Here is a 224,851-nt window from a genome sequence, read left to right as displayed (position 1 = left end):
CGGCGGCGACGGCGGCAGCTGCGCCCAGTCGCAGGGCCAGCCGGCGGCTGGCGGAAAACACGGACATCGACAACCTCCAGGGGGTCAGCGCAACAGGGCGACCCAGTGGTCCACCAGCAGGGCGCCAAACAGCAGCGCCAGGTAGAGAATGGAAAAACGGAACATGCTGCGGGCCAGCTCGTCGCTGTATGCGCGGTACAGGCGCCACGCATACGACACGAACATGCCGCCCAGCACCAGCGCCGACAGCAGATAGAGTTCCCCGCTCATGCGGATGGCGTAGGGCAACAGCGTGGTCGCCATCAACGCCAGGCTGTACAGCAGGATGTGCAGACGCGTGAACTGGTTGCCGTGGGTGACCGGCAGCATGGGCAGGCCGGCCTTGGCGTAATCGTGGTTGCGGTAAAGCGCCAGCGCCCAGAAGTGCGGCGGCGTCCAGATGAAGATGATGAGGACCAGCACCCAGGCCTCGGCCGGCACAGAATCGGCGACGGCCGCCCAGCCCAGCGCCGGCGGCATCGCGCCCGAGAGGCCGCCGATCACGATGTTCTGCGGCGTGCGCGGCTTGAGGATGATGGTGTAGATGATGGCGTAGCCCACAAACGTGGCGAACGTCAGCCACATGGTGAGCGGGTTGACCATGTGATAGAGCACGAACATGCCCGCGCCGCCCAGCAGACCCGACAGGCTCAGCACCTGGAATGCCGAAATGGTGCCGCGCGCCGTGGCCCGGCGCGCGGTGCGCAGCATGCGGGCGTCGACTTCCTGTTCGATCAGGCAGTTGATGGCGAAGGCGGCGGCGGCCAGCAGCCAGATACCGATCGTGCCGAACAGCACCCGGCGCATGTCCGGGATGCCGGGCGCCGCGAGGAACATGCCGATCACGGCGCAAAACACAGCCAGCTGCGTGACGCGCGGCTTGGTGAGAACGAGGTACTGGCGGAGCAATCCGGATTGAGGAGCGGCAAGACTGGTCATAGTGGACCTCATTTTAAACGCGCACCAAATTGGGGTCGTACCGCCCCGCCGGCTCGCGGCCGGCAGACGCCAGCCGCACCAACAACACCACGGCCGACAATGTCAGGCCCGCCGCGCCCCCATTGTGCAGGACGGCGATCAGAAGCGGCCACTGAAAGAAGATGGTGGTCAGCCCCGTGAACAGCTGCGCGGCCAGGAGGGCCAGCATCAGCGTGGCCGGGCCGCGCAGGCCGGGTTCGGCGGCGCGCAGCCGCCAGGCCAGGATGCCCAGGTAGACGAACACCACAAAGGCGAAATTGCGATGCACCCAATGGATCGCGGTCAGCGCGGGCTGCGAGATCATTTCGCCGGACGGCAGTTCGCCCAGCCCCCGGATGACCGAATAGCCGCCGTGGAAGTCCATTTCCGGCACCCATTGCCCGTGGCACGTGGGAAAGTCCATGCAGGCCAGCGCCGCATAGTTGGTGCTGACCCAGCCGCCCAACGTGACCTGCACCAGCAGCAGCCCGAATCCGACCGCCACCCACGGCTTCCACCGCACGGCCTCGGCGCTGACGGGCAGGTGCGGGCGCTCGCGCGAGGACAGCCAGGTCATCAACGCCAGCACCGACAGGCCAAACACCAGGTGGGCCGTCACGACGGCGGGCATGAGCTTGTGGGTCACGGTCCACGCGCCGAACGCGCCCTGCACGCACACGGCAACCAGCGTGGTGATGGCCAGCGCGGGCGAACGGCCCAGTTCGCGGCGATAGCGCCAGGCCATGTAGACGATGCCGATGATGAGCATGCCCAGGATGGCGCCGACGTAGCGGTGGATCATTTCGATCCAGGCCTTGGACAGCGTCACCGGGCCGAAAGGCATGGCCTGCGAGGCTTCGTGGATGTCGCCCATCGCGCCGATCGGCGTGACGCTGCCGTAGCAGCCGGGCCAGTCCGGACAGCCCAGCCCGGAATCGGTCAGGCGCACGAAGGCGCCGAACATGATGAGGTCCAGCGTCAGGAACCAGGTGAAGAAAACGAGCTTGCGATAACGCGCTTTGATGCGTTCCATATCAAAACCAAAAAACCGTTCAACCAATGCGCGAGTTATAGACCAGCTTGCTGATGTCCTTGCGCACCCGCACGCCATCCGCCTCGGCGGGATACTGCATCATCAGATTGCCCAGCGGATCGATCACCCAGATCGGATCCTGCAGTCCGGGCTGCCCCGCGGCCGTGTCGCGCGCCAGCAGGAATCGGGCCAGCTGGTCCGGATCCACCCGCACCATGACCGTGCCCTTGTACGCCTCCAGCACCTTGTCCGGCACCACCGCATCATCGGTGATGAACCACACGCGCGCCAGCCGATCCACGTTCTTGCCCTGGCTGGCGTGGCTGTTGCGGGTGATGAAGAGCTTGCGCGCGCAGCTTTCGGGGCAGGCCGCGCCATCTGCGGCCACCAGCAGCCACTTGCCCTTCAGGCTCTGCAGATCGAACGGCTTGCCGTCCAGCGTGGTCAGGCGCAGTTCGGACGCTTCGGGCATCGGGCGTTGCGGCGACAGGAGCGTGCCGTAATTGCTGGAATCGCTGGGCCACCATTGCGGGTTCATGTAGACCACGAACGCGGCGACGATGGGCGCCAGCGAGCACAGGAACACCAGCACCATCGGCATCAGCGAACGCTTGCGTGCGGGCTTGTTGGATGAAATGTCGCGAGCCACTTTGTATCCTGGAATAGCGTTGGTCATCTGCGTGCCCGCATGCGAGCCTGCGCCTGCTGGTCCACGCGCTGGCGCCTGCGGCGGATGGCGCCCCCCAGCACCACCAGCCAGGCAATCGCCGCAATCGCGCCGAAAGCGAACCACTGTACCGCGTACGACGTGTTCTGCTGGAAATCCACCGACGGCTGGGGCCAGTCGCGCACCAGGCCGTCGTCCACCTGGCCGCCCTGGCTCAGCACCGTGGGCAGCAGATTCAATCCGGTCGCGCGCGCATAGTCGTCCAGCGGCAGGTTCTGCACTTGCGGCACCGCGCCGCCCGCAACCGGCAGCGCCGCGGGCAGCGCGGAGGCGTCGGCGCCGCCCAGCGACCACAGTTCAAACAGGCGCGGCACGCGTACGGACAGCTCGCCTTGCACGGTCTGCATGCCCTCGGGCGTGGCCGGCAGCTGCGGCTCGCCCTGGCCCTGGATCACGCGCGGCAGCCAGCCCCGCAGCACCAGCACCGCGCGATTCGTCGCCGCATCCAGCAACAGCGGCGTGGCCAGCCAGTAGCCCGGCCTGCCGTCGTGGTTGCGATTGTCCAGCAGTACACTGAATTGCGGCAGCCATGTCCCGCTGGCCTGCGCCACGCGCCACGGCGTCATGTCCGCGGGCGGCGTCGCCGGCGTCAGAAGCAGGGGCGCTTGCTTGCGGCCGGCTTCGATCGCGGCCAGAATGGCGCGTCGCTCATCGCTGCGGCGCATCTGCCATTGTCCCAGCGACACCAGGACCACCACGGCGAGGCCAAGCAACAATAAGGCGGCTACCGTGTAGCGGGTGGAATGCGGTCGGGACATCTGTCGTTGCTAAATCTGAATTGTCGGGAGACCACAATGCGCGTTTTCGTCGTTCTGGCCTTCATCGGGATACTGGCCAGTCTGGCATCCGCCCTGGTCTACCTGATGCGGGACAAAGGTACCACCAACCGCACGGTCAACGCGCTGACGGTCCGGATCGGCCTGTCGGTCGCCCTGTTCCTGTTCGTGCTGTTCGCCCATTACATGGGCTGGATCGAGAGCACCGGATTTAGATAGGCTGCCCGCCGCCCGGTTCCCCGGGCCTCGCGTGACGCCTGCCGCCGCGCCCCGCCAGATGGGCTGAAAGCGCGACGGAGGCCGGCTTGCCGCCCGGCTCCCTTCGCGCTTTCCCTGCCGCAACGGCCGCCGGCGCTGCCGGCCGCCGTCAGGGCCAATGCGGTCAGAACCAATACACGAACAGGTACAGGCCCAGCCACACCACGTCGACAAAGTGCCAGTACCAGGCCGCGCCTTCGAACCCGAAGTGATGATCCGGCGTGAAATGGCCGCGGATCAGGCGGATCAGGATGACCGTGAGCATCGTGGCGCCCAGGATCACGTGGAACCCGTGAAAGCCGGTCAGCATGTAGAACAGCGACCCGTACGCGCCCGAATTGAACTTCAGGTTCAGGTCGCGGTAGGCGTGGATGTATTCGAACGCCTGGCAGCCCACGAAGACAAAGCCCAGGATGACGGTGGCCGCCAGCCAGAACTTGGCCTTGCCGCGGTGGTTTTCACGCAGCGCATGGTGGGCAATGGTGAGCGTGACGCCGGAGCTCAGCAGCAGCGCCGTGTTGATCGTGGGCAGCCAGAACGGACCCACGGTCTGGAAGGGTTCGACCACGCCCGCCGGACCGAAGTTGGGCCAGGCCGCCTGGAAGTCCGGCCACAGCATCAGGCGGTGGTCGATGTCGCCCAGCCACGGCGTCGTGATGGTGCGCGTGTACCAGAGCGCGCCAAAGAACGCGGCGAAGAACATGACCTCGGAGAAGATGAACCAGCTCATGCTCCAACGGTACGAGCCGTCGATGCGCTTGCTGTTCAGGCCGATCTCGGATTCGTGGATGGCGTCGCCGAACCAGTAATACATCACGATGATCACGCCAATGAATCCGACCAGCACGGACCACTTGCCCCAATCGGCGCCGTTGACCCAGGCCGCGGCCCCCAGGCCCATGAAGAGCAGTGCCACGGCCATGCGCACGGGATGGCCCGAGTCGGCGGGGACAAAGTAGTACGGTGCCTCTTTACCTTGAACCGAGTGACTTGCACTCATGGCTTTCTCCCTGGTACAGATTTAGATTTAGGTAATTCAAGTCAGGCTGGAAACAGCCCAACGAACAATTAAAACCAGCACAGTCACAAAGATTGCCGCTGCCAGCAGCCCGGCCACGATGACGTGGACGGGATTGAGCTTGGCGCTGTCCTCACGGTAGCCCGCGCCCTTGCGCACGCCGAAGAACCCCCACGCCACCGCCTTCATCGTCTGAAGGAAGCTCAGCTTGCGCTGAGACGTTTCGCGAAGGTCGTCGCTCATGGCCGGAGGCTCTAGCCCACCGCCTTGCCGGTCAGCAAGGCCGAACCGCGGATCACCGTCCAGGCAAACACGGCAATGACGAAAACCAGAAGAACCAGTCCTGCGATCTTGTTACGACGGCGCTGCTCGGGTGTCATTGCTGTGCGGCCTGAAACATGGATAAGGGATTACTTCACTTCGGGCGGCGTTTCAAAGGTGTGGAACGGGGCGGGCGACGGCACCGTCCATTCCAGTCCTTCGGCGCCTTCCCACGGCTTGGCCGGGGCCGGTTCGCCCTTGCCCATGTAGCAGCGCAGGATCGCAACCAGGAAAATCAGCTGCGACAGGCCGAACCAGAACGCGCCGATGGTGGCGAGCTGATGGAACGTCGTGAACTGCGCGGCGTAGTCGGCGTAACGGCGCGGCATGCCCGCCAGACCCAGGAAGTGCATCGGGAAGAAGGTCACGTTGAACGAGATCAGCGTGGACCAGAAGTGCAGCTTGCCCAGCTTTTCGCTGTACATGCGGCCCGTCCACTTGGGCACCCAGTAGTAAGCGCCGGCAAACAGCGCGAACAGGGAACCGGCCACCAGCACGTAGTGGAAGTGAGCCACCACGTAGTAGGTGTCGTGGACCTGGATGTCGATCGGCGCCACCGACAGGATCAGGCCCGTGAAGCCGCCCATCGTGAACACGAAGATGAAGCCGATGGAAAACAGCATCGGCGTCTCGAACGTCATGGAACCGCGCCACATCGTCGCGACCCAGTTGAACACCTTCACCCCAGTCGGGATGGAGATGAGCATGGTGGCGTACATGAAGTAGAGCTGGCCGGTCACCGGCATGCCCGTCGTGAACATGTGGTGCGCCCACACGATGAACGACAGCACGGCGATGGAGGCGGTGGCGTACACCATCGAGGCGTAGCCGAAGAGCTTCTTGCGGGCGAACGCGGGCACGATGGCCGACACGATGCCGAACGCCGGCAAGATCATGATGTAGACCTCGGGGTGCCCGAAGAACCAGAACACGTGCTGGTACAGGACCGGGTCACCGCCGGCGGCGGCGTTGAAGAAGCCCGTGCCGAAGTGGCGGTCGGTCAGCACCATGGTGATGGCGGCGGCCAGCACCGGCATCACGGCCAAGAGCAGGAACGCGGTGATCAGCCAGGTCCAGCAGAACAGCGGCATCTTCATCAGCGTCAGGCCGGGCGCGCGCATGTTCAGCACGGTCACGATGATGTTGATGGCGCCCATGATGGACGAGGCGCCCATGATGTGGATGGCGAAGATGGCCAGGTCCATGCCCGGGCCCATCTGCAGCGACAGGGGCGCGTACAGCGTCCAGCCCGCGGCGGTGGCGCCGCCCGGCACGAAGAACGAGGCGGTCAGCATGATCGCGGCAACCGGCAGCAGCCAGAAGCTGAAGTTGTTCATGCGCGCGAACGCCATGTCGGATGCACCGATCTGCATCGGGATCATCCAGTTCGCAAAGCCCACGAAGGCCGGCATGATGGCGCCGAACACCATGATCAGGCCGTGCATCGTGGTGAACTGGTTGAACAGTTCGGGGCGGAAGAACTGCAGGCCGGGCTCGAAGAGTTCGGTGCGCAGCAGAAGGGCCAGCGTGCCGCCCTCCAGAAGCATGACGAACGAGAAGATGAGATACATCGTCCCGATGTCTTTGTGGTTCGTTGCAAAAAGCCACCGGCGCCAGCCCGTGGGCACGCCGTGATGGTGGTCATCGTGACCGTGGCCGTGGCCCGGCGACACGTGGTCTACAGTGACGCTGCTCATGATGGACTCCTTCCTGCTGAGTGCCAGCCCCGTCCAACGGGGCGGCAGGGTATCTCTGACTAAACGGAACCGGTTCTACGGTGAAGGAACGGCGCGCGCGCAATCAGCGCGCGGGCGTGATGTCCTTCGGTAGAACCGTCGGGTCCTGCCCCTTGCCGGCATTGCTCCAGGCATGGCGCGTATAGCTGATGACCGCTGCGATCTCGACATCGTTGAGCTGCCCGCCGAACGCCGCCATGGCGGTGCCGGGCTTGCCCTTCAGCACGGTGTTGATCTGCTCCCCCTTGGGGCCCAGAACAACCTTGTCTCCGTCGAGCGGCGGGAAGGAACCGGGAATGCCCTTGCCGTTGGCCTGGTGGCAGGCCACGCAATTTGCCGCGAAAACCTTTTCGCCGCGGGCAACCAGTTCGGCTTCCGTCCACTCTTTATTGGGATCGTCGGCGTTTGCCGCCATCTTCTTCTTTTGGTCTTCAACCCACTTATCGTAGTCGGCTTGCGCCAGGACTTCCACGACGATGGGCATGAAGGCGTGGTCCTTGCCGCACAATTCCGCGCACTGGCCACGATAGATGCCAGGCTTTTCGGCGTTGAACCAGGTGTCGCGGAGGAACCCGGGGATCGCGTCCTGCTTCACGCCGAAGTCCGGAATCATCCACGAGTGGATGACGTCGGCCGCCGTGAGGACGATGCGGATCTTCTTGTTGGCGGGAACGACCAGATGGTTGTCCACTTCCATCAGATAGAACTCGCCCTTGGGCTCGCGGTTCTCGATCTGGGCGCGCGGCGTGGAAAGCGTGGAGAGGAACTTGATGCCGGCGGCAGAGCCGTCGAGGTATTCGTAGCCCCACTTCCATTGATAGCCGGTGACCTTGACGGTCAGGTCGGCGCTGGAAGTGTCTTTCATGGCGACGACCGTCTTGGTGGCCGGCAGCGCCATGGCGATGACGATGATGAAGGGAATGACAGTCCAGGCGACTTCGACACCCAGATGTTCGTGGAAGGTCGCCGCCTTGTGGCCGCGGGACTTCCGGTGCGCCCAGATGGAGTAGAACATCACTCCAAAGACGCCGATGAAAATCACAATACAGATCGTGAGCAGCAACCAATGCAGCCACATGATGTCGCGCGAAATCGCGGTGACGCCTTCATGCAGGTTCAGCTGATTGACCTTCGGACCGCCGGGCATGTTTTGCACCTGGGCACCGGCCACGCCGCCAATCAGCATCGCACAAGCCCCCAGTATCCCTCTCCACTTCTTCATGCTTACCTCGAAATACGGCGCGAAGGCCCATTTGCTGGTGGCGGAAGTCACCGGAATACGGGCAACACGCAATTATTAGATGGCAGGGCGATGCAGGGAGATAGAGCGGCCCTGTCGTTCCCTCTCGAAATCACAAAGAAACTGGCGGATTATAGCGGACGCGCAAACAGATGTAATTTAGTGCTCTTGAATTCATGCGGCCCGCCCCCACTTGGGCGCGCCCCCTTGACCGCGAGCCGTAAACAGGGTGGCTTAAAATCGCCCGCAACCTCATCACCATGGCGCCACGATGCAAAAGCCGCTGTCCGATCTGTATGCCGCCCTGTGCGCCCGCGCGCAAGAGCCCGCCCCCGAAGGCGCGCGCGCTCTATATATAGCGGGGCGACGCTGCGGCTGGGCCACGCACGCGGCCTGCGACGCGCTGCGCGACGCGCCCGAAACACAGTCCGACGGCACGGCATTGCGCATCGGCGAGGGCCTGGCGCCGGGCAATGCGCTGGACGCGGCGCTGGAACAGGCCGCGGAACTGTTGCGCCAAGCCAACTGCCTGCGCGGCTGGCGCGACGAACTGCTGGACGTATTGGATGGCGACGAGACGCTCGGCGTGATCGAACGCGCCGCCGTGCGGCCGCTGGGCCTGTTGACCAAAGCCGTGCACCTAAACGCCTGGACGCCTGACGGCAAGCTATGGGTCGCGCGGCGTTCTCTCAGCAAATCCACCGATCCCGGTATGTGGGACACGCTAGTTGGCGGGCTGGCCGGCAGGGGCGAAGACCTGGAACTGGCGCTGGTGCGCGAATGCGGCGAAGAGGCCGGCCTGGACGAACCCGATCTCGCGCGCCGCACGCCGCTGCGCACGATCCTGCGCATCCACCGCCGGCTGCCCGAGGGCTATCAGGTCGAAGACGTGCTGACCAGCACGTGCATCCTGGCGCCGGACGTCCGTCCCGCCAACCGCGACGGCGAGGTCATGGAGATTGCCACCATCGACGTCGCCACGGCCCTGCACCATGTCGCCGAGGGCGAGTTCACGCTGGAAGCGGCATTGGTGCTGGTCGAGGACATCATGCGGCGCCAGGCCGCGGGCGAGATCACGATCTGATCAGGCGCCCGCCCGGGGCTGAGCTGGGCCGAGCCGAGCCGAGCCGAGCTAGGCTGGGCGGGCCTGATACGGCGCAGAAGCTAGGACACGGGATTGGGCGGGGCGCCTAGCGGGGCGCGCCTAGCGCGGCGCGGGTTCCGGCGTTCCCAGCACGCCCCCCGCCGCGGCGCCATCGGCACCCGATGATTCACCGCGCAGTTCGCGGGCCGCTTGCAGATCTTCGGCTTGGGCCGGACTGCCCGCGCCAGCCGCTTCCGCGGCCTCGGCCGCCTGCGCCGAGCTGGGCGGCGGCACGGGCGCCGGCGCGGCGGCCGCGGCCGCAGACTGCTGCGAAAACTGTTTCCACACCTCAATCGCGCGCAAGCGCTGCTTGGCCACGACCTGAATGCGTTCGCGCAGGTTTTCGTCGCGGTCGAGCAGGGCGTGGAAGTCGCGCGACGACAGCATCAGCAGCTTGCTGTAGCCCAGCGAGGTCACGTCCGGCGTAAGCTGCACTTCGCCCAAGAGACCCAGCTCGCCGAAGAATTCGCCGCTGCCCAGTTCGATCATGGTGTTGTCGGGCAGATGAACCGCCACGGCGCCCGACGCCACGAAGCACATTTCCTCGCCATGCCGCCCCTTCGTCAGGACCCGCTGATCGGGCAGCGCCAGGCGGGGCTTGAGCAACTTGCTGATGGCGCGCAGCGAATCGGGCGACAGCCCTTCGAACAGCGGCACGCGCTTGATCAGTTCTGCCGCGCTCATTTCAATGTCCAGCGGCGGGTGCTTGTCGATGTGCGCCCAGCGGCTTTTCAATTGCTCGGTCAGGTCCGCATAGACTTCGCCGCTGATCAGGAATTGCTCAAGCATGTCGCGATAGCGGATGCGTTCGAGCTCGCGGGCCACGCGGCCCAGATAACTTTCCTGCAGCCATTGGGCGTACGACGGATATTGCAGGTTCAGCGCCTGCAGGGCGTTTTCGATCAGATCCAGACGGCGCTGGTGCAGCGACACGATGCGCTGCGTGGCCTCTTCGCCAAGCAGCGGCGTGATCTGCTCGCGCGCAAAGGCGATCAGGCGCTGCGCGACCGAGCGCTTGCTCATCAGGTTGGCAAAGCGCTGGCCAAGCTCGCGCGCCAGCCAGCCCTGAAAGCCGAACAGGTAATGCAGCCGCAATGCCAGCCGGAAACCCGTCGAATAGCGGACATCGGCGGCAATGGCGCGCTCGAAGCCTTCGACGCCGCCCAGCCGGATCGCGTCTTCCAGCCGTTCAGCCCGCGCCAGCAGGGTTTCGGCCATGCGCCAGTCCACGATCTGCGCCTTCAGGATATCGAAGAACATTTCCTCTTCGCGCTGGGCAACCATGGCCAGTCCCACTGACACGCGCTGCTCGTCCGTCATCTGGCTGACCCGGCCGTCGTGCACGCTGGCCAGGCTGGCGTCGAACACGGCGCGGATACGGTCGCGGACTTCGTTGCCGATGTGCTCGGCCTTGGCCACTTCCTCGGTCTTGCCCTGCAGATCTTCCAGCGCCACGGCCAGCACCTGATTGCGGATGGTGCGCTCGACCGGCGACAGCTGGTTCAGCCCCAGCATGCGAATCAGCGGCCGCAGGCTGATGCCGTTGACGAACAGGGTCATCAGCACAAAGCCCGTGGTGGCCACGGCGATGAACTGGCGCGCCTCTTCGGGCACGCCCATCTGCTCGGTCACCGCCAGCGCCAGCGCCAGCGACACGGCGCCGCGCAATCCGCCCCACAGCATCACCACCTTGTACGGATTGCTGACCTTGGTGCCCAGCCGGGTCAGGCCAAGCAGCGGCAGCAGCCCGAACACCACGATTGCCCGCGCGACCAGCGTCACCACGAACACCACACCCACCAGCACCAGTTCCTGCCAATCGGCCGCCGCCATCAGCTTCGGGATCAGCATGGCCGCGAACAGGAAGATGAGGGAGTTGGCCCAGAAACCAAACTGCTCCCAGGCGCTGGCCAGGTGTTCGAAGGTGGTCGGCGACATGCGGGTGCGGCCGGTGGACCCGACCACCAGGCCCGCGATCACGGTGGCGACCACGCCCGACACGTTCAGGTAATGCTCGGAGATGAAGAAGGACAGATAGGCCAGCGTCAGCGTCAGGGTGATCTCGGCCGTGGGAAAGCCGCGCAGCCAGGCGAACAGAAAGCAGGCCAGGCGCCCCATCGCAAACCCGGCCACGCCGCCGCCGATGAAGTGCACGATGAAGTCATTGAAGATGCCGCTGACGGACAGTTCGCCTTTGCCGCTAAGCACGGCCAGCAGCACGGAATACAGGGCAATGGACGCCGCGTCGTTGAACAGGCTTTCGCCCTCGACCAGCGTCGTCAGCCGCTTGGGCGCGCCCACTTCGCGAAAGATCCCGACCACTGCCACCGGATCCGTCGTCGCCACGATGGCGCCCAGCAGCAGGCAAACGACTAGCCCATAGGGCGAGATGGCATCCAGCGTCACCCCCACCACGACCGTGCAGACAACCACGGCCACGATGGCCATCATCAGGATCGGCCCGATGTCGTCCATCAGCCGGCGCACGTTCATCGACAGCGCCGTCTCAAACAGCAGCACCGGCAGGAACACCATCAGGAAGGTCTCTGACGAGATCTCGAAGCGCTCCAGCGAATCGAGAAAGTCACCGATCCAGGCGGGCGCCCAGCCGTGCACGTGAATGACGATCCCGAGCAGACAGCCGACGATGGCGAGCAGCACCGAATAGGGCAGCTTGACGCGGCCGGCCAGGGGCGGCATGAAGCAGACCAGCGTGAGCAGGCCCGCAAGACCAAATACGAGAAAACCAACATCCATGGGTAGCGCCGCGTCCCGATCGTAGTGCTTGTGGAAAGTTTCACAAGAATAGCGGCTTTTTTCCGGCGCTCGCGGCCGGGGCGTGGCGGGAATCGGGGAGAATGCACGTTTCGTTACCCCAATGGACGCTTGCGAAACGTGCCGCGCCATGTTTTTTGGGTAATGTGGCATCACGCGAACTTTTGCAGGAGCGGCACGTGGCACGCATCCACACCTTGACCCGGCGCCACGACGCGCCCGCGATGCTCGTCCAGTTGACCGATAGCCATCTTTTCGGCGAACCCGAAACGTCGATGCTGGGCGTCAATACCGACGCAAGCCTGCGCGCCGTGCTGCGCCAGATCGAAGCCGACGGCAAGCATCCCGACCTGCTGCTCGCCACGGGCGACCTGTCGCAGGACGGCGAAGCCGCAGGCTACCGGCGTTTCGCGCGCATCCTGTCCGAATCGGCCGCGCTGGAACGCGCGACCATCCGCTGCCTGCCCGGCAATCACGATCAACCGTCCGTTCTGCGCCAGGAACTCTCCGACTGGTCCATGCCCGTGACAGACGTGGGCGCATGGCGCATCGTTGCGCTGGACACCACGGTGCCCGGCTCGAACGCGGGCCATCTATGCAACAGCGAACTGGACATGCTGGAAGCGGCGCTGGCGCAGGCGCCCGATCGCCACACGCTGGTGGCGATGCACCATAACCCGATGCAGATCGACAGCCACTGGCATGACTCGATGATGATCGACAACCCCCAGGCGCTCTTCAAGCTGCTGGCGCGATTTGCCCAGGTGCGCGTGCTGCTCTGGGGCCATGTGCACCACGAGTTCGACCGCCGCCGCCACAACCTGCGCATGCTGGCCACGCCTTCGACGTGCTTTCAATTCAGCATCCGAGACGGCAAGCACATCGTCGACAACATGGCGCCGGGCTACCGGTGGATCAAGCTCTATCAGGACGGGTCGATGGCGACCGGCGTGCGCCGCGTGCAGGACGCGCTATGGCACACGGCGCTGGCGGCGCCGGACAGCGCACGGGCCGCATGATTTCTTGCAGCGCTTGCGTTCCGAGCGTGCATAAAAAACGGGGCACCGATATGCTAGGTGCCCCGCAAGCATCCGTCTCATAGGGGAGGGGAAAGAGGAGAAGCCGAGACGGATGACAAGACTGCTAACCGAAGTTCGCGGTCTACATGAAGTTAGGCGGCGCCTTCCCCATTAAGTTTCTGCGAACCCGGAAAATTTAACCCCGAATTTGTATCAATTTATTGGCCGCCCACCGCGCGCGGCCAAAGAAAAAAGGCCGCAACTTGCGGCCTTTGACTTGGATGCAGCGACGGGCGCGGCTACGGGGTCTGGCAACCTCACGAGGCGAGGTTGCCGCGCATCTTTTTCAGCGCCGCCGCTTCGATCTGGCGGATGCGTTCGGCCGACACGCCGAACTCTTGCGCAAGCTCGTGCAGCGTGGCGCCGCCGTCGTCCTGCAGCCAGCGGGCTTCAACGATGCGGCGCGAGCGCGGATCCAGCGCATCGAGCGCACCGGTCAGGCCGGCGCTTTGCAGCTGATCGCGCGCGGCGCGTTCCAGCACGCGCGTGGGCTCCTGGCGGCCTTCGTCGGACAGGTAGGCGATCGGCGCGTAGCTGTCGTCGTCGTCGTCCTGGTTTTCCAGAGACATGTCGCGGCCGGACATCCGGACTTCCATTTCGCTCACGTCTTCGTGGCGAACGTTCAGCTCGCGAGCAATGTGGTCGACCTGTTCCGGATCCAGGGTCTGGCCGTCCGGACGCATGCTGCGCAGGTTGAAGAACAGTTTGCGCTGCGCCTTGGTCGTGGCCACCTTGACCAACCGCCAGTTGCGGATGATGTATTCGTGGATTTCGGCCTTGATCCAGTGAACGGCGAAGGACACCAGGCGCACGCCGCGCTCGGGGTCAAAACGCTTGACGGCCTTCATCAGGCCGACGTTGCCTTCCTGGATGAGGTCGGCGTGGGGCAGGCCATAACCCAGGTATTGCCGGGCCACGGACACCACAAGGCGCAGGTGCGACAGAATCAGCTCGCGAGCGGCGCCCAGATCTTCCTGGTCACGCAGGCGGCGGCCGAGTTCCGTTTCGCGATCCGCGGAGAGCACCGGCAGGCGGTTGACCGCGGAGATATAGGCGTCGATCGTGCCGAGAGCGCCCGGATTGGCAATGGCCAACGCCAGAGCGTTGCCGGAAGCGGTCAACGAGGTACTGGGTTGTTTCATAGCGGGGGTCTCCGGATGGCGAAGAGATAACGACATGAATTCGATGTTAGCACTCAAGTAATAGGAGTGCTAATTCGACTGTTGCGACGCGTCAAAGTTTCATTCTGATGACGCGTCCCCATTTATTCGGGCCGCCCAGTGTAATGGCGTTACCAGCCCAGGCGCTTCAGCCCTTCGGCGGTGGCCTGACCGTCCGGACGGATGAAGAGCGCGCCGCGCGGATCCATGAAGACCTGATAGCGGGCCCCGTCAAACAGCGGCATGTACGCGCCGCTGCCAAATTGGACATCGACAAAGGGGAACCAGTTCGGAAAACTTTTTTTCAGGGATCCGAGGTCCGGCGCGGGCCAATCGTCCAGCGAATGCACCGAGCGCGTGGCGGTGGCCTCGCGGGCGGCATCGCTGTAGCGTCCGGACAGGCGCTCTAGCCGGTACAGCGGCGGCACGCCGGCCATCAGCGCGGGCAGTCTCCAGCGGACGACCCGGGCGTCGATCTGCCACTGGTCGCCATATAGAACATATTGCTTTGAGCCGATGGCGGGCGCGCTGGCATTGACCTGGAACTGGCCCTCGGCCTGTTGGCGGACGTCGATGCTGGCCACCGGCTCGTCGGTGGTCAGGCGCACGAACTGCACCAGCGACAGGGCAAGCAAACCGGTCACGCATCCCAGGCACACCAGCAGCAGGCCGCACGTGCGGCGCACCGGCCGGAACTGGAACATGCGACGACCGCGTTCGTCTCGCGGCCCGCCGCGGCCCAGCAACATGACCAAGCCCGGCAAGAGGACGATGACGGCGCCCAGCAGGATCCAGGCGAAGGGAGCGATTCCGTTGATCAAATCAGACGTTCCTATTCAAGCCGCCGCAGGCTGCAGCGCGGCGGGCGCAGGAAGCCGCCACCCGCCGCGGCAGGTCCGCCAGTATAGAAGCGGGCGTCAGGCGCCCGGTTTTCCAAGCCGCTCGACGTGAAACCGGATGTGATCCTCGATGAACGTCGAGATGAAGTAGTAGCCGTGGTCGTAGCCGGGCTGGCGGCGCAGGGTCAGCGGCTGCCCTGCGGCCGCGCATGCCGCCTCGAACACCTCGGGATACAACTGCTCGGCCAGGAATTGGTCCGCGTCGCCTTGGTCGATGAGGATGCCCCCGGGGAAAGGCTGCTGCAGGCCGCGCATCAGCGCGGAGGCGTCATAGGCCGCCCAGTCCGCCTCGTCGGCGCCCAGATAGGCGCCGAACGCCTTCTTGCCCCACGGGCACTGACTGGGCGCGGCGATCGGCGCGAATGCCGAGACCGAACGGAACTTGCGGGGGTTGCGCAGCGCCAGCACCAGCGCGCCGTGACCGCCCATGGAGTGGCCGAAGATGCCGGTGCGCGACGCGTCGCCCGGCAGAGCGCCGCCGGTGACGATGCCGTGCAGCTCCTGGGTGACATAGCTGTACATGCGGTAATGGTCGCGCCACGCGGGCGTGGTGGCATCCACATAAAAGCCGGCGCCGGTGCCCAGGTCCCAGCTTTCGTCTTCGCCGGGCACGCCTGCGCCGCGCGGGCTCGTGTCGGGCGCAACCAGCATGACGCCCAGTTCGGCGGCCAGCCGCTGCGCGCCCGCCTTGATCATGAAGGTCTCTTCGGTGCAGGTCAGGCCCGCCAGGTAGAACAGCACCGGCACCGGACCCTGCTCGGCCTGCGGCGGCACATAGACGGAGAACCGCATGGGCAGCCCGATTTCCGTGGAGGCGTGGCGGTAATAGCGCTGCGTGCCGCCGAAGCACCGATGCTGCGAGATGAGTTCGAGGGACGCGGCCATGGCTTGCTCCGGGAAAAGAGGTTGGAGATCGGAAAAATCGTCGGCGTTAGGGGAATCCACGGTGCGACGTTCCGTCGCCGAATGTTAACCTGCCCCTCAATGAGCGCCCGCCACAAAAAAATACGATTCCGCGCTCAGATTGTGGTCACGGGACTTGACCAGCGCCCACCGTGGCACTATTTATATACCGTGAGTGAAGACAACCCGTTCTTCCTGATACGCAAGCCCTGACACTATGGCCCGACTGCCCCGTCTGTACGCCCCTGGGCTGCCCCAACTGGTGCAGGCCAACTTTATTCAGCCGTTGGCGGCGCCATCGCAACCTGCGCCCGCCGACATCCTGAATCAGCTCGCCACCTGGCTGGGCGAATCGGCCCAGCGACACCGGGTGTCGGTGCACGGCTGGCTGCTGGCCAACGACCGCATCCTGCTCCTGGCCACGCCCGCCGACGAAGAAGGCCTGCCCCGCTTGATGCAGACGCTCGGCCGCAATCTGGCGGCGCGGCTGCGTGGCGGCCGGGTGTTCGCGGGCCGTTACCGATCTGCCTTGCTGGAACCCGGCGCGTGGGTGCTGCCTTCGCTGGTCTGGCTGGAGACGTATCCGGTTCGCAGCGGGGCCTCGCAGGATCCCGATTCGTGGCCGTGGTCGTCCGCGTCCAGCCATACCGGCAACACCAGCGCCGCCCCCGCGCAATGGCAATCCGATCACGCCGATTACTGGGCCTGCGGCAACACGCCGTTTGACCGTCAGGCCAACTACCGCAAGCGGCTTCAGGATGGCCTGTCGCGCGAGGAAACCCAGCGCATCGACCAAGCCGTTTCCGGTCAATGGGCGTTGGGCGGCGCGAGCTTCATCGCCAGCCTGGCCCACACCGCGAGCCGGCGCGTGGCGCCCGGCCAGCGGGGTCGGCCCCGCAAGAAACCTGCGGCCGCAGCCGCGGATAACGAATCCAGCCCGCCAGCGCCGTCGACATCCACACCGCCGGCCACCAATTCCTGATCCTTCGACCCGCCTGCACGGCGGGTTTTGTTTGCCCGGGCGTCCTGCGCTGGAACCCTGCGGCTTCCCCTGCGGCGTGAGCGCGTTCCGCAGCATCGCGTCCGCATGACTGCGCGTGGCGGGCGGGATCGGTGCAGTTTCGCCACACCTCGCGTCGATCGGGGACCAGGAAAATCTTCCTTTTAAACGGGGACACATAACTGCAAAATGGCCCGTTTCCCTGGTCTCTGTCATTCCTCATGAAGAGACCCCGCTGGCAAGCCCAATAATGGCGCGCTCGTTGTTGTGTCCCTATATTAATGCACTATGATGGAGCGCCTATTTAAATAGGGTCACACCCCGTTTGTTCTTATTGCACCCTACTCATGTCGGGGGTATTGTCCGTCTCCTGCACTGCAACATTACGACGCAGGCCCACTGCGGAGCGCGCCATGCCCCAAATTACCCCGACCGAATCCTGTCCCACCTCCAAGGCGATCCCCATCGATGCCAGCCGCATCGGTCTGCCTTCGGCCCAGGGCCTGTACAACCCGAAGAACGAACATGACGCCTGCGGCGTCGGCTTCGTGGCCCATATCAAGGGCAAGAAAAGCCACGCGATCATCCAGCAGGGTCTGAAGATCCTGGAAAACCTGGATCACCGCGGCGCGGTCGGGGCCGACAAGCTCATGGGCGACGGCGCGGGCATCCTTATTCAGATCCCCGACACGCTGTATCGCGACGAGCTCAGCCAGCAAGGCATCATTCTGCCCCCGCCCGGCGAGTACGGCGTGGCGATGGTGTTCCTGCCCAAGGAAACGGCTTCGCGCCTGGCCTGCGAACAGGAGCTGGAGCGCTCGGTCCGCGCCGAGGGCCAGGTCGTGCTGGGTTGGCGCGACGTGCCGGTGGACGTTGACATGCCCATGTCGCCCACCGTGCGCGACTGCGAACCCGTGATCCGCCAGCTCTTCATCGGCCGCGGCGCCGATGTGATGGTGCCCGACGCGCTGGAACGCAAGCTGTACGTGATCCGCAAGACCGCCAGCCACGCCATCCAGAACATGCACCTGGCGCACGGCAAGGAATACTTCGTGCCCTCGGCCTCGGTGCGCACCGTGGTCTACAAGGGCCTGCTGCTGGCCGATCAGGTTGGCCGCTACTACCGCGACCTGGCCGACACCCGCACGGTGTCCGCGCTGGCGCTGGTTCACCAGCGTTTCTCGACCAACACGTTCCCTGCCTGGCCCCTGGCCCACCCGTACCGCATGATTGCCCACAACGGCGAAATCAACACGGTCAAGGGCAACTTCAACTGGCTGCGCGCCCGCGAAGGCATGATGCAGTCGGCCGTGCTGGGCGACGACCTGAAGAAGCTCTACCCCATCGTCTACGAAGGCCAGTCGGACACCGCGACGTTCGACAACTGCCTGGAACTGCTGGTCAATTCGGGTTATTCGCTGGCCCACGCCATGATGATGATGATCCCGGAAGCCTGGGAACAGCACACGCAGATGGACGAAAGCCGCCGTGCTTTCTACGAATATCACGCCGCCATGATGGAGCCGTGGGACGGCCCGGCCGCGGTCGCGTTCACCGATGGCCGCCAGATCGGCGCCACGCTGGACCGCAACGGCCTGCGTCCCGCCCGCTATCTGGTCACCGATGACGACATGGTCATCCTGGCCTCGGAAGCCGGCACGCTGTCGATCCCCGAAAACCGCATCGTCAAGAAGTGGCGCCTGCAGCCGGGCAAGATGTTCCTGATCGACCTGGAACAGGGCCGCATCATCGACGACGCGGAAATCAAGCTGCAGCTGGCCAACAGCCGTCCGTACCGCCAGTGGATCGAACGCCTGCAGATCAAGCTGGAATCGCTGCCCGCGCCGCGCCAGGTGGCCGTGGCCACGCAATCGGCCGTGTCGCTGCTGGACCGCCAGCAGGCGTTTGGCTGGACCCAGGAAGACTACAAGTTCATCCTGGAACCGATGGCCTCGACCGGCGAGGAAGTGATCGGCTCGATGGGCAACGATGCTCCGCTGGCCGTGCTGTCGGACCGCGCCAAGCCGTTCTACAACTACTTCCGCCAGTTGTTTGCGCAAGTCACGAACCCGCCGATCGACCCCATCCGCGAACAGCTGGTGATGTCGCTGGTGTCCTTCATCGGTCCGAAGCCGAACCTGCTGGACATCAACAACGTCAATCCGCCGCTGCGCCTGGAAGTGTCGCAACCGGTGCTGGACTTTGCCGCGATGGCGCAGATTCGCGACATCGACCAGGTCACGGGCAAGAAATTCCGCAGCTTCGAACTGGACATCACCTATCCCGCCGCCTGGGGCCCCGAAGGCATCGAAGCCCGCGTGGCAGCCCTGTGCGCGCGCGCCGTCGATGCGGTGCGCAGCGGCTACAACATCCTGATCGTGTCGGACCGCCTGGTCGACAGCGAGCGCGTGGCCATCCCCGCGCTGCTGGCTACGTCGGCCGTGCACCAGCACCTGATCCGCGCCGGCCTGCGCACCAACACGGGCCTGGTCGTCGAGACCGGCTCGGCCCGCGAAGTGCACCACTTCGCGCTGCTGGGCGGCTACGGCGCCGAAGCCATTCACCCCTACCTGGCGCTCGAATCGCTGGGCAAGATGAATGACCCCGAAAAGGCCGTGAAGAACTACATCAAGGCGCTGGGCAAGGGCCTGAACAAGGTCATGTCCAAGATGGGCATTTCCACGTACATGTCCTACACCGGCGCGCAGATCTTCGAAGCCGTGGGCCTGCAAAGCGCCCTCGTGAACAAGTACTTCACCGGCACCGCCTCCAACATCGAAGGCATCGGCATCTTCCAGGTTGCCGAGGAAGCGCTGCGCCAGCACCGCGCCGCCTTCAGCGCCGACCCCGTGCTTGCCAATGACCTGGACGCCGGCGGCGAATACGCCTATCGCGTCCGCGGCGAAGAGCACATGTGGACGCCGGATTCGATCGCCAAGTTGCAGCACGCCTCGCGCGCCAACAACTACCGCACGTACAAGGAGTACGCGCAGATCATCAACGACCAGAGCCGCCGTCACATGACGCTGCGCGGCCTGTTCGAATTCCGCTTTGATCCGTCGCGCGCCATCCCGCTGGACGACGTCGAGCCGGCCAAGGAAATCGTCAAGCGCTTTGCCACCGGCGCCATGTCGCTGGGGTCGATCTCGACCGAAGCGCACTCGGTGCTGGCCGTGGCCATGAACCGCATCGGCGGCAAGTCCAACACCGGCGAAGGCGGCGAGGACGAACTGCGCTACCGCGCCGAAATGCGCGAAGGCAAGAGCACCATCAAGGACGGCGACACGCTGGCCTCGGTGCTGGGCACGGACCGCATCGAAGCCGACGTCGAACTGAAGAAGGGCGACTCGCTGCGTTCGAAGATCAAGCAGGTGGCCTCGGGCCGTTTCGGCGTGACCGCCGAGTACCTGTCGTCCGCCGACCAGATCCAGATCAAGATGGCGCAGGGCGCCAAGCCCGGCGAAGGCGGCCAGCTGCCTGGCCACAAGGTGTCGGAATACATCGCCAAGCTGCGTTATTCCGTGCCGGGCGTGGGCCTGATCTCGCCCCCGCCGCACCATGACATCTACTCGATCGAAGATCTGGCGCAGCTGATCCACGACCTGAAGAACGTCAATTCCAAGTCCTCGATCTCGGTCAAGCTGGTGTCCGAAGTCGGCGTGGGCACGGTGGCCGCGGGCGTGGCCAAGGCCAAGGCCGACCACGTCGTGATCGCCGGCCATGACGGCGGCACGGGCGCCTCGCCGGTGTCGTCCATCAAGCACGTGGGCACGCCCTGGGAACTGGGCCTGGCCGAAACGCAGCAGACGCTGGTGCTGAACCGCCTGCGCAGCCGTATCCGCGTGCAGGCCGACGGCCAGATGAAGACCGGCCGCGACGTCGTCATCGGCGCGCTGCTGGGCGCCGACGAATTCGGCTTCGCGACCGCGCCGCTGGTCGTCGAAGGCTGCATCATGATGCGCAAGTGCCACCTGAACACCTGCCCGGTGGGCGTGGCCACTCAGGATCCGGCGCTGCGCAAGAAGTTCCAGGGCAAGCCCGAGCACGTCGTGAACTTCTTCTTCTTCATCGCCGAGGAAGTGCGCGAAATCATGGCCCAGCTGGGCATCCGCAAGTTCGACGACCTGATCGGCCGCGCCGATCTGCTGGACATGCGTTCGGGCGTGGAGCACTGGAAGGCGCAAGGGCTGGACTTCACCCGCGTGTTCCACCAGACCCAGTCCGACGCCGAAGTGCACCAGACCGAAGAGCAGGATCACGGCCTGGCGGGCGCGCTGGATCACCTGCTGATCGAGCGCAGCAAGCCGGCGCTGGAGCGGGGCGAGAAGGTCTCGTTCATCGTGCCGGTGCGCAACCGCAACCGCACGATCGGCGCCATGCTGTCGGGCGCCGTGGCCTCGCGCTACGGCCATGAGGGCCTGCCCGACGACACCATCCACATCCAGTGCAACGGCACCGCCGGCCAAAGCTTTGGCGCGTTCCTGGCGCACGGCATCACGATGGACCTGGTGGGCGAAGGCAACGACTACGTGGGCAAGGGTTTGTCCGGCGGCCGCATCATCGTGCGCTCGCCCAACGACTTCCGCGGCTTCGGTCCCGACCACATCATCGCTGGCAATACCGTGCTGTACGGCGCGCTGGCCGGTGAAGCGTTCTTCAACGGCGTGGCGGGCGAACGCTTTGCCGTGCGCAACTCCGGCGCTGCCACCGTGGTGGAAGGCACCGGCGACCACGGCTGCGAATACATGACTGGCGGCACCGTCGTGGTGCTGGGTTCCACCGGCCGCAACTTCGCGGCGGGCATGTCCGGCGGCGTGGCGTACGTCTGGGATCCGGACCGCACGCTCAAGCACCGCGTGAACCTGTCGATGGTGGAGCTGGAATCGGTCGTGCCGCACGCCGAGCAGCAGTCGCTGAACAACATCGACATCTGGCACAGCGCGCAGCGCGGCGGCGAACGCGAGACGGACGAGACCATCCTGCGCCGCCTGGTGGAAGACCACTTCCGCTACACCGGCAGCTACCGTGCTCGCGAGATCCTGGGCGACTGGGAAGCCTCGCGCGGCAAATTCGTGAAGATCATGCCGACGGACTACCGCCGCGCATTGGGTGAAATGTGGCGTGCAGCCAACCCGCAACAAATGGCTGCGTGAGGGATACCATGGGAAAGATCACTGGCTTTATGGAATACCAGCGCCTGCAGGAGGCCTCCGAGGCCCCGCAGAAGCGGCTGAAGAACTGGCGCGAATTCGTGCTGCACCTGACCGACGACCAGGCCAAGCAGCAGGCGGCGCGCTGCATGGACTGCGGCATCCCGTTCTGCAACAACGGCTGCCCGGTCAACAACATCATCCCGGACTGGAATGACCTGGTGTACAAGCAGGACTGGCGCCGCGCGCTGGACGTCCTGCACTCCACCAACAACTTCCCGGAGTTCACGGGCCGCATCTGCCCGGCGCCCTGCGAAGCCGCCTGTACCTTGAACATCAACAGCGACGCGGTGGGCATCAAGTCCATCGAGCACGCGATCATCGACAAGGGCTGGGCCGAAGGCTGGGTGGCGCCGCAAGTGCCGGCGCGCAAGACGGGCAAGAAGGTCGCCGTCGTGGGCTCGGGCCCGGCCGGCATGGCGTGCGCGCAGCAACTGGCGCGCGCGGGCCACTCGGTGACGCTGTTCGAAAAGAGCGACCGCATTGGCGGCCTGCTGCGCTACGGCATCCCCGACTTCAAGCTGGAAAAGCACCAGATCGACCGCCGCATCTCGCAGATGGAAGCCGAGGGCGTGGAATTTGCGCCGTCGACCTACGTCGGCAACCCGAAGGATCCCGTGGCCGATGGCCTGACCGTGCGCACGCCGCAATCGCTGATGGCCGAATTTGACGCCGTGGTGATGAGCGGCGGCTCCGAGACGCCGCGCGACCTGCCGGTGCCTGGCCGTGAGCTGGAAGGCGTGTACTTCGCCATGGATTTCCTGCGCCAGCAGAACAAGGCCGTGGCGGGCGACCGCCTCACCAACCAGACGCTGGCCAAGGGCAAGCATGTGGTGGTGATCGGCGGCGGCGACACGGGTTCCGACTGCGTCGGCACCAGCAACCGCCACGGCGCGGCGTCGGTCACGCAGTTCGAACTGATGCCCCAGCCGCCAGAGTCCGAGAACAAGGCCATGACGTGGCCGTACTGGCCGCTGAAGATGCGCACGTCGTCCTCGCACGAGGAAGGCTGCGAGCGCGACTGGTCGGTGACCACCAAGCTGCTCAAGGGCGCCAACGGCAAGGTCGAAAAACTGGTCGGCGCGCGCGTCGAATGGTTCAAGGACGACGCCACCGGCCAGATGAAGATGCGCGAGGTCGAGGGCTCGGAATTCGAGATCAAGGCCGACCTGGTGCTGCTGGCCATGGGCTTCGTGTCGCCGGTGCAGAACGTGCTGGACGCGTTTGGCGTGGATCGCGACGGCCGCGGCAATGTGCGCGCCAACACCGACGACTACCGCACCAGCGTCGAAAAGGTCTTCACCGCCGGCGACATGCGCCGCGGCCAGTCGCTCGTCGTCTGGGCCATCCGCGAAGGCCGCCAATGCGCGCGTTCGGTCGACGCCTACCTCATGGGAAGCAGCGATCTGCCGCGTTGATCGCAACACGACCTATCAACGCCGCCGGTCGCCTTGCGCGGCGGCGGCGTTTGTTTTGGGCGGCGAAATCACACATTCCTGTTGCGGCATAACCACTTTCTGAAAGCGGTCTTTTCACGATTTGACACACGTCAAGTTGGGGGACAGGGCGGTCTGAGAACCTGTCGGCTCACCCCACACGGAAAGATCGGAGAAGAAAATGTTTTCGCTGAACGGGCGTATCCGCGCCACCGCCATTGCCGGTTTGATCGCTGCCGGCGCATTTGCCGCCCCCGCCCATGCCCACGAAGCGGGCGATGTGCTGTTCCGCGTGGGCGTGACGCAAGTCCGCCCCTCGCAAAACAATGGCTCGGTGCTCGACGGCAGCGTCAAGCTGGATGTGAGCAACAACGTGCGCCCCAGCTTCACCCTGGCCTACATGGCCACCCGCAACATCGGCATCGAACTGCTGGGCGCCTGGCCCTTCCAGCATGACGTCAACGGCAGCAACCTGGGCAAGATCGGCTCCACCAAGCAACTGCCCCCCACCCTCAGCCTGCAATGGCACATCCTGCCCGACAGCATGATCCAGCCGTACATCGGCGTGGGCATCAACTACACGCACTTCTTCGACACCAAGGGCGAAGGCGCGCTGAAGGGCTCGAACCTGAAGCTGGGCGATTCCTGGGGCGTGGCCGCGCAATTGGGCGCGGACGTCAAGATCAACGACCGCTGGTTCATGAACGCCGACATCCGCTACATCGACATCAAGTCCAAGGTGACGCTGGACGGCGAACGTGTCGGCACCGCCCGGATCGATCCGTGGGTGGCCACGCTGGGCGTCGGCTACCGCTTCTGATCGCGGCCCCTGACGATGCGCGCGGCCTCGCGCGCATCGGTCAATCCTGCGGCGCCTGCAGCCGGCTCCGCAGGGCCTGCAACGCCGGCGTGTCGTCATCGGCACGCCAGACAAGCTGGGTCAGCGCCTGCCCGTGGGGACCCGACAGCCCCCCCACGCGCACCGAATGCTCCGCCCCCAGCACCGCCAGCACCGACCGCGGCACGATCGCCACGCCGGTCCCCGCGGCCACACACGCCACGATGGCGTGATACGACGCAAACTCCATCACCTTGTCCGGCGCAATGCCTTCCTGGTTCAACCACGACTCCAGGATCCGCCGGTACGAGCAGCCCGCCGCAAACGCGATGACGCTGCGGTTGACCAGATCTTTCGCGCTGCCGATAGGCGCCCAGGCCAGCGGCGAGATCAGCGCCAATTCCTCCTTGAACGCATCCATCGCCGCCAGGCCGTCCGCGGGAAAGGGCTGCGCCACGAACGCAGCCTCGATCTCGTAATTGCGCACCTTTGCGGCCAGCGCGCCCGACGTGCCGGTGACCAGTTCGATGCGCACCTTGGGCCAAGCCTCGTGATAGGCCGCCAGGATGGGCGGCAGGCGGGCGGCCGCCGTGCTTTCCATGGTGCCGATGCGCAGCACGCCTTGCAGGGCGCCTTCCCGGACGGCCGATTGCGCCTCGTCGGACAGGCGCAGCAGCCGGTCCGCATAAGAAAGCAGCACCCGGCCCTGATCCGACAGCACCAGGCGGCGGTTCTGCCGCCGAAAGAGCGGCGTTCCCAGCGACGTCTCCAACTGCTTCAGGCGCGTCGAGACGTTGGACTGGACACGGTTCAGGTGCGCGGCGGCGCGCGCCACCCCGCCCTGGTCGGCAACCGTCTTGAAGATCTGCAACGCGTCGAGATCCAAGTTTCTCATTTTGGGAACTCACGTTCTTAATAATTCACTATTCAAGATATTAGTACAGCCGTAGAGTTGGGCCATGTCAACGCCTGCTTACCCTTCCCTCGACCCCTCGGCCAGCGCCACCCGTCTGGCGTGGCCCGCGGCCCTTGCGCTGGCGGCCGCCATGGGCATCGGACGCTTTGCCTTCACGCCGGTGTGGCCGTTGATGGCGCAGGAGTCTGGTCTGTCGCTCGCGCAGGGCGGCTGGATGGCGTCGGCCAATTACGCGGGCTACCTGCTGGGCGCGCTGGCGGCCATCGTCTGGCCCGTGCGCCGGTTGCGCGCCACGCTGGCGGCCAGCCTGGCCGCGGTGGCCGCCCTGACGCTTGCCATGCCGCTTGTGAACAACGTGGCCGGCTGGTCGGCGCTGCGGCTGGCCGCGGGCTATGCCAGTGCCAGCGCCTTCATCTGCGTGGTGGCGTGGCGGCCGGTTCCCGCCGGCGACGCGCGCGAGGCCTCGGTATCCGCGGTGACGTATGCCGGCGTGGGCGCGGGCATCGCGCTCACGGGGCTGGCCTGCCTGGCCCTGATGGGCTGGGGCGCGGGCGCCGACCTGACCTGGTCCGCGCTGGGCGTCCTGGCGCTGGCGCTGTCCGCGGCGGCGGGGACTGGCCTCACCCGGCAATCGCCCCCGGTCCGCCAGACGGGCGCCGGCGCGCCACCGGCGCGGCTGCCGCAGGGCATTGCCGTGCTGTCGCTGCACTACGGCGTTTTCGGGGTGGGTTACATCATCCCCGCGACCTTCCTGCCCGCCATGGCCAAGGAGCTCTTTCCCAATCCGGCGATCTTCGGGTGGGCGTGGCCGATTTTCGGGATGGCTGCGGCGCTGTCCTGCCTGCTGGTACCCCGGCTGGCGCGGGGCCGTGACGACCGGCAAGTGTGGCGCGGCGCGCAGGCGCTGATGGCGGCCGGCATGCTGGCCGTGGCGCTGTGGCACCACATTGCCGCCGTGATTCTGGCGGCGCTGCTGGTGGGCGGCACCTTCATGGTGATCACGCAGGCGGGCATGTTGACCGCGCGCCGCCGGTCGGGCGCGGCGGGGCCACGGGCGGCGGCCATCATGACGGCGGCGTTCGCTGCCGGGCAGATCCTGGGCCCGCTGCTGGCCTCGTGGGCGGCGCGCTGGGGCGCCGGATTGCCGCAGGTGTTGGCTGCCAGCGCGGCGCTGCTGGCGCTGTCGGCCTGGGGGCTGGGAAAAGTCACGACAGAGGGCAATGGCGCTGGGCATAATGCCATCGGCCCCTCGGGCCAATCACACAGCAATTAAAAAGCAGGAAAAGAGGAGTCCCCAGCATGAAAGCACTACGCCCCCTGATTGCCGCCCTGGCCGCCACCGCCGCCTTTGGCGGCGCCGCCCAGGCCCAGACCGCCGAATGGCCCGCCAAGCCGGTGACCATGATCGTCCCCTATGCCCCCGGCGGGTTTGCCGACACGCGCGTGCGCCTCCTGGCGCGCAAGCTTGGCGAGTCGCTGGGCCAGCCCGTCGTGGTCGAGAACAAGGCGGGCGCCGGTGGCGTGGTTGGCACCAACCTCATCGCCAAGGCGGCGCCGGACGGCTACACGATCGGCACGGGCAACCTGGCCCCGATGGCGGTCAACCCGTCCCTGATGAAGGAAATGCCCTACAACCCGCAAAAGGACTTGGCGCCGATCATCCTGATCGAGAACAGCCCCCTGGTCCTGAGCGTGAACAACGAACTGCCGGTCAAGACGCTGGCCGACCTGATCGCGCTGGCCAAGAAGCAGCCGGGCAAGCTGACTTTCGGTTCGTCCGGCGTGGGTGGCGCGCACCACCTGTCGGGCGAGATGTTCCGCGAGCAGGCCAAGATCGACATCATCCACGTGCCCTACAAGGGCGGCAGCCTGGCCGCGACCGACCTGATGGGCGGCCACATCTCGATGATGTTCGAAATGGGCTACTCCGCGCTGCCCGCCATCCAGGGCAACAAGATCCACCCGATCGCCGTCACGTCCGCCAAGCGCCTGGCCGTGCTGCCCGACGTGCCCACCATGGCCGAATCGGGCCTGCCGGGCTTCGAGTCCTACAACTGGCAGGGCATCGTCGCGCCGGCCGGCACGCCCGCGCCGATCATCGCCAAGCTGAACGCCGAGTTCAACCGCATCCTGAAGGAACCGGATGTGCAAAAGGCCATCGCCGACACCGGCAGCCAGGCCGGCGGCGGCACGCCCGAGGAATTCGCCGCGTTCATCAAGAGCGAAAGCGAAAAATGGGCGCACGTCATCAAGGCTGGAAACATCCAGCTTCAATAACCTCCCAGGAGTTTTCCCATGGCTTCCCCTCTGATTGAACTGCTCAAGCTGGACCATCCCATCATCCAGGCGCCCATGGCGGGCGGTGCCACCACGGTGGAACTGGTGGCCGAGGCATCGAAGGCGGGCGCCCTGGGATCGCTTGGGGCGGCTTACATGACGCCCGAACAGATCGACGCGGCGGCCGCGGCGATCCGTGCGCGCACGGACCGCCCGTTCGCCATCAATCTGTTCGCATCCGTGCCGCAGCAACCCATGACGGGCAATGCGGACGCGATGCTGGCCCTGATGGCCCGCTACCACGAGCAACTGGGCCTGCCCGCCCCCGAGGCGCCCGGTCCGCAGACCGACCCGCTGGCGGGCCAGCTCGAGGCCATCCTGCAGATCCGTCCCGCCGTCCTGAGCTTCACCTTCGGCCGCCTGCCGGCCGAGGCGGTGGCGCGCTGCCGCGAGCTGGGCATCCTGACCGTGGGGACGGCCACCACGGTGCGCGAGGCCCAGACGCTGGAGCAGGACGGCGTGGACGCCATCGTGGCGCAAGGCGCCGAGGCCGGCGGCCACCGCGGCACCTTCATGGATGCCTTCGAGGCGTCCCTGATCGGCACGATGGCCCTGGTGCCTCAGGTGGCCGACGCCGTCTCGGTGCCGGTCATTGCGTCGGGCGGCATCATGGACGGGCGCGGCATCGCGGCCGCCATTGCGCTGGGCGCCGGCCTGGTTCAAATGGGGACGGCCTTTCTCACGACGGACGAGTCCGGCATCAGCGAGGCCTACAAGGCCGTCCTGCCCGCCTCCCGCGCTGAACAGTCCCGGGTCACCCGCGCCTTTTCCGGCCGCCCCGCGCGGGGCATCGCCAACGCCTTCATGCGGGACGCGGACGCCATCGGCGGCGACATCCTGCCGTATCCGCTGCAGAACGCGCTGACGCGCCCGATGCGCACGGCAGGCGGCAAGAGCGGCAACATCAACGTCCTGTCCCTGTGGGCCGGCCAGGGTGCGCCGCTGGCGCGGCGGGAATCGACGGCGGATTTGATCCAGCGTCTGGCCCGGGAAACCGCGGCGGCGCGTGCACGTCGCTGAAGGAACAAGGCGGGGCCGTTAAAAAAGGGTGTCTGACACCCGGGTCAGAGGCGTTTGCGCTGGGCTGGCGTTTCAGGGGTGTCAGACACCCGTGGCGCCCAGGAAGATGGCAGCCAGCCGCCCGCCGGATTGTCCGTGGAATTGAAAACACTGTTCCACGTGCGGCCGGTCCGATTGTGATTGCACAGCGTCGGGCTACAATGGCGCCTCGCCGCCGGGAGCCGACGCTTGAGCTCGTCCCCGGCATCTGAGTAACAGGGCGCTTCCCGACGCAGCCTGTCTTGCCCGCGCCGGCCAGGTTCTCCGGCCCGCTTGCCGGCAGGACAGCACGGCAAGCTCCGCCGCCGAAACTCCCTTTCGTTGCCCATGTCCGCTCAAACCAGCAGCACCCCGGAATTCGCCCTGCGCCTGGAAGGTGTGGCGCTTGGCTACGGTGATTTCACCGTCTTGCGCGATATTTCCATGGACGTCCGGGCGGGCCAGGTGGTGGCAGTCATGGGTGGGTCGGGCTCCGGCAAGACCACGCTGCTGCGCGCGGCCACCGGCCAGATCACCGCCCAGCAGGGCCGCGTCCTGGCGTTCGGCCAGGATATCGGCGCCGCCTCCCGCTCGGAAGTGCAAGCCCTGCGCAAGCGCATGGGCGTGCTGTTCCAGCAGGGCGCGCTGTTCACCGACCTGAACGTGTTCGAGAACGTGGCCTTTCCCCTGCGCGAGCACACGCGCCTGCCCGAGGCCGAACTCACCGACCGTGTGCTCGACAAGCTGGATGCCGTGGGCCTGCGCGCCGCCGCGCACCTGAAGGTCTCGGAAATCTCGGGCGGCATGGCCCGGCGCGTGGCGCTGGCCCGCGCCGTGGTCCTGGAACCCGAGCTCATCCTGTACGACGAACCCTTCGCGGGGCTGGACCCGATCTCGCTGGGCATCACCGCCCGCCTGATCCGCAGCCTTGCCGACCGCCTGGGTTGCGCCTCGGTGCTGATCACCCACGACGTGCAGGAATCCTTTGCCATTGCAGACCAGGTCTACCTGGTGGGCCGCGGCCAGCTCGCCGCCTCCGGCACGCCGCAGATGCTCGCGGCCTCGCCGGACCCCTACGTCCAGCAATTCCTGAAAGGCCAGCCGGACGGCCCGGTTGCATTCCAATATCCCGAAACTCCCGCCTTCCAGAAGTGGCTGTCGCAACAGAAAGGGCGCAAAGCATGAGCGGATCCAACAACGCCATCGCCGTGCTGGGCCAATGGGTGCGTTCCCACGTCGTCGGCATCGGCTATTTCACCCGGTTCTTCGGCGCCATGCTGGCGCGCAGCGGCATCGCGCTGTCCCGCCCGCGCCTGGTGTCGCAGCAGGTCCACTTCATCGGCAATTATTCGCTCCTGATCATTGCCGTCTCCGGCATGTTCGTGGGCTTCGTGCTGGGCCTGCAGGGCTACTACACGCTGAACCGCTACGGCTCCGAAGAGGCCCTGGGCCTGCTGGTGGCCCTGTCGCTGGTGCGCGAGCTGGGGCCGGTGGTCACCGCGCTGCTCTTTGCGGGCCGCGCCGGCACCTCGCTCACGGCCGAGATCGGCCTGATGAAAGCGGGTGAACAACTGTCGGCCATGGAAGTCATGGCCGTGGACCCGATACGCCGGGTGCTCGTGCCGCGCCTGTGGGGCGGCATCATCGCCATGCCCATCCTGGCCGCGGTGTTCTCCATGGTGGGCATCCTGGGCGGCTGGGTCGTGGGCGTGCTGCTCATCGGCGTGGACGCCGGCGCCTTCTGGTCGCAGATGCAGAACGGCGTCGATGTATGGAAAGACGTCGCCAACGGCGTCATCAAGAGCGTCGTCTTCGGCGTCACGGTGACGCTGGTGGCGCTCTACGAAGGCTGGCAGGCCAAGCCCACCCCCGAAGGCGTTGCCCGCGCCACCACGCGCACCGTGGTCGTGGGCTCGCTGGCGGTGCTGGGGCTGGACTTCCTGCTCACCGCCTTGATGTTTGGAAATTGATACGGATCGATCATGTCACGCGAAAAAACCGACTTCTGGGTAGGCCTGTTTGTATTGCTCGGCGCGATCGCGCTTGGATTCCTGGCGTTGCGCGCCGGCAACTTGAGCACCTTTTCCTTTGCCCCGACCTATACCGTGACCGCCAACTTCGATAACGTAGGCGGCCTCAAGGTGCGCGCGCCGGTCAAGAGCGCCGGCGTGGTGGTGGGCCGGGTCACGAACATTTCCTTCGACGACAAGACCTTCCAGGCCATCGTTTCGGTCGATCTGGAAACGGCATACCAGTTCCCCAAGGACTCGTCGGCCGCCATCCTGACCTCGGGCCTCCTGGGCGAGCAATACCTGGGCCTGACCGCCGGAAGCGAGGAAGATAACTTTACCGACGGCGGAAAAATCCGCTATACACAAAGCGCCGTGGTCCTGGAGCAGCTGATCAGCCAATTCCTGTACGGGTCGGCGGAAAAGCAGGGCACGACCGCCGCGCCGGAAGGCGCTCCCAAGGCGCAGGATTAAAGGCCCGGCACAAACAAGCCGTTACTACGCTGCGTCTCGCGGTCGCGATAACAAAAGAATGTTGATAGGGATACCCGGATCATGAATAAGAAAGCTATTTCCCGAATTGCCACCGTCGCAGCGGCGGGCGCGCTGATGGCCGGCTGCGCCGCACCCAAGAATCCGGATCCGCGCGACCCCTGGGAAGGCTTCAACCGCGGTGTCTACCAATTCAACGACACGGTCGACCGCGCGGTGTTCAAGCCGGTCGCGCAGGCCTACACGTTCGTGACGCCGCAGCCCGTGCGCAGCTGCATCCACAACATCTTCAGCAACGTCGGCGACCTGTGGTCCGGCACCAACAGCTTCCTGCAGGGCCGCGGCCACGACTTCGTGAACACGCTGGGCCGCTTCCTGTTCAACACGACCATGGGCGTGGGCGGCTGCTTTGACGTCGCCTCGGCCAATGGCGCGCGCAAGATCCCCAACGATTTCGGCACGACGCTCGGCGTCTGGGGCTTCAGCCAGGGTCCGTACCTGGTGCTGCCGTTCTTCGGCGCCTCCAGCGTCCGTGACGGCGTCGGCCTGGTCGGCGACCTGTACGGCACCACCTACGGCTACATGGGCGTGGACTCGATCGACAACGTCCGCCTGCGCAATTCGCTGTGGGGCCTGCGCATCGTCGATACGCGCGCCAACCTGCTCGACACCACCGACACCATCGACCGCGTGGCGCTGGACCCGTACAGCTTCGTGCGCGACGCCTTCCTGCAACGCCGCGCCGCCATGGTCCTGGGCCATCGCGTGGATGACGAAGGCTCGCTGCCCAACTACGAAGACGACGGCGACGACGCCCCCGCCGCACCCGCGCCGGCCCCCGTGCCTGCACCGCAACCCGCGAACAAGTAAGCTGTCGGATTGCGCTTTCGGTACTGAAGGAGATTTGATGCGATTTTCCGTTCCCTCCCTGTTGCAGCGGCTGATGTTCGCGGGCCTGCTGGGCTTGTCCGCCGCCACGGCCGCGTCGGCCGCACAAGCCAAGCCGGATCCCAACGGCCCGCCCGAACAATTCGTGCTGGCTGCCGCCAACGAGGCCCTGGATGTCCTGAAGGCTGACGGCGCGGTCCGGGCCGGCAACACCGCCCGCATCAACCAGGTCGTCGACCAGCACATCCTGCCGTACGTCAACTTCCAGAAGACGACGCGCCTGGCCGCCGGCCGCTACTGGCGCCAGGCCTCCGACCAGCAGAAAACGGCGCTGGCCGAGGCTTTTCGCGGCACGCTGATCCGCACGTACAGCGGCGCGCTGACCCGCGTCACGTCCAGCACCACCATCACCGGCCTGCCGTTCCGCGGCGATCCCAAGGCCGACGACGTGGTCGTGCGCACGCTGATCAGCCAGTCCAACAGCCAGCCGGTGGGCGTGGACTACCGCCTGGAAAAGACCCCGCAGGGCTGGAAGATCTACGACATGAACGTCGAAGGCATCTGGCTGATCGAGAACTACCGCAACCAGTTCGCCCAGCAGATCAACCAGAACGGCATCGACGGCCTGATCCAGGCGCTGAACCAGCGCAACAAGTAAAGACCCGTTCAGGCTCAGCCCGGCCCGGCGCGTCCCCTCGGGGGTCCGCCGGGCCGATTGTTTTTGGGGACGCAACAAGCGGGGCGTCCCCTTTGCCACCGGGGCCATCAGGGCTCCTGCCGCACCGCGCTTATATAATGGTCAATTCGCTCTTTCCGGGCCATCTCCCCCCGTCATGTCTGCCGTCAGCCTAGAAAACGTCTCCAAGATCTACTCGCCGCGCCAGCGCGGCTGGCAGAAACTGCTCGGGCGCGCGCCCCGGCCCGGCTTTCAGGCGCTGGACAACGTCAGCCTGAACATCGAGCATGGCGAGTTCTTCGGCCTGCTCGGTCCCAACGGCGCCGGCAAAACCACGCTCATCTCCATCCTGGCGGGCCTCGCGCACGCCACCTCGGGCCGCGCCACCGTCTGTGGTTACGACGTCGTGGCCGACTACAAGTCTGCGCGGAGGGCGCTGGGCGTCGTGCCGCAGGAATTGGTCTATGACCCGTTCTTTACCGTGCGCGAGACGCTGCGGATCCAGTCCGGGTATTTTGGCCTGCGCAAGAACGACGACTGGATCGACGAGATCCTGTTCAACCTGGGCCTGGCCGACAAGGCCAATTCCAACATGCGGGCGCTGTCCGGCGGCATGAAGCGCCGGGTGCTGGTGGCGCAGGCGCTGGTGCACCGCCCGCCCGTCATCGTGCTGGACGAGCCGACCGCGGGCGTGGACGTGGACCTGCGCCGCACGCTGTGGGAGTTCATTTCGCGGCTGAACAAGGCCGGCCACACCATCATGCTCACCACGCACTACCTGGAAGAGGCCGAGGCGCTCTGTAACCGCATCGCCATGCTCAAGGGCGGGCGTGTCGTGGCGCTGGACACCACCCAGGCGCTGCTTGCCCGCGTGGGCGGCGTGGACCTGGAAGACGCCTTCGTGCGCATCATGCACCAGGACGACGAGCCCGGCGCGCGCGCCCTGCAACCCGAAGAGATCTCATCATGACCCAGCCCGCCACGCCTGCCGGCCAGCCGCTGGTGCAGCCCCGCCTGGACGCCGGCTCCGGCTTTCCGACCCTGCTGCGCAAGGAATTGCTGCGCTTCTGGAAGGTCAGCTTCCAGACCATTGCCGCGCCCGTCATCACTGCGCTGCTGTACCTGCTGGTCTTCGCGCATGTGCTGGAAGGGCGCGTCACGGTGTACGGCACCGTGCCCTACACGTCGTTCCTGATCCCCGGGCTCATGATGATGAGCATGCTGCAGAACGCGTTCGCCAATCCGTCCTCGTCGCTCATCCAGAGCCGCATCACCGGCAACCTGGTGTTCATGCTGCTGCCGCCGCTGTCGCACCGGGACATCTTCGGCGCCTACGTGCTGGCCGCGATCGCGCGGGGTCTGGCGGTCGGCCTGTGCGTGTGGGCCGTGGCGCTGTTCTTCGTGCCGCTGGCGCCCGCGCATCCGCTGTGGGTGCTGGTCTTTGCAGTGATGGCGTGCGGCATCATGGGCACGCTGGGGCTGGTCGCGGGCCTGTGGTCCGAAAAATTCGACCAGCTCGCGGCCTTCCAGAACTTCCTGATCATGCCGGCCACCTTCCTGTCCGGCGTGTTCTATTCCATCCATACGCTGCCGCCGTTCTGGCAAAGCGTCTCGCACTGGAACCCCATCTTCTACACCATCGACGGATTCCGCTACGGATTCTTCTCGGTGTCGGACGTCTCGCCCTGGCACAGCCTGGCGGTGGTGACGGCGGTGTTCCTTGCGCTCTCCGCTTACGCGCTGCGGCTTCTGGCCAGCGGCTACAAACTCAGGAACTGACGTCCATGCTTCCCACTCCCGCGCAAGTCCGCCAATACATCGCTGACGGCCTGCCCTGTGAACATCTCGACGTGCAGGGCGACGGGTCGCATTTCGACGCCGTCATCGTCAGCACGGCCTTCGAAGGCAAGCGCCTGATCCAGCGCCACCAGCTCGTCTACGCCGCGCTGGGCGACCGCATGAAAGCCGAGATCCACGCCCTGTCGATGCGCACCCTGACCCCCGCCGAATACCAGAAAGCGGGCGAATGATGGACAAGCTTCGCATTACCGGCGGCGCGCGGCTGCATGGCGAGATCTCGATTTCCGGCGCCAAGAACTCGGCCCTGCCGATCCTGTGCGCGGGTCTGCTGACCGCCGACACGCTGGTGCTGTCCAATGTGCCGCGCCTGAACGACACCGGCACCATGCTGCGCCTGCTGGCCCGCATGGGCGTGCGTGCCGAACGCGCCGACGACGGCATCGTCACGCTGCAGGCCGGCAACGTCGACAGCCTGGAAGCGCCGTACGACCTGGTCAAGACGATGCGCGCCTCGATCCTGGTGCTGGGCCCGCTGGTCGCGCGGTTCGGCGAGGCCCGCGTCAGCCTGCCCGGCGGCTGCACCATCGGCCAGCGGCCGGTCGACCAGCACATCAAGGGCCTGGCCGCGCTGGGTGCTGAAATCAGCATCGAGCACGGCTTCGTGGTGGCGCGCGCCAAGCGCCTGAAGGGCGCCTCCATCCGTACCGACATGGTCACGGTCACCGGCACGGAAAACCTGCTGATGGCCGCCGTGCTGGCCGAGGGCCGCACCGTGCTGGAAAACGCCGCGCGCGAGCCCGAAGTGGTGGACCTGGCGGAACTGCTCATCAAGATGGGCGCCCGCATCCAGGGCCACGGCACCGACCGCATCGTGATCGACGGCGTCGAGCGCCTGCACGGCGCCGAACACCGCGTCATCTCCGACCGCATCGAAGCCGGCACCTTCCTGTGCGCGGTGGGCGCGGCCGGCGGCGACATCCTGCTCAAGAACGCGGATGCCGACATCCTGGGCGCCACGCTGGACAAGCTGACCGGAGCGGGCCTGACCATCGAGACCGGTCCCGGCTGGATCCGCGGCGCGATGGACAAGCGCCCCAAGGCCGTGGGTTTCCGCACGCACGAGTACCCGGGCTTTGCCACCGACATGCAGGCCCAGCTGATGGCGCTGAACACCGTGGCCGACGGCACGTCGGTCATCGTCGAGACCATCTTCGAGAACCGCTACATGCACGTGCAGGAACTGCGCCGCATGGGCGCCCAGATCGACATCGACGGCCACACCGCTGTCGTGCGCGGCGTGCCGCGCCTGTCGGGCGCAACGGTCATGGCGACCGACCTGCGCGCCTCGGCCAGCCTGGTCATCGCCGGCCTGGCCGCCGATGGCGATACGCTGGTCGACCGCATCTACCACCTGGATCGCGGCTACGATCAGATGGAAGTGAAACTGCGCGCCCTGGGCGCGGATATCCAACGAGTTACCGGCAAGGAACAGGCTCAATGAGCAATGCCTCCGTCACCCCCCTGACCCTGGCGCTGTCCAAGGGCCGCATCTTCGAAGAGACCATGCCGTTGCTGGCGGAAGCCGGCATCGAAGTCCCCGAGAACCCCGAAAGCTCGCGCAAGCTCATCCTGCCCACCAGCGATCCCGGCCTGCGCCTGATCATCGTGCGCGCCTCGGATGTGCCCACCTACGTGCAGTACGGCGCGGCCGACCTGGGCATCGCGGGCAAGGACGTGCTGATCGAGCACGCCAAGGAACAGCCCGGCGGCCTGTACCAGCCCATCGACCTGAACATCGCCAAGTGCCGCCTGGCCGTGGCCGTGCGCAACGGCTTTGACTACGACGCCGCGGTCCACCAGGGCGCGCGCCTGCGCGTGGCCACCAAGTACGTGCAGTCAGCCCGTGAACACTTCGCGGCCAAGGGTGTGTACGTGGACATCATCAAGCTGTATGGTTCGATGGAACTGGCGCCGCTCGTCGGCCTGGCCGATTGCATCGTCGACCTGGTGTCCACCGGCGGCACGCTGCGCGCCAACGACCTGGTCGCCGTGGAAGACGTCATGCCGATCTCGTCGCGCCTGATCGTCAACCAGGCCGCCCTGAAAACCCGCGGCGACCGCCTGCAGCCGCTGCTGGACGCCTTCGCAAGAGCGGCCTCCCGCAACGTCTGACTCCCGCCCGCCGCGCCCGGCGCGGCGGCCGATACCGTTACCTGCTTTGCTCCATGACGCCATGGCCCTGATCAATCGTCTCGACTCCCGCGATCCCGGATTCAAATCCGCCCTGTCCAAGCTGCTGGCCTTCGAGGCCACCGAGGACGAATCCATCGACCGCGCCGCCGCCAGCATCCTGGCCGACGTGCGCACCCGCGGCGACGCCGCGCTGGTGGAATACACGCAGCGGTTCGACCGCATGCCGGACGCGGCAGCGCATACGCTGGAGATCCCCAAGGCCGATTGGCATGCGGCCCTGGCCGGATTGCCGGCCGCGCAGCGCAATGCGCTGGAAGCCGCCGCCGACCGCGTGCGCGCCTACCACGAGCGCCAGCGCGCCGAGACCTGGACCTACACCGAAGCCGACGGCACGCTGCTTGGCCAGCAGGTCACGCCGCTGGACCGCGTGGGCCTGTACGTGCCCGGCGGCAAGGCCGCGTATCCGTCGTCCGTGCTGATGAACGCCATTCCGGCCAAGGTCGCGGGCGTGCAGGAATTGGTCATGGTCACGCCCACGCCGGACGGCGTGCGCAACCCCATCGTGCTGGCCGCGGCCGCCATCGGCGGCGTGGACCGCGTGTTCGCCATCGGCGGCGCGCAGGCCGTGGGTGCGCTGGCCTATGGCACCGGCACCGTGCCGGCCGTGGACAAGATCGTCGGCCCGGGCAATGCCTACGTCGCGGCCGCCAAGCGCCGCGTGTTCGGCGTGGTCGGGATCGACATGATCGCCGGCCCCAGCGAAATCCTGGTCATCTGCGACGGCAAGACGCCGGCCGACTGGATCGCGATGGACCTGTTCTCGCAGGCCGAGCACGACGAGCTCGCCCAGTCCATCCTGCTCTGTCCCGACGCCGCCTTCATCGAAGAGGTCGAAGCGGCCATCGCCCGCCTCTTGCCCACCATGCCGCGCGCCGACATCCTGCGCGTCAGCCTGGCCAACCGCGGCGCGCTGATCCTGGTGCGCGACCTGGAAGAAGCCTGCCAGATCGCCAACGACATCGCCCCCGAGCATTTGGAAATCTCCACCGAGCAGCCCGAAGTCTGGACCGCCCGCATCCGCCACGCCGGCGCCATCTTCATGGGCCGCTTCAGCTCGGAAGCCCTGGGCGACTACTGCGCCGGCCCGAACCACGTGCTGCCCACCTCGCGCACGGCGCGCTTCTCGTCGCCGCTGGGCGTGTATGACTTCCAGAAGCGTTCCAGCCTGATCCAGGTCTCGCACGCCGGCGCCCAGACGCTGGGACGCATCGCCGCCGAACTGGCGCTGGGCGAGGGCTTGCAGGCGCATGCCGCAAGCGCCCAGTACCGGGTCGACAAGGCATGAGCGCGGGCCCGGCGGACGTCGCCGGCCGCGTCAAAGGCACCGTCCGCGCCGACATCCGCGAGCTGGCGGCGTACCCCGTTGCCCATGCCGAAGGCTGCATCAAGCTGGACGCCATGGAATGCCCGTACGAGTTGCCCGAAGCCGTGCGCGATGACATCGCGCGCGCCGTCCGCGACACGCCGCTGAACCGCTATCCGTCCGCGGATCTCTCCGCGCTGCAAGCCGCCGTCAAGACGGCCTTCGGCGTGCCCGATGGCGCGGACGTGCTGTTTGGCAACGGCTCGGACGAGCTCATCCACCTGATGGTCCAGGCGTGCTGCAATCCGGGCGACGTGGTGCTGTCGCCCTGGCCGTCGTTCGTGTACTTCGACATGGCCGCGCGTTTTGACCACGCGCGTTTCGTGGGCGTGCCGCTGACCGATGACCTGACCCTGGACCTGCCGGCCATGCTGGCGGCCATCGGCCAGCATCAGCCTAAGCTGGTGTTCCTGGCCACGCCCAACAATCCCACGGGCGGTCTCTGGTCGCGCGAGGACGTGGACGCCATCATCCAGGCCGCGCCGGGGCTCGTGGTGATCGACGAGGCCTACCAGCCGTTCGCGGACTACACCTGGATGCCGCGCGTGCTGGAGGCGCCCAACGTGGTCGTCATGCGCACCGTGTCCAAGATCGGCCTGGCGGGGCTGCGCTTTGGCTACCTGGCCGGCGATCCGGCCTGGATCGCCGAGCTGAACAAGGTGCGCCCGCCCTACAACCTGAACGTGCTGACGCAGGCCACGCTGCAGGCCGTGCTGCGGCACAAGGCCGTGCTGGACGAACAGGCGGCCCGGCTGCGTGCCGACCGCGAGCCATTGGCCGCGGCGCTGGCGCAATTGCCCGGCGTCAGGGTATTCCCTTCCGCGGCCAATTTCATTCTGGCCCGCTTTTCCGGCAAGCTCGACGGCAACGCCGTGCATCTTGCCCTGAAAACGCGCAAAATATTGATTCGCAACTTCTCCAATGCCCACCCGCTGCTGGCCAACTGCCTGCGCATCTCGGTGGGCGCCCCGGCCGAGAACGCCGCCTTGCTATCCGCCCTGCAAGAGATCTTGAGTGCTTAACATGCGTACCGCAGAAATCACCCGCAACACCAACGAAACCCGCATCCGCGTGGCCATCAACCTGGATGGCACCGGCAAGCAGACGATCGACACGGGCGTGCCCTTCCTGGATCACATGCTGGACCAGATCGCGCGTCACGGCCTGATCGACCTGGACATCAAGGCCGAAGGCGACCTGCACATCGACGCGCATCACACGGTGGAAGACGTGGGCATCACGCTGGGCATGGCCATCGCCAAGGCCGCGGGCACCAAGGCCGGCCTGCGCCGCTACGGTCACGCTTACGTGCCGCTGGACGAAGCGCTGTCGCGCGTGGTGGTGGACTTCTCCGGCCGTCCCGGCCTGGAATATCACATCCCGTTCACGCGCTCGCACATCGGCAGCTTCGATGTGGACCTCACGCGCGAATTCTTCCAGGGCCTGGTCAATCACGCGCTGATCACGATGCACATCGACAACCTGCGCGGCTTCAACTCGCACCATCAGGCGGAAACCGTGTTCAAGGCCTGTGGCCGCGCGCTGCGCATGGCGCTGGAAGTCGACCCGCGCATGGGCGACGTCGTGCCGTCCACCAAGGGCGTGCTGTAAGGTACGCAACCCAGGCAAGCCATCCCCTTCGCACCGCACCAGGCAGACAGAAGTGACCACTATCGCCATCGTCGACTACGGAATGGGCAATTTCCATTCCGTCGCACGCGCCCTGAAATACGCCGCGCCTGACGCCGACATCCGCATCTGCAACCAACCCCAGGAAATCGCCGCCGCCGACCGCGTGGTGTTTCCGGGCCAGGGCGCGATGGCGGACTGCATGCGCACCCTGAACGAATCCGGACTGCGCGACGCCGTCGTGCGCGCCGCCCGCGAAAAGCCCCTGCTGGGCGTCTGCGTGGGCGAACAGATGCTGTTCGACGCCAGCGAAGAAGGCGCCACCACCTGCCTGGGCCTGTTCCCGGGCGTCGTGCGCCGCTTTTCCGGCCCCGGCTTTGCCGACCTGATCCCCGCCGACGACGAAGCCTGCCTGGCCGACACGGGCGCGGCAGGTCTGGCGGACACCCGCCCCGAGCGCCTGAAGGTGCCGCACATGGGCTGGAACAAGGTCCGCCACACCCGGTCTCACCCGATCTGGGAAGGCATTCCGGACGACTCGCACTTCTACTTCGTCCATAGTTATTACGCCGATCCGGCCGATCCGGGCCTGACGGTTGGTGAAACCGATTATGGCGTCACCTTTACCTGCGCGGTGGCGGCAGCTAACATTTTCGCGGTGCAGTTCCACCCCGAAAAGAGCGCCGAGCACGGTTTGCGCCTGTATCGCAATTTTGTAGACTGGCAGCCGTAGGCCCCGAGCCCCGTGCGCCAACCCGTTCAACCCCATTTTTTTTCTCGCTGCCAACCATGCTGCTGATCCCCGCCATCGATCTCAAAGACGGGCGTTGCGTGCGCCTGCGCCAGGGTGACCTGGACGATGCAACGGTGTTCTCCGAAGACCCCGCCGCCATGGCCACCCGCTGGCTTGACCAGGGCGCCCGCCGCCTGCATCTGGTCGACCTGAACGGCGCCGTTGCCGGCAAGCCCAAGAACGAAGCGCCCATCAAGGCGATCCTGGACGCCGTCGGCGACGACATTCCCGTCCAGATCGGCGGGGGCATCCGTGACCTGGACACCATCGAGCGCTACCTCGACGCCGGCATCTCCTACGTCATCATCGGTACGGCCGCCGTCAAGAATCCGGGCTTCCTGCAGGACGCCTGCGGCGCTTTCCCCGGCCAGATCATCGTCGGCCTGGACGCCCGCGACGGCAAGATCGCCACCGATGGCTGGAGCAAGCTGACCCGCCACGACGTGCTGGATCTGGCCAAGAAATTCGAAGACTACGGCTGCGAAGCCATCATCTACACCGACATCGGCCGTGACGGCATGCTGTCGGGCGTCAACGTCGAAGCCACCGTACGCCTGGCCCAGCACGTGCGCATTCCCGTGTACGCCTCGGGCGGCATCGCCGGCATCCAGGACATCGAGGCGCTGTGCGCCGTCGAGGAAGAGGGTGTCGAAGGCGCCATCCTGGGCCGCAGCATCTACGAAGGCACGCTCGACTTCCAGGCCGCGCAGGCGCGCGCCGACGAATTGGCAAAATGACCACATCCAGCAGCACCCCCGGGGCCGGCGCGACCATGCACAACGCGCTGACCCGCCGCATCATTCCCTGCCTTGACGTCACGGCCGGCCGCGTCGTCAAGGGCGTGAACTTCGTCAACCTGCTCGACGCGGGCGACCCCGTCGAGATCGCCCGCCGCTACAACGAGCAGGGCGCCGACGAACTCACGTTCCTGGACATCACCGCCACCAGCGACGGCCGCGACCTGATCCTGCCCATCATCGAACAGGTGGCCTCGCAGGTCTTCATTCCGCTGACGGTGGGCGGCGGCGTGCGCCAGGTGTCCGACATCCAGCGCCTGCTGAACGCCGGCGCCGACAAGATCAGCATCAACAGCGCCGCGGTGGCCAATCCCGATCTGGTTCGCGCGGCCTCGGACTACCACGGCTCGCAATGCGTGGTCGTGGCCATCGACGCCCGCCGCGTCTCCGCCGCCGGCGAACCGCCGCGCTGGGAAGTCTTCACGCACGGCGGCCGCAAGGCCACCGGCCTGGACGCCGTGGCATGGGCGCGCCGCATGGCCGCTTATGGCGCGGGCGAAATCCTGCTCACCAGCATGGACCGCGATGGCACCAAGTCCGGCTTTGACCTGGAACTGACCCGCACCGTCTCGGACGCGGTACCGGTGCCCGTCATCGCCTCCGGCGGCGTCGGCAACCTGCAGCATCTGGCCGACGGCGTCACCACCGGCCGCGCCAGCGCGGTGCTGGCCGCCAGCATCTTCCATTTTGGCCAGCATACCGTCGGCGAGTGCAAGCGCTTCATGGCCGAACAGGGCATCGCCGTACGATTGGACTGAACATGAGCAACGAACCTGCCTGGATGGCCGACGTCGTCTTCGACGAAAACGGCCTGATCCCCGCCATCGCCCAAGACGCCGAAAACGGCCAGATCATGATGGTCGCCTGGATGAACCGCGAATCGCTGGCCGAAACGGCCGCCACCGGCCGCGCGGTCTATTGGTCGCGCTCGCGCAAGCGTCTGTGGCGCAAGGGCGAAGAATCCGGCCATGTCCAGGAAGTGCATGAACTGCGCCTGGATTGCGACGGCGACGTGGTCCTCCTGAAGGTCCACCAGCAAGGCGGCATCGCCTGCCACACCGGCCGCGCCAGCTGCTTTTTCCGCCGCCTTGAAGGCCAGACCGACCATGCGTCGTGGGTCACGGTGGATCCGGTGCTCAAAGACCCGGAACTCATCTACAAATGACCGATCAGACCCTGACCGCCGCCGACATCCTGGCGCGCATTGCAGACACGCTGGAAACGCGCCGCCCGCAAAATGGCGGCGATCCCCAGGCTTCCTATACGGCCAAGCTGCTGGCCAAGGGCCCCGACGCCTTTTTGAAGAAGATCGGGGAAGAAGCCACGGAACTGGTCATGGCCGCCAAGGATGGCGTGCCCGACCGCATCGTCAGCGAAACCGCCGATTTGTGGTTCCACTGCCTGGTGGCGCTGACGCATTTCAACCTGCGGCCTGAAGACGTGCTGGCCGAGCTGGCACGCCGCGAGGGCCTGTCGGGCCTGGTGGAAAAGGCAAGCCGCCCGAAAGACTGACCACGGAAACCAAACCCATGAGCGACAACTGCCTTTTCTGCAAGATCGCCGCCGGCGACATCCCGTCCAAGAAGGTCTACGAGGACGAGGACTTTGTTGCATTTCACGATATCAATCCGGCCGCGCCGGTCCATTTACTGCTGATTCCTCGACGTCATGTCACATCCATGCAGGATATTACGGGCGAGGACGCAGATTGGTTGGGTAGAATGATGTCGTTGGCGCCGCGGCTTGCCGCCGAAAACGGTTGCCGTCCGGGCCCCGATGGCGGATTTCGCATCATGATCAACTCTGGCGTCGAAGGCGGCCAGGAAGTCCCGCATCTGCATTTCCACATCATCGGCGGCTCGCGTCCCTGGAAAGGGCGCGTGGCCCCCACTGCGTAATTCGGAGAATCATCATGGGTAGTTTCAGCATTTGGCATTGGTTGGTCGTCCTGGTCATCGTCGCGCTGATTTTCGGCACCAAGAAGCTGCGCAACATCGGCGGCGATCTGGGCGGCGCGGTCAAGGGTTTCAAGGACGGCATGAAAGAAGCCAACAGCGACAAGCCCGCCGAACCGGTCACGCAGCAGCGCGTTGCCGGCGACACCATCGACGTGCAGGCCAAGGAAAAGTCCAACTCCTGAGCGTCAGCCAGTCTCCCTCCGGGCCAGCCCTGAACGGGCCGGCCCTTATTGCTTCAATTCCCGAGCGGCCGTCGAATGTTTGATGTCAGCCTCACTGAACTGATGGTGATCGGCGTCGTCGCCCTGATCGTCATCGGCCCCGAACGCCTGCCCAAGGTTGCCCGCACCGTCGGTCACCTGCTGGGGCGCGCGCAGCGTTACGTCAATGACGTCAAGTCCGATATCCAGCGCGAAATCGAACTCGACGAACTCCGCAAGTTCAAGACTGAAATGGAAGACGCGGCCCAGGGCGTGCAGCAATCGCTGAACGAGACCGGCGCCTCGCTGCAGGAACCCGTGCAGCAGTTCCGCGCCGAATTGGACGAAGTCGCCCGCGAAGCCAGCGGCAAGGCCGCTCCCGCCTCACCGGCCACGGCGACTGCCACGCAGGCGCCCGCCGCGGACACGCCCGCCGAGCCCGCGCGCACGATCGCCCCGCCCAGCCAGAACCACAATCTGGATCTGGACCTGCCTGCCGCCGAGCCCGCCCCCGTGCCCAACGCCGACCCGCGCCCGGCCGCCCCCCAACAACAACCCGCCCCGGCGCCCAGCGCGACCGCGGCTGACGTCGCCGCGCCTGCCGCCAAGCCCGTCTCGCCTTCCGGAACTTCGTCGTGACCCAGGACGCAACCCAAGAAGAAGGCCAGCAAGAGACCTTCATCTCCCATCTGGTCGAGCTGCGCACCCGTCTGCTGCGCGCTGTCGGCGCCGTGGTGGCGGTGTTCATCGTGCTCTTCATCTATCCCGGCGCGTCGGCCATCTACGACGTGCTGGCCGCGCCCATGCTGGCCTCGCTGCCCGAAGGCACCCGCATGATCGCGACCGGCGTCATCACGCCGTTCATGGTGCCCGTCAAGGTCACGATGATGGCCGCGTTCATCCTGGCGCTGCCGGTGGTGCTTTACCAGGCCTGGGCCTTCGTGGCGCCCGGGCTGTATCGGCACGAAAAACGCCTGGCCTTGCCCCTCATCGTTTCCAGCACGCTTCTCTTCATCGCGGGCATGGCGTTTTGCTATTTCGTGGTGTTTCGCACGGTGTTCCACTTCATCGCCACGTTCGCGCCGCAATCCATCACGCCCGCGCCTGACATCGAGGCCTATCTCAGCTTCGTCATGACGATGTTCCTGGCTTTCGGCATCACGTTCGAAGTGCCCGTGGCCGTCGTGCTGCTGGTCAAGATGGGGGTAGTCGAGCTCTCCAAGCTGAAGTCCGCGCGCGGCTACGTGGTCGTGGGCGCCTTCATCATCGCGGCCGTGGTCACCCCGCCCGACGTGGTCAGCCAGTTCATGCTGGCGGTGCCGCTTTGCCTGCTCTACGAGGTCGGACTGATCTGCGCCCGCATGGTCACACCCAAGGAAAGCGCGTCGGAGGACGACGCAGCGTCGGACTCCCTGACCGAACGCCACTGAACCCGGGCGCACAGCCATCCAAACGGTCCGCATAAAAGCGGACCGTTTTACCTTGTCGGCCTCTGACCGCAGTCCTACATTGCAGTGATGTCGCTTTCTCAAAGACTGCGCACCCTCATGCGGTGGCGCGGCATCCATAGCCAGAACCAGCTTGCGCGCCTGTCGGGCGTGCCGCAGTCCTGCATTCATCGCATCCTTACACGCGAAGACCGCTATTCGCCCGCCCGCAATACGCTCGTGCGCCTGGCGCACGCCCTGGGCACCAGCGTGCCGTGGCTGACAGATGGCGTGGTGCCCGCCGCCGCGTCCGGGGCCCACCCCGCGCCCCGGCTGCCAGACGCCGCAGCCAATGGCGTCGATGGCTACTGCGCCGAAATCTGCGCGCGGCTTGCGCCGCAACCCGACAGCACCAAGCGGCTGATCCTGGCCCTGGTGCGCGAACTGTCCGACAAGCCCGGCACCGGCATCAGCCCCGGCGCCGCCCGTGCGGCGGCGCGTAAATGCGCCTAGCGCGGCTTGCCCGGCCGCGTACCAACCACCACCGCCAGCTCCGCGGGCTTGCCGCCGCGCAATATGCCCAGCGCGGCCCGCTGGCCGGGCGGCAACTGCGCAATCTCCGATAGCAGGCTGGTCGTCTCCGCCACCCGCTTGCCATTGACCGACTGCACGATGTCGCCCACGCGCAAGCCGCCGCGCGCGCCCGGACCATCGCGCATGACGCCAGCGATGATCACCCCCGTCGTGTCGCGCGGCAACGCAAAGGCCCGCGCCAGTTCCGGCGTCACGTCCTGCGGCTCCACGCCCAGCCAGCCGCGCTTGACCGAACCGGTCTTGACGATATCGTCCATCACCTTGCGCGCAATCTCGATCGGCGTCGCAAACCCGATGCCCATCGACCCGCCAGATTCCGAATAGATGGCGGTATTGATGCCCACCAGATTGCCGTAGGCGTCCACCAGCGCGCCGCCCGAGTTGCCGGGGTTGATCGCCGCGTCGGTCTGGATGAAGTTCTCGTAGGTATTCAGGCCCAGGCCATTGCGGCCCAGCGCCGACACGATGCCCTGCGTCGTCGTCTGACCCACGCCAAACGGGTTGCCGATCGCCAGCACCACGTCGCCCACCCGCAGGCCTTTGTCGGACGCCAGCGTCGCGGCGGGCAGCTCGCGCAGGCTGGACAACTTGAGCACCGCCAGGTCCGTGTCCGGATCCGCGCCCACGACCTTGGCCGTGTCGCGCCGCCCGTCGCGCAGCGCCACCTCGATGGCGTCCGCGGCCTGCACCACGTGATAGTTGGTCAGCACGTAGCCGTCCGCGTTCACGATCACGCCCGAGCCCAGGCTGGTCGAGGCCTCCCGGCGGCTCGCGCCCGGCATCTGTCCAAAGAGCTGGCGCAGCACCGGGTCATCGGGCAGCGGGATCAACGGCACGTTCACGTGTTTGGTGGTGAATACGTTCACCACCGAAGGCGCCGCCTTCGCCACGCCGTCCGCGTACGACACCGCGCCTACGTCGCCGGCGGGCGCGCGCACGGGCGCCGCTGTGGCCGGCAGGACCGCGCCGGGCCCGTTCACCCGCAGCAGGTCGGGCCGCAACGTCGTCACCACGAATAGAATACCCAGGCAGACCGTGACGGCCTGAGCAAAGATCAGCCAATATCGGCGCATGTTTCTGATAGGACTAGCAATGAATAAAGTGGACTCCCGCGTCCTGGCCAGCTGGCTGGACGACACCCTGCAGGCGGCCCGTTTCAAGGACTACTGTCCCAACGGGATGCAGGTGGAAGGCCGATCCGAGGTCGGACACATTATCACCGGTGTGACGGCCAGCGAAGCATTGCTGCGCGCCGCCGTCGAACGCGGCGCGGATGCGGTGCTGGTGCACCACGGCTGGATGTGGCGCAACGAAGACCGCCGCGTCATCGGCACCCGTCGCACCCGCATGGCCCTGACGCTGAAGAACGACCTGAATCTGTACGCCTACCATCTGCCGCTGGATGCGCACCCCACGCTGGGCAACAACGCGCAGCTGGCGCGTGTGCTGGGCCTGTCCCCTGCGCGGCGCGACGATGGTGCGCCCCTGACCTGCGGCCAGGACGGGCTGATCTGGCTGGGCGAGGCCAGCGGCCTGACGACCCTGGGCCAGTTGGGCGAGCGCGTGGCGCAACGCCTGGGCCGCCCGCCGCTCGTCGTGGGCGATCCGGACCAGCCGCTGGCGACCATCGCCTGGTGCACAGGCGGCGCCCAGGGCATGATGGGCGACGCCGTGGATGCGGGCGCAAGCGTCTACATCACCGGCGAAGTCTCGGAATCCACGGTGCACCTGGCGCGTGAAACCGGGGTCGGCTTCATCGCGGCCGGCCACCACGCCACCGAGCGTTACGGCGTGCAGGCGCTGGGGCAGGCCGTGGCCGAGCGCTTCGGCGTCAAGGTCGAATTCGTGGATATCGACAATCCTGCCTGACCCCACCGCCCCTTCAAATCAAAAAAGCGTCCGTTCAAGGACGCTTTTTCATTTACGGGCGCTTGAGCAGGTCGCGAATCTCGCGCAGCAGGGCCACGTCTTCCGGCGTCTTGGCCGGCGCCGGCGCTTCCTCCTGCTTGTTGCGGGCCTTGTAGATGGCCTTGACCATCCAGAAGATCACGAACGCCAGCAGAACGAAATTGATGACGATGGTGAGGAAGTTGCCCCACGCGAAGACGATGGCGCCCGCCTTGGTCAGGTCCGCGTAGTTCATCGGCCCGGCATACCCATCGGGCATGGACAGTACCAGGAACTTATTCGAGAAATCGACCGATCCGCCCAGGATGAAATTGACGAGCGGCATGATGATGTCCCGCACCAGCGAGTCGACGATCCTGCCGAAGGCCGCGCCGATAATGACACCGACGGCCAGATCGACCGCGTTGCCCTTGACCGCGAAATCTCGAAACTCTTTGACGAAACCAGTCGATTTGCTCATAAATCCGCTCCATTCGTGATACGCCTGGGGTAGGCTGGCCTATAATACGCGGTTGCTATGTTGTTACATATTCCCGCGAACCCGATGCCGCAGAAGTGATGCTACTCGTTGAGCGGGCGCATCAACAAGGATAGGAAGATGAGTCAGGATACGCTGGTGCATGACGATGACGGTGCGGTTGATCCCAACCTGCCACCTGATCCTTCGCGACGTTTCTGGGTTACCACCGCCTGTGCTGTGGGTGGCGTAGCAGGTGTCGCAACGGCAGTGCCGCTTGTGAGCACGTTTTCTCCCTCTGAAAAAGCCCGTGCGGCCGGGGCGCCCGTTGAGGTGGATGTCGGCGACATTCCCGTCGGCGCCATGAAAACGGTCGAATGGCGCGGCAAACCGGTGTGGATCATCCACCGCTCGCCCGAGCAGCTCGCCGGTCTGAAAGGGCTGGACTCCCAGCTCGCCGATCCGCAATCCAAGCGGCCCGGCTTCACTCCTCCCTATGCCGAAAACGAAGCCCGCTCGCGCAAGCCCGAGCTCTTCGTCTGCGTCGGCATCTGCACGCACCTGGGCTGCTCGCCCACCGCGCACTTCGAAACGGGTGGCGGCGGCGGTCTGGGCGCGGATTGGCAAGGCGGATTCCTCTGTCCCTGCCACGGCTCCACGTTCGACCTGGCTGGCCGGGTCTTCAAGAACAAGCCTGCCCCCGATAATCTCGAAGTTCCGCCGTACCAGTACCTCAGCGACACCCGCATCATCGTGGGCGTCGATGAAGACAACAAGGCCTGACGCTCGCGTCGCGCTTTTTTCCCGATCTACGTAAGTAAAACAATACGCCACGTATTAGAGAAGGAGCCGTTACATGGCTGGCGAGAAAACCGTCGAGACGACAGGCCTGTTGGGCTGGCTGGACCGGCGCTTCCCGGTGACCTCCACCTGGAAAGCCCATCTGTCCGAGTATTACGCACCCAAGAATTTCAACTTCTGGTATTTCTTTGGCTCGCTGGCGCTTCTGGTGCTGGTGCTGCAGATCGTGACCGGCATCTTCCTGGTCATGCACTACAAGCCGGACGCCGAGCGCGCGTTCCAGTCCGTCGAATACATCATGCGCGAGGTCCCCTGGGGCTGGCTGGTGCGCTACATGCACTCGACCGGCGCCTCGATGTTCTTCGTCGTGGTTTACCTGCACATGCTGCGCGGCCTGCTTTACGGTTCCTACCGCAAGCCCCGCGAACTGGTGTGGATCTTCGGCGTCGCGATCTTCCTCTGTCTGATGGCCGAAGCGTTCTTCGGCTACCTGCTGCCCTGGGGCCAGATGTCGTACTGGGGCGCCCAGGTGATCGTGAACCTGTTCGCGGCCATCCCGTTCATCGGCCCTGAACTGTCCATCTGGATCCGCGGCGACTACGTCGTGTCCGACGCCACGCTGAACCGCTTCTTCGCCTTCCACGTCATCGCCATTCCGCTGGTGCTGATCGGCCTGGTTGCCGCGCACCTGGTGGCGCTGCACGAAGTCGGCTCCAACAACCCGGACGGCGTCGAGATCAAGCAGGGCCCGAAGGACAAGTACGGTCGCCCGAAAGACGGCATCCCGTTCCATCCGTTCTACTCGGTGCATGACCTGGTGGGCGTGGCGGGTTTCCTGCTGGTCTTCGCAGCCATCGTGTTCTTCGCCCCGGAAATGGGCGGGTACTTCCTCGAGTTCAACAACTTCATTCCCGCTGACTCGCTGAAGACGCCTCCGCACATTGCGCCGGTCTGGTACTTCACGCCGTTCTACTCGATGCTCCGTGCCACCACCGATGAATTCACGTGGGTGCTGGCGGGCGCGTCGGTGCTGGGCGCCATCGTGCTCTTTGCCAAGAGCAACCTGAAGGGCTTCATGCGCATCGCCGTCCCCGGCATCCTGATCGTCGTCGCCGTGCTGCTGCGCGTCATCGACGCCAAGTTCTGGGGTGTGGTGGCCATGGGCGGCACAGTCGTCATCCTGTTCTTCCTGCCCTGGCTGGATCATTCGCCGGTCAAGTCCATCCGCTACCGCCCCACGTGGCACAAGTGGATCTACGGCATCTTCATGGTCAACTTCCTGGTGCTTGGCTACATCGGTACGCAGCCGCCCAGTCCGCCGTTGAACCTGACGTCGCAGATCGGCACGCTGCTGTACCTGGCCTTCTTCTTCCTGATGCCGGTATGGAGCCGCCTGGGCACCTTCAAGCAAGTGCCCGACCGCGTCACGTTCCACGCCCACTGAGCCAACGAGAATAACGGACTAACCATGATCAAGAAGCTGATTGGTGCCGTGGCCTTGATGCTCACGTGTACCGCTACCTTTGCCGCCGGAGGCGGCTATCCGCTGGACAAGGCGCCTTACCGCGTCAACGACATGGCGTCGCTGCAAAACGGCGCCAAGCTGTTCGTCAACTACTGCCTGAACTGTCATAGCGCATCCTCGATGCGCTACAACAAGCTCCGGGACATCGGCCTGACCGACGAACAGATCAAGACAAGCCTGCTGTTCACCGGCGAAAAGATTGGCGACATGATGCACGTCGCCATGACGCCGAAGGACGCCAAGGCCTGGTTTGGCACGACGCCCCCGGACTTGTCCGTGATCGCCCGCGCCAAATCCGTGAACGCCGGGCCCTCGGGATCCGACTATCTGTACACCTACCTGCGCACGTTCTACCGCGACACGTCGCGCGCCACGGGCTGGAACAACCTGGTCTTCCCGTCGGTCGGCATGCCGCATGCCCTCTGGCAGGAACAGGGTCCGCGCGAGCTGACCACGGTCGCTGTCCACGAGGTCGAAGGCAAGGACGGCGCCCCCAAATCCTGGGAACGCGTCACAACGGTGTACGATGCACAGGGTTTTGCCACGGTGAAGGCCGAGCCGTTAGCCAATCACCATGGCCATGCCACCTTCGATGCCAAATTCAAGGCCGCCAACCCGGCCCAAACCGCAACATACGACAACGACGTCGCTGATCTGACCGCATTCATGTCCTGGATGGCCGAGCCCGTCCAGACACTGCGTGTCCGCATCGGCGTCGGCGTCATGTTGTTCCTGCTCCTGTTCTTCTTTGTTACGTGGCGCCTGAATGCCTCGTACTGGAAACACGTGCGCTAACCGTAACGCCCCGCCAGGTTCCCCAGCCACCCCGTCTATCGGGGACGGAAGAGGCGGATAGGCCCGTACGCCTATCCTGCCTGGCAATTGGGGCCAGCGCCTGCTAGATTTAGGCGCTGGCCTTTCGTTTTTCAATAAAGGACTTACCGCCATGATGGTGCTCTATTCCGGAACCACGTGTCCGTTTTCGCAACGCTGCCGCTTCGTGTTGTTCGAAAAGGGTATGGATTTCGAGATCCGCGACATCGACCTGTACAACAAGCCCGAAGACATCTCGGTGATGAACCCGTACGGTCAAGTGCCCATTCTGGTCGAACGCGACCTGGTTCTGTACGAGTCGAACATCATCAACGAGTACATCGACGAGCGCTTCCCGCACCCGCAGCTCATGCCCGCCGACCCGGTCATGCGCGCCCGCACGCGTCTGTTCCTCTACAACTTCGAGAAGGAACTCTTCGTTCACGTCTCGACGCTGGAAGACCGCAGCGCCAAGCCCGACGAAAAGAAGCTCGCCAACGCTCGCCAGAACATCCGCGATCGCCTGGCCCAGCTGGCCCCGATGCTGCTCAAGAACAAGTACATGCTGGGCGAGGAATTCTCCATGCTCGACGTGGCCGTCGCACCGCTGCTCTGGCGCCTGGACCACTACGGCATCGAACTGCCCAAGAATGCGGCTCCGCTGCAAAAGTACGCCGAACGCATCTTCTCGCGCCCGGCCTACATCGAAGCGCTGACGCCTTCGGAAAAAGTGATGCGTCGCTAAGGCTGGTTGTGTAATGGGTGAAACTTCGACCAAACCGTATCTGATCCGCGCACTGCACGAATGGTGCACTGATAACGGCTACACGCCGTACATCACCGTGCAGGTCGACGAGCACACCATGGTGCCCGTCGCCCACGTGCGCGACGGCCAGATCACGCTGAACGTGGGCACGCTGGCCACCAACCGTCTGGTACTGGGCAACGAATTCATTGAATTCCAGGCCCGCTTCAGCGGCGTGACCGAAAACGTCTACGTTCCCGTGGGCGCCGTCAGCGCCATCTATGCGCGCGAAACCGGCGCCGGCATGGGCTTCGAGGTCCAGCCCTACGAGCCGCCCGAAGCCGGCGCCCAGGGCGCCTCGCCGGCCCCTGCCGCCCCGGAAGGCTCTGACGCCAATCCCGCCCCTGGCGACGACGACGGCGACGACGACGAACCCAAGCGTCCGCGCCTGACCATCGTCAAATAACGACCCCACGAGAGGGGCTGCATTTTTTTCATTACAATGCAGTCCCTGCGCGTGCCCCGGCACGCATCGCCGGTGTAGCTCAGTTGGTAGAGCAGCTCACTTGTAATGAGAAGGTCGAGGGTTCGATTCCTTTCACCGGCACCAGAGAAATACCCCAGCAAAAAGGCCGATTCCTTGTGGATCGGCCTTTTTTTTGCATTGGATCGCCGCCCCATTGGCCGGCGGCCCGCCTTCGATGCGTTTTCCAAATTCTTCTGATTGTCCGCCGTTCGACGCAGTGTTGTTCTAAGGCACTGCGAATCCCGAGGATTAATCATGAATGGCCGCCCGATTGTTCGTGTAGGCGACAAGACCACGCATGGAGGGACGGTGACGGAGGGGTTCTTCTCCTATGACGTTCTTGGCCGTGCCGCTGCGGGAATGGGGCACATGGTGACTTGCCCTCGCTGCGAGGGCGCTTTTCCCATCGCCGAAGGTGTCGCCACTTTCGCTATCGACGATAGCTTCGTTGCAGTCGACGGCATGAAAACGTCCTGCGGCGCTTCGCTGATCGCGAGTCAAACTTTTGCGGTTGTGTACCTAGATCCAGGTGGCATCGTTAGTACATCGGTCGACCGTAGCGCATCCACCGAAAGCTCGCTGACAGATCAGGCTTTGTCGGGGCACAGGCTCTCCAACGAACACCAGCGTACCGGCTGTGATCACCCAGACACGGCAATACAGCTGGCCGAGTACATCGTCCGTGAGATGAAGACCAATCCATTTTCCATTCGCGGTCGACAGATCCATGACGCCAACCACTACGACATCAGGGCGTATTACAAAGAACTGGAAAATGCACCTTGGTATCTCAGGCTGTCAGCGCGTAAAACCTACATCGAGAGGAAGGTAGAACAGCAGCTTTCCGCGTACATGCTTTTTGCCGACATCATCGGCCCAAGTCGCCCCTGGGACCACAAGTCCATTTTGCGGCGAATGCTTGGTTCCCGCCTCAATAAAGGTTGGCAGAAGTACGGCTCTTTTGACTATTACTATGACATCTGGTCCAACATCCATTATGGATATGTGGGCGTTGCGCTCGGCTTTGATAGTGCCGAACTCATCAATTCGGCAGGCATCGCACAGGCGCTTTTGGACACCTACAATGCCCTGAAGGAAACGCGATGGCCAACCATGCAAAACCATCCTGAAAATGGGCCCTGGCCAGCCAGCGCTGACGATGTGCCAGATCATATTTCGATCAAGTTGGGCTGCAATCTTTATGATCGGGCCAAACCCCACGAACTGACGACAGCAACTCTCCTGCAATTCATTGAGGCCGTACCGTTACCTTGGGGGAATGTTGAGCATCACGCCAAAGAGATCCACAACTGCGATCGCAAAGGGACGTAATGCGCTTCTTACTAAAATTCTTCGGAAGTATCGTCGGAATTCTTGCGGTGCTTTGGAGTTGCATCGCGTTGTGGGGTACGTTCTCGCCGATCGTGGTGTTGCACTACTCCCAGCGGGCGACTGACCGAATTGGCGTTTTTTTTAACGACAACGACAACACGGCGAAATTTGGCATGAGCCCGGGCGAGACGTCGGCCCAATACACGGCCATGTTTCCAAAGCCCGACATGTGGCTGCTGCTGACATTTCCCAGCCAAAGCACTGACTCGCTCGAAATCACCAACCCATTCAGGCGAATCGACGTCTGCATCGGGCCTGGCGCAAAAATTGAACGGATAGTGACGCGCCACGGATTCCTTGATCGCTTTACCGAGCCGAGCCCACCCTGCGAGCCCGCGTCCAAGCGCTGAGTCGCGCCCGGGGTTCATCCATGACCCCCGGCGTTCGTCGTGAAAAGGCGGCTCGCGCCTGACGCGCATCCGCCCCCACCCGCATCACCCCAGCGCCGGCAACATATTAAACAGCAGCACCATCACCAACCCCACCACCGACACGATCGACTGCACGACGGAAATCGTCTTCGTGGCTTCGCCCATGGTCATGCCGAACGATTCCTTCACCATCCAGAATCCGGCGTGATTCGCGTAGTTGAAGAACAGCGAACCGCAGCCGATGGACAGGGCCAGCAGCGGCAAATTCAGGGTGGGGTCCGCGCCCGCAAGTGGCGCCAGCAAACCCGCGGCGCCGACGATGCCGACCGTGGCCGAGCCGGTGGAGACCGATAGCAGCATGGCGATCAGCCAGCCCAGGATCAGCGGCGGGAAAGCGAACTGGTGGGTCAGGTGGACGATGGCGTCGCCGACCTTGGCGTTCGTCAGGACCTGCTGGAAGGCGCCGCCGCCGGCGATGATGAGCATGATGCCGGCGATGGGCTTCAAGCTCTGGCCCAGCGCGCCACGCAACTTTTCCGCGTCGCCGCCGCGCAGGAAGACCAGCGTCACGGCTGCAAACAGCACGCCCAGCAGCATCGCGACGACGGGGTTGCCGAGGAACGCGGCAACGTGCGTCACGCTCGAGTCCTTGGGCAGCAGCATTTCGGCCACGGCGTGAACCAGCATCAGCAGGGCGGGCAGCAGCGCCGCCAGCACGCCCAGTCCGACGCTAGGCGCGTTATTGCCGCCAGGGCTGTCGGCAGACGCCGTGAACTGTTCGAGCAGGGCCTCGTCCGGCCGTGTCGTCATGCGCGGGGCGATGAACGCGCCATACAGAGGCCCGCCGAAGATCATGGCCGGCAGCGCCGCGATGAAACCGTAGATCATCGTGGGGCCCACCGTGGTCTTGAGCGTGGCGATGGCGGTCAGCGGGCCAGGATGCGGGGGCACCATGCCGTGCATGGCTGCCAGCGCGGAAATCACCGGCACGCCCACGTAGACATAGGCCGAGCCCTTGAAGCGCGCCTGGCTTTCCAGCTTGCGCGCCACGCTGAAGATCAGCGGCAGCATCACCACCAGGCCCACTTCGAAGAACATGGGGATACCGATGACGAACGCCACCAGCGTCATCGCCCACGGAATCAGCCGGGGAGAGGTGTGGCGCAGGATGGCGTTGGCCAGGCGTTCGGTGGTGCCCGAATCCGCGAGGATCTTACCCAGCATGGCGCCCAGCGCGATCACCACGCCCACGGCGCCCAGCGTCTTGCCGGCGCCGTCCGTCAGGCTCTTGACGATGGCGCCCGGGGCCATGCCCGTCGCAAAGCCGACGCCGATGGATACGATCAGGAGCGCCAGCAGCGGGTGCATGCGCAGACGCGAGACGATCAGCGCGACCAGGACCAGAACGCTCACCAGGGCGGTGAGCAGCAATTGAATGTCGAACGAAGACATGACGTGAACCCAGAAAAGACGAGAGAGGTTGCGAGCCTTCCTTCTTCTGGCGGCCATGATACGGGATCGGGATGACGGCAAGCTTGAAAAACAGGGCCGGCCTCACTGGCCAAAACCGCAATTTTCCGCCTCGCTTTGCATTCTTCCGATTTTTTGTGCATAATTCGCCCCCTCTACCTGTTCCCCGATAGCTCAGTCGGTAGAGCGACGGACTGTTAATCCGCAGGTCGCTGGTTCGAGCCCAGCTCGGGGAGCCAAGAATTTGCAGTACCGCAGTACCCTTAAAAAAGCCCGCAACGTGTTTGCGGGCTTTTTGCATTGGCGCGCCAAGCTGCCGTCCGGGCCCGGGTTGTCGACGCCCAGGTTGCCAAGCCGTGTGCATCGCGTAGCATGGCCCGGGTCCGCACCTTCCCGCCCTGCACACCGATGCGTTCATCGCGATCCCTGCCGCCCCTGGTTTCCCTGCGCGCCTTCGAAGCGGCCGCGCGGCGGCTAAGCTTCTCGCAAGCCGCGGAAGATCTGTTTGTCACGCAAAGCGCCATCAGCCATCACATCCAGCGCCTGGAAAAAGAACTGGGCGTCGCGCTCTTCGAACGGCGCACACGCGCCGTGGCGCTGACCGAAGCGGGCCACTGAGCGCGCCGGTCCAGGCGCTGAACGACTGGCTGGCGCACACACATTAGTTTTACTCATACCTACTTCGCAAGAATTGATTGGTCAGGCCACGCCGCGGCCGATAGCATCGGGGGAGCGTCAAGACGCGCTTTCCCTTTTTTCATAGGTGATTCGATATGACCCGCAGCATTTCCGCCCGCGTTGCCGAGCTTGGCCTGACCCTGGATCCCGCCTCCGCCCCGGCCGCGAACTATGTGCCGTTTGTCCAGGAGGGCAACCTGCTCTACATCTCGGGCCAGATCTCCCGCAAGGATGGCAAGGCCGCGTATCTGGGCCAATTGGGCCACCAAGTGTCTGACGCCGACGGCGTTCAGGCTGCGCGCGCCAGCGCCCTGGGCATCCTGGCGCAGATCGCTGCCGCCACGGGCGACCGTCTGGACCGCGTGGCACGTGTCGTGAAGCTGGGCGTGTTCGTCGCCAGCGCCCCGGACTTCAATCGCCAAAGCGTCATCGCCAACGGCGCGTCGGATCTGATGGTCGACGTGTTCGGCGACGCCGGACGCCATGCGCGCAGCGCCGTCGGCGTGGCCGCCCTGCCGCAAGGCGTGTCGGTGGAAGTCGAGGCCGTCATCGCGCTGACCCCGGCCTGATACGCCCCACCCGACAGGAACCGCCATGACCGCCCCCCTGACCCCAAGCGCCATCCAGGCGCTGCGCGCCCACGCGCCCGGCACGCAAAGCTCGGTGCATTTCAATCACGCCGGCGCATCCTTGCCGTCCACGGCCTCGATCCAGGCCATTCACGCGCATCTGAAGCGTGAAGCGGCGCAGGGTCCGATGGAAGCGGGCGTGGCGGCGCGCGACCTGACCGAAGCGGCCCGCACGCTGGGCGCACAGCTGTTGAACGCGCAGGTCGAGGAGATCGCGTTGACCGGCGGCAACTCGCCGGGCTGGGGCGCCGCCTTTGCGGCGCTGCCGGCCTGGCGGCCCGGCGACCGCATCCTGGTGGGCCGTCACGAATGGGGCGGCAACCTGGCGGCCATGCGGCTGATCGCGCAGCGCGCGGGCGCCACGCTGGAGACCATCCCCTCGGACGACAGCGGCTGCGTGGACCCGCAGGCGCTGGAAGCCATGCTGGACGACAGGGTACGGGTCATTGCGCTGACGTGGCTGCCCGCCAACGGCGGCCTCATCAATCCGGCCGCCGCGATCGGACGCGTGGCGCGCAAGCACGATATTCCCTATTTCGTGGACGGCGCCCAGGCCGTGGGGCAGATTCCCATCGACGTGCGGCAGGTCGGTTGCGACGTGCTGAGCGGCGCGGGCCGCAAGGCCTTGCGCGGACCGCGCGGCACCGGGCTGCTGTACGTGCGGCGCGAATTCCTGGATCGGCTCACGCCCGCCTTCGTGGACACGCATTCCGCGCCGCTGGGCGTGGACGGGGAACCCGTGCTGCGCGCCGATGCCGCACGCCTGGAATCCGCCGAGAATTCATTGGCGCTGCGTTGTGGCCTGGCCAATGCCCTGCGCGAAGCGCTGGATCTGGGCCTGGACACGATCCGCGCCACCATCGACGCCACTGCCCAGGCGCTGCGCGCCGAACTGGCCGCCATTCCCGGCGTGTCGGTGCTGGACCAGGGGCGCGAGCAATCAGGGCTGGTCGCCTTCAACCTGGCCGGACAGGACGCGGCCGACGTTCAGCGCGCGCTGGCCGCGCAGGGCATCACCATCGGCAGCAACGGCGTGCCGTACACGCCGCTGGACATGCAGGCCCGTGGTCTGGACCGTATTGCCCGCGCGTCCGTGAGCTATCTGACGAGCGGCGACGAAATCGATCGCCTGCTGCAGGCCTTGCGCAAGCTGGCGGCCTAGCGCGGCAATGGGCTCAGGCGCGGCCGGCCAGCGCCGGGCGCTTGGAAAACGGCGACCATTTCGTGAAGACGAGCAGGTTGCCCAGCATCACCAGCGCCAGGCCGGCGATGGCATAAGGTGTCCAGCGGTAGCCTTCGACCACCGTCGATATGCTGAGCGCCACGACCGGAAACAGCACCGTGCAATAGGCGGCCCGTGCGGGCCCCATGCGGCCGACCAGCGTCAGATACGCGGTAAAGCCCACCACGGAACCCACCACGGCCAGGTACAGCAACGCGCCCACATAGGCGGGCGACGAATCGAAGCTGAACGGCACGCCCGCGGCCAGGCAGCCGGCCAGCAGAATGCCCGCCCCGTAAAGCATGCTGTAGGCGTTGCCGGTCAGCGGCCGGATGCCCGCGCGCTGCTGCAGGGACGACAGCATGTTGCCCGTGGAAAAGCACAGGGTGCCGAGCAGCGCAAAGCCCAGGCCCAGCAGCGTCTCGTGGCTGGCCTGCTGGCTGGCCAGTTCCGGCCAGAAAAGCAGCACCAGGCCGCAAAACCCCAGCGCGCCCGCCGCCATGATGCGCGGCGCGATGCGCGTGCCGAACCAGAGCCGCGCATTGAGCGCGTTCCACAGCGTGGCGGCCGAGAACACCACCGACACCAGGCCGCTGGGGATCCACTGCGTGGCCGAGTAGAAGCACAGGAAGTTCAGGCAGAACAGGCACAGGCCCTGGCCCACGCACAGCCAATGACCCCGCCGGTCCAGCTTTTGCAGTTTGCGCAGGACAAGCAGCGCCACGAACAGCAGCAGGCCCGCCAGCGCGAAGCGGTAGAAGATCGACACCGGGATGGCCACCACGCCAAGCTGCAGCTTGATGGCGATCCAGGTGGAGCCCCAGATCAGGACGGTGAGCAGATACAGGGAAAGATTCATGATGCGACGGGCGCGGCAGGCCACGCGAAGTGCTGATACGGACATCGGCGGCCATGTTTGATCGCCGGACATCCAGTGTGCGCCCCGATGCCACGCCGCGATTGCCGGTTCTTGCGCTTTTGTCCGAATCGGGCGCGTCAAGCGCCCGTGGACGGGAGTAGCATTCCTTTCCATGGGCACCCCCGCTACGGCTCCGGCCGATTTCTCTGTTTTCCGCACGCTGTCGCGTTCGACCGCGACGCTCGAGCGCGCCGCGTCGCTGGGCGAGGGCATGGCGATCTCGCAGTGGTCGCGCACCGCCCGCGAAACGCTGGGCTACGAAACGCCCGGCCATCACACGCTGTCGCTGTACCTGCGGGGCGGAGACCGGTCGTTTCGCGTGGGCCAGGACTCGCTGCATGGCGGCGCGGGCAAATTCTGCGTGCTGCCCGCCGAGCACCATTCCCGCTGGAGCATGAACGACAACGTGCATTTCCTGCACCTGTACATCGCCCCGCAGCGGCTGGCCCGCGAAGCCGTCATGCGGCTGGACTGCGAACCGCGGACGCTGGAACTGCGCGACCGCACCTACATCCAGGACGACTCGCTGATCGACGTCTGCCGCCGACTCCTGGGCACGGACTGGAACCAGCCCGCCGACCGGCTGGCCGCCAGCAGCGCCGCCGAGACCGTGCTGCACCACCTGCTGACGCAGGGTGTCACGCGCAAGACCCCGCAACCGGTCCGCGGCGGCCTGGCGCCCGGCGTGCGCCGCCGCGTCATGGACTATGTGGACGCGCATCTGGCCGATCCCCTGACGCTGGACGAACTGGCAGGCGTCGCCGCGCTGTCCACGTATCACTTTGCCCGCATGTTCCATGCCTCGTTTGGCGAGCCGCCGCATGCCTGGGTGCGCGGCCGGCGCCTGGCCCGCGCCCGAAGCCTGCTGACGGCCGGCAAAGGCGACCTGGCAGCCATTGCGCAAGCCAGCGGCTTTGGCAGCGCCAGCCACCTTGCCCGTGTCTTTCGCGATGCCATCGGCGTCACGCCGGGCCAGTATCGCAGCGCGCGCGCCAGCCACTGACCGCGCCGATCCGGGATGCCGCCGGCCGCAACACGCGGTCTACAATGGCGCATCGCCCTCGCGGCTTCACTTGGCCTTTGCCGGCCTTCTCCCGCCTGCACCGACGCGATGCCGTCCCCGACCTCTCGCGATACTTCCCCCCTCATCGACAGCGCCGTTCAGCGCCCCTTGCGCGCGCACTGGCTGGCCGAGCTGATCCGATTGCGCGAAGCGCACTGGGGACCGCTCGAGGACGCGCAGGCGGTGCGCCAGGTGCGCCAGCTCGATGCCGGCCTGCCGGCGCGCATCCTTGCCCGCGCCGCGCTGCTGGCGCACCGCGAAAACCTGATTCCCCTTGTCGATGGCTGGCGCCGCAGCGCCGTGGCCATGCTGGCCGTCCTGTTCGTCTTGGCCGTGCTCTCCGGCGCGGCCGCCGCCCTGGGCGCGCTGGGCGACGGCACGCGAGCCGTGAACGTGCTGTGGGCGATGGGCGCGCTTCTGGGGCTGCACGCGCTCACCTTTTTGCTGTGGCTGGCGAGCTTTCTGCTGCGGCCCGCCGCTGTCACCGGCCTGGGCCGCCTCTGGCTGTGGGCCACGCGCAAGCTCGCGCGCGGCCCCGATGGCGCGCTGGTGCCACAGGCCTTCCTGAACCTGCTGACGCGCGCGGGCGCGTTGCGCGGCCTGTTCGGCAGCATCAGCCATCTGTTGTGGCTGACGGCGCTATGCGCCGCGCTGGCGACGCTACTGGTGGTGCTGTCCACCGCCAGCTACCGGTTCGTCTGGGCCACCACGCTGCTCGCGCCCGAGTCGTTTGTGTGGCTGACGCAGGCCATCGGCTGGCTGCCGGCGCATCTGGGCTTTCCGATGCCCGACGCCGCGACCATACGCGCCAGCGACGGCACGCAAGTCCTGCCGGCCAGCGCGCAGGCGCAGTGGTCGCTCTGGCTGATCGGCGTCCTCGTGGTCTACGGCATCGTGCCGCGCTTGATTGCCGGCGCGCTGTGCGTCGCGGCTACGCTGCGCGCCTTGCGCCGCGTGCGCATCGACCCCGCGCTGGCCGGTTTCTCCACGCTGCGCGACCGGCTTGAGCCGCCCGCGCTGTCCACCGGCATCGACCGGCCCGTCGATCCCCTGCACGAACCCCGCGTGCGGGCGCCGGCGCTGGACGGCCTGGGCGGGCAGCCGGTGCTGCTGGCGCTGGAACTGCCCGCGGATCTGCCGTGGCCGCCCGCGAACCTGCCCGACGGCATCCGGCAGGCCGGCAACCTGGACACGCGCGAGGAACGCAACCGCGTGCTGGACGCGTTGGCGCAATCGGCCGCCGCGCGCCTGTTGATCGCGTGCGATGCGCGCCAGACGCCGGATCGCGGCACGCTATCCCTGATCGCCGACCTGTCCGCGCACGCGGCGCAGACGCGGGTCTGGCTGATCCTGCCGCAAGCCGGCGCCCACGTCCCCGCCGGGGCTGGCACCGAAACCCGCGCCGAGCTTTGGCGCGACCGTCTGCTGGCGCTGGGCCTGCCGGCCGACGCCATCCTGCTGGCGCCCGTTGCGCCGCTGACCTGGCTGGAGACCGGCCATGGCTGAACTCATCAAGATCGCGCTCGTTGGCCACACCAATACCGGCAAGACGTCGCTGCTGCGCACGCTGACACGCGACACCACCTTCGGCGAAGTGGCTGACCGGCCGGGCACCACGCGCCACGTCGAAGGCGCCCGCCTGCGCCTGGATGGCCGGCCCGTGCTGGAATGGTTCGACACGCCCGGCATGGAAGACAGCATCGCATTGCTGGAATACCTGGAACGGCTGGATCGCCCCGGCGAACGGCTCGACGGCCCCGCGCGCATCCGCCGTTTCCTGGACACGCCCGAAGCGCACGGCCGCTTCGAACAAGAGGCGCGCGTGCTGACCAAGATGCTGGACTGCGACGCCGCGCTGTACGTGATCGACGCGCGCGATCCGGTGCTGGGCAAGCACCGCGACGAACTCGCCATCCTAGCCGCCTGCGGACGACCGCTATTGCCGGTGCTGAACTTCGTCAATGCGCCGGCGCACCGCGCCGACGCGTGGCGTGACGCGATGGCGCGGCTGGGCCTGCACGCCGTCGTGGAATTCGACACGATCGCGCCGCCGCTCGATGGCGAGCAACAGCTGTACGCCAAGCTTGGCGTGCTGCTGGACCGTCACGCAGGCGCGCTGGCCCGGCTGTCGGACAGCCTGGCCGCGCAGCGCCGCCAGCGCCACGCCGCGGCCTACGAGCTGGTCGCCGACCTGCTGATCGACGTGGCCGCGCTGCATGTGTCCAGCGCCAGCGACGACGCGGCGCTGGCCGCCGCTTCAAGCCAGTTGCGCGACCAGGTGCGCCAGCGCGAACAGACCTGCGTCAACGCGCTGCTCGCGCTCTACAACTTTCGCGCCTCGGATTACGCCGACGACGCGTTGCCCTTGCAGGGCGAGCGTTGGGGCATGGATCTTTTTCATCCGCAGGCGCTCAAGGACATGGGCGTGCAGGTGGGCATGGGCGCCGCCGCGGGCGCGATGGCCGGCGCGGCCGTCGACCTCATGAGCGCGGGTCTCAGCCTGGGCACCGGCATGCTGATCGGCGCGGCGGCCGGCGGCCTGTGGCAGGGTGTCGAAAAGCTGGGCAAACGCGTGGCGGGCAAGCTGCGCGGTTATCGCGAGATCAGTGTCGACGATGCCGTGCTGCGGCTGCTGGCACTGCGCCAACGGCAATTGATCGAAGCGCTGGAGCGCCGCGGCCACGCCGCGCGCGAGCCGTTGCGCCTGGACCTTCCCGACGACGAGGCCTGGCGCAAGGGCCCTTTGCCGGACGCGCTGAAAGAAGCGCGCAGCCGGCCGGAATGGTCGGCCCTGGGTAAACACCATGAAGACAGCGACCGGCGCAAGCGCATGCTGCTCGAATTGGCGAAAACCCTAGCATCCGCGCCGCTCCCGGCCGATTGACCGGCGGCCCGCGCGCCTCGCAGCACGCACCATTCACGGCATCCGGCAAGCGCGTGATTACCCCAATCCAAACCAATTGACGCTTAAACGAATGCGTCGATAAGATTCGATCTGCATCGACGCGGGTCCGTCCCCGTCATGCCAATCACAAGGGGTTGGGTCTATCGACTCCAGCAGCAACGCCATGCCCCGGATGCCCTTTGGGGCCGGGGCCCTGTCACTTCTGTCGCGCAATCCGCGCACCACACGGAGCATGAGGGCTATGCGTACTTTTCCCCACTTCAAGCAGGCGGCGCTTGCCGTTGCCGTGGCCGCCTCGCTGGCCTTCAGCGCCGGCGCGGCCGCCAAAACGCTGCACTGGTCGTATCAAGGCGACGCCACGTCGATGGACCCCATGGCCCTGAACGAAACCTTCACGCTGGGGTTCCAGGGCAACATCTATGAAACGCTGGCAGGCTACGACGGCAACCTGAAGCTCACGCCGCTGCTCGCCGAGAGCTGGGAGAATCCCGAGCCCACCAAGTGGGTCTTCAAGCTGCGCAAGGGCGTCAAGTTCCATGACGGCTCGCCCTTTACCGCCGACGACGTGATCTTCTCGTGGAAGCGCAGCCTGACGCCGGGCTCGGACATGAAGGGCTATGGCGCCAAGGCCAGCGACATCAAGAAAGTGGACGACTACACCATCGAAGTCACCACGCCCACGCCCAACCCCATCCTGCCGCGCGAATGGGTGTTCTTGTACATCATGAGCAAGAACTGGGCGGAAAAGAACAAGACCACCGAGGCCACCAACGTCAAGGGCGACAACCAGGGCAATTACGCCAACCTGCACGCCAACGGCACCGGTCCCTTCATGCTGACCGAACGCCAGCCCGACGTGAAGACGGTGCTCAAGCGCTATGACGGCTACTGGAACAAGGACATCAAGACCAACATCGACGAGGTCGTCTTCCAGCCCATCACGCAGGAAGCCACGCGTGTGGCCGCGTTGATCTCGGGCGAGATGGACGTCGTGCAGCCGGTTCCCGTGCAGGACTGGAAGCGCCTGGAAGACGCCAAGGGCGTCAAGCCGCTGACCGCGCCCGAAGCCCGCGCCATCTTCATCGGCATGGACCAGGACCGCGACGAGCTGCTGTTCTCCGACGTGAAGGGCAAGAACCCGTTCAAGGACGCCCGTGTGCGCGAGGCCGTCGTGCTGGCCGTGGACACCAAGGCCATCAACGAGAAGATCATGCGCAACGCGGCCAAGCCGCTGGGCACCCTGATCGCCACGTCCATCAACGGCTACGACGAATCGTTCGGCGCGCCGTACAAGCCCGATCCCGAGCGCGCCAAGAAGCTGCTTGCCGAAGCCGGCTATCCCAAGGGCTTCACGGTGACGATGGACTGCCCGAACGACCGCTACGTCAACGACGAGAAGGTCTGCCAGGCCGTGGCCGGCATGCTGGCGCGCGTGGGCATCAAGATCAACCTGCTGGCGCAGACCAAGTCCAAGTACTTCGGCAAGATCCTGCTGCAGGCCGGCAACCAGACCAGCATGTACATGCTGGGCTGGACGCCCAGCTCCACCGATGCGCACAACACGCTGCTGAACCTGACCTCGTGCCGCGACGCCAAGACGGCCGCCGGCCAGTTCAACCTGGGCGGCTACTGCAACAAGAAGGTCGATGAGCTGACCAACAAGATCGGCGTCGAAACCGATCAGGCCAAGCGCAACGCGATGATCAAGGAAGCCTTTGGCATCGTGCGCAGCGACTTCGGCTACCTGCCGCTGCACCAGCAGCCCATGTCGTGGGGCGTGAAAGAAAACGTCACCGTCATCCAGCGCGCCGACGACGTGCTCGACCTGCGCAACGTCGTGCTGCCGTAAACGCCGTGTGATGCAACCCCGGGCGGCGCGCGCCGCCCGGACGCGCCCGGCCCAGCCCCCACTCCCGCCTCGCGCGCGGAACGCGGCCCGGCGCCGTCCGAACCAAAGGGCTTTCAGACATGCTTTCCTTTATTGCGCAGCGGCTGGTGCAGTCGGTGCTCGTGATGTTGACGGTGGCGCTGATTGCGTTCTCCATGTTCCGCTACGTGGGCGACCCGGTCGCCAGCATGGTCGGCCAGGACACCACGCCCGAACAACGCGCGCAGCTGCGCGAACAGCTCGGCCTGGACGATCCGTTCATCGTGCAGTACGCCCACTTCGTCGCCAACGCGGTGCAGGGCGATTTCGGCATGTCGTACCGCCACCGCCGCCCGGTCAGCGAGCTGCTTGAAGAGCGCATGCCGGCCACGCTGGAACTGTCGTTCGTGTCCGCCGTCATGGCGCTGGCGCTGGGCATTCCGATGGGCATCTACACCGCACTCAAGCGGCACGGCGTGCTGTCCAAGGCATTCATGGCGATTTCGCTGGCCGGCATTTCGCTGCCCACCTTTCTTATCGGCATCCTGCTCATCCTGTTCTTCGGCGTGCAGCTGAGATGGCTGCCCAGCTTCGGGCGCGGCGACGTCGTCAGCCTGGGATGGTGGACCACGGGCTTTCTGACCAAATCCGGATGGCTCGCGCTCATCATGCCCGCCATCACGCTGGCGCTCTTTCAGATGACCCTCATCATGCGTCTGGTGCGCGCCGAGATGTTGGAAGTGCTGCGCGCCGATTTCATCAAGTTCGCACGGGCGCGCGGACTGCCGGAACGGCTGATCAATTTCCGCCACGCGCTCAAGAACACGATGGTGCCCGTCATCACCATCACGGGGCTTCAGCTCGGCTCCATCATTGCCTTTGCCATCATCACCGAAACGGTGTTCCAGTGGCCCGGCATGGGGCTGTTGTTCATCCAGGCCATCAGCATGGTGGACATCCCCGTCATGGCTGCTTATCTGGTGCTGATCGCGTTCATGTTCGTGGTCATCAACCTGGTCGTCGACCTGCTTTACTTCGCCGTGGACCCGCGTCTGCGCGTGCAGAGCAAATAAATAGCGGTAAAAAAGGAAATCGCATGATTGCTCGCATCGCCCCCTTCTTCACGCGCGCCGCCGACAGCGACCTGTGGCACAGCTTCAAGCGTTCGCCCGGCGCCATCGTCGCCGCGATCGTCACGCTGGTCATCGTGCTGGGCGCGTTGTTCGCGCCGGTCGTGGCGCCGCACAACCCCTTCGATCTCGCGTCGCTCAGCATCATGGACGCCAACACCCCGCCGGCCTGGGAAGAGGGCGGCAGCCCCGACTTCCTGTTGGGCACGGACGATCAGGGCCGCGACATCCTGTCGGCCGTGATGTATGGCTCGCGCGTGTCGCTGCTGGTCGGCTTTGCCTCGGTGCTGTTCTCGATGGTGCTGGGCGTGACGCTCGGCCTCATCAGCGGCTACGCGGGCGGACGTGTGGACAGCTTCATCATGCGCATCGCCGACGTGCAGCTTTCATTCCCGGCCATTCTGGTGGCGCTGCTGATCGACGGCGTGGCGCGCGGGCTGCTGCCGCGCGACATGCACGACCAGCTGGCGCTGTATGTGCTGATCTTCGCCATCGGCATTTCCGGCTGGGTGCAATACGCGCGCACGGTGCGCGGCTCCACGCTCGTCGAGCGCAACAAGGAATACGTGCAGGCGGCCAAGCTGATCGGCATCGGCCCCATCACCATCCTGCGCCGCCACATCCTGCCCAACGTCATGGGGCCGGTGCTGGTCATCGCCACCATCCACCTGGCGGTGGCCATCATCACCGAGGCCACGCTGTCGTTCCTGGGCGTGGGTGTGCCGCCCACCGCGCCGTCGCTCGGCACGCTGATCCGCATCGGCAACAGCTATCTTTTCTCGGGCATGTGGTGGATCTCCATCTTCCCCGGCATCGCGCTGGTGGCGCTGGTGCTGTCGGTCAACCTGCTGGGCGACTGGCTGCGCGACGCGCTCAACCCCAAGCTGCGCTGAGGACGTCATGGCCCTTCTGAACATCGAAGACATCCGCATCGAATTCCCCAGCCGCCGCGGCACGCTGGTGGCGGTGGACGGCGTATCGCTCGCGCTTGAGAAAGGCGAGATCCTGGGCGTGGTCGGTGAATCCGGCGCGGGCAAGTCCACGATCGGCAACGCCGTCATCGGCCTGCTCGAAGCGCCCGGCCGCCTGGCGGGCGGCGCGGTGCTACTGAACGGCGAACGCATCGATACGCTCACACCCGCGCAGAAGCGCAAGGTTCGAGGCCGGCGCATCGGCATGATCTTCCAGGATCCGCTGACCTCGCTCGACCCGCTGCAGACCGTCGAAAGCCAGCTGGTGGAAACGATGCTGGTGCATCTGGATCTGACGCACGACGCGGCAAAAAAGCGCGCCGTGCAGCTTCTGGCGCAGGTCGGCATCGACCAGCCCGAACTGCGCGTGCAGCAGTATCCCCATCAGTTCTCGGGCGGCATGCGCCAGCGCGTGGTGATTGCGCTGGCGTTGTGCTGCGAACCCGAAGTCATCATTGCCGACGAGCCCACCACCGCGCTGGACGTATCCATCCAGGCGCAGATCCTGGATCTGCTCAGAAAGCTGTGCCGCGAAGAGCAGGTCGGCATGATCATCATCACGCACGACATGGGCGTGATCGCCGACGTGACCGACCGCGTGGCCGTGCTGTATCACGGCAAGCTGGTGGAACAAGGCCCCACGGCCAAGATCCTGGGCGACCCCGACCACCCCTACACCCGCAGCCTCATCTCGGCCGTGCCGCGTCCGGACATCAAGCTGCGGCGCTTTCCGCTGGTGACCTACATCGAGGACGTGAAGACGCCCGCGCAGCCGCTGGACCTGGCCACGCACTGGCTGGGCCAGCGCCGCGACTTCGGCAAGCGCACGGAAGGCCCGCTGGTCCAGGCGCGCGACCTGTCGATGCGGTTCGTGCTCAAGAGCGCCTTCTTCAAGCGCAACCAGCGCACGCTGGACGCGGTCAAACGCGTGAACCTGTCCATCGGCGAAGGCGAGGTCTTTGGCCTGGTCGGCGAATCGGGCTCCGGCAAATCGACGGTGGCGCGGTTGATCTCGGGGCTTTACACGCCCAGCGAAGGTTCGGTCACGTTTGGCGGCACCGATCTCACGGCGCTCAAGGGCGAGAAGGAACTGAACCCGTTCCGGCGGCAGATCCAGATGATCTTCCAGGATCCGTTCTCGTCGCTGAACCCGCGCATGCGCGTGCTGGACATCGTGGCCGAGCCAATCCGCTTTCACAAGCTGGCCGCCAGCGAAGCCGAAACGCGCCGCATCGTGGCCGATCTGCTGGACGTGGTGGGGTTGGGCAGCCGCGCCGCCGAACGCTTTCCGCACGAGTTCTCGGGCGGGCAACGCCAACGCATCTGCATCGCGCGCGCGCTGGCCACGCGGCCGCGCTTTTTGATCTGCGATGAACCCACCTCGGCGCTGGACGTGTCCATCCAGGCGCAGATCCTGAACCTGCTCAAGGACCTGCAGGAAGAGCTGGGCCTGACCATGCTGTTCATCAGCCACGACCTGCCGGTGATCCGGCAGATGTGCGACCGCGTCGGCGTGATGCGCCACGGCGAACTGCTGGAAGTGGCCGACACCGAATCCCTGTTCGAACATCCGCAGCATCCCTACAGCCAACACCTGCTCGGCCTGATGCCCCGCCTGCAGTCCATGTCCCGCGAGGGGCTGGACGTGGTGAGCTGACACCGCGCGCCCCCGGAGCCTACTGACATGACCGCGACACGGCAAACCCTTTTCATCGGCGGCAAGGTATTCGACGGAGAAGGGCAGACGCTGCCCGGACACGGCGTGCTGGTCGAAGGCGCGCGCGTGGCCCGCGTGGCGCCGGCAGCGGAATTCTCAGGCTATGCAGGCGCCCGCGTGGACACCACCGGCATGACGCTCATGCCCAGCCTGGCCGATTGCCACGTGCATCTGGTCTACACGGGCGGTGCGGACCCCAACGCGCAATTGAGCAAGCAAGGTCCGGCGCAGATCACGCTGACCGCGCTGGAGAACGCGCAGGCCAGCCTACGCGGCGGCGTCACGGCGCTACGCGACTGCGGCGGCAAGGATTATCTGGAATTCGGCGTGCGCGACGCCATTGCGCGTGGCGTGTTCCCCGGCCCCACCATCAAGGCCTCGGGCCGCATCATCTGCATGACGGGCGGCCACGGCAACCGCATCGGCCGCGTGGCCGACGGCTGCGAGGAAGTCGTCAAGGCGGTGCGCGAACAGGTCCACGCGGGCTGCGACCTCGTGAAGATCATGGCCACGGGCGGCGTCATGACGCCGGGCGTCAGTCCCATGGACGCGCACTACAGCTTCGACGAGATGAAAGCGGGCGTGCACGAGGCCAAGCGCTTTCGCAAAAGCACCGCCAGTCACGCGCAGGGCACGCAAGGCATCCTGAATGCGGTGCGCGCGGGCATCGATTCGATCGAGCACGGCATCTTCATGGACGACGACTGCCTGCGCGAGATGCTGGAGGCCGAGACCTACCTGGTGCCGACCATCGCCGCCGTGCGCAACATCATCGCCAATGCCGACAACGGCATTCCCGCCTACGCGGTGGAAAAGGCCCGCGCGGTGGAACAGCGGCATCGCGAGTCGTTCCAGATGTACTACAAGGCGGGCGGGCGCATCGCGCTGGGCACCGACGCGGGCACGCCGTTCAATCTGCACGGCGAGAACGCGATGGAGCTGGCGTACATGGTGGAATTTGGCATGACGCCGGTGGACGCGTTGATCGCCGGCACGTCACGCGGCCATGACCTGATGGGCATGACCGATCACGGCGTGATTGCCGAGGGCAAGGTGGCCGACCTGCTGCTGGTGCAGGGCGACCCCGCCGAAGACATCATGAAGGCCGCCGACAAGCGCTTTCACGTGGCCGTGCTGCGCAACGGCGAACTTGCGGCGGGCGCCTTGCCGTTCTGAACCTCAGGGCGCCGGTGCGGCGCCCTGCGAGTTGCGCATGAACATCTGGCCCAGGAACATTTCGATGGGTATGCGCTTTCCGTTGATGTCGACTTGACCATCGCGGTAGTCCGCCTCGAACTGGATCACGCCGTCCTCGATACGGGCCCAGGATGTTGCCGCGACCAGGCCGCGCACGCCTGCGGCTTCCCGCTCGGCCGCCGACCGGGCCGCCTCACGCGTCGCGCCCTTCAATTCCGCCCGCGCCGCGATCACATCGGCCATGTTCTCCGGCGACAGCTTCATCCGCATGCTCACGTTGCGCACGACTTCCTTGATGATGGCGATAGGGTCGCGCTTCCAGAACGACGGCGCGTCCAGGCCGATATCCAGGCTGAGCGTCGACGTGCCACGCGCCGTGTCGACCTGCAGCGTCGACAGCGTGAAGCTGGGGCGGGCCAGAAGAAACTTCAACATATGCGACGCGGCAAGCATTCCGTCGCCCGAAAGCGGATCGGCCTTTTGCGCTTGCAACGGCGCGCTTGCGGTGGCGTCCTGAAACGCCTTGAGCGACGCAACATCCAAGTCCTTGCCGCTCGCCGCCATCTGCAGCTTGGCCACATGCAGGTGGCGCACGCTGATGCTGCCGACATCGAGCGTCATCTTGCCGGTCATGCGCTCGGGGGTTCCGTCCGAACCCAGCGTCAGCGCAATGTCCTTCAGGCCCAATGGCAGCTTGTCCAGATCGGAAGCCCATTGCTTCACCGTCAGCGTCGTGCTGCTTGCGGTGGACTCGGGTGCGCCCGTCAGTTCATGCGATAACGCCAGATCATCCAGGGTCAGCGTGTAAGGGTTGCCCTTGATCACTTCGGTCAGCGAGGCCTTGCCGATGGCCAATGACACCGCATCGCGCGTGCCGTCACCGGCATGTTCGACCTGCGCCTGCAAACCCGAGAAGTCGAACGTGATCGGAGCGTCGGCATACTTGACGGGCGCCAGCGCCACATTGCCGGAAAAGTCGCGGCCATACGCGACTAGAAAGTTCGCCGTTGCCGGCGCCGATCCGCCTGCGGCCGCGAACCAGGCGGCCGCATCGGGCGTCTGCGTCATGTGCAGCCGGCCCGCCGCCATCACGGGCGCGACGTCGCCTGACGCAAGCCGAGAGGCGGGAAACGGACCGTGTTCAATGTTGCTCGTGAACGCAAACGCCTTCTCGGCGGGTTTGCGGCCAGACGGCACGGTGACCTTCGCACCGAACCGCGCTTCGGAAGAAAACACGCCGCGTTCGAACGACAGCAGTTCCAGCGTCACGGGCACGCCCACCTTCGCACCCAGGCGCTGCGCCTGCGCATTCAACACCTGCACGTCCTGCGCCAGCCGGGCTTCTATTTGCTTGCCGGTGTACCACGCGGTGCCGACCCACGCCGCGGCCACCACCGCCACCAACGCGCCACCCGCCACGATCCGCTTGTTCATGTTGCCCCTGTCCGTTTTTGAAACCCCGCCATTACCGCGATCGGTCGCGTCAAAGAAAAACGGGCTGTCGCAGGACAGCCCGTGTCAGGCGCGCCCAGACGATTGCGGCGCGCCATTCGTTTTGCGGCAGCTTAGCGCATGCCGCCCATCACGCCGCCCATCGCCATCATCAGGAACTGCTGCAGCGGCATCTTCTTGCCGTTGAAGTCCACCTGGCCGTCGGCGTAGTTCAGGTAGGTGACGATGTTGTTGTTCTCGACCTTGCCCAGACCCATCGCGGTGGCCATGGTGCCGACCATTTCCACCTGGCCCTTGGCGGTCTGCGCGGCCTGCTCGGGGGCCACGCCGCGCATTTGCGGTTCGATGGCCATCAGGTCCGCCAGGTTGCCCTTGGACAGCACCAGCTTGGCATCCAGCTTCTTCAAAGCCTGCAACGCCATGTCGGAGGCCTCGCCTTCCAGCGCGGCCGGCTTGACCAGCGCCAGGTTCAGGTTGAAGGTCGACGTACCGTTGGCGGTGCGCACTTCCAGCGGGGACACGGCCAGCGTCGGGTTGCCGGCCAAGAGCTGCTCGAAGTTGGTCTTGAGCACGGCCTTTTCTTCTTCCGTGAACTGCGGCGTCTGCTCTTCGCCCTGGCTTTGCAGCATGCGGCGCGAGGCGGCTTCATAGACGTCGTTCAGCGACTTCAGCGCCTTGGAGTCCAGGTTCTGCGCGTCGACGACCAGCTTCATGCCGGCCACGTCCTTGGCCTGCACGTTGATCATGCCGAAGTCCACGGCCATCTTGGCGCCCATGGCCGGGCCGTTCTCGGTCATGTCCACGGCGATGGACGTGTCCTTGAACTGGACGGGCGGCTTTTCGCGGGACGTGATCGTCCAGTCCTTGAACGTCAACTTCTGGCTGCCGACGTACATCTCGTTGGCAGCCGGCTTCAGGTCGCTGGTCAGGCTGATGCCCTTGACCGCCATGGCGGTGATGTCGCTGTTGTCGGACGGGCCCGAGAGCTCCAGGCTGTCGGCCGCCACGTCGAAGACGCCGCGCTTGGTGGAGGTGGCGTATTCAAAGTCGCCCTTCATGCCCGAGAAGACGAGCTTGGTGGCGTCCTTGGCGACTTCAACCGGCGCCATGTTGAACTTGCCGGAAATGTCCTTGCCGTAGCTGACGCTGTAGTGGCCCGAGAGCGGCACGGCGCCCTTGGCGGCGGCGAACCAGTCCTTGACCGTGTCCGTCTCTTCCAGCGCGAAATCGCTGGCCACCATGGCCGGCATGAACTTGCCCGACTTCAGGTTGGAGAACGGCAGGGGACCGTGGCTCAGGTGTTCGACGAACACCACGTCGCGCTCTTGCGCGGGCTTGCCGTCAGCGGCGGGCGTGGTGAACTTGATGCGGTAGCGCGACACCGAGGTGAAGACGCCGCGGTCGAACGAGACCAGTTCGGCGACGGCATTGATGCCCCATTTGTCGGCGACCTTCTTGAGCTCGACGTTCGAGTCCTCGATGGCCTGCTTGACGAATTCCTCGGCCTTTTGGCCCGTGTACCAGGCCGTGCCGGTCCAGACCGCGCCCAGCGCGACGACGATGCCAACTATTGCCGATTTCTTCATTGCATCCCTTTTATTTTGAATAGATGAAAGCCGACGGATTATAGGGAGGGCCGACTAGGGAAAACACTTATTTTGTTCGAAGTTAATACGAAATATTGCTGTTTGATTCTATAGGGACCTTTTGACCACTTGCTGCGCCGCCACATCAGCTACAATCCGCTTCGTGCGCCAAGCCAATCTGCGCACGTCCGCTAGGCCCTTCGCTGCCAAGCTTCGCCCCTGATGGGCGCTTCCCTTTTCTCCTTATACCGACCGCCTGGATTGGAGTCTCTCAAATAGAGCGACAGGCTGCCGCTGGAGCTGTTTTGACTACCACTTCCCCTTTCGCCGACCTCGGGCTGGCTGATTCGCTGTTGCGCGCCATTGCCGATACCGGCTACACCGCGCCCACGCCCATTCAGGCCCAGGCCATTCCCCAAGTGCTGAAAGGCGGCGACCTGCTTGCAGCCGCCCAGACCGGCACCGGCAAGACCGCCGGTTTCACGCTGCCGATCCTGCACCTGTTGTCGCAGAAAAAGCCCGAGGCTCGCAAGCCCGGCCGCCCCCGTTGCCTGATCCTGACCCCGACGCGTGAACTGACCGCGCAGGTGGCCGAATCGGTGCAGACCTATGGCAAGTACACCTCGCTGACGTCCATGGTGATGTTCGGCGGCGTCAATATCAACCCCCAGATCTCCGCGCTGCGCAAGCCGCTGGACATCCTGGTCGCCACCCCGGGCCGCCTCTTGGACCACTGCGGCCAGAAGACGGTGGACCTGTCGGGCGTGGAAATCCTGGTGCTGGACGAAGCCGACCGCATGCTGGACATGGGCTTCATCCGCGACATCCGCAAGATTCTCGCCCTGCTGCCCAAGCAGCGCCAGAACCTGCTCTTCTCGGCCACGTTCTCCGACGAGATCCGTACGCTCGCGCGCGGCGTGCTGAACAATCCGGGCGAAGTCTCGGTCACCCCGCGCAACACCGCCACCGAACTCGTCACGCAGACCGTGCACATGGTCGAGCAGCACCACAAGCGCGACCTGATCAGCCACATCATCCGTGAAAGCGGCTGGCATCAGGTGCTGGTCTTCACGCGCACCAAGCACGGCGCCAACCGCCTGGCCGAAAAGCTCGTCAAGGACGGCCTGACCGCCGCGGCCATCCACGGCAACAAGAGCCAGTCGGCCCGCACGCGCGCGCTGGCCGGCTTCAAGGACAGCACCGTGACCGTGCTGGTCGCCACCGACATCGCAGCCCGTGGCCTGGACATCGACCAGCTGCCCCAGGTCGTGAACTTCGAGCTGCCCAACGTGCCGGAAGACTACGTCCACCGCATCGGCCGCACGGGCCGCGCGGGCGCCACCGGCGCCGCGGTCTCGCTGGTCGACAACAGCGAGATCAAGCTGCTCAAGGACATCGAGCGCCTGATCAAGAAGACCATCGAGCGCAAGCCGGTGGAAGGCTGGACGCCTCCGGCCACCAGCGCAGCATCGTTCGAGCGCCAGGAGCGCGACGAAGACACGCGCAACATGCGCGGCGGCCATCGCAATGGCGGCCGTGGCGGCAACGGCGGCTCGGGCCGCTCGCGTCCCGCCCAGGGCCAGCCGCGCGCGGCGGCAGGCGGCCGTGCGCCCGCGCCGGCCCGCACCGGTGAAGGCCGTGGCAATGCCGGTTCGCGCGACGGCAAGCCCGCCGACCGTCCGGCTCACGCCGGCCGCGCCGAGGGCCGTCCCCAGCAGAACCGCCGTCCCGAAGGTTCGTCGCGCCCGGCAGGCAATGCGCCCGCCGGCCGCCCGGCCGAAGGCCGCTCAGGCCAAGGCCGTCCGGGCGGTGCGCCCCGCGCCGCGCTGCTGAGCAAGTAATATCACTGGCAACCCCGACACTGCGACCCACGGACCCGCGCCATCATGCCTTTATCCACCTGGTTGACGTTCTTCCTGGCCTCCTGGGCCATTTCGTTCTCACCGGGCGCCGGCGCGATCTCGGCCATGTCGTCAGGCCTGAAATACGGCTTTGCGCGCGGCTACTGGAACACGGCAGGCCTGATCCTGGGCATCCTGTTCCAGTTCGTCGTGGTGGCCGTGGGCCTGGGCGCCGTGCTCGCCACCTCGGAAATGGCGTTCAACGTCGTCAAGTACCTGGGCGTGGCCTACCTGGTCTACCTCGGCGTGCGCCAGATCCGCACGGACGCCGCACCCGTTGCGGTGGACGCGGGCGATCCCCGCAAGGCGTCCATCCGCGATCTGGTGATGCGCGGTTTCCTGATCAACACCATGAACCCCAAGGGCACCGTGTTCCTGTTGGCCGTGGTGCCGCAATTCGTGGACCCCGCGCTCTCCTTGACGCCGCAGTACGCGGCGCTGGCGGCAACGCTGGCGTTCACCGACCTGGTGGCGATGGGCGTGTATACGCTGCTGGCGGCGCGCGTGTTGCGCCTCTTGCGCGATGCCAAGCACATCCGCTGGATGAACCGGACCTTCGGGTCGCTGTTCATCCTGGCGGGCGTGTTCCTGGCGACCTTCCGCCGCCACAACTGAATCAAAAAGCGTGGGGCACGTGCCGGCAACGGCGCGTGCCCCACATGTTTTCGTGCACGACACCGGACCGCGCCGGCCTGATTGACGGCGCCAAGCAGAAACCTCCGATATGAGCATTTCCAACGAAGTCGCACGGCGCCGTACGTTCGCCATCATTTCCCACCCTGACGCGGGCAAGACCACGCTGACGGAAAAGCTGCTGCTGTTCGCAGGCGCGATCCAGATCGCCGGCAGCGTCAAGGCGCGCAAGGCGTCGCGCCATGCCTCGTCCGACTGGATGGAAATCGAAAAGCAGCGCGGCATCTCCGTGGCGTCCTCGGTGATGCAGATGGAATATCGCGACTGCGTCATCAACCTGCTCGACACCCCGGGCCACCAGGACTTCTCCGAAGACACCTACCGCGTGCTGACGGCGGTGGACGCCGCGCTGATGGTGATCGACGCGGCCAACGGCGTCGAGCCGCAGACCATCCGCCTCCTGCAGGTCTGCCGCGCGCGCAACACGCCGATCATCACGTTCATCAACAAGATGGACCGCGAAGTGCGCGAGCCCCTGGAACTGCTGTCGGAAATCGAAGGGCACCTGGGCATGGACGCCGTGCCGTTCTCGTGGCCGGTGGGCATGGGCAAGTCGTTCGGCGGGGTGTTCGACATCCGCCGCGATCGCATGCGCGTGTTCCGTCCTGGCCAGGAGCGCCGCTCCGACAACGACGACTTCATCGAAGGCCTGACCAACCCCGAGATCGCCAAGCGCTTTGGCGGCGCGTTCGATCAGGCCAGCGGCGAGATCGAGCTCATCAACGAAGCAGCGCCGGCGTTCGACCGCGACCAGTTCCTGGCCGGCAAGCAGACGCCCGTGTTCTTCGGTTCCGCCATCAACAACTTCGGCGTGCAGGAAGTGCTGGACGCCCTGGTCGACCAGGCGCCGCCCCCGGGCCCGCGCACGGCCCTGCAACGCGAAGTACAGCCCGAAGAACCCAAGTTCACCGGCGTCGTCTTCAAGGTGCAGGCCAACATGGACCCGGCGCACCGCGACCGCGTTGCCTTCGTGCGCGTGAGCTCCGGCCGCTTTGAACGCGGCATGCGCCTGAAAGTGGCGCGCACCAACAAGGAAATGCGCCCGAACAACGTGGTGTCGTTCCTGTCGCAGCGCCGCGAACTCCTGGACGAGGCCTATGCCGGCGACGTCATCGGCATCCCCAACCACGGCGTGCTGCAACTGGGCGACGTGCTGACCGAAGGCGAGACCCTGCAGTTCACCGGGCTGCCGTTCTTCGCCCCGGAACTGTTCCAGGCGGTCGAAGTGAAAGACCCGCTGCGCACGAAGCAGCTGCGCACCGGCCTCACCCAATTGGGCGAGGAAGGCGCCATTCAGGTGTTCCGTCCCGATGTCGCCGGCGGCTCGCTGCTCTTGGGCGCGGTCGGCCAACTGCAGTTCGAAGTGGTCGCGCACCGCCTGAAGACCGAGTATGGCGTCGATGCCCGGATGCTGCCGTCGCGCTACACAATGGCACGTTGGATTACGTCTGAAAACCCGAAGGCGCTACGCAAGTTCATGGATGCCAATGCCGCCCATATCGCCTATGATGTGGTCGATGCTGCGGCGTTTTTGATCGGTTCTCCCGCGCAGTTGCGCGTCGCCGAGGAACTGTATCCCGATGTGAAATTCCATGCCATGCGGGAGCACGGCGGCAAGGTTTTCGGAGACAAAGCGTAGACCCGTTCGGGTTCCGCACGGCAGATTGAGGGTAGCAATGTCTTGGCGTTTTTTGATCGCAACGCTCCTGATCGCGCTCGGCGCGTCGGCTTGGGGCGGTATTCAACTGGGTGACTGGCTGGTGGCGCACGCGCCCGCGGCCGCGCCCGCTCCTGGGCAGGACGCCGCCGCGTCCCAGCAGCCCGTGCTGGACGCCAATGGCCGTCCGTACGTGGCGCAGCCTCCGCAACCGCGCATCGATGGCACGCTGGGCGTGCCGGACAAGCCGGCCGACCGCGAATGGCAGGTCAATACCGTGTCGCTGTTCGACACGGTCAGCGACCCCGCTGTCCAGATCTCGCGCGAACGCATCAGCCCCGAACAGGCGCGCGAAATCGCTGCCTCGTCGCACGTGCCGCTGCCCTCGGGCACGTCGGACGTCAGCACCATGGACCTGCTGGTTCCGGGCACGTCGACCGCCATCAATGGCGGCGTGGCCGCCGGCGGCAGCTACGGCACGCCGCAAATGGTGCAGGCGCCCCCGCCGCCGCCCAACACGGCGCCGGCACCCGGCGCCCAGGGCTGGCAGGATGCGCTGCGGCGCGAACTGGCCCAATGCGCCACGCAAGGCTTCTTCGAGCGTCCCTCGTGTTCCTGGAACGCGCGCAACAAGTACTGCGCGCCGAACCGCGCCTGGGGCACGATGGCCGAATGCCCGGCCCGTCCGCAGTAAGGTCTCTGCAGCGGCATATCAGCCTGCCTGTACAGCTTTCCAGCATAAAAAATGGCGCCCCGCGGGGCGCCATTTCTTTTGCAGCCAAGTGCCTTATTCGGGCACGGACATCTGGCTTTGCAGGTAGTTCTGGATGCCGACCTTGTCGATCAGGTCGATCTGGGTTTCCAGGTAGTCGATGTGCTCTTCGGTGTCGTCCAGGATGTCCTGGAAGAGATCGCGCGACACGTAGTCCCGCACCGATTCGCAATACGCAATGGCTTCCTTGACGGTTGCCTGGGCAGCCGTCTCGAGCTTCAGGTCACAGGCCAGCAGTTCCGGCACGTCTTCACCGATCAGCAGCTTGTGCAGGTCTTGCAGATTGGGCAGGCCGTCCAGCATGAAAATGCGGGCGATCAGACGATCGGCATGCTTCATTTCGCCGATCGATTCTTCGTACTCGTGCTTGCCCAGCTTGTCGAAGCCCCAATGGTTCAGCATGCGGGCATGCAGGAAGTATTGGTTGATGGCCGTCAGCTCATTGGTCAGTTGCTTGTTGAGAAACTGGATGACGGTTTTGTCGCCTTTCATGATGGACTCCTTGCAGTCAGGCGCGACGCGAGCGCATCGCGACAAAGGAGCGCACGATGCCGCGCGTACGCAACCCGTGCAGACTACCATTCGGCGGAGGGCCGCGCCTAGCCTTGCGCTGCATTTGGTAAACGGCTTTAGGAGCGCAACAAGAAAGCGACAGGCTAATGAGAATGAGTATGCGTGCGTGAGGCCTTGCACGCTCGGGGACGGATTGGCGCGGCTTTGCGATGCGCGTCACGCCGAATGGGGCGCGCGCATGCCGGGACTTTGTGCGCGGGATGCGCATTGATGGTGTGCGATCCCTCCCTGCCAGCGCAACGCGCGCCCGTTGCATATCAGCAACCGCAGCGGGCCGTATTGACCGCTCTCAACTTACGCGGTGCGCCGCGTCGCGAGCCAGATGCCGAACGCGATGGGAACGATGCCCAGCAGGTCCAGCCACGAAACGGGCTCGCGCAGCACCACCCATCCGAAGAGCAGGCCCAATGGCGGCATCAGGAAATGCAGCGCGCTCGCCGACGTGGCGCTGGCGCGGCCCAGGATCATGAACCACAGGTAATAGCCGCCCATCGACACCGCCACGATCATGTAGGCCATGCTCCAGATCAGGCTCGTGGTCAGGCGCGCATCGCCCAGGCTCTCGGTGGCCAGCGCAAATGGCAGCAGCGCCGCGGCGCCGGCCAGCGACTGGATGCCGGTCGACGTCCACAGACCGGAAGTGGGCTTGAGCCGCTTGTAGAGCAGCGTGCCGGCCACCAGCGCCACCAGGCCACCCGTGACGAGCAGCGTCCCGTGCAGGTCTTCCTGCATGCCGGTCAAACGCGACCGCAACACCAGGGCGACGCCCGCCAGGCCCAGGCACAGCCCGAGCATTTTGCGCCAGCTCAGCCGCTCGCCCAGCATTGGCCCGGCCAGCACGCCGATGAGCAGCGGATTCGTGCTGATGAGCACGGCCGTGAACGCGGACGACACCGTGGTCATCCCCGACCAGCTCAGGCCCAGATACAGCGCGTTGTTGAGCACCCCCAGCAGGACCAGCGCCGCCAGGTCGCGGCCGGAAGGCAGCTTCCAGCGGCCGCTGGCCGCTGCCAGTCCCAGCATCAGCGCGCCCGCAATCAGGAAACGGATCGTCAGCAGTGTGAGCGGCGGGCAATCGCGCACCGCGATCTTCGCGGCGGCAAAGGCCGAACTCCACAGAATGCAGAACGCGGCGATCGGCGCCAGGCTGATGCCAGGGCGGTCGTTCGCGGGCAAGGCGCAAGCAGGGGTGGATAGAGCCTTCATGGCGGATCCGGCAATGTGGGACTGCAACCGCGGTGGCGGCGGGATGCAGGCATTCTCCTCGCGGCCCCATCCATTGACAAACTCTTTATTCGGATCGAAAGTATTTGAAAATTAAATGGCTCGGGGCGCCCCATGCTTGATCTCGATCTTTTGCACAGCTTTGTGTCGGTAGTGGATGCCGGCGGATTCACAGCCGCCAGCGAACGCGTGCACCGCAGCCAGTCCACCGTCAGCCAGCAGATCCGCAAGCTTGAAGACACGCTGGAATGCCCGCTGTTTCTGCGCGAGGGCCGCCAGGTCCAGCTCACCGAGGAAGGCGAACGCCTGTTGGGTTACGCGCGCCGGATGCTGGCGTTATCCACCGAGGTCCGCGAAGCCGTCAGCGGCCGCAAGCGCGTGGACGTGATCCGCCTGGGCATTCCGGACGATTTTGCGGTCGACGCGCTGACGGCTGTCGTCGCCCAATTCGCGCGGGCACGGCCGGGCGTGCAGTTGTCGGTGCGTTGCGATCTGACCGCCGTCCTGACCCGCAGCCTGGAGCGCGGGGATCTGGACGTGGCGTTGCTCAAGCGTGAGCCGGGTGCGGGCGCGGCGTTGGCGGCATGGCCGGAACGGCTGCACTGGATCGGTAGCGATTCGGTGCAGCTTGCCCTGGGCGCGGAGGCGCCGGTGCCCCTGGTCGCCTTTCCGCAGGGCTGCATCTACCGCAACCGTGCGATCCACGCGCTGGAATCGGCAGGACGGCGCTGGCGCATCGCCTATGAAAGCCCGAACCTGTCGGGGGTGCAGGCCGCCCTGGCCGGCGGCCTGGGCATCGCGCTGCTGGAACGCCGCTGCATCGGCGCCGGCCACCGGATCCTGGACGTGGGCCTGCCCGCGGTGCCGCCTTCGGAATTGGCGTTATGCGTGGCCGGCCCCGCACGTGAACCCGCGCGTCAGCTGGCGATGGATATCAGGGATTTTTGCGAGAAGGAAATGACGCGGCTCGCCGCATGAAGGCAGCGAGCCGGTAAAGACACCAATGCTCAGGCGATGGCGACCAGCGGAATCGGGAAGCTGCTGTTGGCAGCCGGCGTGTCCGATTCGACAAGGGCGGGAGCATTGACCGGAACCGCGATGGAGCGCACGTCGCACACGCTGGAGCAGCGGCCGCCCGGCAGGTATTCGGCGGCGGTTGCCGCGCAGCAGCCGCAGCACGTGGCCACGCCCAGCTCGAACTGCAGGTCGGAAAGCGTCGTCGCGCCGGCGTCCACGCTGGCGCGGACTTGGCGTTCGGTGATGGCATTACATACGCAAATGTACATGCGAATGATTATCGAAAAATATTGATGCCCTGACAAGCCCTTTGCGCAAATAAATTTGCAACCGGCCTGTCACGCAAGCCGTTGAAAACAGGGACGAATTTGCCGAAGCGCGTCCCTTATTTCAGCGCGCGGAGGCCTGCGCCTTGCGCAGCGCGGCGGGGGCAATCCGCAGCGCTTCGCGGTACTTTGCCACCGTCCGGCGCGCAATCACTATCCCCTGATCGGCCAGTTTTTGCATGATCTGGCTATCCGACAACGGCTTGGCGCGATTCTCGTCGGCCACCATTTGGCGGATGTAGGTCTGCACGGCAGTGGCCGACGTGGCGTCGCCGCCTTCTGTCGACACGCCCGTTCCAAAGAAGCGCTTGAGCTCCAGCGTGCCGAATGGAGTGAGCATGTACTTCTGTGTTGTGGCCCGGGAAATGGTCGATTCATGCAAACCCAGCTCGCCGGCGATGTCCTTCAGGATGAGCGGACGCATCGCCGCCGGCCCCTGGCTGAAGAAAGCCGTCTGACGCTCGACGATGGCCTGCGACACGCGCAGGATCGTGTCAAAGCGCTGCTCCACGTTGCGGATCATCCATTTGGCCTGCTGCAGCTGGGCCTGCAGGCCGGCGTGGGCGGATTCCTTTTGGTTGCCCAGCATCTGGGCGTACAGCCCATTGATCTGCAGCCGCGGCACCGCGGCGCTATTCAGCGTGGCCTGCCAGCCGCGCCGCGTCTTGCGGACGATGACGTCCGGCACTGCGTACTCGGCCGCCGGCACGGTCCAGGCCCGACCCGGCCGGGGTTCCAGGCGCAAGATCAGCGAATGCGCCGCGCGGAACGTGGTCTCGTCGCAGCCGACGGCCGCACACAGGCGCGCGGCGTTGCCGGTTGCCAACAGCGGCAGGTGCTCGGCGCAGATCCGGCGCGCACAGGCCAGCACGACGGGGTCAGCCGCCTCCGGCAGCAAGGTGAGATCGGGATTGCGCAGTTGCAGTTGCAGGCATTCAGCCATGTCGCGCGCGCCGATGCCCACCGGGTCGAACGATTGCAGAAGCGACAGGGCGGCGCGCAGCTCGTCCATGTCGGGCTCCATTTCGGCAGGGAGCCAACCCAGGATTTCGTCCAGCGGCGAACCCAGGTAGCCGTTTTCGTCCAGTTCGTCGATCAACAGGGACGCCAGCGCGGCATCGCGCGGCGCGGCGCGCGTCAGGGCAAGCTGACCCAGCAGATGTTCGCGCAGCGTGTCCGGCCGCGCCGCCTCGGGCAGGCTGGCGTCGTCGTCGGGATACACCCCGCCCGAGCCAGGCATCTCGTCGATGGCGGTCTCGCGCTCGGCCGCCGGTTCGTCGTCCTGAACCGAAGATTCGCGCTCGGATTCGGCGCGATCCTCCGCCGTCGCCGGCTCGTCCTCGCGATCCAGCAGGGGATTCTCGGCCAGCACTTGCGAGATTTCCGCTTCAAGGTCGAGCGTGGACAACTGCAACAATCGGATCGATTGTTGAAGTTGTGGGGTCAGCGTCAGGTGCTGGCCAGGCCGCAGTTCTAAAATTGGACGGGTCATAGGTACAATATTTTGCATGATGAATCTGACTTCGCCCGCAAGCGTTCGCCAGGACTGCCGATTGATCGGTCAGACCCTGCTCAAACTGGCGCTTCCCCGACTCGTTCTGCGCGCGATCGTCATCGCCGTCGCCCTGGTTGTCTGGTATCTCGTTGCCACGTGGATACTGGATTTCGGCAAGCGCATGAACTATGACTTTCTGCACACGCTGGGCCAGCCGACCATGGACATGGCGCAGCGAATCAACCCCTATCTATGGTGGGTGGTTGCCGGCATCTGGACGCTGATCGTCTTCTTCTCGGTGCGCGCGTGGTTCTACGCCAGCCTGGCTTCCGGCGCCGCAACCCCCGTCGGCACGGATACGCTGGCCGAACTGGCGCCGAACCTGTCCGAGGAATCGCTGGGCGTGCTGCGCTGGACGTGGGGCGACCGCCAGGAACCCTTCACCGTCGGCGACCTGCGCCGCTCGCTGTACGAGCTGCGCCACAACCGCGTCGGCAAGATCGACATGGTGGCCGAGCAGGCCCGGATTCTTGAAGGCGGCGCCAACCGGCCGACCCGGGATCCTCGGGATGACGGCCGCCGCAGTGACGACCGACGCATTGATCCCCGGGTTGACGGTCCGCGCGAACCGCGTGGCGATCGTTTCGTCGAACCCCGCATCGGCCCAGCCCGTTAATTTCACTTATCCAGATCCGACTCAAGGCCGCCGCAAGGCGGCCTTGCTGTTTGCGCCGCCAATCCCCGCCAACGTTCGCGATCGACCGATAAAATAGCCGCAAGCTCCCGGCTCAAGCGCCCTTATCGCGCTGCCATCGATCCCGCGCAAACGCCAGCAACGCGATCCGTCCCTCGCTTTTTCCGTTTGCGCTTCCCGAAAAAGTGTGTTTGACTAGCACCCTATGGCCGCTCACCGCACCCCCTTCGCGATTGCCACCGGACGCTCCGCCGCTCCGGTCGCCGGCCTGCGCGCTCGTACCTCCTTCATCGCGCTATCGCTATTGCTACCGATCGGTTGCCGGGCCTAGTGTCCCCGTGGTAGCTCGGCAGCCACGCTTGCCACACGCGATTTTCCCCTTTTATCTCTGAATCCTGCCGTCCATCACGGCAAACCCTGGCACAAGACCGTCATCCGGTCGCGATGCCGACGAGCGCCAAGCGCGCCGGGATTCACAAGAAACCGATCGAGGTGTAGTGATGATGCTTGCCAACCCCGCCACCAAATACGTCCCCTTCGCGCCCTTTGCCCGCGATTTTTCCGAACGCACCTGGCCCAGCCGCCGCATCACCAAGGCGCCGATCTGGATGAGCACGGACCTGCGCGACGGCAACCAGGCGTTGATCGAGCCGATGAGCGTGGAACGCAAGGTCCGCTTCTTCGAGCAGCTCGTGAAGATCGGCTTCAAGGAAATCGAAGTGGGCTTTCCGTCCGCGTCGCAGACCGACTTCGATTTCGTGCGCAAGCTCATCGACGAAAAACGCATTCCCGACGACGTGACCATCATCGTGCTGACCCAGTCGCGCGAAGACCTGATCAGCCGCACCGTGGAAGCCGCCGCCGGCGCCAAGCAGGCCATCGTCCACATGTACAACGCCTGCGCGCCCGCCTTCCGCAAGGTGGTGTTCAACATGTCCAAGGACGAGATCAAGAACATCGCCACGACCGGCACGCGCCTCATCAAGCAGTACACATCGCAACGCCCCGAAACGAAGTGGGGCTACGAATACTCGCCCGAGGTCTTCAGCACGACCGAACCCGAATTCGCGCTGGAAGTGTCCAACGCCGTGGCCGACGTCTGGCAGCCCACGCCCGACGCCAAGATGGTGCTGAACCTGCCCGCCACGATCGAAGCCACCACGCCCAACCTGTACGCCGACCAGATCGAGTGGATGCACAAGAACCTGGCCCGTCGCGACAGCATCGTGCTCAGCGTCCACCCGCACAATGACCGTGGCACCGCTGTTGCCGCCGCCGAATTCGCGGTGATGGCTGGCGCCGACCGCATCGAGGGTTGTCTCTTTGGCAGCGGCGAGCGCACCGGCAACGTCGACCTCGTCACGCTGGCCCTGAACCTCTACACGCAAGGCGTGCATCCCGGCCTGGACTTCTCGGACATCGACGAAGTGCGCCGCTGCGCCGAATACTGCAACCAGTTGCCCGTCCATCCGCGCCATCCGTACGCGGGCGACCTCGTCTTTACCGCATTCTCGGGCTCGCACCAGGACGCCATCAAGAAGGGCTTTGCATTGCAGAAGCCGGACGCAGTCTGGGAAGTGCCTTACTTGCCGATCGACCCCGCCGACCTCGGCCGCAGCTACGACGCCGTGATCCGCGTGAACAGCCAGTCGGGCAAGGGCGGCGTGTCGTACCTGCTTGAGCAGGAACACGGCCTGGTGTTGCCGCGCCGCCTGCAGATCGAATTCAGCCGCGCCATCCAGCGCGTCACGGACGAGACCGGCCGCGAAGTCACCGCCGACGACGTGCACACGATCTTCAACCGCGAATACCTTGAACAAAAGGCGCCGTGGAAGCTGATCCGCCATCGCATCGACGGCGATCCGTCGGCCGGCGAAGGCCAGCACTTCAGCATCGAAGCCGAACTTGAATTCAACGGCGAGCGCCGTGTGGTGCGCGGCAAGGGCGACGGCGCGATTTCCGCCTTCGTGGCCGCGCTGGACGTGCCGGTTCGCATCATGGACTACCACGAGCACGCCATCGGCACCGGCACCGGCACGCGCGCCGCGTCCTACGTCGAACTGCGCGTCGGCGAATCCGCCACGGGCTTTGGCGTGGGCATCGACCGCGACATCGTGACGGCGTCGTTCCAGGCCGTGCTGAGCGCCGTGAATCGCCACATCAATTCGGGCGCCGTCACCGCCGAACAGGAAACCGCCGAAGCCGTGTGATCCACGACCAGGCCTGAAGCCCCCGACAACGGGGCACAAAATGAAGCCCGCCTTATCCGGCGGGCTTTTTCATTGCGTGTGATTCGTCTCTGAAGGGCAAGGTGAAGCACGGCGTGGCAAGGTGTCTGACACCCTTGGTAGGCCGGCTTGGCATGACGACGATTTCGCCAGGGTGTCAGACACCCCTCCGCAGCATTCAGCCGCGCGGCCACATGTCCGACGCGCCGATGTCCGGCGCCGTGGCGGCCAGCAGGCGCGCGTGGATCCACGCGCCGATGGCAAGCAGGCGATGGTCTTCATGACGCGCGCCGACCAGTTGCAATCCCACCGGCAGACCCTGCGGGCCGGTGGCAAACGGCAGGTTCAGGCAAGGCAGGCCAAACAGCGTCCACGCGCGCGAGAACTGCGGATCACCCGTGCCGAGGTCGGCGAAGGGCGCCTCGCCGCTGGCGCTGGGCGCAAGCAGCACGTCGTACTGTTGGAACCACGTATCGACCCGCGCACGCGATTCGGCTGCGCGCGCCAGGTTCTTGATGTGCTGTTCGGCGCTGATCTGCGCGCCGGACTCCAGGATCGCCTGCAGTTTGGAACTCAGCTGCGCGGCATGCTCCAGCCGTTCATAGGCAAGCGCCTGCGAGGCCTCGAACGCCATGATGTCCGAATGCAGTTGCACCAGCACGCAATGCTCCGGCGGCAGCGGCACTTCCTCGACCTTGGCGCCCGCGCGGGACAGGATCGCCGCGGCCTGCGCGAACGCCTCCTTGGTTTCGGGCTGCGCGTGACGCCACTGCAAGCTGCGGTACATGCCCACGCGCGGCGCGTCGTGATAGGACAGGTCCAGCACGCGGGGATCGCGCATCAGGACCGACGAGAACAGCGCCACGTCTTCCACGGACCGCGCAAAGCCGCCCAGGGTGTCCAGCGATTCGGCCAGGCTCTTCACGCCCGCGCGGGGGATCCGGCCAAAGGTGGGCTTGAAGCCGACGACGCCACAGTAGGAGGCCGGCCGGATGATGGAACCGGCCGTCTGCGACCCCAGCGCGAAGGGCACCATGTCGTCCGCCACGGCAGCCGCCGAGCCGCTGGACGAGCCGCCGGGCGTGTAGGCCTCGTTGCGCGGATTGCGCGTGGGACCGGCCTGGTAGGTCGCGAATTCGGTGGTGACGGTCTTGCCGATGACGAGGGCGCCGGCGCCGCGGCACAGCGCCACCGAGGCGGCGTCCAGGCCGGGACGGTGCCGGTCGTAAATGGGGGAGCCGTAGCGGGTGGGCAGATCGGCGGTGTCGAACAGGTCTTTCACGCCGATGGGCAGGCCGTGCAGCGGGCCGCGCAACGCGCCTTTGTCCAGCGCTTCGGCCTGCTCGAGCGCAGCCTGTTTTTGCAAGGCCGTCCAGGCATGGACGGTGCTTTCGCGCTGTTCGATTCGCGCAAAGCAGGCGCGCACCAATTGCACTGCGGTCAATTCGCGCCGTTGCAGCTTGTGCGCGGCTTGGACCGCGCCCAGTCTGTTCAAGGCAATAGACATGATTCTTTCCTCTTTGCCGGTGCCGCGACAAGCGCGGATGATCCTTCGCACCCGGTCCCCTTGACCGAGGGTATGCCGGACATGCCCACCGCCCACTCAAGCAAGCGCCATGCCCGCACACACCGACCCTGCCATTGTGCGCTTCGCGTCAATTGGGAAAAACACCGAAAACGCCGGGTTTTCCGCGAAAACACGCGCCGCGCCGTGGCTTTGTGTTGTTGCGTTCGCACCAGCATAGCGCAAACCCGTGCAATACAAAGGTCATATTCCTCAAGTAAGATGAAATCGTTTTCAGCAAACTTGCAGCGATTCATTCATGGCCACGCGCCCGTCGCCCCGCTTTTCCATCATCGAAGTGGCTCGCAAGGCAGGCGTCTCGCCGGCGACGGTGTCGCGCGCGTTCAACCAGCCCGAGATCGTGCATCCCGACACGCTGGCGCACATCCGCAACATCGCCAAGCGCGCGGGCTTCCGTCCCAACCGCGTCGGCCGCAGCCTGCGTTCGGGCAGCACCCGCACCATCGGGCTGATCCTGCCCACGCTGTCCAATCCCGTGTTCGCGGAGTGCTTTGAAGGCGCGGAGCGGCGCGCTCGCGAATCGGGCTACAGCGTCATGCTGACCGCCACCGGCTATGACCCCGCCGTGGAATCGGCCGCGGTGCAGGGACTGATCGACCATCAGGTCGATGGCCTCATCCTGACCGTGGCCGACGTGGGCAAAAGCGCCACCCTGGACGATCTGGACCGCAGCGGCATTCCCTATGTGCTGGTCTACAACGAATCGAACGACCACCCCTTTGCCTCCGTCGACAATCGCGCCGCGGCAAGCGACATGGTCGCGCATCTGGCGGCGATGGGGCACAAGCGCATCGCGCTGGTGACCGGCCCGCTGACGGCATCGGACCGCGCCCGCCGCCGCCTGATGGGCGCTCGCGCCAGCGCCAAGAAGCTGGGCCTGGACGCGATCCAGCATATCTCCATGAGTTCGCACACGGGCAGCGACGTGGACGCGCTGAAGGCCGCGTTGCGCGGCAAGCAGGCGCCCACGGCGCTTTTCTGTTCCAACGACCTGCTGGCCACCGCCGTCATCGCCGATCTGGTGGGGCTGGGGCTGTCCGTGCCGGCCGACATCTCGGTGTGCGGCTTTGACGGCATGCGCTTTGGCGCCCTGCTGACGCCGCCGCTGACCACCGTCGCGCAGCCCAGCGACGGCATCGGGCAGACGGCCTGCTCCAACCTGCTGGCGCAGATTCATGGCCAGCCGCCGCAATCGAACCGCCTGCCGCACTGCATCGTCGTGGGCGGCACCGCGGCGTCCGTGCGCCGCTAGGCGCAGCCTGCTCACCAATCCAACCATTTCCAGATTTCCACGCGCCATGCTCATCGCTCAGATCACCGACCTTCACATGCGCACCCCGGGAGACAAGGCCTACGGCGTCATCGATCCCGAGGCGTTCCTGGCGCCGGCGGTTCGCGCCCTCAATGCCCTGACGCCGCGGCCCGACTGCGTGCTGATCACCGGCGACCTGACGGACCTGGGCAAGCCCATCGAATACCAGACGCTGCGCGAACACCTGCAGGCGCTGGAGATTCCGTATTTCCTGATGCCCGGTAATCACGACGATCGCGCGCAGTTGCGCGCCGCGTTTCCCGACCACGCGTACCTGCAGGACGGCGGACCGTTCGTCCAGTACGCCGTCGAGACCTATCCGCTGCGCCTGTTGGCGCTGGACACCGTCGTGCCGATGAAGAGCCATGGCGAACTGTGCCAGACGCGCCTGGACTGGCTGGCCGAACGCCTGGCCGAGCAGCCCGGCCGGCCCACGCTGGTGCTGATGCACCACCCGCCGTTCTTGACCGGCATCGAGCACATGGACGACATCGGCCTTCTGGCCGGCGCGCCCGAGCTGGAGCGCATCGTTGCCCGCTACCCCAACGTGGAGCGCGTGCTTTGCGGCCACCTGCACCGCACGATCTTCCAGCGCTTTGGCGGCACCATCGCCTCGACCTGTCCGGGCACGGCGCATCAGCTTGCGCTGGAGCTGGGTCCGCGCCCCACGCTGCAATACATCATGGAACCGCCGGGCTACCAGCTGCATTGGTGGCAGGGCGGCAATCTGGTCACGCACCACGCCGTTCTGGGGGATTACCCCGGGCCGTATCCCTTCGGCTGACGTCCGGGACCAGGAAACACGCATTGCCACATATCCGTCATGTTTGCGCTGCACAATGAAAAGGTTTTCATAACAGGCAACAATGCGGATCTAACAATTAGATCTACGAGACAGCATGTCATCCATCGTTCTGGATAACCTCACCAAACAGTACGCCGGCGCGGCGGCGATTCAAGGCGTGAGCTTCACGGTTCCGGCCGGCAGCTTCACCGTCCTGCTCGGTCCGTCCGGTTGCGGCAAGTCGACGACGCTGCGCATGATCGCCGGCCTGGATACGCCGACCTCGGGCAGCATCCGCATCGGCGACCGTGACGTCACGCAATTGCCGCCGGCCAAGCGGCGCATCTCCATGGTGTTCCAGTCGTACGCGTTGTTTCCGCACCTGACGGTGCGCGAGAACATCCTGTTCGGCCTGAAGGTGCGCAAGGAGCCGGCCAAGGACTTCGACCGCCGCCTGCAGCGCGTGGCCAGTCTGCTGGGCCTGACCCACCTCCTGGACCGCAAGCCGTCGCAACTGTCGGGCGGGCAGCAGCAGCGCGTGGCGCTGGGCCGCGCCGTGATCTCCGAGGCGCCGGTCTGCCTGATGGACGAACCCCTTTCCAACCTGGACGCGCAGCTGCGCCACGAAATGCGGCGCGAGATCCGCGCGCTGCAGCAGAGCCTGGGCATCACCATGGTCTACGTGACGCACGACCAGACCGAAGCCATGAGCATGGCCGACCAGGTGGTGCTGCTGCGCGGCGGCCAGATCGAACAGCACGACACGCCCGACGGCCTGTATGCGCGGCCCGCCAGCGAGTTCGCGGCGCGCTTCATCGGCACGCCGCCCATGAACCTGATCAACCTGGCGCAGCGAGCAGGCGGCACGGTGATCGCCGGCACGCAAGGCCCGGTCATCGCAAACGCCCCGGCCGGCGCCGTCAAGCTTGGCGTGCGTCCGGAACATATCCGCATCGACGGCGACGGCATCGCCGCCACCGTGGAAAGCGTCGAGTACTTCGGTGCGGACTCCATCGTGGTGTGCCGCATCGGCGACACGAGCGGCGTGGCCGTGCGGGTCGGCGGCCACCTGCGCGCCAGCGCCGGCGAGCCGCTGCGCCTGTCCTGGCCGGACGGGCAACAGCATTTCTTTGCCGCCGATTCGGCGGTCATCAACACCGACGGGCACTAGAACGAATAGCCCACACAGGAAAGGAAACACACCATGCGACGCATCGTACTCAAGACCCTGGCCGCCAGCCTGGCCGCCGCCTGCCTGTCTCTGCCTGTGCAGGCGCAGAACAAGCCCGTCGAGGTCGAGTTCTACTACCCGGTTGCCGTCGGCGGCCCGATCACCAAAATCGTTGATGACATGGTGACGGACTTCCAGAAGGAAAACCCCAACATCAAGATCAAGCCGATCTATGCCGGTTCGTACCAGGACTCCATCGCCAAGGCGCTGACCGCGCTCAAGGGCGGCACCCCGCCGCAACTGGCGGTGCTGCTGTCCACCGACATGTTCACGCTGATCGACGAGGAAGCCATCGTCCCGATCGACGGCCTGGCCAAGACCGACGCCGACAAGAAGTGGCTGGGCGGCTTCTATGACGCCTTCATGCAGAACAGCCGCACCGGCGGCCACACCTGGGGCGTGCCGTTCCAGCGTTCGACGATCGTCATGTACTACAACAAGGATCTCTTCAAGGCCGCCGGCCTGGATCCCGAAAAGCCGCCCAAGACCTGGGCCGAGCTGGTCGAATACGGCAAGAAGCTGACCAAGCAGGACGCCTCGGGCAACACCACGCAGTGGGGCATCGAGATTCCGTCGGGCGGCGCGTTCGCGTACTGGCTGTTCCAGGCGCTGACCACGCCCAACGGCGCGATCCTGATGAACGAAGCCGGCAACGAGGTCTACCTGGACAAGCCGGCCGTGGTCGAAGCGGCCCAGTTCTGGCGCGACCTGTCGGCCAAGCACAAGATCATGCCGACCGGCACGATCGACTGGGGCACCACGCCCAAGGACTTCCTGGAAAAGAAGGCGGCCATGGTGTGGACCACCACCGGCAACCTGACCAACATCCGCAAGAACGCCGACTTCCCGTTTGGCGTGGCGATGATGCCGCAGCAAAAGCGCGGCGGCAGCCCCACGGGCGGCGGCAACTTCTACATCTTCAAGAGCGGCACGCCGGAGCAGCAGGCAGCGGCGCTGAAGTTCGCGCAGTGGGCCACCACGCCCGAGCGCGCTGCCGACTGGAGCATCGCCACGGGCTACGTGGCCGTGACGCCGGCCGCCTGGGAAACCGAGAAGATGAAGAAGTACGCGCAGGAAGTGCCGGCCGCCACGGTCGCGCGCGACCAGCTGGAAGTCAGCGTGGCCGAATTCTCCACGCATGAGAACCAGCGCGTCACCAAGACCTTGAACGACGCCCTGCAGGCGGCGCTGACGGGTTCGAAGACGCCGCAGCAGGCCCTGACCGACGCGCAGCGCGAGTCCGATCGCATACTGCGTTCCTACAAGTAACCGACCCCAAGCACGATGAGCCGCTCTTTGAATGCGCTTTATGGCTGGCTGCTTCTGCTGCCAGCCATCGTGCTGCTCGCCGCCTTCACGCATTACCCGGCGGTGGCGACGCTATGGCACAGCTTTTTCTCCACGCCCAAGGGTGCGCGCCCGGCCCGCTTCGTCGGGCTGGAGAACTACGCCGTCATGCGCGACGATCCGGTGTTCTGGCAGTCGCTGTGGAACAACCTGTGGTTCGCGCTGGGCACCATTCCCACCTCGATCGGCATTGCGCTGATCATGGCACTGTGGGTGAACCGCAACCTTACCGGCCGCGGCTTTCTGCGCATGGCGTATTTCACGCCGACGGTGCTGCCCATGGTGGCGGTGGCCAACATCTGGCTGTTCTTCTACACGCCGCAATACGGGCTGATCGCGCAGGTGATGGGCTGGTTCGGATCGCCCGGTCCCAACTGGCTGGGCAACCGCGAGACTGCGCTGCCCGCCCTGATGCTGGTGACCGTGTGGAAGGAATCCGGCTTTTTCATGATCTTCTATCTGGCGGCGTTGCAGACGGTGTCGCCGTCGCTGCGTGAAGCGGCCATGCTGGAAGGCGCATCGCGCTGGCAGTACTTCCGGCGTGTGCTGTGGCCGCTCTTGATGCCGACGACGCTTTTCGTGCTGATCAACGCACTGATCAACGCGTTCCGGCTGGTCGACCATGTGGTGGTGATGACGCGCGGCGGCCCCGACAACGCCAGCACGCTGCTTCTGTACTACATCTACCAGGTGGGATTCAGCTTCTGGGACACGGCCTACGCCGCGACCCTGACCGTCGTGTTGCTGGTGGTGCTGGCGCTGACCGCGCTGATCAAGTTCCGCTGGCTGGACCGCAGGACGCACTACCAATGAAAGACAAGCTCGATACCCTGGGCGCCTGGGCGCTGGGCCTGTTGTGGATCCTGCCGCTGGCGTACGCCATGTGGGCGGCCTTCCATCCGCCCGCCTACGCGACGCGCTTTGACCTCTTTGCGCCGCTGACGCTGGACAACTTCGTGCGGGCCTGGAATGCGGCGCCGTTTCCGCGCTACTTCCTGAACACGTTCGTGCTGGTCACGATGGTGCTGGCCGCGCAGCTCGTGCTGTCGACGCTGGCCGGCTACGCGTTTGCGCGCTTCGAGTTCCGCGGCCGCGACTTCGTCTTCATGCTGGTGCTGCTGCAGCTGATGATCATGCCGGACGTGCTGCTGGTGGAGAACTACCGGTCGATGAGTCTCCTGGGCGTGCGCGACACGGTGTTTGCCATCGGCCTGCCGTACTTCGCGTCGGCCTTCGGCATCTTCCTGTTGCGCCAGACCTTCAAGACGGTGCCGCGCGAACTCGAGGAAGCGGCGCGCATGGAAGGCGCGAACCCGCTGCAGGTGCTCTGGAAGGTGTACGTGCCGCTCGCCAAGCCGATCTATGTGGCCTACGGGCTGGTGTCGGTCAGCCATCACTGGAACAACTTCCTGTGGCCGCTGATCATCACCAACTCGGTCGAGTCCCGGCCACTGACGGTCGGCCTGCAGGTGTTCTCGTCCACGGACCAGGGCATCGACTGGTCCGTGATCACCGCCGCGACCCTGATGTCGGCCGCGCCGCTGCTCATCGCGTTCCTGCTGTTCCAGCGCCAGTTCGTGCAGTCGTTCATGCGGGCGGGGATCCGCTAAGGACCGTCAGCCGGATGCGCCGCAAAAAAAACCCCGCTCAGGCGGGGTTTCTCGTTGGATGGGGCGGCGTTTCAGTACCCCACAGTCAGGCCCGGCAGGTCCACCGTGATGCGCGGACGTTCCAGCGCCAGCGCCAGGTGCTCGGCAAATTCGCGGGCTTCCTTTTCGTCGGTAGACAGCGTGTCGTAGCCCAGCGCGTCGGCCACACCTAGCACCTTGTCCAGCAACAGGACTTTGCCGCTGGGGCGCAGCGGCTCGCAGCCCAGGGTTTCCCAGGCGCTGTCGAACCAGTCGCGTGCATCGGCCTGGCGTTGCGGGGAGGGCTCGACGTTCGCGGACAGGTCCAGCGAACGGCGGGGGTCGAAAACGATGGTGATGTCGCTGCGCATGGGAAAAACTCCGTCAGAAGGCGTCAGGCCAACAGGGTAGGCAAAAAACGCCGGACAGATTGTCCGTCCGGCGACATATCCTTACCAGCCCCGAGACACTTCCCAGGTGACTTCGGCGCCCGCGGCTTGCGACTGGCGCATCATGTCCAGCAGCGGAAAAGCGCGTTCCTTCAGGCCCACCATGCGCGCCATCGGAGCGACGGCGGGCTTGTCGTCGTCTTCCTCGTCCTGGCCTTCGTGGGCGTGCTGGTACTCGTCGATCGCGCGTTCGATGCCGCTGATGGCCGGTCCCAGTTGCTCGACGGTGAAGACGCCGCGTTCGGGGATCTTGTCGCCGACGGACTTGCCGGCCGCCTGCAGCAGGGGCCCGGCGTGGTCGGTCAGCATCAGGACTTCGGCCACGACCTTGGAGTGAAAAGTGATCAGCATATTCTGGTCTCCCACAATGATTACCTTAGCTACGTACACTACCGCAACGTCCCCATGATGCCAACTGGCGCCCCCAAATCAACTATGATTCAGGGGTTTCCCGTGACAGCAGGCGCCGCGCCGGCCCTGATTCCGGCATGCGCGCGCCGGCTTGCCGGCCACCCGCCGGACGGCACCGTGCCCCGCGCCCGTCGGCGCGACGCGGATCGCCGGCAGGCCGCAAGCGCCGTGCCGCCATCGTCACTCACCCAGAACCACGCCAGACGCCCATGCTCCTCGAGCAACAGAAACAGCTAATCTCCCTGATCCAGGCCGCCGTCGCGCAAAGCCTGCCCGACGCCCAGCCCAACGTGCTGCTGGAGCGCCCCAAGGTTGCCGCCCACGGCGACGTCGCCACCAACGTGGCCATGCAGCTTGCCAAGCCCGCGCGCCGCAATCCCCGCGAACTGGCTCAGGGCATCGTCGACGCCGTGATGGCCAATCCCGACGCCGCCGCGCTGGTCGAGAGCGCCGAAGTGGCCGGTCCCGGCTTCATCAACCTGCGCATCACCCCGGCCGCGCGCCAGGCCGTGATCGCCGCGGTGGCCCAGCAGGGCGAGACCTACGGGCGCGCCCCGCGCCTGGGCGAAAAGATCCTGGTCGAATTCGTGTCGGCCAACCCCACCGGACCGCTGCACGTGGGCCATGCCCGCCAGGCCGCGCTGGGCGACGCGCTGTGCCGCCTGTACGACGCAGTGGGCTGGGACGTCACCCGCGAGTTCTACTACAACGACGCCGGCAACCAGATCCAGAACCTGGCGATCAGCGTGCAGGCCCGCGCCCGCGGCCTGACCACCGATTCCCCCGATTGGCCCGAAGACGGCTACAAGGGCGACTACATCGCCGATATCGCCCGCGACTTCCAGGACGGCAAGACCATCCAGGCGTCCGACGGCGAGCCCGTCACCGCCACGGGCAACATCGACAACCTGGACGACATCCGCGCCTTCGCCGTGGCCTACCTGCGCCGCGAACAGGACCTGGACCTGCAGGCGTTCGGCCTGGCGTTCGACAATTACTACCTCGAAAGCTCGCTCTACACGTCCGGCCGCGTCGAAGCGACGGTCCAGGCGCTGATTGCCGGGGGCCACACCTACGAGGAAGGCGGCGCGCTGTGGCTGCGCACCACCGAACTGGGCACGGGCGACGACAAAGACCGCGTCATGCGTAAAAGCGAGGGCGGCTACACCTATTTCGTCCCGGACGTGGCCTATCACAAGGCCAAATGGGAGCGCGGCTTTCACCGCGCCGTGAACATCCAGGGCAGCGACCACCACGGCACCGTGGCCCGCGTGCGCGCCGGCCTGCAGGCGCTGGAAGAGGGCATCCCGAAGGATTACCCGTCGTACGTCCTGCACAAGATGGTCAAGGTCATGCGCGGCGGCGAAGAGGTCAAGATCTCCAAGCGCGCCGGCAGCTACGTGACCATGCGCGACCTGATCGACTGGGTGGGCCGCGACGCGGTGCGCTACTTCCTGATCCAGCGCCGCGCCGACACGGAATTCGTGTTCGACGTGGACCTGGCCCTGTCCAAGAGCGACGAGAACCCGGTCTATTACATCCAGTACGCCCACGCGCGCATCTGCTCGGTCATCAACAACGCCGGCATGCCGGCCGCCGACGTGGCCCAGGCCGACGCCGCGCTGCTGACCGCGCCGACCGAATTCGCGCTGATGCAGCGCCTGGCCGAATTCCCGCAGGTGGTGGCGCTGGCCGCCCAGGACCTGTCGCCGCACCACATTGCGTTCTGGCTGCGCGACTGCGCGTCCGACTTCCACGCCTGGTACAACGCCGAGCGTGTGCTGGTCGACGACACCGCCGTGAAGCTGGCCCGCCTGCGCCTGGCCGCCACCACCCGCCAGGTGCTGGCAAACGGCCTGGCGCTCTTGGGCGTTTCCGCGCCCGAGCGGATGTAACATCGGTTCATGGCCACCAAGCGCAAATCCACCCGCCGTTCCTCCGGCGAAAGCGGCAGCACCCTGTACGGGGCGCTGGCCGGTCTGCTGATCGGGCTGATCGTCGCCGCCGTCGTCGCGTTCTATGTCACCAAGGCGCCCGTTCCCTTCGTGGACCGGGCCAGCCGCCAGGGCGATACGGGCAAGCTGCCCGATCCGCGCTCGGCGCCGGACCCCAACGCGGGCCTCTACGGCCGAGACGGGGCGGCGGGCGCCCCGCCCACCGGTCCCACCGCCACCGCGCCGGCCCCGCTGCCGGGCGCAGGCGCGCCGGGCAAGGGCGACGAGACGCCCGCCAAGCTGGACGACCTGGGTGCGCTGATTGCCACGCTGCCCACGTCCCGGCCCCCAGCGGCCGCCCCGGCGGCCCCCGCCGCCACCGCGTCCGCGCCCACGCCCATCTCCAAGGCCGCCCCCACGGCCACGGCCTCGGCCAAGCCTGCCGCCCCCGCTGCCACGGGCACGTACTACCTGCAAGCGGGCGCCTTCCGCGGCGAAAACGACGCCGAATCGCTCAAGGCGCGCATCATTCTGCTGGGCCTGCCGGTCGCAGTGCAGAAGGCGGAACTGAACGGCAAGCCCATCAATCGCGTCCGCGTCGGCCCGTTTGCCCGCCTGGACGACATGAACCGGGCACGTGGCCGCCTGGGCGAGAACAAGATCGAAACCGCCGTGGTGCGCCAGTAGCGCCACGCGGCGGATCGTTTTGCATTGAACTAATCCGGCCCCGGGCCTGTCTGTAGCCTTTTATTCAGGAACCTCACCCATGCTGTCCCCCAAGCTCATCCGCATCCTGGCAGCCGCCGCGCTGACCGCCACCGCGTTCTTCAGCCCGGCCAGCCACGCGCAAGGCGCCCAGCAGTACGTGCCCATCAACCCGCCGCTGCCGTCGGACACCCCGGGCAAGGTCGAGGTCCTGGAATTCTTTGCCTATTCGTGCCCGCACTGCGCCGCCATGGAACCCATGGTGGAAGACTGGGTCAAGACCGCGCCGTCCGACGTCGTCCTCAAGCAAGTGCCGATCGCCTTCAACGCCGGCATGAAGCCGCTGCAACAGCTGTACTACACGCTGCAGGCCCTGGACCGTCCCGACCTGCACGCCAAGGTCTTCACGGCCATCCACGGCGAGCACAAGCGCCTGTTCGACAAGAAGGCCATGGGCGAGTGGATTGCCACCCAGGGCGTGGACCGCGCCAAGTTCGACTCGGTGTTCGATTCGTTCAGCGTCCAGACCCAGGTGCAGCGCGCCAACCAGCTCGCCGACGCCTACCGCATCGAAGGCACCCCGTCGTTCGCCGTGGGCGGCAAGTTCATGACCTCGCCGGTCATGGCGGGCAACAGCTACGAAGGCGCCTTGAAGCAGGTGAACGCCCTGATCCCGATGGCGCGCGCCAAGTAATCCGCGCAAGATCCCGCGCAACCGCGGCATCGCAAACGCCCCGAGCCTCTCCGGCCGGGGCGTTTTCATTCAGGCTTCGTTCAGCCCATCTCCAGGGGGACGGGCTACACTTTCGCCATAAAAATCGCCGCACGCACGGCATCAAAAGGGTGGAAGACAAATGAAGAAGCACTTCTCGCGCAGCAGCGCGGCGCTGGGCCTGTGCCTGTCGCTCGCAACGGGCCTGGCCCACGCCAACGCCGCCGACGGCGTCAAGATCGGCGTGTTGACCGACATGGCGGGCGTTACCGCCGACGCCACGGGCAAGGGGTCGGTGGAAGCCGCCCGGCTCGCCATCGAAGAGATGGGCGGCACCTTGCTCGGCAAGCCCATCACGCTCGTGTCCGGCGATCACCAGCACCGCCCCGACATCGGCAGCAGCATGGTCCGCAAGTGGTACGACACCGAAGGCGTGGACGTGGTGGTGGACGTGCCCAACTCGTCCGTCGCGCTGGCCGTGCAAGGCATCGCGCGCGAAAAGAAAAAGCTGGTGCTGTTCTCCAGCCCCGGCACCACCGCGCTGACTCAGGCGCAGTGCTCCCCCTACGGCGTGCAGTGGACCTACACCACCTACGCGCTGTCGCGCGGCACCGCCACCGCCGTCGTGAAAGAGGGCGGCAAGCGCTGGTTCATCCTGGCGTCCGATTACGCATTCGGCAAGCAGCTCGCTGCGGACACGGAAACGGTCGTCAAGGCCAACGGCGGCGAAATCGCCGGCACCGTCTTTCATCCGCTCAATGCGCCGGACTTCGCGTCCTTCCTGCTGCAGGCGCAGGGCTCCAAGGCCCAGATCATCGCGATTGCCAACGCGGGCGGCGACACCATCTCGGCCATCAAGCAGGCCGCGGAATTCGGCATCGGCGGCGCGCAGCAACTGGCCGCGATGCTGCTGCTGTTGACCGACGTGCATAGCCTTGGGCTGGCTGCCGCGCAAAAGACCTACCTGACCGTGCCTTCCTATTGGGACATGAACGACGGCACCCGCGCCTTCACCAAGAAGTTCGAGGCGCGCGTGGGCCGTCCGCCCACCTTCCTGCAGGCCGGTGTCTACAGTTCGGTGCGCCATTACCTCCAGGCGGTGAAGGCGGCTGGCTCGGTCGACGCGGATGCGGTGATGGCCAAGATGAAGTCCATGCCCATCGACGATCCCTTCAGCCTGAACGCCCATATCCGCGCCGATGGCCTGGTGGTGCGCGACATGATGCTGGCGCAGGTCAAGACGCCCGAGCAGTCCAAGGCGCCTTGGGACTACTACAACATCGTGCGCACCATCCCCGGCGAGTCGCTGGCATGGCCGCTGTCCGACAGCCAATGCCCGCTGGTCAAGCCATGACGCAGGCGCTGGCGCTGGCCGACTTTGGCAGCTTCTACGCAGGCGGCCGGCCTGTACGCATCGAAGGGCAGCCAAAGCGCGACATCGCCTTCACGCAGTCGGCGTCGCTGGCCTACGACCCCAACGGCCTCTATCACTTCGAGCAGGCCTACGTGCAGTTCTTCATCCCCGCGCGTCTGGCGCATCCGCTGCCCATCGTGCTGCTGCACGGCGGCGGGATGACCGGCGCGATGTGGGAACAGACGCCCGATGGGCGGCCCGGCTGGATGCAGCACTTTCTGCGGCAGGGCCATGCGGTCTATGTGGTGGACAACGTGGAGCGCGGGCGCGCAGGGTGGGCGCCGTTTGCGCAGGTCTGGCCCGAGCCGCCCATCATCCGCAACGCCGAGGAAAGCTGGTCGCTGTTCCGGTTTGGCCGCGCGGAGGATTTCGCGGCGCGGCAGGCGTTTGCGGGACAGCGCTTTCCAGTTGGCCATTTCGACGACTTCATCCGCCACGCCGTGCCGCGCTGGCTGGGCAACAACGATGCCGCATTGCACGGTTTTTGCGCGGTGCTGGACCGCGTCGGACCGTGCTTGGTGCTGGCGCACAGCCACGGCGGTGAAGTGGCCTACCGGGCGCTGCACGCGCGGCCGGCGCTGGTGCGCGGGGTGATCGGCATCGAGCCGTCCGGGTTTTCCAGCGAGGTTGTCGCCGACTGCGTGGCGGACAAGCCGTTTCTGTTTGTCTATGGCGATTATCTGGATGCCACGCCGCTGTGGGAAAAGCTCGGCGAATCCGGTACCGCCTACGCCGATGCGCTGGCGCGCCACGGCGGGCGGGTGCAGACGTGGCGGCTGGCGGAAATGGGCATTGCAGGCAATTCGCACATGCCCATGATGGACGACAACAGCGACGACATCGCGGCGCGCATCGGCGCGTGGATCCGCGAGACGGCGGGGTGATTGGGCGCGTGGGCCAACGGGGAGGTTACTGGGCTGCCAGGCTGCTGAGTTGCTGGGTTGCTGAGTTGCTGGGTTGCTGGGCCGCGCGCCTGTGCCAGCTAGCGCGCGCCGGGGCAGCCGTCCGGCAGCCGCCCCCCGCCGGTCTCCGCCTATTCCTTGACGTCCGCCGCCTGCTCGAAGGCCTGCGTCAGGTCCGCAATGATGTCCTCGGGCGACTCCAGCCCGATGTGCAGACGCACGACCGGGTTCTCGCCTTCACCCCAATAGCGGTGATGGGAAAGGTCCTTGGACGAAACCAACTGCACCAGGCTTTCATAGCCCCCCCACGAGAAGCCGATACCAAATAGCGTCAGCGCATCGACAAAACGGCGCGCCGCGGCCGGGGACAGGGCCAGTTCAGCCGACAGCATGCCGTTCGACCCCGTGCAATCGCGCTTCCACAAATCGTGGCCGGGATCCTTCGGCCAGGCCGGATGGAAGAGGCGCACGGTCTCGGGACGGGCGTTCAGGAATTCGCACACCTGCATGGCATGGCGCGCATGCTGAGCCATGCGGATGGGCATGGTGCGCACGCCGCGCAATGCCAGCCAGGCGTCGTCCGCGCTGATGGAGTAGCCCATCGCGTACTGCGTGCGGTTCAGCTTGCGGGCGATGCCCTCGTCGTTGGTGACCACAGCGCCCAGCATCAGGTCGGAGTGCCCGCCCACATACTTGGTGCCCGCGATGACCGAGACCTGCGCGCCCAGCGTCAGCGGCCGGTAGATGTAGCCCGACCCCCAGGTGTTGTCGGTGGCCAGCACCAGCCCGTGACGCTGCGCGATGGCGGCCATCGCGCCCATGTCCAGCATCTCGAAGAGCAGGGAACCCGGCGATTCCACGTACAGCAGCGTGGTGTTGGGCCGCACCAGCGCATCGATGTCCTCACCCGCCGCAAAGTACGTGATCTCGATGTTCATGCGCTTGAGCACCGCGTCGTCCAGCTCGCGCATCGGACCGTACACGCTGTCCGAGATCAATGCATGGTCGCCGGCCGAGCACAGCGCCATCATGACCATGGTCATGGCCGACAGACCCGAGGACGCCAGATAGCAGTGCGTGCCGCCTTCCAGTTGCGTGAACACCTCTTCCAGCGCGGCATGCGTGTCCATGCCCATACGGCCGTACGTGGATGCGCGCCCCCCGGCCGCCTTGCTGCGCTGCGCGTTTTCCAGTGCGGCGAGATTGGCAAAGCGCACCGTGCTGGCCCGCATGGGCGGCAACGGCACCGGCGCCGTGCCGGTCTCGGGATTGAACGGGGCGGTGCCCGCGTGCTGGAGAACCGTATCGATGTGTTTGGTAGGCATCTTGTAGAGGTGCGTCAAAGCCGGGAAAACCAAACCATATCAGGACGCGGCGGGAATTTCAGCCGATCCATTGAACCGTCTCGGACAAATCCGCACGGCGGGTGCGGTAGCTGTTGGCCGGATGCGCCGTGTCCTCAAACCCGAACGAGATGCCGCAGACCACGCGCCGGCCGGGTCCGATGCCCAGCACTTCGCGCAGCACCTCGGGATACATCGCCAGAGACGCCTGGGCCACGGTTGCCACGCCGTTGGCTTGCGCGGCCAGCAGGAAATTGGCGACATAGCCGCCGCAGTCCATCGCGCCGTATTCGCCCAGCGCCTCGTCGGTCGTGATGATCGCGACATGCGGCGCGTCGAAGAGGGCGAAGTTGCGCATCTCCTGCCGCCGATAGGCCTCGCGGTCGCCGCGCGGCACGCCCACGGCGCCGTACAGCTGAAAGCCGGACTCGCGGCGGCGGGCCAGGTATTCGTCGCGGTATTCGCGCGGGAACGGGAAATCAGGCTTGAAGCCTTCGACCTGCGCGCGGCGCTCGAGCGCGTCGCGCAGGCGCCGGGTGGCGTCGCCCTCGGTGATCGTCACCTGCCAAGGCTGGCAGTTGCACCAGGACGCCGTGCGCTGCGCCAAGGTCAGGATGCGTTCGATGGTGGCGCGGGGCACGGGCTCTGGCAGAAAGGCGCGGCAACTGTGGCGGGCGAGCAGCCATTCTTCGAGCGCGGCATCAGGCCGGGCGTCGTCGGCGTTATGGGCGCTTTTAGCGTGCTGAGCGGCAACGGTCATGATCAGTCTGTCTCCTGTCGTGGTCGGCTTTGCCCTTATCATGCCACTTGCTGTCCGGCGCTGTCCGGGCGACGCTGTCCTCGCGCCAATGGCGCGGTGGCTTCAACGCTACGCCGCTGACCGAATGGACTTGTCGCTTCCACCGCCCCGTCGCATCCGCTGCTCCGATACCGAAGAGACTCCATGCTGCCCCTCGACACCCTGATCGCATTCTTTGGCATTGCCGTACTGCTGGCGCTGACGCCGGGGCCGGACAATCTCTTTGTGCTGATGCAGTCCGCCATCTGGGGACGCAAGGCGGGCATGTTCGTGGTTCTGGGGCTGTGCACCGGCTTGCTGGGACACACGGCGGCGGTTGCGGTCGGCCTGGCCGCCGTGTTCGCCGCTTCGCCCGTCGCGTTCACGGTGCTCAAGCTGGCGGGCGCGGCCTATCTGGCGTACCTGGCCTGGCAGATCCTGCGCGCCCCCCTCGAATCCGAAGACGGAAAACGTCCCGAACCGATGCGGCCCGGCGCGTTGTACCGCCGCGGCATCGTCATGAACCTTACCAATCCGAAGGTGCTGCTGTTCTTCTTCGCCTTCCTGCCGCAATTCACGTCGCCGCGGCTCGGCCCGGTGGGTTTGCAGACGATGCAACTGGGTGCGGTGTTTATCGTGTCGACGCTGCTGGTGTTCGGGGCGATCGCGTTCTTCTCGGGTGCGTTCGGGGAATTGCTGCAGCGTTCGGTGACGGCCAAGCGCTGGTTGAATCGCATTGCCGCGCTGGTGTTCGTCGGGCTGGCCGTCAGGCTGGCGACGGCTTCCCGCTAGACACCGCTAATCGTCGCGCTGGTGCTGATCCCCAGCGGCGGCACGCGATCAGCGGGACACCGGCAGCCGGACACGAGCAGCGATGCTCGCATCCCCCGGCCGCCCATCATGCCAATCAAGCCGCCTTGAACCGCACGATGCCGTCCGCATCCTGCGCCCGCGTGAGCTTGCCTTCGAAGTACAGCGCATGCAGATGCGCCAATGCCTCGCCCATCGCGAAGGTCAGCTGGTGCAAGTCCAGCTTGCGCTTGAACAGCACCGGCACGATGTCCGACGTCGATTGCGGCTGCACCGCACAGGCTTCCAGCACCTCGGCCAGCCGGTCGCGATGATGCTCGTGCTGTTGCGTGATGCGTTCGTGCAGGCCCTTGAACGGGCGGCCGTGCGACGGCAGCACCAGCGTGTCGCGGGGCAGGCCGTCATAGCCGTGCAGCGACCGCAGATACAAAGGCAGCGGATTGGCGTCGGGTTCGTAATCGAACACGCTGACGTTGGTGGAAATGCGCGGCAGCACCATGTCGCCGGAGATCAGCACGCCAAGATCAGGCGAAAACAGCGACGCGTGTTCCGGCGCATGGCCGTAGCCCACGATGACACGCCAGTCGCGTCCGCCGATGCGAACCTGGTCGCCGTCCATGATGCGGGTGTACCGCGACGGCACGGCGGGCACCAGGTTGGGGTAGTAGCTTGCGCGCTGGCGGATCTGCTCCTGCGAGTCCGGGTCGGTCAGGCCGTGGCGCGCGAAATGCTCGACCGCGGATTGGCCACCAGGGCCCGCCCCCGCATCCGTGCGGCGCGACGACCACAGCGACGCCACCATGTAGTCCGTCATCGTCATCCACAGCCGCGCGTTCCAGCGTTCGCACAGCCAGTGGGCAAGGCCGATGTGGTCCGGGTGCATGTGCGTGACCAGCACGCGCAACACGGGCAGGCCGTCCAGCTCGTTCTTGAACACGTCTTCCCACAGCGTCTTCACCTCGTCGCGCGAAATGCCGCAGTCGACGATGGTCCAGCCGTCCTGGCCGTCGATGTTGTCGCGCAGCAGCCAGAGGTTGATATGATCCAGCGCGAACGGCAGCGGCATCCGGATCCATTTGACGCCCTCCGCCACCGCATGCGCGCGGCCGGCCTCGGGCTGGAAATCGGCCCAGGGATACTGAAGCTTCTGCTCGTTGGGGTTCATTGCCTATCGCTCCACGCTTGACGATCACGTCAAGTCATCATAATTTACGTTTACGTAAACTGCCACACGTCGCATGCCCTCGTCAACCTGGACCATCTCCGAGCTCGCCCGCGAGTTCGACGTCACGCCCCGCACGATCCGCTTCTACGAAGACCAGGGAATCGTCAGCCCGGCGCGCGAGGGCCGCAACCGCATTTTCGGACCGCGCGACCGCACGCGCCTGAAACTTGCCCTGCGCGGCAAGCGGCTGGGCCTGCAACTGTCCGAGATCCTGACGCTGATCGACATGTACGACGGACCCGGCGACACCGAAGTCCAGCTGCGCCAGTACCTGTCCGTGCTGGAGCAGCACCGCGCCACGCTGGAGCAACAGCGCCGCGACATCGACGATACGCTGCAAGAAATCAGCGAACAGGAGCGCCAGTGCCGCGCCCTGCTGGCGCAGAAGCCGTAGTCCGCATGGCAGCACTTCAAACGCTGGGCCTGTTCGTCCTGACCGCCCTGGCCGAAATCATCGGCTGCTACCTGCCTTACCTTTGGCTGCGTAAAGGACACTCCATCTGGCTGCTGGCGCCCGCCGCGCTGAGTTTGGCGCTGTTCGCCTGGCTGCTGACCTTGCACCCGACGGCGTCCGGCCGCGTCTATGCCGCCTACGGCGGCGTTTACATCGGCATGGCGCTGCTGTGGCTGTGGGCGGTGGACGGCGTGCGTCCCAGCGCCAGCGACTGGATCGGCGTGGGCCTGTGCATCGCCGGGATGCTGGTGATCATGTTCGGGCCGCGCGGGAGCTGATCCGGGCCGCCAAACGGGCAAGAAAAAGCGCGCGTATCTGTAAAGGGCCGCGCGCTTTGCATGGGTGCTGGTCTTTTGACGCAGGCGGCGTCTCGGCGCATCTGCGCGCGGCGGATCGACCGCCGCCGCGCCGAAGTGCCACCACAAACCGCCGATCACTCCGCCTTGATATTGCCTTCCTTGATGAGGCGGGCATTGTTCGTGAACTCGGCCTGCACCTGCTTGGCAAAGGCCTCGCCCGACGCCGTGCCCGGCTGCAGGAACGACTTGGCCAGCAGCTCCTGGAACTCGGCGCTGGCCACGGCCTTGGTCAAGGCGGCCTGCAACGGCTGCGACACCGTGGGTGGCAGGTTGGCCGGCGCGAAGATGCCGAAGTTCGAGTAGTACTGCGCCTGCGGCAGTTTCAGCTCGGCCATCGTCGGCACGTCGGGCCACGCGGCCAGACGTTGCGGCGCCATCACCGCCAGCGGCTTGAGGGCGCCGTTGGCCACGTGCGGCAACACCACGTCGCTGTTGACCACCAGCAGTTCCACCACGCCGCCAAGGCCGTCGGTCAGCGCCTGGCTGTTGCCGCGGTAGGGCACGTGCAGCATCTTGGTCCCCGTCTGCGCGGTGACCGCTGCCATGCCGATGTGCGCGACCGTGCCCTGACCGGGCGTGCCATAGCGCACGCCTTCCGGATGCGCCTTGGCATATTCCACCAATCCCGCAAAATCCTTCACGGGCAACGCCTTGGTCGCCACGATGGCCACCGGCGCGACGGCCACGCTGGCCACCGGCGTCAGGTCCTTCATCGGGTCATAGTTGGTCTTGGCCAGATGCGGGAAGATGGTCAACGGGCTGGTCGAGGCCAAGAGCAGCGTGGTGCCGTCCGGCTGCGCGCGCGCCACGTAGTCCGTGCCCACGGACGCGCCCGCGCCGGGCTTGTTCTCGACGATGACCGTGATGTTCGCTTCCTTGCGCAGCGCGTCGCCCAGACGCCGCGCGATCGCATCGGCGCTGCCGCCGGCCGTGTACGGCACGACCACGGTGATCGGCTTGGCCGGCCAGGTCTGCGCCATCGCGCCGCTTGCCATGATTGCCAGGGCCGCCCCCGCGGCCTTGATGAACAACGTCTTCTTTTTCATATCGTCCTGGTGATGTTGCGTAGCACTGCGTGGGTGAAACGGATTGCGGTAAAGCCCATCAGGCAAGGTAGCGTTGCGCCAGGCGAACCCAGTACGACGCCCCCGCCGGAATCAAGGAATCATTGAAGTCATAGCTGGCGTTGTGCAGCATGCAGGGGCCCAGCCCGTGGCCCGCCATGCGGTGCTCGCCATCGCCGTTGCCCAGGAACACGTAGCACCCCGGCTTTTCCTGCAGCAGGAAGGCAAAGTCTTCCGACGCCATCGCCGGTTCGATGGTCAGCGCGCGGTCCTCGCCCACGACCTCGCGCATCACGCCCATGCAGAATTCCGTTTCGGCCACGGTGTTGACCAGCGCCGGGTAACGGCGCTCGAAGTACACCTCGGCCTCGCAGCCATGCGCCGCGGCGATGCTGGGCGCGATCTCCTGCATGCGCCGCTCGATCAGGTCCACCACATCGGTGCTGTACGCCCGCACCGACCCGCCCAGCCACGCGGTATTGGGAATCACGTTGATGACGCTGCCGCCCGCCTGCACCTGCGTGATGGACAGCACTGCGGCATCCAGCGGACGCTTGCTGCGCGTCAGGATCGTCTGCAACGACTGGCCGATGGCAAAGAGCGCCGGCACCGGATCATTGCAGTCCTGCGGCGCGGCAGCATGGCCGCCCTTGCCCTTAACCGTAATCTTGAAGCCATTGGCTGCCGCCATCATGGGACCCGCACAGACGCCGAACGCGCCGGCCGGCAACCCCGGCCAGTTGTGCATGCCGAAGACCGCCTCGCACGGAAACCGCGTGAAGAGGCCATCCTGGATCATCGCCCGGCCGCCCGCGCCGCCTTCCTCGGCCGGCTGAAAGCACAGGTACACCGTGCCGTCGAAGCCGCCCGCCGTCTGCAAATGCTGCGCCGCAGCCAGCAGCATCGCGGTGTGGCCATCATGGCCGCAGCCGTGCATCTTGCCGTCGTGACGCGAGCGGTGCTCGAACTGGTTCTCTTCCTGCATCGGCAGCGCATCCATGTCGGCGCGCAGCATGATGGCCCGATCCGACGTGCCCCGCTTGATCACACCCACCACACCCGTCTTGGCAATGCCCGTGTGCGTTTCGATGCCCCAGCCGCGCAGCGTGTCGGCCACCACCTTGGCCGTGCGGTGCTCTTCATAGCAAAGCTCCGGGTGCATGTGGATGTCACGGCGCAGCGCCACGATGTCGTCCAGGTTGGATAGTTCAAGCACAGCTGACTCCGTCGGATATTTCAGGATTAAAGGGTCGCATCAAGTATTGCCCATCGTCCCTTCTGATAAGGCCGCCACACGCTAGGGATAACCCTCATCCAATTTACGTTTACGTAAACGTAATATTTGCACTGCATCATTGCGCGGCGCCGGACGAACGGCGCATCATGGATCACTCCCGCGACGGCGGCCAAGACACGCACGCGCAGGTCCATGAATGTAAGCACCTACTATCACGGAGACACTGATGAATCTTCCCGGCCTGAACTTCGACCTGGGCGAAGACCTGGACATGCTGCGCGACGCCGTACGCAATTTCGCGCAGGCCGAGATCGCGCCGCGCGCCGCGGAAGTCGATCGCAGCGACCAATTCCCCATGGACCTGTGGCGCAAATTCGGTGACCTCGGCGTGCTGGGCATGACCGCCGACGAGGAATACGGCGGCGCGAACATGGGCTATCTGGCCCACATGGTCGTCATGGAAGAAATCTCCCGCGCCAGCGCCTCGATCGGCCTGTCGTACGGCGCGCACTCCAACCTGTGCGTGAATCAGATCAACCGCAACGGCACCGCCGCCCAGAAGGCCAAATACCTGCCCAAGCTCATCTCCGGCGAGCACGTGGGCGCGCTGGCCATGAGCGAACCGGGCGCGGGCTCCGACGTTGTCAGCATGAAGCTGCGCGCCGACAAGAAGGGCGACCGCTACGTGCTGAACGGCACCAAGATGTGGATCACCAACGGCCCGGACGCCGACACCCTCGTCGTCTACGCCAAGACCGACCCCGAGGCCCATCAGCGCGGCATCACCGCCTTTCTCGTCGAAAAGGGCTTCAAAGGCTTTTCCGTGGCGCAGAAGCTGGACAAGCTGGGCATGCGCGGCAGCCACACCGGCGAGCTGGTGTTTCAGGACTGCGAGATCCCCGAAGAAAACGTGCTGGGCCAGGTCAACGGCGGCGTAAAGGTGCTGATGAGCGGCCTGGACTACGAACGCGCCGTGCTGTCCGGCGGGCCGCTGGGCATCATGCAGGCCGTGATGGACGTGGTGGTGCCCTACATTCACGACCGCAAGCAGTTCGGCCAGGCCATCGGCGAATTCCAGCTCATCCAGGGCAAGGTCGCCGACCTGTACACCACGCTGCAAGCCAGCCGGGCCTTTTGCTATCAGGTCGGCAAGAACCTGGACAAACTGGGGTCCGACCACGTGCGCCAGGTGCGCAAGGACTGCGCCGCGCTCATCCTGTACACCGCCGAAAAGGCCACGTGGATGGCGGGCGAGGGCGTGCAGATCCTGGGCGGCAACGGCTACATCAACGAATACCCGGTCGGCCGCCTGTGGCGCGATGCCAAGCTGTACGAAATTGGCGCCGGCACCAGCGAAATCCGCCGCATGCTGATCGGCCGCGAACTCTTCAACGAAACCGCCTGACGCCTTATCCACAGCCCGCGCCATGATCCGCACGTCCGACATCCAGCACATCGAGCAGGCGCCCGCCCCGGGCCCCTCGCCGTTGGACGTCGCGCGGCTGATCCTGGCGGGCTTTGACCGGCACTATGCGCTGTTTCGCTACAGCGCGCAGCGCGCCAAGGCGCTGTTCGAATCCGGCGACTGGCACGGCATCCAGCACCTGTCGCGCGAACGCATCGAGTACTACGACATGCGCGTGCGCGAATGCGCCACGCAACTGGAAGGCGTGCTGCGCGGGCGGCCGGAAGGCGCGGTGGGTGGAAACGGCGCGGGCAACGGTGGCGGCAATGGCGCCGATGCCCCGTCCCTGACCGACGCGCAGACCGCCTACTGGCAAGACATCAAGCAGGAGTTCGTCGGCCTCTTGGGCGAACACCGCCAGCCCGAGTGCGCCGAGACCTTCTTCAACTCGGTGTCGTGCCGACTGCTGCACCGCGACTACTTCCATAACGATTTCCTGTTCGTCCGGCCGGCCGTCGCCACCGACTATCTGGACAGCAGCATCCCGTCCTACCGCGTGTACTACCCGGTGACCGACGGCCTGGAAAAAAGCCTGATCCGCATGGTGGCCGACTTCGGCCTGGCGCTGCCTTTTGAAGACCTGCCGCGCGACACGCGATTGCTGGCGCGTGCTGCGGTGTCCAAACTGCGCGCGGTGCTGCGGCGCCACGTCGGCCGGCGCATCGCCACCGACTGCCAGATCCACGCGCTGGGCTCGCTTTTCTTTCGCAACAAGGGCGCCTACATCGTCGGCCGCCTGATCAACCAGACCACCGTCTATCCCTTTGCCATCGCGCTGACTCGCAATCCGGCGGGACAGGTGACGCTGGACGCGCTGCTCCTGGGCGCGGACGACCTGAGCACGCTGTTCAGCTTTACCCGCGCGTATTTCCTGGTGGACATGGAAACGCCCGCGGCCGTGGTCAACTTTCTGTCGAGCCTCTTGCCGCGCAAGCCCAAGGCCGAGCTCTACACCATGATCGGCCTGCAAAAGCAGGGCAAGACGCTGTTCTACCGCGACTTCCTGCACCACCTGGCGCATTCGCGCGACGCGTTCGACATCGCCCCCGGCATCAAGGGCATGGTGATGTGCGTGTTCACGCTGCCCTCCTACCCATACGTGTTCAAGCTCATCAAGGACCGCATCGACAAGGACGGCATGGATCACGCCACCGTGCGGCGCAAGTACCAGATGGTCAAGCTGCACGACCGCGTCGGCCGCATGGCAGACACCTGGGAGTATTCACAGGTCGCCCTGCCGCGCGCCCGCTTTGCCCCCGCGCTGCTCGATGAACTGCGCCGGCTGGTCCCCAGCCTCATTGAAGAAACTAGCGACACCGTCGTCATCCGCCACGTCTACATCGAACGCCGGATGACGCCGCTGAACCTATATCTGCAGCAGGCGCCGGATGCGCTGCTGGACCACGCGGTGCGCGAATACGGGGACGCCATCCGCCAACTGGCCGCGGCCAATATCTTCCCCGGCGACATGCTTTACAAGAATTTCGGCGTCACGCGGCTGGGCCGGGTCGTCTTTTATGACTACGACGAAATCCAGCGCATGACCGAAATGAACTTCCGGCGCATCCCGCCGGCCCCGAATGAAGAAGCGGAGATGGCCTCGGAACCCTGGTACGCCATCGGTCCGAACGACGTCTTCCCCGAGGAATTCGGCCGCTTCCTGCTGGGCGATGCGCGCGTGCGCGGCGCCTTCATGCGTCACCATGCCGACCTCTTGGAACCGGACTGGTGGCAGGCCTGCCGCGCCCACGTGGCGCAAGGCCGGATCGAAGAATTTTTCCCTTACGATAAGGACAGACGCCTGCGCGCAGACCGCCCTTCAAACGGCCACGCGGTGTTGTAACCCAATCGCTGTCCCGACCCTCACAGGAGCAAGTCATGTCAGATCCCATCGTCATCGTTTCCGTCGCCCGCACGCCCATGGGCGGCATGCTGGGCAGCCTGTCCGGCCTGGCCGCGCACGAGCTGGGCTCCGTCGCCATCAAGGCCGCGGTCGAACGCGCCGGCATCAAGCCGGAGCAGGTCGACGAAGTCATCATGGGCAACGTGCTGCAAGCTGGCCAAGGCCAGGCGCCCGCCCGCCAGGCCGCGCTGGGCGCCGGGCTGCCGCTGGGCGTCGCATGCACCACTATCCACAAAGTGTGCGGCTCGGGCCTGAAGGCCGCGATGTTCGGCCATGACCTGCTGGCTTCGGGCAGCGCCGAGATCGTCGTGGCCGGCGGCCAGGAAAGCATGAGCAACGCGCCGTACCTGCTGCTCAAGGGCCGCCAGGGCTACCGCTACGGCCACAACACCGTGTACGACCACATGGCGCTGGACGGCCTGGAAGACGCCTACGACAAGGGCAAGGCCATGGGCGTCTTCGCCGAAGACTGCGCCTCCAAGTATTCGTTCACGCGCGAACAGCAGGACGAATTCTCGCTGGAATCGCTGCGCCGCGCGCGCGCCGCCTCGGAGGACGGCAGCTTCAAGTGGGAAATCGCCCCCGTCACCGTCGCCGGCCGCAAGGGCGACACCGTGATCGACACCGACGAAGCGCCCACCAAGGCCATGCCGGAAAAGATCCCGACGCTCAAGCCCGCCTTCAAGAAAGACGGCACCGTCACCGCCGCGAACTCGTCGTCGATCTCCGACGGCGCCGCCGCCATGGTGCTGATGCGCGCGTCCACCGCCGAAAAGCTCGGCGTCAAACCGCTGGCCCGCATCGTCGCGCACTCGCAGCATTCGCAGGAACCCAACTGGTTCACCACCGCCCCCGTCGGCGCGCTGAAGAACCTGTTCAAGAAGACCGGCTGGACGGCCGAGGACGTGGACCTGTACGAGATCAACGAAGCCTTCGCGGTGGTCACCATGGCCGCCATGACCGACTTCAAGCTTCCGCATGACAAGGTCAACATCCACGGCGGCGCCACCGCGCTGGGCCATCCGATCGGCGCTTCGGGCGCGCGCCTGATGGCCACCCTGATCGGCGCGCTGCGCAAGACCGGCGGCAAGCGCGGCGTGGCCACGCTGTGCATCGGCGGCGGCGAAGCAGTCGCGATGGCCATCGAAATGGTCTAAGCGGCTGCCTGCTTGGGGCGCGGGCTTTGTCCGTCCCTCAAGCAGGATTCCGCTGCGCCTTTCTGGCAGGGCAATCACCGCGACGGGTCGGTCGCGGGCCAGGCAGGAAAGGCGCAACGAAATCCTGATTTTCCAAATCGACAAGAATGCCCGGCCCACCGGGCAGCGAGACAACCCGCTCTTTTTCGAGCGCCTTCAAATTCCAATCAAGCAGGACGGGTGGTACCCCATGCCCATCATCGAATCCCGCATCAATCCGCGGTCGCAGGACTACATCGACAACGCCAGCGCCATGCAGGCGCAACTGGACGATCTGAACCAGCAGCTGGCGCAGACGGCCTTGGGCGGCAGCGAATCCGCCCGCGCCAAGCACACCGCGCGCGGCAAGCTCTTGCCGCGTGACCGCGTGGAGAACCTGATCGATCCGGGCACCCCGTTCCTGGAACTGTCGCCGATGGCGGCGCATGGCATGTACGACGGCGACGCGCCCGGCGCGGGCGTCATCACCGGCATCGGCCGCGTGTCCGGCACCGAGTGCGTGATCGTCTGCAACGACGCCACGGTCAAGGGCGGCACCTACTATCCGATGACCGTCAAAAAGCACCTGCGCGCGCAGGAGATCGCCGCGCAGAACCATCTGCCCTGCGTGTACCTGGTGGATTCGGGCGGCGCCAACCTGCCGCAGCAGGACGAGGTCTTTCCCGACCGCGAACATTTCGGCCGCATCTTCTACAACCAGGCGCAGATGTCGGCGCAGGGCATCGCGCAGATCGCGGTGGTGATGGGCTCTTGCACCGCCGGCGGCGCGTACGTGCCCGCCATGAGCGACGAATCCATCATCGTGCGCAACCAGGGCACCATCTTCCTGGGCGGCCCGCCGCTGGTCAAAGCCGCCACCGGCGAAGAAGTCAGCGCCGAAGACCTGGGCGGCGGCGACGTGCACACGCGCCTGTCGGGCGTGGTGGACCACCTGGCCGCCAACGACATGCACGCGCTGCAACTGGCGCGCAATGCGGTTGCGCGCCTGAACCGCAAGAAACCCCAGCCGCTGGCCACCATCCCCGTGCGCGAGCCGCGCTTCGATCCCAGCGAACTGAACGGCATCATTCCCGCCGACACCCGCAAGCCCTACGACGTACGCGAAGTCATCGCGCGCATCGTCGACGGCTCCGAGTTCGACGAGTTCAAGGCCCGCTTCGGCCCCACGCTGGTCACGGGCTTCGCGCACATCCACGGCATGCCCGTCGGCATCGTCGCCAACAACGGCATCCTGTTCTCCGAGTCCGCGCAAAAAGGCGCGCACTTCATCGAACTGTGCGCGCAGCGCAAGATTCCGCTGGTGTTCCTGCAGAACATCACCGGCTTCATGGTCGGCCGCAAATACGAAAACGAAGGCATCGCGCGCCACGGCGCCAAGATGGTGACGGCCGTGGCCACCGCCAACGTGCCCAAGTTCACCGTCCTGATCGGCGGCTCGTTCGGCGCCGGCAACTACGGCATGTGCGGCCGCGCCTATTCGCCGCGCATGCTCTTCATGTGGCCCAACGCCCGCATCTCGGTCATGGGCGGCGAGCAGGCGGCCAGCGTGCTGGCGACTGTGAAGCGCGACGGCATCGAAGCGCGCGGCGGCCAATGGTCGGCGGACGAAGAAAACGCCTTCAAGGCCCCGATCCGCGAGCAGTACGAACGCGAAGGCCATCCGTATTACGCCACCGCGAGGTTGTGGGACGACGGCATCATCGCGCCCGCCGACACGCGCCGCGTGTTGGGACTGGCGTTGTCTGCCGCGCTGAATGCGCCCATCGAAGACACCAAGTTCGGTGTCTTCCGGATGTAGAGCCCACCCCCTACGCGCTTCGCGCCCTTTCCGAACACTTCAGCTTGGATAACGCAATGTTCGATACTGTGCTGATTGCCAACCGCGGCGAAATCGCCTGCCGCGTCGCCGCCACCGCGCGCCGCATGGGACTGCGCACCGTCGCCGTCTATTCCGACGCGGACGCCAACGCCCGCCACGTCGCCGCGTGCGACCAGGCCGTCTATATCGGTGGCTCCGAGCCGCGCGCCAGCTACCTGCGCGCCGACGCCATCCTGCAAGCCGCGCGCGACACCGGCGCCGGCGCCATCCACCCCGGCTACGGCTTCCTGTCGGAAAACGAAGCTTTCGCCCAGGCCGCGCAGGACGCCGGCATCGCCTTCGTCGGCCCGCCGGCATCGGCCATCGCCGCCATGGGCAGCAAGTCCGCCGCCAAGACCCTCATGGAAAAAGCCGGCGTGCCGCTCGTGCCCGGCTACCACGGCGACAACCAGGACCCGCAGTTCCTCAAATCGCAGGCCGACGGCATCGGCTATCCCGTGCTCATCAAGGCCAGCGCGGGCGGCGGCGGCAAGGGCATGCGCATCGTCGAATCGTCCGGCGCATTCCTGGATGCATTGGCCTCGTGCCAGCGCGAAGCCGCCTCCAGCTTCGGCGACGACCGCGTCCTGATCGAACGCTACCTGCAAAAGCCGCGCCACATCGAAATCCAGGTGTTCGCCGACACGCACGGCAACTGCGTCTCCCTCTTCGAACGCGACTGCTCCGTGCAGCGCCGCCACCAGAAAGTCATCGAAGAAGCGCCCGCCCCCGGCATGACCGAAGAACGCCGCCGCGCCATGGGCGAAGCCGCCGTCGCCGCCGCGCGCGCCGTCGGCTACGTGGGCGCGGGCACGGTGGAATTCATCGCCGAGCCCGACGGCCGCTTCTACTTCATGGAAATGAACACGCGCCTGCAGGTCGAGCACCCGGTCACCGAAATGATCACCGGCCACGACCTTGTCGAATGGCAACTGCGCGTCGCCGCCGGCCAGCCGCTGCCCGCGCGCCAGGAAGACCTGCGCATCAACGGCCACGCCATCGAAGCCCGCATCTACGCCGAGAACCCCGAGAAGGGCTTTCTGCCGTCCATCGGCACGCTCGCCTACCTGGGCCTGCCGCCGCACACCGCCTTTGCCAACGGCGACATCCGCGTCGACGGCGGCGTGCGGATGGGCGACACCATCACCCCGTTCTATGACCCGATGATCGCCAAGCTCATCGTGCACGGCGCCGACCGCGATCAGGCCCGCGCCCGCATGCTGCAAGCCTTGGCGCAGACGCAGGCCGTCGGCGTGCAGACCAACGTCGCGTTCCTGTCGCGCCTGATGAAGGACAGCGCCTTCGCGGCCGCTGATCTGGACACCGGCCTCATCGAACGCCAGCGCGCCACGCTGCTGCCCGACCCGCAACCCGCTGATGCCGACGCGCTGGCCCTTGCCACCGCCGCCGTGCTGGTTCGCCAAGGCCTTGCTCAACCGGGCGCGCAAGGCGCAGGCAAAGGCCCCGCCGACCCATGGGACGCGCGCGACGGCTGGCGGCTGGGCGGCCAGTATCGACGTCAACTGCAATGGACCGACAACGGCGAAGCCCGTCACGTCACCGTCGCCCGTCAGGGCGGCGCGTGGACACTGGACACCGGCGACGGCGCGCGCCCCTTCCTGTGGCGCTCGCACGCCAGTGCCAATCCCAACCTGGCCTACGGCCTGCGCATCACGCTGCAAGGCCACGAAAGCGCCGGCACCGTCGTTCTGCACGGCGACCGCGCCTACGTCTTCCGCGAGGACGGCTCGCACGTCCTGGAGCTGTATGACGCGCTGACGCACTCGCAGGACACGCAGGGCGAGCACGGCGCGGGCCTGGCCGCGCCCATGCCAGGCAAGATCATCTCGATCTCGGTCAAGTCCGGCGACAAGGTCGAGAAGGGCCAGCCGCTGCTGGTGATGGAAGCGATGAAGATGGAGCACACCATTTCTGCCATTGCGGACGGTACGGTGGGTGAGGTGTTCTACGGGGTGGGGGATCAGGTGACCGAAGGCGCCGAGCTCGTCTCGATCGAGTAACGGCCGGTTGAGAACGTACCCGACGGCTTCCGGCGGTATCGCCGGGAGCCGTTTTGTTTTGAAAGTTCAGCCCAACGAATCGGGCAATCACAGACAGTCGAAGCTACGGTTTGGCTGCACGCCAGACGTCCTGCGGCTACTTGGCGCACGTTGTGAAGGGCGTCAGTGCAGTTGCATTCAGTTCGCGCCGCGGGGACCGCATTGCGCGGTGCGTCAACGACCTCGGTTTAGCTATCCGTCAGCGCCCCGCGCCTAGAATCGGCTCTTCCCCCGCGCCTCGCCCACCATGTCCGCCGCCGACACGCCCAGTCCGCTTTCCAGTCCGCCGTTCCTGCATTTCCTCTGCGGCCGCGTCGCCGCGTCACTGGCGTTCCAGATCGTCTCCGTCGCCGTGGGCTGGCAGATCTATGCGCTGTCCGGCAGCGCGCTCGACCTGGGCCTCATCGGCCTCGCCCAATTCCTGCCCATGGCCGCGCTCACCCTTGTCGTCGGCCACGTCGCCGACCGCTACGACCGCCGCAAGATCGTCGCCCTCTGCATGGCGCTGGAAGCGCTGGCCACGCTGGTGCTCGCCATCGCCGCGCTGCACGGCGTCGGCGGCAAGACGCTCATCTACGCCACCATCATCATCATGAGCTCGGCCCGCGCCTTCGAAGCGCCGACGCTCTCCACGCTCATCCCCGCAGTCGTCCCGCGCGAATGGCTCCCACGCGCCACCGCGCTGTCCTCATCCGGCGGCCAGATCGCGCAGATCGCCGGCCCCGCGCTCGGCGGCGTCGGCTACAGCCTTGGGGCAGGGTGGATCTACTGCGTCGCCGCCGCGTTGTATCTGACGGCCTTCATCGCCATCGCCACCCTCGTCATCGACCGCGCGCCGCCGCGCAAGGAACCGACCACGTGGCGCACGCTGTTCGGCGGCATCACCTTCATCTTCCAGCGGCGGTTGCTGTTGGGCACGCTGTCGTTGGATCTGTTTGCGGTGCTGCTGGGTGGGGCGAAGGCGCTGCTGCCGATCTTTGCGAAGGACATTCTCAATGCGGGGCCTTGGGCGCTTGGTGCATTGCGCGCGGCTCCGGCTTGCGGTGCGGCATTGATGTCGCTGACGCTAGCGCGTTTGAGCCTGGGTGAGAACGTTGGCCGGCTGCTGTTCGGTTCGCTCATCGTGTTCGGGCTGGCGACCACCGTGTTCGGTCTGTCGACGTCGATCCCGCTATCGATCGCCGCGCTGGTGGTGCTTGGCGCAGCGGACGCGGTCAGCGTTGTCGTGCGGTCATCGCTGGTGCAGTTGAATACGCCCGATCACATGCTGGGCCGGGTCAGCGCGGTGAACACCTTGTTCATCGGCGCGTCGAATCAGCTTGGGGAGTTTGAGTCTGGGCTCACCGCGCAATTGTTTGGCGCGGTGCCCGCCGTGGTGATCGGCGGGGTGGGGACGATTGCGGTCGCAGCGCTGTGGATGCGGTGGTTCCCGGAACTGAGGCGGCTTCGGACGTTGAATGGGAATGAGGTGGCGCAGACCTAGACGCTACTTCCAGCTTTCCTTACTCATCTCAAACCGGTTAGGCGCCCCAGCCGCCGGTTCGAAGTAATACTTAGGTTCCCGATAAACCAGCTCCTTCAACGCGGCATCCAGCTTCGGCAGCTGGAAACTGGCAGCACTACGCGCCTTCCGAAAATCCTCGATGCTGGCGGGCAGACGTTCGAGCGTCATCGACTCCAGCAAACACACCCATTCCCGGGCCAACACTCCGCACGAATCCTTGACCATCACTGGCTGGTCGTCCGGCATCTTGAACCCATCCATCAGGACCACATCACCCGCTTTCAGTGTGATCGTGGCCAACGGCGTAAACAGCAATTCCGTAGCAACGCCGGCAACGGGCACCATCTCGGCCGCGCTTTCCTGGACGGCGCGCTTGGCCTCCTCCACCCAGCGATACTCCCGGGCAGCCTCATCGCAGCCGTCCCCGAATCGCAACGTGACCTCGCAGCCTGAGCCCAGCATATCCTCGCTGGGCGTAAGCGGCGTCCAGGGCCCCGTCTTCTTGAAATCGACATCCGCCGTCTCGGTCAGCGTCGCCATGCCGAGGTCTTTCAGATAATCCATCGACTTCGCGCGCGCATCTGTATCCGGCAACGCCGTGCGCGGCTGGCGATAGGTAATGCGATTGAGCCGGTACTCTCCGGGCCACACTGGAATCACCTGATACGCGACCGCGCCGCGCGTGGTCTGGAACAGCGGCCCGAGATCGGCGGCATCGAACTTGTGCTTGCCTTGGCCCACCGTCATCGCGTATCCCTTCTCGGTCACATGCTGCCAATGCATGAGCGTGCTGCTCTGGCGGGTGAATCGATCCCGTGTGGCCGCGTCGTCAAAATCACGCGGTGGCTGCGCATCGAAATTGACGGTCGGGATCACCACCAATGCCATGTCCTCGCGGGCCTGATCGAACAGTTTGTCGGTGTTTGCGCGATGCCGCTCCCTCATGGCTGTCGCTTCGGCCTGTAGCGCTTTGTCTGTGGGCGACTGTGCCAACGCGGCGAACGGGGAAAACAGCGCAGATACACACACAACGGCAAGCACGCGGCGAGACAGCGTCATCGGTCTTGGTTCCTCTATGGATTCGGTTATCGGGCAAATCAGCGGCGGCCACCCATCCGGCTGAACAGGGCTTGGGCGAGAGCGCCAGGGCATGATATCGCGGTGAGCGTTCATGCAATGCGCCAAGCCGCGCCCGCTGCCAAACCGCATCACACAAGCGCCGCCCGCGCCGCACAGAGTAGACTGACACCCTCTCTCACCATTCCGAGTCCCCATTCTCATGCTCGTCAAAGCCCTGCGTGTCGGCCTGGGTCAAATCATTGTCCTGGGCGACGCACTGACCCGTCCGCGTCCGCAGAAGCGCTCGCCGCAAGGCCAGGCCACCGTCAACGCCGATGCGGCCGCGCTCTCGCTGTATCAATTCCAGGCGTGCCCCTTTTGCGTGAAAACACGCCGCGCCATGCACCGGCTCAATGTGCCGGTCGCGCTGAAGGACGCCAAGCACGACCCCGACGCGCGCGCCGCGTTGCAGGCGGGCGGCGGTAAGGTGAAGGTGCCTTGCTTGCGCATCGAAGACGCCGAGGGCACGCGCTGGATGTACGAGTCCAACGACATCATCGCGTACCTGGAAAAGCGGTTTGCCAACGTTACCTGACCGTACGGAAAACAAACGGCCCGCCGCAGCATCCGGCAGGCCGCTTTCCAACGGCACACCGTCAACACTTTGACTTCGGCGCCGACCAAAGGCGAATCACAGTCCCGTGCGCGACTCGACGTCCATATCAGTCGGCCACTCCACCTTAGGCGCTAAACGCAGGGCCAAATGATAGGGCGGCACATCGTTGTTCCAATCACGAGGCGGGTTTGGATACTGGGGTAATGCCTCCGGTCCCTGATTCATGAACGCGCGCGCCATTGCCCACATGTGTTCGCCGTTGGCGTTGCTGCCGGCTAGTTGAAAGCGGTCAATGACGTGATTGGTGCCCGGCGCCACCACAGCGATATCCACGCCCCACGCGAAGATCGGCACACCACTGGGACTTGGCGCCATGCGGCTCCAGGCTTCGGCTCGTAGGTCTTTCCAGTCGAAAGCCTCCGGGCGAACACCCCAACCTTTTCGACTGATCGGTCCGCCGCTGTGAAAGCGGTACACGTAAACTCTGCCTCGCTTGCGGTTGAAACGAATGGGCTCGTCTCGGGGGGTGGCTATACCTGTGCGTAACATGCCTGTTCCCAGGACGAAACTGACCATTATTGCTCCCAATAAAAAGACATAAGCCAATGGATTTGATTTAAATGCATATGCTCCGTCTGCAAGCTCAAGCAACAACATTACGAGCATTAGAAACGCGATCGTGAGAATAAAGATGCCACAAGCGCAAACCACCGTTCGATTCAATATTTTGGCGGTATGCAACTCAAGGTAGATTTCGTCCACGTAATTTGGTGCGACGCCGATTGGATGAAAAATATGATCCGGTGGTGCCCATGGAAGCGGAAGATCAGCTTTCCATCCAGCAGTCGGAATGTCCAAGAGAGCTTTCGGAGACGTTGTCATTTGGCCTCCGAAACGTCCACGATTGCGATCATCTCTGAGTCGTGAATGTTTGGTAGGTACTCTAGAACGATTCGTGCCTCATCGATATCGTGACTAACTTTGAGTTCGATCGAGCCTTCCACAATAAGGAAGGTTTCCTTTCCTTCCTCTATTGCAGTAACCGTGCGCTCGCGGCTAGTCGGCGCATTACTTTCAGGCACATAATCCAGCCGCTGTAGCGGGATGCTATGTTCACTTGACTTGGGATCACCGAGTGGGTGCATACCGGACGCCATAATCTGCTCGCCGGAATACCGCTTTACGATAAGTCGCCACTTAAAGGCTACGCGGGAGACATCGTAGCGAGGCATGACTATTTGATATTGCAATTGCGGTATAACCGCCGGCCCTCCCTCCGCCCCACCCATGGCGGCAGCCTTCCCTTCGTAGTGGACGGCTCGCACTATAGAACCAAACACCACCTGCGCATCGACTCCAAGAACCGCCGCATTCAATGCGGAAACTGCCGAATTCGCGTCGTCAAACTTATCACTCCCCGATAGTCCAAAGTGACTACGATACGCCCATCGTTCTAAGGGAGACGACTCAGCCTCCCCACCAAGCTGCAGAAAGACAAACGCACTAATTCCAGCAAGAATTGCCCACCCGACAGGCCCAAGCACCCAGGTGGCACTCAATATTGTCGTCGAGGCGGAATAGAGGGCGTACACCGCAAAGCCCGCGCTTGTGACGGATAATCCTGCAGCACCGAAGTACCAAGATCTTGCTGATTTACCGCCAGCATCACCGGCACGACCAGCTGCAGCTAAAGCCGCAACAGCGTCAACAGCCCCAGACACCGCGCCAAGTATTCCCCCAAAGCGCGCCAGTGCTTTACCAGCGTCCGCGAGCTGACTGATGGCACCGACACTCGACGCATGCGCGCGGAGAACTTTCCTCGCTTGCTCAGCGCTGGCCCTCATCGTCATTCCCGCCACCTCAATACTTCCCCCCAACACCCCGATCGAGGCCGAGTACACCGCCAGCACGGCTTCCTCGTGTTTGGCTCCAAAGGTGGCATCCACGGCTTCAACCGATTTACGCAAGCCCTGCGATAACAGGTACGTGGAGCCAACAGCAAGCAGCAGTTCAGCGCTTCCGACCGTGCCGCGGGCAATCGCGGCAGCACTGCGCGCGCCCCTCAATCCGGTCCGCGCGAGGTCGGCAGCCTGCAACGCGTTGAGCTGAAGACCGGCCAAGGCCTTGCGCGCCTCCGGCTCCAGCGTACCCGCCAGCACCTTGAGTTCGCTCAGCGCTTCGCCAGCCCGGCGCGTAGCATCTCCGATGACCTCTCCCGTTTGCTGAGTGGCGTCCTGGACAACGCCGACAAAGCGCTTGCGCAGGTCATTTGCATTGCCTTCGACCCACAGCACCACGTCGACCATTTGCTCCGCCAACTTGGGATCACTCAGGGCCAGACTGAGGACACCCGCAGTCAGCACCGACCGCACTTGCTTGTGCGCCTTACCGGTCGCTTTTTCAATGGCCGCCGCAAGCCTGTTTCGATCTTCCCCGATCTGCCTGCACATCAACGTGTAAAACTCGCCCAGCTTCATCTGAACGGCGACCTGGGTCATGTACGTACGCGAGTACAGCAAGAGCGATGCGCTGTTCACCCGCGTGGCGACGTTGCGCACGCCGGCATCAACCTTCAGTTCCAGTCGGCTCACCGCGCCGTTGTAAGCCGCCAGCACACTGGCGATTGCGTCCTGAACGTTAGACCAGATGAGTTTGTTGCCCAGGTCGCTACTGTTGATGATCTTGGTGACCGGGGCGTAGAGCTTGCCGAAGTCGTTCCAATCCAGTTCGCCCTGATTGCTGAACGTGGGGACCAGGCTTTGCATCAGGTTTTGGTCAAGCGCGAGCAAGGTCTTGAACACAATGCTCTGCCCATCCTTGATCCAGGCTTCCCAAGCGCGCGCCGACGGCCCGGAGACGGGTCGAATATTCCCCTCGGCATCGGGTTTAGGCGTTGCTTCGGTGATGCCCCCGCTCAGGCACAGCTCCATCGTGCGGATGTAACCCAATACTGAGTACGCATTTTGCGCATCGTAGTCATAGTGCTCCGCCAGACGGAACATCGGGTTGTTAAGGATCTGGTCTGTGTACAGTTCGGCAAGCTTATCCACTTGCGTCTGCAACCGCGCTTTGTGCGCTTCGAACGCCCTCTCCCAACTGGCGCGCGCCGCTTCGTCGTATCGCTCATCAAGGCGCGCAAGCAGCTTCCCAGCCTTGTGTTCGACCTGTTCGGCTCGCTCGCGAGCGGGATCGCCGAATACCGGCGGCCCGCCAGACTCGCTAGGCATCATCTGCCAGGCCACATTTGGGCTAGCGGCGATGACGTCGTCCGCAGCCACCTTGCAAAGTTCACGCAGACGTTTGAGGCTTTCGGACGTGAAGAATTTGTAGTTGTTGAGCGGCTCTGCCTCATAAGCCTGCCGCTCCCTTAGCCAACCCAGGCGCTGATGATTGATTTCCTGGACCAACCCGACCGGGTCGGGCAGGACCAACGCCAACACGCCATTCGGCAACTGCTCGCGCTGTGTCTGAGTCCGCACGAAACCCTCTAGCGCGTTCAAGCGATGATTGCGCGAGCAAAAGCCGTGCACGCTGACAAAATCGCCGATCGTGGGCGTGGCGTATTCCAGTACCTGCTGATCGACCTGAAGGCTCTGCTCCATCATTGCGATGCCTACGCTCGCGGGGTCGTTGCGAGCAGTCTGTAAGTCAAGCTCGTAAAACCTGGCGCCCACTGGCGGCTTTTCGCCCACGAAACTGTGGAGATAGCGATTCAATACACGGTCGGACCACGGATCGCTGGAAAACGCTATCCACGCGGTCTTGAACAGTTTGGTATCGATGTTGATGAAAGAAGCGGGGACGTCGTGGTCTCGGTAGATGCATCTTTCGCTCAGCGGCTCTGGGGCGGCCCGCGGCATGGCAAATGGGTTGAACTGGCGAAGCGCCCCGTCGGGCGTCACCTCATAGGCCTGCCACTCTTGTTTGTCGAGCAGCACATAGAGATACCCTTCACGCAGCGTACGCGGCTGGTCGAGCCGCATCGGCACGGCAGCCAGATCGCCGCCGCCGGCAAGCGGCCGCTTTGATGTGACAGTGGGCGCGGGCGCGTAGGCCAATCGCAACGGAAGAATCGGCAGCCCAGTGCGTTCGCAGGCGTTGCATGTGCCCGTAGGGTTGGGTAGCGCTTGGCGGATCGCCAGGCCCAGGGTCTTGCTGACGCTCATAAGTTCCTTTGCTTGGCGCAGTGAGGCCGTATTCGGTGATGACCTCTCGCCTCAATGCAAACGCTGTGCCAGCTAGGTTGCGTGGTTTCCGTTGTCCTTTCTTATCAACTGCTTAGGCAAATTCCGCCGCCAGGCATGGCGATCTCAATCTCGTCGCAACAGCGAAAGTGTTTTTTTCAATGGATGTTCGGGCCATTCGTGGCCCGAACATCCTTAATGATTTGAAAACACACAAAAAAAATCGGGCCAACTTTGGCCCGGGTGAGCCAAAGTTGGCCCGATCATCCACGCTCAGACAAATTGCGCCGACCATTACGCGCTGGATGTACGAGTCCAACGACATCATCGCGTACCTGGAAAAGCGCTTCGCCAACGTCGCCTGACCGTACGGAAAGCAAACGGCCCGCCGAGACACCCGGCAGGCCGCTTTCAATCGCATCAAGAACGCATCAGAACCTTCCCCGCAGCGTCAGCAGCACGCTGCGCGGCGCGCCGTAGTTGTTGCGGTTTTCCAGATAGTCCGGGTACTCGTAATAGACCTTGTCGAACAGGTTGTTCACGTTCACCGCGGCGGTCCAGTGCGAAGTCAGGTCGTACGCGACGCGCGCATTCCAGACGCTATACGAAGGGCGCCGCACCTTTGAAATCGTGTTCGTCAACGCGCTCTGCCAATTGACGCCCGCGCCCACGCTCAACCGATTCAGGTCACCCGGCAGGCGGTACTCGCTCCAGACGCGCAGCATGTGCCGCGGCGTTTCCTCGCTGAAGGTCTGACCCTCCCGCTCGGGGTCGCTCAGATACTTGTTGCTGTTGAACGTATAGCCCGCAGCCACTTGCAAGCCTCGCGCCAGTTCGCCGCTCATCTCGGCCTCGAAGCCCTGGCTGCGCACCTTGCCCGCCGCCCGCGAGCAATAGCCGCCGTTGCAGACCGGCCCGGCCTCGTAATCCTGCACCGCGCGATTCTTCTGGTCGATCCGGTACACGGCGAACGACGTGTTCAGCCTGCCGTCCATCAACTCGCCCTTGATGCCCACTTCATAGTTCGCGCCCACGATGGGCTTGAGGACGCTGCCGTCCAGCGTCGTGGCGGTCTGCGGTTCGAAGATATCTGCGTAGCTGGCATAGGCCGACCACTGCGGCGTCAGCGCGTACACCAGACCCAGGAACGGCGTGAACTCGGCGCTGGCCTTCGCGGTGCTGACGTCGTCCCACGTTGCGGCCTGCGTCGTGTAGCGGCTTTCAAACCAGCTGAATCGCCCGCCCGAGACCAGCGTCAGGTCGTCCGTCAGGCTGCTGCGCAACTGCGCATAGATGCCTTTCTGCACGTGCGGGTCATAGCGCGACAAGCGCTGCGAGTCCGGAAAGCTGTCGGGCTTGGGCACATGTGGATCTGGATTGAAGACATCCAGGGGCAGGTAGTTGGACGCGTACTCGATCCGATCTGTCGACTTCAGGCGCGACATGCTCACGCCCACCGTCAGATCCTGCGCCATGCCCCACGTCGTGAAGCGGCCGTTCACGTTGGCGTCAAAACCGAAGTGCTCCGCGGACTTGTCGTAGTGCCAGGCGTTACGCATCGGCCCCATCAACGTCACAGGATCCACTGCGCCCGTCGCATCCAGCGCCGACGTCAGGCTGGTTTCCTTCACGTAGGTGCCCGCGATGTTCAGGCGCCAGTCGCTGTTGAACCGATGCGTCAGGTCAGCAAAAACCTGGGTCTCGTCACGGTCCCACTGATTCCAGTCCGCGCCCAGAAAGGTCGAACGCTTCAAGCCCAGTGAACGGCCGTCGCTGTAGCGCGGCAGGCCGCCAAAGAAGGGGGTGGACCGCAGGCGCGACACCAGCACGCCAGCGCCCACCGTGGTGCGCGGCGACACGTCGTAATCCAGCGCAACGTACAGGTTGGTATTGCGTTCCTTCACCACGTCGATGAACGAACCCTTGGTGTCGTAGTCCAGCACCGCGCGCGCCCGCAGGCTGCCATCCGCATTGAGCGCGCCGCCCGCATCCAGCATGCCGCCCACGTGATCCCACGAGCCCGCGCGCGCTTCCATCAGCAGCAGCGTCTCGGCGGTGGGCCGCTTGCGCACCAGGTTGACCGATCCGCCCGGCTGGCCCGCGCCTTCCATCAGGCCTTGCGCGCCCCGCAGCACCTCGACGCGATCCAGATACGCCGTGCTGCCCGTGAAACTGTTGCCCACCGCATAGAAACTGCGTGACAGCGGCACGCCGTCGTACTGGATGTTCGTGATCTTGAAACCGCGCGAATAGAAATTGCGGCCGCCGTCGGCCACTTCGCTGATCGTCACGCCCGTCGTGTTCTCCAGCACCTCGCTGATGGTCGACAGATTCTGATCGTCCATCCGCCGGCGCGTGATCACCGTCACGGACTGCGGAATGTCCTTGAGCGCCTCTTCCGTCTTGCCGATGGTCGCCGCCCTGGCCGCATAGGAGTTCGAGCCCTCGGTGGTCGCGTTGAACACGCCCGTCACCAGCACCGGCGCCAGCGTGCTGGCCGCGGACGGCGGCTCGGCCTCGATGCGGATGCCGCCGTCCACGTTGACGGCGCGATAGCCCGTGCCCGACAGCAGCGCGCGCAGACCGTCGGCCACGCCGTACTGGCCATTCAGGCCCGCGCTATGCGCACCGTTCAACTGCGCGGACGAGTACGCCAGCGAAATGCCGGCCTGCCGGGCGAATTCCGCCAGCGTGTCGTTCAACGGTCCCGGTGCAATTGCATAGGCGCGCGACGTGGCAGAGGGCGTGTTTGCGGCAGGCGCCGTCTGGGCACGCACGGTCGTCGGGCTTGCGGACAACGCGGCCAGACCAAGCGCCGCCGCCAGCGGCAACAGCACGGCAAGGGAGGGGGTGGGGCAGGCGCGCAAGCAAGCCCGGGCGCCCGGCGCCGCAGCGGCCGGGTGTCGGTAAGTCTTCACGAAAGGGTTACTCCAATGAGGGTCGGTCCATCTTGGGCAGTGCGCACTGCTTCAAGCGGTATGACGAACGAATTCGCCGATCCCCTCAAATATTTTTTGCCGGGCGTTGCCCATCACGCGCGCGCCCGCACCCGCGTCACGCGTCCGCCCCACCACAAGCGGCCGGATTGCGGCTCGATCGGCAGGATCTGACGCAGCAACGCCAGCACCTTGCGCGTATCGTCCAACTGGAACACGCCAGAGACGCTAAACCGCGCCACCGCAGGGTCGCATTCGATTGCGCCGTGATAGCGCGAAAGTTCCTGCAGGAATGCGGCGAGCGGCATGTCCCGCACCGACAACGCGCCTTCGACCCAGGCGCTGCCATCCATCACACGCACATCGGTCGGCCCCGCGCCGAATACCTTCTGACGCGTCATACGCGCGGATTCGCCTGTCTGCAGTGTCATTCCGGCCGCGTCGCCGCCATCGCGCGGCAGCATGGCAACCTTGCCTTCGTCCACCGACACTTCACTGGCCTCGTCCCGCTGACGCACGCGATAGCGCGTCCCCAACGCCCGCGCCTGGCCATCGCGCGTTTCCACGAACAGCGGACGCGACAGCGGGTCGCTGCCGGAGATCAGATAAACCTCGCCGGCCAGCAACGTGATCCGTCGCGCTTGATCGCCATAACGGATGTTGACCGCCGTATCCGTGTTCAACACCAGCGTGCCACCGTCCGGCAGTACGATGCGGCGCCGCTCGCCGCGCGACGTGGACACATCGGCCAGCGCATGCTGAACCAGCGCAGCATCGCGCGCCTGCCACACCATCCAGCCGCCCGCCGCCAGCACGCCCAGCGACATCAACGCCTTGCGCCGCGAGCGCAGCGTCTGCGCCGTCCCCGTCTGCCGAAGAATTCGCGCCACGGCTTGCGGCGGCATGTCCATCGCCGGGCGCTGCAACCGCGCGCTCAAGGCCTGCAAGCGCTCCCAGACCACCGCATGCGCCGGGTTCGCGCCCAACCACGCATCAAAGGCCCGCCAAGCGGACGCGTCCGCCGTGTTGTATTGCAGCTTGATGCGCCAACGGATGGCGGCGTCCAGCACCGCCGCATCGCCCGCGCCGTTCAAGGTGGCGTCCGCACCCGCGCCGAGCTTTGCCGACGCCACGCGATCAGCACTCATAAACCAGGCGATAGCAGTGTTGCAGGGCCTGCGCCAGATAACGCTCCACCGTCGCCACCGACTTGCCCACCTGCCGCGCGATCTGCGGGCAGGTATGGCCCTCCATCTGCGCCAGCAGGAACACTTCGCGCACCCCGGGCCTCAACCGGCCCAGCATCTGCGCGATCTGCTCCAGCGATTCCAGGATCACCAGGCGCGACTCTTCGGACGGCCAATGTTGTTGGGGATAGGTCTGCAACACCGCCAGGTAATTGCGCTCGATTTCCTGGCGGCGCCAATGGTCCACCAGCAAGCGGTTGGCGATGGTGCGCAGATAGGCGCGCGGTTCGCGCAGGGCGGTTTCGGTCTGGGTGGAGGAATTGGCCGAGAGCAGGCGGACAAACGTGTCCTGCGCCAGATCCGCCGCGCGGTGTGCGTCGCCAAGCTTCAGGCGCAGCCAGCCATGCAGCCAGGAATGGTGGTCACGGTAAATCGTCGAGATACCGGCGTCGGGACTGGCGCTGGGCTTGGCGGACATCGGACGGGCTTTGTTAATGGGAATGGTTCCCATTATAGGGTGAAGACGGATCGCGGGGATGGGATGATGCGGGTGGCCTCGGGATCGGTTCATCTCTTTGCGACCGGTGGGCTTAAGTGGATCGGGTGTTTGCGGCCTAAGATGTCGCCCAAGGAGCTCGTATGGTCACCAAGATAAAGACACTGCCAAAGCATTCCGTCCGCCGCATCGCCATGACGCTATGCGCCACCAGCCTGCTTGCTGCATGCGAGCCGTCACTGCCGCCACCGCCGGCTGGGTCGAAGCTCACCGCTGAAACGATCGCCACGCGTGAAGCGCCGGCTGAACATCAGTTCAAGGGCGTACTTGCGGGAAAACCCATTCATCTGCTTGCGCATAACTGCAAGGTGTATCGGGTTGATCCCGCCGAAGGCGAGAACGTGAGCTGGACGCTGGTGCTGGAAGGCGATTTCTATCCTTTGCCGACGTCGTGCTTGCGCCAATCGCTGACGGAAGAGAAGGGCGGCGTGACGGCGTTCATTGGCCGGCAGGCGCTTGGGGCGGGAGGATGCTGCACGGGCACGCCGGAGTATCGGACGAAGGATGGGGTGACGTGGAAGCCGAATTGAATCCGTGTCACCCCGGCGCTCGGGTCACGTGGGCCATGAAGATCGCATCGCATGGCCCCTTCCCTGATTCAGCGCGATGACACCGAACGCCCCCGCGTCATCGACTCCAGCACGCCATCCCGCCGCACCCAGCCATGAAACAGCGCCGCAGCCAGATGCAGCAGCACCGTCGCAAACAGCAGAAGGGCCAGATAGCGATGCGCACCGCGTAGCCAACTGAACAACCCCGCATCCGCAGGCGCAATCGGCGGCAACTGCCAACCGGCCGCCACGACCGGATAACCACCCGCCGACAGCATCGCCCAGCCGATCAGCGGCATCGCGAACATCAGCGCGTACAGCAGGATGTGCGACGCCAACGCCGCATGACGTTGCCAGGCCGGCAGATCAGCCGGTAACGCAGGCGCGCCCTTGCACAGACGCCTGGCCAGCCGTATGCACACCAGCGCCAGCAGCGCCAAGCCCAATGGCTTATGGATCTGCACCAGCCACTGATGCCGCTCGGACGCAGACGCCACCATGCCCACGCCGATGAACAGCATCGCGAGTATGCCGGCCGCCATCGACCAATGCAGCACGCGTGCGAATAGGCTGAACGTGGCGGGCGGCCGGCGGGTTTGATTGGGCGACGGGATCATTGGGCGCGCTCCGGTTGGGTCGAATGGGATGACGCAGCGGCGGCTTGAGGCGGCCCTTCGCCCGTGCGGCGTTCATAAGAGGCCGCATAGGCCGCGGAACGCGCCGCCAGCAGCGGATCGTCGGACACGGCGATCCCTTGCGGCAACACGGTCGGGTCGTAATTCACGTCGCGGCAAGGGCCGTCGCTTTGCGGTGCGCTGCTGGTTATTACCACGGTGCCGGCGTCGACAGTCGGCCGGTCCGCCGGCCACTGGCGGGTTGCGTCGTTGGTGGAGTCGCCGGGCTGGCCCAGCGTAAGCAGCAGACGCCAGCGCAACGGCCCTTGCGTCAGGCGCTGCTGCAGATCGGTTTGCAGATAGTCCGCATCGTGCCCTGGCTGCGCCACAGGCGCCGCCGCCGCGTCCAACGGCGCCAACTGCCAGCGCACCGGCTGGCGCTTTCCGTTCTCATTGATCAGGTAGAACGCATTCAGGCCGTAATAGTCTTCGGTCGCGTAGCTAGCCGACGGCTTGGCGGTCTTGGCCCACGCGCGGAATGCACCCGTTTCCGGATGCGCCGCGAAAAACGCCTGCATGCGCTGCGGATCGGGCTTGCCCGTCTTAGGGTCGGGCCGGCCGGCCAGCTGCTGATCGTAGAACGCCTGCGGGGTCGACAGCGGAAACACCGGCATGCTGTTCATGCCAGTTCGCCACTGTTCGCCATTGGCAGACGTGAACATCAACGCAAAGCTGCGGATCGGGACGCTGGAGTCCGAGGCATAAGGATTGCCGCCGGGAAGGGCCAATCGTCCGATCACCGGCGTGCTGCCCGAGGCGAACACCGCAGCGGTGGATAACTCGTGCGCCGCGCCGCTGCTTTCAAAGCGGCCGATCACACAGACGCCTTTGGCGTGGTTGCGCCGAAAGCCCTCGTGGACGCCGCTGTTGGCTTCCAGGGCGTTCACGATGCGGTCGGGCGTCAGGCGCTGCGGGTCGAGCCAGCCCCCCACGTAGGCGAACGCGGCGCCGGATGCGAGGACGATGGCGCCGATGGCGGTGAGGCGAAGGAGGGTTTGCGGGGTGGTGAGCGGCCGGGGCTTCAGGGGCCGGTCTTCTGGCGGCTGACCGTCTTGTTGCCGCGCACCCGTCGTTTGACGATTCCGCGGCAGGCGGCCCGGCGGCTCGCTTCCCGGTGGCGTTTGACCCGGCGGCGGGCCGTTGCGGTCAGATCCTTGTTGCATAAGGCTCCTTGCCCATGGGGCGATGCATACCCCTGTAGGACGCCGTGCGAAAAAAGTTATTCCGACATGGAATAAACCCGCCGGTGCGGCGTCTTACTGGATTGGCCTGTAAGCTGGCTACGCAGGCCTTCCCAGGAACCCGCCATGATTCAACCGGTCCGCGTGCCGCCCGACGCGCCGGCATCCACCGACGACGAGATGCCAGCGGAAGAACTCTCCGACGCCGTGCTGCGCCAACTACTGCCGCGCCTGCGGCGTTTTGCGCTGCGCCTCACGCGCGATGCGGTCGCGGCCGACGACCTGGTGCAATCCACCTTGGAAAGAGCGCTCACCCGCTGGCGCGGCCGCCGTCCGCAAGGCGACGTGCGCGCGTGGCTCTTCACCATCCTGTACCGCCAATTCCTGGACTCTCAACGCCGTTCGCGCCGGTATGCGCGGCTGCTGTCGTGGTTTGCCGGGTCCGACGCCGCCGCGCCGTCGGCCGAGCGCGAGGTCATCGCGCGATCTTCCCTGGATGTCTTCGAACGCCTGCCCGAAGCGCAGCGCACGCTGCTGTGGCTCGTCAGCGTGGAAGGCATGAGCTACAAGGCCGTCGCCGATGTTTTGGACGTGCCGCTAGGCACCGTCATGTCGCGCCTGTCCCGCGCGCGGAGTGCCTTGCGTGAATTGCATGAGGGGCAGGCTGGCGAGGCTCGTCTGAGGATATTGAAATGAAAGAACGCTCTATCGATGATCTGACGCGTAATGCGTATGTGGATGGACAGCTGGATCCGTCGCAGTTGCAGGCGCTGCAGGCGTATTTGCGGGCGCATCCTGATGAGGCGCAGGAGCTGGAGGCTTGGCGTCGGGATGCGCAGCGGCTGCGGGAAGGGGCTGGCGGGGATGGCTTGCCGGGTAATCCTGCGTTGGATCCTGCTGCGGTGCGCGCGGGGCTAAGAGTTCGCACGCGGCGGCGGATGGTGATGGCGGCTAGTCTCGTTGTGGCGGTGGCGATTGGCGGCGTTACGGGATGGAGTGCTCGGGATTCGGCCTTGGCGAATCGGGTGCTGCCTATGCAGGATGCGATGCAGGCTTATCGGTTGTTTGCGTCAGCGGATGCGCCGCAGCCGGATGTGCGTGCTGAGGCTGGAGATTTGCAGGGGTGGTTGGATGCGTATTTTGCGCATGCCGAGCGGTTGCCTAATTTGAGCGATAGCGGGTTTAGGCCTGTTGGTGCGCGTTTGTTGGCGACCGATCAGGGGCCGGCGGCGCTTGTTATCTATGAGAACGCGGGGCAGCGCGCTACGTTTTATATTCGGCCGCCTGGACCGGGGGGGCAGTTTTTGGCGCAAGGGAGCCGGAGGGATGGCGAGCTGCTGGCGCGGTATTGGTCGGGGAAGGGGTACAACTATGCGTTGGTGACGGCGGAGGATGGGCGCGGTCAGAACATGCAAGTGGGTGAATCGTGACGCCTCGGAGCGATTAACGCCTCAGATCGAGCAAGTTTTCGTCGAATCTAACGGCTCGGGCCTGTCGCACATCGCGGCAGGCCCGAGCCGTTTTTGCGTCTATTGAATCGACGCGGGCGCGCCATGCGTGGGGTCGGCGCAATCGGCATCTTGTGCGCACGCTCGTGCCGTTTCCAGCATGGACTCTGTCATGACGCCCATGTGGTCACACAATCCTTCCACCCCGCCCAACAATGCGGCTACGGTCCATGCGTCCAGCGGCTGCGCGCCGGTTGCGTCGGGTTCGGAGGCGCTGTTGCCGACGAGGCGAGCGATCGACGCGATGGCATAGCGGGCGCGATCGATGTTGTAGAGGTGGGAGAGGGGAATCAGGCCAAGCTCGGGATTGGTGTCAACGAACCAGGGATCTTGGGTAAGGGAGTGCTGCGTCATGGAAAATCTCCTATAGCGGCAAACAAACCCGCACCCCACTTCCAAATGGGGAGGACGGGCACGAGTCGAGGTTGGAAGACCGGAGCTATAGGACCCGGCGTGCGCAAGCGCACCCCCGCCAAGGCCCGTCCATAGGGACGTACAGAGACGCGCGGACGCAAATAAGCCGCCTTAGCGGCGGCTGCCCGCCTATAGCTGACCGGCTTCCAAACCGGGCTACCGTTGTTGCGGTAGTGGGGGGAGTATACGGCAGGGATCGGAGTGGAAAACAACGAGGATGACGGTTTTAGCTCAGTGCGATGATCAACGCCAATGTCGGCTTTCGACCCATTACAGCCAGTCGCTTTTGTACAGACCAACGTCCGAAATGCAGCGGTTGCAGTCGGTGGTCGCCTCAGACCAAACTGATACTGACCTTTGTCAAGCGGTCGCGGGCCCCGTTTGAGTGGTCGAGGCCGCCCCAATGACCGCTCGTCCCGTCGATGAACAGGTGTCCTCTACCCAGAAGATACATCCACTTTCCGGATCTTGCTACGTCGAAGCCGACCGTCATGAGCGCCCCTGTGCACTAAAGGTGGGAGGACGAAGGTGCCTCGCTTTGGCCGAGCGAAGGCAACAACCCTACGGCCTCATCGATGAGCAACCGACAGGCTTGCAGCCGTTGCATTCGCCCGGGACAGGCTACAAGCTGCCAAGAATTGAGGCGCATCCGGTTCAGCGGGCTCATCGCCGTTGCGTTCAACTGCCTTGTCTGCGCGGGAGGCCAGGTATGCCGGACTACTTCCTACGTTAGTCTTGCCACTCCATACTTGCAGGTCGACGACTTCCAAAGCCTCCGTGCGTTGATCAGGTGACTCCCCAAGCTCATTGACGTCCCCATCTAATGTAAGATACGAAAACTACATTTACTTACACGCACGTCGCTTTATTGCTTGCCAACGCGGAGGTGAATTGGAGATCCGCAAGGCGGCCGCAGTCGCCTACCCGAGAAGCGTAGATTATGTGGATCGACGTCCACAGGGTGCAGGCATCCGAGTCCGTTGAAGCACCCAGAACGTTAGTCATATCGAGGTGAACGTATTGCCGATTGTTCCAGGCACACTAGAAAGCGAAGCGGGGATGAAGCGTCAAATTGCGCTTAGTGACCTTCTTACAGAGTTCGACGAGCGCATTAGCAGCGAGCTGAACTTGGACCCGTTGGGCCTGCAGGTAATCTGGTCGGCCTATGGGCAAAAGATCTTCCGCCACCGCATCAGCTCCATTTCCAACGACGTTCGCAACTACACGCTCAACCTCTTTAACCACTGGGTGACCAAGGCCCTGGTCGAGGACGATGCGGTGCTGCTGGGCAAGGGGCTGTTGCACGACAAGGCCTACGCAGGCCGGGGCAAGGATTCGGCCGCCTTTAAGCAGGCCTGTTTGATTTACCTGGAAAACGTGTTCGCCTTTGCGATGGTGGAAGTGCAGGCCGATACGAGGATCCAGACTGCGGGTGTGCTTGGGATTTCCAAGGCGCGCCGGCGCTGGGAAGAGACCGATGGCAACCCGCGGCTGGTCTTCAGCCCCGGCGCTCGAGCCCACGTGTTGGTGCGGCAGAACTCGCTCGGAGTGAGCGGGCGTTATAAGACGCCGCTGGTGGAGATGGGCTTCTTTGACGGCAGTCACGACTACGCACTGCCTGCGTCGCGGCCGCAGTGGCAGAAGGCGAAGGCGCAGTTGTTTTCCGAGGGTAAGCCCCTGGCGCGCTTGCAGGCGCTCGTACATGCGCACTTGGCCGGACTGCTGGCGGGCGTACGTCGGGAGCCTGAGCTGAACTTTGCCGAACTGCCACTGGCGCTCAAGCAGGCCTTCGTCGCGGCCTTCCGGTCGCCGTCGTGGGTAGGCGCGTATGCGCGCGACTTCTGGCTCGGAGTTACCGAACTGGACCAGGGCGCGCCAGGCGCCTTGTACGAGGCACTGAAACAGGAGTGGCTGGCGGATGGCCAGGTGCGGGCGAAGCCGACCGAGCAAGTGTTCGCGCTCGCGGCCGGGCGCGCGTCGCTCGCGGCAGGCGATCGCGACAAGCTCGAACGCGTGCGGGTGCTCGAACCCTTCCTCGCCGAGCTGGACCTGCTGCTGGGGGTAATGCTCTCGGCCAAGTCGCAGTCGCTGGCCGAAGTGTTGGCAAGTTGGAAGTCGCTCGACCGCGATGGGGACACATTGCCTCGGTTGGCAGAGCCCATTGAAGGCAATGCAGCGATGCGCGAGCAGGTATCGGGAACGGCCGCCGAGCGGCTGACGGAGTTGTTGGCTCTCGCGCGCGGCAACAGCGTGCAGCAGCAGGTGGAGCGTCTCCTCAAGTACCACGAGAAGGTAATGAATGCGCGCGGCCAGTCGCCCTGGCTGCGGCTGCTGAACGGCAGCCAACTGAGGATCGATGTACGCATCCGCCCACTGCCGGGAAAAGAGGAATGGCCGGTGGGCGCCTGGGTCCACCAGTACTACGTGCCGCAGTTCCGCCACCTCCTCTCCGGGATGCGGGGGCTGGCGTGAAGCTGATGGATGTATTTCGGCAGCAAGTGCGGGCGCTAGGTCCACTAAAGCGGGCCTGGTTCACCACGTTCAACCTGGGCATCCCGTTCTTCGAGACCCATGTGTTGCCCGAGCTTCTACAGGGCGACGCCGATCCACCCGCCAACCGTATGGACTACGAGAACATGCAGTTGCAGCTTGCCGAGCGCGGCATCGACCTGCGCGTGTTCTGCGACCTGCGCATGATGGAAGCCGACCAGCTTAAGCGCACGGCGTTGCCGATACACGGCGTGCTGCCGAGGCGGCTGGGGCTCGAAGGATTCGGCCCGGAGTCACTGTTCCACCCGAAGGTGATCTTTTTGGAGGACGAAGGCGGCCGCATGGTGCTGGGCGCGGGCAGCGCCAACCTCAGCGTCAGCGGCTGGGGGCGTAACCAGGAAGTTTTCTGCTTCCACGCGGTGAGCAACAACGAGCAGTACCAGCAGATCAAGCGCTTCTTCGAGCCGCTGTTCGTGGCGGCGGGGCTGAGCAAGGCGCTGGGCGTGCGTAAGCAGTTCAAGGGAGACGACGAGGGCTGGCGCTTTGCGCACAGCTTCGAGGGCCAAAGTTTCCTGGAACTCCTGCTGGCTGGCACGCAGGCTGGGCGGATGACTGTGTGGTCGCCGTACTTCTCGCTCGACCTCGCGGGGCTGATCGAGAAGATCCGGATACTGGCTGACCGAAAGATCGACTTCGCAATCGTGCCGGATCGCGTCGGCAACCGGCATGTGCGCACGAAGTGGTCTGCGGCAATCGAGGAGATGTTGGACGAGGGTGGGCTCGTCTTTCATGACCGGCCATCGCCGCGGGCCGACGAGATCGAGATGACCCACGCCAAGCTCTGGCTGGCGCAAGGACGCAGGGCGCGCCTGGCCGTCGGCTCCTGGAACTGTACCGAGCCGGGCTGCTCGAGTTTTGGGCTGCGCAACGTGGAAGCTGGCTTCTTGCTTGACGTGGCTCCTGCAACGCAAATCTCCGGACAGCCACTGGCCCTAAGTGCCGCGGATTTCAGCACCGATGACATGCTGCGGGATGACGAGTTAGATCCGCCGCCTTATCCCTTGCCTTTCGAACTGCAGGTGAGTTTCGACTGGGCGCAGGGGGGCTACAAGGTGCAGGGTCGGCTGTACGAAAAGAGCGACGGTTTGGGTTACAGGCTGCGCCTGCCGGGGTTAAAGCAGCTCCTGGGATTGGATTGGAAGGAGCGCCGAATCGACGGCGCTTGGCCGCTGGAAGCCATCGCGCTGGAGCTGGCCGACAACGAAGCGCTGCTCGCCGACCACAGCTACGAGGTCTGGCGCGGCAACAGCCTGGAGTACCGCGGCCTGGTGCTGGAAACCGGGCTGTCTCATCGGCGCGCCCAGGGCTACGACTCCTTGAAGGACTTGTTGAATGACTGGGTCGAAGGCGTCGAGCCTGGCGGCAGTGATAAGCCCCGGTTGCGCCCGGTGCTGCGAAACGACGACGTGCCCGACGACGAGCCAGCGCCGCCAGGCATCTCCGTTGACGCGGGTGGGCTGAGCTACTTCCGCGTGTTCCATGCCTTCGAGCAGTTCCGCCAGCGACTGCGCGAGGTGGACTCGCGGGATATTCTGGAGAAGCTGTTGTTCGTGCAGGCCGGCAGTCTGCAGGAGTTGGTGGCCAAAGTGAACGCGCAGGCGGCGGCACCCGGCGGCAGTGCGGTGTTCAACTGGTTTCTGCTGCAGGAGGCGGACTCGCTCTACGCCGGGGCACTAGAAGCGCACGCCCGCACGCGCGCGAAGTACGCACGGTCGTCGCCGCCTGAAGGCGCGAAGTGGCAGAGCCTGAAGCCCGACAAGCGGCTGTCGCGCCTGCCGCCGGAAATCCGCGGCAACGCCGAGTATATGCGGCAGTTGCGGAAGGCTTGCGGCTATGGACGCTGAGCGCTGGGGCGCGTTGACGCCAGAGCAGGTTTCTGGGTGGATCACCTTCGACCGAGAGCGCGCGGACTGGACTTATCGCGAAGGCGACCCCGCCATGGCCGCGCGCCAGGCCGAGGGCGTGGCCGGCTTATGGAACAAACTGGGCCGCCACCGTGCGGCCTTGCTGGCCGACGAGGTGGGCACGGGCAAGACGCTGCAGGCGTTGGGCGTGATGGCGCTGCTCTGGAAGGCGAAGCCCGATGCGCGCGTTCTGGTCATGGCGCCCAACCGCGACATCTGTCGCCACTGGGAGCGCGAGTACGCCAAGTTCGTGCGCACGCATTACAAGCAATCCGACGACGTAGTGCGACGCGTGCGCGACGGCGAGCCGGTGCACGGGGCCAGGCTGGCCTGGTCGCTGGCCGAGCTGGCTCAAGCCGTGGAGGCGCGGACGCACCGGTTCTTGGTGACGACGATCTACTCGCTGAGCGGGCTGATGCGCGCCGAGCACGACGAGGGCCTGGACAAGCTCCAGGGCGCAGCAGCCGCGGCAGCCGAGATCCACCACCGCCTGAAGGCAGCGTTAGGCGGCAGGGGTTTCGACCTGCTTGTGGTGGACGAGGCGCACTATTTCCGCAACAGCCGTGGCAAGTCGCAGCGCGCCAGTGCGGCGCGCAAGTTCTTCGGCCTACCTGAGGACCGCTTGGGCGAGCGCGCGCTGCTGATAACGGCAACGCCCAGCCACGCGTCGATGCATGACGTGACAGCGATCCTGGGCTACGTGACCGAGGTGGGCCAGGACAAGCCTGAGGCGTTGCTAAAGAAGTACACGCTGCGCCGTCTGCGCCGGATGAAGGGCCGCGACGGCAGCTACGAAAAGTACTGTTACCGCCACGAACGGGCGGTGGCGTCGGACCTAGTGCACGACCCGGCGGCTGAGTTGTTTTTCGCGCTTTACCAAAAGCTGCTGGTGAGCAAGGAGGTACAGGATGGCCGGCGCTTTCTCTACGGCTACCTAGAGGGCTTCGAGTCGTTCAAGGTGCAGGCGTCCGAAGCGGAGCAGGAGACCGAGGAAGACGTGGCCAAGCGCGACTTCCAGGGCGCGCCCGACACAGAGATTCTCATCCGACTGGCGCGCATGCACGAGAGCCTGGGCGGCTTGCCTGCGCACCCCAAGTACGACGCGCTGGTGAACTCCTGCGTACCAGCCGACGTGTTCGATGCGGGCGTGGATGTCCACGAGCACAAGCACCTGGTGTTCGTGCGCAGGATCCCTTCGGTGCGCGAGATCGTTGCGCGCGTTAACGTGACCTACGACCGGCAGATGGGGCAGCGGATTGTGCAAGCGCTGGCGCCGGACGACACGGGAAGGCTGTTGAGGCGGTGGGAGGCCAGCCGTTGGTCGCGCGAATTCTTCAACCGGCACTTTGGCGGCCATGGCGAGGCCGACGACTCGATGCTGCTGGAAGGCAATGACCCAGCGGCAGAAGAGCACGCGGATGCGGATGCCAACGTGCATTCGAAGGTGGCCGATCTGTTCGTCGTAAAGAAGACGGGCGCGCAGCGCAGCACCGACGCCTCGAACTTCAGCCTTCGTCTCCGCAAGCCGGAGAGCCTGTTCACGCTATTGCTGGAACCGGCCAGCGATTACAGGGCGGGGACCTACGGCTATCACTACCGAAGGCAGTCCGGCGACCGGCTGCGCGACGAGTACGCCTCGGCAGCACTGGAGGCGCGCGGCGCCGGCGAGAAGCGTGGCGTCGGCGTGATGGCGGACGAAAAGCTGGACTTCACGAAGCCGATGCCGACGCTCTGGGGGCTGATGTATCGCCAGCTCCACGCCGCCGACCGCGAGCGCATCGACCGCTTGGCTCGAGAGTCAGCAAAGGCCGAGAGCTTCGGCCGTTACCTCAAGAACGGCTTTCTGTTCGCCAGCCCGGTGATCGTTGAGCTGTACTGCTGGTATGCCGAATTCCGTCGGGGCGGAGAAGCGGGCGATGCTCAGCAGCGCTATTTGGCATTTGTGGATTTTCTGGACGCAGGTTTGAAGGACTCGCTGGCTTTCGCCTACTTCCGTGCCGCACTGCAGACCTTCGATGCCTTGTGGGAGAACGTGCCCGACGAAGACCGCCAGGGCTGGCACAAGCTCACTGGGCTTAGCAGCCCCGCCTTCTATGCAAGTGGCGCGGTCAAGGACCGGCAGCGGCTGATCCTGGGCTTCAACAGCCCCTTCTACCCAAACGTGCTGGCCGCGACCTCGGTACTGCAGGAGGGCGTAAATCTGCACTTGCAGTGTCGCAAGGTTCACCACTACGGCATCGCCTGGACGCCGGGCGACAACGAGCAGCGCGTGGGGCGGGTGGACAGGCTCTTCGGCAAGGTGAATGCGCTGCTGGAGCGTGACGGCCGGGCCGAACTAGCGATCCAGTACCCATACTTAGCACGCTCATTCGACGAGGAACAACTGGCATCGTTCGTGCGCGAGAAACACCTTGTCGAAGAGCGCATGGATGCGTGCCGGCAGTCGCTGATTGGCGCTGAGATCGACCTGCGGCGCGCGAGCGATGCATGGCGAAACTACCTGCGCACGCCACGCGAGAACATGGTTGAGTCGAACCTGGTCGATCCGTACCCATACGATCCAAAGGAAGAAAGGCCGGTCGGTGCCTACATGCCACACTTGGCCGAAGGGCGCGCCGACTATCCGTAGATCGAGCGCTATCCTTGCGAAGGACTGGATGAACCGTCGGCGACAGCGCGATATTGCGGGCGCATCGGTGGGGCTCGGGTAGTTCTTACTCTGTTGTCCTGGAGCTGCCGGGCGAACCAAATCATTGCAGTCGACGAGGAGCCTGCATTTGGCACGGTGCAGGCCTAATTCATCGACCCAATGCCCCAGAGTTCGGCGTACTAGCGAGTGTCCGGCCGGTGATCGGCAAGGACAGCCGTCATTTGCAAATGTGGCTGCGACGCGCGGAAGGGCGACGACTGCTGACCGAGTCTGACCCGCCCTCGGTGTCGGGACCACCTGGGATGACTACTGTACGTGGGAGCGGCCATCCGGGCACGGCGATCGACTGACCGCCATCAGCCTGAAGCGGCCATTCAGCCAAACTTTTCAGGTGACCGCTTATAGCCGGATACCGACCCCGCGAGAGGCGCTGAAGGCCAAATGTCCAAATCTGCGGCCTGATCGCTACGGCCTCTTCGTTGGTCAGCACGGTGATTGGAGGCTGTCAGGCGATCAACGTTCCGAGTCAATGTTGAACCACGGGCGGAAATGCCCAACGAGCCTGTCCTCAGCAAAAAAACGCTCAGCGACAGCATTGTCCGGGAACTTATCGCACCAAGAAAAGCCTACGCTATTGGCAATAAGCGCCAACGGATTAGATTCGGCTGGGAAGATATGTTCAATTCCAAAGCGCAATTGACAAGATGAAGTCCGGGGCTTTGTCTTGAGGTTCCCCGATAGTGCTAGATGTGCACGGCCTGCCGTACCGGGCAAAAGATGCTCGCGAAAACGGCGCCTCAAATTGGTCGCTTTGCCGACGTACAAACAGGGGAACGGGGCCTCCGCTGGCCACCAGTCGTGATAATGCACGTCCACACTCTTGCCTCCTGGCCCTTTCAATACGATATGCCGATTGGCTTGAAGTAGCTGCTCCCGACTTCCGGTCCACCAGAAAGCGTAGACCCCTGCGCTCACTGGCACAGCAGGCGGAATTCGCGCGTCTCGTAGATCTTTCACCCGGCGGACCGAAGCCGCTGTAAGCATTGTGCCCGTCAACAACTGCCAAGCAACTTGCACTTCCCCGACTCTATCCCTGTTATTCATGCGTTGTTGCTCTGGTCAGATGTTGAGATATGAATGCTTCGGTCACGACGACTACTACCGGCTGGAAGCTGTAGGCGACAGGCTTGGGACGGCTACTGAGAGCGAAGTTAATTTGCCAGTAGAAGGCGGGTCAGCTTGAGTGCAGTTTCAGTCGCGAGACAAAACCAGCTTTCCGCCGGCATTGGAAACAACTTTGTACCTGCGCAAGGAGTTGAGAGCGCCTACACCACCAGCAGCGACTGCGATACTTACCGCCGACAAAGCGGCAGGGAGCCCAAGTACTGTGACGGCACCTACGCCGACGGCACCGCTGTCTGGCGCACCCGCCCCGCCAGTACCCAAAGTGATAGCCACGGCAACGCCAATTGCACCGATGGCGATCACCCAGGCAACCGTGCCTGTTGCTTTAATTCTCAATACCTTATTTTGCAGGTCACCTTCAATTTCAATGGTGTCTTGATCATTCTTCAGTGCCTCTCCCAGCTCTTCCTCAGTTCGAATTGCCATGATTCTTCCAATTGCCAATACTTCGATTTCGATGCCGAACGTGAAATGTTGTTACACAGTTTAACATCATAAGTGTAAGCAGCGTCGGTCGCAAATTTGCTGTCGTCGCGTCTGGGCAAGTCGGAAATTTTCAGAGCTCAGTCAGTGGCCAACGAAAAATCCGATGGTCGAAAGGCCGCATCTGCCGCATTGTGTCGGTGGTGCGACCGGCCGGTTTTGGCCGAAAGTTGACTTTGGCTAATAATCGCGTTCTAGACTTCCGCCAACCGCTCCACCGTATCCGGAAACTTCTCCACCAGCCGAATCAACAACGCCGCCTGCGCATTCGGCTTTGCACGACCCTGCTCCCAATTCTCCACAGTCCGAGGATTGGTACGCAGATAGTGCGCAAACACCTGCCGCGACAACTTCAGCCGTTCACGCAACGCCAACAAATCTTCTGCCGTCACTTCGGGAGCAGGCTTGAGTTCAACCTTATGCGTGCGCAGCGTCCGCTTGCCTTCCCGCGCCTCCGCTAGCGCCTCAAACCCTTCGGCAATCTCCGAGTACAAGTCACGCTTCTTCATAACCTAATCTTCCTTTCGTGTTCGAGCATGCCCTTGAGCGCCTGTTTTGCTCTGGCGGACAGATCCTTCATTTCGTCCTTGTCGAACAGGGTGAACAGCCAAAACTGCGACCCGCCGTCCCACCAGTAGTAGATGACTCTCAGACCGCCGCGCTTACCTTTGCCGCGGCGGGGATCGCCGTGGCGCAGCTTGCGCAGTCCCCCAGTGCCTTCAATGACGTCACCCGCTGCGGGGTGCTTCATCATTGCGTGTTGCAGGTCGAGAAAGGCGTCGTCATCCAGGTACTCGGCCCGATAGCGCGAGAACGCGGGCAATTCTATGAACAGGGCTTTCATCAATGTACGTAAGTTACGTATAAATAGCAACTGCGTTGAATTTGGCCGCCACGCCTGGTCCTGCTGAATGCTCGCAACGCACAACCTGCGAAACACGCCCTGGCTCAGAGCAGCGGCGATGAGCCGCTCATTGTGGCGAGCCACGCTTCACTGATGAATTCTTTAGACCCAATATCAGACGACGTAACAGCGCTGCCCGCTCAATTCGTCCGTTTCTGATGCACGCCCCTGCTTGATCCCGATCCAGACCTCGCAACGTTGCTAGCAAGTCACGCCTTAGCCCCAGCTTGTCTTGCCAACCACACCGTCGCCCGCCCACACCCGGCATCCTCCACCACATGCCGCACCACCTCAAACCCATTCACCCCCAACAACTCCCGATACTCCTCCCCGTCCAAACTCCCGTGATACAGCGGCCTCCCTTCAAACTCCCCAATCGCCTCACCCAACCCCGGCCCGCTGGTAAACATCAACACCGCCCCCGGCGCAGCCAACCGCCCGAACTCCCCAAACATCGCCCGCTGATCCTCTGGCGATAAATGAAAAAAGCTATGCCAAGCGATCAACCCATCGAACAGCCCCGCGACCGCCATCTGCCGCATATCCGCAGCAATCCACTCATGCTCAGGAAACGCCGCCTTCGCCCGAGTCAATAACGGCACCGACGTATCCACACCCGTGATCCGGCAGCCACGCTCAATCAGATACTGAGCAATCGGCACCCCAAACCCGCACCCAATATCCAACACCCGCGGACTCGCCCCCGGCAGCAGCGCCAGAAACGCATCCAGCCACGCGCGCTCGATCAGCTCCGTCCCACGCAACCGCACAAACGCATCGGCATGCTCCCGATAGATCGACACCACGTCATCAGCAGGCGACTTGGACATCTTCAAACTCCCGTAACGGCGACCCAAGAACGCAGACCCTCAACGAGCGAATCACCCGCAAACGCCCGCATCCCCATGGAAGCACTCCCAAGCCTCCGCTTCAATATCCTCAATCACCACCCCATCCTCACCGGCGATGGTGAACTGCTCCTGGCTATCGCCAATACTCGCCGCCCCATCCAACCCCAACAGCAGCGAATACATCGTGTCCCGCAGAGCCAGATCCAAAACGCCACGCAAGCCCTCAATCTGCGCCGCCGACAACCCCAGCCCCCGCACCTTGGCCGCGACCGCGCTCCCACCATCCGCCGCCATGAACGTCTCCAACAGCTCACCCCGCAGCGCATTCCAGTTGCCGACAAATTCTTTCGCGTCCATTCGATTCCCTTAACGTGTCCAAACCTGCGGCCGCATACCCAACCCCAACCGCGATCCCATCAATCCAAAAAACAATCTATGGTCAGCCCGATTTTTGCAAGCGGGTTTGTGTTGGCGTAAATTGGGCTTTGCTCAAATCTATTCGGAGTCGTTTGGGGACAGGTCCCCCGCTCCATGATGAGAGTCGCGCCCGGCAAACCTCAAAAGGGCCTCAGCATCCAGGTGCTAAATTTTTTACCAGGTTTCTTGCCAGGCCGTTGAGCCGTTTATGTCTTCACGTACTCGCGTCGCAAAACCAGGAAGTGACTGCGTAAAACGGTGATGAATGTCAGGTTGCGCTAACAGCCTGCTCACTTCGGTAGTTCGTTCCATTGGCGAGGATGGCCCAGGCTATCCTCGCCAATTTATTGGCCAGCGCGCAGGCCACCACGTTCGAGTGGCGTCGTGCCAGCAGCTCGCGTACCCAGACGCCCAGCCGATCCGTGCGCCGCTCTACGCGTTGCATGATCGCTCGTGCGCCCTGCACCAACAGCCGCCTGAGATTCTTGTCGCCACGCTTGCTGATTCCCAGCAGCTTAGGCGTACCGCCAGTGCTGTATTGGCGTGGCACCAGACCCACAGAGGCGGCGAACTGGCGGGCCGAACCGAATTGCTGCGCATCGCCCAATTCTGTCATCAGCACGCTCGCGGTGATCGGCCCGATGCCGGGGATCTCCAGAAGCCGCTGGCTGCGTTCATCCTCGCGCAGTTGCTGGCACAAATCGCGTTCGATTTCGCCGATCTGCTCGTCCAAATACTTGAAGTGCGCCTGCAGCCGTTCAAGCAATGCCGCCAGTCGGGGCGGCAGCTCATGCTCGGCCAACACCGCTGGCAGGCGCCGCAGGATCGCCTGGCCGCGCGGCAGGCTGATGCCGAACTCCAGCAAGAAGGCGTGGACTTGGTTGATCACGCCGGTGCGCTCGCGCACCAGCGACTCTCGGACGCGGTGCAGCGCCGAGACGGTCTGCTGAGCCTCGTTGCGCACGCACACGAACCGCATGCTCGGGCGCGAGGCGGCTTCGCAGATCGCCTGCGCATCGGCAAAGTCGTTCTTGTTGCCCTGCACGAAAGGGCGCACGAACTGTGGGGAGATCAGCTTGGGTTGGTGGCCTAGCGCCTGGATGCGGCGCGCCATCCAATGGGCTCCTGCGCAGGCCTCCATCACCACCGTGCTGCACGGGCTATTACCCAGCAACGTGAACACTTGCTGGCGAGAGCACTTCTTGCGAAACACCATCCTGCCGGCAGAATCCTGCCCGTGCAGATGGAAGCTATGCTTACCCAGATCGATGCCAATCAGCGTGACGGTGCTCATGAGAGGTCTCCCAGAAAGAACAATCCCCACTCAGCGTACCGCTTCGTGGGGATCGGGCTGACCATCTCATTAGGGCCGCATAATCGCGGCCCCTGCATTCACTACTTTCTAAACCTCATCAAGCCTTACGCACCTGCGCAATCAGCGCATCCAGTTGCTTCAGCATCGAATCCACTTCCTCAGCCGTCACATTCAGCGCCGGCATGAAGCGCAGCAAATTCGGGCGCGGCGCGTTCAGCAGCAGACCTTCCGGCGCCTGATTACGCGCAGCTTCGACAATCGCGGGACCATCATCACGATCCATCACCAGCGCGCGCAGCAGGCCCATGCCGCGTTCGCCCTTCATGCCGTACTTGGCCGAGATGGCCAGCAGGCCTTCGGACAGCTGCTTGGCGCGGGCATTGACCGCGTCCATGAAGCCCGGCGCGACCAGCGCGTCGAAGACGGCGACGCCGACGGCGGTGGTCAGGGGGTTGCCGTTGTAGGTGCCGCCTTGGTCGCCGTGCTGGAACACGCTGACTTCCTGACGGGCCAGCAGGGCGGCCAGCGGCACGCCGCCGCCGATGCCCTTGGCCAGCGTCATGATGTCGGGGACGACGTCAAAGTGCTGGTAGGCGAACATCTTGCCAGTGCGGCCCATGCCGGTCTGGACTTCGTCGACGATGAGCAGCAGTTGGTTTTCATCGGCCAGCTTGCGCAGGCCTTGCATGAATTCCTTGGTGGCGGGCAGCACGCCGCCTTCGCCTTGGACGGGCTCCAGCATGATGGCGACGGTCTTGTCGTCGATCAGCTTGCGCACGGATTCCAGGTCGTTCAGTTCGGCCTTGGGGAAGCCTTCGACCTGCGGCGCGAACATCTTGTCCCAGCCCGGCTTGCCCGACGCGGACATCGTTGCCAGCGTGCGGCCATGGAAGCCGTGGTTCATGGTGATGATCTTGTAGGCGCCGTTCTTCTTGACCTGGCCCCACTTGCGCGCGAGCTTGATGGCGCCCTCGTTGGCTTCGCCGCCGCTGTTGGCGAAGAAGACGCGGTCAAAGTCGGAGGCGCCGGTCAGGCGCTGGGCCAGCTCGATCGAGGGGATGTTGTAGAACGCCGGCGACGGGTTCATCAGCTTTTGCGACTGTTCGACCAGCGCGCGCTGCATTTCGGGCGCGGAGTGGCCCAGGGTGTTCACCGCCCAGCCCTGCACGAAGTCCAGGTATCGCTTGCCCGCGTGATCCTCCAGCCAGGATCCCTTGCCGCTGACGAACACGAGGTCCGGGCGGGAGGTGATCTCCATGAGGGTGTCGACGTTGAACTGGCTGAATTCCATGGCGGTTCCTGCGGGATGTAAGGACAGGGGATGAGGGAAATTTCGGGGAACTTCCCCGGGGGAAGCGCGAAAAGGCAAATGTAGCACCGACGGGGGGATGCTATCGTGACGCTACCCCTCCGATCTGCCCCGGGCCGGCCTCATAAGGGCTGCCAGCGCGGGCGCTCTATTTTATGCAGGCGATGCGCCCCTCGCGCGCAGTCCGCCGTCGCTTTTTACTGACCAATCATGAAACGTATTCTTTCCAGTCTTGCCGCCGGCCTGGCACTGGCCGCCGCCATGACGCCCGCCCACGCGGAATTTCCCGACCGTCCCATCCGTCTGATCGTGCCGTTCCCGCCGGGGCAGGCGACTGACATCTTTGCGCGCGCGCTGGCTGAGAAGCTGGGCGCGGCGGTCAAGCAGCCGATCGTGGTGGAGAACCGCGCGGGCGCGGGCAGCAATATCGGCATGGAGCAGGCCACGCGCGCGGCGCCGGACGGCTACACGCTGGTGATCGCGGGCAGCGCCGCGGCGGTGAACCAGACGCTCTATAAGAACATCAACTACAGCCTGACCAAGGATTTCGCGCCGGTGTCGGGCGTGTTCTCGGTGCCGCTGATGTTCCTGGCGACGCCGGCGTCGGGCATTACGTCGCTACAGCAGCTGGTGACGCAGGCGCGCGCCAACCCGGGCGAACTGGCGTATGCCAGCGCGGGGATTGGCGGCACGCAGCATTTGTCGGCCGAGATGTTCAAGGCGGCGGCGGATATCGATATTCGCCACATTCCGTACAAGGGCAGTGGCCCGGCGCAGGCGGATTTTCTGGGGCATCAGGTGCCGCTGATGGTGGACTCGGTGACGGCGGGTCTGCCGCACGTGCAGAGCAAGAAGGCCGTGGCGCTGGCGGTGACGACGGCCAAGCGGTTGCCGCAGCTGCCGAATGTGCCGACGGTGGCGGAATCGGGTTATCCGGGGTTTGAGGCGATTGGCTGGGCGGCGGTGCTGGCGCCGAAGGACACGCCTGCGGAGATTACGAATGCGCTCAGCAAGCAGATCGGGCAGGTGTTGAATACGCCGGAGATGCAGAAGTTCTTCCGGGATCGTGGAGCGGAGCCGATGCCGCTGACGCCTGAGGCGACTGGGACGTTTATTGCCGCGGAAGTGGATAAGTGGGGCAAGGCGGTGAAGCAGTCGGGCGCGCAGGTGGATTGAGCGCGATTGGCGACAGCCGTCGATACAAGCCGTCCTTCAACAGGGGCGGCTTTTTTGTTGCCGGTTGCTGGACACCGCACACACCGCGCGCCGCGATTGGGTGGTTTTTCTGGATGATCCATCCAGCTTCAGGTGGTTTATCGGGCGCGGGCGCTTGCCTAAGCTCGAAGCTTCATCGACATCCGAAACACCTGAAGGAGATTTTCCATGGCGGACCATTCGATCAAGGGCAAGGTCGCGATCATTGCGGGCGGGGCGAAGAATCTGGGCGGGCTGATTGCGCGCGACCTGGCCGAGCAGGGCGCCCGCGCAGTAGCGATCCACTACAACAGCGCGGCATCCCAGGCAGAGGCCGAGGCGACCGTGGCGGCGGTGCAGGCGGCGGGCGCAAAGGCCGTGGCGTTGCAGGGCGACCTGACGACGGCGGCGGCAATGGAGAAGCTGTTTGCCGATGCGGTGGCGGCGGTGGGCCGGCCGGATATTGCGATCAATACGGTGGGCAAGGTGCTCAAGAAGCCCTTTACCGAGATCAGCGAAGCTGAATACGACGAGATGACGGCGGTAAATTCCAAGACGGCGTTTTTCTTTCTGCGCGAGGCGGGCCGGCACGTGAATGACAACGGCAAGGTGTGCACGCTGGTGACGTCGCTGCTGGGCGCCTTCACGCCGTTCTATGCGGCCTATGCGGGCACGAAGGCGCCGGTGGAGCATTTCACGCGTGCGGCGGCCAAGGAGTTTGGCGCGCGGGGGATTTCGGTGACGGCGGTGGGACCGGGGCCTATGGATACGCCGTTCTTCTACCCGGCCGAGGGCGACGACGCCGTGGCATATCACAAGACCGCGGCGGCGCTGTCGCCGTTCAGCAAGACGGGGCTGACGGATATCGAGGACGTGGTGCCCTTCATCCGCCATCTGGTCAGCGACGGCTGGTGGATCACGGGGCAGACCATCCTTATCAACGGCGGCTACACGACCAAGTAGGTGTCAGGACAGGGAGCGCGGCATGCATATGGCAATGGTGATCGGAGGCGGCGCGGTACTGCTGGGGGTGTTTCTGCTCTTTGGCAAGCTGTGGGGCGGCGATGCGGCAGCGCTGGCGGTGGCGGCCAAGGCTTTCATTCCCGTCTGGCTGGTGGTGTCGCTGGTGAACATGTGGGTGGGCGTCACCCATGCCGGGTACAGCGTGCGCGAGGAACTGCCGATTCTGGCGATCGTATTCCTGGTGCCGGCGGCGCTGGCTGCCCTGGCGATCTGGCGCAGCGCCTGACGCGGCTGGGCGCCCCCCGATTGCGGCTATGCTTTTGGTGCCTTGCGCGCGCCCCCGGGCAACGGGAGGGCGCGCGCAATTCCGTTGTCCCGTCCCACCGCATCGCCACAGGCCGCTCATGGACCGATTCGACCAGTATCGCGTGTTCGCGCACGTTGCCGAGATGGGCAGTTTCATCAAGGCGGCTCATGCCCTGGACGCGCCCCGGGCCTCCGTCTCGGCCGCCATCCAGCAATTGGAAGCGCAGCTTGGCGTGCGGCTGCTGCATCGCACGACCCGGCAGGTGCGGCTGACGGCCGACGGCGAGCAACTGCTGGAACGCGTGTTGCCGCTGCTGACGGAAGTCGAAGACATCGACCAACTGTTCCAGGCGAGCGAGCGGCAGGTGTCGGGCCGCCTAAGCATTGATGTGCCCAGCCGCGTGGCGCGCCGGCTGATCGCGCCGCAATTGCCCGGCCTGTTGCGCCGCCATCCGCGATTGCAGGTGGTGTTGAGTTCCACTGACCGCGCCATTGACCTGGTGCAGGAGGGCGTGGACTGTGCGGTGCGCATCGGTACGCTGCACGACAGCAGTCTGGTCGTGCGGCCGCTGGGCAGCATTGCGCTGATCAACTGTGCCAGTCCGGCTTACCTGCGCGAGCACGGCGCGCCAATGCACCCCGAGGAACTGGGCGGCCACTGGGCCGTGGGGTATGCGTCACCGAAGACCGGCCGCGAGCTGCCCTGGGAATCCGTGTCCGCCGATGGCGGCGTGCGCCAGGATACGGTTCGCAGCCGGGTGGTGGTGAACAATGCAGAAAGCTACATCGCCTGCTGCCTGGCGGGGCTGGGCCTGATCCAGATACCCCGTTTTGACGTGCAGCATCTGCTTGAAGCGGGCGAACTGGTGGAAGTGATGCCGGCCGCGCGCGCGGCGCCGATGCCGGTATCGCTGCTGTATCCGCACCGCCGCCAGCGCACGCGGCGGCTTACCGTGTTTCAGGAGTGGTTTGAAGGTTTGATGGCAGGTTACGTGGACGCCTGAGGCCGCGCGATCCAAAGCGGTGCGGATACGCCCGTCTGCGGCGCATCCGCCGCACCATTGCGGGGCGTTTGCACGAACCTTGCGCGCCCTCTTCCCGGGACGCCCACATGGCACAGAACTTGCATCTTCTCGCTTTGTATACCGACTTGGTGTGCAACGCGCTGACCCGACCGGGCAGTGCGGGCCCTGGAGAGTTCCTTATGAAACGCAGAACCCTGTTGCTGTCCCTTTGCGCCGCCGCCAGCATCCTGGTCGCGCCCCTGTCGCACGCCGACGCGCTGGACGATATCGTCAAGGCGGGCGTCATCAAGATTGCGGTGCCGCAGGACTTTCCGCCGTTTGGGTCGGTGGGCGCCGACATGAAGCCGCTGGGCTATGACATCGATACCGCGCAGCTGATCGCCAAGCAGCTGGGTGTGAAGCTGGAACTGGTGCCGGTGACCAGCGCCAACCGCGTGCCGTACTTGCAGACCAAGAAAGTGGACCTGGTGATCTCCAGCCTGGGCAAGAACGCCGAGCGCGAGAAGGCCATCGACTTCTCGGACGCCTACGCGCCGTTCTTCAATGGGGTGTTTGGCCCGGCGGACCTGAAGGTGTCGTCGGCCGCCGACCTGGCGGGCAAGACCATTGGCGTGACGCGCGGCGCGGTCGAGGACATCGAGCTGACCAAGATTGCGCCGGCGTCGGCCACCCTCAAACGGTATGAGGACAACAACGGCACGATCACGGCCTTTCTGTCGGGTCAGGTGCCGATGATCGCAACCGGCAACGTGGTGGCCGCCGCGATTCTGGCGCGCAATCCGCCCAAGAAGCCGGAAACGAAGTTCCTGATCAAGAATTCGCCGTGCTACATCGGCCTGAACAAGGACGAACCGAAGCTGCGCGCCCGCGTGAACGACATCCTGGCCGCGGCCAAGCGTGACGGATCGCTGTCGGCGATTTCTCAGAAGTGGCTGGGCGCCGAATTGCCCAAGGATCTGTAGGCTGCGCGAGGCCGTCATGGCTTACCAGTACGACTTTTCCTCGGTGTTCGAGTACACGCCGGTGCTGATCAAGGGCATCGGCGTCACGATCGAACTGATCGCGTTCGGCGCGGTGGCGGGCGTGGCCCTGGGCATCGCCTGCGCGTGGGTGCGCACGCAGGGCCCGGCGTGGCTGCGTGCGCCGGTCACCGCCTATATCGAGCTGATCCGGAACACGCCGTTCCTGATCCAGCTCTTTTTCGTGTTTTTTGGCCTGCCGTCGCTGGGCATCCAGCTGGGCGAGATGCAGGCGGCGTGCCTGGCGATGGCGCTGAACCTGGGCGCCTACAGCGCCGAGATCATCCGCGCCGGGATCGACGCCACGCCGCGCGGGCAGTACGAGGCCGGCGCCAGCCTGGCGCTGTCGCGCCTGCAGGTGTTCCGGCACGTGGTGCTCAAGCCGGCGCTGATGCGCATCTGGCCGGCGCTGTCTTCGCAGATCGTAATCGTGATGCTGGGGTCAGCGGTGTGTTCGCAGATCGCGGCCGAGGACCTGACCTTTGCCGCGAACTTCATCCAGTCGCGCAACTTTCGGGCGTTCGAGGTGTATTTCGTGACGACCGGGATCTATCTGGTGCTGGCGGTGCTGCTGCGCCAGGTGCTGCGCCTGACCGGACGGCGGCTTCTTCGCAAGGCGGCAAGATGATCGAGTTCTCGACCTGGGACATCGTGCGCAACCTGCTGCTGGCGGCGCGCTGGACCCTCGTGCTGTCGCTGGCGGCCTTTGCGGGCGGGGCGCTGATGGGTTTGCTGGCGCTGATGATGCGCACGTCGCGCGTGGCGGCGATGCGCCGCATCAGCTGGGCGTACATCGAACTCTTTCAGGGCACGCCGCTCCTGATGCAGCTGTTCCTGGCGTTTTTCGGGCTGTCGCTGATCGGCGTGGAGGTGCCGCCGTGGCTGGCCGCCGGCGCGGCGCTGACGCTGTGGTCGGGCGCGTTCCTGGCGGAGATCTGGCGCGGCTGCGTGGAAGCCGTGCCGAAGGGACAGTGGGAGGCGTCGGCCAGCCTGGCGCTGGGCTACGTGCAGCAGATGCGCTACGTGGTGCTGCCGCAGGCGCTGCGCATTGCGGTCGCGCCGACCGTGGGCTTTGCGGTGCAGATCGTCAAGAGCACGGCGCTGACCTCCATCATCGGCTTCACGGAACTGTCGAAGGCGGCCACCGTGATCACCAACGCCACCTTCAGTCCCTTCACTGTCTATGCCTGCGCCGCGCTGATCTACTTTGCGCTGTGCTGGCCCCTGTCGCGCCTAAGCCTCCGGCTGGAAAGGAAGTTGCATGCCCCTCATCGCCCTTGAAGACGTCCGCAAACGGTTCGGCGACAACGAAGTCCTGAAAGGCGTGACCTTGCGCGTCGACCCCGGCGAGGTCATTGCCATCATCGGCAAGAGCGGCTCGGGCAAGAGCACGCTGCTGCGTTGCATCAACGGGCTGGAGCAGATCGACGGCGGCGCGATCATGGTGGCCGATGCGCAGTTGGGCGATGACGAGCTGCGGCTGCGCGCGCTGCGGCTGAAGGTCGGGATGATTTTTCAGCAGTTCAACCTGTTTCCGCACCTGACCGTGGGGCGCAACGTGATGCTGTCGCCCATGGTGGCCAAGCGCGTGCCCGAGCGCGAGGCCGAGGACATGGCCCGGGCCATGCTGACCCGCGTGGGCCTGGCCCACAAGTTCGACGCCTGGCCGGACGAACTGTCCGGCGGCCAGCAGCAGCGCGTGGCGATTGCCCGTGCGCTGGCGATGCAGCCGCTGGCGCTGTTGTGCGACGAGATCACGTCGGCGCTGGACCCGGAGCTGGTCAATGAGGTGCTGGCGGTCGTGCGCGAGCTGGCTGCCGACGGCATGACGCTGCTGATGGTGACGCACGAAATGCGCTTTGCGCGCGAGGTCTGTGATCGCGTGGTGTTCATGCACCAGGGGCGCGTGCACGAGATCGGTCCGCCGGAGCAACTTTTCACGGCGCCGGCCACGCCGGAATTGCGGCAGTTCCTGGGGATGACGAATCTGGCGGCGTGAGCTTGGCCGTATCAATCAGGACGGCGGGCTGACCCGAATGTTCCGCCCCCCGTTTGCATGCGGTGTCGGGCCGTTCACGTACTCCCTTTTGCGCGCACCGGAAAGTAAAAATGCACCACCTGTCCTGGTGCGCATGCCTCTATCGCGGGTGCGGCGCGATTCCTATATTGGACTTGTCCGCCGCCGGACTCCGGGTTTCCCCGGCGCGGTTTCACCCCACCTGAAACCTGAGGATCGATGACATGGACAAGGACCGCATCAAGGGCGCCGCCAAGGAAGTGAAGGGCGCGATCAAGGAAACAGCTGGCAAGGTAACGGGCAACACCCGCACCGAAGCCGAAGGAAAAGTGGAGAAAGCCGAAGGTAAAGTGCAGCGCAATGTGGGAGAAGCGAAGGATCAGGCACGGGACTTGCTGGACAAGTAATTGCGGCTGCCATTCGGCATGACCCGCAACGTCCAATGATCGCCCGAAGGAGAAGAAAATGACCCACCGTATTTGGCTTGCACTGATGCTCGCGATTACCGCCGTGACCGCCGGTTGCAACACGATGGAAGGTGCCGGCAAAGACATTGAAAGGGGCGGGGAAAAGATCCAGCAGCAGGCCAAGTAGGCGCTTGCAGGCTGTATCCAAAGGTCGGCGCGTGACGGCGCGCCGGCCTTTTTTCGTTCTTACGAAACGCGGGATACGAGGGCGTGAGGGGTGAACGGTCGATCGTGACCGTGCACCGCGCCGGCTGGCCGGCCCTCAGAAGGACTTATTAGCGCGAGAAGCCGCGCGCCGAGATTTCCCAGATATCTTCCACCACGCCATCGCGCACCACCACCAGCCCGTCATGCAGGTTGAACGTGGGGTCCACGTGCGATGGCACCAGGCGCAGCACCGCGCCCAGGTCGGGCGCCTGCGCCCCCGGTTCCACGCGCACGACGCCGTGCTCATCATTGATGGCGGTGTATGTCAGCCCGGGTTCGCCGAAGATGGCGGGCGGGCCGCATTCCGCAGTAGTGGACTTGAGCCCCGCGTCCAGGATCACCCGGTCGGGCGCTGGCTTGCTCATGACCGTGGCCAGCACGAACAGGCTGTTTTCAAACGCCAGGGGGCCGTCCCATTCATTTGCGCCATAGTCGCCGTCCATGAAAGCGTACGAGCCGGCCTGCAATTCGGTATAGACGCCGCTGGCCGCATCGAACTCGGCGCTGCCCGTGCCGCCGCCGGTGATGGTGTCGCAGGCGATGCCGCTCTCGCGCAGCAGTTGCGCGTAGGACGCCGCGATGCGCGCCGCTTGGCGGCAGACCTCGGCGCGCTCCTCGCGCGTGCGGTAATGCTGTACCGACCCGTGATAGGCCTGCAGGCCAGAAAAGTTCAGGCCGGGCAGGTCGCGCGCCTGCTGCGCCAGCGCCAGCACGAGGGCGTCGTCGGACACCCCGCAGCGGCCCTGGCCGACGTCCACTTCCACCAGCACGTCGATCTGGGCGCCCGCCTGCACCATGGCCTGCGAGACCTGCAACAGGTTGTGCGCGTTGTCCACGCAGACGCTGATCTTTGCCACGCGCGCCAGCTGACCCAGCAGCGCCAGCTTGGCCGGACCGACGACTTCGTTGCTGATGTGGATGTCCTGGATGCCGGCGGCCACAAAGGGCAGGGCTTCGCTGACCTTCTGGCAGCAGATGCCGCGCGCGCCCAGCGCCAGCTGCCGCAATGCGATTTCCGGACATTTGTGCGCCTTGGCGTGCGGGCGCAGGGCGACGTCGTGGCGGTCGGCCCAGGCCTGCATCGCGCGCAGGTTGGCTTCAAAAGGCGCCAGGTCCAGCACCAGGCTGGGCGTGTCGACGCGGGCCAGCGGATCGCCTGGCTGTGCGGGCGGGGGCAGCGCAATGCCGCGTATGACTTCCTGGGACATCCTGATGACTCCGTAGTCTGACTGCTTGAGGGGTTGCGCACGCATAACCAAAGCGGGACCACCCATAACCAAAGGGGCAATGCACCCCCAGGTAAACGATAGCCCCGTAACCATTGGCTACCAGAGGGCGGCATGACAGAATTTCATCATGAAAACGGCCCCCAAGGGGAGGCCCATTTCCGGCAGGCGACCACGCCGCGCCGGCGATGACAAGACGACCCACGTCACTCGACATATTTGTCATTTCGTATTGGAGAAGCTCGCATGAAACTCAAGCATTGGATCACCGCCCTGACCGTCGCGGTCGCCGCCGTGGGCGCCACCGGCACCGCGCAGGCCCAGCAGTTCTTCCGCATTGGCACGGGCGGCACGGCCGGCACGTACTACCCGATCGGCGGCATCATCGCCAATGCCGTGTCGCAGCCCGGCAAGCTGGTGGCCACCGCCGTCGCTTCCAATGGCTCCGTGGCCAACATCAACGGCATCATGGGCGGCTCGTTCGAGGCCGGTTTCACGCAGTCGGACGTGGCCTACTGGGCCTACACCGGCACCGGCACGTTTGAAGGCAAGCCCAAGGCCCAGGACCTGCGCCTGATCGCCACCCTGTACCCGGAAAGCATCCACCTGGTGACGCGCAAGGGCGCGGGCATCAAGAGCGTGGCGGACCTGAAGGGCAAGCGCGTGTCCATGGACGAGCCGGGCTCCGGCACCCTGGTGGACGTGCGCCTGATCCTGGGCGCGTACGGCATGACCGACAAGGACATCAAGGCCGAATACCTCAAGCCCAACCAGGCCGGCGACAAGCTCAAGGACGGCGGTCTGGACGCGTTCTTCTTCGTGGGCGGCGCGCCTGCCGGCGCCATCGCGGAACTGGCCTCCAGCGGCGCCGGGATCGAGATCGTGCCGCTGGTCGGCCCCGAGATCGACGCGCTGCGCGCCAAGCAAGAGTTCTTCACGCCCGACACCATTGCGGCCAACACCTACCAGAACGTCGGCGAAGTGAAGACCATCTCGGTCAACGCGCAGATGGTCACGTCGGCCAAACTGCCCGAGCAAGTGGTCTACGACGTCACCAAGGCCCTGTATAGCGATGCCACGCGCAAGACGCTGGACAGCGGCCACGCCAAGGGCAAGCTGATCACCCGCGACAACGCCATCAAGGGCGCGGGCATCCCGTTCCACCCGGGCGCCGAGAAGTTCTACAAGGAAATCGGCCTATTGAAGTAGGCCCCCCCCGAAGCGCCGTTGGCGCTTTCCCCCCAGGGGGCGCCGGTGGCGGACCGGCGGAGCCGGATCCGCGCGGCCCCGCTTTTAGGGAGGCCGGGGTTCTTTATTCCGATTGCTTGCCTTTGACTAGGTTGGCGGATCGTTGCAGGTTTTTTTATGTGGCGGCATTGGCTCTTTGCCGCCTTTGAGCAGGGCCGCCTATGCGCGGCCCTGCTTGTTGAATCATCTTGAGAATCACCGCGATGCAAATCGACCACGAGAAAACCCAGCAGCTGGCGGAGAAGTACGACTCGGAAATCCGCTTCCGGCCGCTGGACAAGACCGCCACCTGGATCGTCTCGGGCCTTCTGGTCACGCTGTCGATCTTTCACTACTACACCGCCGGCTTCGGGCTGCTGCGCGAAGCCACGCACCGCGGCGTGCATCTGGCCTTCGTGCTCAGCCTGATCTTCCTGGTGTTCGGCTTTTCCAAGTCGCATTACCAGCGCGAGCCCAAGTCGACGTGGTACGCGCCGGGCGGCATTCCCTTGTACGACTGGATCATCGCCGTCGCGCTGGCGCTGTCGGTACTGTATATCCCGTACATCTTTGAAGACCTGGCGTTCCGCGTCGGCAACCCCCTGCCGATCGACGTCTTCATGGGCTCGATCCTGCTGATCGGCCTGCTGGAGGCCACGCGCCGGGCAATGGGATGGCCGCTGCCGATCATCGCGATCGTGTTCATGGCCTATGCCATGTTTGGTCCGTACTTCCCCGGTCTGCTGCAGCACGCAGGCAATACCTGGTCCCAGATCGTGAACCACATGTACCTGACGAGTCAGGGCGTGTACGGGGTGGCGGTGGGCGTGGTGGCGACCTATGTGTTCCATTTCGTGCTGTTCGGCGTGCTGGCCACCCGCATCGGCCTGGGCCAACTGTTCCTGGATGTGGCGTCCACGGTTGCGGGACGCTATGCGGGCGGCCCCGCGAAGGTGTCGGTGTTTGGCTCGGCCATGTTCGGCATGCTGTCCGGCTCCTCGGTCGCAAACGCGGTCACCGTGGGCTCGCTGACCATTCCCGCGATGATCCGCATCGGCTATCCGCGCCACTTCGCGGCAGGCGTCGAAGCGGCCAGCAGCACGGGCGGCCAGATCACGCCCCCGATCATGGGCGCGGCAGCCTTCCTGATGATCGAGTTCCTGGGCATCCCGTACCAGCAGATCGCGATCGCGGGCATCTTCCCGGCCTTCCTGTATTTCTTCGGCATGTTCATGCAGGTGCACTTCGAGGCCAAGCGTGAAGGGCTGCGCGGCCTGACCCCCGAGGAAATGCCCAAGCTCAAGCAGTCGTTCAAGATGCGCTGGCCGACGCTGATTCCGCTGGTGCTGCTGATCGGCGTGCTGGCCAGCGGACGCACGCCTTACCTGGCCGCTTTCGCGGGCATCACGGGCTGCATCGTGGTGGGTCTGTTGAATCCGTTCCAGCGCCTGCGCTTGCGCGACCTGTACGAAGCCTTCGAGACGGGCGCCAAGTACGCGCTGGCCGTGGGTGCCGCGGCCGGGACGGTCGGCATCGTGATCGGCGTGGTGACCCTGACGGGCGTGGGCTTCAAGATCTCTTACATCGTGATCTCGGCAGCCCAAGCCATTGCAGGCGGTGCGGCCACGGTGATCCCCGAAGCCATCGCCAATATGCAGACGCTGACGCTGGTTGCGGCGCTGATCATGACGGGCATCGTCTGCATCCTGATGGGCTGCGGCATCCCTACCACCGCCAACTACCTCATCATGGTCGCGGTTGCCGCGCCCACGCTGGTGCAGTTGGGCGTGCAACCCATCGCGGCGCACTTCTTCGTGTTCTATTTCGGCATCCTGGCCGACATCACGCCTCCGGTGGCGCTGGCCGCGTATGCGGCGGCGGGCATGGCGGGCAGCGATCCCTTCAAGACCGGCAACACGGCGTTCAGGCTGGGCATCACCAAGCTCATCGTGCCCTTCGTGTTTGTGTTTTCGCCGTCGCTGCTGATCTCGGTGCAGGGGTTCACCTGGTACGACTTCTTCGTGACCCTGTTCGGCTGCATGGTCGGGCTGGTGCTGCTGTCGGCCGCCTTCTCGCGCTACATGCTGGTCGCCATGAAGAGCTGGGAGCGCTGGCTGTGCACGATCGGCGCGTTGCTGACCATTCTGCCGGGCATCGTCACCGGCCTGATCGGACTGGCGATTTGCATTCCGGTATTCATCCGGCAGCTGGCCGAACTGAAACTGGAGAATGCGCCGAAGTCGGCATGACGTACGCGCCGCGCAGGCGGCGCCATGAAAAAAGGGGCGGACCAAATCGGGCCCGCCCCTTTTTGCTGAATCAGCCATTTTGTCAGCATTTGGGCGCAAAATGGGCGGTCTTGGGCGCATGGTGACGTCCTACAACATCCGCCTTTTCCCCGGTTGCCCGGCAAATTAAATCGGCGTAAAGTAAAATTCATGTTTGCTGGTCTGCCGATATGCGGGCCGACTGTGCAAACAGGCACAAACTGCGCCATATGTTCGATATCCTGGTCTATCTGTTCGAGAATTACTACACGCCTCAGGCCTGTCCTGCTGCCGATGTGCTCGCCAAGCGGCTTGCCGCTGCCGGTTTCGAGCACGAGGACATCGACGACGCGCTCGGGTGGCTGTACGGCCTGGCCGAGACCACCGAACGGTGCGTCGATCTGGCACAGGCGCCCTCGTCCGGCACCCGGATCTACACCGAGAACGAATACCAACAGCTCGGCACCGAGTCCATTGGCTTCATCGCCTTCCTGGAATCGGCTGGCGTGTTGCCCGCGCCCCTGCGCGAAATCGTGATCGACCGGGGCCTGGCCTCGCCGGAAACGCCCGTGCCGCTCTCCAAGATCAAGATCATTGCCCTCATGGTTCTCTGGAGCCAGGAAGCCGAGATCGACAATCTGGTCCTCGAAGAGCTGCTCGACGAAGAAGGCGGCCGCTTGCTGCATTGAGCGCGCGTCCCCGTCCCGCACACCCTGATTCAACCCTTCAGCCCGCGCGCCTGGCCGCGCGGGCTTGAGCTTTTTATTCCGTCCCCGTGACCTACGTCGGCCGCTTTGCCCCCAGCCCCAGCGGCCCGCTGCATGCGGGCTCGCTGGCGACCGCGCTGGCCAGCTGGCTGGACGCGCGCGCGCAGGGCGGGCGCTGGCTGCTGCGCATCGAGGACGTGGACACGCCCCGCACGGTGGCGGGCGCGGCGGACGTCATCATGGGCCAGTTGCAGGCGCTGGGACTGGTCTGGGACGGCGACATCGTCTGGCAGTCGCGCCGCAATGCAGCCTACCAGGCGGCGTTTGACGCGCTTGCCGCTCAGGGCCTGATCTATGGGTGCGGCTGCACGCGCCGAGAAATCGCGGATTCGGCGCTGCGGGGCCAGACCGCGCCCGGCGCCGATGGCGAAAGACCCTACCCCGGCACGTGCCGCCACGGCCTGCCGGCGGGGCGCGAAGCCCGCGCCTGGCGGCTGCGCGTGCCGGACGGCGTGGAACGCTTCGAGGACCGTTGGCTTGGCCCGCAGGAGCAGGATGTGGCGCAGGCGGTGGGGGATTTCGCCCTGCGGCGGGCGGACGGGCTATGGGCGTACCAATTGGCGGTGGTGGTGGACGACGCCGCGAAGGGCGTGACGGACGTGGTGCGCGGGGCCGACCTGCTCAGTTCCACGGCGCGCCAGCGCGTGCTGGGCCGCCTGTTGGGCCTGCCGCCGCTGCGCTACCTGCACGTGCCGTTGATCCTGGACCCGGCCAGCGGGCTTAAGCTGTCCAAGCAGAATGGCGCCCCCGCGGTGGATACCCGCGCGCCGCTGCCGGCCTTGCAGGCCGCGTGGGCGGCGTTGGGCTTTGCGCCGGTGGCCGCCACGGGCGTGACGTCATTCCTGCAGGACGCCACGGCGCGCTGGGCAGCACGGTTTCCGGGCTGACGCCGCCCGCACTGCCGCGCGCGTTGCCTGCCGGCTGATCCCTGAAGGCCCTGCAACCGCTCACAGCGGCTGCAAGTCTGCCCCCAGCATCCGCACCAGCAACGCTTCGCCATCGTCGGCCACGCGCAGTTCGCCGAAACGCGCGACCTCGTAACGCGCTGCTTCGCCTTCCGGGAAGAAGAACGCATTGGTCACGATGCGCACACCATTGCCACGGACCCGATAGCGCAGCGGCACTTCGGTTTCGGCATGCGGGTGCACGTCGGACTGGATCCGCACCGCCTGCGCCACACCGCGCGAATCCGGCGTCAGCATCACGTAGCCGTCCGGCTCGTAGCCCATGACGCTTTCGGCGTCGTTCTGGTTGCCGCCCAGCCGCAGGCGCGTCACCTCGCGTCCGGCCGCAAAATTCAAGGCCATGTAGTCGCCCTGCATGAGGGAGCGCGGATCGACCGGCACCAGCTCCAGGATGACGACCTTGCCCGACGACAGGAGTTTTTCGCGCTCCCAGATGCCGACGTTGGCCGCGACCAGCACCAGCGCCAGGCCGCCCAGGATGCCCGCTGTGCGCCAGCGCAGGGCCGGGGATACCGGCGGCAGGGGACGCGCTTGAACCGGGGCCTGCGTGCGCATCAGGCGTGGCACCAGCCAGACCGCGGCGCGCAGCACGAACAGCACCACCGCCGCGCCGCTCAGCCACAGCGCCTTTTGCAGCAGCGGCAGCTCCAATTGGTAGTAATAGACGCCCAGGTACGCCAACAGGCTGGCGGCGCCGAAGATCATGACGCGCGGCTGGTTCAGGCCAAATCCCAGCAGCAGCCACGCCAGCGCGAAGCCGACGCCCGGACTGGGCAGCCAGAACAGCGCCAGCAGCAACAGGCCGATCGGCACGCCCCAGGTGACGCCGCCGGTCAGGAGGCGGCGTCGCGGCCACAGCACGGCCAGCGCGGCGGCCACCGGCAAGAGCGCGCCCGCGACGACCAGGGCAGCGGTGCGCGGCGCAAGCTGCCAGATCGCGGGCAGTTCGGTGACGGCAATGCCGCTTGCAAGCCAGACCATGCCCTGCACGGACAGCAGGAACGCCCACGCCAGCGGCTGCAGCGCATGGCCGCGCCGCGCGCCCACGCGGTGGCTGACGGTGAAGATGACGGCGGTGGCCCATGCGCCGATGACGCCGATGGGTAGCCACAGGAAGGTGGCCCGGGTCGCGTCGAAACGGATCCAGGCGTCCATCAGGTCTTCCCGCATGAGGTCGGGCGACAGGCCGCGCCAGATCAGGCCGGCGCTGGCCAGCGCGATCAACAGGCCGCTCAGAAAGCGCAGGATCACGTCGGGACCCAGCGCATAAACCGCGGCCGCCATCAGCAGCACGAAGAAGCTTGCACTGGCGAACGAGGTCGAACTGGACAGTCCGAAAATGATGAGGATCTGTCCAGTGAAAGCCATGGCCGTGCCGCACTGCCGCCAGAACGGACCGGCATCGCTGCGCAGCACCGCCACGCCCACGGCGCAGAGCACGAGGCCGGCGACCAGCGCGCCGCTTTCGGTGGTGATCAGGTTGGAGAACGCGACGAACAGCAAAAGGAGCAGGGTGGCCAGCCACGCGGACAGGCCCAGCAGGCATTGCACGTACCAGGGCGGTTCGGCGCGCGGCACGGCAGCGGGCGCCAACTGGGCCACGGGCGCGCTGGATTCGGCGGGATCGACGGCATTGCCTGCCGAGGCGCCGGCCGGTTCCGCGTCCGCGGCCGGCACGGGGACGGGCGCTTCGTTGCTCAGGCCGCGCAGCCAGCGGGCGGCCACGACGGCCTCGGCCATCAGCAAGGCGGCCAGCGGCAGCGCTGCCCACGCGCCGGGCTCCAGCCGCCACAGCCACTCGCCCACCACGCGCAGCGACACGCAGATGACGCCGGCGGCCAGCATGGCCAGGATGACGAGGTCGCGCCGGCCGCGCTGATAGTAAAGACCGAGCCCCAGCGTGGCGGCAACCCAGGCGACGCCGTTGTAGGTGCCCAGGCCGTCGACGATGAAATCGCCGAACATAAGGGCCAGGACCAGCACGCTGATCGCGATGGCAGCCAGGATGCGCGGCCCGAAGACGGTGCTGGCGCGCCAGCGTCGCGCGGCCATTTCCCAGCCGAAGAGCAAGACGAGGTTCAATGCGGCCATGACCAGGCTGGGCAGGCCCGGACCGCCGAAGATCATCATCCACGTGAAGACGCGTTCGCCCAGCCACAGCGCGACCGCAAGATTGAGCACCAGCGCCCACAACAACCACACGGCCTGGCTGCCCGCGGCAAGCGCCCAGGGCAAGAGCAACACTGCCCACCACGCGAACAGTTCCCAGGTATCGGCGCCCGTCTGGTAAGTTTGTCCTAATAGGGCGAGCAGGGCGCCCAGCAAAATGCCGGCCAATGCCAGCAGCGCGCCAGGGATGCTGCGCCGCACGCCGGGCCGGGCGCGCAAGCGCAATCCGGACCACGCGGCGGCCAGCGCGCAGACGGCCAACAGGCCCTGCAACCCGGCAAAGCGCTGCATTTTTGTCATGTCCTGCCAGTTGGCGGCAACCCAGCAGACGGCAGCGCTGCCCAGCAGCAAAACGCCTAGCCACAAGGTGCTTCGCGCCAAAAATTGACGCCAAGCGTGCAGTTCGGATCCCGCTTGCCTTTCAGTGCCGACTTGCATCTGGCGAATCTCCGATCTTATTATCCGCGCTGATACGGCGGGACTACCGCCACTGGAAACACATGAATAAAACGCTGATTATTGCCGAGAAGCCCTCGGTGGCCCTTGATATATCACGCGCCTTGGGAGGCTTCGCGCGCGAGGGCGACTATTTTGAAAGCGAACGTTACGTTCTCGCTTCAAGCATCGGCCATTTGCTCAGCTTGGTCGCGCCCAACGATCCGGTCAAGGGGAAGTGGAGCTTCACGCACCTGCCCGTGATTCCGCCGGCATTCGAATTGGGCCCGACCGACAAGAAGTCCGCCGAACGCCTCAAGCTGCTGGTCCGGCTTGCCAAGCGCAAGGACGTGGACGCCATCATCAACGCCTGTGACGCGGGACGTGAAGGCGAACTGATCTTCCGCTACATCATTCAGTACGCCGGCGTGAACAAGCCCATCCAGCGCCTGTGGCTGCAGTCGATGACGCAGGCCGCCATCCGCGAAGCCTTCGCCAGCCTGCGCGACGATACGCAGATGAAGCCGCTGGAAGCCGCGGCGCGTTCGCGCGCCGAGGCCGACTGGCTGGTCGGCATCAACGGCACGCGCGCCATGACCGCCTTCAACAGCAAGGACGGGGGCTTTTTCAAGACGCCGGTCGGCCGGGTGCAGACGCCCACGCTGGCCATCGTGGCCGAACGCGAAGAGCGCATCCGCCGCTTCGTGCCGCGCGACTACTGGGAAGTGCGCGCCACCTTCGTGGCGGCCGCCGGCCTGTACGAAGGCCGCTGGATCGACCCGCAATTCAAGAAAGACGACCGCGACCCGGAAAAGCGCGAATCGCGCCTGTGGTCGGCCGCCGCCGCGCAAAGCGTGGTCGCCGCCTGCCGCGAGCAGCCGGGCAGCGTGACCGAGGAATCCAAGCCGTCCAGCCAGATGTCGCCGGCCCTGTACGACCTGACGTCGCTGCAGCGCGAGGCCAACGGCCGTTTCGGTTTTTCGGCCAAGACCACGCTGGCGCTGGCGCAGACGCTGTACGAACGCCACAAGGCCCTGACGTATCCGCGTACCGACTCGCGCTACCTGCCCGAGGACTACATCAGCACGGTGCAGGAAACCATGCGCGCGCTGGCCAAGGGCGGCTCAAATGCCGTGGGCGGCCTGTCGCGCCACGCCGAGACCGTCGTCAGCCAGCAGTGGGTCAAGCCCAACCGCCGCATCTTCGACAACAAGAAGGTGTCGGATCACTTTGCGATCATCCCCACGCTGCAGATCCCGCACGACCTGAGCGAAGCCGAGGCCAAGCTCTACGACCTGGTGCTCAAGCGCTTTTTGGCCGTGTTCTTCCCGGCGGCAGAGTACCGCGTCACTACGCGCCTGACCGAAGTGCAGGGGCATCGCTTCCGTACGGACGGCAAGGTGCTGGTCAACCCCGGCTGGCTTGCCGTGTACGGCAAGGAAGCGCAGGGCGAAGACGCCAACCTGGTGCCCGTGGGCGACGGCGAGACCGTGCGCACCGAGGAAATCGAGGCCGTCGGCCTGTCGACCAAACCGCCCGCGCGCTTTAACGAAGGCACGCTGCTGTCGGCCATGGAAGGCGCCGGCAAGCTGGTGGACGACGAGGAACTGCGCGAAGCCATGTCCGAGCGCGGCCTGGGCACGCCGGCCACGCGAGCGGCCATCATCGAAGGCCTGCTCAACGAAAGCTACCTGCGCCGCGAAGGCCGCGACCTGGTGCCCACCGCCAAGGCGCGCCAGCTCATGACGCTGCTGTCGGGCCTGGACGTGGCCGAACTGACCTCGCCCGAACTCACCGGCGAATGGGAGCACAAGCTCAAGCAGATCGAGCAGGGCGGACTGGGCCGCGAGGCCTTCATGCGCGAGATCGCGCAGATGACGCAGGTGATCGTCAAGCGCGCCAAGGAGTACGAGCGCGACACGGTGCCGGGCGACTACGCCACGCTGACAACGCCGTGTCCCAAGTGTGGCGCGGTGGTCAAGGAAAACTACCGCCGCTACGCCTGCACGGCGTGCGATTTTTCGATCGGCAAGCACCCGGGCGGCCGCACGTTCGAGCTGCCGGAAGTCGAAGAGCTGCTGGCCAAGCGCGAGATCGGTCCGCTGCAAGGCTTCATCAGCAAGATGGGACGGCCGTTTGCGGCCATCCTGCGGATCAGCGACGAATACAAGCTGGAATTCGACTTCGGCCAGAACGACGAGGACGACAACGAAGCCGTGGACTTCTCCGGCCACACGCCGGTGGGCTCCTGCCCGAAGTGCCAGTCGCGCGTCTTCGAGCACGGCATGAGCTACGTCTGCGAAAAATCGGTGGGCCCCGAGAAGTCGTGCGATTTCCGGTCGGGCAAGGTCATCCTGCAGCAGGAGATCTCGCGCGAGCAGATGGAAAAGCTGTTGACCAACGGCCGCACCGACCTGCTCGACGGCTTTGTCTCCAGCCGCACGAACCGCAAGTTCAAGGCGTTCCTGGTGCGCCAGCCTGACGGCAAGATCGGGTTCGAGTTCGAGCCCCGTCCCGAGAAGCCTGGCCGCGCCCGCGCGCCGGCCAAGACGGCAACGAAGACCGCCACCAAGACGGCGGCCAAGACGGCTGCGAAGAAGGCGCCGGCCAAGAAGGCTGCCGCCAAGACCGCAACCAAAACGGCCACAAAAACCGCCACCAAAACCGCGGCCAAGAAAGCCGTGAAAAAGGCGGCGCCCAAGAAGACCACGGCGTAATCCAGCCTGCGCCGCACGACCAAACGCCCGGGAGACCGGGCGTTTTCCATTGTTGGGCAGCAATCGCTGGGGTATTGTTGACGCCAAACAGCTGCAACCCAGAAACTTCCGAGGACGACATGACCCGTAGCTCCGACTTCACTACCCGCCGCCGCGTGCTGGCGGCGAGCGCTTGCGCTTTGGCCGGCATTGGCCTGCTCAATGGGCGCGTCGTCTTCGCGCAGCCCAAGCTGGGCAAGGTCGTCTACGGCCAGGGCAGTATCGACCCTTTTTTCGCGGCCGGCTACGTGGCGCTGAAAAAGGGCTTCTTCGGCGAAGGCGGCCTGGACGTCGAGTACCTGAATTCGCAAAGCGGCCCGCGCACCAACCAGCTGCTGGCGGCCGGCCAGATCGCCTTTGGCGCCACCGCGGCCACCGCCGCGCCCGCGCTGACCATCGCGGGCAAGCCCGCCGCACTGGTGTTCGGCTTTGACCGCAAGCTGACGTACGCCAACGTCATCGTGCGCCGCGAGGACTTCGACAGCGGCAAGATCAAGTCGCTGAAGGACCTGGCGGGCAAGCGCGTGGGCGCGACCCAGCCGCAGTCCAGCACGTGGCTGATGGCGCTGTACCTGATGCAGAAGGCCGGCGTGGCCGACAAGGTCGACATCCGCCCGCTGGGCGATCTGGCGACGATGCTGGGCGCGCTCAAGACGGGCTCGGTCGCGGCCAGCATGGCCACCATGTCGATGATGGAACAGGCCCGCCAGGAAGGCTGGGGCGTCCCCATCTTTGACGCCACCACCGAAGCGTCGTGGAACGAATTCATGGGCGGCGACGTGCCGGGCATCGCGGCGCTGACGCTTGAAGACACCATCCAGAAGCGTCCGGAGGTCGTGCAGGCGTTTGTGACCGCCATGGTCAAGGCGCAGGACTTCATCACCGCCAACAGCGCGGCCGCCATCACCGACGTCATCTACGACGATTACCTGAGCGCCTTCCCGCGCGCCGCCATCGAGAAGACGCTGGGCGTCTACAAGGAGACGGTGTTCCTGAAGGACAACATCATCACCGAGGACGCGTACAACCGCATGACGGCCATCATGGGCGACGGGCGCCAGTTCTCCAATGAAGAGATCAAGACCGTGCCTTACGCCAAATGCGTGAACATGAGCTTCGTGCGCAAAGCCCGGGGCCTTTGATGATCACGCTGGACAAGGTGGGCAAGGCGTACCAGTCGCGCCAGGGCACGACGCACGCCGTCGTCGAGGTCAGCCTGACGATCAACGAAGGCGAATTCGTGTCGATCGTCGGGCCGTCGGGCTGCGGCAAGAGCACGCTTCTGAACATGATCGCGGGCTTTCTGCGGCCCACCACCGGGACCATCCTGGTGGACGGCCGCGTGGTGGACGGGCAGGTGCCGCCCGCGCTGGGCTACATCTTTCAGAAGGACACGCTGCTGCCGTGGTTCAGCGTCAGGAAGAACGTGGCGCTGGGATTGAAGTTTCAGGGCGTGCCGGCCGACCGGATCGCAACGCGTGTCGCCGAACTGCTGGAACTGGGTCACCTGAGCGCCTTCGCGGACGCCTTTCCGCATCAGCTTTCCGGCGGCATGCGGCGGCGCGTGGCGCTCTTGATGAGCCTGGCGGTCGAGCCGCGCATCCTGCTGCTGGACGAGCCCTTCGGTGCGCTGGACACGCACACCAAGACCCACCTGCACCGCGAGCTGATGGAGATCTGGCGCAAGCTGGGCCAGACCATCGTGATGGTCACGCACGACCTGGACGAAGCCATCCTGCTGTCCGACCGCGTGGTGGTGCTGTCCGGCCCGCCCAGCCGCGTGCTGCTGGACGAGCGCATCCAGATCCCGCATCCGCGCGACGTCTTCACGCTGCGCGAAACGCCGCAGTTCGTCTCCCACGTGCAAAGTCTCTGGAGCGTGCTGGGCCAGCAGTTCCGCGCCGCCGCCTGAACCGACAGTCATGAATTCGATGGATACCGCCGACACCCTGCAGGACCAGTTGCGGCTGGACCGCCGTGCCAACGCCGCGCGCCGCGTGCGCATCACCTTGTGGCAGGTGCTGATCCTTGCCGTCATCCTGGGCTCGTGGGAAATCCTCACGCGCATTCCGTGGTTCACCCAGAACACGCTTTTCGATCCCTTTTTCATCAGCCAGCCCTCGCGCGTCGCCGTGCGATTGTGGGAATGGCTGCAGCCTGGTCCGCGCTCGGTCTGGCCGCACCTGTGGCTGACGCTGCAGGCCACACTTGTCGGCCTGGTGGTGGGCGTGGGCAGCGGCTTCGTGGTGGGCATGACGCTCAGCCGCAGCCGCTTTCTGGCCGACGTGTTCAATCCGTTCATCGTGGCGTTCAATTCCATGCCGCGGATCGCGTTCGTGCCGCTCATCACCATGTTCTTCGGGCTGGGGCTGGCGTCCAAGGTGGTCACGTCGTGGTTCGTCGTGTTCTTCCTGGTGTTCTTCAACACCTACAAGGGCGGGCGCAGCGTGGAGCGCGAGCTTGTCGATTTTTGCCGCACGCTGGGCGGATCGCCGCGCCAGATCCTGTGGCGGGTGCGCATCCCCACAGCCGCGGCCTGGACCTTTGCCGCGCTGCCCAACGCCATCAGCTTTGCGCTGATCGGCGTGGTGCTGGCTGAGTTCGTGGGCTCGACCACGGGCATGGGATATCTGATGATCACCGCGCTGGCGACGCTGAACGCCACCGACATGTTTGCGGCCGTGACGCTGCTGTCCATCGTCGGCATCGCGCTGGTCTATTGTGTGACGTGGATCGAACGGCGGCTCTTGCACTGGGCGCCGGAGTTCCGGGAATGAGCGAGGCCCGAAAGATGAAGACCCTTCCGTATCTGCGCAATTTCGACCTGACGGGACAGGTGGCGCTGGTGACCGGCTCGGCCCGCGGGCTGGGCTTTTGCATCGCCCGGGCGCTGGCCGGTTGCGGCGCGCGCGTGCTGATCAACGGCCGCAATGCCGACGCGGTCAATGCCGCGGTGGCCGAGCTGACGGGCGCGGGCCTGGACGCGCATCCGCTGCCGTTCGACGTGGCCGACGATGCGGCGATGGCCGCGGCCTTCGAACGCATCGACAGCGAACACGAGCGCCTGGACATCCTGGTCAACAACGTCGGCGCGCGCAACCGCAAGACGCTGCAGGACACCAGCCCCGCCGAAATCCGCGAGCTGATCGACACCGATCTGGTGGCCGGCATGCTGCTGGCCAAGTTCGCGGCCGAGCGCATGATGCGCCAGGGCGGCGGCAGGCTGATCGCGATTACGTCGGTAGTGGGGGAGCTGGCGCGGGCGGGCGACGCGGTGTATCCGGCGGCCAAGCAGGGACTGACGGGGATGGTGCGAGCGCTGGCGGCGGAATTTGGTGGGCATTACATCACCAGCAACGCCATCGCGCCGGGAACGTTTGCCACGGAAACCAATGCCGAGATGGTGGCAGACCCGCAATTCGGCCCGCGCGTAGCTGCCCGCAACCCGACGGGCCGGTGGGGGGAACCGGAAGAAATCGCCGGGGCGGCCGTGTTCCTGGCGTCACCCGCGGCGTCGTACGTGAACGGTCACGTGCTGGTGGTGGACGGCGGGCTGTCTATTCAGTTTTGAAGACGGCCCTGCTCAGGTCGTCTCGTCCTGATACCAGACGCCTTCGGCCAGCATCATCTTCTGGTGGCCATGCCCCGCGGGCATCATCGGGAAACAGTTCTCCTGCGCGGTGACCGCCACGTCCAGGAAGTACGGGCCATCGTGCGCCAGGCATTCGGCCAGCGCGGCGTCCAGCTTGGCCGGGTCATCCACGCGCGCCGCGCCCCAGCCGAAGGCGCGCGCCAGCGCCACGAAATCCGGCAGCGACGCGTTGTAGCTGTGGCTGTAGCGCCCGCCGTGGATCAGTTCCTGCCACTGGCGCACCATGCCCATGTAGCCGTTGTTGCACAGCACGACCTTGACGGGCGTCTCGTGCTGCATGGCGGTGGACAGTTCCTGGATGTTCATCAGCACCGACGCGTCGCCGCTGACGCAGACCACGGTCTTGTCCGGGTGCGCGACCTGCGCGCCGATGGCGGCCGGCACGCCGTAGCCCATCGTGCCCGCGCCGCCAGACGTCAACCAGCGGTTCGGGCGGTCAAAGCGCAGATACTGCGCCGCCCACATCTGATGCTGGCCCACATCGGTGGAGACGATGGCATCGCGGTCCGCCAGCGCGGCGTTCAGGCGCGACATCAGGTGCTGCGGCAGGATGGCGTCGGGCGCGGGCGTGAAGCCCAGGCAGTCCTGCGCGCGCCAGGCGTCGATGCGCTTGAACCAGGGCGCCAGGCGCGCGGGCTCAAGCCTGGTGTCGCCCAGTTCGGCGCGCAGCGCCCGCACCAGCGGCAGGCAGTCGCCCACCAGCGCCACGTCCACGCGCACCACCTTGTTGATCGAGGCGGGATCGATGTCGATATGGATCTTGCGGGCGTGCGGGCAAAACTCGGACAGCTTGCCGGTGATGCGGTCGTCAAAGCGCGCGCCAATGCAGACGACGAGGTCCGAGTTGTGCATGGCGAGGTTGGCTTCGACCGTGCCGTGCATGCCCAGCATGCCCACGAATTGCGGGTCGGACGCGGGAAACGCGCCCAGGCCCATCAACGTCAGCGTGCAGGGCGCGCCGGTGTGGCGTACCAAATCGGTAAACGCTTCGCAGGCCTCGGGACCGGCGTTCACCAGTCCGCCGCCGCCGTAGAAGATGGGACGCTTGGCCTGCGCGATCAGCGCGGCGGCGCGGCGCACGGCCGACTGCGGCAGCTTGGCCGCCAGCTTGCCCGACTGGCGGCGCGCGCGCAGCGCGGCCAGCTTGTGCTGCGAGGGCACGTCCAGGCCATCGCCGCTATCGCGCGGCACCGCCAGCTGCACGTCCTTGGGAAAATCCACCAGCACCGGACCGGGACGGCCCTGGCGCGTCAGTTCAAACGCACGGGCCGTCACGCCAGCCACGTCGTCCACCGCGCGGATCTGGGTGTTCCACTTGGTGACGGAACGCGAAATGCCGATGGCGTCGCATTCCTGGAAGGCGTCGGTGCCGATGGCCGCCGTGGCCACCTGGCCGCTGATGCAAAGCACGGGGATCGAATCGCACATGGCGTCCAACAGGCCCGAGGTCGTGTTCGCCATGCCAGGGCCGGAGGTCACGAACACCACGCCCGTGCGGCCGGTGGTGCGGGCGTAGCCCTCGGCCGCGTGCACGGCGGCCTGCTCGTGGCGCACCAGCACGTGCCGCAGGCGCGGCTCGGCGTACAGGGCGTCGTACAAGGGCAGGACGGCCCCGCCCGGATAGCCGAAAACCGTGTCGACGCCGTGCGCAATCAGCGTGTCGAGCAGAATCTTCGCCCCGTTTTCAGGGGCGGTTTCGGTGGCGGTTTCCGTGGCGGCAAGTGCGGCGGCGGCGGTGGGGTGCAGGCGATCGTTCATGCTATCCATCTTATTGGGAGAACCGAAGAATTTTTATCTTCTTTTCCACGGATAACGGGCGGACGGAGTAAATTCATCTTTGATTTGGAGGAATCAAAGAAAATGAACCTCGACAAGTTCGACTTGGCCATTTTGAAGGTGCTGCAGGACAACGCGCGCGCCAGCCTGAACGACATCGGCGCGGCGGTCGGCCTGTCGTCCACCCCGTGCTGGAACCGCATCAAACGCATGGAGAGCGCCGGGGTCATCCGCGGCTACACCGTGGACATCGATCCGGCCAGCCTGGGTTTCATGGACACGGTCATCGTCCACGTGACCCTGGAGAGCCACAGCGAAGAGACGCTGTATGAATTCGGCCGCGCGCTGGCGCAGATCCCCGAGGTGCTGGAGGCCTTCCTGGTGTCGGGCGACTACGACTATTACATCCGCATCGCCGTGCGCGACACCCGCGACTACGAGCGCCTCTTGCGCGAACAGCTCTACCGCATCCCGGGCATCCGGCACAGCAAGTCCTGCTTCGTGCTGCGCCGGCTGAAGGAAACCAAGCTGCCGCTGACCGGGCCGGCGTCGTAAGCCGCCGCCCCGTCCAGCTGTTTCAGCGCAGGACGTAGTCCACCGGCACCGCCGGCTCGGGCAAGGGGCGCACACCCAGGCCTTCGAGCAGGTCGATCTCGATGACGCGGGCCAGCGCCGACAGCGGCAGGTCGTTCTCGTCCGCGCCGAAGGGGTCTTCCAGCTCGTCGCCCAGCGCGTCCAGGCCGAAGAAGGTGTAGGCGACGATGGTCACCGCAAGCGGCGTCAGGAACTCCAGCGTGCCCACCAGCCCGAAGGGCAGCAGCAGGCAGAACAGCCACGCCGTGCGATGCAGGAGCAGCGAATAGGCGAACGGACAGGGCGTGAACTTGATGCGCTCGCAGGCCGCCTGGATGGCGGCGCACTGCGCCACGCGCTGGGTCAGGCCCTGGTACAGGATGTCGGTCAGCTCACCGCGCCGCAGGCAGGCCGCGAGATCCCGGTTGATGGCCAGGAGCAGGGCATCGGGCACGTTGCGGCAGCCGGCCAGCGAATCCAGCTCGTCCTGCTGCACCCACGGCCGCACCGCCTCGACCATGTCCTGCCCGCGAAGCCGCGCCGCCAGTCCGTAGCCGAATCCGATGCAGCGCCGCACCAGACGCTCCTGCAAGGGGTTGGCGGTGCTGGCCGCCAGCAGCACGGCGCTCTCGCGCGCCAGGCTGCGCGCCTGCACGACGAGGTCGCCCCATTGCTTGCGGGCTTCCCACCAGCGGTCATAGCAGACGTTGTTGCGAAAGCCCATGAAGACGGACAGGGCCAGCCCGAAGAGCGAGAACGGCACCGCGGTCAGATGCGCGGGCGAGAAGAACTGGCGGTGGTACATCCACACCACCACGCAGGAGAGCACCGTGATGACGATGATCCTGCTGAGGATGCGCGGGATGATGGAACCGCGCAGTACAAAGAACAGAGCCAGCGCGGAGGGCCGCGGACGGACGATCATGATGAATATCAAACAAGGGACAAGCCGGCGCTCACTATACGCCTGTGATCGCGCAAAGAGGCCGCCGATATAATTCTGTTTCGTCTCACGCCACACGCGACCTTCAATGACCACCGAAGACACCCCGATCAAGCCCTGGTACGCAGTCCGCCGCTCCAAGCTGCACGGCAATGGCGTCTTCGCCGCCCGCAAGATTCCCGCGGGCACGCGCATCATCGAGTACGGCGGCAAGCGCATCAGCGCCAAGGAAGCCGACCGCCGTCACCCGACCAATCCGGACGATCCCTTCCACACCTTCTTCTTCGCGCTCAGCTCCGGCCGCGTGATCGACGGCGGCGACGAAGGCAACGACGCGCGCTGGATCAACCATTCCTGCCAGCCCAACTGCGAAGCGCAGGAAGGCAAGCATGGCAAGCGCGTCTACATCGTTGCGCTGCAAGACATCGCGCGCGGCACGGAATTGTCGTACGACTACGGGCTGGTGCTGGATGGGCGCATCACGAAGGCGCTGAAGGAAGGCTACAAGTGCCTCTGCGGCACGCCGCCGTGCCGCGGCACGATGCTGGCGCTGCCCGCCAAGAAGGCGAATAAAGCCGACAAGGCGGAGAAAGCGGAGAAGGCAGCGCAAGCGGAGAAGCCCGCCAAGGCCGAAAAGACCGCCAGGACCGAAAAGACCGCCAAGACCAATAAGGGCCCCGCGGCCAAAAAGGCCAGCGCCGCCGAAGCCGCTTGACGGCAGCACGGGGACAGTCCCGCGCTTTCCGAAGACCACAACTGCAATAAGCATATTCAATCCCGTCCCGCGGACAGGCGTACAATCATTCGGTCGTTAACACGACATGCAGTACGTCTTCAGGGCGGGGTGCAATTCCCCACCGGCGGTATGCCATGCAATGTGGCGAGCCCGCGAGCGCCCGGCCAGCTATTTGGCCGGGGTCAGCAGACCTGGTGAGAAGCCAGGGCCGACGGTCATAGTCCGGATGAGAGAAGATGTGCCGGCACATACTCGGCTGCGCCGGGCGCGTTTGCGCCCGCCTGGCCGTATTGCGTGCGGCTGTCGATTAGCCCTGAAACGTTTTTCGCCCAATCCTTTTGCGAGAGCGTTTCAATGTCCAACGTTGCCTTTACCCAGCAGTCCCCCCTCCCCAGCCTGGCATCCCAGCCCTTTGCCGCCCGTTTGCAGCGCGCGCTGCATCATCTGCGTCTGGGCCGTCCCGTCATCCTGATGGACGACTTTGACCGCGAGAACGAAGCCGACCTGATCGTGGCCGCCGACCGGCTGTCCGTGCCCGTCATGGCGCAACTCATCCGCGACGGCAGCGGCATCGTCTGCCTGTGCCTGCCCGGCGAAACGCTGGACCGCCTGGAACTGCCGCCCATGGTCCAGCGCAACCAGAGCCGTTTTGCCACGGCCTTCACCGTGTCGATCGAAGCGCGCGAAGGCGTGAGCACCGGCGTGTCCGCCGTCGACCGCGTGACCACGATCCGCGCCGCCATTGCGCCGTCGGCACAGGCCGACGACATCGTCAGCCCCGGCCACGTGTTTCCGCTCCGCGCGCAACCGGGCGGCGTGCTGACGCGCCGCGGCCATACCGAAGGCTCGGTGGACCTGGCCGTGCTGGCCGGGCTGCGTCCGGCAGGCGTGCTGTGCGAACTGATGAACGCCGACGGCACGATGATGCGTGGCGCGGCGCTGGAGCGCTACGCCGCCGAACAGGGCCTGGTGGCGCTGACCATCGCCGAACTGGCCGACCACCTGCAAAAGCTGCAGGACGGCCAGGCCGAAGCGATCGACGACGAGGTCCTGGAGATGGCGGCCACCGTCTGACCGGCCGCAATGGGTGGGGCCGCGCCATCGCAGCCCCGATGCGGATGGCATAATCCGCGCGAATACTCGCCTTTTGCCCCACCCATGACCGTCATCCCCCAGCCCCGGAAATCGCCGCGCCAACTCAGGTCCCAGCACACCGTCGACACCATCCTGCAGGCCACCGCTCACGTTTTGGCCACGCATGGCTATGCCGGCACCAACACGAATCTGATTGCGGAAACGGCCGGCGTGAGCGTGGGCTCGCTGTATCAGTACTTTCCGAACAAGAACGCGCTGATCGCCGCGCTGCATGACCGGCACGACAACCAGATGCTTGATGTGATCGACGACGTGCTGAACGGCAATCCGGCGGCCACGCTGCGCGAACGCGTGGGCGCAATCGTGCAAGCCATGCTGCACGCGCATCTGCTGGAGCCGGCGTTGCATCGCGTGCTGGAACGGGAATTTCCGCTGTTTGACCAGCCGCACGAGCACAGCCGCGCAGACCAGGACATTCACCGCCGCATGCGGCATCTCTTGGAACTGCACCGCGCCGAGATCGCGCAGGCAGACCGGGATCTGGCGACCTACGTGGTCCTGCGCATCATGGAATCGCTGGTGCACGCAGCCGCGCTGGCGCCGCCGGCGGGCTTCACGCCCAAGCAGCTGGAGGCCGCGGTGGTGGATGCAGTGATGGGGTATCTGGGCGCGCCAGCCGGCGCCGCGCCGCGCAGGGCGGCCAAGAAAGCCAAGCCGGCGCGCGCCTAGCGCACCGCCCCTAGCGCACGGCCTTAGGCGCGTTCGCGCGCCATGCTGGCCAGGCAGTCCGCCGGACCGCCATTCACGATGCGCGCGCTGCACGCCAGCATCAGGTTAAGGCTCAGCCCGAAGTCCTCGACGGTATGGCCCTGGGCGTCGACCATGCGCGACACACCGTCGTCGGCTGCCGCCCCCACCGCCACCTGATCGATCAGGCTGCCGGACTGGCCGGTGTAGCCCCACACGGGTTTGCCGCAGGCGATGGCGTAACCCACCTCGAAGGCCGTGCCCGAATCGGGCTCGGCGCCACGAAACGGATTCAGGTTCGCCATCACCATGTCGGCGCGGCGGATCAGCGCGACGTTGGCGCGATAGATCCACTGCGCCAGCGCCTGTCCGGACAGGTCCGGCGGCGCCGCGCTGTCCAGCGGAAACACGCCCTCGAAACCGTAGGTGGCGCACAGCGTCTTGAGCCGTTCGCCGTGGGCCACGGCATCCGGAAGAAAGACGTCGAAACCCGCCAGATACACGCTGCGCATGGCCCTTACTCCGGATCGGCGACGTTGAAGGCTTCGCCGGTGGCGAAGAAGGAGCCGCCGGCCACGTAATGCACCGAACGGCGCTCGTCGGCCGGAAAGTGCCAGCGGTTGCCCGAGAACACGTCCGGCGCCGCCCATGCGGCCACGACCTCGCCGATGAAAAGGTCGTAGGCCTGCTGATTGTGGGGTTCAGGGATGACCTTGCATTCCAGCCACCCGAGGCAGCCCTCGATAAGCGGCGCGCCGATCTTGCTGGCGGCAAACGTGGTCAGGCCGCTGGCCTGGAACTTGTCTTCGTCGCGCCCCGAGTGCGAACCCACCTGCAGCGTGGCGTGCGCCTGCGCGCGCGACGGGATGCACAGCGCGAATTCGCCCGAGGCTTCGATGAGCTCGCGCGTCCAGGTGTTCTTGTCCACCACCACCAGCATCTTGGGCGGACTGAAGTCCAGCGGCATGGCCCAGGCCGCGGCCATCACGTTGCGGGCGCCGCCGTGCGCGCTGGTCACCAGCACGGTCGGGCCGTGGTTCAAAAGCAGATAGGCGCGGGGCAGGTCGACGGGTTCGATCATGGGCAGCCTAGAACATGCCGTTCTTGTTGGCGGGGTTCTCGGGGATTTCCTGGCTCACGTCCCAGTGTTCGACGATCTTGCCGCCTTCAAGGCGGAAGATGTCGACCACGGCCTGGCCGCGGTCTTCGGGCGAGTCGCGCCACAGGTTGTGGATCATGACGAGGTCGCCTTCGGCGATCACGCGCTTGATCTCGACGATGGCCTGCGGATGCTGCTCGAAGTAGCGCGGGAAAAAGTCGACCATCGGCCCGACGCCGTCCTGCATGTACGGATTGTGCTGGGTGTAGTTCGGGCCGACGTACAGGCGCACCGCCTCGTCGATATCGCGGTCCTGGAACATCATGCGGAAGAACGCGACGGCAATTTCCTTGTTCGACTGCGGCGCGGCCGCAAGCGCCGGCGCAGCCGCCACGCAACTGGCGGCGACCAGCAGGCAGGCAGCCAAGGATTTCCACTTCATACGCATACAGGACTACTCAAATGACGCCGGCTGGCGGCCTGCCAGTTTACAAACAAACGCGGCGCAGCATCAGTATCCGACGGTATAGCGGCGGCGCGAATGCCGCGGCGTTTCGACTTCGTCGGCCAGGGCAATCGCGTAGTCTTCCATGGAAATCCAGCTCTTGCCCTCGTCGTCGGCCAGCAGGTTGTCGTCGCCCACGCGGAAGGATCCGGTACGCTCGCCGGGCTCGAACATGGCCGAGGGCGACAGGAAGGTCCAGTTCAGCACCTTTTCCTGGCGCAGCGTGTCCAGGAACACGACGCCTGCGCGCGCCTCGGGCTTGTACGCGTCCGGGAACTCGGCGGTGTCGATCAGCATCTTGCCGGGCGCGACCAGCAGGCTGCCCGCGCCGCCCACCACCAACAGACGCGGCACGCCGGCGTTCTTCACGGCGGCCAGAAGGGGCTTGGCATCGGTGGACACGAAACGCGTGGCGCTGATGACGGCGTCATGGCCGGCCAGGATCGGGGTCAGGCCTTCGGGATCGGTGGCATCGCCCTGGCGGACCGTCAGGCCCGGCTGCTCGTTGACCTCGGCCGGGTTGCGGGCGATGCCCGTCACCTGGTGGCCGCGCTTTAACAATTCGTCCGCCACGCGGGACCCCACGCGGCCGGTAATGCCGATCAATGCGATTTTCATGGTCTTGCTCCTGGGAGGGATGGGCCGGGAGCGGCCGCCGCACGATTGCGGCAGCGCGGGCTTCGGCTCAGGCCAAGCCATACTATTCGGTCAAATCCGAACGAAAAACCCGCTAACCAGGAAGAGTTTTTTGCAAACCGTGCACCAATGGGTGCGAACCGGCGGCAGCGCGAGATGACCGGACGCGCGCCGCACGCCGCGGCACGCGCAATCAGTGTGCGCCCGGCGGCCCCGCTTGAACAGGGGGCCGCCCCCGCGATCAGCGGGCGGCGCGTTGCGCCTGATAGACCTGCAGGTGCGAATAAGCCACGCGCAGGTAGGTCGCGTCCACGCCCAGCGTGCGGGCGCGGCGGACCATGTCGCCGACGATGTGGTCGGCTTCCACGGGCAGGCCCTGGCGCAGGTCGCGGAACATGGAGGCGGTCATGGGCTGGGTGCGGTCGGACAGCAGCTTGCGCACGGTGGCGTCCGCCTCGGGCCGCACGGTATGGCCGGAGGCCGCGGCGACCGCCTGCGATTCCTGCAGCAGGCCGAGCAGGAAGTCCACGCCGTCGTCGGTCGACGCGATCTCGCCGACCGAGCCGCGCATCAGGCAGGTGGCGGCGGCCAGCGTCGTCAGCATGACGTATTTTTCCCAGATGTCCTGGTAGATGTTTTCGCTGAGGCGGCTGACGTATTCGCCGCCCGCCAACGCCTGCTCCAGCGCCACGCAGCGCTCGCTGCGGGCAGGGCCGGCGCGTTCACCGAACACCAGGTTGGCGTGCTTGCCCAGGTGGACCACTTCGCCTTCGGGACCGAGGGTGGCGTTGATCTGGCACAGGCCGCCCAGCACGCGATGCGGCTCGAACTCGCGGTCCAGTACGTCGTACTGGAGCACGCCGTTCATGATGGGCAGCACGGCGGTGTCGGGACCCACGGCCGGACGGATGGCCTCGATGGCGCTGTCCAGGTCGTAGGCCTTGCACGACAAGACGACGATGTCGTAGCTGTCCTTCAGCGTCTGCTGCGTGACCAGCTTGGGGTGCAGCGTGGCATCGCCCAGCGGACTCTGGATGCGCAGTCCGTGTTCGCGGATGCGATCGGCGCGCGGCTCGCGCACCAGGAACGTCACGTCCGCGCCGGCTTGCGCCGCGCGTCCGCCAAAGTATCCGCCGGTGCCGCCGGCGCCCAAGAACAACAACCGCATGCCTGTCTCCTGTTGGCTGCCCGCGTCGAGCGCGGGCCAATGCGCGCATTATGCGCCCGGGTCTGGCGCGCCGCCCAGCGCCCGCCCCCCCGAGGGGCCATGCGCCGGACGCTTCAGGCCTGCTGTTCGCGTTCGGCCCAGGCGTCGTAGCCGCCGCGCAGCGCCCAGATCTTGCGGTAGCCGGCCGCACGCAGCCGCGAGGCCAGCAGGGCGGCCGACACTTCATTGGGGCATGCGCAATAGACCACGATGTCGGAATCGATCGCGCCGGGATCGAGCGCGGGCAGCGGCTGCTTCAGGTCCACGGCCACGGCGCCCGGAATGCGTGCGGCATCGCGCTGGGCCTCTGGCCGCACGTCGAAGACCAGCGCATCGCGTCCGCTCTGGCGCCACTGCATCAGTTCGTCCACCGACAGCCGCGGAATGACGCGCAGGCTGCGCAGCAGGATCTTGCGCCGCAGAAAGCGCGCCACGATGTACAGCGCCAGCACGCCCGCCAGCACGGCCAGTCCCATCGGGCCGTAGGTGCCCAGGATGTCGAGCACGTCGTTGACCACGCTGTGAAAAAGGCCGCCCAGCAGCAGGGCCGAGCCCACCCAGATCAGCGCGCCGGCCAGGTCGTAGAGAAAGAAGCGGCGGTACGGCGTGTTGGTCAGCCCCGCCATGACGGTGGACAGGGCGCCCGCGCCCGGCAGGAACTTGCACACCAAGAGCGCGCGCACGCCGATGCGCAGGTACAGGCGCTGCGTCTGGCGGATGCACGAATCCTGCGACAGCGACACCTTGCAGACCACGCCCAAGAGGCGCGACCCGTAACGCCGCCCGGCCCAGTACCACAGGCTGTCGGCGATGAGGCAGGCGGCGGTCGCGGCCAGAAGGGGCACAAGCCAGCCGGCGGCGCCGGCCAGCGCGCCGGCCGCGATGATCATGGGATAGGCGGGCACCGGCAGACCGGCCTGCTCGATGAGGACGTTGCCGAACACCAGCCACCCGCCGTACTGCTCGAGCAGCAATTGAATATCTTGCATGGGATTTCCAGCATGCCGCGCGCGGCGCGGCTCATCCGCGGATTTTAGGCGCGCGGCTGCGCGCCGGGGCCATAGACCCTGCCAGCCGCGCGGCAACGGTCTGTTCCGTTGGCGCGCCGCCCGTTGCCGTCCCGCCCGGACGCGGCGCACCAATGTGGTGCCACGCTTCCCCGCCAGGGTGCCTATAATTCTGCCCGGCCATCAGGTTTGCCCGCCTTGTCGCGGGACTGCCCCGTGGCATACAAATTGCTTCGCCAGGACAGGCTGAGAACTCGACCATTCGGGCGGGTGCGCCGCCTGGCGCTCCCATCCGATGACCGAGCCCACGCCCCCGTTCACGCACGATCTGCCCGGCATGCCTGCCGGCCGCAGCGGCCTCCGTGCTGCGGGCGTCATCCCCCCTCATCTCCATTCCCTGTCCTTCCCCGCGTAGGAGTCACCTGCATGAAATCCCTTTCCCTTTCGACCGCCGGCGGCATCGCCCGCCGCGGCCTGCTCAAGCTGGCCTTGGCTGCAGCCGGCGCAATGCTGTTCTCGGGCGCGGCCCTGGCCCAGGCGCCCGCCAAGACCAAGGTCGCCGCCGTGTACACGGTGCCGGTCGAACAACAATGGGTATCGCGCATCCACAAGGCGCTGTCGGCCGCCCGCGACCGAGGCGACATCGAGTACACGTTCTCGGAAAACGTCACCAACGCCGACTACGAGCGCGTGCTGCGCCAGTACGCTGAACAAGGCAATAAGCTGATCGTGGGCGAGGCCTTCGCCGTGGAAGCCGCCGCCCGCAAGGTCGCCAAGGACTATCCGCAGACCGCCTTCCTGATGGGTTCGTCGGGCAAGCCCCAGCAGCCCAACTTCTCGGTGTTCGACAACTACATCCAGGAACCGGCGTACCTGACCGGCATGATCGCCGGCGGCATGAGCAAGACCGGCAAGATCGGCCTGGTGGGCGGCTATCCCATCCCCGAAGTGAACCGCCTGATGCAGGCCTTCATCGACGGCGCCAAGGAAATCAATCCGAAGGCCGAGTTCACCGTGACCTTCATCGGCTCGTGGTTCGATCCCCCGAAGGCCAAGGAAGCCGCCTTCGCGATGATCGACAAGGGCGCGGACGTGCTGTACGCCGAACGCTTCGGCGTGTCGGACGCCGCCAAGGAACGCGGCAAGCTGGCCATCGGCAACGTGATCGACACCCAGCCGCAGTACCCCGAGACGGTCGTCGCCTCGGCGCTGTGGAGCATGGAGCCGACCATCGACGAAGCGCTCAAGCAGGTCAAGGCCGGCACGTTCAAGGCCGAAGACTTCGGCCAGTACTCGCTGATGAAGCACAAGGGCTCGTCGCTCGCGCCGCTGGGCACCTTCGAACAGAAGATCCCGGCCGACCTGATCGCCAAGGTCCAGGCCAAGGAAAAGGCGATCCTGGACGGCAGCTTCACCGTCAAGGTCAACGACAAAGAACCCAAGTCCTCGGCACGATGAATCAAGCGCCTCTCGCCCTGCAACTGACAGGGATCACCAAACGCTTCGGCAGCCTGACGGCCAACGACGATGTTTCGCTCACGCTGCGCCAGGGCGAAGTGTTGGCCTTGCTGGGCGAGAACGGCGCCGGCAAATCGACCCTGGTGTCGATCCTGTTCGGCCACTATGTGGCCGACGCCGGCAGAATCGAAGTCTTCGGCAAGCCCCTGCCCGCCGGCCGGCCCGACGCCGCGCTGGCGGCGGGCGTCGGCATGGTGCACCAGCATTTCACGCTGGCCGACAACCTCACCGTGCTGGACAACATCATGGTGGGCACCGAATCGCTCTGGAAGCTGGCCTCGGGCCGCGGCCAGGCCCGCAAGCGCCTCGTGGAACTGGGCCAGCGCTTCGGCCTGGGCGTGGACCCGGACGCGCGCGTGGGCACGCTGTCGGTCGGTGAAAAACAGCGCGTCGAAATCCTGAAGGCGCTATACCGCGGCGCCCGCGTGCTGATCCTGGACGAGCCCACCGCCGTCCTCACGCCGCAGGAAGTGCAGGACCTGTTTGCCACGTTGCGCGGCTTCGTCGACGAAGGACTGGCGGTCATCTTCATTTCGCACAAGCTGGACGAAGTGATGGCCGTATCGCGCCGCGTGGCCGTGCTGCGGCAAGGCAAGCTGGTCGCCGAGCGCGACACCGCGGGCACCAATCCCGCGGAACTGGCCGAGCTGATGGTGGGCCGCAAGGTGGTCATGCCGCGCGCCGAAGCCGCTTCGGCCGCCGAGCAGGCCGCGCCCGTGGTGACGCTGTCCCAGGTCACCGTGCGCGACAGCCGCGATGGCGCGCCGCGCCTGGACAGCCTGGACCTCGTTGTCCACACGCATGAAATCGTGGCCATCGCCGGCGTGGCCGGCAACGGCCAGCAGGCGCTGGTGTCGGTGCTGACCGGCCTGCGCCAGCCCTCGGACGGCACGATCCGGCTGGGTCCGGAACACGCTGCGGCGCCGACGACGCCCGCCGGCTGGACCGCCGCGCGCGTGGGCCGCATTCCGGAAGACCGCCACGGCGAAGGCATGATTGGCGACAGCCCCTTGTGGGAAAACGCCATCGTCGAAGACCTGAAGGACAAGCGCTTCGCGCGTCATGGCCTGATCCGCGCCCGCGCGGGCAAGGCCTACGCGGCGTCGCTGGCCAAGCAGTTCGACGTGCGCGCCGCGTCGCTGGACGTGCGCACGCGCAGCCTGTCGGGCGGCAACATGCAAAAGCTGATCCTGGGCCGCACGCTGGCGCGCGAGCCGCGCTTCATCGTGGCCGATCAGCCCACCTGGGGCCTGGACATCGGCGCGGTCGCCTACGTGCGCGAGCAGCTTCTGGCCGCCCGCGCCCGCGGCGCCGGCGTGCTGCTGGTGTCCGAGGACCTGGAAGAGATCTTTGCCCTGGCCGACCGCATCGCCGTGCTGTGCGGCGGCAAGCTGGTCGCGGTCAAGCCGGTGGCCGAATGGACGCCGGCCACCGTCGGCCTGGCCATGACGGGAACCCGGGCATGACGGTGCGAACCGTACCGCCCGGCTTTCTTCACTTTTGAGCATCCCATGAAACTGATCCTGGAACGCCGCCCCGAGCCCAGCCGCCTTGCGCTGGCATTGGCGCCCATCGCGGCCATCCTCTTCACGCTGGCGGTCTGCACGCTGCTGGTGGCCTGGGCCGGCGCCCCCGTCGGCCGCACCTACGCGCTGCTGTTCGAAGGCGCGTTCGGCACGCGCTTCGCGCTGTCCGAAACCCTGACGCGTGCCACGCCGCTGATGCTGACGGGCCTTGCCTGTGCCGTGGCCTTTCGCGCCCGCTTCTACAACATCGGCGCGGAAGGGCAGCTCTATCTGGGCGCGCTGGCGGCGGTGGCCGTGGGCGGCCTGCACGACGGCACGGGCTTTGACCTGCCGGTGCCGGTGCTGTTTGGCGGCATGATGCTGGCCGCGGCGCTGGCCGGCGCGTTGCTGCTGCTGATTCCTGCCCTCCTGAAAACCCGCCTGGGCGTCGACGAGGTGGTGACCACGCTGCTGGGCAACTTCATCGTGCTGCTGTTCGTGTCGATGATGCTGGACGGCCCGATGAAGGATCCGATGGCGATGGGCTGGCCGCAATCGGTGGCGCTGAACGGCGACCTGGAACTGGGCAAGCTCATCGAACGCACGCGCGCCCACACGGGCCTGTTGTGGGCCGCGGGCCTGGCGCTGGGCCTGTGGCTCTTGAACCGCTACACCGTCTTCGGTTTTCAGATGCGCGCGGTGGGCGCCAATGCCCACGCCTCCCGCTTTCTGGGCCTGCCGGTGAACCGCGTGATGCTGGGCACCGCCATGCTGTCCGGCGCGCTGGCCGGCCTTGCCGGCGCCATCGAGGTCGCGGGGCGCACCAGCTACGTCACGCTGGATATGTCGCCAGGGTACGGCTACACGGGCGTGGTCGTCGCCATGCTGGCCGGCCTGCATCCGCTGGGCGTGATCCTGGCCAGCATCTTCGTGGCCGGCATGCTGGTCGGCGCCGACAGCATGAGCCGCGCCATCGCCGTGCCCAACTACATCGCCGACGTCATCGTCGCCACTTCGCTGCTCGCCATGCTGGTCGCGACGTTATTCGCGCAGTACCGCCTGCGCCGCAACAAGGCTTGAGGAGCACGCCATGGAATGGATGGATCTGATGAGTTCCTCGGCGTTCTGGGTGGCCGTGCTGCGCCTGGCCACGCCGCTGATTCTGGGCACGCTGGGCGTGCTGCTGTGCGAGCGCGCCGGCGTCTTGAACCTGGGCATCGAGGGCATCATGGTGGCCGGCGCCTTCACCGGCTGGCTGGTCGTCTACCTGGGCGCGCCGCTGTACGTGGGCGTGCTGGCCGCCGCGCTGGCCGGCGCCGTGTTCGGCCTGCTGCACGCCGTGCTGACGGTGCCGCTGGGCCTGTCGCAGCACGTCTCGGGCCTGGGCGTGACGCTGCTGGCCACCAGCCTCAGTTACTTTGCCTACCGCGTCACGTTCCCCAGCGTGTCCGCGCCGCCGACGATCACCCCATTTGCCGAGATGAAGTTCCTGGCGGCAATTCCGCTGATCGGCCCCGTCCTGGCCGGGCAGACGCCCATGACGCTGATCGCGCTGGCCTCCGTGCCGATCCTGGCCTGGGTGCTGAACCGCACGCCGGTGGGGCTGGCCGTGCGCATGGTGGGCGAGAACCCCGCCGCCGCCGAAGGCCAGGGCCTGTCCGTGACGCGCCTGCGCATCGGCGCTATCGTGGCGGGATCGGCGCTGATGGGCGTGGCGGGCAGCTTCCTGACGCTGGCCGCATTCAACGCGTTCTTCTTCAACATGGTCAACGGCCGGGGCTGGGTCTGCGTGGCGCTGGTGGTGTTTGCGTCGTGGCGGCCCGGCAAGGCGCTCCTGGGCGCGCTGATCTTCGCGTTCTTCGACGCGCTGCAACTGCGCCTGCAACAAGGCGGCGCGGCGCTGCCGGGCATGCCCGAACTGCCGTATCAGGTGTATCTGATGCTGCCCTACATCCTGTCCATCCTGGCCCTGGTGTTCATGGCGCGCCGCGCCGCCTACCCGCAGGCCTTGATGAAGCCTTACCGCAAAGGCGAACGGTGACGGGACGCCATGACGACACTGACATTCTTCGCAAGGAACACGCATGCTTGACCTGATTCTTAAGCACTGCACGCTGCCCGACGGCCGCACCAACATCGACATCGGCGTGGCCGATGGCCGCATCGCCGCGCTGGAACCGGCCCTGAAGGCCGAGGCCGCGCAGACGGTGGACGCCGCCGGGCAACTGGTCACCTCCCCCTTCGTCGACGCGCATTTCCACATGGACTCGACGCTGTCCTTTGGCCTGCCGCGCGTGAACCAGTCGGGCACGCTGCTCGAAGGCATTGCGCTGTGGGGCGAGCTCAAGCCTCTGCTCACGCAGGAAGCGCTGGTCGAACGCGCGCTGGCCTATTGCGACTGGGCCGTGGCGCGCGGGCTGCTGGCCATTCGCTCGCACGTGGATGTCTGCGACCCGCGCCTCTTGGCAACGGAAGCGCTGCTGCACGTGCGCGAAAAGGTCAAACCTTACCTGGACCTGCAACTGGTCGCCTTCCCGCAGGACGGCGTGCTGCGCGCGCCCGGGGCGCTGGACAACCTGAAGCGCGCGCTGGACATGGGCGTGGACGTGGTGGGCGGCATTCCGCACTTTGAACGCACCATGCAGGACGGCGCCGAATCCGTGCGCATCCTGTGCGAGCTGGCGGCAGAACGCGGCCTGCGCGTGGACATGCACTGCGACGAAAGCGACGATCCGCTGTCGCGCCACATTGAAACGTTGGCGTATCACACGCAGCGGCTCGGCCTCTACGGCCGGGTGACGGGCTCGCACCTGACGTCCATGCATTCCATGGACAACTACTACGTGTCCAAGCTGATTCCGTTGATCCGCGAAGCGGGCGTGTCGGCGATTGCCAATCCGCTCATCAACATCACGCTGCAAGGCCGCCACGACACGTATCCGAAGCGACGCGGCATGACGCGCGTGCCCGAGCTGATGGCGGCAGGCGTGCCGGTCGCCTTCGGCCACGACTGCGTGATGGACCCGTGGTACAGCCTGGGTTCAGGCGACATGCTGGAAGTCGCGCACATGGGCCTGCACGTGGGCCAGATGACGGGACAGGACGCGATGCGCGCCTGTTTTGAAGCGGTGACGACCACGCCCGCCAAGATCCTGGGCCTGGACGAGACGGGCCTGGCGGTCGGCAAGCGCGCCGACCTGGTGCTGCTGCAGGCGCGCGACGCGGTCGAGGCATTGCGCCTGCGCGCCACGCGCCTGATGGTGCTGCGCGCGGGCAAGGTGGTGGCGACCACGCCGCCGGCCACCGCCACGCTGCACCTGCCGGGCCGCCCCGGCGAAGTCAGCTTTCAGACGTCGGCCCGCTGACGTAAGCCGGCTGCGCCGCGGCCGTCACGATGATCTCCACCAGCATGTCGGGCGAGGCCAGCTTGGCCTCGCAGGTGGCGCGGGTGGGCATCGCGCGCGGCAGCGCCCACTCGGCCCACACGGCGTTCATGCCGGCAAAGTCACGCGCGATGTCCTTGAGCCAGATCTGCACGGACAGCAGCCGCGACTTGTCGGTGTTCGCCTGCTTCAGATAGCCGTCGATCTTGGCCAGCACGTCGCGCGTCTGGGCCTGGATGCCGCCTTCCGCGGTCGACGTCACCCCCGCGATATAGACGGTGTCGCCGTGAATCACGATGCGGGACAGGCGCTCGTTGGTTTCCCTGCGCACGATATCGTTCATTCGTCTTGCTCCTTGGTCGATGGGGCGGATGCCATGGCGGCATCCGAAAAACGTTCAATCCGGAATGGCGCGATCGGCAGGTCCGTCGCGCCGGTCGTGATCAGGTCGGCCATGATGCGGCCCACGATGGGCCCGAGCTCGAAGCCGTGCGCCGAAAACCCGAAGGCGTGAAAGGCGGTCTCATGCCGGCTGCTGCGCCCGATCACCGGGATCTCATCGGGCATGGCCGCCTCGATGCCGGCCCAGCCGCGGTTCACGATGGCGTCGCGCATGTGCGGGAAAAGGTCCACCACCGTGCGTGCGCCCTCGGCCAGCGAGCGGAAATCCAGTTCGGTCCATTCGGCATCCCGATCCACCCAGGCACGCCGGCCCCCGCCGATCAGCACGGTGCCATTGGTGCGCTGCTTGAACGACAGCGCACGGCCCGTGCCCAGCACCACGGGATCCAGAAAGTGATCCATGCGCAGCGTGACGAGCATCATCGGACTGATGGGTAGCAGCGGCACCGGCTCGCCCCACTGCGCGGCGATGCGATCCGCCCATGCGCCCGCGCAGTTCAGCACCTGCGGCGCGGTGTACACGCCGTCATCCGTCTGCACGCGCCATTGCCCGTCCTGACGCGTCACGCCTTGCACGCGCACGCCTTCCAGAAAGCGTGCGCCCAGGCTGGCGGCCTTCATGCGAAAGGCGAGGGTGGTGCGGTAGGGATCGGCCGCCGCGTCCTCGCGCGCGATCAGGCCGCCCTGCACCGTGGGCGCAATCGCGGGAATCATCTCCAGCAGGTCTTCACGCGTTATCCACTGCTCGTGGGTGTAGCCGTGATCGGTCATGGTCTTGAGCCGCGCGCGCAGCGTCTCGGCATCCGCCGCGTTCTCGGCGACGCGCACCTGCCCGTGCTGCTCGAAGCCGCAATCGTCATCCACCAGTTCGCCGATGCGGTACCAGATCTCGCGCGAGGCCAGCGCCAGCGGCACTTCGGCCAGATGGCGCGACAGCGTGCGCACGCCGCCCGCATTGACGCCGGAGGCGTGACGCCCCACGTAGTTCTTTTCGACGACCAGCGCGCGCACGCCAGCGCGCGCCAGATGCAATGCGGCCGAGCTGCCATGCAGCCCGGCGCCGATGATGATGACTTCAGCCGCCCGCGGGTGAACGGTCATGGTGTCCACCCGTCATTTCTTCAGGCGGACGACCGCCTGGCGCGAATCGTCGGTCTGGGGCAGCGAGGCCAGTTCGCCCAGCGTGAGCGGCTTGGTCGGGAAGCGCAGCCGGTAATAGCCCACTTCCTCGGTTGGCACGCCGCGTTCCTCGGCAATGATTTCCGACACCGTCAGGCCGCAGAAGCGGCCCTGGCACGGACCCATGCCGCAGCGCAGGAAGGCCTTCATCTGGTTCGGCCCGCTGCAGCCCAGCTTGACGGTCTCGCGCACCTGCGCGGCGGTCACTTCCTCGCAGCGGCAGACGATGGTGTCGCCGGTGGGCCGGCGGAATGCCTCGGGCGCCTTATAGAGCGTGTCGAAGAATTCGCGGCCCCGCACAGCCCGCGCCAGCGCCTCGCGCGGCGCGGCGGCCTCGCTGTCGCGCTTGCGGGCGTCGATGCGGCCCAGCAGATGCGCGGCCTGCAACGCAGCCAACCGGCCGCGGTGTTCGGCCGCCACCGCGCCCGCGATGCCCGCGCCGTCGCCGGCCATGCCGATGCCGTCCACCGCCGTCGTGCCCCACTCGTCGACCTCCGGCTCCCAACAGTCCAGCGCGTCATTCCAGCGGTGCGCCACGCCCACCGCGCGCGACAGGTTCACGTTGGGCACCACGCCCTGGTGCAGCATCAGCTGATCCGCAGGCAACATCTTGGTGACGCCGCCCGCCGTGTAACGCACGCTTTGCAGCTTGCCGTCGCCCAGCGCTTCCAGCGCCGTCACGCCCTTGACGATGGGCACGGCTGCCTTGACCGCGCGCAGCAGTTTCAGTCCCTTGCCCAGATATGGCGACCGCAGAAAGCCCCAGACCTTGGGCAGCGCCTGTCCCATGCGTCCCGGCGGCGTGGTTTCCAGCAGCGCATCGACCTTCACGCCCGCATTCAGGTACTGCCAGGCCACCAGGTACAGCAGCGGCCCGCAACCGGCCAGCACGGTGCGATCGGACGGCACGACGCCGGACGACTTCAACAGGATCTGCGCAGCGCCCGCGGTGATGACGCCCGGCAGCGTCCAGCCTGGAATGGGGAAGGGCCGCTCCTGTGCGCCGGTGGCCAGCAGCAGGCGGCGTGCGTGCACGATGCGGGCCTCGCCCGCCACCGAGTACGCCACCTCGAAACCGTCGGCCGGCTCGGGCGCGGTGCGCTGCGCCACGGCCCAGACCGTCGCTCCCGGCACGTAGCGCGCGCCCGATTTCTGGAACGGCGGCACCAGCGTCGCGCCGTGCCAGTAGTCTTCACCCAGAATGCCGCGGTTAGTGACCGGAGTGGTGGTGATGGCGCGGTAGATCTGGCCGCCGGGCGCGGGCTGCTCATCGAGCAGCATGGTATCCACGCCCAGGTTCGCGGCCAGCGTCGCGGCTGCCAAACCGGCCGGACCGGCGCCCACCACCAGCAAATCGCATTGCATCGTGTCGATCATGCCTGCACCTTGCGCGCGCCCAACTGGCGCTCGATCTTCATTCCTTCCCGCACGGGCGTCATGCAGCCCTGCTGGTTCGCTTGTCCGTCGATGGTGACCAGGCAGTCGTAGCAGACGCCCATCATGCAGTAGGGGCCACGCGGCACCTCGTTGACGGCCGTGTCGCGGCAGGCCTGCACGCCGCCCGCAAAGAGCGCCGCCGCCACGCTGTCGCCCTGGCGGCACAGCATTTCGGCGCCATTGACCGTTACCCGCACCGGCGCGCCCTGCGCCTGCCGCTGCGCCTCGTCAAGCCGCTTGAACATGAAACCTCCGGGTCGAGAAGGGCGCCATGTCGTCGGCCAGCTTGCCGGCGGCGATCATGGGCGCCAAGTTGAGCGCGTGCGCGGCGGCGAGGGTCACGCCGCTGTGACAGGTGGCGACGAAGGCCCCCGGGCACGTTTCGGATTGCTGATAGATCGGAAAGCCGTCCTTGGACATGACGCGCAGCGCTGCCCAGCTGCGGACCACGCGCACGTCCCGCAACGCGGGGAGGGTGCGAACGGCGCGGTCGGCAAGCGTGCCCAGGATCGGCAGGCCAACCAGGTTGTCCACATAGCCGGCCTCTTCCTGCGAATCGCCGATGAGCCACGTGCCTTCGTCGGTCTGGCGCAGCGTGGACAACGGCGTCTCGAGCATGCGGCGCGTGCGCTCCAGCACGACGATCTGGCCGCGCTGCGGCCGCACCGGCACATCCAGCCCGACTTGCTCGCCAAGCTGCTTGTTGGACAGCCCCGAGGCCAGCACCACCTTGTGCGCGCGCACCGTGCCGCCGGGCGTGGCGATTTCAAACACGCCGTCACGCAGGCGGATGCTCTGCGCCGGCCGCTGCGGCAGGTAATCCACAACCCGCTGTGCAAAACTCATGTGCAGCGCGCGCAGCAGCTTGAGCGGATTGGCGATGCCGTCCACCGGCGTCCACGTCGCGCCGCGCACCTCGGGTCCGATGCCCGGCACCAGGTCCGCGACCTCGGCGCGATCGAGCATCTTCCATTCGTACTGCGCCATGCCCGGCTGCGCCAGCAGCGTATTCATGAAGCGTGTGCGCGCCTCGACCTCTTCGTCGCTCAGGAGCGCGTGCAGGCCGCCGCGCTGCTCCAGGTGCACGTCGACCCCGGTCTCTTCCTGCAGCAGGGCGGCAAGCCGGGGCCAGCCGGTGGCCGACGTCATCGTCCACACGCCGTAGCGCGGCAGGCCCATGCCCTTGCTCTGCACCCACACCAGGCCGAAGTTCCCGCGCGAAGCCCGATAGGCCACGTCGCCCTCGTCCAGCACGGCCACGTGGTCCAGTTCGCGGCGCAGCCCGTAGGCCACGGCCGATCCGACCAGACCGCCCCCGATCACCGCCGCATCGTAGATACCGCGGTGCACGGGCGCGCGCGGCGCCAGTTCTTTCTCTTCCGTCATCAGCGTCCCTTTCCTACAAACAGCTTCTCCAGGCCGACCGCGCGGTCCAGGATGAATATGGCAATGATCGTCACGTAGATCAGCACCGCCGACACGGCCGTCACTAGCGGATCGATGGTGTCTTCGATATGCAGGAAGATGCGCACCGGCAGCGTCGTGGTGGACGGCGAGGCGATGAAGATCGACATCGTCAGTTCGTCAAAGCTGGTGATGAACGCGATCACCCAGCCGCTGACCACGCCCGGCAGCAAGAGCGGCAGCACCACGCGCCGGAATGCCGTCCAGTTGGACGCGCCCAGCGACTGCGCCGCCCGCTCCAGCGCCGGATCGATGCCCGTTGCCGAGGCCAGCACCAGCCGCAGCGCATACGGCATGACCAGAATCACGTGCGCCACGACCAGGCCGAAATACGTGCCGGCCAGGTCCACGGTCGTGAAGAACTTCAGGAACGCCAGACCCAGCACCACGTGCGGAATCATCAGCGGCGACAGGAAGAACGCCACCAGCGCTTCGCGGCCCGTGAAGCGGTTGCGGGCGATCGCCAATGCGCTGGGCACGGCCAGTCCGATGGCTAGCGTGGCCGACAACGTGCCCAGGCCCAGACTGAACCAGAACGCATCGACAAAGCGCGGGTTGTCCAGGATGGCGCGGAACCAGCGCAGCGACAGCCCGCCCGAGGGCAGCGAAATGAAGCCTTCAGACGTGAACGCCACCGCGCACACCATGACGATGGGCGCCAGGATGAACAGGATGAACAGCGTGTGGAAGACGAGGCCGATGGGGCCGTTGCGAAATTGCATGTCAGCCTCCGGCCTGGTTGAACACGGCCCCGTAGCGGCGCTCGATGATGCGGTTGGCCGACAGCAGCACCACCACGGTCGCCACCAGCAGCACCACGGCCAGCGCCGCGCCCAGCGGCCAGTTCAGGGTGTTCAGGAACTCGTCGTAGGCGGCGGTGGCCACGTTCTTCAAGCGCCGCCCGCCGATGATGGCCGGCGTGGCGAACGAGCTGGCCGCCATCGCAAACACCATGATTGCGCCCGAGAGGATGCCGGGCATCACCTGCGGCACGATCACGCGCCGGATGACGGTGAACTGGCTGGCGCCCAGCGACAGCGCAGCCGCCTCGGTAGCGGGGTTGATCCGCTGCAGCGACGCCCACACCGAGATCACCATGAAGGGCACCAGCACGTGCGTCAGCGCAATGCCCACCCCCAGGTTGCTGTACATGAGGTCGATGGGGGTGGAGATCAGGCCGATGCCCATCAGCGCCTTGTTGATGAGGCCGGTGGACCCGAACAGCAACGCCCAGCCCAGCGTGCGCACCACCACCGAAATCAGCAGCGGGCCCAGCACCACCATCAAAAATAGGCCCTTCCACGGATTGGCCATGCGCGACAGCACGTAGGCTTCGGCCGTGCCCAGCACCAGGCACGCCACGGTCACGGCCGCGGCCACGCCAAACGTGCGCGCGTAGATCTCGTAGTAGTAGCCGTCCGAGAAGATCTCGATGTAGTTCTTCCAGGTAAAGGTGGCCTCGATGCCGCCGTAGAACTGGAAGTCGAAGAAGCTGATCAGAAACACCAGCGCCATCGGCACCACGAGGAACGTGGCATACACTACCAGCGCCGGGGCGCTCAGCACCCACGGATTGGTGCGCGCGCTCATGACGCGTTGCCTTGCGGCGCGGCCGCCGGATCGACGGCGCACATGTCCTGCGCGCGCCAGCGCAGATGCACGGTCTCGCCTTCGGCGGGCACCGGCACGCCGTCGTTCTGCCGGATCACCATCACTTCGCCGACCGACGTTTCCACCTGGCACAACCAATGGTTGCCCTGGAAGACGCGCGTCTTCATGCGGCCCGGCAATGCACAGGCCGCGGGCTCGGAAAACAGGATCTTTTCGGGCCGCACGATCACCGCGCCCTGCGGCACCGGTGCGCCCGCCAGACCAATGTGGGCCTCGCCGATGCGCGCGCGGGTCTCGCCTTCGTACTGCTCGGCCTGCGGCGTGAACACGTTGGCCTTGCCCAGGAAACCGCCCACGAAATGGCTGGCAGGCCCTTCGTACGCGGCAAAGGGTTCGGCCACCTGTTCGACGCGGCCCTGGTTCATCACCACGATGCGGTCCGACAGCGCCAGAGCCTCGGACTGATCGTGCGTGACGAGAATGGTCGTGGTGCCGACCGTGCGCTGGATGCTGCGCAATTCCAGCTGCATCTCTTCGCGCAGCTTGGCGTCCAGGTTGGAGAGCGGTTCGTCCAGCAGCAGCACGCTCGGCCGGATGACCAGCGCCCGCGCCAGCGCCACGCGCTGCTGCTGGCCGCCGGACATGCGCGCCGGGTGCCGGTCGGCCAGATGCGACAGGCCCACGAGCTTGAGCGCATCGGCCACGCGGGCCTGGCGCTCGTCCTTTTTCACGCGCTGCATCTCCAGGCCGAACGACACGTTCTCGGCCGCGGTCATGTGCGGAAAGAGCGCATAGTTCTGGAACACCATGCCCAGCCCGCGCTTGTTGGCGGGCACCTTGCTGACGTCCTTGCCGTTCAGCACGATGCTGCCGCCGGACGGTTCGACGAAGCCGGCGATCATCTGCAGCGTGGTGGTCTTGCCGCAGCCGGACGGTCCCAGCAGCGAGATGAATTCGCCTTTGTTTACCGACAGGCTCAGGTTTTCAACGGCCGTGGTGTCGCCGTAGCGCTTGCTCAGGCGGTCAAGCACAAGATAGGTCATGAATGCTCCCGGTGGGCGGCAGTGGCGCCGCCCGTATGCCCACGCGTCAGCGCTCGATTTCCCGCGTCCAGCGCTTGTTCCAGTCGTCCCGGTTCTGATTGACCGTATCCCAGTCGATCACGATCAGATCGGCGGCGCGCTTGCCGATGGGCAGCGGCACACGGGGATCGTCCGTGACCTTGGCCTTCTTGTTGACCGGACCATAGCCGTACGCGGAAGCGAGCTTTTCCTGGACCTCGGGCGACACCAGGTATTCGACGAAGGCCTGCGCCTTCGGGTTGGCATTGGGTTTGGCGATCGGACACACGGAAGACAGCAGCGCGTAGGCGCCTTCCTGCGGATAGACGAATCCGACCGGAAAGCCCGTGTCGGCAAACGCCTTGACGCGGCCGCTGCCCCAGACCGCGATGGTGGCCTGCCCGCTGGAGAAGAGCTCGGTCATCTTGCCGGGCGAAGGCTCATAGACCAGCACGTTGGGACCGACCTCGTTCTTGAACGTGGTGAAGCCCGGATCGATCTTCTTTTCGCCGCCGCCGCCTTCGCGGGCGTATTCCACCAGCGTGTGCAGGCCATAGGTGTTGTTCAGCGGCGGAATGACCAGTTGCTTCTTGTACTTGGGATCCTTCAGGTCCTTCCAGGACGTGGGCGGCGCCCATTTCTTCTCGTCGAAGACCTTCTTGTTGTACATGATGCCCGTGGCCACGATGCCGATGGCGACCGCCTTGTCGTCCTTGTAGCGTGCGGTGGTGTAGATGTCGTCGGCGGGCAGGTTCTTGATGGGTTCGCAAAAACCCAGCGCAATGGCCTGGTACATGGGGCCGTCATCGATGATGGCGACGTCGATCTGCTGGTTGCTCTTTTGCGCCTGCAGGCGCGCCACGGTGTTGGTGGAATTGCCGGCCACGTAATCCAGCTCGACGCCATGCTGCTTGGCGAAGGGCGGGAAGATGTCCTTGCGCATGATGTCTTCGAACGAGCCGCCGTAGCCGGCCACCACCAGTTTCTGCTGCGCCTGTGCGTTTGCGCCCAGCCCGGCCGCTACCGCCGCCGCCGCGAGCACTGCAAGTACCTTGCTCATGAGAACCCCCGAATTTTGGAAGAGAACTGCAAGAACCGACTGATTTGTTGCCCGGCGACCTCATGTCCGCCGTACAATTTGTCCGTACATGAATGTCCGGACAAATAATGAATCCCGCATGACTGCCTTGTCAATCGGTTATTGTCCGGACAAACCCTATAAAACCAATCAAGGAGCCAACCTCATGACCCGATCCTCCGAGCGCGCTGCCAGCCCCGGCGGGGAGCGGCAAGCCCGCGGCCGGCCCGGCGCGGCGCTCCCGGCAGACATGTCGGGTGGCCCCCGCTACAAGAGCATCTATCAGTCGCTCTCGCAGGACATCAGCTCCGGGCGCTACCCCGTCATGACGCTGCTTCCCACCGAGCACGAACTGTGCGAACAATTCGGCGCCAGCCGCCACACCATCCGCGAAGCGATCCGCATGCTGACGGTGGCGGGCGTGGTGTCGCGCCGGCCGGGCGTGGGCACGCGTGTCGAAACGGCCCGCGCGACGACCCGTTTCACGCAGCGCATCTCGCAGTTTCCCGATCTGCTGCAGTACGCGCGCAACGCGGCACTGCTGGTGCAGGACGTGCGCACCGTCAAGCTGACCAAGCGCCTTGCCGAAACGCTGGGCTGCGAAGCCGGGCAAGAATGGCTGCACATCAACTCGATCAAGACACTGGACGATCCCGACGTGCCGGCCGCCAGCACGCTCATCTACACGAACCCGGCGCATTCGGACGTGCTGGTGGATGTGAAGTCGCGGATCTCGCTGCTGCGGCTGATCGAGGACCACTTCGGCGACCGCATCACCGAGGTCAACCAGGAGTTCTCCGCCACGCCGATCGGCGCGGCGATCGCCAGGCAACTTCAAGTCGACACCGGCACGCCCGGCTTTGTCATCACCCGCCGGTACTACGGCGACGGCGGCGTGCTGCTGCTTGCCACCATCACCACGTTTCCGCACGACAAGATGAAGTACTCGATGACCCTGAACGTCAGTTGACGCGCGGCTCGGTCTACGCGGACAGCCCATAGTCCGCACGCGCCGCGTGAGGGCTGATCTTGCCGTCAGCCAGGTCCTGTTCCACGCGCGCCCGCGGCCGCTCCGACGGCGCGCCATAACCGCCGGCCCCCGGCGTTTCGATGCGCACGCTATCGCCAGCCGCAAGCGCAATGTTGGCGGTCTTGGAAAAAAGCTCCTCGGCCTGCGGCGTTCCGAAGTTGCGGATCAGGCGCGCGCGGCGGCCATCTCCACCGCCGTCAACGCCTGCGGCCACGCCGACGGTGTGGCTGTCCGAGCGCGCCGAGAACACGATGCCTGGTCCCACCGCGCGTATCTGCTTGGCGATGCCCATGCCGCCGCGCGTGCGGCCCGCGCCGCCCGAGTCCTGAATCATCGCGTACTCGTCCATCAGCAGGGGATACTCGTTCTCCAGCGCTTCGACCGGCAGGTTCGACGTGTTGGTCATGTGCACATGCACCGCATCCATGCCGTCCGCATCGAATCGCGCCCCCGCGCCGCCGCCCAAGGTTTCCAGGTACACGAAGTGTCCCGCGCGCTCGCGCCACCGGCCCGAGAACACGATGGCGGGGCAGCAGTCGTTGCTGGAAGCCATGGTCTTTTCCGGCGGCAGCAGGCCCCGAAATGCACCGAAGATCGCGCCGGCGACCTTCTGCGCGGTGATGGACCGCGCGCCCACCGCGGCCGGATGCTCGGGATTGGTGATGGTGCCCACGGGCGCGGACAGCGTGATCGGGTCGAACAGCCCGGCATTGGGCGCCAGATCCGGATCCAGCAGCGCCTTCACCGCGTAGTAGACGCAGGCGCGCAGGGCATTGAACGGCAGGTTCATGGCGCCGCGCGCCTGCTTGCCCGATCCGTCGAAGTCGAAATGCAGATTGTCCGGGCCCACGGTCAGCGTCACCTGGATGGGCACCGGATCGCCGCCCATGCCGTCGTCGTCAAGATCGCTGCGGAAGGTGTAGCTGCCGGGGCGCAGCTCGGCGATGCGGTTCAAGAGGCGTTTGCGCGTATAGGCGATCACGTCGTCCACCGAGCGCAGCACAGCTTGCAGCCCCATCTGGCGGATCAGTCCCTGCACCGCGGCCGCGCCGCGGCGGTTGGTCGCCATCTGCACGCGCAGGTCGAGCACGCGCTCTTCCGGATCGCGGGTGTTCGCGCAGATGAGGCGCAGCAGGTCCTCGTCGGCCTGGCCCGCGCGGGCCAGGCGGCAGGCGGGGATGCGGATGCCTTCCTCGAAGATCGACTTCAGCCCGCCGGCAATAGAGCCAGGCACGGCGCCGCCCACGTCGGAGTGATGCGCGATGTTGGCGGCAAAAAATCGCAGCGTGCCTTCCCAGAACACCGGCGTGATGATGTTGATGTCGGGCAGGTGGCTGCCGTCGGCCAGGTACGGATCGTTGCAGATGAACACGTCGCCGTCGCGGATCTGGTCTTCGGCAAACGTGCGCAGGATGGCGCGCATGGCGCCGTCCAGCGATCCGAGGTGCAGCGGGATCTGCGTGCCCTGCGCGACCAGCCGCCCTGCCGCGTCAAAGAGCGCCACCGAGCAATCCTTGCGTTCCTTGATGTTGGTCGAGAACGAGGCGCGCACCAGCGTGTTGTTCATGTCTTCGGTGATCGACAGCAGGCGGTTGCAGAACACCTCCATGCCGATCGGATCCGCCAGGACCGAGGCGCTGTCCGCCTCGCGCGGGTCAATGGAATCAGGCTTGTTCATGCGAGCCTCCTTGCAAACGGATGATCAGGTTGCCGAATTCGTCGACGCTGGCCTCGTGGCCCACGCCGACCACCGTGGTCGAGCTCATTTCCTCGAGCAGCGCCGGGCCCTGAAAGCGCGCGCCGGTCGGCACGCGGTCGCGGTCGTACACGGGCGTTTGCAGCCAGCCATGCGCCGGCCCGAAGTACGCCTTGCGCTCGCCCAGCCGCGCGTCCTGCAGCGTGCCGCCCACATGGCGTGGCGCGAGCGGCGCCTTCACCACCTGTCCGACCGCCTGCATGCGGCAATTGATGATCTGCACCTTGCGATCATCTACCGTGTAGCCGTATTCGCGCTCATGGGCCTCTTCAAAGCGCCGCGCGAATTGCGCGTAGCCGCCCGGGCCCGTGTCGTCCAGGCTGACCTGCACCTCGAAGTTCTGCCCCTCGTAGCGCGCGTCGATCGCGCTGTGGCACACGCGCAGCGCGGGATCGACGCGTTCGGACGCGAGCCAGTCGCGCGCCTGCGCGGCAAGCCCTTCGAAGATGGCGGTGATGGCGGGCCACGTGTCCTCGCTGGCGAGCGATATCTCGCTTTGCACGAAGTCGAACGAGATGTCGCTGAGCAAAATGCCGCGCGCGCACATCGTGCCGGGTTCCTGCGGCACGATGACGAGGGGGATGCCGCATTCCTCGGCCACTTCCACGGCGTGCAGCGGACCCGCGCCGCCGTAGGCATACAGCGCGAAGCGCGACAGGTCGTAGCCCCGCTCGGTGGAAACCGCCCGGATCGCGCGGCTCATGTTGGCGGCGGCGATGCGCAGGATGCCCTCGGCAGCCGCCTCCATGGACAGGCCTAGCGGTTCGGCGACGCGGCCGCGGATGACCTCGCGCGCCGCATCGGCATACACCGGCATGCGGCCGTTCAAGAGCGCCACGGGGTTGAGCCGCTGCAACGCGATTTCGGCGTCGGTGATGGTGGGCTCCTGGCCGCCACGGCCGTAGCCCACCGGGCCCGGCACCGCGCCCGCGCTGTGCGGACCCACCTTCAGCGCGCCGGCATCGTCCAGCCACGCAATGCTGCCGCCGCCCGCGCCGATGACATGGATGTCGACCATCGGCGTCTTGACCGGATAGCCGGCGACATGGCGATGCGAGGTGAAGAGCGGCCTGCCTTCGCACACCAGCGACACGTCCGTGCTGGTGCCGCCCACGTCGAACGTCACGAGGTTCAGGCTGCCGATGGCGCGTCCCACGGCCGCGGCGCCGACCACGCCGGCGGCGGGGCCGGACAGGCAGGTGCGCACTGGATACTGGCGCACCGTGGCGATCGACATCAGGCCGCCGTTGGAGTGAATGGTGTGCGGTTCATGCCCGATGTCCAGTTCCCGCACCCGCTTCAGGAAACGCTCCAGGTAGCGCGCCATCTTCGGCCCGACCGCCGCATTGAGCACGGTGGTGGACAGGCGCTCGTATTCGCGGAACTCGGGCAACACCTCGGACGACTGACTGATGTACGCATCCGGCATTTCTTCCTGGACGATGCTGGCCGCGCGCCGCTCGTGCGCCGGGTTGCGGTAAGCATGCAGAAAGCAGATCGTCACGGCCTCGATGCCGGCCTTGGCGAAGCGCCGCGCCGCATCGCGCACCTGCGCTTCGTCCAGCGCCGTCAGGACCTCGCCCGCCGCGTTGACGCGCTCGTCGACTTCGGCGCGGAATTCGCGCGGCACCGCGACGGGCGGCTTGCCCACGCTGTAGTCGTACAGGTGCGGGCGCGTCTGGCGGCCGATCTCCAGCACGTCGCGAAAGCCCCGTGTGGTGATCAGGCCGACGCGCGCGCCTTTGCGTTCGATGATGAGGTTGGTGGCCACCGTGGTGCCATGGCCCACGTGCGACACCTGCGACGGCGCGACGCCATGATCCGCAAGCATCTGACCGATGCCCGTGGCGATGGCCTCGGAGGGATCGTGCGGCGTGGAGGGCACCTTGTGAAAGTGCACCACGCCGGCGTCCTCGTCGATCATCGTGAAATCGGTAAACGTGCCTCCGACGTCTATCCCTATGCGATACATATCGTTCTTTCCAAAAAATGAGGGTCAGTCCAGACGAATGCCGGCTTTCTTCACCACCTGGCACCACTTGCTGATTTCGTCCTTGATCATCGAGCCGAACGCCGGGCCCGCAACGTCCGACACCTGAGCGCCCTGCTGCTCGAGATAGGTCTTCATGGCGGGCGCGTGCAGGGTCTGCACCAGGCCGTCGGTCAGCTTGGTGCGCAAGGGTTCGGGCATGTTGGCGGGCGCCAGCATGCCGAACCACACCATGGCCTCGTAACCGGGGTAGCCGGACTCGGCGACGGTGGGCACGTCGGGCAACATGGCCGAGCGCTGCGGCGAGGTCACCGCCAGCGCCTTGATCTTGCCGTCCTTGATGTAGGGGTACGACGTCATCACGACGTCCATCATCATGTTGATCTGTCCGCCCACCAGGTCGATGAGCGCGGGGCCGGAGCCGCGGTAAGGCACATGCACCATCGACACCCCGGCGGTGGACTTGAAGAGTTCGGCGGCCAGGTGATTGGACGTGCCCTGGCCGTTGGAGGCGAAGGAATACTTCTCGGGCTCTTTCTTCAGCAGGGCCACAAACTCCTGCAGGTTGTTGGCGGGGACGGACTGGTTCACCGACATGACGTTGGGGATCGTGGCCACGACCGTCAGCGGCGTGAAGTCCTTGACCGCGTCGTACGGCAACTTGGAATAGACGCAGGGCGCGCTGCCGTGCGTGCTGACCGATCCCATGAGGATGGTGTAGCCGTCGGCGGGTTGGCGCGCGACGTACTCGGTGCCGACGGTGCCACCCGCGCCGGGCCGGTTTTCGACGATGACGTTGGCGCCCAGGCGCTGGCTCAGTCCTTCGGCGATCTTGCGCGCCACCAGGTCGGTGGAGCCGCCGGCCGCGAACGGCACGACGATACGGATGACCTTGTCAGGCCAGGCGGCGCTGGCGGTTCCGGCGGCCGCAAAGAGCGCGACGCCGGCGGCAATGCGACAGCAACTGCGAAGTAGCCCTGTTTTCATGGCTTGGTTTCCCCTTGTTGATAGAACTTCCTTATGGCCGGATCATGCGTGTCCGACCTTGGTTCGCTGCAACAACGAAGTCATGCTAGGCCTGGCGCCGCGATGACAGCAGTCCTACAGGTTTATATTTGTATAGATGCCATTTATGGACGCGCGGCGATGAAGAGTCCGGACCTGAATCTGCTTCTGCACTTCGATGCGCTGATGGCATGCAGAAATGTGTCGCGCGCGGCCGAGGCGATGAACATCAGCCAGCCGGCCATGAGCGCGGCAATGAACCGGCTGCGCCAGTTGTTCGGCGATCCGCTGCTGGTGCGCGAGGGCGGCGCGTGGCAGCCGACGCTGCGGGCGCTGGAACTGCACCAGCATTTCAAGCCGCTATTGGAGGGCTGGCATCGCGCGACGCGCACCCGCGAGGCGTTCGACCCGGCGCATTCGTCGCGCACGCTGTCGCTGTATGCGACCGATTATGTGCAGTACACGCTGCTGCCCAAGCTGATTCCGCGGCTTGCGGTGGATGCGCCGCACTTCCAGTTGCAGATCGTGCCGGCGCGCCCGCAGCACGGGCTGAGCATGCTGGACACCAATCATGTGGAGTTGATCGCGGGCTATTTTCCGGACCCGGCGCCGGATCTGCGCACGCGCTTTCTGTACCAGGAGCCGGCGGTGTGCATCGTGCGCGAAGGGCATCCGTGTTTGCGCAAGCGCTGGAACCTGGACGCCTACCTGAGCTACGGGCATCTGGATCTGGCCGCGCACACGCGCTACTTCAGCACGGCGATCGATCGCATCCTGATGGGCCAGAACCGCAGCCGCAAGATCGTGGCGACGCTGTCCAGCTATCTGGTGTGTCCGTTCATCGTGGAGGGATCTGACCTGATCGCGACGATGCCGGTGAGCATTGCGAAGGCGATGTCGGGCAGCGCGCGCATCGTGACGCAGAAGGTGCCGCTGACGTTGCCGCCCATTGCGGTGTCGTTGTACTGGCACGAGCGCTATCAGGACGATCCGGCGCACGCCTGGCTGCGGCAATATCTGGCAGGCGTGCTCGGGTAGCGGGAGGCGCTGTCTGCTATTGCAGCGGCAGGCAGATGCGGGTCTGCAATTGCGCGGGCGGGGTGGTGCGCGGGTCGTTCAGGTATTGCTCGAACATGGGGAAGTCCGCGGGGGCCATGCCGCTGGACGGGAGCCATTCGGCAAAGAGCCAGTCGTAGGGCTTGCGCATTTCGTTGTAGGGGCCGGTGTACGTGAGGATGGCGCAGCGGCCGGCGGGGATTTCGAAGCGTTCGAGTTCCTGGCCGATGTCGGCATCGGGCGCGACGGGCATGCCGGCCAGCGATCGCAACTGGCTTTCGGGGACCTGTTCGGGGTCATCGAAGTAGATGCCGTAGCCGATGGTGTCCGGGGTGGCGATGCCGCGGCCGATGGCGAGCATGAAGGCCCTTGAGAAGACGGGGCCGATGTCCTGGTAGCTGCCGCGATGGGGCAGGACGGCCAGGATGGTTCCAGGGAAGTTCTCGATGACGACGGGGTACATGGTCAGCTCCTTGGGGGTGGAAGACTGGGCGCGGGCGGCGCGATACCGGCCCGGCGGGGTGCCGAAGAGGGCGCCGAAGGCGCGGTTGAAGGCGGCGTCGGATTCGTAGCCGGCGCGTTGGGCGATGTCTCTCAATGGGATTTCGGAGCCGGCCAGGGCGGCAGCCGCGCGGTGCATGCGGATGCGCTGGACGGTGGCGTTGACCGTTTCTCCCATCATGGCGCGGTAGACGCGGTGGAAGTGATAGGGGGATAGGCAGGCCAGGTCGGCCAGGTGGTGCAGGTCTGGCGGGGCGTCTGGGTTGGCGGCTAGCCAGCGTAGGACGGGGTCCAGGCGTTGGGCGTGTTGGGATCGCGTTGCGGGTTTCAATGGGTTGCTCCTTGGTAGGGGCAATTTAGCTTTTGGGGGTTTGCAGATTTTGCGGTTTTTTTCTCTGGGTTGCGCCGGTGGGGTTCTTTAGACGCACGGCGCGGCGGCGGCCTTGGGGCGCGGGGCTACGATTGCGGTCCGGAGCCTTCGCTCCGGACTGCCCCTTCGTCATCTTCGTCCGCCTTCGGCTCCCTTCAGATTCCCTCGGGCGCATCTACACGCCCCGCGCCCCAAGGCCGCCGCCACACCGTGCTCTGTTAGTTCGAGTTTCCGCATCGCTGGGGCGGGCGGGGTGCTTGGCGTTTTTATGCTCGGGCGGTGCTTGGGAGGGAAGATCTTGCGGTGCCCGCTCCACGGCGGCCGCGCGGGCGGCCTGGTGGCGCTTACGCGGTGTCTTGCGTCATACGTTGGCGCTGCGCGCTCCGCTGGGTGCCGTGACGTTTTGCCGAGTAGCCGACTTGCGTGACACGGTGACTGGGCGTCAGTAGCCGCGCTGAGGGTCGTAGATGTTGGGAAGCGCCTCGCCGCGCTCGTTGGCTGCGATCAGCAGCGCGGTGTGGCGCGCGCGCTCCTTTCGGTCGGGGATCGCCGCGCAGTGGGGCGTGATGGTGATTCTTGGGTGCGTCCACAGTGGGGAGTCTTCAGGCAAGGGTTCCTGCTCGAAGACGTCCAGGATGGCCTGGTCCAGATGGCCGCTGTTCAGCGCATCCAGGATGTCCTCGGTGACCATGTGGGTGCCGCGGCCGGCGTTGATGAGGCTGGCGCCTTTTGGGAGCTGGGACAGCGTCGTGCGGTTGAGGATGCCGCGCGTCGTTTCGGTGGCGGGCAGGAGGCAGACGAGGAGGTCGGTGTTGGCGAGAAAGTCGGCGAACTGGTCCTGGCTTGCGTAGGACGGCATGTCGGGGAGCCTGCTGGCGCCGCGCGACCAGCCGCTGACGGGAAAGCCTGCGCCGGACAGGAGTTGGGCTGAGGCGATGCCAAGGTGGCCCAGGCCCATGATGCCGACGCGCACGTCGGCGGCGACGCGCAGGGAGTCGAAGAATTCCCAGTGGCGGCGGGCCTGGTTGTCGGTGATGCGTTTGACGTTGCGCGTGATCATGAGGGCGCTGGTGAGCACGTACTCGGCCATTTCGGTCTGGGTGCGCGCGGTGACCATGCGGGCGATGGGCAGGTGGCGCGGCAGGCCGGGGTCGGCGAGGATGTGGTCGACGCCGGCGCCGGCGCTGATGATGAGTTTCAGGTTGGGGAAGGTGGCCAGGCGGCCGGCGCCGGGGGCCCAGACGAGGGCGTAGTCGATGGTGGCGGGGTCGGGGTCTTCGTGCCAGCCGGCAACGTCCAGTTCCGGCGCGAACGCGCGGAAATGCGCGCGCCATTCTTCTGTCGCCTGGGGGCCGCCGGAATTGATGATGAGGCGCATGCGTGTCCTTGCTGCTGGAAGGCCGGCGCGGCGCGCCTGCGGGTTGTCCACAGGACGCCGCGCGTTGGCCTCAACGTTCGACCGTGCGGTTCCAGCGGGCGTTGAAGGCGGGCCGGGCCGCGTTGATCTGGTCCCAGTCCAGGATCTTAGCGTTGGCCATGTAGCCTTGGAAGCGCTTGAGCGTCTCGGCGTTGTCGGCGGACGCCTGGACGTTCTTGTTGGACGGGAAGTGGCCGCCCATTTCCAGCGCCTTGGCCTGGGCCTTGGCGGACAAGAGGTACAGCGCGAGCTTTTGCGCGAGTTCGGGTTCGCTGTTCTTGGCGATGACGCATTCGCCGACCATGAGGATGACGGAGCCTTCCTTGGGCTGGGCGTATTCCACCGGGATGTCGCGCTTTTTCAGGCGGGCGATGGCGGTGGGGGTGAGCGGGAAGATGGCGGCCTCGTCGGACTGGATCATCTCGGCCAGCTTGGCGGAGTTGGGGATGTACTCGAGCACATTGGGGCCGATGGTGGAGGGCCACTTCTTGAAGCCGGGCTCGTAGTTCTGGTCGTTGCCGCCTTCGATACGGTTGAACATCAGGAAGCCGTGCAGGCCGAAGGTGCTGCCGGAAGCAGACTGGAAGACGATCTTGCCCTTGTACTTGGGATCGGCCAGGTCCAGCCACGAGGTCGGCGGCGTCCAGCCATTCTTCTGGAAGAGGCGGGTGTTGTAGCCCAGGCCGGTCATGCCGATGTCGATGCCGGCGGCCATGCGGTCTTTCATCAGGGCGGTGGGATACAGCTCTTTCAGGACGGGGTCGTCGTTGAGCTGTTCGCACAGGCCCATCGAGATCGCGCGGGCCATGATGCCGTCATCCAGGAACATGACGTGCATCTGCGGATTGTCCTTGTAGGCCTGCGCCTTGGCCAGCACGTCTGTCGAGGTGCCGGGCACGACGACGATCTTGACGTTGTTGGCCTTCTCGAAGTCGGGGAACACGTGCTGCGTGAAGGCGCGTTCCATGTCGCCGCCGTTCATGCCGACGTACAACGTCTTTTGCTGCGCCATTGCGCCGGCGGACAGCAATGCCAGCACCGCCGCGCCCAGCAGGCGCTTCCCCTTGGTCAGGCGCTGCGCGCCCTGTTTCTTGTGCATCATGGTGACTCCAGCGTTTGCTCACGAAGACTCTCAGGCCGGGCCGCGGCGCCGTGAGCGGCGGGCGCGTACCGTTCAATGCGGAAGGCATCGATAGGAATGGAGGATCGGCCGTGCACGACCAGTTCGGACAGGACTTCGCCGACGGCCGGGCCGATCTGAAAGCCCGCGCCGGACAGGCCGAAGGCATGAAAGAGACCGGGCACGATGGCGCTGGGTCCGAGCACGGGATTGTGGTCGGGCATGTTGCCTTCCACCCCCGTCCAGAAGCGGATGACCTGCGCGCCGCGCAGCACGGGCAGCAGCGTTGCCGCATTGGCCATCAGCGCGCCGAGGTTGTCGCGCCCCGGGCGGGCGTAGTCGGCGTCCGCCGAGACGCCGCGCCCGCCGCCGATGACGCAGTTGCCGCGCGCGACCTGGCGCGCGTAGATGCCGCCGCCTTGCATGCCCAGGCTAACGTCCATGAACAGCGGCAGGGGTTCGGTCACCATCATGAGGGGATGAATGGACGTTTCGGGCACGGGTTCGCCAAAGCCTTCGGCGAAGCGGCCGGCCCAGGCGCCCGCGCAGTTGAGCAGCACGCGCGCGCGCACTTCCAGCGTGTCGCTGGCGCGCACGGTGAATCGCGTGCCGTCGTGCGTGGCTGATGTGACGCGCACGCCTTCGCGCACGTCGGCGCCCAGCGCGGCCGCGGCACGCCCGAAGGCTGGGGACACGAGCCGAGGGTTGGCGTGGCCGTCCTGCGGGCAGAACGAGCCGCCCACCACGCGCTGGCCCAACCAGCCGAAGCGCCGCGCCAGCGCGCGGCGGTCCAGGATTTGAAGATCCATGCCAAAGCCGCGCGTGCTGTCGCGATAGGCCTGCAGCAACGCCAGGTCGGCGTCGGAGCAGGCCAGCTTCAAATGCCCGGAGCGCACATACTCGCCGTCGATGCCGATCAGCTCGGGCAGCTTGCCCCACAGCTCATGCGCGCGCCGCGCGAGCGGCAGCTGTTCAACGCCGCGGCCCTGTCGCCGCACGCCGCCGTAGTTGACGCCGCTGGCCTTGGCGCCGCACAGCGCCGCTTCCAGCAGCACCACGGGCACGCCCTGGCGGCGCAGGAACAGCGCGGCGCTGCCGCCAACGATGCCGCCGCCGATGATCGCGACTTCGGTGTCGATGCGTTCCATCATACGGCCTCCATCACGGGGCCTTTTTTCGCGGGCCGTTCCAGGCACACCACGTTGACCGGGATGGGTTTGACCGGCGGCTGGTTGCGCAGCCGGCCCACGGCGCGCGGCGCGCAGCCCACGGCGTGGGCCAGGACTTCCGCGCCGGCAACGCCGCACATGCGGCCCTGGCAACGGCCCATGCCCACGCGCGTCAGCGCTTTCAGGCGATTCATCTCCCGCACGCCGTTCTCGTGCACGGCCTGGCGGATGGCGCCGGCGGTGACTTCCTCGCAGCGGCAGACGACGGTGTCGTCGGCGATGCCGGCGGCCCAGTCCTCGGGAAACGGGAAGGCGCGTTCAAGCGCGTCGCGCACGCGGCGGTTGGCCGTCAGTTGCGATTCCAGCACGCGCGCGCGGCGCGCGTCGTGCGGATGCCCGGTGTCTTCAAGCAGCGCCAGCGCCGCGCGTTCGCCCGCCAGTTCGGCGGCGTCGGCGCCGCCGATGCCTGCGCCATCGCCGGCGACGTAGACGCCCGCCACGCTGCTGCGGCCAGCGGCATCGCGCCGCGGGATCCAGTTGCGGTCACGTTCGTTGAATTCAAAGTCGCAGCCGATCAGGCTGGCAAGCTGGGTTTCGGGCCGCAGCGACAGGCCAAAGCCGACCGCATCGCAATCGACCGTATGGGTGCGTGCACCCTGCCGGTAGGACAGGCCCGTGACGCGGTCTGTGCCCGCAACGGCCACGGGCCGCACGCCGCTGCGCAACGGAACGCCGTGCGCGCGCAGCCACGCCATGTAGTAAAGGCCCTTGGCCAGCAGCGCGGGCGCGCGCAGCATGCCGGGCAGCGCGGCAGCGCGGTCGGCAAAGCGGGACGTGTCCAGGACGGCTGCGACTTGCGCGCCCGCCTTGGCGTACTGATAGGCCACCAGATACAGCAGGGGGCCGGTGCCCATGAACGCGACGCGCGAACCGATGCCGCATCCCTGGTGCTTGAGCGCCACCTGCGATCCGCCCAGCGTGTAGACGCCGGGCGTCAGCCAGCCGGGAAACGGCAGCACGCGGTCGGTGGCGCCGGTGGCAAGGATGAGGTGGGTGTAGGGCACGGTGGTGCTGACGCCGTCGCGCAGCACGTCCAGCGTCCTGCCCTCGACGTTCCAGACGAGACAGCCGGGGCGGTATTCCACGCTGCCCTGCAACGCCTGCATGGTCCGGTGCACGGCGTCGGCCTTGCGGTGTTCGAAGCCGTACAGCGCGGATTTGGGCCGCGAGAAGCCGGGCGGCGGCTGCCGGTAGATCTGGCCGCCAGGCCGCAGACCTTCGTCCAGGATCACGGGCCGCAGGCCTTGCGTGGCCAGCGTCTGGGCCGCGCGGATGCCGGCCGGACCCGCACCGACGATCACGGGCATCACGGCGGTCATGGCGTGTCGTCCTCGGGCCAGGCGGCGACCGACAGCGTGCCGGGCGCGGCTGCCGGCGCCAGCGCGGCGCTCTGCAGCCGCATGCCGGGCTCGATATACGTGGAACAGGCGCGCACGCGCTCGCCGTTTTCAAGCTGCACCCAGCAGTCCTGGCAGGCGCCCATCATGCAGAAGCCGGCGCGCGGCCCGCCCCCGAATTCCGAGACGCGCAGGCGCTCGCCCTGCGTCAGGACGGCGGTCAGGACCGTGTCGCCGGCAAGCGCCGTGCAGGGCTGTCCGTCGAACGTGAAGGTCAACGCGGGCCGGCCGGTTTCGGCCAGGCGTTTCAGGATTGCCATGGCGCGCGCGGCTCCTTTGCGGCTGTCGGCAGCGATTTCATTTCTGGCCCACCAGGACGCGGTCCAGTCCGTACACCCGGTCCAGCAGCAGCATGGTCACGGCCGTCAGCGCGATCACCAGCGCGGACACGGCGGCCATCATGGGATCGATGGATTCGGTGGCGTACATGTACATGCGCACGGGCAGCGTGATGGTCGACGGCGCCGTGATGAACACCGACATGGTCAGTTCGTCGAAGCTGTTGATGAATGCCAGCAGCCAGCCGCCGGATACCCCGGGAATGATGAGCGGCAGGGTCACCGTAAAGAACACCGTGGCGCGGCTGGCGCCCAGCGACAGCGCGGCGTGCTCGATGGACCGGTCAAAGCCGACCAGCGCGCCGATCACCAGGCGCATCACGTAAGGCGTGATGACGACCACGTGGCTGGCGACCAGCCACGGAAAGCTGCCGGCCATGCCCATCAGCGCAAAGAAACGCAACAGCGCCACGCCCAGCACCAGGTGCGGGATCATCAGCGGCGACAGGAACAGGCCGTTGAGCACGTCGCGCCCCGGAAAGCGGTAGCGGGTGATGGCGATGGCCGCGGGCACGGCCAGGCACACGGCAATGCTGGCCGACAGGAACGCCAGCCACAGGCTGTTCTTGAACGCCTGCATGAAGTTGGGATGCTCGAATACCGCGTAAAACCAGCGCAGCGAGAAGCTTGTGGTGGGCACGGTAAGCGTCGAGTCCGGCGTGAACGCCACCAGGCACACGATGACCAGCGGCGCCAGCACGAAAGCCACCACCAGGAAGTTGAACGCCAGCGCGAAAGGACCGTTCTTCTGCATGTTCGATTCCTTGCGCGGCTCAGCCGAGGCTGCGGCGGTAAGAGCGTTCGACGACGCGGTTGTACGCCATCATGACGATCACGTTCACGATCAGCAGCACGATCGCGATGGCCGCGCCCAGCGGCCAGTTCAGCTCGGTCAGGAACTCGTCGTACACGACGGTGGCCACCATCTTCAGGCGACGTCCGCCCAGCAGCGCGGGAATCGCAAACGAGCTGGCCGACAGGCCGAAGACGATGAGGCTGCCCGACAGGATGCCCGGCATGGCCTGCGGCAGCACGATGCGCGTGAGCGTCTGAAAGCGCGAGGCGTTCAGCGACAGCGCCGCATGCTCGACAGTGGGGTCCAGCTTCTGCAGCGACGTCCAGACGGGGATCACCATGAAGGGCAGCATGACGTGCACCAGGCCGATGATGACGGCGGTGGGCGTGTACAGCAGCGTTCCCAGCCCTAACGCGGCGGCGGCCTTGCCCAGCGGTCCGCCCGGACCCAGCAGCATGCTCCAGCCAAACGCGCGCACCACCAGCGAGATCAGCAGCGGCGACAGCACCACCAGAAGGAAGATCGAGCGCCAGGGCTTGCCCATGCGCGAGAGGATGTAGGCTTCGGGCGCGCCGATCAGCACGCAGATCAGCGTGGTGACGCCGGCGATCCAGAAGGTGCGCCAGAAGATCTCGATGAAATAGCTGTCCGTGACCACGGCCAGGTAGTGCTCGAACGTGTGGCCCGGCTGGATGCCCGCGGCGTAATCGAACGGCCGGAAGGACAAGGCGAACGTCAGCGCCAGCGGCGTGAGCACCAGCGTGAGGAACACGAGCGCCAGTGGGATCGATCCCAGGATGGCGAGCAGGCCGTCGTTGCGCGGCTTGGGCAGGCTGGCGGCAGCGCCGCGTTGCGTGAGCGTCGCCATGTCAGTCCGCCGCCACCGCCGCGGCGGGCGCGCGCAGCACGCGCAGCACGCCGTCCGCCCAGTCCAGCCCGATGGCTTCGCCGTCGTCGTGCGGACGGCGGCCGTCGTTGGGCGTCAGGATGGTCAACGCCCCCACGGGCGAATCCAGGTCGTACATCCACTGGCTGCCCAGGAAGTAGCGCGTGTTGACCACACAGGCAAGCTTGCCTTGCCCGGACGGCACCGGCACCAGCTTTTCGGGCCGCAGCGACAACTGCACGCTGTCGCCGTGGCGCAGGCCTTCGCCGTCGACCAGGAGACTCAACGCGCCGGTCTGGACTTCTGCCTGCACGCCGCAGCGCGTCACGCGTCCGGCGAGCAGATTGGTCTTGCCCACGAAGCGCGAGATGAACTCGGTTTGCGGGTGCTCGTACATGCGATACGGCGCGTCCACCTGCGTGGCGCGGCCGTCCTGCATGACCACGACGCGATCGCTGATGGACAGGGCTTCGGCCTGATCGTGCGTGACCATGACGGTCGTGGTGCCGATCTTGCGCTGAATGCTGCGCAGTTCGAACTGCATGTCTTCGCGCAGCTTGGCATCCAGGTTGGACAGCGGCTCGTCCAGCAGCAGCACGGGCGGGCGGATCACCAGCGCGCGCGCCAGCGCCACGCGTTGCCGCTGGCCGCCCGACAGTTCGCGCGGGAAACGGTCCGCATGCTTGTCCAGCTTGACCAGCGCCAGCGCCTCGCGCACGCGGTCCTGGCGCTCGGCGCGTTCAACCTTGCGCATCTTCAGGCCGAAGGCGACGTTGTCGGTCACGGTCAGGTGCGGGAACAGCGCATAGCTCTGAAAAACGATGCCCAGCCCGCGCGTGTTGGGCTTGGCGTGCGTGATGTCGCGCCCGTCCAGCGTGATGGTGCCGCAGGTCACGTCGGCAAAGCCGGCAATCATCTGCAGCGTGGTGGTCTTGCCGCAACCGGAGGGGCCAAGCAGGGAGACGAACTCGCCCTTGTCGACCGACAGGTTCAGGTCCGAGACGACACGCAGGTCGCCATAGTTCTTGGAGACGTTGTCCAGCCGCAGAAATGCCATGTTCCACACCCCGTGACCCATCCGGGCCTTGCGCCGCCGGAGGGGTTTGCCCCCACCCCAGCTGCTTGATCGATGGGGGCAGTCTAGGAGGCGAGAAAATGCGGGGCAATTAGGGTTTTCCGAAGAATCGAATTTTTTATCTAATAATTCCGTTAGACTGAATTTCTTGATAAAAATACATTCGACTATTTTAATTATCGGAACTGAAGAATGAAGAAATCAGAAGCTTCGGAGGATTCCGCAGGCCAGGGCGTGCTGCAGCGGGCGTTCGCGGTGCTGCGCGTGCTGGCCGACGCCAAGGGCGAAAAGCTGCGCCTGACGGATATCGCCGCCCGCACGGGACAGGCGCAGGCCACGGTGCACCGGGTGCTGCAAGGACTCATGCAGGAGGGCGTGGTGGAGCAGCCGGCGCAAAGCAAGGGGTATCAGCTCAGCGTCGCCTTCTTTTCGCTGGCCGCGGCCGCCGGCACCCACCAGTCCAGCCTGCGCACCCTGTACCGTCCCGCCATGCTGCGGCTGTCCGGCATGCTCAACGACACCATTTTTCTGCTGGTGCGCAGCGGCTTTGACGCCGTCTGCGTCGACCGCGTGGATGGCGCATTTCCGGTGCGCTCGCACACGGGCGACATCGGCGGGCGCGTGCCGCTGGGCATGGGACAGGGCGGCCTGGTGCTGCTGGCCAGCTTGCCCGAGGCCGAGCGCGAAGAGGTCATGCGCTTCAACATTCCGCGCCTGCATCATCTGGGATTCGTGGACGAGATCTCGATGCGCGTGCGCATCAAGGAATGCCTGGAGCTGCGCTACGCGCGCAGCCAGGGGCAGGGCGTGTTTCCCAACATCGCGGGGCTGGCGGTGCCGGTCTACGATCCCAACGGCGTCACGGTCGCGGCGCTGAGCGTGGCCGCGCCCATCGAACGCATCAGCGATGAACGCCTGCCGCTGATCGTGGAAATGTTGCGGCGCGAGGCCGACGCGGTAGGTGCGCAGATCAATCCCTTCGATCCGGCGCTGCGCCGGCCCAGCCAGTTTCTGGGCACCGGCAACGGGGCCTAGCCAGCGCCGGCATCGGCGCGAAAAAAAACCCGGACATGCTGGCGGTCCGGGTTCTTGTCATGCGCGTCTGCAATCAGGTCGGGTACGTGCCCGGCAGCAGGATGCTGCGGTCGCCCGGCTCGATCGTGCGGCGGCCGCACAGCGCCATCGTCGTGTCCATCTCCTTGTACAGGATCTCCAGCACGCGGGTCACGCCGGCCTGGCCGTACGCGCCCAGCCCGTACAGGAACGCGCGGCCGATCATCGTGCCGCGCGCGCCCAGCGCCACCGCCTTCAGGATGTCCTGGCCGGAGCGGATGCCGCCGTCCATCCACACCTCGATCTTCGAACCCACGGCATCGGCAATGGCAGGCAAGGCCGCGATGGACGACATGGCGCCGTCCAGCTGGCGCCCGCCATGGTTGCTGACGATGAGCGCGTCGGCGCCGCTGTTGGCGGCGAGCTGCGCGTCTTCGACGTCAAGAATGCCCTTGATGATGAGCTTGCCGCCCCAACGCTGCTTGATCCATTCCACGTCGTCCCAGCTCAGGCGCGGATCAAATTGCTCGGCCGTCCAGGACGACAGCGACGACAGGTCGCTCACGCCCTTGGCGTGGCCGACGATGTTGCCGAAGGTGCGGCGCTTGGTGCCCAGCATGCCCATGCACCAGCGCGGCTTGGTCGCCAGGTTGATGAGGTTGCGCAGCGTGGGCTTGGGCGGCGTCGACAGGCCGTTCTTGATGTCCTTGTGGCGTTGGCCCAGGATCTGCAGGTCCAGCGTCAGCACCAGCGCCGAGCAGCCGGCGGCCTTGGCGCGGTCGATCAGGTTGCCCACGAACTCGCGGTCGCGCATCACGTAGAGCTGGAACCAGAACGGCTTGCCGGTGGCCTGCGCCACGTCTTCCAGCGAGCAGATGCTCATCGTGGACAGCGTGAAGGGCACGCCGAAATCGGCGGCGGCCTTGGCAGCCAGGATCTCGCCGTCGGCGTGCTGCATGCCGGTCAGGCCGGTGGGGGAAATCGCCAGCGGCATCACCACATCCTGGCCCACCATCGTGGTGCGCAGCGACCGGCCTTCCATGTTCACCGCCACGCGCTGGCGCAGCTTGATCTTGTGAAAGTCGCTTTCATTCGCGCGGTAGGTGCCTTCTGTCCAGGCGCCGGAATCGGCGTAGTCATAGAACATGCGCGGCACGCGCTTCTGCGCGACGACGCGCAAATCTTCGATGCAGGTGATCGTAGAAAGGTTAGCGGTCATGGAGTGTCTGTGGAGTGATAGGGGGGCGCCAGCGCCGCTCAGTATACGCGCCGGGGCCGGCAAGCGTCGCTTGCCGGCCCCGTTCGCCCCCCTGCGCAAAGACTCTACGGTCCCTGCACGCCCAGCCTTAGCGCGGCCACACCTTGCTGACCGCGCGGATGGTCGCCCATGCGACCCAGCGCGGGCTGGTCAGCCGCGCGCCTGGCAGCCGGCGCATCACGTCCACCGCCAGCCCGCCACGCTTGTGCCATTGCTTCTTGCGCGTCTGGCTGTCGGTCCAGCGGCCCTCCAGCCATGGGAATTCGCGGCGCCCGGGCTTATAGACCGGCGGCGTGTTGTAGATCAGGATGTACGCCAGCCGCGGCGTCGGCGACGTGTTGGGCCCCGTGAAGTGCAGCGTGCGCGCGTCGTGCACCGTGATGCCGCCCGGATCGAGCGGCTCGGCCACGGCCTGTTCGCGCGGAAAATCGCCGCAGCATTCCAGCGGATGCAGGCTCTTGTCGCCTCCCGGCGAACGGTGCTCCAGCACGTCCCATTTGTTCGAACCCGGCAGGAACTGCATGCAGCCGTTCTCGATGGTGGCCGGCTGCAGCGCCAGCCAGATGCTCAATTCGTTGTAGACGAAGTCCGGCGAACGGAACGCTTCGTCCTGATGCCACGGCGTCTCTGGTCCGTGCGGACCGGGCTTGAGCAACGCGTGCTCGCCATAGAGCGCCGCCTGCGGGCCCAGCAGCTGCCGCGCCAGTTCCAGCGTGCGTTCGTGGTAAACCGTCTTCAACAGGCCCGGGGCATAATGGCGCGGATCATGCAGACTGGGAAACTTGGCGGGCTTGGTCGGGTCGTCGCGGCTGACGAAGTCATACTGCGCGCCCTCGTTGTAACCCGTCTTGTTCGCGAACAAGTCCAGCAGCGTCCTGCGGATGTAGCCGACCTCATCCTGAGGGCACATGTCCTTCAAGGCCAGGTAGCCCTGATCCCTGTAGCGCGCTGTCTCGGCATCCGACAACAAACTGGTCTCTTCCATAATGGCTTCTCCAAGCTCTCGGTAATGGGTATTTCTAAGCTGGCACGTTTTGACATGTGCTCTAACGTATCGCTTCGAAGCCCGCCGGGCCTATAGACCATCCGCTGTAGCCGATTCCGCCTACGTATCTCGTGCGTGGCGGCGCATCATCCGAAGGAAAAACCATGCAAGACCCTAAGGCCGATTCCCATATCGAAACCGTCCACGTCACCGTCAGCGGCACGGTCCAAGGCGTGGGATACCGTCACGCGACGGTGCGGCGCGCCCACATGCTGGGCGCGAAGGGTTGGGTGCAGAACATGCTGGACGGCACGGTCGAGGCGCTGGTTCAGGGCACGCCCGACCAGGTGGACCATATGCTGGAATGGCTGCGGCGCGGTCCGCCCGGCGCGTCCGTGCAGGAAATCATCACGCGACGGGAGTACACCGATAAGCGTTACATCCGCTTCGAACAACTTTGAACAGCGCCGCCCTAGCCGGCACGATGTAATCCGGCCGGACGAGGCGGCCACGCCGCAAGGGCTGACGGCGTCAGCGCGAGCGCATCCAGCGTCCGCCGACCTGATTGATGACCAGCCCGGCCAGCACGCAGGCAGCGCCCAGCCATTGCAGCGGTTGCAGGCGCTCGCCGAAGGCCATGGACGCGGCCCACAGCCCCACCACCGGCACCAGCAGCGAGAACGGCGCAACCTTTGCGGCGGGGTGGCGCGACAGCAGCTGCGTCCACAACGTGTAGGCCAGCAGGGTCGCCAGCACCGCCAGGTACAGCACCGATAACGCCTCGCCCCAGCCGATGCCGGTCACCATGCCCATCACCGGCTCCCAGCCGTCGATCAGCACGGCCAGCACCAGGAAGGGCAGCACCGGCGCGGCGCTGCTCCAGGCAATGAATGCGAAGGGGTCGTAGCCGGGCGCCTTGCGGCTGGCCAGCCGCACGATCATGTTCGACACCGCCCACATGAACGCGGCGCCAAGCGTCAGCACAAAGCCCAGCATCGTCATCTGCCCGGGCCCTTCGCCGCGCCCCCCGGCAATGACGGCCAGACCCATCGCCGCCACGCCAAGACCGAACCAGTGATGCCGGCGCGCCCGTTCATGCAGGACCGGCGCGGCCAGCAGCAGCGTGAAGAACGCCTGGGTCTGGATGACGAGCGAGGCCATGCCCGCCGGCATGCCGAAGTTCAACGCGGTAAACAGCAGGCCAAACTGGCCCAGCCCCTGGACCAGCCCGTAGGCCGCGACCCAGTGCCACGGCAGCCGCGGCATGCGCACGAAAAGGATCAGGGGGAAGGCCGCCAGCGCGAATCGCAACGCGCCCAGCATCATGGGAGACAGGCCCCGCATGCCGACCTTCATGACGACGAAATTCAGGCCCCAGATGACCACCACCGCAAGGGCGCAGAAATAGTCTTTTCGGGAAAGATGAGTGGGGGTGGACATGCGGGGCATTATCGCATCGCCCACCCCAAAGCCGGCTGAATCAGCGCGCGTTCAGCACCGCGGCAAACGCCTGGACGGCCACATCGATATCGGCATCGCCGATATGCCGATGCGTGACGCAACGCAGCCGCGTGCGGCCCCAGGGGCGCGTCAGCACACCTTGCGCCTGCAGGGCCGAGACCCACTGCGCGTTGGTCATGCCGGTATCCGCGGTCTCGACCTGCACGATGTTGGTTTGCGGCACCGTGGCCGTCAGCGCCGGGGCCAGTTTGTTGATGCCGTCGCTCAGGCGGCGCGCCCGCACGTGGTCTTCGGCCAGCCGGCCGCTCATGTGCTGCACGCCCTCCAGGCCCGCGGCGGCCATGATGCCGGATTGGCGCTGCGTGCCGCCCAACATGCGGCGCAGCGAGCGCGCCTTGGCCACCACGGCCTGGCTGCCGGCCAGCACCGCGCCCACCGGCGCGCTCAGGCCCTTGGACAAGCACAGCGACACCGTGTCGGTGTGGCGGGTGATCTCGCTGGCCGGCACGCCCAGCGCCACGGCCGCGTTGAACAGCCGCGCCCCGTCCAGGTGCACCGGCACGCCGCCCGCGCGCGCCATGTCGTACACAGCCTGCATGTGGTCCAGCGGCAGCACGGTGCCGCCCGCGTTGTTGTGGGACGTCTCCATCGCCACCAGCGCGGTCTTGAGCCGGTGCCCGCCGGTCAGCAGCGCGTCCTCGAGCCGGTTCAGGTCCATCGCGCCCGCGGTGCCCGGCACGCCTTGATAGAACAGCCCCGTGAACGTGGCCGCGCCGCGTTCGGACGTGTACATGTGGGCGGTCGATTCCAGCGCCACCTGTTCGCTGCGCTGGGTCTGCGCCAGCACGGCCAGCAGGTTGGCCATCGTGCAGCTCGGCACGAACAGGCCCGCTTCCTTGCCCAGGCTGGCCGCCACACAGGCTTCCAGCTCGCGCACGGTGGGATCACCGTCCAGGCCGTCGTCGCCGATGGGGGCGGTGCGCATCCGCTCGTACATGGCCGCGGTCGGGTGGGTGACCGTGTCGCTGCGCAGGTCGACGGGCGGTGGGGGAGGTTCGGCGGGGGTCCGCTGGGTCATGGCGTTCAGTGCTGCAGAATTTTGGAAAGAAACTGGCGCGTGCGCGGGGCACGTTCCTCGACGTTGCCGAAGAACTGCTCCTTCTGGCAGTCCTCGACGATCTTGCCGCCGTCCATGAATATCACACGGTCGGCGACGCGGCGCGCGAATCCCATCTCGTGGGTCACCACCATCATGGTCATGCCTTCGCCCGCCAGGTCGGTCATCACGTCCAGCACCTCGTTGACCATCTCCGGGTCCAGCGCCGACGTGGGTTCGTCAAACAGCATCACGACCGGGTCCATCGACAGCGCGCGCGCAATCGCCACGCGCTGCTGCTGGCCGCCCGACAGTTCACCGGGATGCTTGTCCTTGTGCGCCGACAGGCCCACGCGCTCGAGCAGGGCAAGCGCGCGCTGGCGCGCTTCGTCCTTGCCGCGCTTGAGCACCTTGATTTGCCCCAGGCACAGGTTTTCGGTCACCGACAGGTGCGGGAACAGCTCGAAGTGCTGGAACACCATGCCGGCCACGGCGCGCAGCTTGGGCAGGTTGGTGCGCGGATCGCCCACGGACACGCCGTTCACCACGATTTCGCCCTTCTGGAAGGGCTCGAGCGCGTTCACGGTCTTGATGAGCGTCGACTTGCCCGATCCCGACGGACCGCACACCACCACGACCTCGCCGCGGCGCACCGTGGTCGAGCATTCGTCCAGCACCTGGAAGTCGCCGTACCACTTGCTGACCTGGCGAATCTCGATCATCGGAGGATTGGAAGAGAGTTGCATCGTTGAACCTGTGGATAACGTGGACGGCTCAGCGCAGCACGCGCGTGCGCTTTTCCAGATGCTTGACCAGACGCGATGCCGTGAAGCAAATCACGAAATACACCACCGCCACGAAGAGATAGAGTTCGACCAGCCGTCCGTCGCGCTGGCCGATCTTGGACGCCGCGCCCAGGAAGTCGGTCAGCGACAGCACGTAGACCAGCGAGGTGTCCTGAAACAGGATGATGACGCGCGTGAGCAGCGCCGGCACCATGTTGCGCAGCGCCTGCGGCAGCACGACATACCGCATGCCTTGCCAATGGTTCAGGCCCAGCGCCATGCTGGCCGACACCTGGCCGCGTGCGATGGACTGGATGCCGGCGCGCATGATCTCGCAGAAGTACGCGGCCTCGAACAGCGTGAACGTGATCACCGCCGAATTGAACGCCCCCACACGCAGCGGCGTGGGCGATCCCACGACCCATGCCGCGATGTACGGCATCAGGAAGTAGAACCAGAAGATCACCAAGAGAAGCGGGATGGACCGCATCACGTTCACGTAGATGCCCGCCGGCACCGACAGGATCTTGTAGCGCGACAGCCGCATCATCGCCAGAAGCGTGCCCAGCGCCAGCCCCATCACCGCCGCCAGCACGGTCAGGGTCAGCGTGAACGTCATGCCGGTCTGGAACAGGTACGGCAGCGCGCCCCAGATCACATCGAAATCGAATTTGCCCATGCTAGCGCCCCGATCCCGCAGGCGACTTTGCCGACGCACCGATCAGGCCGGGCACCGCCACGCGGCGCTCGAGCGTGCGCATCCCCAGCACGACGATGCCGTTCAGAATCAGGTAGATCACGGTCGCGGCCGAAAACGCCTCGAAGATGTGAAAGCTGAACTCCGCCATCGAGCGCGCCTGTCCGGTGAGCTCCAACAGGCCGATGGTCAGCGCCACCGACGAATACTTGATCGTGCCCATGAACTCCGAGGTCAGTGGCGGCAGCACGATGCGATAGGCCTCGGGCAGGATGATGTGGCGATAGACCTGCGCCTCGGTCAGCCCCAGGGCGGTCCCCGCCTGAAACTGGCCCCGCGGCAGCGACTGGATGCCGGCGCGCAATTGCTCGGCCACGCGCGCCGACCCGTAAAAACCCAGGCACAGCACCGCAGGCACGAACTGCCCCCACGGCTGCGGCATCTGCTTCATCGCCAGGCCCCAGGCATGCGGCAGCAATTCGGGCAGCACGAAATACCACAGGAACATCTGCACCAGCAGCGGGATATTGCGAAACAGTTCCACGTACGTGGCGCCGATGGCATTCATCAGGCGCGACTGCACCGTGCGCATCACGCCCAGCCAGGATCCCAGCAGCAGCGAAAACACCCACGCCGTCAACGCCAGCGCAAGCGTCCAGCCCACGCCGATCAGGATCGTCTCCAGGAAGGTATGCACGCCGTCCGGCGACATCTCCAGGAAGACGCTCCAACTCCAGTTGTAATTCATGCCCTCGCCCTTGATCGCGGCGCCGGTCGCTGCCGGCGTCCTTGCCCCTTCATGCGCCGCGGGCGCGCGCTGCGCCCCGCGGCATGCTGCTTACTCGTAGGCTTTGGGATCGCCCGAGTCGGTGGGGTTGGCCAACGCGCGCTTGAGCGCGTCGCTCATGGGGTACTTCAGGTTGATCTGCTTGGGCGGGATCGGCGAATTGAAGTACTTGTCGTACAGCGCGGCGACCTTGCCGGTCTTCATGAGATCGATCACGGCGTCGTCAACGACCTTCTTGAACTTCGGATCATCCTTGGGCTCCATGATGCCGTAGGGCGCCATTTCCAGGCCCTTCTTGCCGATCACGAACGCATCCGGGTTCTTGGACGACGCGACCGCGCCGTAGGCGATGCCGTCGTCGTTGGCCGAACCGGCCGCGCGGCCCGATTCCACCATCAGGATGGTTTCGGCGGTGTCCTTGGTGGGCGCCATCGAAATGCCCAGGTTGCCCTGCGCATTCAGTTGCGAGATCAGCTTGAACGTCTGGCCGCCGGCCTGCGCCGCAATGGTCTTGCCGCGGAACGAGGACAGGTCATTGGGGTCCACGCCGCCGTCCTTGCGCGCCACCAGCACCACTTGCGCCACGAAGGTCGTGGGCGCGAACGACACCAGCTTGTGGCGCGCTTCGTTGTTGGTGGTGTTGCCGCATTCCAGATCGATCGTGCCGTTGGCCAGCAGCGGGATGCGCGTGGCCGACGTCGTCGGGTTGTAGCGCACTTCCAGCTTGGGCAGCTTCAGCGCCGCTTGCACGTACTTGGCGACTTCCTGGCAGATCTCGACCGTGTAGCCAATGGGCTTCTGATTGCCGTCCAGGTACGCGAACGGCACCGACGTCTCGGGGTGGCCGAGCGTGATGACGCCGGTTTCCCGGATCTTGTCCAGACGGCTGGGACCTTCGGCATGAGCCGTCGCGGCGCTGCCCAGAAGGGTGGCGACGACGGAGATCGCGGCAAGTGCTTTCATCTGATTCCCTTGGCGCCGTGCGTGCGGCGCGTGTTTATGTTCACGATCGGCGGATCCAGGCTTGCTGGTGACCGCCGCGTCCCGCGATGAGCCCCGCGGCTGGCAAAAAGTATCAACTAGCAGTATGGTTTTATCCAGTTCCAATCAGGTATTCCTCTATACGGATTTGACATGGCCATTACTCGCATGGGCTTGCGACACATTGAGGCGTTTCGCGCCGTCATGATGACCGGATCCATGACCGCTGCGGCGCGCCGGGTGCATACCTCGCAGCCGCACGTTAGCCGCTTAATTGCGCAATTGGAAGCCATCACCCAGTTTCCCCTCTTCGACCGCAACGGCAGCCGGCTCAGTCCAACCCAGGACGGGTCCCGCTTCTTTCAGGAGGTGGAAAAGACCTTCATCGGCCTGGCCGGCCTGGAGTCGGCGGCGGCCAGCATCCGCTCGTTCAGCGCCAGCCGACTGAGCGTGGCCGCCATGCCGCGCCTGGCGGGCGGCCTCTTGGCGCGCATCGTGGCTGCCTTTAAGACCGAGTACCCGGAAGTCATGGTGGCGATCCACTCGGGCAACGCCAGCACGGTCCACAACTGGATCAGTTCGGGCTTCTGCGACACCGGCCTGGCCATGCTGTCGGGCGAAACCCCCGGCATCCAGGTCGAACCCGTCCTCACGATGAGCTGCGTGGCCGTGCTGCCGCGCGGACACCGCCTGACCAAACTGAAAAAGCTCAAGCCCGCCGACTTCGCCGGCGAGCCCTTCATCGCCTTTCCCAGCGGCACGCCGCTGCGCGAAAAGATCGACGCCGTCTTCAAGTCCGCCAAGGTCGAACGCCACACGGTGGCCGAGGCCGGACTGGGTTCGTCGGTCTGCGCGCTGGTGGGCGCGGGCCTGGGCGTGGCGCTGATCAACCCGCTGGCCGCACGCGAGGAATACGAAGCCAACGGCGTGGAAGTCCGGCCCTTCAGCCCGGCAGTGCCGGTCACGGTGGCGCTGCTATATCCGCCGTATCACACGCGCACCCGGCTGGTCAGCGTATTTTCACGCTACGCGCATCAGCTCATGCTGGAGGAAATGGGAGACCTGAAGGCGCGGCCGCCCAGGTAGAAGGGCGCTACGGCGGGACGCCAGGGCCAGGTAAGCCAGGTGACAGGTAGGCCAGGTGTCTGACACCCGCTGAGGCACTGCCGCAAACCAACGACGGTCTCCCCAGGGTGTCAGACACCGTTGCAGCAAGTCTGGAAGACTGTCGAGACCACAAAACCAAAGGCCAGCCCTCTCGGGCTGGCCTTCGGTGACCCAAGCAGGCGTGCGATCAGGCGTCGATGTTGCCCGCCGACAGCGCATGCGTTTCGATGAAGTTGCGGCGCGGTTCGACGTCGTCGCCCATCAGCGTGGTGAAGACCTCGTCGGCCGCGATGGCGTCCTCGATCTGCACGCGCAGCAAGCGGCGCACCTTCGGGTCCATCGTGGTTTCCCACAGCTGCTCGGGGTTCATTTCACCCAGACCCTTGTAGCGCTGCTTGGAGATGCTGCGGTCGGCTTCGCTGCGCAGCCATTGCATGGCCTCGCGGAAGTCGGACACCGGCTGCTCCTTGCGCTTGTCGCCTTCGCCGCGAGCGGCCAGCGAGCGCGGACCGACCTTGCCCAGGAAGCTCTTGGCGGCCTTGGACAGGATGGCGTAATCCGAGCCATTGATGAAGTCGGCATCGATGATGCTGACGCGCACGTTGCCGTGATGCATGCGCTGCACGGACAGGCGATGGCGTTCGGTGGCCTCGTCGAATTGCGGCACGACTTCGACGCCGTTGCCGTTGATGGGATCGCGCATGGCGTCGGCCAACCGCTTGGCGGAGTCGGCGGCGGACTCGGCCGTGTCCAGGTTGATCTCCACGCCTTCGGCCATGGCCGACAGCGCGCCCACGTCGAAGACGCGCGACAGACGGGCGATGACGCCGTCGGCCGCCACGTACTGGCGGGCCAGGTCGTTCAGCTCTTCGCCGCGGATGATGTTGCCGCCCGAGATGATCTCGGCGTCCTTCAGGGCGAGCGTCAGCATGAACTGCGCTTCTTCCTGGTCATCCTTCAGATAGCGCTCTTCGCGGCCAACCTTGACCTTGTAGAGCGGCGGCTGGGCGATGTACACATAGCCGCGCTGCACCAGCTCGGGCATCTGGCGGTACAGCAGCGTGAGCAGCAGGGTGCGGATGTGCGCGCCGTCGACGTCCGCGTCAGTCATGATGATGAGGCGGTGGTAGCGCAGCTTGTCCACGTTGAAGTCCGGACCGATGCTGGTGCCCAGCGCCGTGATCAGCGTGGCGATCTGTTCGCTGGCGATCAGGCGGTCAAAGCGTGCCTTCTCGACGTTCAGCACCTTGCCGCGCAGCGGCAGGATGGCCTGGAACTTGCGGTCGCGGCCTTGCTTGGCCGAGCCGCCTGCGGAGTCGCCCTCGACGATGTACAGCTCGCACAGCGCGGGGTCCTTCTCCTGGCAGTCGGCCAGCTTGCCGGGCAGGCCGGCGCCTTCCAGCACGCTCTTGCGGCGCGTCATCTCGCGCGCCTTGCGCGCGGCTTCGCGGGCGCGGGCGGCCTCGACGATCTTGTTGCACAGGGCCTTGGCGTCGTTCGGGTGTTCGAGCAGCCAGGTTTCCAGCGTGCGGGCCACGGCTTCTTCAACGGCCGGACGCACTTCGCTGGACACCAGCTTGTCCTTGGTCTGGCTGCTGAACTTGGGCTCGGGCACCTTCACCGACAGCACGCAGGCCAGGCCTTCGCGCATGTCATCGCCGGACGTCTCGACCTTGGCCTTCTTGGCCAGTTCGTTGTCGGTGATGTACTTGTTGATGATGCGCGTCATCGCGGCGCGCAGGCCGGTCAGGTGCGAACCGCCGTCGCGCTGCGGGATGTTGTTGGTAAAGCACAGCACGCTTTCGCTGTAGCTGTCGTTCCACTGCATCGCCACTTCCACGCCCACCGGCACGCCGCCGGCCGCCGATTCCGTGGTGACCGAAAACACGTTCGGATGCAGCACGGTCTTGGCGCGGTTGATGTATTCGACGAAACCCTTCACGCCGCCCGAGAAGGCGAAGTTCTCTTCCTTGCCCTGGCGCTGGTCGATCAGGCGGATCTTGACGCCGTTGTTCAGGAACGAGAGCTCGCGCAGGCGCTTGGAGAGGATCTCGTAGTGGTATTCGATGTTGTTGAAGATGATCGGATCGGCCAAAAAGCGCACTTCGGTGCCGCGCTTGTCGGTCGTGCCGGTCACGGCCAGGGGCGCCACGCGCTCGCCCTGGCGGAATTCCATCTGGTGCACCTGGCCGTTGCGGCGGATGGTGAGACGCAGCCATTCGGACAGTGCGTTCACGCAGGACACGCCCACGCCGTGCAGGCCGCCGGACACCTTGTACGAGTTCTGGTCGAACTTGCCGCCGGCGTGCAGTTCGGTCATGACGATTTCGGCCGCGCTGCGGTGGAACTCGTCGTCCTTGTGGATATCGGTCGGGATGCCGCGGCCGTTGTCCGTGACGGAAATGGAATTGTCGGTGTGGATGGTTACGACGATATCGTCGCAATAGCCGGCCAGGGCTTCGTCGATGGCGTTATCGACGACCTCAAACACCATGTGGTGCAGGCCCGTGCCGTCGGACGTGTCGCCGATGTACATGCCGGGGCGCTTGCGCACGGCCTCCAGCCCCTTGAGCATCTTGATCGAGTCAGCGCCGTAGCCGCTGGTCTCGGGAGTGGTGTTCTGCTGATCTGACATGTCTGTATCGATAACGCTTTAAAGAACGGCCTGGCGGCCGGACCGCCCGCGGACCAACCGGTCCGCAAGCGGCACAAACCCACGGGGGAGTGCGGATCAGATCCGCATGGGCATGACGACGTACTTGAACTGGTCGTCTTCGGGCAGGGTGATGAGCGCCGACGCGTTGGCATCGGGCATGACCGACCACTGGATGTTGTCGACCTTCACGTTGGACAGCACGTCGAGCAGGTAGCCGACGTTAAAGCCCACGTCCAGCGCTTCATGGCTGTAGTCGATGTCGATTTCTTCCTGCGCCTCTTCCTGCTCGGCGTTCGAGGACGAGATCTTCATCTGGTTCTGCGCCAGTTGCAGGCGCACGCCCTTGAACTTGTCCGTGGTCAGGATGGCGGCGCGCTGCAGGCTGCCCTGAAGCGCTTCGCGGCCGACGAGGAAATGGCGCGTGTAGTTCGTGGGAATCACGCGCGTGAAATCGGGGAACTTGCCTTCGACCAGCTTGGACACCAGCTCGACGTCGCCGAAACGGAAACGGATCTGGCCCGGCGCCACGTCGATGGAGACGGTCTCGTCGGAGTCTTCCAGCAGGCGCTGCATTTCCAGCACGGTCTTGCGCGGCACGATGACTTCGTGGCGCTCGGCGATGCCCTCGGCTTCGGTCGAGCAGTGCGCCAGGCGGTGACCGTCGGTGGCCACGGCGCGCACGCGGCCCGGTTCAAACACCAGCAGCATGCCGTTCAGGTAGTAGCGGATGTCCTGCTGGGCCATGGCGAAATGCACCATGTTGAACAGGTGGCGCAGGGTGCGCTGCGGCATGGTCAGCGACACATCCCACTGCTCGGGCTGAGCGACGGTGGGGAATTCACTGGCGGCCAGCGTCTGCAGCGCAAAGCGGCTCTTGGCGGACTGCACCGACAACTTGTTGCTGGCCAGGGCCAGGCGCACGTCGCCGGTATCGGGCAGGGCTTTCAGGATGTCCAGCAGCTTGCGCGCGGCCACCGTGGTGGACTCGTTGTCCTGGCCGACACCAAAGTCGGCGTGCGTGGTGATCTGCACTTCCAGGTCGGTCGCAATGAAGGCAACCTTGTTGCCTTCCTTGCGCATCAGGATGTTCGCAAGAATGGGCAGGGTATGGCGTCTTTCGACGATGCCCGCCACAGTCGACAGCGGTTTCAGCAATGCATCGCGTGTGGTTTGTACGAGTTGCATGTTCATCCTTTTAGAGTTTGTTCCAACACGTGCAGGGTATGGTTGAGCTCCGCTTGCTTGGCGCGGGCATCGGAAATCTTGCGAACGGCGTGCAGCACCGTGGTGTGATCACGGCCGCCGAATAAATCGCCGATTTCCGGCAGGCTTTTCTGGGTCAGCTCCTTGGCCAGGTACATCGCGACCTGGCGCGGCAAGGCGATATTGGCCGGCCGGCGTTTCGAGTACATGTCGGCGACCTTGATCTTGTAGAAGTCCGCCACCGTCTTCTGGATGTTTTCGACGGTGATCTGGCCGTTGGACACCGACAGCAGATCCTTCAGCGCTTCCTTGCAGACATCGACCGTCAGCACATCGCGGCCGTGGAATCGCGCATAGGCAAGCACCTTGCGCAGCGCGCCTTCCAGTTCGCGCACGTTGCTGCGCAGATGCTTGGCGATGAAGAAGGCCACTTCCTCGGGCATGGGCACGCCTTCGGACTCGGCCTTGCGCAGCAGAATCGCCACGCGCATTTCCAGTTCCGGCGGCTCGATGGCCACCGTCAGGCCCGAGTCGAAGCGCGAAATCAGGCGGCTGTCGATGCCGGACAGTTCCTTCGGGTACGTATCGCTGGTGATGATGATCTGCTTGCGCTGCGCAACCATCGCCTCGAACGCGTAGAAGAATTCTTCCTGCGTGCGGTTCTTGCCGGAGAAGAACTGGATATCGTCGATCAGCAGCAGATCGAGCGAATGGTAGTAACGCTTGAAATCGTCGAACGCCTTGCGCTGATAGGCCTTCACCACGTCGGACACGTACTGGTCCGCGTGCACGTAGCGCACGCGCACCCCGGTGCCCGCCGCGACCATGGCGTTGCCAATGGCGTGGATCAGGTGGGTCTTGCCCAGGCCGACGCCGCCATACAGGAACAGCGGGTTGTACGAGGTGCCCGGGTTTTCAGCGACCTGCAGCGCGGCGGCGCGCGCGAGCTGGTTGGCCTTACCGGTCACGAAGTTCTCGAACGTGAGGTCGGTGTTCAGGCGCGACCGCTCGTACACGATGTTGGCGGCGTCCGCGTTCACGGCCTGCGCAGCCGCGGTCGTGGCGGGCGCCGGCGACGCGGTCGTCACGGTGACGGTCACAGGCGGCGCGGCGCCGGAGGGAGGAGCAGCGGACAGGTGCGGTTGCTGGGCGGGCTGCTGGGCGCGCACGGGCGCAACCGGCATGCGCGGCGCGGCGCCGTGCGAAGGCAGCTCGAACAGAACCTGCACCGGACGCTTGAACCACTCCGCGGCCAACGCTTCGATCTGGTGGGAAAAGTTCTTGCGCACCCAGTCCAGCTTGAAGCGGTTGGGCGCGGCAACGCGCAGCACCGCCTGCGTTTCGTCGTACGCAAGCGGGACCAGCGGTCGTATCCACGCGCTGATTTGTTGGGGGGGGAGTTCCTGCTCAAGACGACTGACGCAGGTCTGCCAGAATTCTTTCAT

Annotated in this window: 209 protein-coding genes, 2 tRNA genes, 1 pseudogene and 1 riboswitch (1 of these 213 cut by a window edge); of the genes and pseudogenes, 121 read left to right on the top strand and 91 right to left on the bottom strand. The window is 65.6% G+C overall.

From position 1 onward, the window contains the following. The 5 genes from QEP15_RS01060 to QEP15_RS01040 all read right to left on the bottom strand — a co-directional run. A protein-coding gene (locus QEP15_RS01060; RefSeq protein WP_280148319.1) for an SCO family protein crosses the window boundary here: on the bottom strand, positions 1–67 show its start. Its footprint begins 539 nt before the window's first position; 67 of the gene's 606 nt are visible here — the first part of the coding sequence; the start codon lies at positions 65–67; the stop codon falls past the left edge of the window. Positions 68–84: 17 nt separating this feature from the next. After that, positions 85–978 (bottom strand): heme o synthase, encoded by an 894-nt coding sequence (gene cyoE / locus QEP15_RS01055; RefSeq protein WP_056320311.1) that lies wholly within the window; start codon positions 976–978, stop codon positions 85–87. A 13-nt stretch (positions 979–991) separates the two neighbouring features. Beyond that, a complete protein-coding gene (locus QEP15_RS01050) occupies positions 992–2,029 on the bottom strand; it encodes a COX15/CtaA family protein (RefSeq protein WP_175156373.1) in 1,038 nt (345 codons plus the stop codon). Positions 2,030–2,048: 19 nt separating this feature from the next. After that, a complete protein-coding gene (locus QEP15_RS01045) occupies positions 2,049–2,630 on the bottom strand; it encodes an SCO family protein (protein WP_142055878.1) in 582 nt (193 codons plus the stop codon). A gap of 71 nt (positions 2,631–2,701) precedes the next feature. Further along, positions 2,702–3,514 carry an SURF1 family protein gene (locus QEP15_RS01040; protein ID WP_056320317.1) on the bottom strand — a complete coding sequence of 271 codons (813 nt, stop codon included), beginning with the start codon at positions 3,512–3,514 and terminating at the stop codon, positions 2,702–2,704. A 36-nt stretch (positions 3,515–3,550) separates the two neighbouring features. Here QEP15_RS01040 and QEP15_RS01035 point away from each other — a divergent pair, with 36 nt between their 5' ends. Beyond that, on the top strand, positions 3,551–3,751 hold the full coding sequence (locus QEP15_RS01035; protein WP_056320319.1) for a twin transmembrane helix small protein: 201 nt from the start codon (positions 3,551–3,553) through the stop codon (positions 3,749–3,751). 163 nt (positions 3,752–3,914) lie between these two features. Here QEP15_RS01035 and QEP15_RS01030 read toward each other — a convergent pair whose 3' ends face one another. The 5 genes from QEP15_RS01030 to coxB all read right to left on the bottom strand — a co-directional run bounded on the left by QEP15_RS01030 (position 3,915) and on the right by coxB (position 8,087). Beyond that, positions 3,915–4,790 (bottom strand): cytochrome c oxidase subunit 3, encoded by an 876-nt coding sequence (locus QEP15_RS01030; protein ID WP_062840199.1) that lies wholly within the window; start codon positions 4,788–4,790, stop codon positions 3,915–3,917. 36 nt (positions 4,791–4,826) lie between these two features. Beyond that, positions 4,827–5,051, bottom strand: a complete 225-nt coding sequence (locus QEP15_RS01025) for a DUF2970 domain-containing protein (RefSeq protein ID WP_056565538.1) — start codon at positions 5,049–5,051, stop codon at positions 4,827–4,829. Positions 5,052–5,062: 11 nt separating this feature from the next. Beyond that, the gene (locus QEP15_RS01020; RefSeq protein ID WP_216639588.1) at positions 5,063–5,188 is read right to left on the bottom strand and encodes a cytochrome oxidase small assembly protein; all 126 of its coding nucleotides are present in this window, start codon (positions 5,186–5,188) and stop codon (positions 5,063–5,065) included. A 30-nt stretch (positions 5,189–5,218) separates the two neighbouring features. After that, positions 5,219–6,826 (bottom strand): cytochrome c oxidase subunit I, encoded by a 1,608-nt coding sequence (gene ctaD, locus QEP15_RS01015; RefSeq protein WP_062840198.1) that lies wholly within the window; start codon positions 6,824–6,826, stop codon positions 5,219–5,221. A 103-nt stretch (positions 6,827–6,929) separates the two neighbouring features. Then, the gene (gene coxB / locus QEP15_RS01010; RefSeq protein ID WP_056320329.1) at positions 6,930–8,087 is read right to left on the bottom strand and encodes a cytochrome c oxidase subunit II; all 1,158 of its coding nucleotides are present in this window, start codon (positions 8,085–8,087) and stop codon (positions 6,930–6,932) included. A 289-nt stretch (positions 8,088–8,376) separates the two neighbouring features. On the opposite strand from coxB, the gene QEP15_RS01005 reads away from it, so the two are divergent. Beyond that, complete coding sequence (locus tag QEP15_RS01005; RefSeq protein ID WP_217618137.1) at positions 8,377–9,189, top strand: NUDIX hydrolase; 813 nt, start codon at positions 8,377–8,379, stop codon at positions 9,187–9,189. A 120-nt stretch (positions 9,190–9,309) separates the two neighbouring features. Here the strand turns inward: QEP15_RS01005 and QEP15_RS01000 are convergent, their stop codons facing one another. After that, positions 9,310–12,006: a cation:proton antiporter gene (locus QEP15_RS01000; RefSeq protein WP_280148318.1), complete on the bottom strand. Its 2,697-nt coding sequence runs from the start codon at positions 12,004–12,006 to the stop codon at positions 9,310–9,312. A gap of 242 nt (positions 12,007–12,248) precedes the next feature. On the opposite strand from QEP15_RS01000, the gene cpdA reads away from it, so the two are divergent. Then, positions 12,249–13,043 (top strand): 3',5'-cyclic-AMP phosphodiesterase, encoded by a 795-nt coding sequence (cpdA, locus tag QEP15_RS00995; protein ID WP_483069190.1) that lies wholly within the window; start codon positions 12,249–12,251, stop codon positions 13,041–13,043. 317 nt (positions 13,044–13,360) lie between these two features. Here cpdA and rpoH read toward each other — a convergent pair whose 3' ends face one another. The 3 genes from rpoH to fghA form a co-directional block, all read right to left on the bottom strand. Beyond that, complete coding sequence (rpoH, locus tag QEP15_RS00990) at positions 13,361–14,245, bottom strand: RNA polymerase sigma factor RpoH (protein WP_062840194.1); 885 nt, start codon at positions 14,243–14,245, stop codon at positions 13,361–13,363. Positions 14,246–14,394: 149 nt separating this feature from the next. Continuing rightward, entirely contained in the window at positions 14,395–15,084 is a 690-nt protein-coding gene (locus tag QEP15_RS00985; protein ID WP_062840193.1) for a hypothetical protein, read from the bottom strand. A 96-nt stretch (positions 15,085–15,180) separates the two neighbouring features. Continuing rightward, a complete protein-coding gene (fghA, locus tag QEP15_RS00980; protein ID WP_280148317.1) occupies positions 15,181–16,047 on the bottom strand; it encodes an S-formylglutathione hydrolase in 867 nt (288 codons plus the stop codon). Positions 16,048–16,282: 235 nt separating this feature from the next. Between fghA and QEP15_RS00975 the strand changes: the two genes are divergently transcribed. The 4 genes from QEP15_RS00975 to QEP15_RS00960 all read left to right on the top strand — a co-directional run bounded on the left by QEP15_RS00975 (position 16,283) and on the right by QEP15_RS00960 (position 24,531). After that, positions 16,283–17,047 carry a hypothetical protein gene (locus QEP15_RS00975; protein WP_056320346.1) on the top strand — a complete coding sequence of 255 codons (765 nt, stop codon included), beginning with the start codon at positions 16,283–16,285 and terminating at the stop codon, positions 17,045–17,047. Between the two features lie 431 nt (positions 17,048–17,478). After that, positions 17,479–22,218 (top strand): glutamate synthase-related protein, encoded by a 4,740-nt coding sequence (locus tag QEP15_RS00970; RefSeq protein ID WP_063954053.1) that lies wholly within the window; start codon positions 17,479–17,481, stop codon positions 22,216–22,218. Between the two features lie 8 nt (positions 22,219–22,226). Then, positions 22,227–23,693: a glutamate synthase subunit beta gene (locus tag QEP15_RS00965; protein WP_056320351.1), complete on the top strand. Its 1,467-nt coding sequence runs from the start codon at positions 22,227–22,229 to the stop codon at positions 23,691–23,693. Positions 23,694–23,892: 199 nt separating this feature from the next. After that, entirely contained in the window at positions 23,893–24,531 is a 639-nt protein-coding gene (locus QEP15_RS00960; protein ID WP_062840189.1) for an OmpW/AlkL family protein, read from the top strand. Between the two features lie 40 nt (positions 24,532–24,571). Here QEP15_RS00960 and QEP15_RS00955 read toward each other — a convergent pair whose 3' ends face one another. Next, positions 24,572–25,444, bottom strand: a complete 873-nt coding sequence (locus QEP15_RS00955; protein ID WP_175156366.1) for a LysR family transcriptional regulator — start codon at positions 25,442–25,444, stop codon at positions 24,572–24,574. Positions 25,445–25,508: 64 nt separating this feature from the next. On the opposite strand from QEP15_RS00955, the gene QEP15_RS00950 reads away from it, so the two are divergent. The 26 genes from QEP15_RS00950 to QEP15_RS00825 all read left to right on the top strand — a co-directional run bounded on the left by QEP15_RS00950 (position 25,509) and on the right by QEP15_RS00825 (position 45,638). Beyond that, positions 25,509–26,738 carry a YbfB/YjiJ family MFS transporter gene (locus tag QEP15_RS00950; RefSeq protein ID WP_279989871.1) on the top strand — a complete coding sequence of 410 codons (1,230 nt, stop codon included), beginning with the start codon at positions 25,509–25,511 and terminating at the stop codon, positions 26,736–26,738. A gap of 26 nt (positions 26,739–26,764) precedes the next feature. Next, positions 26,765–27,742: a Bug family tripartite tricarboxylate transporter substrate binding protein gene (locus QEP15_RS00945; protein WP_062840186.1), complete on the top strand. Its 978-nt coding sequence runs from the start codon at positions 26,765–26,767 to the stop codon at positions 27,740–27,742. An 18-nt stretch (positions 27,743–27,760) separates the two neighbouring features. Beyond that, positions 27,761–28,822, top strand: coding sequence for an NAD(P)H-dependent flavin oxidoreductase (locus tag QEP15_RS00940; protein WP_152383141.1), 1,062 nt, complete (start codon positions 27,761–27,763; stop codon positions 28,820–28,822). A gap of 366 nt (positions 28,823–29,188) precedes the next feature. Further along, positions 29,189–30,025, top strand: coding sequence for an ABC transporter ATP-binding protein (locus tag QEP15_RS00935; protein ID WP_280148316.1), 837 nt, complete (start codon positions 29,189–29,191; stop codon positions 30,023–30,025). Further along, on the top strand, positions 30,022–30,810 hold the full coding sequence (gene mlaE / locus QEP15_RS00930) for a lipid asymmetry maintenance ABC transporter permease subunit MlaE (RefSeq protein WP_280148315.1): 789 nt from the start codon (positions 30,022–30,024) through the stop codon (positions 30,808–30,810). The genes QEP15_RS00935 and mlaE overlap by 4 nt, the downstream gene beginning before the upstream one ends. A 12-nt stretch (positions 30,811–30,822) precedes the next feature. Continuing rightward, positions 30,823–31,323: an outer membrane lipid asymmetry maintenance protein MlaD gene (mlaD, locus tag QEP15_RS00925; RefSeq protein ID WP_056320371.1), complete on the top strand. Its 501-nt coding sequence runs from the start codon at positions 30,823–30,825 to the stop codon at positions 31,321–31,323. Positions 31,324–31,404: 81 nt separating this feature from the next. Beyond that, on the top strand, positions 31,405–32,211 hold the full coding sequence (locus QEP15_RS00920; RefSeq protein ID WP_056320374.1) for an MlaA family lipoprotein: 807 nt from the start codon (positions 31,405–31,407) through the stop codon (positions 32,209–32,211). A gap of 37 nt (positions 32,212–32,248) precedes the next feature. Next, entirely contained in the window at positions 32,249–32,887 is a 639-nt protein-coding gene (locus QEP15_RS00915) for an MlaC/ttg2D family ABC transporter substrate-binding protein (protein ID WP_056320376.1), read from the top strand. A gap of 175 nt (positions 32,888–33,062) precedes the next feature. Beyond that, the gene (locus QEP15_RS00910; protein ID WP_056320378.1) at positions 33,063–33,875 is read left to right on the top strand and encodes an ABC transporter ATP-binding protein; all 813 of its coding nucleotides are present in this window, start codon (positions 33,063–33,065) and stop codon (positions 33,873–33,875) included. Then, on the top strand, positions 33,872–34,684 hold the full coding sequence (locus tag QEP15_RS00905; RefSeq protein ID WP_056320380.1) for an ABC transporter permease: 813 nt from the start codon (positions 33,872–33,874) through the stop codon (positions 34,682–34,684). The genes QEP15_RS00910 and QEP15_RS00905 overlap by 4 nt, the downstream gene beginning before the upstream one ends. Before the next feature lie 5 nt (positions 34,685–34,689). Further along, positions 34,690–34,935 carry a BolA family protein gene (locus QEP15_RS00900; RefSeq protein WP_056320382.1) on the top strand — a complete coding sequence of 82 codons (246 nt, stop codon included), beginning with the start codon at positions 34,690–34,692 and terminating at the stop codon, positions 34,933–34,935. Further along, positions 34,935–36,206, top strand: a complete 1,272-nt coding sequence (gene murA, locus QEP15_RS00895; RefSeq protein ID WP_280148877.1) for a UDP-N-acetylglucosamine 1-carboxyvinyltransferase — start codon at positions 34,935–34,937, stop codon at positions 36,204–36,206. Before QEP15_RS00900 ends, murA begins: the two co-directional genes overlap by 1 nt. Next, entirely contained in the window at positions 36,203–36,877 is a 675-nt protein-coding gene (gene hisG / locus QEP15_RS00890) for an ATP phosphoribosyltransferase (protein WP_056320385.1), read from the top strand. The genes murA and hisG overlap by 4 nt, the downstream gene beginning before the upstream one ends. A gap of 61 nt (positions 36,878–36,938) precedes the next feature. Beyond that, on the top strand, positions 36,939–38,243 hold the full coding sequence (hisD, locus tag QEP15_RS00885; RefSeq protein WP_175156358.1) for a histidinol dehydrogenase: 1,305 nt from the start codon (positions 36,939–36,941) through the stop codon (positions 38,241–38,243). Continuing rightward, a complete protein-coding gene (gene hisC / locus QEP15_RS00880) occupies positions 38,240–39,343 on the top strand; it encodes a histidinol-phosphate transaminase (RefSeq protein ID WP_179690782.1) in 1,104 nt (367 codons plus the stop codon). Before hisD ends, hisC begins: the two co-directional genes overlap by 4 nt. 1 nt (position 39,344) lies before the next feature. Next, positions 39,345–39,932, top strand: a complete 588-nt coding sequence (gene hisB, locus QEP15_RS00875) for an imidazoleglycerol-phosphate dehydratase HisB (protein ID WP_008160445.1) — start codon at positions 39,345–39,347, stop codon at positions 39,930–39,932. Between the two features lie 52 nt (positions 39,933–39,984). Next, complete coding sequence (gene hisH / locus QEP15_RS00870) at positions 39,985–40,683, top strand: imidazole glycerol phosphate synthase subunit HisH (RefSeq protein WP_062840181.1); 699 nt, start codon at positions 39,985–39,987, stop codon at positions 40,681–40,683. Between the two features lie 56 nt (positions 40,684–40,739). Beyond that, positions 40,740–41,480, top strand: coding sequence for a 1-(5-phosphoribosyl)-5-[(5-phosphoribosylamino)methylideneamino]imidazole-4-carboxamide isomerase (gene hisA / locus QEP15_RS00865; protein ID WP_006224535.1), 741 nt, complete (start codon positions 40,740–40,742; stop codon positions 41,478–41,480). Further along, positions 41,477–42,298, top strand: coding sequence for an imidazole glycerol phosphate synthase subunit HisF (hisF, locus tag QEP15_RS00860; protein WP_180099734.1), 822 nt, complete (start codon positions 41,477–41,479; stop codon positions 42,296–42,298). Before hisA ends, hisF begins: the two co-directional genes overlap by 4 nt. Before the next feature lie 2 nt (positions 42,299–42,300). Further along, positions 42,301–42,705, top strand: a complete 405-nt coding sequence (gene hisI / locus QEP15_RS00855) for a phosphoribosyl-AMP cyclohydrolase (protein WP_056320398.1) — start codon at positions 42,301–42,303, stop codon at positions 42,703–42,705. Next, the gene (locus QEP15_RS00850; protein WP_062840179.1) at positions 42,702–43,052 is read left to right on the top strand and encodes a phosphoribosyl-ATP diphosphatase; all 351 of its coding nucleotides are present in this window, start codon (positions 42,702–42,704) and stop codon (positions 43,050–43,052) included. Before hisI ends, QEP15_RS00850 begins: the two co-directional genes overlap by 4 nt. Positions 43,053–43,069: 17 nt before the next feature. Then, on the top strand, positions 43,070–43,438 hold the full coding sequence (locus QEP15_RS00845; protein ID WP_056320402.1) for a histidine triad nucleotide-binding protein: 369 nt from the start codon (positions 43,070–43,072) through the stop codon (positions 43,436–43,438). A 14-nt stretch (positions 43,439–43,452) separates the two neighbouring features. After that, complete coding sequence (gene tatA / locus QEP15_RS00840) at positions 43,453–43,680, top strand: Sec-independent protein translocase subunit TatA (RefSeq protein ID WP_056320404.1); 228 nt, start codon at positions 43,453–43,455, stop codon at positions 43,678–43,680. A 75-nt stretch (positions 43,681–43,755) separates the two neighbouring features. Beyond that, positions 43,756–44,337, top strand: coding sequence for a Sec-independent protein translocase protein TatB (gene tatB / locus QEP15_RS00835; RefSeq protein ID WP_175156356.1), 582 nt, complete (start codon positions 43,756–43,758; stop codon positions 44,335–44,337). Then, complete coding sequence (gene tatC / locus QEP15_RS00830) at positions 44,334–45,128, top strand: twin-arginine translocase subunit TatC (protein ID WP_253854393.1); 795 nt, start codon at positions 44,334–44,336, stop codon at positions 45,126–45,128. Before tatB ends, tatC begins: the two co-directional genes overlap by 4 nt. Positions 45,129–45,215: 87 nt before the next feature. After that, the gene (locus QEP15_RS00825) at positions 45,216–45,638 is read left to right on the top strand and encodes a helix-turn-helix domain-containing protein (RefSeq protein WP_253854391.1); all 423 of its coding nucleotides are present in this window, start codon (positions 45,216–45,218) and stop codon (positions 45,636–45,638) included. Here the strand turns inward: QEP15_RS00825 and QEP15_RS00820 are convergent. Further along, positions 45,635–46,792: a trypsin-like peptidase domain-containing protein gene (locus tag QEP15_RS00820; protein ID WP_253854389.1), complete on the bottom strand. Its 1,158-nt coding sequence runs from the start codon at positions 46,790–46,792 to the stop codon at positions 45,635–45,637. The two genes, QEP15_RS00825 and QEP15_RS00820, sit on opposite strands and share 4 nt — an antisense overlap. A gap of 19 nt (positions 46,793–46,811) precedes the next feature. On the opposite strand from QEP15_RS00820, the gene QEP15_RS00815 reads away from it, so the two are divergent. After that, a complete protein-coding gene (locus QEP15_RS00815) occupies positions 46,812–47,588 on the top strand; it encodes a Nif3-like dinuclear metal center hexameric protein (RefSeq protein ID WP_152383136.1) in 777 nt (258 codons plus the stop codon). Positions 47,589–47,640: 52 nt separating this feature from the next. Here the strand turns inward: QEP15_RS00815 and mscL are convergent, their stop codons facing one another. Beyond that, positions 47,641–48,087 carry a large conductance mechanosensitive channel protein MscL gene (gene mscL, locus QEP15_RS00810; RefSeq protein ID WP_152383135.1) on the bottom strand — a complete coding sequence of 149 codons (447 nt, stop codon included), beginning with the start codon at positions 48,085–48,087 and terminating at the stop codon, positions 47,641–47,643. Between the two features lie 138 nt (positions 48,088–48,225). Between mscL and petA the strand changes: the two genes are divergently transcribed. From petA to QEP15_RS00770, 8 genes are all read left to right on the top strand, one after another. Further along, complete coding sequence (gene petA / locus QEP15_RS00805; RefSeq protein ID WP_062840173.1) at positions 48,226–48,867, top strand: ubiquinol-cytochrome c reductase iron-sulfur subunit; 642 nt, start codon at positions 48,226–48,228, stop codon at positions 48,865–48,867. A gap of 73 nt (positions 48,868–48,940) precedes the next feature. Then, complete coding sequence (locus tag QEP15_RS00800) at positions 48,941–50,329, top strand: cytochrome b (RefSeq protein WP_056320424.1); 1,389 nt, start codon at positions 48,941–48,943, stop codon at positions 50,327–50,329. A 24-nt stretch (positions 50,330–50,353) separates the two neighbouring features. Continuing rightward, positions 50,354–51,205, top strand: a complete 852-nt coding sequence (locus QEP15_RS00795; protein ID WP_056320427.1) for a cytochrome c1 — start codon at positions 50,354–50,356, stop codon at positions 51,203–51,205. A gap of 151 nt (positions 51,206–51,356) precedes the next feature. Next, positions 51,357–51,968: a glutathione S-transferase N-terminal domain-containing protein gene (locus QEP15_RS00790; protein ID WP_006388039.1), complete on the top strand. Its 612-nt coding sequence runs from the start codon at positions 51,357–51,359 to the stop codon at positions 51,966–51,968. Between the two features lie 13 nt (positions 51,969–51,981). Then, positions 51,982–52,434 carry a ClpXP protease specificity-enhancing factor gene (locus QEP15_RS00785; protein WP_062840171.1) on the top strand — a complete coding sequence of 151 codons (453 nt, stop codon included), beginning with the start codon at positions 51,982–51,984 and terminating at the stop codon, positions 52,432–52,434. A 68-nt stretch (positions 52,435–52,502) separates the two neighbouring features. Further along, positions 52,503–52,578, top strand: a tRNA-Thr gene (locus QEP15_RS00780). A gap of 171 nt (positions 52,579–52,749) precedes the next feature. Then, complete coding sequence (locus QEP15_RS00775; protein ID WP_280148314.1) at positions 52,750–53,826, top strand: polymorphic toxin type 44 domain-containing protein; 1,077 nt, start codon at positions 52,750–52,752, stop codon at positions 53,824–53,826. Beyond that, positions 53,826–54,236 carry a hypothetical protein gene (locus tag QEP15_RS00770; RefSeq protein ID WP_217618956.1) on the top strand — a complete coding sequence of 137 codons (411 nt, stop codon included), beginning with the start codon at positions 53,826–53,828 and terminating at the stop codon, positions 54,234–54,236. The genes QEP15_RS00775 and QEP15_RS00770 overlap by 1 nt, the downstream gene beginning before the upstream one ends. A gap of 84 nt (positions 54,237–54,320) precedes the next feature. On the opposite strand, the gene QEP15_RS00765 is transcribed toward QEP15_RS00770, so the two are convergent. After that, the gene (locus QEP15_RS00765) at positions 54,321–55,709 is read right to left on the bottom strand and encodes a GntP family permease (protein WP_152383132.1); all 1,389 of its coding nucleotides are present in this window, start codon (positions 55,707–55,709) and stop codon (positions 54,321–54,323) included. A gap of 181 nt (positions 55,710–55,890) precedes the next feature. Between QEP15_RS00765 and QEP15_RS00760 the strand changes: the two genes are divergently transcribed. The 4 genes and pseudogenes from QEP15_RS00760 (at position 55,891) to QEP15_RS00745 (ending at position 58,196) form a co-directional block, all read left to right on the top strand. Continuing rightward, positions 55,891–55,966: transfer RNA gene (locus tag QEP15_RS00760), tRNA-Asn, on the top strand. Positions 55,967–56,135: 169 nt separating this feature from the next. Continuing rightward, positions 56,136–56,339: pseudogene (locus QEP15_RS00755) on the top strand (LysR family transcriptional regulator); the annotation flags it as partial. Positions 56,340–56,500: 161 nt separating this feature from the next. Further along, complete coding sequence (locus QEP15_RS00750; protein ID WP_128829732.1) at positions 56,501–56,974, top strand: RidA family protein; 474 nt, start codon at positions 56,501–56,503, stop codon at positions 56,972–56,974. A 25-nt stretch (positions 56,975–56,999) separates the two neighbouring features. After that, on the top strand, positions 57,000–58,196 hold the full coding sequence (locus QEP15_RS00745; RefSeq protein WP_152383131.1) for an aminotransferase class V-fold PLP-dependent enzyme: 1,197 nt from the start codon (positions 57,000–57,002) through the stop codon (positions 58,194–58,196). Between the two features lie 13 nt (positions 58,197–58,209). Here the strand turns inward: QEP15_RS00745 and QEP15_RS00740 are convergent, their stop codons facing one another. Beyond that, on the bottom strand, positions 58,210–59,115 hold the full coding sequence (locus QEP15_RS00740; protein ID WP_152383130.1) for a DMT family transporter: 906 nt from the start codon (positions 59,113–59,115) through the stop codon (positions 58,210–58,212). A 172-nt stretch (positions 59,116–59,287) separates the two neighbouring features. Here QEP15_RS00740 and QEP15_RS00735 point away from each other — a divergent pair, with 172 nt between their 5' ends. The 8 genes from QEP15_RS00735 (at position 59,288) to QEP15_RS00700 (ending at position 70,004) form a co-directional block, all read left to right on the top strand. Then, complete coding sequence (locus QEP15_RS00735) at positions 59,288–60,178, top strand: helix-turn-helix domain-containing protein (RefSeq protein ID WP_175156352.1); 891 nt, start codon at positions 59,288–59,290, stop codon at positions 60,176–60,178. Between the two features lie 108 nt (positions 60,179–60,286). Continuing rightward, complete coding sequence (locus tag QEP15_RS00730; protein WP_152383128.1) at positions 60,287–61,744, top strand: DUF2868 domain-containing protein; 1,458 nt, start codon at positions 60,287–60,289, stop codon at positions 61,742–61,744. Beyond that, positions 61,737–63,122 (top strand): GTPase/DUF3482 domain-containing protein, encoded by a 1,386-nt coding sequence (locus QEP15_RS00725; protein ID WP_056327767.1) that lies wholly within the window; start codon positions 61,737–61,739, stop codon positions 63,120–63,122. The genes QEP15_RS00730 and QEP15_RS00725 overlap by 8 nt, the downstream gene beginning before the upstream one ends. Before the next feature lie 262 nt (positions 63,123–63,384). Further along, positions 63,385–64,992 (top strand): ABC transporter substrate-binding protein, encoded by a 1,608-nt coding sequence (locus tag QEP15_RS00720; RefSeq protein ID WP_056327766.1) that lies wholly within the window; start codon positions 63,385–63,387, stop codon positions 64,990–64,992. A 119-nt stretch (positions 64,993–65,111) separates the two neighbouring features. Further along, on the top strand, positions 65,112–66,083 hold the full coding sequence (locus QEP15_RS00715) for an ABC transporter permease (protein ID WP_056327765.1): 972 nt from the start codon (positions 65,112–65,114) through the stop codon (positions 66,081–66,083). 23 nt (positions 66,084–66,106) lie between these two features. After that, complete coding sequence (locus QEP15_RS00710; RefSeq protein ID WP_056327764.1) at positions 66,107–67,033, top strand: ABC transporter permease; 927 nt, start codon at positions 66,107–66,109, stop codon at positions 67,031–67,033. A 7-nt stretch (positions 67,034–67,040) separates the two neighbouring features. Then, positions 67,041–68,768 (top strand): dipeptide ABC transporter ATP-binding protein, encoded by a 1,728-nt coding sequence (locus QEP15_RS00705; RefSeq protein WP_062840160.1) that lies wholly within the window; start codon positions 67,041–67,043, stop codon positions 68,766–68,768. A gap of 27 nt (positions 68,769–68,795) precedes the next feature. After that, positions 68,796–70,004, top strand: coding sequence for a metal-dependent hydrolase family protein (locus tag QEP15_RS00700; RefSeq protein ID WP_056327762.1), 1,209 nt, complete (start codon positions 68,796–68,798; stop codon positions 70,002–70,004). A 3-nt stretch (positions 70,005–70,007) separates the two neighbouring features. Here QEP15_RS00700 and QEP15_RS00695 read toward each other — a convergent pair whose 3' ends face one another. Beyond that, complete coding sequence (locus tag QEP15_RS00695) at positions 70,008–71,459, bottom strand: YdgA family protein (protein ID WP_280148313.1); 1,452 nt, start codon at positions 71,457–71,459, stop codon at positions 70,008–70,010. 131 nt (positions 71,460–71,590) lie between these two features. Next, a complete protein-coding gene (locus QEP15_RS00690; protein ID WP_152383123.1) occupies positions 71,591–73,063 on the bottom strand; it encodes a YdgA family protein in 1,473 nt (490 codons plus the stop codon). Between the two features lie 305 nt (positions 73,064–73,368). On the opposite strand from QEP15_RS00690, the gene QEP15_RS00685 reads away from it, so the two are divergent. The 4 genes from QEP15_RS00685 to QEP15_RS00670 all read left to right on the top strand — a co-directional run bounded on the left by QEP15_RS00685 (position 73,369) and on the right by QEP15_RS00670 (position 78,008). Continuing rightward, positions 73,369–74,904, top strand: a complete 1,536-nt coding sequence (locus QEP15_RS00685; RefSeq protein WP_280148312.1) for a DEAD/DEAH box helicase — start codon at positions 73,369–73,371, stop codon at positions 74,902–74,904. 45 nt (positions 74,905–74,949) lie between these two features. Continuing rightward, positions 74,950–75,579, top strand: a complete 630-nt coding sequence (locus tag QEP15_RS00680) for a LysE family translocator (protein ID WP_062840156.1) — start codon at positions 74,950–74,952, stop codon at positions 75,577–75,579. 109 nt (positions 75,580–75,688) lie between these two features. Continuing rightward, positions 75,689–77,296 (top strand): peptide chain release factor 3, encoded by a 1,608-nt coding sequence (locus QEP15_RS00675; RefSeq protein WP_056327757.1) that lies wholly within the window; start codon positions 75,689–75,691, stop codon positions 77,294–77,296. A 37-nt stretch (positions 77,297–77,333) separates the two neighbouring features. Then, positions 77,334–78,008, top strand: coding sequence for a hypothetical protein (locus QEP15_RS00670; protein WP_056327756.1), 675 nt, complete (start codon positions 77,334–77,336; stop codon positions 78,006–78,008). 93 nt (positions 78,009–78,101) lie between these two features. Here the strand turns inward: QEP15_RS00670 and bfr are convergent, their stop codons facing one another. Together bfr and QEP15_RS00660 are read right to left on the bottom strand one after the other, a co-directional pair. Continuing rightward, positions 78,102–78,578, bottom strand: coding sequence for a bacterioferritin (gene bfr, locus QEP15_RS00665; RefSeq protein WP_056327755.1), 477 nt, complete (start codon positions 78,576–78,578; stop codon positions 78,102–78,104). Between the two features lie 375 nt (positions 78,579–78,953). Continuing rightward, positions 78,954–79,865, bottom strand: coding sequence for a DMT family transporter (locus QEP15_RS00660; protein ID WP_175156346.1), 912 nt, complete (start codon positions 79,863–79,865; stop codon positions 78,954–78,956). 132 nt (positions 79,866–79,997) lie between these two features. Between QEP15_RS00660 and QEP15_RS00655 the strand changes: the two genes are divergently transcribed. Then, positions 79,998–80,861 carry a LysR substrate-binding domain-containing protein gene (locus tag QEP15_RS00655; protein ID WP_280148311.1) on the top strand — a complete coding sequence of 288 codons (864 nt, stop codon included), beginning with the start codon at positions 79,998–80,000 and terminating at the stop codon, positions 80,859–80,861. Between the two features lie 29 nt (positions 80,862–80,890). Here QEP15_RS00655 and QEP15_RS00650 read toward each other — a convergent pair whose 3' ends face one another. Continuing rightward, positions 80,891–81,169 carry a (2Fe-2S)-binding protein gene (locus QEP15_RS00650; protein ID WP_056327752.1) on the bottom strand — a complete coding sequence of 93 codons (279 nt, stop codon included), beginning with the start codon at positions 81,167–81,169 and terminating at the stop codon, positions 80,891–80,893. Positions 81,170–81,290: 121 nt separating this feature from the next. Beyond that, complete coding sequence (gene rpoN, locus QEP15_RS00645; protein ID WP_446650464.1) at positions 81,291–82,718, bottom strand: RNA polymerase factor sigma-54; 1,428 nt, start codon at positions 82,716–82,718, stop codon at positions 81,291–81,293. 16 nt (positions 82,719–82,734) lie between these two features. On the opposite strand from rpoN, the gene QEP15_RS00640 reads away from it, so the two are divergent. Both QEP15_RS00640 and leuA read left to right on the top strand, forming a co-directional pair. Continuing rightward, a complete protein-coding gene (locus QEP15_RS00640) occupies positions 82,735–83,397 on the top strand; it encodes a hypothetical protein (protein ID WP_217618946.1) in 663 nt (220 codons plus the stop codon). Between the two features lie 518 nt (positions 83,398–83,915). Beyond that, on the top strand, positions 83,916–85,625 hold the full coding sequence (gene leuA / locus QEP15_RS00635; RefSeq protein WP_062840150.1) for a 2-isopropylmalate synthase: 1,710 nt from the start codon (positions 83,916–83,918) through the stop codon (positions 85,623–85,625). A 196-nt stretch (positions 85,626–85,821) separates the two neighbouring features. Here the strand turns inward: leuA and QEP15_RS00630 are convergent, their stop codons facing one another. Then, on the bottom strand, positions 85,822–87,150 hold the full coding sequence (locus QEP15_RS00630) for an amidase (RefSeq protein ID WP_279989920.1): 1,329 nt from the start codon (positions 87,148–87,150) through the stop codon (positions 85,822–85,824). A gap of 316 nt (positions 87,151–87,466) precedes the next feature. Here QEP15_RS00630 and QEP15_RS00625 point away from each other — a divergent pair, with 316 nt between their 5' ends. The 6 genes from QEP15_RS00625 to QEP15_RS00600 all read left to right on the top strand — a co-directional run bounded on the left by QEP15_RS00625 (position 87,467) and on the right by QEP15_RS00600 (position 93,512). Continuing rightward, a complete protein-coding gene (locus QEP15_RS00625) occupies positions 87,467–88,480 on the top strand; it encodes a LacI family DNA-binding transcriptional regulator (protein WP_056327747.1) in 1,014 nt (337 codons plus the stop codon). Between the two features lie 46 nt (positions 88,481–88,526). Beyond that, positions 88,527–89,324 carry a phosphodiesterase gene (locus QEP15_RS00620; protein ID WP_175236669.1) on the top strand — a complete coding sequence of 266 codons (798 nt, stop codon included), beginning with the start codon at positions 88,527–88,529 and terminating at the stop codon, positions 89,322–89,324. A gap of 115 nt (positions 89,325–89,439) precedes the next feature. Then, complete coding sequence (locus QEP15_RS00615; protein ID WP_280148310.1) at positions 89,440–90,495, top strand: ABC transporter ATP-binding protein; 1,056 nt, start codon at positions 89,440–89,442, stop codon at positions 90,493–90,495. Positions 90,496–90,528: 33 nt separating this feature from the next. After that, positions 90,529–91,824 (top strand): ABC transporter substrate-binding protein, encoded by a 1,296-nt coding sequence (locus QEP15_RS00610; RefSeq protein ID WP_280148309.1) that lies wholly within the window; start codon positions 90,529–90,531, stop codon positions 91,822–91,824. Positions 91,825–91,839: 15 nt separating this feature from the next. Continuing rightward, positions 91,840–92,715, top strand: a complete 876-nt coding sequence (locus QEP15_RS00605; RefSeq protein WP_062840145.1) for a carbohydrate ABC transporter permease — start codon at positions 91,840–91,842, stop codon at positions 92,713–92,715. Further along, on the top strand, positions 92,712–93,512 hold the full coding sequence (locus QEP15_RS00600; protein WP_056327742.1) for a carbohydrate ABC transporter permease: 801 nt from the start codon (positions 92,712–92,714) through the stop codon (positions 93,510–93,512). Before QEP15_RS00605 ends, QEP15_RS00600 begins: the two co-directional genes overlap by 4 nt. A gap of 71 nt (positions 93,513–93,583) precedes the next feature. Here the strand turns inward: QEP15_RS00600 and QEP15_RS00595 are convergent, their stop codons facing one another. Both QEP15_RS00595 and QEP15_RS00590 read right to left on the bottom strand, forming a co-directional pair. Further along, positions 93,584–93,901, bottom strand: a complete 318-nt coding sequence (locus QEP15_RS00595; protein WP_056327741.1) for a hypothetical protein — start codon at positions 93,899–93,901, stop codon at positions 93,584–93,586. Positions 93,902–93,982: 81 nt separating this feature from the next. Further along, on the bottom strand, positions 93,983–94,330 hold the full coding sequence (locus tag QEP15_RS00590; protein ID WP_056327740.1) for a DUF1840 domain-containing protein: 348 nt from the start codon (positions 94,328–94,330) through the stop codon (positions 93,983–93,985). Positions 94,331–94,599: 269 nt separating this feature from the next. Between QEP15_RS00590 and argS the strand changes: the two genes are divergently transcribed. The 5 genes from argS to QEP15_RS00565 all read left to right on the top strand — a co-directional run bounded on the left by argS (position 94,600) and on the right by QEP15_RS00565 (position 100,039). Beyond that, positions 94,600–96,285 carry an arginine--tRNA ligase gene (argS, locus tag QEP15_RS00585; RefSeq protein WP_280148308.1) on the top strand — a complete coding sequence of 562 codons (1,686 nt, stop codon included), beginning with the start codon at positions 94,600–94,602 and terminating at the stop codon, positions 96,283–96,285. Positions 96,286–96,294: 9 nt separating this feature from the next. Continuing rightward, a complete protein-coding gene (locus tag QEP15_RS00580; protein WP_152383115.1) occupies positions 96,295–97,011 on the top strand; it encodes an SPOR domain-containing protein in 717 nt (238 codons plus the stop codon). A gap of 79 nt (positions 97,012–97,090) precedes the next feature. Then, a complete protein-coding gene (locus QEP15_RS00575; protein WP_056327737.1) occupies positions 97,091–97,723 on the top strand; it encodes a thiol:disulfide interchange protein DsbA/DsbL in 633 nt (210 codons plus the stop codon). Positions 97,724–97,883: 160 nt separating this feature from the next. After that, positions 97,884–99,095 (top strand): ABC transporter substrate-binding protein, encoded by a 1,212-nt coding sequence (locus QEP15_RS00570; RefSeq protein ID WP_175156337.1) that lies wholly within the window; start codon positions 97,884–97,886, stop codon positions 99,093–99,095. Next, positions 99,074–100,039, top strand: coding sequence for an alpha/beta hydrolase (locus tag QEP15_RS00565; protein ID WP_280148307.1), 966 nt, complete (start codon positions 99,074–99,076; stop codon positions 100,037–100,039). The genes QEP15_RS00570 and QEP15_RS00565 overlap by 22 nt, the downstream gene beginning before the upstream one ends. A gap of 149 nt (positions 100,040–100,188) precedes the next feature. Here QEP15_RS00565 and metC read toward each other — a convergent pair whose 3' ends face one another. Both metC and QEP15_RS00555 read right to left on the bottom strand, forming a co-directional pair. Further along, a complete protein-coding gene (metC, locus tag QEP15_RS00560; RefSeq protein ID WP_217618940.1) occupies positions 100,189–101,382 on the bottom strand; it encodes a cystathionine beta-lyase in 1,194 nt (397 codons plus the stop codon). Positions 101,383–101,440: 58 nt separating this feature from the next. Continuing rightward, a complete protein-coding gene (locus QEP15_RS00555) occupies positions 101,441–102,160 on the bottom strand; it encodes a nitroreductase (protein WP_217618939.1) in 720 nt (239 codons plus the stop codon). Between the two features lie 183 nt (positions 102,161–102,343). On the opposite strand from QEP15_RS00555, the gene QEP15_RS00550 reads away from it, so the two are divergent. After that, the gene (locus tag QEP15_RS00550; RefSeq protein WP_152383112.1) at positions 102,344–102,970 is read left to right on the top strand and encodes a LysE family translocator; all 627 of its coding nucleotides are present in this window, start codon (positions 102,344–102,346) and stop codon (positions 102,968–102,970) included. 115 nt (positions 102,971–103,085) lie between these two features. Here the strand turns inward: QEP15_RS00550 and QEP15_RS00545 are convergent, their stop codons facing one another. Then, positions 103,086–104,153, bottom strand: coding sequence for an MBL fold metallo-hydrolase (locus tag QEP15_RS00545; protein ID WP_063954170.1), 1,068 nt, complete (start codon positions 104,151–104,153; stop codon positions 103,086–103,088). 73 nt (positions 104,154–104,226) lie between these two features. Between QEP15_RS00545 and QEP15_RS00540 the strand changes: the two genes are divergently transcribed. Together QEP15_RS00540 and QEP15_RS00535 are read left to right on the top strand one after the other, a co-directional pair. Then, positions 104,227–104,607 carry a MerR family transcriptional regulator gene (locus tag QEP15_RS00540; protein WP_056327734.1) on the top strand — a complete coding sequence of 127 codons (381 nt, stop codon included), beginning with the start codon at positions 104,227–104,229 and terminating at the stop codon, positions 104,605–104,607. A 5-nt stretch (positions 104,608–104,612) separates the two neighbouring features. Beyond that, positions 104,613–104,945 (top strand): YnfA family protein, encoded by a 333-nt coding sequence (locus QEP15_RS00535; protein ID WP_062839377.1) that lies wholly within the window; start codon positions 104,613–104,615, stop codon positions 104,943–104,945. A gap of 155 nt (positions 104,946–105,100) precedes the next feature. Here the strand turns inward: QEP15_RS00535 and QEP15_RS00530 are convergent, their stop codons facing one another. Both QEP15_RS00530 and QEP15_RS00525 read right to left on the bottom strand, forming a co-directional pair. Continuing rightward, positions 105,101–106,072 carry a Bug family tripartite tricarboxylate transporter substrate binding protein gene (locus QEP15_RS00530; RefSeq protein ID WP_279991929.1) on the bottom strand — a complete coding sequence of 324 codons (972 nt, stop codon included), beginning with the start codon at positions 106,070–106,072 and terminating at the stop codon, positions 105,101–105,103. A gap of 58 nt (positions 106,073–106,130) precedes the next feature. Further along, on the bottom strand, positions 106,131–107,306 hold the full coding sequence (locus QEP15_RS00525) for a M20 aminoacylase family protein (RefSeq protein WP_082578974.1): 1,176 nt from the start codon (positions 107,304–107,306) through the stop codon (positions 106,131–106,133). A gap of 247 nt (positions 107,307–107,553) precedes the next feature. Here QEP15_RS00525 and QEP15_RS00520 point away from each other — a divergent pair, with 247 nt between their 5' ends. The 6 genes from QEP15_RS00520 to QEP15_RS00495 all read left to right on the top strand — a co-directional run bounded on the left by QEP15_RS00520 (position 107,554) and on the right by QEP15_RS00495 (position 117,292). Next, positions 107,554–108,732 (top strand): isovaleryl-CoA dehydrogenase, encoded by a 1,179-nt coding sequence (locus tag QEP15_RS00520; RefSeq protein ID WP_056327730.1) that lies wholly within the window; start codon positions 107,554–107,556, stop codon positions 108,730–108,732. 22 nt (positions 108,733–108,754) lie between these two features. Continuing rightward, entirely contained in the window at positions 108,755–110,635 is a 1,881-nt protein-coding gene (gene aceK, locus QEP15_RS00515; RefSeq protein ID WP_280148306.1) for a bifunctional isocitrate dehydrogenase kinase/phosphatase, read from the top strand. Between the two features lie 35 nt (positions 110,636–110,670). Further along, positions 110,671–111,852 (top strand): acetyl-CoA C-acetyltransferase, encoded by a 1,182-nt coding sequence (locus QEP15_RS00510; protein ID WP_062839373.1) that lies wholly within the window; start codon positions 110,671–110,673, stop codon positions 111,850–111,852. A gap of 229 nt (positions 111,853–112,081) precedes the next feature. Beyond that, complete coding sequence (locus tag QEP15_RS00505) at positions 112,082–113,689, top strand: carboxyl transferase domain-containing protein (protein WP_056327727.1); 1,608 nt, start codon at positions 112,082–112,084, stop codon at positions 113,687–113,689. Positions 113,690–113,745: 56 nt separating this feature from the next. Beyond that, positions 113,746–115,770: an acetyl/propionyl/methylcrotonyl-CoA carboxylase subunit alpha gene (locus QEP15_RS00500; RefSeq protein WP_280148305.1), complete on the top strand. Its 2,025-nt coding sequence runs from the start codon at positions 113,746–113,748 to the stop codon at positions 115,768–115,770. Positions 115,771–116,056: 286 nt separating this feature from the next. Then, a complete protein-coding gene (locus tag QEP15_RS00495) occupies positions 116,057–117,292 on the top strand; it encodes an MFS transporter (RefSeq protein ID WP_280148304.1) in 1,236 nt (411 codons plus the stop codon). A 3-nt stretch (positions 117,293–117,295) separates the two neighbouring features. Here the strand turns inward: QEP15_RS00495 and QEP15_RS00490 are convergent, their stop codons facing one another. Further along, complete coding sequence (locus QEP15_RS00490) at positions 117,296–118,372, bottom strand: hypothetical protein (protein ID WP_280148303.1); 1,077 nt, start codon at positions 118,370–118,372, stop codon at positions 117,296–117,298. A 220-nt stretch (positions 118,373–118,592) separates the two neighbouring features. On the opposite strand from QEP15_RS00490, the gene QEP15_RS00485 reads away from it, so the two are divergent. Next, positions 118,593–118,967, top strand: coding sequence for a glutaredoxin family protein (locus QEP15_RS00485; RefSeq protein WP_280148302.1), 375 nt, complete (start codon positions 118,593–118,595; stop codon positions 118,965–118,967). Positions 118,968–119,063: 96 nt separating this feature from the next. Here the strand turns inward: QEP15_RS00485 and QEP15_RS00480 are convergent, their stop codons facing one another. From QEP15_RS00480 to QEP15_RS00460, 5 genes are all read right to left on the bottom strand, one after another. Beyond that, complete coding sequence (locus tag QEP15_RS00480; protein WP_280148301.1) at positions 119,064–119,846, bottom strand: DUF6708 domain-containing protein; 783 nt, start codon at positions 119,844–119,846, stop codon at positions 119,064–119,066. 20 nt (positions 119,847–119,866) lie between these two features. Next, positions 119,867–123,154 (bottom strand): T6SS effector BTH_I2691 family protein, encoded by a 3,288-nt coding sequence (locus QEP15_RS00475; RefSeq protein ID WP_280148300.1) that lies wholly within the window; start codon positions 123,152–123,154, stop codon positions 119,867–119,869. Between the two features lie 449 nt (positions 123,155–123,603). Further along, positions 123,604–126,090: a TonB-dependent siderophore receptor gene (locus QEP15_RS00470; RefSeq protein WP_280148299.1), complete on the bottom strand. Its 2,487-nt coding sequence runs from the start codon at positions 126,088–126,090 to the stop codon at positions 123,604–123,606. A 113-nt stretch (positions 126,091–126,203) separates the two neighbouring features. Next, complete coding sequence (locus QEP15_RS00465) at positions 126,204–127,256, bottom strand: FecR domain-containing protein (protein ID WP_280148298.1); 1,053 nt, start codon at positions 127,254–127,256, stop codon at positions 126,204–126,206. Continuing rightward, on the bottom strand, positions 127,246–127,773 hold the full coding sequence (locus QEP15_RS00460) for a sigma-70 family RNA polymerase sigma factor (protein WP_063954182.1): 528 nt from the start codon (positions 127,771–127,773) through the stop codon (positions 127,246–127,248). Before QEP15_RS00460 ends, QEP15_RS00465 begins: the two co-directional genes overlap by 11 nt. Before the next feature lie 161 nt (positions 127,774–127,934). Between QEP15_RS00460 and QEP15_RS00455 the strand changes: the two genes are divergently transcribed. Then, the gene (locus tag QEP15_RS00455; protein WP_280148297.1) at positions 127,935–128,381 is read left to right on the top strand and encodes a hypothetical protein; all 447 of its coding nucleotides are present in this window, start codon (positions 127,935–127,937) and stop codon (positions 128,379–128,381) included. A gap of 68 nt (positions 128,382–128,449) precedes the next feature. Here the strand turns inward: QEP15_RS00455 and QEP15_RS00450 are convergent, their stop codons facing one another. Both QEP15_RS00450 and QEP15_RS00445 read right to left on the bottom strand, forming a co-directional pair. Beyond that, positions 128,450–129,019 carry a cytochrome b gene (locus tag QEP15_RS00450; protein WP_280148296.1) on the bottom strand — a complete coding sequence of 190 codons (570 nt, stop codon included), beginning with the start codon at positions 129,017–129,019 and terminating at the stop codon, positions 128,450–128,452. Further along, positions 129,016–130,239, bottom strand: coding sequence for a catalase family peroxidase (locus QEP15_RS00445; RefSeq protein ID WP_280148295.1), 1,224 nt, complete (start codon positions 130,237–130,239; stop codon positions 129,016–129,018). The genes QEP15_RS00450 and QEP15_RS00445 overlap by 4 nt, the downstream gene beginning before the upstream one ends. Before the next feature lie 198 nt (positions 130,240–130,437). Here QEP15_RS00445 and QEP15_RS00440 point away from each other — a divergent pair, with 198 nt between their 5' ends. Further along, the gene (locus QEP15_RS00440) at positions 130,438–130,953 is read left to right on the top strand and encodes a sigma-70 family RNA polymerase sigma factor (protein ID WP_062839395.1); all 516 of its coding nucleotides are present in this window, start codon (positions 130,438–130,440) and stop codon (positions 130,951–130,953) included. Beyond that, a complete protein-coding gene (locus QEP15_RS00435; protein ID WP_280148294.1) occupies positions 130,950–131,687 on the top strand; it encodes an anti-sigma factor family protein in 738 nt (245 codons plus the stop codon). Before QEP15_RS00440 ends, QEP15_RS00435 begins: the two co-directional genes overlap by 4 nt. Before the next feature lie 99 nt (positions 131,688–131,786). On the opposite strand, the gene QEP15_RS00430 is transcribed toward QEP15_RS00435, so the two are convergent. Beyond that, entirely contained in the window at positions 131,787–132,119 is a 333-nt protein-coding gene (locus QEP15_RS00430) for a hypothetical protein (RefSeq protein ID WP_280148293.1), read from the bottom strand. A 1,119-nt stretch (positions 132,120–133,238) separates the two neighbouring features. Between QEP15_RS00430 and QEP15_RS00425 the strand changes: the two genes are divergently transcribed. From QEP15_RS00425 to QEP15_RS00415, 3 genes are read left to right on the top strand one after another with little or no spacing between them, the layout of a single operon-like run. After that, positions 133,239–134,651, top strand: a complete 1,413-nt coding sequence (locus QEP15_RS00425) for a hypothetical protein (protein WP_280148292.1) — start codon at positions 133,239–133,241, stop codon at positions 134,649–134,651. Next, positions 134,648–136,573, top strand: coding sequence for a phospholipase D-like domain-containing protein (locus QEP15_RS00420; RefSeq protein WP_280148291.1), 1,926 nt, complete (start codon positions 134,648–134,650; stop codon positions 136,571–136,573). Before QEP15_RS00425 ends, QEP15_RS00420 begins: the two co-directional genes overlap by 4 nt. Then, the gene (locus QEP15_RS00415; protein ID WP_280148290.1) at positions 136,563–139,262 is read left to right on the top strand and encodes an SNF2-related protein; all 2,700 of its coding nucleotides are present in this window, start codon (positions 136,563–136,565) and stop codon (positions 139,260–139,262) included. Before QEP15_RS00420 ends, QEP15_RS00415 begins: the two co-directional genes overlap by 11 nt. A gap of 1,272 nt (positions 139,263–140,534) precedes the next feature. Here QEP15_RS00415 and QEP15_RS00410 read toward each other — a convergent pair. The 7 genes from QEP15_RS00410 to QEP15_RS00380 form a co-directional block, all read right to left on the bottom strand. Next, positions 140,535–140,894 (bottom strand): hypothetical protein, encoded by a 360-nt coding sequence (locus QEP15_RS00410; RefSeq protein WP_280148289.1) that lies wholly within the window; start codon positions 140,892–140,894, stop codon positions 140,535–140,537. 251 nt (positions 140,895–141,145) lie between these two features. Further along, a complete protein-coding gene (locus QEP15_RS00405) occupies positions 141,146–141,460 on the bottom strand; it encodes a helix-turn-helix domain-containing protein (protein WP_280148288.1) in 315 nt (104 codons plus the stop codon). Beyond that, the gene (locus QEP15_RS00400; RefSeq protein ID WP_280148287.1) at positions 141,457–141,939 is read right to left on the bottom strand and encodes a type II toxin-antitoxin system RelE/ParE family toxin; all 483 of its coding nucleotides are present in this window, start codon (positions 141,937–141,939) and stop codon (positions 141,457–141,459) included. Before QEP15_RS00400 ends, QEP15_RS00405 begins: the two co-directional genes overlap by 4 nt. Positions 141,940–142,064: 125 nt before the next feature. Then, on the bottom strand, positions 142,065–142,685 hold the full coding sequence (locus QEP15_RS00395) for a class I SAM-dependent DNA methyltransferase (protein ID WP_280148286.1): 621 nt from the start codon (positions 142,683–142,685) through the stop codon (positions 142,065–142,067). Positions 142,686–142,736: 51 nt separating this feature from the next. Further along, positions 142,737–143,063, bottom strand: coding sequence for a hypothetical protein (locus QEP15_RS00390; RefSeq protein ID WP_280148285.1), 327 nt, complete (start codon positions 143,061–143,063; stop codon positions 142,737–142,739). A 328-nt stretch (positions 143,064–143,391) separates the two neighbouring features. Next, a complete protein-coding gene (locus QEP15_RS00385; RefSeq protein WP_142049788.1) occupies positions 143,392–144,417 on the bottom strand; it encodes an IS110 family RNA-guided transposase in 1,026 nt (341 codons plus the stop codon). Positions 144,418–144,535: 118 nt separating this feature from the next. Then, positions 144,536–145,729 carry an acetylornithine transaminase gene (locus QEP15_RS00380; protein ID WP_218342422.1) on the bottom strand — a complete coding sequence of 398 codons (1,194 nt, stop codon included), beginning with the start codon at positions 145,727–145,729 and terminating at the stop codon, positions 144,536–144,538. A gap of 228 nt (positions 145,730–145,957) precedes the next feature. Here QEP15_RS00380 and QEP15_RS00375 point away from each other — a divergent pair, with 228 nt between their 5' ends. The 10 genes from QEP15_RS00375 (at position 145,958) to QEP15_RS00330 (ending at position 152,865) form a co-directional block, all read left to right on the top strand. Continuing rightward, positions 145,958–146,923 (top strand): Bug family tripartite tricarboxylate transporter substrate binding protein, encoded by a 966-nt coding sequence (locus QEP15_RS00375; protein ID WP_280148284.1) that lies wholly within the window; start codon positions 145,958–145,960, stop codon positions 146,921–146,923. 207 nt (positions 146,924–147,130) lie between these two features. Then, the gene (locus tag QEP15_RS00370) at positions 147,131–147,904 is read left to right on the top strand and encodes an SDR family oxidoreductase (protein ID WP_279991297.1); all 774 of its coding nucleotides are present in this window, start codon (positions 147,131–147,133) and stop codon (positions 147,902–147,904) included. Between the two features lie 22 nt (positions 147,905–147,926). Then, positions 147,927–148,190, top strand: coding sequence for a hypothetical protein (locus QEP15_RS00365; RefSeq protein WP_056327710.1), 264 nt, complete (start codon positions 147,927–147,929; stop codon positions 148,188–148,190). Positions 148,191–148,308: 118 nt separating this feature from the next. Then, positions 148,309–149,214 (top strand): LysR family transcriptional regulator, encoded by a 906-nt coding sequence (locus tag QEP15_RS00360; RefSeq protein ID WP_056327709.1) that lies wholly within the window; start codon positions 148,309–148,311, stop codon positions 149,212–149,214. A gap of 200 nt (positions 149,215–149,414) precedes the next feature. Beyond that, a complete protein-coding gene (locus QEP15_RS00355; protein WP_152383082.1) occupies positions 149,415–150,197 on the top strand; it encodes a transporter substrate-binding domain-containing protein in 783 nt (260 codons plus the stop codon). 16 nt (positions 150,198–150,213) lie between these two features. Beyond that, positions 150,214–150,882 carry an amino acid ABC transporter permease gene (locus QEP15_RS00350; protein ID WP_280148283.1) on the top strand — a complete coding sequence of 223 codons (669 nt, stop codon included), beginning with the start codon at positions 150,214–150,216 and terminating at the stop codon, positions 150,880–150,882. Continuing rightward, the gene (locus tag QEP15_RS00345; protein ID WP_253854297.1) at positions 150,879–151,535 is read left to right on the top strand and encodes an amino acid ABC transporter permease; all 657 of its coding nucleotides are present in this window, start codon (positions 150,879–150,881) and stop codon (positions 151,533–151,535) included. The genes QEP15_RS00350 and QEP15_RS00345 overlap by 4 nt, the downstream gene beginning before the upstream one ends. After that, the gene (locus QEP15_RS00340; RefSeq protein WP_142052026.1) at positions 151,516–152,253 is read left to right on the top strand and encodes an amino acid ABC transporter ATP-binding protein; all 738 of its coding nucleotides are present in this window, start codon (positions 151,516–151,518) and stop codon (positions 152,251–152,253) included. The genes QEP15_RS00345 and QEP15_RS00340 overlap by 20 nt, the downstream gene beginning before the upstream one ends. 242 nt (positions 152,254–152,495) lie before the next feature. Continuing rightward, positions 152,496–152,678 carry a CsbD family protein gene (locus tag QEP15_RS00335; protein ID WP_063954200.1) on the top strand — a complete coding sequence of 61 codons (183 nt, stop codon included), beginning with the start codon at positions 152,496–152,498 and terminating at the stop codon, positions 152,676–152,678. Between the two features lie 58 nt (positions 152,679–152,736). Then, a complete protein-coding gene (locus QEP15_RS00330) occupies positions 152,737–152,865 on the top strand; it encodes an entericidin A/B family lipoprotein (protein WP_056327784.1) in 129 nt (42 codons plus the stop codon). A 148-nt stretch (positions 152,866–153,013) separates the two neighbouring features. Here the strand turns inward: QEP15_RS00330 and QEP15_RS00325 are convergent, their stop codons facing one another. Next, on the bottom strand, positions 153,014–154,153 hold the full coding sequence (locus QEP15_RS00325) for a DSD1 family PLP-dependent enzyme (protein WP_280148282.1): 1,140 nt from the start codon (positions 154,151–154,153) through the stop codon (positions 153,014–153,016). 264 nt (positions 154,154–154,417) lie between these two features. Here QEP15_RS00325 and QEP15_RS00320 point away from each other — a divergent pair, with 264 nt between their 5' ends. The 4 genes from QEP15_RS00320 to gluQRS all read left to right on the top strand — a co-directional run bounded on the left by QEP15_RS00320 (position 154,418) and on the right by gluQRS (position 159,319). Beyond that, positions 154,418–155,380, top strand: a complete 963-nt coding sequence (locus tag QEP15_RS00320; protein WP_152383079.1) for a TAXI family TRAP transporter solute-binding subunit — start codon at positions 154,418–154,420, stop codon at positions 155,378–155,380. A gap of 242 nt (positions 155,381–155,622) precedes the next feature. Continuing rightward, positions 155,623–157,647, top strand: coding sequence for a TRAP transporter permease (locus tag QEP15_RS00315; RefSeq protein ID WP_152383078.1), 2,025 nt, complete (start codon positions 155,623–155,625; stop codon positions 157,645–157,647). A 248-nt stretch (positions 157,648–157,895) separates the two neighbouring features. Continuing rightward, entirely contained in the window at positions 157,896–158,354 is a 459-nt protein-coding gene (locus tag QEP15_RS00310) for a Smg family protein (protein ID WP_056327700.1), read from the top strand. Between the two features lie 86 nt (positions 158,355–158,440). Then, positions 158,441–159,319: a tRNA glutamyl-Q(34) synthetase GluQRS gene (gene gluQRS / locus QEP15_RS00305; protein ID WP_152383077.1), complete on the top strand. Its 879-nt coding sequence runs from the start codon at positions 158,441–158,443 to the stop codon at positions 159,317–159,319. A 60-nt stretch (positions 159,320–159,379) separates the two neighbouring features. Here gluQRS and QEP15_RS00300 read toward each other — a convergent pair whose 3' ends face one another. Further along, complete coding sequence (locus QEP15_RS00300; RefSeq protein ID WP_152383076.1) at positions 159,380–162,004, bottom strand: GDYXXLXY domain-containing protein; 2,625 nt, start codon at positions 162,002–162,004, stop codon at positions 159,380–159,382. Positions 162,005–162,066: 62 nt separating this feature from the next. Here QEP15_RS00300 and QEP15_RS00295 point away from each other — a divergent pair, with 62 nt between their 5' ends. The 5 genes from QEP15_RS00295 (at position 162,067) to QEP15_RS00275 (ending at position 168,328) form a co-directional block, all read left to right on the top strand. Beyond that, positions 162,067–164,718, top strand: a complete 2,652-nt coding sequence (locus tag QEP15_RS00295) for a DNA topoisomerase III (protein ID WP_152383075.1) — start codon at positions 162,067–162,069, stop codon at positions 164,716–164,718. 119 nt (positions 164,719–164,837) lie between these two features. Next, positions 164,838–165,899 (top strand): ABC transporter substrate-binding protein, encoded by a 1,062-nt coding sequence (locus QEP15_RS00290; RefSeq protein WP_280148281.1) that lies wholly within the window; start codon positions 164,838–164,840, stop codon positions 165,897–165,899. Continuing rightward, positions 165,899–166,669, top strand: coding sequence for an ABC transporter ATP-binding protein (locus tag QEP15_RS00285; RefSeq protein WP_280148280.1), 771 nt, complete (start codon positions 165,899–165,901; stop codon positions 166,667–166,669). Before QEP15_RS00290 ends, QEP15_RS00285 begins: the two co-directional genes overlap by 1 nt. Positions 166,670–166,688: 19 nt before the next feature. Next, a complete protein-coding gene (locus tag QEP15_RS00280) occupies positions 166,689–167,534 on the top strand; it encodes an ABC transporter permease (protein WP_108006355.1) in 846 nt (281 codons plus the stop codon). A 14-nt stretch (positions 167,535–167,548) separates the two neighbouring features. Then, complete coding sequence (locus QEP15_RS00275; protein ID WP_180099963.1) at positions 167,549–168,328, top strand: SDR family oxidoreductase; 780 nt, start codon at positions 167,549–167,551, stop codon at positions 168,326–168,328. Between the two features lie 12 nt (positions 168,329–168,340). Here the strand turns inward: QEP15_RS00275 and ilvB are convergent, their stop codons facing one another. Further along, the gene (gene ilvB / locus QEP15_RS00270; protein ID WP_280148279.1) at positions 168,341–170,176 is read right to left on the bottom strand and encodes a biosynthetic-type acetolactate synthase large subunit; all 1,836 of its coding nucleotides are present in this window, start codon (positions 170,174–170,176) and stop codon (positions 168,341–168,343) included. A 93-nt stretch (positions 170,177–170,269) separates the two neighbouring features. On the opposite strand from ilvB, the gene QEP15_RS00265 reads away from it, so the two are divergent. Next, positions 170,270–170,740: an Lrp/AsnC family transcriptional regulator gene (locus QEP15_RS00265; RefSeq protein ID WP_056327693.1), complete on the top strand. Its 471-nt coding sequence runs from the start codon at positions 170,270–170,272 to the stop codon at positions 170,738–170,740. Positions 170,741–170,762: 22 nt separating this feature from the next. Here the strand turns inward: QEP15_RS00265 and QEP15_RS00260 are convergent, their stop codons facing one another. Further along, positions 170,763–171,683, bottom strand: coding sequence for a bestrophin family protein (locus tag QEP15_RS00260; protein WP_056327692.1), 921 nt, complete (start codon positions 171,681–171,683; stop codon positions 170,763–170,765). 106 nt (positions 171,684–171,789) lie between these two features. Between QEP15_RS00260 and QEP15_RS00255 the strand changes: the two genes are divergently transcribed. The 3 genes from QEP15_RS00255 (at position 171,790) to QEP15_RS00245 (ending at position 174,261) form a co-directional block, all read left to right on the top strand. Next, positions 171,790–172,416: an SET domain-containing protein gene (locus tag QEP15_RS00255; protein WP_152383071.1), complete on the top strand. Its 627-nt coding sequence runs from the start codon at positions 171,790–171,792 to the stop codon at positions 172,414–172,416. A 111-nt stretch (positions 172,417–172,527) separates the two neighbouring features. Then, positions 172,528–172,679: riboswitch (FMN riboswitch) on the top strand. A gap of 112 nt (positions 172,680–172,791) precedes the next feature. Further along, a complete protein-coding gene (gene ribB, locus QEP15_RS00250) occupies positions 172,792–173,511 on the top strand; it encodes a 3,4-dihydroxy-2-butanone-4-phosphate synthase (RefSeq protein WP_152383070.1) in 720 nt (239 codons plus the stop codon). An 84-nt stretch (positions 173,512–173,595) separates the two neighbouring features. Continuing rightward, positions 173,596–174,261 carry a TetR/AcrR family transcriptional regulator gene (locus QEP15_RS00245; RefSeq protein ID WP_152383069.1) on the top strand — a complete coding sequence of 222 codons (666 nt, stop codon included), beginning with the start codon at positions 173,596–173,598 and terminating at the stop codon, positions 174,259–174,261. A 23-nt stretch (positions 174,262–174,284) separates the two neighbouring features. Here QEP15_RS00245 and QEP15_RS00240 read toward each other — a convergent pair whose 3' ends face one another. The 6 genes from QEP15_RS00240 to QEP15_RS00215 form a co-directional block, all read right to left on the bottom strand. After that, on the bottom strand, positions 174,285–174,791 hold the full coding sequence (locus tag QEP15_RS00240; RefSeq protein WP_280148278.1) for a nucleoside 2-deoxyribosyltransferase: 507 nt from the start codon (positions 174,789–174,791) through the stop codon (positions 174,285–174,287). A 5-nt stretch (positions 174,792–174,796) separates the two neighbouring features. Further along, positions 174,797–175,360: a flavin reductase family protein gene (locus QEP15_RS00235; protein WP_370638947.1), complete on the bottom strand. Its 564-nt coding sequence runs from the start codon at positions 175,358–175,360 to the stop codon at positions 174,797–174,799. Positions 175,361–175,367: 7 nt separating this feature from the next. Further along, a complete protein-coding gene (locus QEP15_RS00230) occupies positions 175,368–175,826 on the bottom strand; it encodes a nuclear transport factor 2 family protein (protein ID WP_056327686.1) in 459 nt (152 codons plus the stop codon). 63 nt (positions 175,827–175,889) lie between these two features. After that, entirely contained in the window at positions 175,890–176,501 is a 612-nt protein-coding gene (locus QEP15_RS00225; RefSeq protein WP_152383067.1) for an NAD(P)-dependent oxidoreductase, read from the bottom strand. A gap of 259 nt (positions 176,502–176,760) precedes the next feature. Then, positions 176,761–177,687, bottom strand: coding sequence for a 2-dehydropantoate 2-reductase (panE, locus tag QEP15_RS00220; protein WP_280148277.1), 927 nt, complete (start codon positions 177,685–177,687; stop codon positions 176,761–176,763). Positions 177,688–177,800: 113 nt separating this feature from the next. After that, positions 177,801–178,715 carry a DedA family protein/thiosulfate sulfurtransferase GlpE gene (locus tag QEP15_RS00215; protein WP_142052058.1) on the bottom strand — a complete coding sequence of 305 codons (915 nt, stop codon included), beginning with the start codon at positions 178,713–178,715 and terminating at the stop codon, positions 177,801–177,803. Between the two features lie 444 nt (positions 178,716–179,159). On the opposite strand from QEP15_RS00215, the gene QEP15_RS00210 reads away from it, so the two are divergent. Genes QEP15_RS00210 through QEP15_RS00190 form a run of 5 tightly spaced genes read left to right on the top strand, consistent with a single transcriptional unit; the run spans position 179,160 to position 185,121 of the window. Continuing rightward, positions 179,160–180,191: a BMP family protein gene (locus tag QEP15_RS00210; RefSeq protein WP_152383065.1), complete on the top strand. Its 1,032-nt coding sequence runs from the start codon at positions 179,160–179,162 to the stop codon at positions 180,189–180,191. Continuing rightward, a complete protein-coding gene (locus QEP15_RS00205; RefSeq protein WP_152383064.1) occupies positions 180,188–181,717 on the top strand; it encodes an ABC transporter ATP-binding protein in 1,530 nt (509 codons plus the stop codon). The genes QEP15_RS00210 and QEP15_RS00205 overlap by 4 nt, the downstream gene beginning before the upstream one ends. Before the next feature lie 45 nt (positions 181,718–181,762). Beyond that, positions 181,763–182,836 carry an ABC transporter permease gene (locus tag QEP15_RS00200; protein WP_056327680.1) on the top strand — a complete coding sequence of 358 codons (1,074 nt, stop codon included), beginning with the start codon at positions 181,763–181,765 and terminating at the stop codon, positions 182,834–182,836. 10 nt (positions 182,837–182,846) lie between these two features. Continuing rightward, positions 182,847–183,797 (top strand): ABC transporter permease, encoded by a 951-nt coding sequence (locus QEP15_RS00195; protein ID WP_175157317.1) that lies wholly within the window; start codon positions 182,847–182,849, stop codon positions 183,795–183,797. Between the two features lie 43 nt (positions 183,798–183,840). After that, positions 183,841–185,121, top strand: a complete 1,281-nt coding sequence (locus tag QEP15_RS00190; protein ID WP_152383062.1) for an amidohydrolase family protein — start codon at positions 183,841–183,843, stop codon at positions 185,119–185,121. Here the strand turns inward: QEP15_RS00190 and QEP15_RS00185 are convergent. Genes QEP15_RS00185 through QEP15_RS00145 form a run of 9 tightly spaced genes read right to left on the bottom strand, consistent with a single transcriptional unit; the run spans position 185,096 to position 193,353 of the window. After that, entirely contained in the window at positions 185,096–185,482 is a 387-nt protein-coding gene (locus tag QEP15_RS00185) for a RidA family protein (protein WP_063953567.1), read from the bottom strand. The two genes, QEP15_RS00190 and QEP15_RS00185, sit on opposite strands and share 26 nt — an antisense overlap. Then, positions 185,479–186,642 carry an NAD(P)/FAD-dependent oxidoreductase gene (locus QEP15_RS00180; RefSeq protein WP_280148276.1) on the bottom strand — a complete coding sequence of 388 codons (1,164 nt, stop codon included), beginning with the start codon at positions 186,640–186,642 and terminating at the stop codon, positions 185,479–185,481. Before QEP15_RS00180 ends, QEP15_RS00185 begins: the two co-directional genes overlap by 4 nt. Positions 186,643–186,654: 12 nt before the next feature. Further along, a complete protein-coding gene (locus QEP15_RS00175; RefSeq protein ID WP_217618873.1) occupies positions 186,655–188,097 on the bottom strand; it encodes an FAD/NAD(P)-dependent oxidoreductase in 1,443 nt (480 codons plus the stop codon). After that, a complete protein-coding gene (locus QEP15_RS00170) occupies positions 188,094–188,402 on the bottom strand; it encodes a (2Fe-2S)-binding protein (RefSeq protein WP_056327675.1) in 309 nt (102 codons plus the stop codon). Before QEP15_RS00170 ends, QEP15_RS00175 begins: the two co-directional genes overlap by 4 nt. Beyond that, the gene (locus QEP15_RS00165; RefSeq protein ID WP_056327674.1) at positions 188,386–189,543 is read right to left on the bottom strand and encodes an NAD(P)/FAD-dependent oxidoreductase; all 1,158 of its coding nucleotides are present in this window, start codon (positions 189,541–189,543) and stop codon (positions 188,386–188,388) included. Before QEP15_RS00165 ends, QEP15_RS00170 begins: the two co-directional genes overlap by 17 nt. After that, positions 189,543–190,343 carry an ABC transporter permease gene (locus tag QEP15_RS00160; RefSeq protein ID WP_056327673.1) on the bottom strand — a complete coding sequence of 267 codons (801 nt, stop codon included), beginning with the start codon at positions 190,341–190,343 and terminating at the stop codon, positions 189,543–189,545. Before QEP15_RS00160 ends, QEP15_RS00165 begins: the two co-directional genes overlap by 1 nt. A 1-nt stretch (position 190,344) precedes the next feature. After that, positions 190,345–191,211, bottom strand: a complete 867-nt coding sequence (locus QEP15_RS00155) for an ABC transporter permease (RefSeq protein WP_056327672.1) — start codon at positions 191,209–191,211, stop codon at positions 190,345–190,347. Continuing rightward, complete coding sequence (locus QEP15_RS00150; RefSeq protein WP_063953571.1) at positions 191,208–192,275, bottom strand: ABC transporter ATP-binding protein; 1,068 nt, start codon at positions 192,273–192,275, stop codon at positions 191,208–191,210. Before QEP15_RS00150 ends, QEP15_RS00155 begins: the two co-directional genes overlap by 4 nt. A 46-nt stretch (positions 192,276–192,321) precedes the next feature. Continuing rightward, positions 192,322–193,353, bottom strand: a complete 1,032-nt coding sequence (locus QEP15_RS00145) for an ABC transporter substrate-binding protein (RefSeq protein ID WP_056327670.1) — start codon at positions 193,351–193,353, stop codon at positions 192,322–192,324. 184 nt (positions 193,354–193,537) lie between these two features. Between QEP15_RS00145 and QEP15_RS00140 the strand changes: the two genes are divergently transcribed. Continuing rightward, entirely contained in the window at positions 193,538–194,341 is an 804-nt protein-coding gene (locus QEP15_RS00140) for a GntR family transcriptional regulator (RefSeq protein WP_062839324.1), read from the top strand. 13 nt (positions 194,342–194,354) lie between these two features. Here QEP15_RS00140 and QEP15_RS00135 read toward each other — a convergent pair whose 3' ends face one another. From QEP15_RS00135 to QEP15_RS00125, 3 genes are read right to left on the bottom strand one after another with little or no spacing between them, the layout of a single operon-like run. Continuing rightward, positions 194,355–196,079, bottom strand: a complete 1,725-nt coding sequence (locus tag QEP15_RS00135) for a hydantoinase B/oxoprolinase family protein (RefSeq protein ID WP_152383059.1) — start codon at positions 196,077–196,079, stop codon at positions 194,355–194,357. Continuing rightward, positions 196,066–198,129 (bottom strand): hydantoinase/oxoprolinase family protein, encoded by a 2,064-nt coding sequence (locus QEP15_RS00130; RefSeq protein ID WP_280148275.1) that lies wholly within the window; start codon positions 198,127–198,129, stop codon positions 196,066–196,068. The genes QEP15_RS00135 and QEP15_RS00130 overlap by 14 nt, the downstream gene beginning before the upstream one ends. Before the next feature lie 24 nt (positions 198,130–198,153). Beyond that, on the bottom strand, positions 198,154–199,134 hold the full coding sequence (locus tag QEP15_RS00125; protein ID WP_062839321.1) for a Bug family tripartite tricarboxylate transporter substrate binding protein: 981 nt from the start codon (positions 199,132–199,134) through the stop codon (positions 198,154–198,156). 159 nt (positions 199,135–199,293) lie between these two features. Between QEP15_RS00125 and QEP15_RS00120 the strand changes: the two genes are divergently transcribed. Further along, positions 199,294–200,190 carry a LysR family transcriptional regulator gene (locus tag QEP15_RS00120; RefSeq protein ID WP_280148274.1) on the top strand — a complete coding sequence of 299 codons (897 nt, stop codon included), beginning with the start codon at positions 199,294–199,296 and terminating at the stop codon, positions 200,188–200,190. A 16-nt stretch (positions 200,191–200,206) separates the two neighbouring features. On the opposite strand, the gene QEP15_RS00115 is transcribed toward QEP15_RS00120, so the two are convergent. The 9 genes from QEP15_RS00115 to QEP15_RS00075 form a co-directional block, all read right to left on the bottom strand. Then, positions 200,207–201,040, bottom strand: coding sequence for an AraC family transcriptional regulator (locus QEP15_RS00115; RefSeq protein WP_152383057.1), 834 nt, complete (start codon positions 201,038–201,040; stop codon positions 200,207–200,209). 481 nt (positions 201,041–201,521) lie between these two features. Further along, positions 201,522–202,457 (bottom strand): 2-hydroxyacid dehydrogenase, encoded by a 936-nt coding sequence (locus tag QEP15_RS00110; RefSeq protein WP_280148273.1) that lies wholly within the window; start codon positions 202,455–202,457, stop codon positions 201,522–201,524. Between the two features lie 70 nt (positions 202,458–202,527). Further along, positions 202,528–203,598: an ABC transporter substrate-binding protein gene (locus QEP15_RS00105; protein ID WP_280148272.1), complete on the bottom strand. Its 1,071-nt coding sequence runs from the start codon at positions 203,596–203,598 to the stop codon at positions 202,528–202,530. Next, entirely contained in the window at positions 203,595–204,767 is a 1,173-nt protein-coding gene (locus QEP15_RS00100; RefSeq protein ID WP_280148271.1) for an NAD(P)/FAD-dependent oxidoreductase, read from the bottom strand. Before QEP15_RS00100 ends, QEP15_RS00105 begins: the two co-directional genes overlap by 4 nt. Next, on the bottom strand, positions 204,764–206,164 hold the full coding sequence (locus QEP15_RS00095) for an FAD/NAD(P)-dependent oxidoreductase (protein ID WP_280148270.1): 1,401 nt from the start codon (positions 206,162–206,164) through the stop codon (positions 204,764–204,766). Before QEP15_RS00095 ends, QEP15_RS00100 begins: the two co-directional genes overlap by 4 nt. After that, complete coding sequence (locus QEP15_RS00090) at positions 206,161–206,502, bottom strand: (2Fe-2S)-binding protein (RefSeq protein ID WP_280148269.1); 342 nt, start codon at positions 206,500–206,502, stop codon at positions 206,161–206,163. Before QEP15_RS00090 ends, QEP15_RS00095 begins: the two co-directional genes overlap by 4 nt. A gap of 37 nt (positions 206,503–206,539) precedes the next feature. After that, positions 206,540–207,334 (bottom strand): ABC transporter permease, encoded by a 795-nt coding sequence (locus QEP15_RS00085; protein ID WP_056327659.1) that lies wholly within the window; start codon positions 207,332–207,334, stop codon positions 206,540–206,542. 19 nt (positions 207,335–207,353) lie between these two features. Further along, positions 207,354–208,244, bottom strand: coding sequence for an ABC transporter permease (locus tag QEP15_RS00080; protein WP_056327658.1), 891 nt, complete (start codon positions 208,242–208,244; stop codon positions 207,354–207,356). Position 208,245: 1 nt separating this feature from the next. Then, a complete protein-coding gene (locus tag QEP15_RS00075; protein ID WP_175157307.1) occupies positions 208,246–209,319 on the bottom strand; it encodes an ABC transporter ATP-binding protein in 1,074 nt (357 codons plus the stop codon). A gap of 210 nt (positions 209,320–209,529) precedes the next feature. Between QEP15_RS00075 and QEP15_RS00070 the strand changes: the two genes are divergently transcribed. Further along, on the top strand, positions 209,530–210,372 hold the full coding sequence (locus tag QEP15_RS00070; protein WP_128829685.1) for an IclR family transcriptional regulator: 843 nt from the start codon (positions 209,530–209,532) through the stop codon (positions 210,370–210,372). A 73-nt stretch (positions 210,373–210,445) separates the two neighbouring features. Here the strand turns inward: QEP15_RS00070 and QEP15_RS00065 are convergent, their stop codons facing one another. Together QEP15_RS00065 and QEP15_RS00060 are read right to left on the bottom strand one after the other, a co-directional pair. Beyond that, on the bottom strand, positions 210,446–211,609 hold the full coding sequence (locus QEP15_RS00065) for an alpha-hydroxy acid oxidase (protein WP_056327655.1): 1,164 nt from the start codon (positions 211,607–211,609) through the stop codon (positions 210,446–210,448). Positions 211,610–211,736: 127 nt separating this feature from the next. Then, complete coding sequence (locus tag QEP15_RS00060) at positions 211,737–212,633, bottom strand: phytanoyl-CoA dioxygenase family protein (RefSeq protein WP_280148268.1); 897 nt, start codon at positions 212,631–212,633, stop codon at positions 211,737–211,739. Between the two features lie 164 nt (positions 212,634–212,797). Between QEP15_RS00060 and QEP15_RS00055 the strand changes: the two genes are divergently transcribed. Then, complete coding sequence (locus QEP15_RS00055; RefSeq protein WP_056327653.1) at positions 212,798–213,094, top strand: acylphosphatase; 297 nt, start codon at positions 212,798–212,800, stop codon at positions 213,092–213,094. A 70-nt stretch (positions 213,095–213,164) separates the two neighbouring features. Here QEP15_RS00055 and QEP15_RS00050 read toward each other — a convergent pair whose 3' ends face one another. The 6 genes from QEP15_RS00050 to QEP15_RS00025 all read right to left on the bottom strand — a co-directional run bounded on the left by QEP15_RS00050 (position 213,165) and on the right by QEP15_RS00025 (position 218,422). Next, positions 213,165–214,073 carry an EamA family transporter gene (locus tag QEP15_RS00050; RefSeq protein ID WP_152383050.1) on the bottom strand — a complete coding sequence of 303 codons (909 nt, stop codon included), beginning with the start codon at positions 214,071–214,073 and terminating at the stop codon, positions 213,165–213,167. Positions 214,074–214,113: 40 nt separating this feature from the next. Further along, on the bottom strand, positions 214,114–215,172 hold the full coding sequence (locus tag QEP15_RS00045) for a threonine aldolase family protein (RefSeq protein ID WP_280148267.1): 1,059 nt from the start codon (positions 215,170–215,172) through the stop codon (positions 214,114–214,116). A gap of 5 nt (positions 215,173–215,177) precedes the next feature. Beyond that, the gene (locus tag QEP15_RS00040) at positions 215,178–215,912 is read right to left on the bottom strand and encodes an amino acid ABC transporter ATP-binding protein (RefSeq protein ID WP_056327650.1); all 735 of its coding nucleotides are present in this window, start codon (positions 215,910–215,912) and stop codon (positions 215,178–215,180) included. Positions 215,913–215,964: 52 nt separating this feature from the next. Beyond that, positions 215,965–216,654 (bottom strand): amino acid ABC transporter permease, encoded by a 690-nt coding sequence (locus tag QEP15_RS00035; protein ID WP_056327649.1) that lies wholly within the window; start codon positions 216,652–216,654, stop codon positions 215,965–215,967. A gap of 1 nt (position 216,655) precedes the next feature. After that, entirely contained in the window at positions 216,656–217,420 is a 765-nt protein-coding gene (locus tag QEP15_RS00030; RefSeq protein WP_175157303.1) for an amino acid ABC transporter permease, read from the bottom strand. A gap of 90 nt (positions 217,421–217,510) precedes the next feature. Then, positions 217,511–218,422 (bottom strand): amino acid ABC transporter substrate-binding protein, encoded by a 912-nt coding sequence (locus QEP15_RS00025; RefSeq protein WP_152383047.1) that lies wholly within the window; start codon positions 218,420–218,422, stop codon positions 217,511–217,513. Between the two features lie 171 nt (positions 218,423–218,593). Here QEP15_RS00025 and QEP15_RS00020 point away from each other — a divergent pair, with 171 nt between their 5' ends. Next, positions 218,594–219,526 carry a LysR substrate-binding domain-containing protein gene (locus QEP15_RS00020; protein ID WP_280148266.1) on the top strand — a complete coding sequence of 311 codons (933 nt, stop codon included), beginning with the start codon at positions 218,594–218,596 and terminating at the stop codon, positions 219,524–219,526. Positions 219,527–219,734: 208 nt separating this feature from the next. Here QEP15_RS00020 and gyrB read toward each other — a convergent pair whose 3' ends face one another. From gyrB to dnaA, 3 genes are all read right to left on the bottom strand, one after another. Then, positions 219,735–222,182 carry a DNA topoisomerase (ATP-hydrolyzing) subunit B gene (gyrB, locus tag QEP15_RS00015; protein ID WP_152383046.1) on the bottom strand — a complete coding sequence of 816 codons (2,448 nt, stop codon included), beginning with the start codon at positions 222,180–222,182 and terminating at the stop codon, positions 219,735–219,737. 96 nt (positions 222,183–222,278) lie between these two features. Beyond that, positions 222,279–223,388 (bottom strand): DNA polymerase III subunit beta, encoded by a 1,110-nt coding sequence (dnaN, locus tag QEP15_RS00010; protein ID WP_280148265.1) that lies wholly within the window; start codon positions 223,386–223,388, stop codon positions 222,279–222,281. 2 nt (positions 223,389–223,390) lie between these two features. After that, on the bottom strand, positions 223,391–224,851 hold the full coding sequence (dnaA, locus tag QEP15_RS00005) for a chromosomal replication initiator protein DnaA (RefSeq protein WP_226847632.1): 1,461 nt from the start codon (positions 224,849–224,851) through the stop codon (positions 223,391–223,393).

The sequence above is a fragment of the Achromobacter mucicolens genome, assembly GCF_029866465.1.
Classification (GTDB): domain Bacteria; phylum Pseudomonadota; class Gammaproteobacteria; order Burkholderiales; family Burkholderiaceae_B; genus Achromobacter; species Achromobacter mucicolens.
The sequence above is the reverse complement of the archived record's forward strand: the minus strand, read 5'-3'. Positions and strand labels throughout refer to the sequence as shown.

Excerpts from the sequence above, each read along its gene's own strand:
- dnaN (WP_280148265.1), bottom strand. The coding sequence starts at position 223,388 with ATGCAACTCGTACAAACCACACGCGATGCATTGCTGAAACCGCTGTCG.
- QEP15_RS00915 (WP_056320376.1), top strand. The coding sequence starts at position 32,249 with ATGCGATTTTCCGTTCCCTCCCTGTTGCAGCGGCTGATGTTCGCGGGC.
- QEP15_RS00365 (WP_056327710.1), top strand. The coding sequence starts at position 147,927 with ATGCATATGGCAATGGTGATCGGAGGCGGCGCGGTACTGCTGGGGGTG.
- leuA (WP_062840150.1), top strand. The coding sequence starts at position 83,916 with ATGATGCTTGCCAACCCCGCCACCAAATACGTCCCCTTCGCGCCCTTT.
- QEP15_RS00765 (WP_152383132.1), bottom strand. The coding sequence starts at position 55,709 with ATGTCTTCGTTCGACATTCAATTGCTGCTCACCGCCCTGGTGAGCGTT.
- QEP15_RS00120 (WP_280148274.1), top strand. The coding sequence starts at position 199,294 with ATGAAGAGTCCGGACCTGAATCTGCTTCTGCACTTCGATGCGCTGATG.
- gyrB (WP_152383046.1), bottom strand. The coding sequence starts at position 222,182 with ATGTCAGATCAGCAGAACACCACTCCCGAGACCAGCGGCTACGGCGCT.
- QEP15_RS00550 (WP_152383112.1), top strand. The coding sequence starts at position 102,344 with ATGCTGCCCCTCGACACCCTGATCGCATTCTTTGGCATTGCCGTACTG.
- QEP15_RS01040 (WP_056320317.1), bottom strand. The coding sequence starts at position 3,514 with ATGTCCCGACCGCATTCCACCCGCTACACGGTAGCCGCCTTATTGTTG.
- QEP15_RS00210 (WP_152383065.1), top strand. The coding sequence starts at position 179,160 with ATGAAATCCCTTTCCCTTTCGACCGCCGGCGGCATCGCCCGCCGCGGC.
- tatA (WP_056320404.1), top strand. The coding sequence starts at position 43,453 with ATGGGTAGTTTCAGCATTTGGCATTGGTTGGTCGTCCTGGTCATCGTC.
- QEP15_RS00415 (WP_280148290.1), top strand. The coding sequence starts at position 136,563 with ATGGACGCTGAGCGCTGGGGCGCGTTGACGCCAGAGCAGGTTTCTGGG.
- ctaD (WP_062840198.1), bottom strand. The coding sequence starts at position 6,826 with ATGAGCAGCGTCACTGTAGACCACGTGTCGCCGGGCCACGGCCACGGT.
- QEP15_RS00695 (WP_280148313.1), bottom strand. The coding sequence starts at position 71,459 with ATGAACAAGCGGATCGTGGCGGGTGGCGCGTTGGTGGCGGTGGTGGCC.
- panE (WP_280148277.1), bottom strand. The coding sequence starts at position 177,687 with ATGCGGTTGTTGTTCTTGGGCGCCGGCGGCACCGGCGGATACTTTGGC.
- QEP15_RS00640 (WP_217618946.1), top strand. The coding sequence starts at position 82,735 with ATGATGAATCTGACTTCGCCCGCAAGCGTTCGCCAGGACTGCCGATTG.
- QEP15_RS00500 (WP_280148305.1), top strand. The coding sequence starts at position 113,746 with ATGTTCGATACTGTGCTGATTGCCAACCGCGGCGAAATCGCCTGCCGC.
- rpoN (WP_446650464.1), bottom strand. The coding sequence starts at position 82,718 with ATGACCCGTCCAATTTTAGAACTGCGGCCTGGCCAGCACCTGACGCTG.
- QEP15_RS00700 (WP_056327762.1), top strand. The coding sequence starts at position 68,796 with ATGACCGCGACACGGCAAACCCTTTTCATCGGCGGCAAGGTATTCGAC.
- QEP15_RS00785 (WP_062840171.1), top strand. The coding sequence starts at position 51,982 with ATGGGTGAAACTTCGACCAAACCGTATCTGATCCGCGCACTGCACGAA.
- QEP15_RS00590 (WP_056327740.1), bottom strand. The coding sequence starts at position 94,330 with ATGCTGATCACTTTTCACTCCAAGGTCGTGGCCGAAGTCCTGATGCTG.
- QEP15_RS00505 (WP_056327727.1), top strand. The coding sequence starts at position 112,082 with ATGCCCATCATCGAATCCCGCATCAATCCGCGGTCGCAGGACTACATC.
- coxB (WP_056320329.1), bottom strand. The coding sequence starts at position 8,087 with ATGAAGAAGTGGAGAGGGATACTGGGGGCTTGTGCGATGCTGATTGGC.
- QEP15_RS00555 (WP_217618939.1), bottom strand. The coding sequence starts at position 102,160 with ATGACCGTTGCCGCTCAGCACGCTAAAAGCGCCCATAACGCCGACGAC.
- QEP15_RS00710 (WP_056327764.1), top strand. The coding sequence starts at position 66,107 with ATGATTGCTCGCATCGCCCCCTTCTTCACGCGCGCCGCCGACAGCGAC.
- QEP15_RS00200 (WP_056327680.1), top strand. The coding sequence starts at position 181,763 with ATGAAACTGATCCTGGAACGCCGCCCCGAGCCCAGCCGCCTTGCGCTG.
- QEP15_RS00675 (WP_056327757.1), top strand. The coding sequence starts at position 75,689 with ATGAGCATTTCCAACGAAGTCGCACGGCGCCGTACGTTCGCCATCATT.
- QEP15_RS00435 (WP_280148294.1), top strand. The coding sequence starts at position 130,950 with ATGAAAGAACGCTCTATCGATGATCTGACGCGTAATGCGTATGTGGAT.
- ilvB (WP_280148279.1), bottom strand. The coding sequence starts at position 170,176 with ATGGATAGCATGAACGATCGCCTGCACCCCACCGCCGCCGCCGCACTT.
- QEP15_RS00770 (WP_217618956.1), top strand. The coding sequence starts at position 53,826 with ATGCGCTTCTTACTAAAATTCTTCGGAAGTATCGTCGGAATTCTTGCG.
- QEP15_RS00070 (WP_128829685.1), top strand. The coding sequence starts at position 209,530 with ATGAAGAAATCAGAAGCTTCGGAGGATTCCGCAGGCCAGGGCGTGCTG.
- hisG (WP_056320385.1), top strand. The coding sequence starts at position 36,203 with ATGAGCAATGCCTCCGTCACCCCCCTGACCCTGGCGCTGTCCAAGGGC.
- QEP15_RS00680 (WP_062840156.1), top strand. The coding sequence starts at position 74,950 with ATGCCTTTATCCACCTGGTTGACGTTCTTCCTGGCCTCCTGGGCCATT.
- QEP15_RS00075 (WP_175157307.1), bottom strand. The coding sequence starts at position 209,319 with ATGGCATTTCTGCGGCTGGACAACGTCTCCAAGAACTATGGCGACCTG.
- murA (WP_280148877.1), top strand. The coding sequence starts at position 34,935 with ATGGACAAGCTTCGCATTACCGGCGGCGCGCGGCTGCATGGCGAGATC.
- QEP15_RS00335 (WP_063954200.1), top strand. The coding sequence starts at position 152,496 with ATGGACAAGGACCGCATCAAGGGCGCCGCCAAGGAAGTGAAGGGCGCG.
- mlaE (WP_280148315.1), top strand. The coding sequence starts at position 30,022 with ATGAGCGGATCCAACAACGCCATCGCCGTGCTGGGCCAATGGGTGCGT.
- QEP15_RS00715 (WP_056327765.1), top strand. The coding sequence starts at position 65,112 with ATGCTTTCCTTTATTGCGCAGCGGCTGGTGCAGTCGGTGCTCGTGATG.
- QEP15_RS00910 (WP_056320378.1), top strand. The coding sequence starts at position 33,063 with ATGTCTGCCGTCAGCCTAGAAAACGTCTCCAAGATCTACTCGCCGCGC.
- rpoH (WP_062840194.1), bottom strand. The coding sequence starts at position 14,245 with ATGAAACAACCCAGTACCTCGTTGACCGCTTCCGGCAACGCTCTGGCG.
- QEP15_RS00905 (WP_056320380.1), top strand. The coding sequence starts at position 33,872 with ATGACCCAGCCCGCCACGCCTGCCGGCCAGCCGCTGGTGCAGCCCCGC.
- QEP15_RS00490 (WP_280148303.1), bottom strand. The coding sequence starts at position 118,372 with ATGACGCTGTCTCGCCGCGTGCTTGCCGTTGTGTGTGTATCTGCGCTG.
- QEP15_RS01030 (WP_062840199.1), bottom strand. The coding sequence starts at position 4,790 with ATGAGTGCAAGTCACTCGGTTCAAGGTAAAGAGGCACCGTACTACTTT.
- QEP15_RS00850 (WP_062840179.1), top strand. The coding sequence starts at position 42,702 with ATGACCGATCAGACCCTGACCGCCGCCGACATCCTGGCGCGCATTGCA.
- QEP15_RS00410 (WP_280148289.1), bottom strand. The coding sequence starts at position 140,894 with ATGGCAATTCGAACTGAGGAAGAGCTGGGAGAGGCACTGAAGAATGAT.
- QEP15_RS00570 (WP_175156337.1), top strand. The coding sequence starts at position 97,884 with ATGAAGAAGCACTTCTCGCGCAGCAGCGCGGCGCTGGGCCTGTGCCTG.
- QEP15_RS00185 (WP_063953567.1), bottom strand. The coding sequence starts at position 185,482 with ATGAACGATATCGTGCGCAGGGAAACCAACGAGCGCCTGTCCCGCATC.
- QEP15_RS00655 (WP_280148311.1), top strand. The coding sequence starts at position 79,998 with ATGCTTGATCTCGATCTTTTGCACAGCTTTGTGTCGGTAGTGGATGCC.
- QEP15_RS00045 (WP_280148267.1), bottom strand. The coding sequence starts at position 215,172 with ATGACCCAGCGGACCCCCGCCGAACCTCCCCCACCGCCCGTCGACCTG.
- QEP15_RS00050 (WP_152383050.1), bottom strand. The coding sequence starts at position 214,073 with ATGTCCACCCCCACTCATCTTTCCCGAAAAGACTATTTCTGCGCCCTT.
- QEP15_RS00030 (WP_175157303.1), bottom strand. The coding sequence starts at position 217,420 with ATGAATTACAACTGGAGTTGGAGCGTCTTCCTGGAGATGTCGCCGGAC.
- QEP15_RS00935 (WP_280148316.1), top strand. The coding sequence starts at position 29,189 with ATGTCCGCTCAAACCAGCAGCACCCCGGAATTCGCCCTGCGCCTGGAA.
- dnaA (WP_226847632.1), bottom strand. The coding sequence starts at position 224,851 with ATGAAAGAATTCTGGCAGACCTGCGTCAGTCGTCTTGAGCAGGAACTC.
- QEP15_RS00105 (WP_280148272.1), bottom strand. The coding sequence starts at position 203,598 with ATGATGCACAAGAAACAGGGCGCGCAGCGCCTGACCAAGGGGAAGCGC.
- QEP15_RS00580 (WP_152383115.1), top strand. The coding sequence starts at position 96,295 with ATGGCCACCAAGCGCAAATCCACCCGCCGTTCCTCCGGCGAAAGCGGC.
- QEP15_RS00625 (WP_056327747.1), top strand. The coding sequence starts at position 87,467 with ATGGCCACGCGCCCGTCGCCCCGCTTTTCCATCATCGAAGTGGCTCGC.
- QEP15_RS00190 (WP_152383062.1), top strand. The coding sequence starts at position 183,841 with ATGCTTGACCTGATTCTTAAGCACTGCACGCTGCCCGACGGCCGCACC.
- QEP15_RS00605 (WP_062840145.1), top strand. The coding sequence starts at position 91,840 with ATGAGCCGCTCTTTGAATGCGCTTTATGGCTGGCTGCTTCTGCTGCCA.
- QEP15_RS00465 (WP_280148298.1), bottom strand. The coding sequence starts at position 127,256 with ATGAGTGCTGATCGCGTGGCGTCGGCAAAGCTCGGCGCGGGTGCGGAC.
- QEP15_RS00615 (WP_280148310.1), top strand. The coding sequence starts at position 89,440 with ATGTCATCCATCGTTCTGGATAACCTCACCAAACAGTACGCCGGCGCG.
- QEP15_RS00370 (WP_279991297.1), top strand. The coding sequence starts at position 147,131 with ATGGCGGACCATTCGATCAAGGGCAAGGTCGCGATCATTGCGGGCGGG.
- QEP15_RS00920 (WP_056320374.1), top strand. The coding sequence starts at position 31,405 with ATGAATAAGAAAGCTATTTCCCGAATTGCCACCGTCGCAGCGGCGGGC.
- QEP15_RS00485 (WP_280148302.1), top strand. The coding sequence starts at position 118,593 with ATGCTCGTCAAAGCCCTGCGTGTCGGCCTGGGTCAAATCATTGTCCTG.
- QEP15_RS00340 (WP_142052026.1), top strand. The coding sequence starts at position 151,516 with ATGCCCCTCATCGCCCTTGAAGACGTCCGCAAACGGTTCGGCGACAAC.
- QEP15_RS00955 (WP_175156366.1), bottom strand. The coding sequence starts at position 25,444 with ATGAGAAACTTGGATCTCGACGCGTTGCAGATCTTCAAGACGGTTGCC.
- QEP15_RS00085 (WP_056327659.1), bottom strand. The coding sequence starts at position 207,334 with ATGCAGAAGAACGGTCCTTTCGCGCTGGCGTTCAACTTCCTGGTGGTG.
- QEP15_RS00460 (WP_063954182.1), bottom strand. The coding sequence starts at position 127,773 with ATGTCCGCCAAGCCCAGCGCCAGTCCCGACGCCGGTATCTCGACGATT.
- QEP15_RS01050 (WP_175156373.1), bottom strand. The coding sequence starts at position 2,029 with ATGGAACGCATCAAAGCGCGTTATCGCAAGCTCGTTTTCTTCACCTGG.
- QEP15_RS00795 (WP_056320427.1), top strand. The coding sequence starts at position 50,354 with ATGATCAAGAAGCTGATTGGTGCCGTGGCCTTGATGCTCACGTGTACC.
- QEP15_RS00145 (WP_056327670.1), bottom strand. The coding sequence starts at position 193,353 with ATGAGCAAGGTACTTGCAGTGCTCGCGGCGGCGGCGGTAGCGGCCGGG.
- QEP15_RS00360 (WP_056327709.1), top strand. The coding sequence starts at position 148,309 with ATGGACCGATTCGACCAGTATCGCGTGTTCGCGCACGTTGCCGAGATG.
- QEP15_RS00295 (WP_152383075.1), top strand. The coding sequence starts at position 162,067 with ATGAATAAAACGCTGATTATTGCCGAGAAGCCCTCGGTGGCCCTTGAT.
- QEP15_RS00430 (WP_280148293.1), bottom strand. The coding sequence starts at position 132,119 with ATGACGCAGCACTCCCTTACCCAAGATCCCTGGTTCGTTGACACCAAT.
- QEP15_RS01025 (WP_056565538.1), bottom strand. The coding sequence starts at position 5,051 with ATGAGCGACGACCTTCGCGAAACGTCTCAGCGCAAGCTGAGCTTCCTT.
- QEP15_RS00095 (WP_280148270.1), bottom strand. The coding sequence starts at position 206,164 with ATGACCGCCGTGATGCCCGTGATCGTCGGTGCGGGTCCGGCCGGCATC.
- QEP15_RS00965 (WP_056320351.1), top strand. The coding sequence starts at position 22,227 with ATGGGAAAGATCACTGGCTTTATGGAATACCAGCGCCTGCAGGAGGCC.
- QEP15_RS00900 (WP_056320382.1), top strand. The coding sequence starts at position 34,690 with ATGCTTCCCACTCCCGCGCAAGTCCGCCAATACATCGCTGACGGCCTG.
- cpdA (WP_483069190.1), top strand. The coding sequence starts at position 12,249 with ATGCTCGTCCAGTTGACCGATAGCCATCTTTTCGGCGAACCCGAAACG.
- QEP15_RS00390 (WP_280148285.1), bottom strand. The coding sequence starts at position 143,063 with ATGGACGCGAAAGAATTTGTCGGCAACTGGAATGCGCTGCGGGGTGAG.
- QEP15_RS00065 (WP_056327655.1), bottom strand. The coding sequence starts at position 211,609 with ATGACCGCTAACCTTTCTACGATCACCTGCATCGAAGATTTGCGCGTC.
- QEP15_RS00350 (WP_280148283.1), top strand. The coding sequence starts at position 150,214 with ATGGCTTACCAGTACGACTTTTCCTCGGTGTTCGAGTACACGCCGGTG.
- QEP15_RS00705 (WP_062840160.1), top strand. The coding sequence starts at position 67,041 with ATGGCCCTTCTGAACATCGAAGACATCCGCATCGAATTCCCCAGCCGC.
- QEP15_RS00255 (WP_152383071.1), top strand. The coding sequence starts at position 171,790 with ATGACCACCGAAGACACCCCGATCAAGCCCTGGTACGCAGTCCGCCGC.
- QEP15_RS00575 (WP_056327737.1), top strand. The coding sequence starts at position 97,091 with ATGCTGTCCCCCAAGCTCATCCGCATCCTGGCAGCCGCCGCGCTGACC.
- QEP15_RS00670 (WP_056327756.1), top strand. The coding sequence starts at position 77,334 with ATGTCTTGGCGTTTTTTGATCGCAACGCTCCTGATCGCGCTCGGCGCG.
- QEP15_RS00140 (WP_062839324.1), top strand. The coding sequence starts at position 193,538 with ATGACCCGATCCTCCGAGCGCGCTGCCAGCCCCGGCGGGGAGCGGCAA.
- QEP15_RS00155 (WP_056327672.1), bottom strand. The coding sequence starts at position 191,211 with ATGAGCGCGCGCACCAATCCGTGGGTGCTGAGCGCCCCGGCGCTGGTA.
- QEP15_RS00130 (WP_280148275.1), bottom strand. The coding sequence starts at position 198,129 with ATGTATCGCATAGGGATAGACGTCGGAGGCACGTTTACCGATTTCACG.
- QEP15_RS00740 (WP_152383130.1), bottom strand. The coding sequence starts at position 59,115 with ATGAATCTTTCCCTGTATCTGCTCACCGTCCTGATCTGGGGCTCCACC.
- QEP15_RS00630 (WP_279989920.1), bottom strand. The coding sequence starts at position 87,150 with ATGTCTATTGCCTTGAACAGACTGGGCGCGGTCCAAGCCGCGCACAAG.
- QEP15_RS00845 (WP_056320402.1), top strand. The coding sequence starts at position 43,070 with ATGAGCGACAACTGCCTTTTCTGCAAGATCGCCGCCGGCGACATCCCG.
- QEP15_RS00020 (WP_280148266.1), top strand. The coding sequence starts at position 218,594 with ATGGCCATTACTCGCATGGGCTTGCGACACATTGAGGCGTTTCGCGCC.
- QEP15_RS00650 (WP_056327752.1), bottom strand. The coding sequence starts at position 81,169 with ATGTACATTTGCGTATGTAATGCCATCACCGAACGCCAAGTCCGCGCC.
- QEP15_RS00160 (WP_056327673.1), bottom strand. The coding sequence starts at position 190,343 with ATGCAATTTCGCAACGGCCCCATCGGCCTCGTCTTCCACACGCTGTTC.
- QEP15_RS00315 (WP_152383078.1), top strand. The coding sequence starts at position 155,623 with ATGCAAATCGACCACGAGAAAACCCAGCAGCTGGCGGAGAAGTACGAC.
- QEP15_RS00475 (WP_280148300.1), bottom strand. The coding sequence starts at position 123,154 with ATGAGCGTCAGCAAGACCCTGGGCCTGGCGATCCGCCAAGCGCTACCC.
- QEP15_RS00600 (WP_056327742.1), top strand. The coding sequence starts at position 92,712 with ATGAAAGACAAGCTCGATACCCTGGGCGCCTGGGCGCTGGGCCTGTTG.
- QEP15_RS00125 (WP_062839321.1), bottom strand. The coding sequence starts at position 199,134 with ATGAAAACAGGGCTACTTCGCAGTTGCTGTCGCATTGCCGCCGGCGTC.
- QEP15_RS00535 (WP_062839377.1), top strand. The coding sequence starts at position 104,613 with ATGGCAGCACTTCAAACGCTGGGCCTGTTCGTCCTGACCGCCCTGGCC.
- QEP15_RS00495 (WP_280148304.1), top strand. The coding sequence starts at position 116,057 with ATGTCCGCCGCCGACACGCCCAGTCCGCTTTCCAGTCCGCCGTTCCTG.
- QEP15_RS00165 (WP_056327674.1), bottom strand. The coding sequence starts at position 189,543 with ATGACGGAAGAGAAAGAACTGGCGCCGCGCGCGCCCGTGCACCGCGGT.
- QEP15_RS00180 (WP_280148276.1), bottom strand. The coding sequence starts at position 186,642 with ATGACCGTTCACCCGCGGGCGGCTGAAGTCATCATCATCGGCGCCGGG.
- QEP15_RS00520 (WP_056327730.1), top strand. The coding sequence starts at position 107,554 with ATGAATCTTCCCGGCCTGAACTTCGACCTGGGCGAAGACCTGGACATG.
- aceK (WP_280148306.1), top strand. The coding sequence starts at position 108,755 with ATGATCCGCACGTCCGACATCCAGCACATCGAGCAGGCGCCCGCCCCG.
- QEP15_RS00660 (WP_175156346.1), bottom strand. The coding sequence starts at position 79,865 with ATGAAGGCTCTATCCACCCCTGCTTGCGCCTTGCCCGCGAACGACCGC.
- QEP15_RS00565 (WP_280148307.1), top strand. The coding sequence starts at position 99,074 with ATGCCCGCTGGTCAAGCCATGACGCAGGCGCTGGCGCTGGCCGACTTT.
- QEP15_RS00265 (WP_056327693.1), top strand. The coding sequence starts at position 170,270 with ATGAACCTCGACAAGTTCGACTTGGCCATTTTGAAGGTGCTGCAGGAC.
- hisA (WP_006224535.1), top strand. The coding sequence starts at position 40,740 with ATGCTGCTGATCCCCGCCATCGATCTCAAAGACGGGCGTTGCGTGCGC.
- QEP15_RS00235 (WP_370638947.1), bottom strand. The coding sequence starts at position 175,360 with ATGATCGAACCCGTCGACCTGCCCCGCGCCTATCTGCTTTTGAACCAC.
- QEP15_RS00285 (WP_280148280.1), top strand. The coding sequence starts at position 165,899 with ATGATCACGCTGGACAAGGTGGGCAAGGCGTACCAGTCGCGCCAGGGC.
- QEP15_RS00060 (WP_280148268.1), bottom strand. The coding sequence starts at position 212,633 with ATGGAAGAGACCAGTTTGTTGTCGGATGCCGAGACAGCGCGCTACAGG.
- QEP15_RS00205 (WP_152383064.1), top strand. The coding sequence starts at position 180,188 with ATGAATCAAGCGCCTCTCGCCCTGCAACTGACAGGGATCACCAAACGC.
- QEP15_RS00775 (WP_280148314.1), top strand. The coding sequence starts at position 52,750 with ATGAATGGCCGCCCGATTGTTCGTGTAGGCGACAAGACCACGCATGGA.
- QEP15_RS00040 (WP_056327650.1), bottom strand. The coding sequence starts at position 215,912 with ATGATCGAGATTCGCCAGGTCAGCAAGTGGTACGGCGACTTCCAGGTG.
- QEP15_RS01005 (WP_217618137.1), top strand. The coding sequence starts at position 8,377 with ATGCAAAAGCCGCTGTCCGATCTGTATGCCGCCCTGTGCGCCCGCGCG.
- hisI (WP_056320398.1), top strand. The coding sequence starts at position 42,301 with ATGAGCAACGAACCTGCCTGGATGGCCGACGTCGTCTTCGACGAAAAC.
- QEP15_RS00540 (WP_056327734.1), top strand. The coding sequence starts at position 104,227 with ATGCCCTCGTCAACCTGGACCATCTCCGAGCTCGCCCGCGAGTTCGAC.
- QEP15_RS00440 (WP_062839395.1), top strand. The coding sequence starts at position 130,438 with ATGCCAGCGGAAGAACTCTCCGACGCCGTGCTGCGCCAACTACTGCCG.
- QEP15_RS00690 (WP_152383123.1), bottom strand. The coding sequence starts at position 73,063 with ATGAAGAAATCGGCAATAGTTGGCATCGTCGTCGCGCTGGGCGCGGTC.
- QEP15_RS01000 (WP_280148318.1), bottom strand. The coding sequence starts at position 12,006 with ATGGATGTTGGTTTTCTCGTATTTGGTCTTGCGGGCCTGCTCACGCTG.
- QEP15_RS00355 (WP_152383082.1), top strand. The coding sequence starts at position 149,415 with ATGAAACGCAGAACCCTGTTGCTGTCCCTTTGCGCCGCCGCCAGCATC.
- QEP15_RS00610 (WP_280148309.1), top strand. The coding sequence starts at position 90,529 with ATGCGACGCATCGTACTCAAGACCCTGGCCGCCAGCCTGGCCGCCGCC.
- QEP15_RS01035 (WP_056320319.1), top strand. The coding sequence starts at position 3,551 with ATGCGCGTTTTCGTCGTTCTGGCCTTCATCGGGATACTGGCCAGTCTG.
- QEP15_RS00215 (WP_142052058.1), bottom strand. The coding sequence starts at position 178,715 with ATGCAAGATATTCAATTGCTGCTCGAGCAGTACGGCGGGTGGCTGGTG.
- QEP15_RS00545 (WP_063954170.1), bottom strand. The coding sequence starts at position 104,153 with ATGAACCCCAACGAGCAGAAGCTTCAGTATCCCTGGGCCGATTTCCAG.
- QEP15_RS00405 (WP_280148288.1), bottom strand. The coding sequence starts at position 141,460 with ATGAAGAAGCGTGACTTGTACTCGGAGATTGCCGAAGGGTTTGAGGCG.
- QEP15_RS00790 (WP_006388039.1), top strand. The coding sequence starts at position 51,357 with ATGATGGTGCTCTATTCCGGAACCACGTGTCCGTTTTCGCAACGCTGC.
- QEP15_RS00750 (WP_128829732.1), top strand. The coding sequence starts at position 56,501 with ATGACCCGCAGCATTTCCGCCCGCGTTGCCGAGCTTGGCCTGACCCTG.
- hisB (WP_008160445.1), top strand. The coding sequence starts at position 39,345 with ATGCGTACCGCAGAAATCACCCGCAACACCAACGAAACCCGCATCCGC.
- QEP15_RS00025 (WP_152383047.1), bottom strand. The coding sequence starts at position 218,422 with ATGAAAGCACTTGCCGCGATCTCCGTCGTCGCCACCCTTCTGGGCAGC.
- QEP15_RS00720 (WP_056327766.1), top strand. The coding sequence starts at position 63,385 with ATGCGTACTTTTCCCCACTTCAAGCAGGCGGCGCTTGCCGTTGCCGTG.
- QEP15_RS00345 (WP_253854297.1), top strand. The coding sequence starts at position 150,879 with ATGATCGAGTTCTCGACCTGGGACATCGTGCGCAACCTGCTGCTGGCG.
- QEP15_RS00385 (WP_142049788.1), bottom strand. The coding sequence starts at position 144,417 with ATGAGCACCGTCACGCTGATTGGCATCGATCTGGGTAAGCATAGCTTC.
- metC (WP_217618940.1), bottom strand. The coding sequence starts at position 101,382 with ATGCCTACCAAACACATCGATACGGTTCTCCAGCACGCGGGCACCGCC.
- QEP15_RS00325 (WP_280148282.1), bottom strand. The coding sequence starts at position 154,153 with ATGTCCCAGGAAGTCATACGCGGCATTGCGCTGCCCCCGCCCGCACAG.
- QEP15_RS00945 (WP_062840186.1), top strand. The coding sequence starts at position 26,765 with ATGAAAGCACTACGCCCCCTGATTGCCGCCCTGGCCGCCACCGCCGCC.
- tatB (WP_175156356.1), top strand. The coding sequence starts at position 43,756 with ATGTTTGATGTCAGCCTCACTGAACTGATGGTGATCGGCGTCGTCGCC.
- QEP15_RS00725 (WP_056327767.1), top strand. The coding sequence starts at position 61,737 with ATGGCTGAACTCATCAAGATCGCGCTCGTTGGCCACACCAATACCGGC.
- QEP15_RS00100 (WP_280148271.1), bottom strand. The coding sequence starts at position 204,767 with ATGATGGAACGCATCGACACCGAAGTCGCGATCATCGGCGGCGGCATC.
- QEP15_RS00310 (WP_056327700.1), top strand. The coding sequence starts at position 157,896 with ATGTTCGATATCCTGGTCTATCTGTTCGAGAATTACTACACGCCTCAG.
- ribB (WP_152383070.1), top strand. The coding sequence starts at position 172,792 with ATGTCCAACGTTGCCTTTACCCAGCAGTCCCCCCTCCCCAGCCTGGCA.
- QEP15_RS00245 (WP_152383069.1), top strand. The coding sequence starts at position 173,596 with ATGACCGTCATCCCCCAGCCCCGGAAATCGCCGCGCCAACTCAGGTCC.
- QEP15_RS00595 (WP_056327741.1), bottom strand. The coding sequence starts at position 93,901 with ATGCGCAGCGACATCACCATCGTTTTCGACCCCCGCCGTTCGCTGGAC.
- QEP15_RS00510 (WP_062839373.1), top strand. The coding sequence starts at position 110,671 with ATGTCAGATCCCATCGTCATCGTTTCCGTCGCCCGCACGCCCATGGGC.
- fghA (WP_280148317.1), bottom strand. The coding sequence starts at position 16,047 with ATGGCCGCGTCCCTCGAACTCATCTCGCAGCATCGGTGCTTCGGCGGC.
- QEP15_RS00730 (WP_152383128.1), top strand. The coding sequence starts at position 60,287 with ATGCCGTCCCCGACCTCTCGCGATACTTCCCCCCTCATCGACAGCGCC.
- QEP15_RS00290 (WP_280148281.1), top strand. The coding sequence starts at position 164,838 with ATGACCCGTAGCTCCGACTTCACTACCCGCCGCCGCGTGCTGGCGGCG.
- QEP15_RS00975 (WP_056320346.1), top strand. The coding sequence starts at position 16,283 with ATGGCCCGACTGCCCCGTCTGTACGCCCCTGGGCTGCCCCAACTGGTG.
- hisC (WP_179690782.1), top strand. The coding sequence starts at position 38,240 with ATGAGCGCGGGCCCGGCGGACGTCGCCGGCCGCGTCAAAGGCACCGTC.
- QEP15_RS00230 (WP_056327686.1), bottom strand. The coding sequence starts at position 175,826 with ATGCGTATGAAGTGGAAATCCTTGGCTGCCTGCCTGCTGGTCGCCGCC.
- hisF (WP_180099734.1), top strand. The coding sequence starts at position 41,477 with ATGACCACATCCAGCAGCACCCCCGGGGCCGGCGCGACCATGCACAAC.
- QEP15_RS00035 (WP_056327649.1), bottom strand. The coding sequence starts at position 216,654 with ATGGGCAAATTCGATTTCGATGTGATCTGGGGCGCGCTGCCGTACCTG.
- cyoE (WP_056320311.1), bottom strand. The coding sequence starts at position 978 with ATGACCAGTCTTGCCGCTCCTCAATCCGGATTGCTCCGCCAGTACCTC.
- QEP15_RS00820 (WP_253854389.1), bottom strand. The coding sequence starts at position 46,792 with ATGCGCCGATATTGGCTGATCTTTGCTCAGGCCGTCACGGTCTGCCTG.
- QEP15_RS00170 (WP_056327675.1), bottom strand. The coding sequence starts at position 188,402 with ATGTTCAAGCGGCTTGACGAGGCGCAGCGGCAGGCGCAGGGCGCGCCG.
- QEP15_RS00445 (WP_280148295.1), bottom strand. The coding sequence starts at position 130,239 with ATGCAACAAGGATCTGACCGCAACGGCCCGCCGCCGGGTCAAACGCCA.
- QEP15_RS00175 (WP_217618873.1), bottom strand. The coding sequence starts at position 188,097 with ATGATCGACACGATGCAATGCGATTTGCTGGTGGTGGGCGCCGGTCCG.
- QEP15_RS00815 (WP_152383136.1), top strand. The coding sequence starts at position 46,812 with ATGAATAAAGTGGACTCCCGCGTCCTGGCCAGCTGGCTGGACGACACC.
- QEP15_RS00135 (WP_152383059.1), bottom strand. The coding sequence starts at position 196,079 with ATGAACAAGCCTGATTCCATTGACCCGCGCGAGGCGGACAGCGCCTCG.
- QEP15_RS00825 (WP_253854391.1), top strand. The coding sequence starts at position 45,216 with ATGTCGCTTTCTCAAAGACTGCGCACCCTCATGCGGTGGCGCGGCATC.
- QEP15_RS01020 (WP_216639588.1), bottom strand. The coding sequence starts at position 5,188 with ATGACACCCGAGCAGCGCCGTCGTAACAAGATCGCAGGACTGGTTCTT.
- QEP15_RS00735 (WP_175156352.1), top strand. The coding sequence starts at position 59,288 with ATGGGCACCCCCGCTACGGCTCCGGCCGATTTCTCTGTTTTCCGCACG.
- QEP15_RS00240 (WP_280148278.1), bottom strand. The coding sequence starts at position 174,791 with ATGCGCAGCGTGTATCTGGCGGGTTTCGACGTCTTTCTTCCGGATGCC.
- QEP15_RS00055 (WP_056327653.1), top strand. The coding sequence starts at position 212,798 with ATGCAAGACCCTAAGGCCGATTCCCATATCGAAACCGTCCACGTCACC.
- QEP15_RS00195 (WP_175157317.1), top strand. The coding sequence starts at position 182,847 with ATGGAATGGATGGATCTGATGAGTTCCTCGGCGTTCTGGGTGGCCGTG.
- bfr (WP_056327755.1), bottom strand. The coding sequence starts at position 78,578 with ATGAAAGGCGACAAAACCGTCATCCAGTTTCTCAACAAGCAACTGACC.
- QEP15_RS00110 (WP_280148273.1), bottom strand. The coding sequence starts at position 202,457 with ATGCGCCTCATCATCAATTCCGGCGGCCCCCAGGCGACAGAAGAATGG.
- argS (WP_280148308.1), top strand. The coding sequence starts at position 94,600 with ATGCTCCTCGAGCAACAGAAACAGCTAATCTCCCTGATCCAGGCCGCC.
- QEP15_RS00150 (WP_063953571.1), bottom strand. The coding sequence starts at position 192,275 with ATGACCTATCTTGTGCTTGACCGCCTGAGCAAGCGCTACGGCGACACC.
- QEP15_RS00530 (WP_279991929.1), bottom strand. The coding sequence starts at position 106,072 with ATGAAAAAGAAGACGTTGTTCATCAAGGCCGCGGGGGCGGCCCTGGCA.
- QEP15_RS00395 (WP_280148286.1), bottom strand. The coding sequence starts at position 142,685 with ATGTCCAAGTCGCCTGCTGATGACGTGGTGTCGATCTATCGGGAGCAT.
- QEP15_RS00940 (WP_152383141.1), top strand. The coding sequence starts at position 27,761 with ATGGCTTCCCCTCTGATTGAACTGCTCAAGCTGGACCATCCCATCATC.
- QEP15_RS00960 (WP_062840189.1), top strand. The coding sequence starts at position 23,893 with ATGTTTTCGCTGAACGGGCGTATCCGCGCCACCGCCATTGCCGGTTTG.
- QEP15_RS00455 (WP_280148297.1), top strand. The coding sequence starts at position 127,935 with ATGGTCACCAAGATAAAGACACTGCCAAAGCATTCCGTCCGCCGCATC.
- hisD (WP_175156358.1), top strand. The coding sequence starts at position 36,939 with ATGGCCCTGATCAATCGTCTCGACTCCCGCGATCCCGGATTCAAATCC.
- QEP15_RS00275 (WP_180099963.1), top strand. The coding sequence starts at position 167,549 with ATGAAGACCCTTCCGTATCTGCGCAATTTCGACCTGACGGGACAGGTG.
- QEP15_RS00225 (WP_152383067.1), bottom strand. The coding sequence starts at position 176,501 with ATGAAAATCGCATTGATCGGCATTACCGGCCGCGTGGGGTCCCGCGTG.
- QEP15_RS00425 (WP_280148292.1), top strand. The coding sequence starts at position 133,239 with ATGAAGCGTCAAATTGCGCTTAGTGACCTTCTTACAGAGTTCGACGAG.
- QEP15_RS00800 (WP_056320424.1), top strand. The coding sequence starts at position 48,941 with ATGGCTGGCGAGAAAACCGTCGAGACGACAGGCCTGTTGGGCTGGCTG.
- petA (WP_062840173.1), top strand. The coding sequence starts at position 48,226 with ATGAGTCAGGATACGCTGGTGCATGACGATGACGGTGCGGTTGATCCC.
- QEP15_RS00380 (WP_218342422.1), bottom strand. The coding sequence starts at position 145,729 with ATGGAATTCAGCCAGTTCAACGTCGACACCCTCATGGAGATCACCTCC.
- QEP15_RS00330 (WP_056327784.1), top strand. The coding sequence starts at position 152,737 with ATGACCCACCGTATTTGGCTTGCACTGATGCTCGCGATTACCGCCGTG.
- QEP15_RS00620 (WP_175236669.1), top strand. The coding sequence starts at position 88,527 with ATGCTCATCGCTCAGATCACCGACCTTCACATGCGCACCCCGGGAGAC.
- QEP15_RS00950 (WP_279989871.1), top strand. The coding sequence starts at position 25,509 with ATGTCAACGCCTGCTTACCCTTCCCTCGACCCCTCGGCCAGCGCCACC.
- QEP15_RS00450 (WP_280148296.1), bottom strand. The coding sequence starts at position 129,019 with ATGATCCCGTCGCCCAATCAAACCCGCCGGCCGCCCGCCACGTTCAGC.
- mscL (WP_152383135.1), bottom strand. The coding sequence starts at position 48,087 with ATGAGCAAATCGACTGGTTTCGTCAAAGAGTTTCGAGATTTCGCGGTC.
- QEP15_RS00375 (WP_280148284.1), top strand. The coding sequence starts at position 145,958 with ATGAAACGTATTCTTTCCAGTCTTGCCGCCGGCCTGGCACTGGCCGCC.
- QEP15_RS00080 (WP_056327658.1), bottom strand. The coding sequence starts at position 208,244 with ATGGCGACGCTCACGCAACGCGGCGCTGCCGCCAGCCTGCCCAAGCCG.
- mlaD (WP_056320371.1), top strand. The coding sequence starts at position 30,823 with ATGTCACGCGAAAAAACCGACTTCTGGGTAGGCCTGTTTGTATTGCTC.
- QEP15_RS00970 (WP_063954053.1), top strand. The coding sequence starts at position 17,479 with ATGCCCCAAATTACCCCGACCGAATCCTGTCCCACCTCCAAGGCGATC.
- QEP15_RS00280 (WP_108006355.1), top strand. The coding sequence starts at position 166,689 with ATGGATACCGCCGACACCCTGCAGGACCAGTTGCGGCTGGACCGCCGT.
- QEP15_RS00090 (WP_280148269.1), bottom strand. The coding sequence starts at position 206,502 with ATGGCAATCCTGAAACGCCTGGCCGAAACCGGCCGGCCCGCGTTGACC.
- QEP15_RS00260 (WP_056327692.1), bottom strand. The coding sequence starts at position 171,683 with ATGATCGTCCGTCCGCGGCCCTCCGCGCTGGCTCTGTTCTTTGTACTG.
- QEP15_RS00300 (WP_152383076.1), bottom strand. The coding sequence starts at position 162,004 with ATGCAAGTCGGCACTGAAAGGCAAGCGGGATCCGAACTGCACGCTTGG.
- QEP15_RS01045 (WP_142055878.1), bottom strand. The coding sequence starts at position 2,630 with ATGCCGATGGTGCTGGTGTTCCTGTGCTCGCTGGCGCCCATCGTCGCC.
- QEP15_RS00745 (WP_152383131.1), top strand. The coding sequence starts at position 57,000 with ATGACCGCCCCCCTGACCCCAAGCGCCATCCAGGCGCTGCGCGCCCAC.
- QEP15_RS00320 (WP_152383079.1), top strand. The coding sequence starts at position 154,418 with ATGAAACTCAAGCATTGGATCACCGCCCTGACCGTCGCGGTCGCCGCC.